Origin of the sequence: Paenibacillus sp. FSL H7-0940 (genome assembly GCF_037979415.1) — a bacterium.
Classification (GTDB): Bacteria; Bacillota; Bacilli; order Paenibacillales; family Paenibacillaceae; genus Paenibacillus; species Paenibacillus amylolyticus.
This window is the reverse complement of record NZ_CP150280.1, coordinates 5,074,802-5,305,487: the sequence shown is the minus strand read 5'-3', so window position 1 is coordinate 5,305,487 and position 230,686 is coordinate 5,074,802. Positions and strand designations below refer to the sequence as shown.

The 230,686-nt window shown below is 47.4% G+C and carries 201 protein-coding genes and 2 riboswitches (1 of these 203 only partly in view); of the genes, 139 read left to right on the top strand and 62 right to left on the bottom strand.

Annotated elements, in window-relative coordinates; all coding sequences use genetic code 11:
- The 3 genes in view from MHB71_RS23320 to nagZ are tightly spaced (at most 31 nt apart) and all read left to right on the top strand, a layout consistent with a single transcriptional unit that may run on beyond the window.
- On the top strand, window positions 1–370 hold the 3' portion of the coding sequence (locus tag MHB71_RS23320; protein ID WP_339190227.1) for a hypothetical protein. The gene continues 341 nt to the left of window position 1, outside the view; the window shows 370 of its 711 coding nt (coding positions 342–711); its start codon lies off the left edge, out of view; the stop codon is at window positions 368–370.
- The gene (locus MHB71_RS23315) at window positions 370–1,566 is read left to right on the top strand and encodes a DUF1343 domain-containing protein (protein WP_340027836.1); all 1,197 of its coding nucleotides are present in this window, start codon (window positions 370–372) and stop codon (window positions 1,564–1,566) included. Before MHB71_RS23320 ends, MHB71_RS23315 begins: the two co-directional genes overlap by 1 nt.
- A gap of 31 nt (window positions 1,567–1,597) precedes the next feature.
- The gene (nagZ, locus tag MHB71_RS23310) at window positions 1,598–3,316 is read left to right on the top strand and encodes a beta-N-acetylhexosaminidase (protein WP_340027835.1); all 1,719 of its coding nucleotides are present in this window, start codon (window positions 1,598–1,600) and stop codon (window positions 3,314–3,316) included.
- A 168-nt stretch (window positions 3,317–3,484) separates the two neighbouring features.
- Here the strand turns inward: nagZ and MHB71_RS23305 are convergent, their stop codons facing one another.
- A complete protein-coding gene (locus MHB71_RS23305) occupies window positions 3,485–4,885 on the bottom strand; it encodes a serine hydrolase (RefSeq protein ID WP_340027834.1) in 1,401 nt (466 codons plus the stop codon).
- Between the two features lie 266 nt (window positions 4,886–5,151).
- Between MHB71_RS23305 and MHB71_RS23300 the strand changes: the two genes are divergently transcribed.
- Entirely contained in the window at window positions 5,152–7,125 is a 1,974-nt protein-coding gene (locus tag MHB71_RS23300) for a methyl-accepting chemotaxis protein (RefSeq protein ID WP_340027833.1), read from the top strand.
- Window positions 7,126–7,397: 272 nt separating this feature from the next.
- Window positions 7,398–8,594: a DUF2087 domain-containing protein gene (locus MHB71_RS23295; RefSeq protein ID WP_100527795.1), complete on the top strand. Its 1,197-nt coding sequence runs from the start codon at window positions 7,398–7,400 to the stop codon at window positions 8,592–8,594.
- A 196-nt stretch (window positions 8,595–8,790) separates the two neighbouring features.
- Here MHB71_RS23295 and MHB71_RS23290 read toward each other — a convergent pair whose 3' ends face one another.
- A complete protein-coding gene (locus tag MHB71_RS23290) occupies window positions 8,791–10,791 on the bottom strand; it encodes a methyl-accepting chemotaxis protein (protein WP_076329889.1) in 2,001 nt (666 codons plus the stop codon).
- A gap of 446 nt (window positions 10,792–11,237) precedes the next feature.
- Here MHB71_RS23290 and MHB71_RS23285 point away from each other — a divergent pair, with 446 nt between their 5' ends.
- From MHB71_RS23285 to MHB71_RS23260, 6 genes are all read left to right on the top strand, one after another.
- Window positions 11,238–11,942: an AzlC family ABC transporter permease gene (locus MHB71_RS23285; RefSeq protein WP_243391345.1), complete on the top strand. Its 705-nt coding sequence runs from the start codon at window positions 11,238–11,240 to the stop codon at window positions 11,940–11,942.
- Entirely contained in the window at window positions 11,933–12,262 is a 330-nt protein-coding gene (locus tag MHB71_RS23280) for an AzlD domain-containing protein (protein ID WP_062837141.1), read from the top strand. Before MHB71_RS23285 ends, MHB71_RS23280 begins: the two co-directional genes overlap by 10 nt.
- Window positions 12,263–12,394: 132 nt before the next feature.
- Entirely contained in the window at window positions 12,395–13,051 is a 657-nt protein-coding gene (locus MHB71_RS23275; RefSeq protein WP_076216567.1) for an SGNH/GDSL hydrolase family protein, read from the top strand.
- Between the two features lie 303 nt (window positions 13,052–13,354).
- Complete coding sequence (locus MHB71_RS23270) at window positions 13,355–15,346, top strand: heparinase II/III family protein (protein ID WP_100527796.1); 1,992 nt, start codon at window positions 13,355–13,357, stop codon at window positions 15,344–15,346.
- A complete protein-coding gene (locus MHB71_RS23265; RefSeq protein ID WP_100527797.1) occupies window positions 15,339–17,291 on the top strand; it encodes a glycosyl hydrolase in 1,953 nt (650 codons plus the stop codon). Before MHB71_RS23270 ends, MHB71_RS23265 begins: the two co-directional genes overlap by 8 nt.
- Window positions 17,292–17,491: 200 nt before the next feature.
- A complete protein-coding gene (locus tag MHB71_RS23260; protein ID WP_036616538.1) occupies window positions 17,492–18,628 on the top strand; it encodes a glycoside hydrolase family 88 protein in 1,137 nt (378 codons plus the stop codon).
- A gap of 382 nt (window positions 18,629–19,010) precedes the next feature.
- Here MHB71_RS23260 and MHB71_RS23255 read toward each other — a convergent pair whose 3' ends face one another.
- A complete protein-coding gene (locus MHB71_RS23255; protein ID WP_340027832.1) occupies window positions 19,011–19,616 on the bottom strand; it encodes a class I SAM-dependent methyltransferase in 606 nt (201 codons plus the stop codon).
- 211 nt (window positions 19,617–19,827) lie between these two features.
- On the opposite strand from MHB71_RS23255, the gene MHB71_RS23250 reads away from it, so the two are divergent.
- Window positions 19,828–22,200, top strand: a complete 2,373-nt coding sequence (locus MHB71_RS23250; protein WP_340027831.1) for an Ig-like domain-containing protein — start codon at window positions 19,828–19,830, stop codon at window positions 22,198–22,200.
- A 408-nt stretch (window positions 22,201–22,608) separates the two neighbouring features.
- On the opposite strand, the gene MHB71_RS23245 is transcribed toward MHB71_RS23250, so the two are convergent.
- The 6 genes from MHB71_RS23245 to MHB71_RS23220 all read right to left on the bottom strand — a co-directional run bounded on the left by MHB71_RS23245 (window position 22,609) and on the right by MHB71_RS23220 (window position 26,820).
- Window positions 22,609–23,154 carry a chromate transporter gene (locus MHB71_RS23245; RefSeq protein WP_340027830.1) on the bottom strand — a complete coding sequence of 182 codons (546 nt, stop codon included), beginning with the start codon at window positions 23,152–23,154 and terminating at the stop codon, window positions 22,609–22,611.
- A 2-nt stretch (window positions 23,155–23,156) separates the two neighbouring features.
- Window positions 23,157–23,744 carry a chromate transporter gene (locus MHB71_RS23240; RefSeq protein WP_017691071.1) on the bottom strand — a complete coding sequence of 196 codons (588 nt, stop codon included), beginning with the start codon at window positions 23,742–23,744 and terminating at the stop codon, window positions 23,157–23,159.
- A gap of 12 nt (window positions 23,745–23,756) precedes the next feature.
- On the bottom strand, window positions 23,757–24,251 hold the full coding sequence (locus MHB71_RS23235) for an Lrp/AsnC family transcriptional regulator (protein WP_105406131.1): 495 nt from the start codon (window positions 24,249–24,251) through the stop codon (window positions 23,757–23,759).
- A 270-nt stretch (window positions 24,252–24,521) separates the two neighbouring features.
- Window positions 24,522–25,637, bottom strand: coding sequence for a PAS domain-containing protein (locus tag MHB71_RS23230; protein ID WP_036616552.1), 1,116 nt, complete (start codon window positions 25,635–25,637; stop codon window positions 24,522–24,524).
- On the bottom strand, window positions 25,630–26,280 hold the full coding sequence (locus tag MHB71_RS23225; protein ID WP_017691068.1) for a response regulator transcription factor: 651 nt from the start codon (window positions 26,278–26,280) through the stop codon (window positions 25,630–25,632). The genes MHB71_RS23230 and MHB71_RS23225 overlap by 8 nt, the downstream gene beginning before the upstream one ends.
- Before the next feature lie 108 nt (window positions 26,281–26,388).
- Window positions 26,389–26,820 carry a GAF domain-containing protein gene (locus tag MHB71_RS23220; protein ID WP_339190208.1) on the bottom strand — a complete coding sequence of 144 codons (432 nt, stop codon included), beginning with the start codon at window positions 26,818–26,820 and terminating at the stop codon, window positions 26,389–26,391.
- A gap of 376 nt (window positions 26,821–27,196) precedes the next feature.
- Here MHB71_RS23220 and MHB71_RS23215 point away from each other — a divergent pair, with 376 nt between their 5' ends.
- On the top strand, window positions 27,197–27,973 hold the full coding sequence (locus tag MHB71_RS23215; protein ID WP_235193905.1) for a Crp/Fnr family transcriptional regulator: 777 nt from the start codon (window positions 27,197–27,199) through the stop codon (window positions 27,971–27,973).
- A gap of 162 nt (window positions 27,974–28,135) precedes the next feature.
- On the opposite strand, the gene MHB71_RS23210 is transcribed toward MHB71_RS23215, so the two are convergent.
- From MHB71_RS23210 to MHB71_RS23200, 3 genes are all read right to left on the bottom strand, one after another.
- The gene (locus tag MHB71_RS23210) at window positions 28,136–28,693 is read right to left on the bottom strand and encodes a GNAT family protein (protein ID WP_340027829.1); all 558 of its coding nucleotides are present in this window, start codon (window positions 28,691–28,693) and stop codon (window positions 28,136–28,138) included.
- 124 nt (window positions 28,694–28,817) lie between these two features.
- Complete coding sequence (locus tag MHB71_RS23205; protein WP_017691064.1) at window positions 28,818–28,973, bottom strand: hypothetical protein; 156 nt, start codon at window positions 28,971–28,973, stop codon at window positions 28,818–28,820.
- Window positions 28,974–29,126: 153 nt separating this feature from the next.
- Window positions 29,127–29,420, bottom strand: coding sequence for a hypothetical protein (locus MHB71_RS23200; protein WP_340027828.1), 294 nt, complete (start codon window positions 29,418–29,420; stop codon window positions 29,127–29,129).
- A gap of 224 nt (window positions 29,421–29,644) precedes the next feature.
- On the opposite strand from MHB71_RS23200, the gene MHB71_RS23195 reads away from it, so the two are divergent.
- The 4 genes from MHB71_RS23195 to MHB71_RS23180 all read left to right on the top strand — a co-directional run bounded on the left by MHB71_RS23195 (window position 29,645) and on the right by MHB71_RS23180 (window position 35,688).
- Entirely contained in the window at window positions 29,645–31,159 is a 1,515-nt protein-coding gene (locus tag MHB71_RS23195; RefSeq protein ID WP_340030219.1) for a DUF6359 domain-containing protein, read from the top strand.
- 208 nt (window positions 31,160–31,367) lie between these two features.
- Window positions 31,368–31,997, top strand: a complete 630-nt coding sequence (gene cdaS, locus MHB71_RS23190; RefSeq protein ID WP_253505129.1) for a sporulation-specific diadenylate cyclase CdaS — start codon at window positions 31,368–31,370, stop codon at window positions 31,995–31,997.
- Between the two features lie 287 nt (window positions 31,998–32,284).
- On the top strand, window positions 32,285–33,391 hold the full coding sequence (locus MHB71_RS23185) for a Glu/Leu/Phe/Val dehydrogenase (protein ID WP_340027827.1): 1,107 nt from the start codon (window positions 32,285–32,287) through the stop codon (window positions 33,389–33,391).
- Window positions 33,392–33,621: 230 nt separating this feature from the next.
- Complete coding sequence (locus MHB71_RS23180; protein WP_340027826.1) at window positions 33,622–35,688, top strand: methyl-accepting chemotaxis protein; 2,067 nt, start codon at window positions 33,622–33,624, stop codon at window positions 35,686–35,688.
- Between the two features lie 152 nt (window positions 35,689–35,840).
- On the opposite strand, the gene MHB71_RS23175 is transcribed toward MHB71_RS23180, so the two are convergent.
- On the bottom strand, window positions 35,841–36,704 hold the full coding sequence (locus MHB71_RS23175; protein WP_340027825.1) for a LysR family transcriptional regulator: 864 nt from the start codon (window positions 36,702–36,704) through the stop codon (window positions 35,841–35,843).
- A 156-nt stretch (window positions 36,705–36,860) separates the two neighbouring features.
- Between MHB71_RS23175 and MHB71_RS23170 the strand changes: the two genes are divergently transcribed.
- Window positions 36,861–37,922: an alkene reductase gene (locus tag MHB71_RS23170; protein ID WP_340027824.1), complete on the top strand. Its 1,062-nt coding sequence runs from the start codon at window positions 36,861–36,863 to the stop codon at window positions 37,920–37,922.
- 41 nt (window positions 37,923–37,963) lie between these two features.
- On the opposite strand, the gene MHB71_RS23165 is transcribed toward MHB71_RS23170, so the two are convergent.
- Complete coding sequence (locus tag MHB71_RS23165) at window positions 37,964–39,247, bottom strand: MFS transporter (RefSeq protein ID WP_340027823.1); 1,284 nt, start codon at window positions 39,245–39,247, stop codon at window positions 37,964–37,966.
- Between the two features lie 66 nt (window positions 39,248–39,313).
- On the bottom strand, window positions 39,314–40,555 hold the full coding sequence (locus MHB71_RS23160) for an ATP-grasp domain-containing protein (RefSeq protein ID WP_340027822.1): 1,242 nt from the start codon (window positions 40,553–40,555) through the stop codon (window positions 39,314–39,316).
- 217 nt (window positions 40,556–40,772) lie between these two features.
- Here MHB71_RS23160 and MHB71_RS23155 point away from each other — a divergent pair, with 217 nt between their 5' ends.
- Entirely contained in the window at window positions 40,773–41,336 is a 564-nt protein-coding gene (locus MHB71_RS23155; RefSeq protein WP_036673091.1) for a hypothetical protein, read from the top strand.
- Window positions 41,333–41,743 carry a DUF2000 family protein gene (locus tag MHB71_RS23150; RefSeq protein ID WP_127548030.1) on the top strand — a complete coding sequence of 137 codons (411 nt, stop codon included), beginning with the start codon at window positions 41,333–41,335 and terminating at the stop codon, window positions 41,741–41,743. Before MHB71_RS23155 ends, MHB71_RS23150 begins: the two co-directional genes overlap by 4 nt.
- 122 nt (window positions 41,744–41,865) lie before the next feature.
- Here MHB71_RS23150 and MHB71_RS23145 read toward each other — a convergent pair whose 3' ends face one another.
- On the bottom strand, window positions 41,866–43,080 hold the full coding sequence (locus MHB71_RS23145) for an MFS transporter (protein WP_036616595.1): 1,215 nt from the start codon (window positions 43,078–43,080) through the stop codon (window positions 41,866–41,868).
- A 281-nt stretch (window positions 43,081–43,361) separates the two neighbouring features.
- On the opposite strand from MHB71_RS23145, the gene MHB71_RS23140 reads away from it, so the two are divergent.
- Window positions 43,362–43,946, top strand: a complete 585-nt coding sequence (locus MHB71_RS23140) for a TetR/AcrR family transcriptional regulator (protein ID WP_340027821.1) — start codon at window positions 43,362–43,364, stop codon at window positions 43,944–43,946.
- 101 nt (window positions 43,947–44,047) lie between these two features.
- On the opposite strand, the gene MHB71_RS23135 is transcribed toward MHB71_RS23140, so the two are convergent.
- Entirely contained in the window at window positions 44,048–45,172 is a 1,125-nt protein-coding gene (locus tag MHB71_RS23135) for an LLM class flavin-dependent oxidoreductase (RefSeq protein ID WP_340027820.1), read from the bottom strand.
- Window positions 45,173–45,436: 264 nt separating this feature from the next.
- Here MHB71_RS23135 and MHB71_RS23130 point away from each other — a divergent pair, with 264 nt between their 5' ends.
- Both MHB71_RS23130 and MHB71_RS23125 read left to right on the top strand, forming a co-directional pair.
- On the top strand, window positions 45,437–46,822 hold the full coding sequence (locus MHB71_RS23130; RefSeq protein ID WP_340027819.1) for a transcriptional regulator: 1,386 nt from the start codon (window positions 45,437–45,439) through the stop codon (window positions 46,820–46,822).
- A 255-nt stretch (window positions 46,823–47,077) separates the two neighbouring features.
- On the top strand, window positions 47,078–47,599 hold the full coding sequence (locus tag MHB71_RS23125) for a helix-turn-helix transcriptional regulator (protein WP_340027818.1): 522 nt from the start codon (window positions 47,078–47,080) through the stop codon (window positions 47,597–47,599).
- 152 nt (window positions 47,600–47,751) lie between these two features.
- On the opposite strand, the gene MHB71_RS23120 is transcribed toward MHB71_RS23125, so the two are convergent.
- A complete protein-coding gene (locus MHB71_RS23120) occupies window positions 47,752–47,868 on the bottom strand; it encodes a putative holin-like toxin (RefSeq protein WP_222592206.1) in 117 nt (38 codons plus the stop codon).
- Window positions 47,869–48,456: 588 nt separating this feature from the next.
- Between MHB71_RS23120 and MHB71_RS23115 the strand changes: the two genes are divergently transcribed.
- The 8 genes from MHB71_RS23115 to MHB71_RS23080 all read left to right on the top strand — a co-directional run bounded on the left by MHB71_RS23115 (window position 48,457) and on the right by MHB71_RS23080 (window position 57,028).
- Entirely contained in the window at window positions 48,457–48,645 is a 189-nt protein-coding gene (locus MHB71_RS23115) for an aspartyl-phosphate phosphatase Spo0E family protein (protein ID WP_339190179.1), read from the top strand.
- A gap of 242 nt (window positions 48,646–48,887) precedes the next feature.
- Complete coding sequence (locus MHB71_RS23110; protein WP_340027817.1) at window positions 48,888–50,711, top strand: sensor histidine kinase; 1,824 nt, start codon at window positions 48,888–48,890, stop codon at window positions 50,709–50,711.
- A 5-nt stretch (window positions 50,712–50,716) separates the two neighbouring features.
- A complete protein-coding gene (locus tag MHB71_RS23105) occupies window positions 50,717–51,484 on the top strand; it encodes a response regulator (protein WP_340027816.1) in 768 nt (255 codons plus the stop codon).
- Window positions 51,485–51,587: 103 nt separating this feature from the next.
- Window positions 51,588–52,883, top strand: coding sequence for a sugar ABC transporter substrate-binding protein (locus tag MHB71_RS23100; RefSeq protein WP_340027815.1), 1,296 nt, complete (start codon window positions 51,588–51,590; stop codon window positions 52,881–52,883).
- Window positions 52,884–52,913: 30 nt separating this feature from the next.
- Window positions 52,914–53,615 (top strand): hypothetical protein, encoded by a 702-nt coding sequence (locus MHB71_RS23095; protein ID WP_340027813.1) that lies wholly within the window; start codon window positions 52,914–52,916, stop codon window positions 53,613–53,615.
- 264 nt (window positions 53,616–53,879) lie between these two features.
- Window positions 53,880–54,794 carry a sugar ABC transporter permease gene (locus MHB71_RS23090; RefSeq protein ID WP_340027812.1) on the top strand — a complete coding sequence of 305 codons (915 nt, stop codon included), beginning with the start codon at window positions 53,880–53,882 and terminating at the stop codon, window positions 54,792–54,794.
- Window positions 54,778–55,632 carry a carbohydrate ABC transporter permease gene (locus MHB71_RS23085; protein ID WP_127548007.1) on the top strand — a complete coding sequence of 285 codons (855 nt, stop codon included), beginning with the start codon at window positions 54,778–54,780 and terminating at the stop codon, window positions 55,630–55,632. Before MHB71_RS23090 ends, MHB71_RS23085 begins: the two co-directional genes overlap by 17 nt.
- A 58-nt stretch (window positions 55,633–55,690) precedes the next feature.
- Window positions 55,691–57,028, top strand: coding sequence for an FAD-dependent oxidoreductase (locus MHB71_RS23080; protein ID WP_340030218.1), 1,338 nt, complete (start codon window positions 55,691–55,693; stop codon window positions 57,026–57,028).
- 450 nt (window positions 57,029–57,478) lie between these two features.
- On the opposite strand, the gene MHB71_RS23075 is transcribed toward MHB71_RS23080, so the two are convergent.
- The 4 genes from MHB71_RS23075 to MHB71_RS23060 form a co-directional block, all read right to left on the bottom strand.
- A complete protein-coding gene (locus MHB71_RS23075) occupies window positions 57,479–58,129 on the bottom strand; it encodes an amino acid ABC transporter permease (RefSeq protein WP_340027811.1) in 651 nt (216 codons plus the stop codon).
- Between the two features lie 111 nt (window positions 58,130–58,240).
- On the bottom strand, window positions 58,241–58,963 hold the full coding sequence (locus tag MHB71_RS23070) for an amino acid ABC transporter permease (protein ID WP_036616642.1): 723 nt from the start codon (window positions 58,961–58,963) through the stop codon (window positions 58,241–58,243).
- Window positions 58,964–59,064: 101 nt separating this feature from the next.
- The gene (locus MHB71_RS23065; RefSeq protein ID WP_253505182.1) at window positions 59,065–59,895 is read right to left on the bottom strand and encodes a transporter substrate-binding domain-containing protein; all 831 of its coding nucleotides are present in this window, start codon (window positions 59,893–59,895) and stop codon (window positions 59,065–59,067) included.
- A gap of 40 nt (window positions 59,896–59,935) precedes the next feature.
- Window positions 59,936–60,664 (bottom strand): amino acid ABC transporter ATP-binding protein, encoded by a 729-nt coding sequence (locus MHB71_RS23060; RefSeq protein ID WP_051449904.1) that lies wholly within the window; start codon window positions 60,662–60,664, stop codon window positions 59,936–59,938.
- A gap of 480 nt (window positions 60,665–61,144) precedes the next feature.
- On the opposite strand from MHB71_RS23060, the gene MHB71_RS23055 reads away from it, so the two are divergent.
- Complete coding sequence (locus tag MHB71_RS23055; protein WP_340027810.1) at window positions 61,145–62,758, top strand: glycoside hydrolase family 28 protein; 1,614 nt, start codon at window positions 61,145–61,147, stop codon at window positions 62,756–62,758.
- A gap of 153 nt (window positions 62,759–62,911) precedes the next feature.
- Here the strand turns inward: MHB71_RS23055 and MHB71_RS23050 are convergent, their stop codons facing one another.
- Window positions 62,912–63,763 carry an AraC family transcriptional regulator gene (locus tag MHB71_RS23050; RefSeq protein ID WP_339285192.1) on the bottom strand — a complete coding sequence of 284 codons (852 nt, stop codon included), beginning with the start codon at window positions 63,761–63,763 and terminating at the stop codon, window positions 62,912–62,914.
- Between the two features lie 257 nt (window positions 63,764–64,020).
- Between MHB71_RS23050 and MHB71_RS23045 the strand changes: the two genes are divergently transcribed.
- Complete coding sequence (locus MHB71_RS23045; protein WP_017691032.1) at window positions 64,021–64,482, top strand: cupin domain-containing protein; 462 nt, start codon at window positions 64,021–64,023, stop codon at window positions 64,480–64,482.
- Window positions 64,483–64,633: 151 nt separating this feature from the next.
- On the opposite strand, the gene MHB71_RS23040 is transcribed toward MHB71_RS23045, so the two are convergent.
- The 3 genes from MHB71_RS23040 to MHB71_RS23030 form a co-directional block, all read right to left on the bottom strand.
- Window positions 64,634–65,485: a hypothetical protein gene (locus MHB71_RS23040; protein ID WP_340027809.1), complete on the bottom strand. Its 852-nt coding sequence runs from the start codon at window positions 65,483–65,485 to the stop codon at window positions 64,634–64,636.
- Complete coding sequence (locus MHB71_RS23035; protein ID WP_340027808.1) at window positions 65,482–66,000, bottom strand: sigma-70 family RNA polymerase sigma factor; 519 nt, start codon at window positions 65,998–66,000, stop codon at window positions 65,482–65,484. Before MHB71_RS23035 ends, MHB71_RS23040 begins: the two co-directional genes overlap by 4 nt.
- Before the next feature lie 275 nt (window positions 66,001–66,275).
- The gene (locus MHB71_RS23030) at window positions 66,276–67,103 is read right to left on the bottom strand and encodes an aldo/keto reductase (protein WP_340027807.1); all 828 of its coding nucleotides are present in this window, start codon (window positions 67,101–67,103) and stop codon (window positions 66,276–66,278) included.
- Window positions 67,104–67,435: 332 nt separating this feature from the next.
- Between MHB71_RS23030 and MHB71_RS23025 the strand changes: the two genes are divergently transcribed.
- The 4 genes from MHB71_RS23025 (at window position 67,436) to MHB71_RS23010 (ending at window position 71,007) form a co-directional block, all read left to right on the top strand.
- Window positions 67,436–68,692, top strand: coding sequence for a DUF445 domain-containing protein (locus MHB71_RS23025; RefSeq protein WP_340027806.1), 1,257 nt, complete (start codon window positions 67,436–67,438; stop codon window positions 68,690–68,692).
- A 353-nt stretch (window positions 68,693–69,045) separates the two neighbouring features.
- Window positions 69,046–69,327 (top strand): hypothetical protein, encoded by a 282-nt coding sequence (locus tag MHB71_RS23020; protein WP_340027805.1) that lies wholly within the window; start codon window positions 69,046–69,048, stop codon window positions 69,325–69,327.
- Window positions 69,328–69,342: 15 nt separating this feature from the next.
- The gene (locus tag MHB71_RS23015; RefSeq protein WP_256704352.1) at window positions 69,343–70,683 is read left to right on the top strand and encodes a hypothetical protein; all 1,341 of its coding nucleotides are present in this window, start codon (window positions 69,343–69,345) and stop codon (window positions 70,681–70,683) included.
- 51 nt (window positions 70,684–70,734) lie between these two features.
- Window positions 70,735–71,007: a hypothetical protein gene (locus tag MHB71_RS23010; protein ID WP_017691024.1), complete on the top strand. Its 273-nt coding sequence runs from the start codon at window positions 70,735–70,737 to the stop codon at window positions 71,005–71,007.
- Between the two features lie 227 nt (window positions 71,008–71,234).
- Here MHB71_RS23010 and MHB71_RS23005 read toward each other — a convergent pair whose 3' ends face one another.
- From MHB71_RS23005 to MHB71_RS22990, 4 genes are all read right to left on the bottom strand, one after another.
- Entirely contained in the window at window positions 71,235–72,011 is a 777-nt protein-coding gene (locus tag MHB71_RS23005; RefSeq protein WP_340027804.1) for a YcnI family protein, read from the bottom strand.
- A 460-nt stretch (window positions 72,012–72,471) separates the two neighbouring features.
- On the bottom strand, window positions 72,472–74,187 hold the full coding sequence (locus MHB71_RS23000) for a copper resistance protein CopC (RefSeq protein WP_340027803.1): 1,716 nt from the start codon (window positions 74,185–74,187) through the stop codon (window positions 72,472–72,474).
- Window positions 74,188–74,394: 207 nt separating this feature from the next.
- Entirely contained in the window at window positions 74,395–75,051 is a 657-nt protein-coding gene (locus MHB71_RS22995; RefSeq protein ID WP_036616682.1) for a response regulator transcription factor, read from the bottom strand.
- Window position 75,052: 1 nt separating this feature from the next.
- Window positions 75,053–75,883, bottom strand: a complete 831-nt coding sequence (locus MHB71_RS22990) for a histidine kinase (protein ID WP_340027802.1) — start codon at window positions 75,881–75,883, stop codon at window positions 75,053–75,055.
- Window positions 75,884–76,188: 305 nt separating this feature from the next.
- On the opposite strand from MHB71_RS22990, the gene MHB71_RS22985 reads away from it, so the two are divergent.
- Entirely contained in the window at window positions 76,189–76,356 is a 168-nt protein-coding gene (locus tag MHB71_RS22985; RefSeq protein ID WP_017691019.1) for a hypothetical protein, read from the top strand.
- A gap of 133 nt (window positions 76,357–76,489) precedes the next feature.
- On the opposite strand, the gene MHB71_RS22980 is transcribed toward MHB71_RS22985, so the two are convergent.
- The 3 genes from MHB71_RS22980 to MHB71_RS22970 all read right to left on the bottom strand — a co-directional run bounded on the left by MHB71_RS22980 (window position 76,490) and on the right by MHB71_RS22970 (window position 80,887).
- Window positions 76,490–78,322, bottom strand: a complete 1,833-nt coding sequence (locus MHB71_RS22980) for a diguanylate cyclase (protein ID WP_340027801.1) — start codon at window positions 78,320–78,322, stop codon at window positions 76,490–76,492.
- A gap of 310 nt (window positions 78,323–78,632) precedes the next feature.
- The gene (locus MHB71_RS22975) at window positions 78,633–79,223 is read right to left on the bottom strand and encodes a DUF5317 domain-containing protein (protein WP_036616686.1); all 591 of its coding nucleotides are present in this window, start codon (window positions 79,221–79,223) and stop codon (window positions 78,633–78,635) included.
- 242 nt (window positions 79,224–79,465) lie between these two features.
- Window positions 79,466–80,887: a hypothetical protein gene (locus MHB71_RS22970; RefSeq protein WP_340027800.1), complete on the bottom strand. Its 1,422-nt coding sequence runs from the start codon at window positions 80,885–80,887 to the stop codon at window positions 79,466–79,468.
- 276 nt (window positions 80,888–81,163) lie between these two features.
- Between MHB71_RS22970 and MHB71_RS22965 the strand changes: the two genes are divergently transcribed.
- From MHB71_RS22965 to nfsA, 15 genes are all read left to right on the top strand, one after another.
- Window positions 81,164–82,195 carry a BMP family protein gene (locus MHB71_RS22965; RefSeq protein ID WP_017691014.1) on the top strand — a complete coding sequence of 344 codons (1,032 nt, stop codon included), beginning with the start codon at window positions 81,164–81,166 and terminating at the stop codon, window positions 82,193–82,195.
- 114 nt (window positions 82,196–82,309) lie between these two features.
- A complete protein-coding gene (locus MHB71_RS22960; RefSeq protein ID WP_127551676.1) occupies window positions 82,310–83,809 on the top strand; it encodes an ABC transporter ATP-binding protein in 1,500 nt (499 codons plus the stop codon).
- On the top strand, window positions 83,806–84,873 hold the full coding sequence (locus MHB71_RS22955) for an ABC transporter permease (RefSeq protein ID WP_036616697.1): 1,068 nt from the start codon (window positions 83,806–83,808) through the stop codon (window positions 84,871–84,873). The genes MHB71_RS22960 and MHB71_RS22955 overlap by 4 nt, the downstream gene beginning before the upstream one ends.
- The gene (locus MHB71_RS22950) at window positions 84,857–85,780 is read left to right on the top strand and encodes an ABC transporter permease (RefSeq protein ID WP_017691011.1); all 924 of its coding nucleotides are present in this window, start codon (window positions 84,857–84,859) and stop codon (window positions 85,778–85,780) included. The genes MHB71_RS22955 and MHB71_RS22950 overlap by 17 nt, the downstream gene beginning before the upstream one ends.
- Before the next feature lie 46 nt (window positions 85,781–85,826).
- Window positions 85,827–86,498 (top strand): sulfite oxidase-like oxidoreductase, encoded by a 672-nt coding sequence (locus tag MHB71_RS22945; RefSeq protein ID WP_017691010.1) that lies wholly within the window; start codon window positions 85,827–85,829, stop codon window positions 86,496–86,498.
- 1 nt (window position 86,499) lies between these two features.
- Window positions 86,500–87,258 carry a nucleoside phosphorylase gene (locus MHB71_RS22940; RefSeq protein WP_339285213.1) on the top strand — a complete coding sequence of 253 codons (759 nt, stop codon included), beginning with the start codon at window positions 86,500–86,502 and terminating at the stop codon, window positions 87,256–87,258.
- Window positions 87,259–87,465: 207 nt separating this feature from the next.
- Window positions 87,466–88,077 carry a hypothetical protein gene (locus MHB71_RS22935; protein ID WP_076253885.1) on the top strand — a complete coding sequence of 204 codons (612 nt, stop codon included), beginning with the start codon at window positions 87,466–87,468 and terminating at the stop codon, window positions 88,075–88,077.
- 131 nt (window positions 88,078–88,208) lie between these two features.
- Window positions 88,209–88,394 carry a hypothetical protein gene (locus tag MHB71_RS22930; protein ID WP_036616704.1) on the top strand — a complete coding sequence of 62 codons (186 nt, stop codon included), beginning with the start codon at window positions 88,209–88,211 and terminating at the stop codon, window positions 88,392–88,394.
- A gap of 123 nt (window positions 88,395–88,517) precedes the next feature.
- Window positions 88,518–89,006 carry a GNAT family N-acetyltransferase gene (locus MHB71_RS22925; protein ID WP_340027799.1) on the top strand — a complete coding sequence of 163 codons (489 nt, stop codon included), beginning with the start codon at window positions 88,518–88,520 and terminating at the stop codon, window positions 89,004–89,006.
- Window positions 89,007–89,128: 122 nt separating this feature from the next.
- Window positions 89,129–89,527, top strand: coding sequence for a metal-sensitive transcriptional regulator (locus MHB71_RS22920; protein WP_340019018.1), 399 nt, complete (start codon window positions 89,129–89,131; stop codon window positions 89,525–89,527).
- A gap of 60 nt (window positions 89,528–89,587) precedes the next feature.
- Window positions 89,588–89,788, top strand: coding sequence for a copper ion binding protein (locus MHB71_RS22915; protein ID WP_017691004.1), 201 nt, complete (start codon window positions 89,588–89,590; stop codon window positions 89,786–89,788).
- A 216-nt stretch (window positions 89,789–90,004) separates the two neighbouring features.
- Entirely contained in the window at window positions 90,005–92,491 is a 2,487-nt protein-coding gene (locus tag MHB71_RS22910; protein ID WP_340030216.1) for a heavy metal translocating P-type ATPase, read from the top strand.
- Window positions 92,492–92,844: 353 nt separating this feature from the next.
- Complete coding sequence (locus MHB71_RS22905; RefSeq protein WP_036673157.1) at window positions 92,845–94,005, top strand: ABC transporter permease; 1,161 nt, start codon at window positions 92,845–92,847, stop codon at window positions 94,003–94,005.
- A 155-nt stretch (window positions 94,006–94,160) separates the two neighbouring features.
- Window positions 94,161–94,760, top strand: coding sequence for a TetR family transcriptional regulator (locus MHB71_RS22900; protein ID WP_076319536.1), 600 nt, complete (start codon window positions 94,161–94,163; stop codon window positions 94,758–94,760).
- Window positions 94,753–95,496 (top strand): oxygen-insensitive NADPH nitroreductase, encoded by a 744-nt coding sequence (gene nfsA, locus MHB71_RS22895; protein WP_076319535.1) that lies wholly within the window; start codon window positions 94,753–94,755, stop codon window positions 95,494–95,496. The genes MHB71_RS22900 and nfsA overlap by 8 nt, the downstream gene beginning before the upstream one ends.
- A gap of 191 nt (window positions 95,497–95,687) precedes the next feature.
- On the opposite strand, the gene MHB71_RS22890 is transcribed toward nfsA, so the two are convergent.
- From MHB71_RS22890 to MHB71_RS22860, 7 genes are all read right to left on the bottom strand, one after another.
- Entirely contained in the window at window positions 95,688–96,494 is an 807-nt protein-coding gene (locus tag MHB71_RS22890) for a TatD family hydrolase (protein WP_340027798.1), read from the bottom strand.
- A 105-nt stretch (window positions 96,495–96,599) separates the two neighbouring features.
- Window positions 96,600–97,508: an ABC transporter ATP-binding protein gene (locus MHB71_RS22885; RefSeq protein WP_340027797.1), complete on the bottom strand. Its 909-nt coding sequence runs from the start codon at window positions 97,506–97,508 to the stop codon at window positions 96,600–96,602.
- Between the two features lie 37 nt (window positions 97,509–97,545).
- Window positions 97,546–98,304: an ABC transporter permease gene (locus MHB71_RS22880; protein WP_340027796.1), complete on the bottom strand. Its 759-nt coding sequence runs from the start codon at window positions 98,302–98,304 to the stop codon at window positions 97,546–97,548.
- Window positions 98,304–98,594, bottom strand: coding sequence for a thiamine-binding protein (locus MHB71_RS22875; protein ID WP_127551654.1), 291 nt, complete (start codon window positions 98,592–98,594; stop codon window positions 98,304–98,306). The genes MHB71_RS22880 and MHB71_RS22875 overlap by 1 nt, the downstream gene beginning before the upstream one ends.
- Before the next feature lie 224 nt (window positions 98,595–98,818).
- Window positions 98,819–99,859, bottom strand: coding sequence for an ABC transporter substrate-binding protein (locus MHB71_RS22870; protein ID WP_340027795.1), 1,041 nt, complete (start codon window positions 99,857–99,859; stop codon window positions 98,819–98,821).
- 307 nt (window positions 99,860–100,166) lie between these two features.
- Window positions 100,167–100,279, bottom strand: a riboswitch (TPP riboswitch).
- 144 nt (window positions 100,280–100,423) lie between these two features.
- On the bottom strand, window positions 100,424–101,179 hold the full coding sequence (locus tag MHB71_RS22865; protein ID WP_340027794.1) for an NAD(P)-dependent oxidoreductase: 756 nt from the start codon (window positions 101,177–101,179) through the stop codon (window positions 100,424–100,426).
- A 16-nt stretch (window positions 101,180–101,195) separates the two neighbouring features.
- The gene (locus tag MHB71_RS22860) at window positions 101,196–101,582 is read right to left on the bottom strand and encodes a VOC family protein (protein WP_076319528.1); all 387 of its coding nucleotides are present in this window, start codon (window positions 101,580–101,582) and stop codon (window positions 101,196–101,198) included.
- Between the two features lie 174 nt (window positions 101,583–101,756).
- On the opposite strand from MHB71_RS22860, the gene MHB71_RS22855 reads away from it, so the two are divergent.
- Window positions 101,757–102,281, top strand: a complete 525-nt coding sequence (locus MHB71_RS22855; RefSeq protein WP_340027793.1) for a hypothetical protein — start codon at window positions 101,757–101,759, stop codon at window positions 102,279–102,281.
- A 407-nt stretch (window positions 102,282–102,688) separates the two neighbouring features.
- Here the strand turns inward: MHB71_RS22855 and MHB71_RS22850 are convergent, their stop codons facing one another.
- On the bottom strand, window positions 102,689–103,924 hold the full coding sequence (locus tag MHB71_RS22850; protein WP_340027792.1) for an MFS transporter: 1,236 nt from the start codon (window positions 103,922–103,924) through the stop codon (window positions 102,689–102,691).
- A gap of 387 nt (window positions 103,925–104,311) precedes the next feature.
- Here MHB71_RS22850 and serS point away from each other — a divergent pair, with 387 nt between their 5' ends.
- From serS to MHB71_RS22700, 30 genes are all read left to right on the top strand, one after another.
- Complete coding sequence (serS, locus tag MHB71_RS22845; RefSeq protein WP_340027791.1) at window positions 104,312–105,610, top strand: serine--tRNA ligase; 1,299 nt, start codon at window positions 104,312–104,314, stop codon at window positions 105,608–105,610.
- Between the two features lie 273 nt (window positions 105,611–105,883).
- Entirely contained in the window at window positions 105,884–106,990 is a 1,107-nt protein-coding gene (locus MHB71_RS22840; protein WP_036616739.1) for an Ig-like domain-containing protein, read from the top strand.
- Between the two features lie 389 nt (window positions 106,991–107,379).
- Window positions 107,380–107,931, top strand: coding sequence for a GrpB family protein (locus tag MHB71_RS22835; RefSeq protein WP_340027790.1), 552 nt, complete (start codon window positions 107,380–107,382; stop codon window positions 107,929–107,931).
- A gap of 4 nt (window positions 107,932–107,935) precedes the next feature.
- Window positions 107,936–108,343 carry a DUF2809 domain-containing protein gene (locus MHB71_RS22830; protein WP_340027789.1) on the top strand — a complete coding sequence of 136 codons (408 nt, stop codon included), beginning with the start codon at window positions 107,936–107,938 and terminating at the stop codon, window positions 108,341–108,343.
- Between the two features lie 28 nt (window positions 108,344–108,371).
- Entirely contained in the window at window positions 108,372–108,929 is a 558-nt protein-coding gene (locus MHB71_RS22825) for a GNAT family N-acetyltransferase (protein WP_340027788.1), read from the top strand.
- Between the two features lie 51 nt (window positions 108,930–108,980).
- Window positions 108,981–109,310, top strand: coding sequence for a DUF952 domain-containing protein (locus tag MHB71_RS22820; RefSeq protein WP_036616752.1), 330 nt, complete (start codon window positions 108,981–108,983; stop codon window positions 109,308–109,310).
- A gap of 68 nt (window positions 109,311–109,378) precedes the next feature.
- A complete protein-coding gene (locus MHB71_RS22815; protein ID WP_340027787.1) occupies window positions 109,379–109,969 on the top strand; it encodes a DUF1572 family protein in 591 nt (196 codons plus the stop codon).
- Window positions 109,966–110,556 carry a histidine phosphatase family protein gene (locus tag MHB71_RS22810; RefSeq protein ID WP_340027786.1) on the top strand — a complete coding sequence of 197 codons (591 nt, stop codon included), beginning with the start codon at window positions 109,966–109,968 and terminating at the stop codon, window positions 110,554–110,556. Before MHB71_RS22815 ends, MHB71_RS22810 begins: the two co-directional genes overlap by 4 nt.
- A gap of 3 nt (window positions 110,557–110,559) precedes the next feature.
- Complete coding sequence (locus MHB71_RS22805; protein WP_340027785.1) at window positions 110,560–111,393, top strand: DUF2785 domain-containing protein; 834 nt, start codon at window positions 110,560–110,562, stop codon at window positions 111,391–111,393.
- 38 nt (window positions 111,394–111,431) lie between these two features.
- Entirely contained in the window at window positions 111,432–112,151 is a 720-nt protein-coding gene (gene pxpB, locus MHB71_RS22800; RefSeq protein WP_340027784.1) for a 5-oxoprolinase subunit PxpB, read from the top strand.
- On the top strand, window positions 112,148–113,179 hold the full coding sequence (locus tag MHB71_RS22795) for a biotin-dependent carboxyltransferase family protein (RefSeq protein WP_340027783.1): 1,032 nt from the start codon (window positions 112,148–112,150) through the stop codon (window positions 113,177–113,179). The genes pxpB and MHB71_RS22795 overlap by 4 nt, the downstream gene beginning before the upstream one ends.
- Window positions 113,179–113,952, top strand: coding sequence for a 5-oxoprolinase subunit PxpA (locus MHB71_RS22790; protein WP_340027782.1), 774 nt, complete (start codon window positions 113,179–113,181; stop codon window positions 113,950–113,952). Before MHB71_RS22795 ends, MHB71_RS22790 begins: the two co-directional genes overlap by 1 nt.
- An 86-nt stretch (window positions 113,953–114,038) precedes the next feature.
- Window positions 114,039–114,497 (top strand): NUDIX domain-containing protein, encoded by a 459-nt coding sequence (locus MHB71_RS22785; protein WP_253505289.1) that lies wholly within the window; start codon window positions 114,039–114,041, stop codon window positions 114,495–114,497.
- A gap of 461 nt (window positions 114,498–114,958) precedes the next feature.
- Complete coding sequence (locus MHB71_RS22780) at window positions 114,959–115,375, top strand: pyridoxamine 5'-phosphate oxidase family protein (protein WP_074093246.1); 417 nt, start codon at window positions 114,959–114,961, stop codon at window positions 115,373–115,375.
- 483 nt (window positions 115,376–115,858) lie between these two features.
- Window positions 115,859–118,126, top strand: coding sequence for a bifunctional 2',3'-cyclic-nucleotide 2'-phosphodiesterase/3'-nucleotidase (locus MHB71_RS22775; protein WP_340030215.1), 2,268 nt, complete (start codon window positions 115,859–115,861; stop codon window positions 118,124–118,126).
- A 212-nt stretch (window positions 118,127–118,338) separates the two neighbouring features.
- Window positions 118,339–119,397 carry an EAL domain-containing protein gene (locus MHB71_RS22770; RefSeq protein ID WP_076253863.1) on the top strand — a complete coding sequence of 353 codons (1,059 nt, stop codon included), beginning with the start codon at window positions 118,339–118,341 and terminating at the stop codon, window positions 119,395–119,397.
- A gap of 172 nt (window positions 119,398–119,569) precedes the next feature.
- On the top strand, window positions 119,570–121,657 hold the full coding sequence (locus tag MHB71_RS22765) for a methyl-accepting chemotaxis protein (RefSeq protein ID WP_340027781.1): 2,088 nt from the start codon (window positions 119,570–119,572) through the stop codon (window positions 121,655–121,657).
- 188 nt (window positions 121,658–121,845) lie between these two features.
- Window positions 121,846–123,138: an arsenic transporter gene (locus tag MHB71_RS22760; RefSeq protein ID WP_076253862.1), complete on the top strand. Its 1,293-nt coding sequence runs from the start codon at window positions 121,846–121,848 to the stop codon at window positions 123,136–123,138.
- 308 nt (window positions 123,139–123,446) lie between these two features.
- Window positions 123,447–125,312, top strand: coding sequence for a PRD domain-containing protein (locus MHB71_RS22755; RefSeq protein ID WP_307415227.1), 1,866 nt, complete (start codon window positions 123,447–123,449; stop codon window positions 125,310–125,312).
- 17 nt (window positions 125,313–125,329) lie between these two features.
- Window positions 125,330–126,208: a ketose-bisphosphate aldolase gene (locus MHB71_RS22750; RefSeq protein WP_036616777.1), complete on the top strand. Its 879-nt coding sequence runs from the start codon at window positions 125,330–125,332 to the stop codon at window positions 126,206–126,208.
- Between the two features lie 15 nt (window positions 126,209–126,223).
- Entirely contained in the window at window positions 126,224–128,149 is a 1,926-nt protein-coding gene (locus MHB71_RS22745) for a PTS fructose transporter subunit IIABC (protein WP_100528146.1), read from the top strand.
- 487 nt (window positions 128,150–128,636) lie between these two features.
- Window positions 128,637–129,563, top strand: coding sequence for a phosphate ABC transporter substrate-binding protein (locus tag MHB71_RS22740; RefSeq protein ID WP_074093252.1), 927 nt, complete (start codon window positions 128,637–128,639; stop codon window positions 129,561–129,563).
- A gap of 142 nt (window positions 129,564–129,705) precedes the next feature.
- Entirely contained in the window at window positions 129,706–130,614 is a 909-nt protein-coding gene (gene pstC / locus MHB71_RS22735) for a phosphate ABC transporter permease subunit PstC (RefSeq protein WP_101314928.1), read from the top strand.
- Between the two features lie 2 nt (window positions 130,615–130,616).
- Complete coding sequence (gene pstA / locus MHB71_RS22730) at window positions 130,617–131,504, top strand: phosphate ABC transporter permease PstA (RefSeq protein WP_036616846.1); 888 nt, start codon at window positions 130,617–130,619, stop codon at window positions 131,502–131,504.
- A gap of 12 nt (window positions 131,505–131,516) precedes the next feature.
- Window positions 131,517–132,272 carry a phosphate ABC transporter ATP-binding protein PstB gene (pstB, locus tag MHB71_RS22725; protein ID WP_340027780.1) on the top strand — a complete coding sequence of 252 codons (756 nt, stop codon included), beginning with the start codon at window positions 131,517–131,519 and terminating at the stop codon, window positions 132,270–132,272.
- A 144-nt stretch (window positions 132,273–132,416) separates the two neighbouring features.
- A complete protein-coding gene (locus MHB71_RS22720; RefSeq protein WP_340027779.1) occupies window positions 132,417–133,448 on the top strand; it encodes a phosphotransferase in 1,032 nt (343 codons plus the stop codon).
- 355 nt (window positions 133,449–133,803) lie between these two features.
- Window positions 133,804–133,928: riboswitch (glycine riboswitch) on the top strand.
- Between the two features lie 252 nt (window positions 133,929–134,180).
- Entirely contained in the window at window positions 134,181–134,870 is a 690-nt protein-coding gene (gene sdaAB / locus MHB71_RS22715) for an L-serine ammonia-lyase, iron-sulfur-dependent subunit beta (protein ID WP_340027778.1), read from the top strand.
- Window positions 134,860–135,798, top strand: a complete 939-nt coding sequence (gene sdaAA, locus MHB71_RS22710) for an L-serine ammonia-lyase, iron-sulfur-dependent, subunit alpha (protein WP_036672202.1) — start codon at window positions 134,860–134,862, stop codon at window positions 135,796–135,798. Before sdaAB ends, sdaAA begins: the two co-directional genes overlap by 11 nt.
- Before the next feature lie 267 nt (window positions 135,799–136,065).
- Complete coding sequence (locus tag MHB71_RS22705; RefSeq protein WP_076319510.1) at window positions 136,066–137,280, top strand: ABC transporter permease; 1,215 nt, start codon at window positions 136,066–136,068, stop codon at window positions 137,278–137,280.
- A 54-nt stretch (window positions 137,281–137,334) separates the two neighbouring features.
- Window positions 137,335–137,847, top strand: coding sequence for a helix-turn-helix transcriptional regulator (locus MHB71_RS22700; protein WP_051449824.1), 513 nt, complete (start codon window positions 137,335–137,337; stop codon window positions 137,845–137,847).
- 140 nt (window positions 137,848–137,987) lie between these two features.
- On the opposite strand, the gene MHB71_RS22695 is transcribed toward MHB71_RS22700, so the two are convergent.
- Window positions 137,988–139,742, bottom strand: coding sequence for an alpha-glycosidase (locus tag MHB71_RS22695; protein WP_340027777.1), 1,755 nt, complete (start codon window positions 139,740–139,742; stop codon window positions 137,988–137,990).
- Window positions 139,743–139,970: 228 nt separating this feature from the next.
- On the opposite strand from MHB71_RS22695, the gene MHB71_RS22690 reads away from it, so the two are divergent.
- The 6 genes from MHB71_RS22690 to MHB71_RS22665 all read left to right on the top strand — a co-directional run bounded on the left by MHB71_RS22690 (window position 139,971) and on the right by MHB71_RS22665 (window position 148,009).
- Window positions 139,971–140,654 (top strand): response regulator transcription factor, encoded by a 684-nt coding sequence (locus tag MHB71_RS22690; RefSeq protein ID WP_017690959.1) that lies wholly within the window; start codon window positions 139,971–139,973, stop codon window positions 140,652–140,654.
- 26 nt (window positions 140,655–140,680) lie between these two features.
- The gene (locus MHB71_RS22685) at window positions 140,681–142,210 is read left to right on the top strand and encodes a HAMP domain-containing sensor histidine kinase (protein ID WP_340027776.1); all 1,530 of its coding nucleotides are present in this window, start codon (window positions 140,681–140,683) and stop codon (window positions 142,208–142,210) included.
- Window positions 142,211–142,295: 85 nt separating this feature from the next.
- Window positions 142,296–143,210 (top strand): ABC transporter ATP-binding protein, encoded by a 915-nt coding sequence (locus MHB71_RS22680; RefSeq protein ID WP_036607503.1) that lies wholly within the window; start codon window positions 142,296–142,298, stop codon window positions 143,208–143,210.
- Window positions 143,207–143,923, top strand: coding sequence for an ABC transporter permease (locus MHB71_RS22675; protein WP_036607500.1), 717 nt, complete (start codon window positions 143,207–143,209; stop codon window positions 143,921–143,923). The genes MHB71_RS22680 and MHB71_RS22675 overlap by 4 nt, the downstream gene beginning before the upstream one ends.
- Window position 143,924: 1 nt before the next feature.
- Window positions 143,925–144,659, top strand: coding sequence for an ABC transporter permease (locus tag MHB71_RS22670; RefSeq protein WP_076254444.1), 735 nt, complete (start codon window positions 143,925–143,927; stop codon window positions 144,657–144,659).
- A 641-nt stretch (window positions 144,660–145,300) separates the two neighbouring features.
- On the top strand, window positions 145,301–148,009 hold the full coding sequence (locus tag MHB71_RS22665) for a PAS domain S-box protein (RefSeq protein WP_340027775.1): 2,709 nt from the start codon (window positions 145,301–145,303) through the stop codon (window positions 148,007–148,009).
- Between the two features lie 164 nt (window positions 148,010–148,173).
- Here MHB71_RS22665 and MHB71_RS22660 read toward each other — a convergent pair whose 3' ends face one another.
- Window positions 148,174–149,127: an L-lactate dehydrogenase gene (locus MHB71_RS22660; RefSeq protein ID WP_101314921.1), complete on the bottom strand. Its 954-nt coding sequence runs from the start codon at window positions 149,125–149,127 to the stop codon at window positions 148,174–148,176.
- 544 nt (window positions 149,128–149,671) lie between these two features.
- Between MHB71_RS22660 and MHB71_RS22655 the strand changes: the two genes are divergently transcribed.
- From MHB71_RS22655 to MHB71_RS22640, 4 genes are all read left to right on the top strand, one after another.
- The gene (locus MHB71_RS22655; protein ID WP_051447040.1) at window positions 149,672–150,358 is read left to right on the top strand and encodes a hypothetical protein; all 687 of its coding nucleotides are present in this window, start codon (window positions 149,672–149,674) and stop codon (window positions 150,356–150,358) included.
- A 135-nt stretch (window positions 150,359–150,493) separates the two neighbouring features.
- Window positions 150,494–151,315, top strand: coding sequence for a protein kinase (locus tag MHB71_RS22650; protein WP_340027774.1), 822 nt, complete (start codon window positions 150,494–150,496; stop codon window positions 151,313–151,315).
- A gap of 632 nt (window positions 151,316–151,947) precedes the next feature.
- Window positions 151,948–152,694, top strand: a complete 747-nt coding sequence (gene map, locus MHB71_RS22645; protein WP_036607489.1) for a type I methionyl aminopeptidase — start codon at window positions 151,948–151,950, stop codon at window positions 152,692–152,694.
- A 174-nt stretch (window positions 152,695–152,868) separates the two neighbouring features.
- Entirely contained in the window at window positions 152,869–153,882 is a 1,014-nt protein-coding gene (locus MHB71_RS22640; protein ID WP_036607487.1) for an NADP-dependent oxidoreductase, read from the top strand.
- Between the two features lie 120 nt (window positions 153,883–154,002).
- On the opposite strand, the gene MHB71_RS22635 is transcribed toward MHB71_RS22640, so the two are convergent.
- Window positions 154,003–154,488 (bottom strand): cytochrome c biogenesis protein CcdC, encoded by a 486-nt coding sequence (locus MHB71_RS22635; RefSeq protein WP_036607484.1) that lies wholly within the window; start codon window positions 154,486–154,488, stop codon window positions 154,003–154,005.
- A 217-nt stretch (window positions 154,489–154,705) separates the two neighbouring features.
- On the opposite strand from MHB71_RS22635, the gene MHB71_RS22630 reads away from it, so the two are divergent.
- Genes MHB71_RS22630 through MHB71_RS22620 form a run of 3 tightly spaced genes read left to right on the top strand, consistent with a single transcriptional unit; the run spans window position 154,706 to window position 158,468 of the window.
- The gene (locus MHB71_RS22630) at window positions 154,706–155,860 is read left to right on the top strand and encodes a HEAT repeat domain-containing protein (RefSeq protein WP_340027773.1); all 1,155 of its coding nucleotides are present in this window, start codon (window positions 154,706–154,708) and stop codon (window positions 155,858–155,860) included.
- Window positions 155,841–157,283, top strand: a complete 1,443-nt coding sequence (locus MHB71_RS22625) for a glycosyltransferase family 2 protein (RefSeq protein ID WP_340027772.1) — start codon at window positions 155,841–155,843, stop codon at window positions 157,281–157,283. Before MHB71_RS22630 ends, MHB71_RS22625 begins: the two co-directional genes overlap by 20 nt.
- 54 nt (window positions 157,284–157,337) lie before the next feature.
- Window positions 157,338–158,468, top strand: coding sequence for a hypothetical protein (locus tag MHB71_RS22620; RefSeq protein WP_340027771.1), 1,131 nt, complete (start codon window positions 157,338–157,340; stop codon window positions 158,466–158,468).
- 1,145 nt (window positions 158,469–159,613) lie between these two features.
- Here MHB71_RS22620 and MHB71_RS22615 read toward each other — a convergent pair.
- Both MHB71_RS22615 and MHB71_RS22610 read right to left on the bottom strand, forming a co-directional pair.
- Window positions 159,614–160,186, bottom strand: coding sequence for a TetR-like C-terminal domain-containing protein (locus MHB71_RS22615; protein WP_036607476.1), 573 nt, complete (start codon window positions 160,184–160,186; stop codon window positions 159,614–159,616).
- On the bottom strand, window positions 160,183–160,914 hold the full coding sequence (locus MHB71_RS22610) for an MBL fold metallo-hydrolase (protein WP_340027770.1): 732 nt from the start codon (window positions 160,912–160,914) through the stop codon (window positions 160,183–160,185). The genes MHB71_RS22615 and MHB71_RS22610 overlap by 4 nt, the downstream gene beginning before the upstream one ends.
- 430 nt (window positions 160,915–161,344) lie before the next feature.
- Between MHB71_RS22610 and MHB71_RS22605 the strand changes: the two genes are divergently transcribed.
- The 3 genes from MHB71_RS22605 (at window position 161,345) to MHB71_RS22595 (ending at window position 162,699) form a co-directional block, all read left to right on the top strand.
- Window positions 161,345–161,809: an Rrf2 family transcriptional regulator gene (locus tag MHB71_RS22605; protein WP_047840338.1), complete on the top strand. Its 465-nt coding sequence runs from the start codon at window positions 161,345–161,347 to the stop codon at window positions 161,807–161,809.
- Between the two features lie 15 nt (window positions 161,810–161,824).
- Window positions 161,825–162,007, top strand: a complete 183-nt coding sequence (locus MHB71_RS22600) for a hypothetical protein (protein WP_047840337.1) — start codon at window positions 161,825–161,827, stop codon at window positions 162,005–162,007.
- Between the two features lie 65 nt (window positions 162,008–162,072).
- Window positions 162,073–162,699: a nitroreductase family protein gene (locus tag MHB71_RS22595; protein WP_036607468.1), complete on the top strand. Its 627-nt coding sequence runs from the start codon at window positions 162,073–162,075 to the stop codon at window positions 162,697–162,699.
- A 184-nt stretch (window positions 162,700–162,883) separates the two neighbouring features.
- Here MHB71_RS22595 and MHB71_RS22590 read toward each other — a convergent pair whose 3' ends face one another.
- Both MHB71_RS22590 and MHB71_RS22585 read right to left on the bottom strand, forming a co-directional pair.
- Window positions 162,884–163,567 (bottom strand): S-layer homology domain-containing protein, encoded by a 684-nt coding sequence (locus tag MHB71_RS22590; RefSeq protein ID WP_340027769.1) that lies wholly within the window; start codon window positions 163,565–163,567, stop codon window positions 162,884–162,886.
- Window positions 163,568–163,712: 145 nt separating this feature from the next.
- On the bottom strand, window positions 163,713–164,573 hold the full coding sequence (locus tag MHB71_RS22585; RefSeq protein WP_340027768.1) for an AraC family transcriptional regulator: 861 nt from the start codon (window positions 164,571–164,573) through the stop codon (window positions 163,713–163,715).
- Window positions 164,574–164,807: 234 nt separating this feature from the next.
- Here MHB71_RS22585 and MHB71_RS22580 point away from each other — a divergent pair, with 234 nt between their 5' ends.
- From MHB71_RS22580 to MHB71_RS22550, 7 genes are all read left to right on the top strand, one after another.
- Window positions 164,808–165,863 carry a lactonase family protein gene (locus MHB71_RS22580; RefSeq protein ID WP_340027767.1) on the top strand — a complete coding sequence of 352 codons (1,056 nt, stop codon included), beginning with the start codon at window positions 164,808–164,810 and terminating at the stop codon, window positions 165,861–165,863.
- Window positions 165,864–166,056: 193 nt separating this feature from the next.
- Complete coding sequence (locus MHB71_RS22575; RefSeq protein ID WP_340027766.1) at window positions 166,057–167,454, top strand: helix-turn-helix transcriptional regulator; 1,398 nt, start codon at window positions 166,057–166,059, stop codon at window positions 167,452–167,454.
- A 265-nt stretch (window positions 167,455–167,719) separates the two neighbouring features.
- On the top strand, window positions 167,720–169,597 hold the full coding sequence (locus MHB71_RS22570) for a rhamnogalacturonan lyase (RefSeq protein ID WP_340027765.1): 1,878 nt from the start codon (window positions 167,720–167,722) through the stop codon (window positions 169,595–169,597).
- 481 nt (window positions 169,598–170,078) lie between these two features.
- On the top strand, window positions 170,079–171,158 hold the full coding sequence (locus MHB71_RS22565; protein WP_340027764.1) for a sulfate ABC transporter substrate-binding protein: 1,080 nt from the start codon (window positions 170,079–170,081) through the stop codon (window positions 171,156–171,158).
- 87 nt (window positions 171,159–171,245) lie between these two features.
- Window positions 171,246–172,082 (top strand): sulfate ABC transporter permease subunit CysT, encoded by an 837-nt coding sequence (gene cysT / locus MHB71_RS22560; protein ID WP_017690928.1) that lies wholly within the window; start codon window positions 171,246–171,248, stop codon window positions 172,080–172,082.
- Window positions 172,083–172,149: 67 nt separating this feature from the next.
- Window positions 172,150–173,025: a sulfate ABC transporter permease subunit CysW gene (gene cysW / locus MHB71_RS22555; RefSeq protein WP_192135517.1), complete on the top strand. Its 876-nt coding sequence runs from the start codon at window positions 172,150–172,152 to the stop codon at window positions 173,023–173,025.
- Between the two features lie 156 nt (window positions 173,026–173,181).
- Window positions 173,182–173,421: a YezD family protein gene (locus MHB71_RS22550; protein ID WP_036607453.1), complete on the top strand. Its 240-nt coding sequence runs from the start codon at window positions 173,182–173,184 to the stop codon at window positions 173,419–173,421.
- A 98-nt stretch (window positions 173,422–173,519) separates the two neighbouring features.
- On the opposite strand, the gene MHB71_RS22545 is transcribed toward MHB71_RS22550, so the two are convergent.
- Both MHB71_RS22545 and MHB71_RS22540 read right to left on the bottom strand, forming a co-directional pair.
- Complete coding sequence (locus tag MHB71_RS22545; RefSeq protein ID WP_340027763.1) at window positions 173,520–175,160, bottom strand: extracellular solute-binding protein; 1,641 nt, start codon at window positions 175,158–175,160, stop codon at window positions 173,520–173,522.
- Between the two features lie 251 nt (window positions 175,161–175,411).
- Window positions 175,412–177,733 carry a helix-turn-helix domain-containing protein gene (locus MHB71_RS22540; protein WP_340027762.1) on the bottom strand — a complete coding sequence of 774 codons (2,322 nt, stop codon included), beginning with the start codon at window positions 177,731–177,733 and terminating at the stop codon, window positions 175,412–175,414.
- Window positions 177,734–178,096: 363 nt separating this feature from the next.
- On the opposite strand from MHB71_RS22540, the gene MHB71_RS22535 reads away from it, so the two are divergent.
- Window positions 178,097–180,808, top strand: a complete 2,712-nt coding sequence (locus MHB71_RS22535) for an S-layer homology domain-containing protein (protein ID WP_340030214.1) — start codon at window positions 178,097–178,099, stop codon at window positions 180,806–180,808.
- Between the two features lie 977 nt (window positions 180,809–181,785).
- On the opposite strand, the gene MHB71_RS22530 is transcribed toward MHB71_RS22535, so the two are convergent.
- Window positions 181,786–182,673, bottom strand: coding sequence for a hypothetical protein (locus tag MHB71_RS22530; RefSeq protein WP_339190059.1), 888 nt, complete (start codon window positions 182,671–182,673; stop codon window positions 181,786–181,788).
- Window positions 182,674–182,784: 111 nt separating this feature from the next.
- On the opposite strand from MHB71_RS22530, the gene MHB71_RS22525 reads away from it, so the two are divergent.
- The 3 genes from MHB71_RS22525 (at window position 182,785) to MHB71_RS22515 (ending at window position 186,049) form a co-directional block, all read left to right on the top strand.
- The gene (locus MHB71_RS22525; RefSeq protein ID WP_076254476.1) at window positions 182,785–183,213 is read left to right on the top strand and encodes a GNAT family N-acetyltransferase; all 429 of its coding nucleotides are present in this window, start codon (window positions 182,785–182,787) and stop codon (window positions 183,211–183,213) included.
- 320 nt (window positions 183,214–183,533) lie between these two features.
- Window positions 183,534–184,166: an NAD(P)H-binding protein gene (locus MHB71_RS22520; RefSeq protein WP_076254478.1), complete on the top strand. Its 633-nt coding sequence runs from the start codon at window positions 183,534–183,536 to the stop codon at window positions 184,164–184,166.
- A gap of 203 nt (window positions 184,167–184,369) precedes the next feature.
- Window positions 184,370–186,049 (top strand): NAD(P)H-hydrate dehydratase, encoded by a 1,680-nt coding sequence (locus tag MHB71_RS22515; protein ID WP_340027761.1) that lies wholly within the window; start codon window positions 184,370–184,372, stop codon window positions 186,047–186,049.
- Between the two features lie 993 nt (window positions 186,050–187,042).
- On the opposite strand, the gene MHB71_RS22510 is transcribed toward MHB71_RS22515, so the two are convergent.
- The 4 genes from MHB71_RS22510 to MHB71_RS22495 form a co-directional block, all read right to left on the bottom strand.
- Entirely contained in the window at window positions 187,043–188,695 is a 1,653-nt protein-coding gene (locus MHB71_RS22510) for a methyl-accepting chemotaxis protein (protein WP_340027760.1), read from the bottom strand.
- 26 nt (window positions 188,696–188,721) lie between these two features.
- A complete protein-coding gene (locus tag MHB71_RS22505; RefSeq protein WP_340027759.1) occupies window positions 188,722–189,729 on the bottom strand; it encodes a BMP family ABC transporter substrate-binding protein in 1,008 nt (335 codons plus the stop codon).
- Window positions 189,730–190,097: 368 nt separating this feature from the next.
- Window positions 190,098–191,708 carry a gamma-glutamyltransferase family protein gene (locus MHB71_RS22500; RefSeq protein WP_340030213.1) on the bottom strand — a complete coding sequence of 537 codons (1,611 nt, stop codon included), beginning with the start codon at window positions 191,706–191,708 and terminating at the stop codon, window positions 190,098–190,100.
- Window positions 191,709–191,832: 124 nt separating this feature from the next.
- Window positions 191,833–192,732, bottom strand: coding sequence for a glucose 1-dehydrogenase (locus tag MHB71_RS22495; RefSeq protein ID WP_036607429.1), 900 nt, complete (start codon window positions 192,730–192,732; stop codon window positions 191,833–191,835).
- Window positions 192,733–192,887: 155 nt separating this feature from the next.
- Here MHB71_RS22495 and fosB point away from each other — a divergent pair, with 155 nt between their 5' ends.
- Window positions 192,888–193,307 (top strand): metallothiol transferase FosB, encoded by a 420-nt coding sequence (gene fosB, locus MHB71_RS22490; RefSeq protein WP_036607427.1) that lies wholly within the window; start codon window positions 192,888–192,890, stop codon window positions 193,305–193,307.
- 135 nt (window positions 193,308–193,442) lie between these two features.
- Window positions 193,443–193,646, top strand: coding sequence for a hypothetical protein (locus MHB71_RS22485; protein WP_339190047.1), 204 nt, complete (start codon window positions 193,443–193,445; stop codon window positions 193,644–193,646).
- Between the two features lie 128 nt (window positions 193,647–193,774).
- Here MHB71_RS22485 and MHB71_RS22480 read toward each other — a convergent pair whose 3' ends face one another.
- Window positions 193,775–195,025, bottom strand: coding sequence for a helix-turn-helix transcriptional regulator (locus MHB71_RS22480; RefSeq protein WP_340027758.1), 1,251 nt, complete (start codon window positions 195,023–195,025; stop codon window positions 193,775–193,777).
- Window positions 195,026–195,210: 185 nt separating this feature from the next.
- On the opposite strand from MHB71_RS22480, the gene MHB71_RS22475 reads away from it, so the two are divergent.
- The 17 genes from MHB71_RS22475 (at window position 195,211) to MHB71_RS22395 (ending at window position 213,038) form a co-directional block, all read left to right on the top strand.
- The gene (locus MHB71_RS22475) at window positions 195,211–195,402 is read left to right on the top strand and encodes a hypothetical protein (RefSeq protein ID WP_091018551.1); all 192 of its coding nucleotides are present in this window, start codon (window positions 195,211–195,213) and stop codon (window positions 195,400–195,402) included.
- A gap of 121 nt (window positions 195,403–195,523) precedes the next feature.
- Entirely contained in the window at window positions 195,524–196,534 is a 1,011-nt protein-coding gene (locus MHB71_RS22470; protein ID WP_340027757.1) for a 3-oxoacyl-[acyl-carrier-protein] synthase III C-terminal domain-containing protein, read from the top strand.
- On the top strand, window positions 196,473–197,861 hold the full coding sequence (locus MHB71_RS22465; protein ID WP_340027756.1) for an ATP-grasp domain-containing protein: 1,389 nt from the start codon (window positions 196,473–196,475) through the stop codon (window positions 197,859–197,861). The genes MHB71_RS22470 and MHB71_RS22465 overlap by 62 nt, the downstream gene beginning before the upstream one ends.
- The gene (lysA, locus tag MHB71_RS22460; protein WP_340027755.1) at window positions 197,862–199,148 is read left to right on the top strand and encodes a diaminopimelate decarboxylase; all 1,287 of its coding nucleotides are present in this window, start codon (window positions 197,862–197,864) and stop codon (window positions 199,146–199,148) included.
- An 18-nt stretch (window positions 199,149–199,166) separates the two neighbouring features.
- Window positions 199,167–199,427 carry an acyl carrier protein gene (locus MHB71_RS22455; protein ID WP_036672144.1) on the top strand — a complete coding sequence of 87 codons (261 nt, stop codon included), beginning with the start codon at window positions 199,167–199,169 and terminating at the stop codon, window positions 199,425–199,427.
- Entirely contained in the window at window positions 199,427–200,305 is an 879-nt protein-coding gene (locus tag MHB71_RS22450; protein ID WP_340027754.1) for a hypothetical protein, read from the top strand. Before MHB71_RS22455 ends, MHB71_RS22450 begins: the two co-directional genes overlap by 1 nt.
- Before the next feature lie 20 nt (window positions 200,306–200,325).
- Window positions 200,326–201,282: a 3-oxoacyl-[acyl-carrier-protein] synthase III C-terminal domain-containing protein gene (locus MHB71_RS22445; RefSeq protein WP_339196788.1), complete on the top strand. Its 957-nt coding sequence runs from the start codon at window positions 200,326–200,328 to the stop codon at window positions 201,280–201,282.
- 15 nt (window positions 201,283–201,297) lie between these two features.
- Entirely contained in the window at window positions 201,298–202,020 is a 723-nt protein-coding gene (locus MHB71_RS22440) for a hypothetical protein (RefSeq protein WP_340027753.1), read from the top strand.
- On the top strand, window positions 202,020–203,177 hold the full coding sequence (locus tag MHB71_RS22435; protein ID WP_340027752.1) for an acyl-CoA dehydrogenase family protein: 1,158 nt from the start codon (window positions 202,020–202,022) through the stop codon (window positions 203,175–203,177). The genes MHB71_RS22440 and MHB71_RS22435 overlap by 1 nt, the downstream gene beginning before the upstream one ends.
- On the top strand, window positions 203,170–204,138 hold the full coding sequence (locus tag MHB71_RS22430) for a hypothetical protein (RefSeq protein ID WP_340027751.1): 969 nt from the start codon (window positions 203,170–203,172) through the stop codon (window positions 204,136–204,138). The genes MHB71_RS22435 and MHB71_RS22430 overlap by 8 nt, the downstream gene beginning before the upstream one ends.
- 18 nt (window positions 204,139–204,156) lie before the next feature.
- Complete coding sequence (locus MHB71_RS22425; protein ID WP_340027750.1) at window positions 204,157–205,545, top strand: MATE family efflux transporter; 1,389 nt, start codon at window positions 204,157–204,159, stop codon at window positions 205,543–205,545.
- A 27-nt stretch (window positions 205,546–205,572) separates the two neighbouring features.
- On the top strand, window positions 205,573–206,754 hold the full coding sequence (locus MHB71_RS22420) for an arginase family protein (protein WP_340027749.1): 1,182 nt from the start codon (window positions 205,573–205,575) through the stop codon (window positions 206,752–206,754).
- 2 nt (window positions 206,755–206,756) lie between these two features.
- Window positions 206,757–207,734: a hypothetical protein gene (locus MHB71_RS22415; RefSeq protein WP_340027748.1), complete on the top strand. Its 978-nt coding sequence runs from the start codon at window positions 206,757–206,759 to the stop codon at window positions 207,732–207,734.
- Window positions 207,735–207,758: 24 nt separating this feature from the next.
- The gene (locus tag MHB71_RS22410) at window positions 207,759–209,066 is read left to right on the top strand and encodes an insulinase family protein (RefSeq protein WP_340027747.1); all 1,308 of its coding nucleotides are present in this window, start codon (window positions 207,759–207,761) and stop codon (window positions 209,064–209,066) included.
- On the top strand, window positions 209,059–210,282 hold the full coding sequence (locus MHB71_RS22405; RefSeq protein WP_340027746.1) for a pitrilysin family protein: 1,224 nt from the start codon (window positions 209,059–209,061) through the stop codon (window positions 210,280–210,282). Before MHB71_RS22410 ends, MHB71_RS22405 begins: the two co-directional genes overlap by 8 nt.
- Before the next feature lie 30 nt (window positions 210,283–210,312).
- A complete protein-coding gene (locus MHB71_RS22400) occupies window positions 210,313–211,119 on the top strand; it encodes a 4'-phosphopantetheinyl transferase superfamily protein (protein ID WP_340027745.1) in 807 nt (268 codons plus the stop codon).
- 107 nt (window positions 211,120–211,226) lie between these two features.
- On the top strand, window positions 211,227–213,038 hold the full coding sequence (locus MHB71_RS22395; protein ID WP_340027744.1) for a S9 family peptidase: 1,812 nt from the start codon (window positions 211,227–211,229) through the stop codon (window positions 213,036–213,038).
- A gap of 128 nt (window positions 213,039–213,166) precedes the next feature.
- Here the strand turns inward: MHB71_RS22395 and MHB71_RS22390 are convergent, their stop codons facing one another.
- Together MHB71_RS22390 and MHB71_RS22385 are read right to left on the bottom strand one after the other, a co-directional pair.
- Entirely contained in the window at window positions 213,167–214,201 is a 1,035-nt protein-coding gene (locus MHB71_RS22390; RefSeq protein ID WP_340027743.1) for an aminoglycoside phosphotransferase family protein, read from the bottom strand.
- Between the two features lie 21 nt (window positions 214,202–214,222).
- Window positions 214,223–215,197, bottom strand: a complete 975-nt coding sequence (locus tag MHB71_RS22385; RefSeq protein WP_340027742.1) for an SMI1/KNR4 family protein — start codon at window positions 215,195–215,197, stop codon at window positions 214,223–214,225.
- Between the two features lie 212 nt (window positions 215,198–215,409).
- On the opposite strand from MHB71_RS22385, the gene MHB71_RS22380 reads away from it, so the two are divergent.
- Window positions 215,410–216,117 (top strand): hypothetical protein, encoded by a 708-nt coding sequence (locus MHB71_RS22380; protein ID WP_340027741.1) that lies wholly within the window; start codon window positions 215,410–215,412, stop codon window positions 216,115–216,117.
- 481 nt (window positions 216,118–216,598) lie between these two features.
- Here MHB71_RS22380 and MHB71_RS22375 read toward each other — a convergent pair whose 3' ends face one another.
- Both MHB71_RS22375 and MHB71_RS22370 read right to left on the bottom strand, forming a co-directional pair.
- Window positions 216,599–217,630: a ribonucleotide-diphosphate reductase subunit beta gene (locus MHB71_RS22375; RefSeq protein WP_036607380.1), complete on the bottom strand. Its 1,032-nt coding sequence runs from the start codon at window positions 217,628–217,630 to the stop codon at window positions 216,599–216,601.
- A gap of 366 nt (window positions 217,631–217,996) precedes the next feature.
- Window positions 217,997–220,315 (bottom strand): ribonucleoside-diphosphate reductase subunit alpha, encoded by a 2,319-nt coding sequence (locus MHB71_RS22370; protein ID WP_340027740.1) that lies wholly within the window; start codon window positions 220,313–220,315, stop codon window positions 217,997–217,999.
- Between the two features lie 773 nt (window positions 220,316–221,088).
- Between MHB71_RS22370 and MHB71_RS22365 the strand changes: the two genes are divergently transcribed.
- Window positions 221,089–221,415, top strand: a complete 327-nt coding sequence (locus MHB71_RS22365) for an MTH1187 family thiamine-binding protein (protein WP_017690882.1) — start codon at window positions 221,089–221,091, stop codon at window positions 221,413–221,415.
- A gap of 171 nt (window positions 221,416–221,586) precedes the next feature.
- Here the strand turns inward: MHB71_RS22365 and MHB71_RS22360 are convergent, their stop codons facing one another.
- The gene (locus tag MHB71_RS22360) at window positions 221,587–222,711 is read right to left on the bottom strand and encodes a PsbP-related protein (protein WP_340027739.1); all 1,125 of its coding nucleotides are present in this window, start codon (window positions 222,709–222,711) and stop codon (window positions 221,587–221,589) included.
- A gap of 445 nt (window positions 222,712–223,156) precedes the next feature.
- Between MHB71_RS22360 and MHB71_RS22355 the strand changes: the two genes are divergently transcribed.
- The 6 genes from MHB71_RS22355 to MHB71_RS22330 all read left to right on the top strand — a co-directional run bounded on the left by MHB71_RS22355 (window position 223,157) and on the right by MHB71_RS22330 (window position 228,334).
- A complete protein-coding gene (locus MHB71_RS22355) occupies window positions 223,157–223,261 on the top strand; it encodes a hypothetical protein (protein WP_017690880.1) in 105 nt (34 codons plus the stop codon).
- 43 nt (window positions 223,262–223,304) lie between these two features.
- Entirely contained in the window at window positions 223,305–223,412 is a 108-nt protein-coding gene (locus MHB71_RS22350; RefSeq protein ID WP_017690879.1) for a hypothetical protein, read from the top strand.
- A 263-nt stretch (window positions 223,413–223,675) separates the two neighbouring features.
- Window positions 223,676–223,987, top strand: coding sequence for a hypothetical protein (locus MHB71_RS22345; protein ID WP_017690878.1), 312 nt, complete (start codon window positions 223,676–223,678; stop codon window positions 223,985–223,987).
- 1,112 nt (window positions 223,988–225,099) lie between these two features.
- Window positions 225,100–225,696, top strand: a complete 597-nt coding sequence (locus tag MHB71_RS22340) for a sigma-70 family RNA polymerase sigma factor (RefSeq protein WP_100526962.1) — start codon at window positions 225,100–225,102, stop codon at window positions 225,694–225,696.
- Complete coding sequence (locus MHB71_RS22335; RefSeq protein WP_340027738.1) at window positions 225,693–226,631, top strand: anti-sigma factor; 939 nt, start codon at window positions 225,693–225,695, stop codon at window positions 226,629–226,631. Before MHB71_RS22340 ends, MHB71_RS22335 begins: the two co-directional genes overlap by 4 nt.
- 191 nt (window positions 226,632–226,822) lie before the next feature.
- A complete protein-coding gene (locus tag MHB71_RS22330) occupies window positions 226,823–228,334 on the top strand; it encodes an HD domain-containing phosphohydrolase (RefSeq protein ID WP_340027737.1) in 1,512 nt (503 codons plus the stop codon).
- 4 nt (window positions 228,335–228,338) lie between these two features.
- Here the strand turns inward: MHB71_RS22330 and MHB71_RS22325 are convergent, their stop codons facing one another.
- Window positions 228,339–228,992 (bottom strand): phosphatase PAP2 family protein, encoded by a 654-nt coding sequence (locus MHB71_RS22325; protein ID WP_036607365.1) that lies wholly within the window; start codon window positions 228,990–228,992, stop codon window positions 228,339–228,341.
- A gap of 240 nt (window positions 228,993–229,232) precedes the next feature.
- Here MHB71_RS22325 and MHB71_RS22320 point away from each other — a divergent pair, with 240 nt between their 5' ends.
- Complete coding sequence (locus tag MHB71_RS22320; RefSeq protein WP_340027736.1) at window positions 229,233–230,648, top strand: ATP-binding protein; 1,416 nt, start codon at window positions 229,233–229,235, stop codon at window positions 230,646–230,648.
- The last annotated feature ends 38 nt before the right edge of the window (window positions 230,649–230,686 follow it).

Here is a 230,686-nt window from a genome sequence, read left to right as displayed (position 1 = left end):
ACAGGGTGGAATTACAGGTACAGCAGTGGGTGTATTCCAGACGTTCTTTGTTCTCATGGCGTTGATGTCACAGTTCTATACCTGGCAGCTTGTTTTACAAAAAAACATGGGCATCGTTCAGGCGATGGGGGAAAGTGTAAAGCTGTTCTTCCGTCACCCGGGGTACACGATGGGCGCTTGTTTTCAGGCCATGTGCCTGACGGCTCTGCTGATGCTGACTGTCGTTGGTTTCGGAGCGCTGTTTGGAGGGATGTTTGCCATCTATCAACATAAGGTTGCTCTTAATGTGCTGGAGCCTGAAGAAGAGCCTGTCGTAACAGGCGGTAATGATCACCAGCATACAGGCTGGGTCAGCCAGGGGAATGTGTGATGGGTCAGTTGAATGGGACCGAGCAGATCCCGGCTGTAAAAACGGGAGTTGATCTTCTGTCCAGAGGGTTATCGCATCCATGGATAACGGGTAACCGAATCGGTCTAATTACAAACCCGACTGGTATTACAGCGGATTTTGTATCGACAATAGATGTGTGCGCTGGACTGGCTAATACCGAGCTTACAGCGCTCTATGCCTGTGAGCACGGACTGTATGGAGAGCTTCAGGCGGGTGTCAGATTCGGAGACATGCTTCATCCACATCTGGACATTCCGGTGTTCAGCCTGTATGGAGATTACAAGAAACCTACGCCTGCAATGCTGGCTGGAGTGGATACGGTGCTGTTCGACATTCAGGATGTGGGTATCCGTTATTACACATATGCCTCAACCTTGTTCCATATGATGGATGCCTGTGCTGAAGCAGGCAAACGTATGCTGATTCTGGACCGTCCCAATCCGCTGGGTGGAAACGAAGTGGAAGGAGGTGTGCTGAACGCGGGGTATGAATCACTCGTTGGCGCTTGGCGTATACCTGTACGTACCGGATTAACGATAGGTGAACTCGCCCTGATGGTCAACAGCGAGATGGATGTACCTTGCAAATTGGACGTGGTTGCCATGGAAGGATGGCAGCGCTCCATGGAGTTTGCGGATTGTGGGCTTCCCTGGATATTACCCTCTCCCAATATGCCCACGCTGGACAGTGTGCGCGTATATGCGGGTACGTGCCTGTTCGAAGGCACTAATGTATCGGAGGGCAGGGGCACGACCCGCCCATTCGAGTGGATTGGAGCCCCCTGGATTGAGGGTGAGCGTTTGGCGGAACGATTTCGGGAATACAAGCTGGAAGGTGTACATGTGCATCCAGTGTACATGTCCCCAACATTCTCCAAACACGCAGGTGAGCTGTGTGGTGGCGTAAGGATTTTTGTAACGGACAGTAGGAAATTCCGGGCGGTAGAGACAGGGTTGGTGCTTTTGCATGAACTGGTGTCACTCTATCCGGAGCAATTCTGCTGGCTGAAGCCACCAGAGCCGGGTTCAAGGTACTTTATCGACCTGCTGGCAGGGGGTAAGGAAGCCAGGGAAACGATTCATGACCGCGCGGAATTCATTCGTTTAATGAACGCGTGGAATGTACAGGCAGCGGAATGGAAGGAGCGGCGAAAGCCGTTTTTGTTATATGAATGAACGGATGTTTGTTAGCGGAGGGAGGCATGAAATGAGTGGGCCAAAAGAGTTATACCAGTCGAAGCTGAAACAGATGACCTTGCGTGAGAAAATCGGGCAAATGCTGCTTTGTGGCTTTCATGGCACCGAAGCTGCTGGCGATGTGGAATCCTTTCTCCGAATGTATCCAATCGGTGGCGTAATCTACTTTGCTCGCAACGTTGAGTCGCCAGAGCAGGTAGAGCGGTTATCGTCAGGGTTACAGCAGATTGCCAAAAGCAGCGGTAATGTGCCGCTCTGGATATCCATTGATCAGGAGGGCGGCATGGTTGCTCGAATTACCGAAGGGATAACCTTGATGCCTGGACCAATGGCCATTGCCGCTGCCGGTTCCATTGACGATGCGTATCAGGCAGCCTATATCAGTGGGTTGGAGCTGAAGGCCATGGGCATTAACATGAACTTTGCTCCGGTATTGGATGTGAACAATAACGCGGCCAATCCGGTCATCGGTGTGCGATCATTCGGCGAATCTCCACAATCGGTTGCAGAATATGGGGCCAGAACCATTGCGGGAATACAGGACGCTGGGATTGCAGCGACAGCCAAGCACTTCCCGGGGCATGGGGATACGGATACCGATTCCCATCTGGACCTCCCGATCATCACTCATGATCGGGAACGGGTAGAGTGCCTGGAGTTGATTCCATTCCGAGCCGCTATCGCCGAAGGTGTCGATGCCATGATGTCGGCGCATATTTATTTCCCTGCACTGGAGCCAGAGCGTCTGCCCGTAACGCTATCGCAAACCGTATTAAGCGGTCTGCTTCGCCAGGAACTGGGTTATCAGGGCATGATCGTGACAGATTGCATGGAGATGGATGCCATTGCCGTGAACTATGGCACTGTCGATGCAGCCGTAATGGCGGTAGAGGCCGGGGCAGATCTGGTGTTAATTAGCCATACGGCTAAGCTTCAGGCAGAGGCATTTGATGCTTTGTTAGCAGCTGTGAGGAGCGGGCGGATTAGCGAGAGACGTATTGATGAGTCGGTGAATCGCTTGCTGATGTACAAGGCGAAACGTGGTTTGTTAGAGAGTGAAACGGGTGGTGCAGGTGATGAGGAAGTGTATGGCGTAGTATCGAATGCATCATTGCCAAAGGCATCAAACGCTCCTGCTCTATCCAGTTGGTCGGAGCGCAACAATTCTTTACACCAAGAGGTTGCCCGCCGTATTAGCGAGAACAGTATCACACTGGTGCGCGATCAGCTGAATATGTTGCCCTTGAAGCCGGAACGCACGCTGGTCATAACGGTTGCCACGTCCGTGACGACAATTGCTGACGAACAGCTGACTCAGACGTTCACCTTGGGCTCAGCCTTATCCATGTATGGTCTGGATGTTGTCGATCTGACGGTCACGCCCGAGGAAGTCGCCATTCGTTCCGCACGTCTGCTTCAGGCAGCGGAAGCAGATGACATTCGGCAGATTGTGGTGGGAACCTACAATGCGGGAAGTCCCTCCGGCGATCCACAGTGCAGGCTGATTGGTTGGATACAGCAATTGGGCAAACCGCTGGCTGTTGTGGCATTGCGAAGCCCCTACGATCTGCTGGCGCTTCCGGATGCCCAGGTCTATGTAGCGGCTTACGAGAGCCGGCCACTTGCCATGGATAGCGTCGCTCAGGCGCTGATGGGGCGCATTCCTTTTGCGGGGAAACTTCCTGTAACATTAAAGCAGACAGATGATGAAAGAGCGGATGTCTCCTAGGCAGTAATAAGAATATGAGTAAATCTGCTTTTTGCAGGATGGAGAAGAGATGGATTTTGGGTTGAGCGAAACGGAAGTGTGAGTCGTTAAAATGAGAACATATACAACACAAAGAGACGATCCTTTAAAGGACCGTCTCTTTGCTCATTATAAGCTATAAATTATAGATTATTGCAATTGCAGTGCTTTGGCTGTCTGTGCCTCAACTTCATCCAAAAGTGAAGTCATGTCCATACCTGCGTGGTTGCCAAGCAGGATAATGGTGATATCATCGGACAGATTACGTGAAAAGGCTGTGGCAAACCCGCCACCACTACCGTTGTGGAAGACGGTACGGTTTGCGCCATTCTCTTTGAGAATCCAGGCGTAGCCATAGTTTTTATCAGAATAAGGCTCATACATCTGTTCAATCGTATCCTGGCTTAGAATCTTGTCCGTATACAGCGCACGATCCCATTTCAGCATATCGTCCACCGTGGAATAGATGGTTCCTGATCCGGATTGAGACACATAGTAAGGCGCAGTTACCCATGCGTTATCTTCTTGAACAAAACCACTAATCGTGTGCACTTTACGGGAGGCCTCTCCCGAATTTTTCATACCAAGTGGTTTCAGTATCGTTTGTTGCACGTAGTCGGCATAACTCATGCCAGAGACCTGTTCAACGACGTATGCAAGTAAAACATACCCGCTGTTGCTGTACAGATAGGCACTTCCTGGTTCAAACTTCAGCGTTTTGTGGCGAATCTCCTCTACAGTCTCTTCCATAGAAGTTCCTTCACCCCGACCAAATGCAGATGGCAGACCTGAAGTCTGGGATAACAGCATATGCAGCGTGATCTGATCTCCCTTTGGTATACCAGAGATATACTTGGAGATTGGATCTTGCACATTAATCTTACCATCCTCCACGAGACTCAGAATGGACGCGGCCGTGAAGGATTTGCTCAGCGATGCGATTCGGGTCTTTTGATCCGGTCGATTCAGCGTCTGTTCATCGGCAAGTCCGTAGCCTTGCTTTAGAAGTACTTCACCATCGCGGGCGATCAGAGCCATACCTGGATAGTTGATCTCGCGCAGATACGTATCCACGCTGGCAACCTCGCTGTTCAGCAGGCTGACTTGATCAGTGACCATACTTACACTCATCTGCCCCGTGGCTGTACGTTGGACCTTGATGTCTGCTTTGATTGCATTAGCCATGGCCCGGACAGGTACCATCAACGTACCGTTAACGGTACGTGAATTCACACCTGTAGCTAGATCGACCTGGTTTACCTTAATGGAATTGCTGCCAGCCTGATGGATCAGCTTGTCTCTGCCAACGGTAATGGTAGCCGTCTTGGTGCGATTATCCCATTTCAACGTGCCTTTAACCGATGTGACCACATCCCGCAGTGGAACAAACGTTGAACCTTTGATGATAAGTGGTGCGTTCTTCCAGAATTGTTGCTCACCATTCACTTCAATGTGAACTGCTTGCGTCGCCTGCGCTGCGGATACCGTAATACCAGCTTGTCCCAGAATCGGGCCTGCACACAGGATGAGCGCTAACAGAATGCGGAACATGGATGAATATACCGTGGAAATACGTTGCCTTTCATGTGACTTGCGTAAGATTTAAATCCTCTCCTTCCAATCGTTTCATGAATAGCCAGCTTATGAGCATTGTAAACGATCTCGCTAAGGGGGTCAAAACGAATAGAAGGATTAGGTGAATCCATCTAAACTGACCGAAAAGATTAAATTTATTCTAATTTAGTATCTATACATAATATTTTTACAGCGATTGTCCGATAAAAGGATGGGTGAAGATTATGATGGGGGATAGTTATATGAAGAAAAGGATTCGAAATTGGTTTACTTTAACCGTAAAAAAACGCCTGATTGCTGCATTGCTCCTGTTCCTGATAGTACCGAGCATTACCGTGGGATGGTTGTCTTATCAAAAAGCTGCTGACCAGGTTAAAATGGAGATTATTCGTTCCGCACAGGCCAAAACAGAAATGCTTAGTCTGCAGATAAATCAAATGCTCGATATGGAGAAGGATAACGCAGCTCAGATGGCTGCGGGTATTACTTCAAACGATATTATTACTAAATCCCCTGCACTGCAAAGGCAGATGGATCGGATGTCTCAGAATCATAAGGAACTGGGTGTACTTACCGCAGGTTCCGAAGATGGTAGCTGGATGAAGTCCCCTGAATCCGAGGAACAGAATTATGATCCTCGAGAACGTTCATGGTATAAGATGGGCATGTCCCAGGATGAACCGGTAATCTCGGATACGTTCCAGTCGGCTTCGACGGGCGAATGGGTTGTGACCGCAGCGGTCAAGCTGGCTGACGGCAAAGGGGTATTCGGAGCCAATGTCAGTCTCAATCATCTGAAAGAATCCGTTGATCAGATACGTATTGGTAAAGAAGGAAAACTGTACATGCTGGATAACGGGGGTAAATTCTTGTTCCACTACAATATTGAATCCGGTACACAGTCGGATGAAAGCTACATTAATGAGATGTATACGAAGGAAAGTGGAACGGTGAAGTATACATATGATGGTCACGAAGTGGAAGCTGTGTATTTCACCAATCCAGTGACAGGTTGGAAAATTGTTGGCGAGATGGTTCCTTCCGAAGCAAGTGAAGCCGTAATGCCTATTTTGATCCGTTCAATTACAATTGTGGCATCTGCATTGGTTATCGGGTTGATTCTGCTTATATTCATTATCCGCAGCATTCACCGGCCATTGCTGCAATTAACGCAGGCAGCATCCAAAGTAAGCGCCGGGGATCTCACCGTTCGGGTAGGTTTACAGCGCCGGGATGAGTTTGGACAGCTCGGGGAAAGCTTCGATATGATGACGACCTCACTCCGTAGTGTGCTTGGAGAAGTACATGATACGTCCAGCCAGCTGGCGGCGTCTTCTGAAGAACTGATGGCAAGTTCCGAGCAGACATCCAAAGCCACAGAACAGGTGGCCGAACTGATGCAGGATGCAGCTGCGGGAACGACTTTGCAGAACAATAGTCTTGCTGCTACAGGTCAACTTGTGGGCGAAATGTCCATTGGAGTCAAAGAGATCTCATCAAGTGCTGAAGACACCGCTCGTATCGCTCTGGATGCATCCACTAAGTCGGAAGCGGGTATGGTTACAGTAGAAGAAGCGGTTACCCATATTCAGCAGGTGAATGATGAGAGCAAAGCCATGTCTGTGGTCATTGAGGATCTGCGCGCGAAAAATGAAGAGATTCTTGTGATCGTGGCCGAGATTACGGCCATTGCCAAGCAGACGAACATTCTCGCTTTGAATGCATCTATTGAAGCTTCAAGAGCTGGCGAGCAAGGGCGCGGATTCGCGGTCGTAGCCAACGAAGTGAAGACACTGGCTCACAGTTCAGGCGCTTCAGCCGAGCGGATTAATGAGCTTATGCATGAAATGCAGGAGAAAACCAATGCGGTGCAATCCACTTTTGCCCGTACGGGAGAAGGTATGGTGAAGAGTTCGCAGATGGTTACAGAAGCGGGCGAAGCGTTCAATAACATTCGTACTGCGGTTCAGTTGGTGGCTGCACAAGCTGGAGAAGTATCCGCGGCTTCCCGTCAGATTGATGGCGGCATGAGTCATATTAACAAGGCAGTAAGTGATACAATGGTTCTGTCGGACAGAATTGCCTCTGGAACGGAAGATGGATCAGCGGCGGCTCAAGAGCAGTTGGCTACAATGGAAGAGGTTGCAGCTTCTTCGGCAGCATTGTCACGTATGGCTGAAGATCTGCAAAGCATGATTGAACGGTTTAAGTTGTAACAGAGATTGAAATGATAATGATTGAGGATAAATGCTTATGGAAGGTGCTGAATGCCCTTTCTGCGATGAGACTGCAGGGTTGCGACCCTGCGGTCTTTTTTCTGTTGAACAAGGGGCATCCGTTATGTCTTTAAACACAGCATTCTTTTCCGTTATATTGACATATAACAAACAAAACTATATTATATCTATAAATAAACAAACATAATTACAAAATATTTGATTAATATACGGTTGGAATGACCATAACAATGATAAAAAGGAGCTTTTACATGAAATCATCGGAATCCTGGTTGCAAACAGCTTCATTGGAAGAGATCAAGCGTGGTTATATGGAGGAGGGTTCCGCCTATATATGTGTCTGCTGCGGATACAGGACGGAATCGGGGATTATCTACCCTGAAGAAGGAGTGCTCTATGAGGCAGCCCGTTATATGCGAGTGCACATTGAGAAGGTTCATGGATCGGTATTTGAATATTTGCTGGAGCTGGATAAAAGCGTAACCGGATTGTCTGATGTCCAGCGGGGCTTGTTGTCACAATTCTATGAAGGCAAGAAGGATGCTGAAGTACAGAAGACCCTTGGCATCGGGAGTGCTTCCACGATCCGGAATCATCGGTTTGTATTAAAGGAGAAGGAACGGCAGGCCAAAATATTCCTGGCATTAATGGAGCTTCTCAAAAGTAAGGATACACAGGCCCCAGCCGAATGGGTGTCGCCGGTGACAAGGCATGAACATACGATCCATCCGAACTCATTTGATATTACAGAACAGGATCGGGAGAAGGTGCTAAACAAGTATTTTCCAGAGGGTACTGGCGGTCGGCTGACGACGTTTCATATGCAGCAAAAGCATAAATATATTGTGCTTATCGAAATTGCCAAACGATTCGAGACAGAGCGCAAATATTCCGAGAAACAGGTCAATGAGCTGCTGAAGGAAGTTCATGATGATTACGTGGAAATACGGAGGTATCTCGTCGACTATGGTTTGCTGGAACGTGAGCCAGACGGAAGTCAGTATTGGCTGGGAAGCCACACAGATCAACAGAGCGCCAAAGTTGGAAAACAGGAGCGCAAAGAAAAGGGGGAGCAGGAGAAGATGAATCGTCGCAAAGAATTGCAGGAACAGGCCAAAGAAGTTAAAACGGAAGCGGGCGTCTACCAGATTCGGAATGAACGTAACGGTAAAGTTTATATCGACAGCACACTGAACCTGAAAACCATTAACGGACAACGGTTTATGTTACAGATGGGTAGCCATCTGAATCGAAGATTGCAGGCTGAATGGAATGAATATGGAGAGACTGCGTTTGTGATCGAGGTGCTGGAGACATTGAAACAAGACGATAACCCGTATTACGATTCCAAAGATGCACTCGCCAAATGTCTGAATCGCTGGTTTGAACAGTTAGAGCCCTACGGAGATCAAGGGTACCACGGAGATAAAAAGCAATCTGCTGAATAGGAGAGGCATTTTCCTCTCTAAAATGCCTGACCTTTTATAACCCATAAGCCCCTTTGCCAATATGATGGCAAAGGGGCTTTGGGTGTTACAGACTACTTATTATTATATAAGTTGAACTAATCTTTTACACGATAACAGCGATTGGAAGGTTATTTTGTAATCGTAGTGTTAGTGTAAACAATCTTTAGTTCAACGATTACAGCTTGAATTGTTCCACCAGCTTCTGTAGCTTGTGAGCCAGATGGGCAAGGGAATCAGCAGAGGATGATATCTCCTGCATGGAAGCCACTTGCTCCTCCGTAGCAGCAGAGATGTTCTCCGTTCCATCGGCATTGGTTTCCGATATGGCGTGGATCTGATCAATGGATTGCACCACTTCGGCTGTACTTGCAGACATCTGTTGTGAGGCGGCTGCAATGTTCTCAAGCTGATGATTGACGACCCCAACAGCCTCACTAATCTGGGCAAAAGCTTCATCTGCAAACTGCACGGCACGAATGCCGTTGCTTACATCCTGTTGCCCGATCTGTACATTGTGATTGGCCATTGAAATCTCCTGTTGAATCGCTCCGACCATCTCTACAATCTTCTGGCCGGACAGGCTCGATTGTTCCGCCAGCTTGCGGACTTCGCTGGCAACCACGGAGAAGCCACGTCCATGCTCACCTGCACGTGCTGCTTCAATAGAAGCATTGAGAGCAAGCAAATTGGTCTGTGCAGCGATATCTGTAATGACAGATACCATCTCACCAATGGATGTGGAATGCTGTTCAAGTCGTCCAGCAGTATCTGCCATACCTTGCACAAAGCGACTGACGGAACTCATCTCGGATACGGCCGTCTGCATGGTTGCATTCCCTTTATCCGCGAGCTCACTTGCTTGCATGGCAGCTTCGGATACTTGCTGTGTGCTGTTCGTTACCTGTCCCACACCTCCAGCAAGTTCATTCATCTGCAGTGCCGTATGTTTCAGGTTGCTTGTTTGTTTCTCAAGTCCAGCTGCGGATTCTTCCGTGATTAGGGCGACTTGCTCTGTTGCTTTGGTTGTCTCCGATGAGTTGACTGCCAATTGTGTGGATGAGGCGGTTAACTCGTCAGCTGTATGTCGTACGTCCTGAATAACGGTTCGCAAGGATTCGCTCATCTTATTGAAGCTGGTGCTCAGCTTGCCGAATTCATCCTGTCCCAATACAGCAACCTCGATGGTCAGATTACCATTACTAATTTCGTCAGATGCCTTCACCAAGCGGTTCAGTGGTTTGGTGATTGATTGCACAATCCAGAAAATAATGATGGAGCTTACCGCAATTGCAATCGCTACAACAATAAGTGTGGTGTATAGGATTGGACGGACTGAAGCCGTCACTTCCCCACTGTCAATGACACCAACCACGGTCCAGCCCGTCGTTTCATTGGTGGAGAAAAAGGCGTGTTCCTGGTTTCCATTTAGTGTATAGGTCAGACTTCCGTTTTTCTGTGCAAAAATATCTTTATAGGGTGCCATGGTTCCTTCGGTCCCCGGTTTTTCGGTAGGATGTACAATGATTTTATTGGCATTATCAATGATATAGATATAACCCTTCTCGCCAATCTTCGTGGAGTTAACCGTCTTCGAGAGGGCTTCAAGCGACAGGCTGACAGAGACGACACCATGGCCATCCGCTGAGGTCTGAGCTACTGAAGCAACAACATTGCCGGTATTACTTGATAAGTAGGGGGTGATTACGGTAGGGACATCTTTGTTCTGCGTAGCAGCCTGATACCACGGGCGTTCGCGCGGGTCATATCCTTCTTTGTTCACCGCAGTTACAGGGGAGTTAATATACACGCCCTGATCGGTACCGATGGAGGCAAGTTCTACGTCATCATGCGTTTCCTTATAAGCGTCTAGCAAGGTACGGATGGTATCTGTTTCGTCACCCTGATTGGGTCCGACATTGCCTGCATCCAGCTGACTTGCCAGGAAATCAACATTTTTGCGTGTTGCACCAATGATCTGGTCAATGGTCTGGTTGAGCACAGTAACACTGCTGATCGCGTTCTCATACATTTTCTCTTCAACCTTGGCATCAGCTGTTTGGAACGAGATAATGCCCAGACTAATGGTTGGAATGAGCAATACAATGGCAAATGACAAAATCAGTTTCTCTCTCATCTGCATTGTTCTTTTGACCCCTTGTTTACGAATTTTTTTCATACACATTCCCCCTCTGTGTAACCCATCCTCATGTCTAGTGGACAAGCCCATCTGGTAAAAGATATTTCATTCCATCCTTTCCAGAAGTTTCTGGTGCTATCGTATGACAAATTTCGCGTTTATTCAACATAATTTATGAGTTTCGCGAAAATATTTTTTGATTTTGTAGGTATTTAGGATTACATCTGTTCTATAAAAAGTAATCTGTCTCTCCCTTAGTGCACATCTTGTGGTATATTTCTGAATTAATGTGAAGTGAATTCTGCAAAATGTGAAATCCATAAGACATGTAACTAGTCATGTTGAATACACAAAGAAGTTGTTTTCATGAAGAGTGGACCTTGATGGATCTACATCCATATATATCGGTTTATGGGGACTGAAATTGGAGAGGGGTTGTAAGGCAGTTGGACCAAAGTACACTACAGATATCTGGACAGGAGAACATGGAAGAGGTCCAGGATCAAGCTACATTCATGCAGGGGGTCAAAGATTGTATCCCAACCCTGCTTGGTTATTTGAGTATTGGCTTTGCGGCGGGTGTTATTGAAATGACCGCGGGTCTGAGTCTGGCGGAAACGGCACTGCTCAGCCTGATTTTATATGCAGGATCGGCTCAGTTCATTGCAGCGGGCATGCTCGCATCGAATGGATCAGCAATAGCCATCATGTTCACCATATTTTTTGTGAATCTTCGTCATTTGTTGCTCAGTGCAGCTGTATCACCGTATTTTCGGCATCTCACCCCGCTTAAAAATATGTGGCTTGGTTCATTGCTTACCGATGAGTCTTTCGGCGTGGCGATGACACGTGCGATTGGCAGGGAAAGGCTTAGTGAACGCTGGATGCACGGTCTGAATATTACCGCATATCTGAACTGGTTCGTGGCTAATATGGCGGGAGCGTACTTTGGACGCTGGATCACTAACCCGGAACGACTGGGTCTGGATTATGCCCTGCCAGCGATGTTTATTGGACTGGTTGTACTCCAGTTGGTGCATCGCAAAAACAAAAAAATACACATTAATGTGGCTATTATCGCCGTTGTCTGTGTAATCTTCGCCAGCATGGCTTCACTTGGCAGCATGAGTGTCATTGTGGCTGCGGTCATTGCGGCAACGATGGGAGTGTTCATGGAACGATGGAAGTAAGATGGGATGTTTTCTGGATTATTATGGGCTCAGCGTTGTTAACATTTATTCCGCGTGTACTGCCACTGATGCTGTTCAGCAAGATACAGATTCCAATGTGGTTATTACGCTGGCTGGAGTATGTACCCGTAGCGGTCATGGCAGCGCTGATTGGTCAGGAACTGTTCATGTCGGACAACCAGTTGGTGCCGATTACGCACAATGCAGCTCTGTGGGCATCCCTGCCTACGATTGCAGTAGCTATCTGGACACGCAGTCTGCTGGGAACCGTATTGGTCGGTATTGTGGCTATGATGATACTGCGATATTGGATCGGATAATTGCTAGGAGATTCATAAGATGGCGACACTCAGTAATGAAAACGCTATTTTCTATTGTGACCGAAAGGGATAAAATGGAGACTGAGGTGTTCAGTGTTTCTATTTTCACAAGAGGAAGGAACGATTTCAATCATGAGTACTAGTCCATCCGTTATATTGTTTCAGGGAGACTCGATTACAGATGGGGGAAGATCACGCAATGATGATCCAAATCATTTTCTCGGACACGGGTATGCGTATCTGATCTCCAGCAAACTGGGTATGGAACTGGCGGGCAAGCAAAAGACCTTCTATAACAGAGGCATCAGCGGGGATCGGGCATCGGACCTGTACGCACGCTGGAATGAGGATACCATTAGTCTAAAACCGGACCTGATCAGCATCCTGATTGGGGTTAATGATGCCTGGCGCACGATGAATGGTGAACCTAGCGGGGTAACGGATCGTTTCGGACGGGCGTATCGCCATTTGCTTGAAGAAACTCGGGAAGTGATGCCGGATACGGGGCTGATTTTGATGGAGCCGTTTATTCTGAGAACCGGAGCAACTGCGGAGAAATGGGAAGCCTGGGAAGAGTATATCGGTCAATATCAGAAGCTGGCCCAAGGTCTTGCTGAGGAATTTGGAGCTGTGTGGGTGCCATTGCAGCAGACGTTTAATGACGCTCTGAAGCAGGCGGATGCAGCGTACTGGTTATGGGATGGCGTACACCCAACCGCAGCAGGTCATGAGCTGATTGCACGCCAATGGTTGTCTGTTGTACAGAATTCTTCGCTTGCGATTGTGTAATAACAACAGCGGACAGCTAGGATATGGGCAGCAGCATTATAGGTATTCAGGATTAATTGAGGATGAGGATATAAGATAGTCAAGAATATGAGATAACCATAAAAAGCCTGTGGTGACAGGCAGAATGCAACGGAGAACCTGGCGAAGGTTCTTCGTTTTTTTGGTTAGGAAGGAGAAGGAAGTAACGTCGTGGAAAGGGTTCTAATGGATAATTCTTCAAAAATGCTATCATATCCGGTAAAATGAAATCGATTACATTATAATATGGGCATGACAATCCATTAACGAAGAGTGGTGAATCCAGTGGAAGATTCCATTCACGAAGTCGAAAATGAAAATATAAACCAACGTGGTACTGAGAGCAGAGCATTGAGTTCCTTAAGTGCCGACAGACTCTTGGAGAAGTTATCCCGGCCTGAATTGGCTACGTTATACACAGACTTGAAGGCTTACGGTGAACGTGCCTTGAAAGAACCCATGCCTTCCTTGTCGTTCCGTCTATATCGACAGTTCAGCGATAGGGGTGAGCGAAAAGCCTATGAAGAGGTTTATTTCGATCGAAGGGGCAGACTTGCTGCTGTGGCGATGCTCGCCTTGGACACGGCTAGGCCGGATGCACTGCAAGCGCTGGAAGAAATGTTGTGGGACGTGTGTGGTGAGTATACGTGGTGTTTGCCCGCGCATCTGGGTACGGGAGAGGTCAACCAGGTGAATGGGAACATCGATCTGTTCGCAGCAGAGACGGTACATATGCTGGCCGAGATTGTGACCATTCACGCCGAGCGGCTGAATCGCCTTGTCATAGAACGGATCAGGTCTGAAGCAGAACGGCGAATCTTCACTCCGCTTTACCGGGATCAACGGAAGTTCCACTGGCAGACAGCGGATCACAACTGGTCGGCAGTCTGTGGTGGATGCTGTGGTATGGCTGCATTGTTGCTGTTGGAAGATGAGCCAACACTACGAGAATCGATCTGCCAAACAGTCAGCTGTATGAACGCATTCTTGAGCGGATATGGCGAGGATGGCGGCTGTGCCGAAGGCATCGGATATTGGGTATATGGATTCGGTTATTTCACCTATTATACCGAGATGCTTCGTGAGTACAGTGAGGGCGAACTAGATCTACTGACGGGTTCCAAAATAACAGCTATCGCAGCCTTCCCACTGCGAGTTCATCTGTCGGGTGGCACATATGTGAATTATTCGGACAGTGTCGAGCAGGAAGAGATCCCTTCTGGATTGCTTTCCCTGCTCGCGTCCCGGGTTGGGTTGCAGATAGATCTTCCGTTTCATATTCCACTGCTTACAGATGATCCCTGTCATCGCTGGGCTCATCTGTTGCGGAACGTGATGTGGAGCGATCCAGCAGTGTACGGGGATGAAGGTGCCTCTGGGCAGGCTGAACGAGGATTTATTTTTCAAAATCTGGGATGGATGATTGCAAAAGGATCGTTCGATTCTCCGGATACAAAACATGCGAACGGCTCACCCCTTCATGTGGCTATTTCCATTAAAGGCGGGCATAACGATGAACCTCACAACCATAATGATCTGGGGCAGTTCATTATCCATTGCGGTGGTGAGAATATTCTGTGTGATCCAGGAGCAGGGTTGTATACCCAAGCGTATTTTGCGCTAGGCAGAGAGCAACTGTTCCACATCTCGTCATCCGGGCATAACGTTCCGCTCATTGAAGGCCAGGAGCAATGCTCCGGTCGGCAAGCGCAAGCCCATGTGTTAGAGGCAAAGCTGGCAGAGGGTGGCGGTGAGCTGGATACTACATTGGATCTGACATCCGCATACTCTGGGGCAGCTTCACTGGCTCGTTATACGCGCCAATTTCATTGGAAGATGGCTCCTGACGGGAGCGGGAATGGAGCGGAATTGCGTCTCATTGACCGTTTTCAATGGAAGAGCAGGTTGGTGTCTTCGGCAGAACGATTCTCTTCGGTGGATGATTCAGATGCAGGATGTTCGAGCGTAGTGGAGCGCTGGATGAGCAGAGTACAACCTGAGGTGGTGAAGAGCGGTAATCTTCGCTGGCAAGGTGCACATGGGGCGATCCATATGACGTATGATGCGAACCAGTGGAAAATTCTTACGGAGAAACTGGACACAGTTGATCATGACAATGTTCCAGTCACATTCTATCGGACGTCACTATCATGGACAGGTGCAATTGATGAGACGGATGTTCGGACAGAACGCCCTAATCCGCTTGAAACGATATGTGAAGTACGCTTCATCATTGAACCGAAAATGGGAGAAACCGAGGTGAGCATGCGTGAGTAAATATACATCTGCGTCCACGTATCCATGGAAAGACGAACTCGAACATTACCGTACATTGGCAGAACAAGCGGGCCCCCCTCCGGCAGACGGCTGGAATAGGGAGCGCAAGTTGGCACTTGTTGAAAGTGTTGTTCGCGCTTACACACCATATCAGGACAGCCAGGGTGCAATTATCGACCCGTTCTCGGGTGTGGAGAGATATTATTCTACACCGGCCTATGCGATGGCTGCGGCAGTTCTGGTTAATGCAGGGCGTACAGATTTGCTCCAATCCGCAGCAAAAGCCCTGTCACAGAGCATTGATGCCCTGGTCAAAGGTAGCGCACCAGACAATCACCCTGATTTTTTTCCGGTGCTCATGATGAGAGCTTATATGTTGTTGAAATCACACCTGCCTGAACATGCACAGATCTGGGCTGAGGCACTTAAGACGATCAGTCCTGAACAAGATTATGTATTTACGATGAGCAAGATGAACAATCCCAATCGCATGATTAACTGGAACGCCATTATGATCTCTGGCGAATATCTGAGGTGGCATGAACAGCTGGCGAATGAGGGTACTGCGTGGATGGATCGATATCTGGAAGCCTATCATCTACCCCGGTTTACGGCCCTTGGCTTGTATCAGGATGGACCGCTGGACCGTCCAAATTGTCCATTTTCCTATGATATTGCCACCCGTTATCACCTTGGGGTGATGCTTGAAGCTGGTTACGAGGGAACCACTGCCGATACGTTACGTGAGCAGCTGCGCCATGGTGCCTTCAGCTCGTTACTGACGCTCTCGCCGCTAGGTGAGATTCCACCGCGTGGTCGCAGCTCCCAGCATCAGTGGAATGAAGCGGCGGCGGCTTATGTATGCTCCACACATGCAACGCAGGCTCTGAAGGCGGGAGATCGGGTGATGGCGGGTGCTTTTGCACGTGCGGCCAATCGGTGTTTTGCTGCTGTTGAGCGCTGGAAGATGGAAGATGGACGTTTGAAAATCGTACGCAATGAATACGCGCCAGAAGATCGGCACGGGTACGAGATATATACCAACCACACCTGTTACAACCTGTGGACGGCAGCAGCGCTTGCTCACGCTTGTCTCAGTGATCCGGGAGACGATGTGAGCGAAGTATACCTTCCTTCCGAGTTAGGCAGCAGGGTTTTGCAGACGGATGGGTGGTTTGAAACTGTGATTGCTTCCATACCTGGTCAGCAACTGGTATTACACACGGCGATGAATGATCCGTATACGATTCCTGGTTTGGTACGGATTCAACAGATGGGGTTACCTGGTCTGATTGGTCCGTCCGCTGCCAGCCATGTGCAGGCCGGGTTTACGGAATTTGCCGAAGGGGCGGTTCGTCCGCTCAGTTACTGTCCTGCCTGGAAGACACCAGATGGGGTATGGCACAGTCTTGCAGAGGGGATTCCATCCGGTGGTGCATATGATCGGGATGTTGGATTAGACCCTGCTCAGGGAGGTGGTTCCATTGTGTATGAGAAGGTGGACCCTGATACACGGAACCAAGTGGAGCAGCATCTGGAGGAAAGAGCGGCAGAAGATGGCGTGAACGCCTTGGAGAATGCTTTTGCCGTGACATGGGTCGGTCCATTACCCGGAATTAAAACATTGCGTACCCATTATGTACAACAGGCGGATGTGCTGACTATAACGTATGAATTCGAAGGAGAGATCGCTGCAGCAGGGGCACTCATTCCGTTGATGTTCCATGATGGTCGTGAACAGGCGGTAATTACCCATACGGATCATAGCGTACGAACGGAGTATCGGGGGGCGTATGTAGAATCCACTGCGCTGGATCAGGGAGCCACAATTCATCTGGAGGAACAGGCTGTGGCCTCCCGTAATGGTTTACTGAAGGAAGCCCGGATTGAATTGAACGGAGCACGTAGGTTGTCATTTGCGATCCGATTGGGCGAGGTTAACTGAAGGTGTTCAGGTTGAGGATCATTAGATCTCCAAACATCTCAAAACAGCTCGAAGCATAGTTAAAAGTGTTATTCGTGGATGATTAGTGATATTTATCGGATAGCTATTGCAGTTACGGCATACGACGCTATAGATAAGTTGAGGATGAGCTGGAGCATCAAACATAGATGTCCGGTATTGAATCGAGGAGGGATATGTTCATGAACACATCAACGTCGGTAAAATGGCTCGAGGAAGCGTGGCAACAGGGAGCTGCCAAGACGATTCGGAATGCAAAGCGGATTAAGGATACCTTTCCGCACATTGCCCCGCAGGGGACGTATGACCGGAATGATCCGGAATGGTGGACAGCGGGTTTCTGGCCTGGATTGTTATGGCTGGTCTATGAGGATGCTCCGGAAAGTGAAGCTGCGGCTTCGCTACATCGCATTGCCGAAAGCTGTGAGCGGCAACTGGAGGGTTGTCTGCGTGATCCCGAATCGGTGGATCACGATCTGGGGTTCATCTGGCTGCTTAGTGGCGTAGCCAACTACCGCCAGACGGGCAGCATGGATGGACGGCGGCGTGGCATGCTTGCCGCCAACCTGCTCGCTGCACGGTTCCACGTGCGCGGTGAGTTCATCCGCGCCTGGAACTTCAGCTCGTCAGCAATGGATACGCGCGGCGTAGCCATCATTGACAGCATGATGAACCTGCCGCTGCTCTACTGGGCATCCGAGCAGAGCGGCGACCCTCGCTTCCGCTGGCTGGCGGAAGCACATGCGGACACCGTGGCGCGCGAATTCATCCGCGCGGACGGGTCCATCTGCCACGTGGTGGAGTTTGATCCACACACGGGGCAGAAGCTGCGAGAGCATGGCGGACAGGGCCATGCTCCAGGTTCCGCTTGGGCGCGGGGCACCGCCTGGGCGTTGCACGGGTTTGCGCTGTCTTTCCGGTATACGGGCGAAGCCCGATATCTGGAGACAGCGGAGCGTGCGGCCGATTTCTTCCTCGCCATGCTTGGCGAAGAGATCGTGCCGGTGTGGGATTTCCGCGCACCTGCGGAGCATCAGGTGGCGTGGGACTCGTCCGCTGCGGCGATTGCCGCGAGCGGGTTGCTTGAGCTGGCGAAGCTGTCGCCACGCGGGGAGACCTATGCTGCCGCGGGAGAACGTATCGTCCGCGGCTTGCATGAGCACTATAGCTCTGGCGACTCGGCAGCGGAAGAAGGTCTGATCATGCAGGGAACGGTGCATTACCCGGAAGGGCGAGGGCTGAATGTGCCGATTATATACGGCGATTATTTCTATATGGAAGCGCTGGCGAAGCTGCGTGGACATGCGGGGTTATTTTAAAAGAAGAATTGAGAACTACGGGCAGGAAGAACCGAAAGTGAGAACGGATTAGTAAGGTCGTCGTGTTATGAGCCTTCGAGTTGTTTCATTAGATTCAACTAGTTAATCAGTTATATATTCAGTATTTATTGTCAGTAGCGTCATTAGCAAACCATCATCACCTGTCCGCGTGCGGCTGTCTCCAGTATTAGGAACGATATCCCTTCTATTGGAGACGGAGTATACCTAAGCTTGAGCTTTGAATAGACAAATCAAGGTGAGCGGACAGGCAGATGGTGTACATATCGAAGGAAGACAAAAGAAGTATCTGGCCTATGAATATTCATTCTTACGGGTCCAGTTGGGTGCAGACTTAGCTATGCTCTACTGAAAGAATCGATTTTCACTTCGAAGGTGTACGTCTCAGGATGACAAAGTCAGCTGATGATTGATCTGGATAGCGCTGCGGAATAATCTCATGAACTTTGAAATCAGGGTAATCGAAGAGATATTGAAATAGATTACGGTCCTGGATTGTATCAATCCCCGGGTTGCCGTTTTCTTTCAAACGGGTGTAAAGCACCACCCATGCTGTTGAGGAGTGCAGAATATCATAGAGGGTATTGCGAAAATCTGTTTCATCCGTGATGTGATATAACACATCCAGACAGACCGTCAGATCGGCTTGCAGGAAACCACGGTTAATCCATAGGCCTGGTGTATACAACATGAAGCTCTTGGACGAATCCTTGGCAAATTGGGAAGCACAACGCTTTACTGAAGAAGCCGCTACATCCACGCCCAGGTAGTCCTCATAATTCATGTATTGCAACTGGTTGCCATCCCCACATCCAAACTCAATGACACGATGAATCCCTTCACGTTGAATCAGTCCGTTCACGACCTCGGCCTTGAATTCAGCCAAAACCCCGTATGAACCCCTCCCAGAAGTTTCACCCGAACGATATGTTTCCTCCCAATACCCGATGTAATCAAAAGGCTGAACCATTATGTTTCCTCCAATCCTGTTAAAAGAAGTTCAAGACAGTCAATATACATAGGTATGCGTAATATTCGCAGGTATGATCGGTTGAAACAGGAATCGAAGATAAATTAATTTCCATAGAATTACCTGAAAATTTCCTGAAAGTCTAAACATCTGGAAAGGACTTGCCGACATAAAACATAAGGAAAAAAATGATGATAATCGGGGGGAAATGATGTTAAAGCCAAGATTGACCAAGTACATGGTGATGATGCTGGTGTTGATGCTGAGTATTTCCAACGTAGGCTTGGCCGCTGCGGCAGACAAAGAACTGTCCAAAATTGTGGTTTCCAAGAATGAGATGTCGCTCGAAGTTGGTGATTCTGGGTCTGTTACGGTGACAGGGGTATATTCAGATAATACCTCGGCTAATGTAACGATTAGTACAACCTGGAGTAGCGAAGATACTTCGATAGCAACTGTATATAATGGTGCAATCACGGCCAAAAAGGAAGGTAAAGCGACGATTACGGCAGCTTACCAGGGTCAGAGTCAGACTGTTCAAGTGAAAGTAACGAAGAAGGTCAAAGCCCTTTCGAAAAACGTGCAAAGTCTGGATTTGCGCACGGGAGATACAAAAGAAATTATTTTGACAGCAACGTATAGTGACAATGAAACAAATAATGCAGCAGCAAGTACTGCAGAATGGTCTACCAGTGATGAGAAGGTTGCTACCGTGGTGAATGGTAAAGTAACTGGACAAAGCGCGGGTACGGCAGTTATTACTGCGAAAGTTGGCAGCCAAAGCGTGACGGTGGATGTTAACGTTGAAGTGGTTAAACGTGTAGATGTAGATAAACAGCAAGTTAACCTGTTGTTGAACAAAAGTGAAAGTGTGAAAGTGACGGCTACGTATCCAGATGGCACAACCAAAGATGTAACGGATCTGGCGGAGTGGACATCCAGCAACGAGAAGGTCGCAGACGTTCTTAAAGGCGAAATTACAGGTTACTCGGCAGGTTCTGCCAAGATCACAGCCAAATACGGTACGAAATCAGTATCCGTTGACGTGGATGTGGATCTGACGAGCAAGCTGAGTGTGGAGAAACAAAGTATTTTCTTCCGTTTGAGCGAGACAACCAAAACGGCTAATGTCGTTGTAACGGCTTCTTATCCAAACAGCAGCGATGTGAATGTAACGGATCAGGCAACATGGACATCTAGCAACGAGAAGGTTGCAACGGTGTTTAAGGGACAGATCACAGCCATTAGCGCAGGTTCAACAACGATCAAAGCAACCTATAGTGGAAAAACTGTAGAAATTGCTGTAGATGTAGATACGGCAAGATATCTGGATATCAAAGATGTAAATGACAAGCTCGCCATGAGTGTTACCGGTGATAACAAGTCTAAGACATTGGTAGCCAATGCCGAATATATTGATGCCAGTACAGAAAATGTAACTTCCAAAGCAACATGGACTTCAAGCAATCCAGATGTCGTATATGTATCAAACGGCGATCTGATTGCATACAAATCCGGTACGGCTACGATCACTGTAGCTTATGGCGGTAAAACGGTTAAATTCACAGTGAATGTAGACGTAGCAGACAAGTATGAGATGGACAAGAAGAAAGCATCGGTAGCCGTTGGTGGAACGACTTCTGCCAAAGTACTGGCGTTGTATGGTGAAACATCCAAAGATGTATCTGAAGATGCAACTTGGAGCAGCAGCAGCGACAAAATCGCTGAGGTAGATAGCAAAGGGGTTATCACAGGTGTTGCTACAGGTAAAGTAACCATTACCGCGAAGATTGAAGGCAAAACACTGACTCTGCCTGTTGAAGTAGGTATGGCTAGTGGACTGGAAGCAGATGTGAACTTCGTTGTTCTGTCTGCCAAAGAAACTCAGACGATCCTTCTAACAGGTACGGATGAGGACGGCAACACGTTGGATGTTACATCCGAAGCAACCTGGAAATCCAGCAATGCACGTGTAGCAGATGTGAAAAAAGGCGTGATCACAGGTAACAGCAGTGGTAAAGCCAACATCACAGCAGAATACGGCTCCAAAAAAGTGACGATCCAAGTTGAAGTGGATGTCATCACACGTATTGAAGCTTCCGAGCCGGTTCTTTCCCTGAAATCAGGCGATACAGCTGATCTGACGGTAACTGCCTTCTTGAGCGACGGTAGCGAGCGTGATGTTACGGACAAAGCTGAATGGAAAACGAACAGCTACAAAGTAGCTCAAGTGACCAAAGGTAAAGTCAAAGCTACAGGTTCAGGTAAAGCCAAAATCACAGCAAAATACGGCAGCAAGTCTGTAACGATTGCTCTAGATGTGGATACACTGAAATATTTGCAGACGGATAAAGTAACGTTGACCATGAAACCTGGTGAAAAGGTAACTGTGGCGGCTACTGCAACGTATGCTGATGGCAGTGAAGCGAATGTATCCAAACCGGCTCTCTGGAAATCTTCCCGTATTGCAACAGCATCGGTGAAAGATGGCATCATTCAGGCAAATGGCAAAGGTAAAGCAACAATTACGGTGACATTTGCAGGTGTGAAAACCAAAGTAACGGTAGTGGTTGAAGCGAAGTAATTGCTTTTCCAAATGTGAGTGTGAAACGCGCAAATAAAACGGTGATGCCAGATAATAGCTGGTATCACCGTTTTTTGTTTATAAACTAGGCATGTCTTCAAGCGCTAACGAATCTGAAACGTCTTATTCAGGGGTCTGGAGCGTTTGCAGAAATCTAAGGAATCTGAGACACGTTATATCGGAAATTACAGTCTGTTATAGCACTTTTGTCAGGTTATTTTGGTATATAACGTGTCTGATGTTCCTTACAATATAAACTGAGGACCTAAAGACCAAATAAGACGTCCTCAGTTCCTTAGAAAATGAAAATAGTCTGGCCATTCGCCAACGTCCAGAACCCTTGCATACACCACCCTATTACAGATGTATAACCAAGTGATTCTGTGACGTTCCCCGTATGTTCTATAACTACATCGTGTGAGACAGTACTAGTGCACCATAGGCAAAAGCGATCACGATCAGAATGGCCGGATGCAGCTTGGTTTTGGTCATGACCCAGAGCGAGATGCCTGCAATGATCAACGTCTGCCAGATGCCGATGGAATCAGTGGACAGCTGCCCGAATTCCCATGTGAGCAGAATCATGAGTACGGCGATAACAGGCTGCACAAGCAGGGTCATGCCTTTGACTTTTGGTGACGTGCGATGTTTGTTCAACAGACGAAGTAATATAATTAGTGCGGTCGCGGAAGGTACGATTGTGGCAAAACTTGCGATAATTGCCCCAAACCAGCCTGCTACGTGGTACCCGACAAATGCAGCAATTTTGGTTGCAATCGGGCCGGGAAGGGCGTTACCAATCGCCAGTACATCACCGAATTGCTCGGTGGTCATCCATTGGTAGTGGTTCACAATCTCTTCCTGCATGAGCGGAATGGATGCCGGGCCGCCCCCATATCCCAAGATGTTTGCTACGAAAAATCCCCAAAATAATTCCCACCATGTCTGGAGCATCCTTAGGACACCCCCTTATCAGACTCGCCTTTGGACTTGAAGCGCTGAACCAGATCCAGATGGAAGACACCATATCCAAGGAAAACAGCGATCACAATCCCCGGATGGATATCCAGCAGCTGTAATAGTACAAAGGCAATTACGCCGAATAGGGCGGCAAAAACTTTACCAAGTCCCTTCCAGGCTTTCATGGCAAATTCATAAGCCATCATGCCCAGCATGACAAAAATGACCGGCCTTACGGCGGCTACCATGCCTGCTACTACTTTCGACTCGCGTAGCGCGTACATGGAACCGAGCAGAGCAATAATGGCAATACTTGTCGGCAAAATATGAGCGAGTACAGACACGATCGCGCCCAGCACACCTTTGGTTTTATAACCGAGATATGCGGCCATTTTGGTCGCGATGGGACCCGGCAAGGCGTTGGCGATAGCCAAAATCTCGCCGAACTCCTCATCACTGACCCATTTGTAACGCGTAACGGCTTCGTAACGGATTAACGGGATGACCGAAGGGCCGCCGCCATATCCGAGAATTCCGGTTCGTACCATTCCGATGACGAGACCGTTGTAATCTTTCCAACCCATGCTGATTTCCTCCTAGAGTCTCATGCCCATCCGGCTTTTATAACGCTTCAATAATAGCTGTGATTCCACTTTGACGATACCCGGCATCTTATAGAGCTTCTCCAGCAAGAACTGCTCCATCTCTTCCATATCCGCAAAAATACCGTGCATGTGCAGGGTACTTGGGCCTGTCATATGATAAAGGCTGGTGACGGCTGGCTCTTCATCCAGTTTCTCAGCGACTTCATCCAGGAAGGGCGGTTCAACATCGACATTAAAAAAGGCCGAGACCTGAAGCCCAACTTTGCCAGGGTTGATTACAACGGTGAAGCGTTCGATGATTCCTTTTTCGGATAACGCATTAATGCGGGCCTGAACAGCTACACGTGACAACCCGATCTGTGTACCCAGATCCGTATAGGATATTCGGCTGTTTTGGTGAAGCGCGGCGATGATTTTGCGATCCATCTCGTCCAGATTGTACATTTGTGGAATTTCTCCTCCTTTGGAGGAGCGTTTCTCTGACATGTTGACCATCCTTTTCTCTCGCTATATGAAATGAACAATGAAATTTTACTAATCATACAATGTGTATGTGGCATTCATAGTTTAATGACGAATCGTAACTGGAGTCAATCTATTTATCATGATTATTGAATTTAACCGATTTTGAGCCTTCATTTTGTCATTTCGACCAATCGGAAATAAAAAGACCACTCGCACAGTCCAATAGCGAGCAGCCGTTAAATAATAGATAAGCTGGAGTAAAGCACAAAGTGTGATACGAAGCATGTACGGTTATCCCTGTGCTGTCTTGGGCAGTAAAAGGGTAACGGTGGTCCCTTCGCCAGGCTCGGAAGAAACTCTCAACGTTCCTCCTGCACCACGGGCACGCTCTTCCATACTGAACAATCCAACGCCATTGCCTGCGGTTGCTTCGCTGAATCCAGCACCTTGATCTTCAATAATAACCATCGTCATGTTCTCAGCGTCTTCTATAGTAACACGTGCCTCGGCAACATCGGCATACTTCGCGACATTGGTTAAGGCTTCCTGAATAATCCGATAGATAGCTATCTCCCGGTTCATCTCCAGTCGTTTGCGCAAATTACATTCCAGATCAACTTCGATCCCGTAGTGACGGGTGTAATTCTCGATATACGTACGAATCGCCGGAACAACACCCAGGTCATCCAGAACGGATGGTCTCAGCTCCCATGCCATACCGCGTACATCTTCCATGATACCCGTGACCTGTTTACGAAGTGCTTCAACCCCGGGGTGAGGCTGGTCTGCCAGCAGGCGATCCATCTGAATCACCAGAGAGAAGAGACTCTGTCCAATCCCGTCATGCAGTTCACGCGAGATCCGGCGTCGTTCCTCTTCCTGAATATTCATCACTTGGGACATCATCTTTTGCAATTCGGCTTCGACGGATTTCAGCTTGGTGACCTCGCTGCGTACAGCCAGGTATTGATAGGGCTCCCCGTCGTTATCAAGGAAAGGCACGATGGTGGTGTTGACCCAATAATGACTGCCATCTCTGGCACGATTGAGAATTTCCCCGTTCCATACCTTACCTGAGGATATCGTGTCCCACAGGTTTTTCATAAAGCTTTTGCCATGGTATCCGGAATTAATGATTCGATGATCCTTACCGATCAGTTCCTCGCGCTCATACTGTGAGATTTCACAGAATTTATCATTCACATACTGGATTTTACCCTTGCGGTCTGTCAGGGCTACAATAGAGGATTCATCCAAGGCAAATTTCAGATCACTCAGTTGATGCAGGGAACCCTTCAACCTGCTGCGAAATTCATTATCCGTAATGTGATTATCGATTTCGTTCAGCAGGAGGCGTACGGGCTGGTCTGCGAGTCCACTTAATCTGTTCTTGCGTGCACTACTCAAAGTTCAGCAACCCCTTTTTCATGGCGAATTTCACCAGTTCCGGTCGTGTACGCAGGCCAAGTTTCTCCATCAGATTGCTTTTGTGGGATTCGACCGTTTTGACACTGATGATCAGATGTTCGGCGATTTCCTTGTTGGCGTAACCTTTGGCAATCCAGGACAAAATCTCTTTCTCCCGCTCGGATAACGTGTCATACGGTCCGGCGTTTTCCTGTTTGGCTTTGTCCAGGTATTCACTCATCAGCCGCTTGGTCGCACTCGGGTACAGATAGGCGCTACCCTCTGCTACGGAACGAATCGCGGCAAGCAATTCTTCATGCGGCGCACTTTTGAGTATGTATCCGGATGCTCCCGCGTGGATGGCGCGGAACAGATATTCTTCATCGTCATGCATGGTTAGTATCAAAATGGAGACATCTGGCATCAATTTCTTTAATTCAGCGGTAGCAGTCAGACCGTCTTTGCCTGGTGGCATGCTGAAATCCATCAAGACTACGTCTGGTTTCAACTCTTGAGCCTTGGCAATGGCTTCATCGCCATCTGCGGCATCTCCAACGATATGTATATCATTCTTTCCTTCAAGTAAGGCGATCAGCCCGGAACGCACGACAACATGGTCGTCTACAACTAATAGTTGAATCACATGATTTCCCCCTGTCCGCTTCCTTAGTTCTATCTATATCATAACAAAAAAAGAAGCTATTCAGAGCTTTAATCTCCGAATAGCTTCTCTCACGCTCTAGTTCAAACTTTATCCAAACACCTTCGGCTGAAGATGTAGAGCGATTTGCTCCGTCTGCCGGATCATGTCCGGTGAGAAGGTGCAAGGCAGTCTGCTGCCAACGAGCAGCACGGCGCCAGGCACGCTTCCTTCCTGGAACACAGGTACCGCTATGGCACATACCAGCCGCTCAGCAAGCATTAACGGGCAACGACCGGGTGTATGCTCCCCGGTGGATTGTGCATCAGATCGGGCTGTGCGTCCAGTCCGAAGGGCTGTGCCCACCAGATCTTGTCCGGAACGCATTTCCATGCGTTTCACCCGTTCATTACTAGTCCCAGAGGTATACTTCCAGCGTAGCATTGTCCCGTTCAGACAGGCAAGTCCACAGAAGTCGCTGGATGTGTTCAGGCGCAGGCCGTCGATCATCTCCTGAATGCCAGATGGCAGTTCATCATGCATGAGAGGACACTTCCTTTTTCAAAATTATAACGTACGTGACGTGTAATTATTATCATTAACCTTTGAACAGGATCATCTTAAAGTAAGGGTATTACAATGTTAATTCTATTGTAGACCCTTTCTCGTACGTTGTAATTCAGGGAAAACCCCTATTTCCGTTCTATAATCTACTGAACTTGGGCAGTGGAGGACTCCTGAGTCAGGTGCACCAAGGGATTGAAGAAATGCGAAGGATGAGGCATATCGGTGAAATGTGACTTTTCTCACAGCAAATTCAGGGAGTTTCTCGTTAATGATCAGGTAATCCCCCGATAACCCTCTCGCTACTTTCGCGGTATGATGGATACATAAGGAATCACCGAGGGGGACGAAGGTTATGGGTACAGTATTTGTAGAAAGAACAACCCAAAGAGCAGAGCAGAAACAAACGGAGGCGGGCAAAATGACACGAGAAACAGGCGGAATCCTTTCGTTCGTTACATCTGAGCAATGGGGCCTGATTGAAGCAAAAATGCAGCCCAAACGGGTGAAGTCGGGGTATAGTCTCTTTCTCGAAGGCGATGAAGCCGGATATCTGTACTACATTCGTTCGGGACGAGTGAAAATGACCAAGTCGACGGAGGATGGCAAGGAAATTATTTTATCCATTCAGCAAAGCGGCGATCTCATCGGTGAATTCGGCGGCATCGGAGGATTGAATCATAGCTACAGTGCAGAGATGGCGGAAAAAGGGGAACTGGCCATTATCTCGCTTAGCGATCTGGAAAGTATACTCAGCAAACATGGCGACCTTGCCTTGAAATTCTTGCAATGGATGGCACTCTCGCAGCGGATCACCCAGTCGAGATTCCGTGATTTGCTGCTCTATGGCAAGGCGGGTGCGCTCGCTTCGACACTGATCCGTGCCAGCAATTCGTATGGTAGGGTTACACCGGATGGTATTGTGCTGGACATGAAGCTGAACCATACCGATCTTGCCGAGATGATTGGAGCTACCCGGGAGAGCGTAACGCGGATGCTGGGGGCATGGAAGGAACAAGGTACGCTGGATATGATGGACGGCAAACTGATGATTCGGGATCTGGCAGCCCTGCGCTGTATGTGTGGATGTCCGACATTCCCGAGCTGTCCGGTAGAGCTGTGTCGACTGTAAATTAGTTTGTTCCGAGGTAATCCTATATAAGGAAAGATCAACGGTTGCATCCCTGAGGAACAAATTTGATTTGGATTCCAAATGAGGCTTCAAGGCTTCACCTCCATTGGCGATTGGGGTCGTTACGGAGTAAAAGAAAAGCTGGCGTCCCATATTTGGGAGTCAGCTTTTTGTGTTTCTTTGCAATTGTTCACCTGCATATTCCTTTGCAAGAATCGAATAGATCACAGAGTCATGAAAGGAACCTTTGTAGAACCAGTGCTCGCGTAATAGCCCTTCTCGCTGCATGCCAATCTTCTTCATGACATTCTCCGAAGCTGTGTTGTGCGGACGACATTTGGCGTAAATCCGGTGAATGCCCAGTTCGTTGAAACCGAAACCCAGTAAAGCGCGGGCTGCTTCGGCGGCATAACCTTTCCCTTGATAGGTGGGGTTAAGGACATAACCGATCTCTGCATTGGTTTTCTCCATCACGTGAATACCTACTCCGCCAAGGAGAGTTCCATTACTTTTCAAACATATTGCAAGTTCAAAGCCCTCTCTTGGATGTGCCTGCTGTGTGTCCAACACAAACTGCACGTATGCTCGTGTATCTTCTTCCGTATTCGGGCCCCATGCCGTATGCTGAGTAACTTCTGTCATGGATGTATAGCTATGTATACTTTTCCAATCGGTCTCCCGAATCTCCCGGATGATCAGTCTGTCAGTCTCCAGTTGCATCGTTGTTCACTCCTTCACGTTTGAATAACTTTACTGTTCATTGTACAACAAAAATAGCTCATAACAGATTCAACGAATGAATCGGTCATGAGCCATAATGTAGATCTATGATGTATGTGGAATGCTATTGTGGTTGTTTACATTGAACTGCGGGATAAGTATAAGCCAACTTGCGGATAATTTCCTTTTGCCATCTCGTATCACCCAGATTGGTTGCCAGGTTCAGAAGATCCAAATAATCGTCAAGCTGCAGATCAGCCTTTTGCAGAGTTGTATTCATTCGATGTTCGTTCCCCTTTATCTATAAAATCGTAAAATCATATGCAGTAGAAAGTTACAAAGAGACAAGTTCAAGAATGATAATCATTATCATGTTTATATATTCATTATGCAATGAACGTTGGTAAAATGCAATCCCAAGTCCGCATCGAATTTAACTTTTTTCTGAAAATAGGCTCATCCACAGCACATAGGGAATGTATACACCGAGATATGCAGACGGATACAGGAACCAGCCATTCAACAGGAAATGATGAATCTCGGTGGTGAATGTGGTCATATGAGCATTCGTCGCATACACATCACCTGCGATGACCGTTGCCGCAATATAGAAGCAGAGCAGCGCAAGAATATGAAACAATCGTCTAACCATCCGGGAACGAAGAGCAACATAAGCCATAATCAGCGGAACAATCAACAAGAGTATCAAAAATACCAATTTCATCATCGTTTTACTCCTTCGGTAAATGGAATTCTAATGATAATCAGTATGGGCCAATAGACTCAACTTCTAAACTTTTTCATAAACTTTACAAAAAGAAAGAGGAATTCAGCATATGAACAATTAAATTAAAGGAGGATAACCCATTATCAGGTAATTATGAGGAGGAGAAAGGGAATATGAAAAAGGCGTTATGGCAGCACTGGATCGGGGCATTCCTGGTCTTTATCATGATGGCAACTGCACTGCTGGGGCCGGGTTCGCAAAGTCCGGTACAAGCTGCAGCACCACTTACGGTATCTCAGGCCATCGCTGCCCAGAGCGGTGGAGGAACAGCAACGGTTGAAGGAATCATTGTTGGACATGCTACCGGGTCGCTTACCGCGAAGTTTACATCTCCGTATGCCAATGATTTTAATGTTCTGATTGCAGACTCAGCGTCAGAGCGAACCAACGCCAGATTATTGGATGTACAGGTTCCCTCATCTTTCCGTTCGCAATATGGATTGGCGTCCAACCCCAGTCTTGTAGGCAAAAAGATCATCGTAACCGGAACCCTCGGTGCCTACAACAGCTATGCAGGAGTCAAAAACCCAACGTCCATCACACTTTCCTCCGGAACAACCAATCCTGATCCAGAACCGAACCCGGGCACAACACTGCCGGACGGTACCGGCAAGAAAGTATTGTTCGATAATACCCACGCCCAGACAGCAGGTGCTGCCGACTGGATTATTGACGGGGCATTTTCGGATTTTGCCAATGGTTTGCGAAACGCAGGCTTTGCCGTGGATCAGCTGGAACGCAGCATCCCGTATACTTTCGGTGAGCAAGCCATCACCTATAATAAATTGAAAGATTACGACGTCTTTGTCATTGGCGAAGCCAACGTGCCGTTCAAAGCGACTGAGCAGGCAGCGCTGGTGCAGTACGTGCAGAACGGAGGAAGTATCTTCTTCATCTCCGACCACTATAATGCAGACCGCAACAAAAACCGCTGGGATTCTTCCGAAGTATTCAATGGCTATCGCCGCGGTGCCTTCCTGAATCCGGCCAAAGGCATGTCTTCGGCTGAAGCCGAATCACCAGCGATGCAGAGTGTGACGAGTTCAGACTGGCTCGCGACTAACTTTGGTGTCCGTTTCCGCTACAATGCCCTTGGAGATGTGAACGCATCGGATATCGTTGCACCTGCACAATCCTTTGGCATTACGACTGGTGTTAATTCTGTAGCCATGCATGCGGGATCGACCATTGCGATTATAGATTCTAACAAGGCCAAAGGCTTGGTGTATGTACCAAGTGGTGTGTCCAAGTGGGGCAATGCCGTGGATCAGGGCGTATACAATGGTGGTGGACGAGCTGAAGGAGCCTATGCTGCCATTGCAAAGGTTGGTGCAGGCAAAGCCGCATTTATCGGTGACTCTTCACCTGTAGAAGACGCGACTCCGAAATATTTGCGTGAAGAGACAGGTGCTACCAAGAAGACCTATGATGGATTCAAAGAAGTGGATGATGCAACGTTCCTTGTGAATACTGTGAAATGGCTCGCGGTCAAAGAGAGCTACACCAGTCTGGCACAAGTCCCAGGATTGACATTGGATACGGCAACAAGCCTGCTTCCTATCGAAGCTCCGGCCGCATCAACCGAGCCGCAACTTGAGCCATGGGCTGCACCAGCGGCAGGGTACAAATGGTATGATCCGACTACATTTAAGACAGGTTCATACGGCAAAGCGCAATAAGTAAAGTAGATAAACATCAAATTATTATGCGAATAGGGTCTGACCGTGGAGTTTTGCGGACAGGCTCTTTTTTTGCTTGTTATATCAGTTACAATGAATCCCATGATTAAATCCTACAGCCTGCCATTGCATAAGTATGTGCTCCAGAGGGGAAGGTATGGGTACTAATGATGCGGCGTGAAGCCCAAGCCAACCAAGGAGGCGGCGAATGATGACTCAGCAAGCAGACTGTGACAGTTCCTCGATGAGGCAGAAGCTTAAGGCAGACCTCCATCGTGTAGCAGAGCGTATGAATCTGACGTTATCCCAATTTGACAAAGACAGTGCCTGTCTGCTGGGGCAATTTGCAGAGATTCGAGCGGAGATCAAGCAGATCGAGGTGCTCGCCTCTTCGTTTTATCTGGATTGTTATCTGTCACCCTTTACCGAGAAGTTTGCCGAATTAACATCGAGCGTGCAGCATCTATCTGACCGGAGATATGGGGCGTTGATTGTGATTGAACGGGAGATTCCGTTGGAGTCGATCATTCACTCAGGCGTGACTGTGGATGCACGAGTGACGCATGCGTTGCTGGAATCGCTGTTTATTCCCGGTGCACCTCTGCATGATGGGGCTGTTCTGATTCGTGGTAATCAGATCGTATCTGCTGGTAATGTATTGCCGTTGTCACAGGCGGAAGTGCATGAACGGAAAATAGGCACCCGTCATCGGGCTGCACTGGGACTCAGTGAATTGACGGATGCGGTTGTATTAGTTGTCTCCGAGGAGACAGGACAGGCTTCATTTGCTGTAGATGGCGATTTGCATCCAATCAATGTGGTTGAGACGCTCCCTTAAATGGGAACGATTAATTGGCCTACTCGGGGCGAATAGGTTGATGTAGTTGAGGGAAGTGTACCTTTCTCCTGTAAGGGAGAGAGGTTTTTCTATGGATAGACGATAAAATTATAATCTGAAATTCGACAGCTATGCTCTCGCCATATGAGAAGCATCGATCGATGCTTCTCTGACATTGCGATGTGATTTTGCACAAACTGGGTATTCATGGGTACAATAGAGGATGGTCAATGAATAGAGAACAATGCGATTGGATCGCAAAAATGGTTGGAGGAGACGGTTAGCACATGAGTTGGTTTGAAGCAATGGAGCATCACGATTATGAGGAACTGGTTCTGTGCCAGGATCGAAATTCAGGGTTAAAAGCAATTATCGCCATACACGACACAACACTCGGCCCTGCGCTGGGAGGCACACGGATGTGGACTTACGCTTCAGAAGAAGCAGCCATTGAAGATGCCCTGCGCCTTGCCCGTGGTATGACATATAAGAATGCGGTATCTGGCCTGAATCTGGGCGGTGGCAAAACCGTTATCATCGGAGATCCGCGGCGCGACAAAAACGAAGCGATGTTTCGGGCGTTTGGACGATATATTCAAGGGTTGAACGGACGTTATATCACAGCCGAAGATGTGGGAACAACGGAAGAGGACATGAACCTGATTTATCAGGAAACCGATTATGTAACAGGCATCTCGGCGAGCTATGGTTCATCCGGTAATCCATCGCCTGCAACGGCTTGGGGTGTATATCGGGGGATCAAGGCAGCAGCCAAAGAAGCATTTGGTACCGATCTGCTGGAGGGTAAAACGATAGCGGTCCAAGGTGTCGGCAATGTGGCGATGCATCTGTGCAAATATCTGTATGAGGAAGGTGCACATCTAATCGTTACGGATATCCATAAGGACTCGGTGAAACAGGCTGTGGACCGCTTCAGCGCGACAGCAGTTGATCCCGCAGACATCACGAGTGTGGAATGTGATATCTATGCACCATGTGCACTGGGCGGCACGATTAATGACGATACGCTCAGAACGCTCAAGGCAAAGGTTGTAGCGGGCTGTGCCAATAATCAGCTGTTGGAGACCCGTCATGGGGATCAGCTGTATGATATGGGCATCGTATATGCGCCTGACTATGTTATCAATGCAGGTGGTGTAATTAACATTGCGGATGAGTTGAACGGTTATAACGCGGATCGGGCGTGGAGCAAGATCGGAGAGATCTATTCCAATCTGGAGAAAATATTCGAAAGCTCACGTACCGAGGGCATCGCAACCTATGTTGCCGCAGATCGTCTGGCTGAGCGACGGATTGAACAGATGAAGAATACGCGCAGTACATTCTTGCAGAATGGTCATCACTCATTGAGTTCCCGGAGATTGCGCAAGTAAACTTAATAGATTCATAAAAAAACTTAAAACGGTCTGTTAGATAACGGCAACATCCATTCCCAAGATGGATAGTCGATCTGACAGGCCATTTTTTTATGTTGCTATCAGAATTTCAAAAAAAGAAAAACAGTGGCAATATCTCCCTAATTGATCAATTTTATTATGGATTTTTCCGATAATGTATGTACATCGTTCAGATGCAGATGGTTCAGGGAAGTGGGGAGAAGGAAATGGGGAAAAGAAAAGGTGTAGGACATAAGATCAAAAATATGTCGCTTAAAATCAAGCTACCTTTCATGATCAGTGTATTGGTTGTTTTGGTTCTGCTTGGTGCAACGACCACAAGTTATATGATTTCATCTGATGTTGTGGTCAAGAAAAGCAAGGATGAAATGAATGTGATGGCTGACCGCCTTGGGGAAGGGCTTTGGACAGCTATGCAGCTTCAACAACAATTGAGTCATGCGATATCCGTACATAGTACTTTTAAAGAACTCTTAAAGTTGCGTGATACGAACGAAATGCCAGATGACACCTTTTTTACAGATGAGAATCCATATTTCAACAGAGCAAATACGATTCTCACTGACAGTATATCCGATACGGAAGGCTCCAAGCCGGACCTGTTCGTATTTGACAAGGAAGGAACGATGGTGGCGGGGACCATGCCAGAAGTCATTGGTCAGTCACGGGGAGATCGGGAATATTTTAAGGAATCCATACAGGGGAAATCCTTCATCAGTGACGCGGTCGTCTCTAAGACTGGCAAGAAGCTCATTATTGTGTTCTCGGAGCCTATCACCGATGAACAGGGGAATATACTAGGTGTGTTCGCCATGTCGGTGGACAGCAGCTTCTTCCTGGGGCAACTCGGAGACATTAAAATCAATGGTCAAGGCAGAGTTGAAGTACTGAGTCGGAGCGGCATCATTATGTATGATTCACTGGACCCTTCCGTTGTGGGACAAACGCTGGAAGAAGATAAGGACGCGATGGGAATTATCGAGGCTAGAGCCACCGACAAAGTGAAAATCACTTCGATGGATCGAGAAGATACCTACTATCGTATTAATCAGATTCCGGGTGCAGATCTCTCTGTGCTCATTATTGACGATTATGACGATATCAAGCGTCCGATAGAGGATATGCAGCGCCAGATGGTTATCGTGATATTGATCGGGATTGCTCTGGCTATTGGTGTAGGATTGCTGATTTCTCGCAGTATTACAAGACCTATCATACGTCTGAGCGGTCTGTTCCAACAGCTTGCTCAAGGCAATCTGACCGTTAAGGCCAATGGCAAGTATAACAGCGAATTCAAGGATCTGGCGGAGAGCTTCAATGGTATGGTGGAGCAGAACAGGAACCTTATTACCGATATGAATAGTTCGATTCATGTCCTTCAGGCCAGCACGCAGGAGTTGGAGGAGACATCCAGACAGACGGCAAGATCCATTGATGAGACATCGGCAACGTCCATGGGGATTGCCAAAGCCATGGAGGCCCAATCGGAAGATACCGAGCAGATTGCAGGCAAATTCAACAGCTTTGGCGATAAAGTGGCTGCCATGAACAGCAGTGCACAGGATGTGAAGGCAAGAGCAGATGAGATCGAAACGGTATTCCACAATGGGAATGAAGTCGTGAATGAACTGATGCGTATCAACGAGGTGAACGAACGGGAAGTGGAGAAAATCTCGGAGATTACCGTCAAACTTCAAACCAGTTCGGGCAGTATTAGTCAGATCACGGAAGCCATCAGCCAGATTGCGAAGCAGACCAATCTGCTTGCATTGAATGCTTCAATTGAAGCATCAAGGGCAGGTGAGCATGGCAGAGGATTTGCGGTTGTGGCCGAAGAGATCCGCAACCTGGCAGAGCAGAGCTCCCGCCAATCCAAGGAAATCTCCAGCATTATCGAGCAGAATCTGGCCGATGTCGCCGAGAACAACCAAAGTGTTGCCGAAATTCACACCATCTCGTCCAGACAGGATGAGCTTGTCTTGCAGACTCGTCAAGCATTTGATGTGATTCTGGAGAAGGTAACGGTTATCAATCGACAAATTGCCACGATGGCAGGACAGATGCAGGAGATGTTACAGAACAAGGATGACGTACTGGAGTCGGCCCATAGTTTGTCGGCTTCAGGAGAGCAGGTATCCGCTTCGGTTGAAGAGGTAACAGCAACCATGATGGAGCAATCTTCAACAGTACAGCAGTTGGCCAACATGGTTGATACGATCGATCAATTGACGCAAAAGCTGGCCGAATCGGCTGCGCGATTCAAGGTGGAGTAAGCGTTAGTTGAATAGGTATAGAGGGAAGGAAGACAAAGGCACTCTGTATGAGTGCCTTTTGCTTTGTTTTTTATGGTCTCGATCAATGTGCTCTAGTTCATTTAGTAATCAAGAAGATCAGCGGTTGAAAGAGGGGTACTGAGTTATCTATATCAAAACGTAATGCACTTCTGGTTCAGCAGCTTCATGAATTGATCCAACGCACTACTGACATACCGATCCTCACCGCGGACAAAGGTTGTCGTGGTATGGGTAAAACGATCTGCCAGATCAAATACGGAGAATTCATCCGGTTTCTTGTGAATAACATTGCACGGCATAATGGTAAAAGCAATTCCAGACTCCACACAGCTGAGCAGGTTTTCCATCGTACTCACTTCGATGATATTACGTGCGGACAACCCTTCTTCCTGCAAAAATTCTTCGGTCATTTCACGATAAGGACAGCCCTCGGGGAAAACAACCCATGATACTTGGCACAGACTTTCGGGTGGTGTATCCATCCGCTTGGAGATGATATGAACGGTGTCCTGCATCTCATATTCCACCTTCAAACCTTCTTTCACACAAGCCCCGCTGATAAAAGCACCATCAATCTCATCGTCCTGTATTTTCTTGCGCAGTACTTTGGGTGAAGTGGCGTTGACGAGTGAGATGGACACCTTCGGGTAGGTTATCTGATATTCATTCAGGATCTCCATAAAGCGGCTGGATGCCGCCGTTTCTACAATGCCAATTTTCAGCGTGCCGGAAGGCTCACCGGGATCGGTCATATCCTGCTTCAGATCGTACAAAAGGTTGTGAATCTGTGTGGCGTACTGGACGAACTGTTCTCCTTTGGAGGTCAGTACAACACCTTTGGGAAATCGGTTGAACAACTGGATTTGATATTCCTGCTCCAGTTTTTTGATACGTGTAGTGACATTGGATTGTGCGTAATTCAGTTCTTTGGCGGCCTGTGAGATTTTGCCTGAACGTGCCACCGCGAGAACAATATCGATATCGGAAAGTTCCATGCTGTCCCCTCCTGAACGTGGATTAACTTCAATTACTTCGGCAAATGGTGATGTTAGGTATCTCTCTGAGAGATACAACTATATATTTAAATCATTTTACGATATATCGGAGCCGCCGTACAATATCCTTAATGACAAAGAGAGTAGGGATATGACATGGATAACACGAATACACGTTTAACATTATTAAGCCCGGTAACGATTCATCAGTGGCAATTAAGGAACCGAATTGTGATGGCACCGTTGACCCGGGGATTTGCTGATGATCGGGAGGGGACCGTGACGGATGAGATGGTGGCGTATTATGAGCAGCGTGCGCGAGATGGTGTGGGACTGATCATTACCGAGGGCATTAACCCCAATCTGGCAGGCAAAGGCACCTACGGCATCCCCGGTTTATATACAGATGAACAGACGACTTCTTGGAAAAGGGTAACGGATGCTGTCCACAGACATGGTGGCACCATTATTGCTCAACTATGGCATATCGGCAGGTTGTCCCACTCCGATCTGATCGGAACCACTCCAGTGGCACCTTCCAGCCTTGCGGCAGAGGGAAGAGTGCATAAGCTGCATAAACCGTATCAGGTTCCTCAAGCGATGAGTACACAGGATATAGCGGATACAATTCAGCATTTTCAGACGGCCGCCCGCAATGCGGTTCTGGCAGGGTTCGACGGGATCGAGCTGCATGCTGCGCATGGGTATCTGATCGACCAGTTTATTAATGAGAAGACTAACCAAAGAACAGATGAATATGGAGGCGACACTGCGGGCAGATTGCGGTTCCTGCGGGATATTATTGTGGCTGTGAAAAAAGAGATCCCTGTGGATCGCATATCGGTACGATTCTCCGAGAAAAAGGATGATGATGCATCCTATGAATGGGTAGACAAAGCTGGAATGATCGATGCATACCTGAACTTGTTCCGCGAGACGGGAATTACGATCTTGCATCCCTCAACAGATCATTATGCGAAAGCATGGGAAGGGGAGCAGTCCTTTCACGAGCGGATTCGAAGTCAGTGGGATGGAATCATCATTGGTGTGGGGGATTTGGATGTTCAGACCGCGGAGCAAGCTATCGGCATGGGAAGCATAGATCTGGCAGCGTTCGGCAGACCGTTTATCGCCAATCCAGATCTGGTACAGAGATTGCATACGGGTCAGCAATTGATTGAGTATGATGCGAATGCACATTTGCCTGTTTTGGTGTGAAAAAAAAGTGAAAAAAAGGGCAGAATAGGCTGCCCTGAGGTTCAGATACTTTTTGAGTGATCCAGCGGTTTCATTTCGTTTCTTCTTGTTGAGCTTTTTTCGATATACCAGAGAATGATCATAGACAATGCATAGAACAGACTGACAGCCAGAATAATGATCCATACACTTTCCATGTCCATGCTTTTGATGAAAATGCCTGTCAAATATGGGCTAAGTGTATAACCCAGGCATCCTACGAATAATAGCAAGCCGTTAAACCGGCCCTGATGTGTATCGGGTACACGCGAAGCAATATACAGGTTGATATTGGTCTGCACGAGAATCTCTCCAATGGTCCACAGCACCGTGGATAAGGCGACGATGGAAAAATGGGGGAAGGTTCCGAGCAGGTTCAAGGCTCCAAATCCGATTCCATAGAAGAGTGCGCCTGTAGCTATGGAGTTTAGGGCAGTTAATTTGCGTGTAGCGGACAGGATCACGGTGGTAAGAATAATGACGCTAATGGCATTGATGGTCATGACAGAGCCGTAATATGCTGCCCCGTTCTCGCCAAATGAATGATTCATCTGGAGTGGGAGGCTGAATGAGTATTGCATATAGATAAAATAGTTAAGAAATGACACAACGATGAAAAAGGCAACAAGTGGATTTTTCAGCAGTAATCTGAATAACGGCGAAGGCGGTTGGCTCGATCGTTGTTGTTCTTGTTGTCCGGCATGTTCGCTGCTTGTTGATGCCAATTCCTTGCGTGTGCCGATCTTAACCTGGTTGATGATGATAAAGGTAGATATCAGAAACACGGTGCCGATACTTATAAAGACAATGTTGACGTGATCCTTGATAAAAAAACCGGCGATCAGTGGTCCGATGGCTATACCCAGATTGGCCCCAAGATACATGAGGGAAAAGGAGGACTTTCGCTCTTTCTCCTCCGTACACAGTTGAATAATCAGTGCATTATAAGCAGGTCGGGTGATACTGATGAAAAACATGACTGCAATCAGAAGATAACCAACGGTAATGGTGCCTGACCAAAAAGAGCAGCTTATAATCATGATGGCAGACAACAGTTGCCCGATGACAATAATTGTTTTTTTGCCCATAAGATCGCTTAAATAGCCGCCGAGAAGTACACCGGGTCCGCTAATCAGGGCTGCCATGGACACAAAGATCCCTGCACTGACCACATTCATACCCATCTGCAACGTAAGCACCAAGGTAATCAGGGAGAATACAAAATCTCCCGTGCTGTTAATCGTTCTTGCTAAACAGAGATAATAGATATCGCGGCTCAGACCCGCGTAGGTTTTGAATAAAGACAATAATTCCAGCCCTCCCCAAGATAACCGTCACTCCAGACCAAAAACAGTGAGGATGATTCGTACATCTTATACGGTTTCAGCAACCGTCACTTCAATCTTGAAGCGATCGTACATATCCAGCAGGGTTTGACGCAATTCCTCGAACGAATCACCCTCCACAATAGCATAGCCTGATCGGGTCATGGTATCGTTGACGTCCCCGGCGCGCTGCCCCACTTGATAGGATACATTGAACTCAATGATGCCAGGGATATCGGCATAATCCTCTATCCCGGATATGTGTTGAATTACCCCTGCGCGTGAAGGGAAGCAGATCATGCCTGTGAATTTATGGCGCGTCTCCTGTTGCTTAAATTCATATATTCCAACTTCCAGATCAGTGACGGCTTCGAAGAAATCAACGCCATGGGTGTTCTTGATACAAGGAGGCATAACATGTGATCCCCCGATTCTTGCACCAATTTCTCCAAACACCACTTCTCCTTCCGGAGTCAGAAAAAGTTCGGCATGTGTTACGGATTGATTGATACCCAAGGCAGCAATGACCTGTTCATTGAGTTCTTTGATGTGATGGATAAAATCAGCTTTCGTGCCTTCAGGGAACGTAATGCTGGCTGGAGGTTTCTGCATCGTCGCAATATCCAGGCAGTTATACAGGTATTGGGACACGGATGCAAATACAACCTTGCCCTTGGACACAATGGAATCACAATGAAACTCCGTACCGTGGATGAATTCCTCCAGCAAATCCCTTTGCTGTGCTTGTCTTGTATGGTGTAGATAATGTACCAGTTCATCCATGCTGGACAATTTGAACGTATTGATACTTCCATATCCGCTGAGTGGCTTCACAATAATCGGGAAGCCGTGTACAGCAGTGAAACGAATATAGTCCTGTTCATGTAGAGCAATGGCAATTTCGGATGTCCGAATTCCGCGTTGATGCAGCATTTGTTTCATGATCCATTTGTTGCGAACAGCCTCAGCCTGATTGCGCTGCATACCGGGGATCCCGAACTCGGAACGGAGCTGACCACCGATCTCAATCGCATTCTCACCCGGCGTTAACAGAGCAGAGATGGAATGGGATTCTCGGATCTGCATCATATGCTCCCGGATGGCATCTACGGACTCCAGATGATCGACATATCTAATTTCGTCAAAGAAGTCCCTGAGGACCTCATCATGATGCAAATTATGCCGTTCAATAATCAGAATTTTCTTGTGATCCGCCAATTTCTGCAAAGGTTTAACGAAGTTTAATCCAGTTGGAAGCCTGAAATCAGATATGTATACAATGGTTTTCATACGTTCTCGTATATCCCCTTTCAACAAAATACTAAAAATAGTAAAAATTCATTTCATAACATTATAGCTCAATATTTTCCATTTTGAATACACCTTTTGGTTAAAAATATGAACCAAAATACATATTTATGATGCGTTAAAGTGTTAATTGACAATAGGAAATTTTTGGTATACGATCTTTAGCGGATTAGAAATAAAAAGGAGGAAATAGAAATAAATGGAGATCGTTAAAGAGAAATATGCCATACTGGGAACGCTGGGAGACGATGAAGGATTCCTGACTTGCAGCATGCATATCGCGAAAAAGCTAGGCAACTCGGAACGTATCAAGCCATACCCTGAATTTGAAGCGGCTGCGGAAGACTTGAGATCAGGGATCATATCCTGCTTGCTGGTCCCCGGGGCGTATCCCAAGCTCAACAGCTTTATCATGGATTCTGAACTAGCGGTGTCTGAGAGCTTTGTGGAGAAAATTCCTGCGCTGGTTCTATCCGGCTTCCATGCGGTATGTCCCGATCAGATCGATATTATCTATCATCATCCAGCAACCACTTACTTGTTATCTGAACTTGATACAACCTATAGAGAGAACAGCACCGTATCGTCCAACCCTGAAGCTTGCAGGAAGGTCATGCACAACACGGAGAAGTCCATTGCGCTCACGAATCAGCTATGCGCTGATCATTACGGGCTTGTGACCTACAAAGTATTGCGTGAGGGAATCAATATGCCATGGGTATGTTTTACACAAAATACACAGAGGGTGAATACAGTCATATGAAAAGAATTGCTATTATACTGGATAAAAATCTGGAACCTGGCGCCGCCGCAAATGTGGCTGCTCTGTTAATGGGACAAGCAGCCCTGAATGAGCCGGAGTTATATTCTGATCAACCTGTGCTGGATCATAGCGGCGTTCAGCATGCGGGCATCCGATATAGCACTGTCATTCTGAAGGCCGGGGAGAATCAACTGATCAATCTGGCCAAACTCTGCTCAGATGACAGCGGGGGACTGAGCCATGTTGTTTTTTCACAGACAGGCCAGTCGCTCAACAATGCCTTTGAACAATATGCAGTTGAGATTGCTTCGATGGAATTGGAAGCTACCAAAGTGGTAGGTGTCATTGTATGGGGCGAGGATGATCAAGTTAGGGCAGCGACCAAAAAATTCAGTGTCATGAAATAAGGGAAAAGGGCAGAAGCGGATCTTTAGAGATCACTCTGCCCTTCTTTATATATGAAAGAATTGTTATAGAGGTTGTTCAAAAGTCCGATTTTGATTAGGAAGGATGCCTGAAGGCATCGCACTTATAGATGTTTGCTGACAACGGCAGCTTTCTTTTCCGTAAAGTAATACACCAAAGCGAGCAGCGGCATAATCAGGCCAATTAGCGTTGTGAGACTCCAGCCTCCGTTAGCATAAGACCAGCTTCCAAGGGATGAACCAATCGCACCGCCGACAAAAAAGATCGACATGAATATGCCATTCACACGTCCTCTCGCTTCACTTCCTAAGGAGTAGATAATGCGTTGACCCAGCACCAGATTTCCCGAGACAGCCATATCCAGTGTGATCGCGACGATCACAAGCAGTATCAGTGCTAACGTGGAGTGACTCTGGAACGCATAAGCAAGACCAAACGAAGCAGCAGCGATCACCATGGCAGCACCCGTCAGAATACGTGTTAATCCGCGATCAGCCAGTCTCCCGGCAATAGGAGCGGCAATAGCACCTCCGACACCAGCCAGTGCGAACCAGGCAATGCCTTGCTGTGACATGTCAAAATCGTTAGCGAGCCTGAGCGGAACCGTAGTCCAGAACAAGCTGAAAGCACCAAACAGACTGGCCTGATAGAACGCCCGGCGGCGCAGCAGCGGCATCGTTCTGAACAGTGTGCCCAAGGACACGATTAATTGCCCGTATTTCAAGGTGGGTTCAGGCTGGCGAGCAGGAAGAGCACGTGATAGGAGCAGCATTAGAAGTGTTATGACAATGGCGGAGAATACAAAGACCGTCTGCCATCCGAAGAGGCTGGTGATAAAGCTTGCGACAGGACGAGCCAGCATGATGCCCAGCAACAGACCACTCATTACATTGCCAACAACCCGTCCGCGCTGTTCCTCGGAAGTAAGATATGTCGCATAGGGCACCAGAATTTGAGCGACAACAGAACCTATACCAATGAACAGAGAGGCAGTCAGAAATACAACAGCTGTAGGTGAGAAAGCCGCAGCAATCAGGGCAACAACCAGTACGATGAGGAAAAGAACGACCAGGCGTCGATTCTCGGTAATGTCACTGAGCGGCACGATAAACAGCAGACCAATGACATAACCAATCTGAGTCAACGTTACGATCAATCCGGCAGCGGCAGAAGACAGACCCGTTGTCATGCTGATCGGACCGATAACGGTCTGAGCATAATACAAATTTGCCACGATCAATCCACAAGCTGATGCCAGCAAAAAAATAATCCAGGTGGGTACAGGTGCCTTCTTCACTTGTTGTCTCATATCCATCATAATCATCCTCCACAGTTCTAAATTGGTATTCCCAATAAACAGGTGATATTTAAAAACGTTAATTACTAAACGGTGTGTTCACTAATTATAAATATATAATAAACTAAACGTATAGTATTGTAAATAGGCTCAACATATTTTAATGAGAAAGTTAATGAGGATGAAAAGGTGAGCGTAGGATGGAATTGTATGTACTCATGGCAGTTTAGTATAATGAACGTATCGTTTTTATGAAAAATACTGATGATTAAATATATTTTATACATCCAGGAGGGCTCAAGATGACTGCCAAAAGAGGACGTCCGCGTAACATGGAAACCCAGAATGCCATTCTTACAGCATCGTATGAGTTGTTGTTGGAGCACGGATTCGGGGTGGTTACAATCGAGAAGATTGCTGAACGTGCACAGGTGAGCAAAGCCACTATCTATAAATGGTGGCCGAATAAAGGCGCTGTCATTATGGACGGATATATGTCTGCTGCAACGGCAAGATTGCCAGTGCCGGATACAGGGTCGGTATTGGAGGATATACGCATACATGCGAGTAATCTGGTTCGTTTTTTGACCAGTCGGGAAGGAAAAGTGATTACACAGATTATTGGGGAAGGGCAGTCGGATGAAGGGCTTGCCGAAGAATACCGTACAAGATACATCCAACCACGTCGACGTGAAGCTCGGGGAATTCTGGAGAAGGGTGTGGAGCGCGGCGAATTAAAGAGTGGGACGGACATTGGATTATACATTGATCTGATCTATGGACCGGTGTTCTATCGTATGTTAGTGACGGGGGAAGCGATGGATGATGCGTTTGTAGATCTGATGCTCCGTTCATTGTTGGAAGGCATTCAGTCCAAGAAGAAATAGGGATAGCCACGATACAAGTGGGAGGAAGAGGGAAGAGGGAAGAGGGCGATTCGTAGGAATCACCCTGGAAGGAGCACATGTATATTGTACGTGGGAGATTGTTAGACCTGGAATATAGGTGAGATGGCTGTGGGCCACGAATCTGTAACATTAGAGGAAAGGAAGGATGAGTGCTGGGTTAACACCGGGGGTTCATTCCATACCGAACTGGGCAGCTCGCGGCGTAATATAGGGGCAACTTCCTTGGCAAAACGCTCCACTTGCTCCAGTTGCTCGCTATGCGTCAGTCCATCTACGCTGATACTCAGCACCTGATGTCCGTAAGCGGCATGATAGTCCAGAATTTTCTCAATGACCTGTTCCGGACTGCCAATTAACGCAGGACCTCGTGCAATGTTATCCTCCAGATCGGTGAAGGGCGACTGGTTATGCTGTGCGGCGGCGGTGGCATGGAACGCTTCATAATATGGCTTATAACGACGAATGGCTTCTTCGCCCGTATCCGCAAGATAGAGACTGCCGGCACCAGAGCCAATCACTGCTTGCTGCGGATCATGACCATAATAATTGAGGCGTTCCCGATAATGATCAATTAAAGCTTTGTATTTGGCTTGCGGATGGAAAGAATTCGACGTAAATAGCGGCTCGCCATATTTGGCAGCGAGTTCCGTCGAGACCATGCTGGACGCGCTACCATGCCAGATCGGGATGGATTGCTGAAGCGGCCTGGGCCACGTGGTCACTCCCTCAAGCGGAGGGCGATACGTTCCCTGCCAGGTTACATTCTCTTCAGACCACAGCCGTCTTAGCAAATGATAGCGTTCATCGAGTGAGTCCCATTGTTCCTCTTCGCGTATGCCAAACAGCGGATAGTGCCGAGGGTCATTGCCTTTCCCGATGATCATCTCCAGCCGTCCGCCCGATAATTGATCCAACGTGGCATAATCCTCGGCAACCCGGACTGGATCAAGTATACTAAGAACAGTGACGGTGGTTAGTAACCGAATGCGTGTGGTTGCTGCGGCTATTGCGGTTAATACGACAGGTGGCGAGGAAGATAGAAAAGGCGCACCGTGTCGTTCACCGATCCCATAGGCATCGAATCCCAGTCGTTCAGCCAGCTTCGCTTGCTCTAATATATTGTGGAATTTCTGCTGAGTTGTCAGAGCTTCCCCGGTTACGGCATTAGGCAGATTCATCATGAGACTAAACAAGGCAAATTTCATCTGACCTTCTCCTCGAACTGAATTGATAGTATCTGTGTCGTATAATCCTATTGAAATAGTAGGATATGTAAGTTGAATTAAATGTATCACGTTCTCACGGATTCTTCTAATGGATTTTTTCTATAAGCGGGAACAGCGAGGCTTCCTTGCATAAATGTGAAGGGAATTGCCACGATTTTTATTGACCGCTGTAAAATTTAGGATTAAAATTGTGCTTATCATATAAATTCAAAATTATGGATTTTCATTGTGGAGGTGGGATACATGGAACCTACAACTACGATACGCTCATATATTGAGGACTACATCAGGAAACAGGGGTACACCCTGCAGTATTTTGCCGATATATCGGGAGTTAACGCTGGAACGCTTAGCGCAATTATTAAGGGGACTCGGCCCATCGCTATGGCGCAACTGGATCTGATTACCCAAGGCATGAAGCTGGAAGAGGGGTATTTCTACGAGATTTATGGGGCTGAATGTTTCGTGGAATCGGCACCTCATTGGAGGAGACTGGAACCTTTCCTGCAACGCTGTGCTGAATTGGACAAGCTGGAATGTATTCATAAGGTTATCCAGGAAGTGACGGATGATCGCTCGTATATCTCGGAGTTGTTTGAGATGGCGGAAGGCATGCTTGAACGTGGACAGACGAAGGCTGCACGGATGTTGTACGAATGTGTGGCGGAGTGTGAGAAATATCAACACTCGGAACGTCTGGCTCTGTGCCAGTATCGCATCTTCACGTTGTCTCTCGGTCAGAATCAACATGATAACCTGCGGGCCGCTGTGCACTTTGAGCCATATATTAATCGGCTGGATGAGGAACGACAACTGGATGCGATTAAGGATTTGGGGAATACGTATCTCGCCCTGAGGTATTGGGACAAGGTAATTGATCTGGCTGAAGAATTAGATCAGAAAACGAAAATTTTGCAGTCATATACAAAGAAAAAAATAGACAAAAGTGATAGACTTACCGCCTATCCTTTGTTCGTATATAGAGCTTATTCCAATTTGCTTAAATCAATGTCATGTGAAAGGCAGGGACGTTATGAAGAGGCTTTGCACTATACAGAACTCTATGCCAAGCTTGCTAAAGTCTCTGAACCGGATGAAGAAGATCAGATTTTTATTGATAAATTTGCTGGTTGGACAGAAGCCAATACTTATTTATATACATTAATGATAGGTGATTTCAATGTTTTACCTGCTTACGTGGAATTTATTGAACAAAATGAAGATGAAATTTTACCTGCAATAGTTAATATTTTAGAAGCGGCTAATAAGTTTGAACAAAATATTGATGAGATTTTGTATAAGTTTAGTGATCGAATTAACTCGGAAATTAACCATTCAAAAGGATATACAGAACAGATGAAAAGTGAAATGTATGCTGCATTTTTGTTAGAAAGTTCTCTCTATCACTTGAATCGTCATGAATATCGAGAGGGTTTGAAGCAGCTTATACACTGCTTAGCAGAATCTATAAGATTAAATAATCAAACAGATGTCATTCATTGTATTTCCTTATATGAAAAGTACAAAAGCATGGGCAACACTGAAATTGAGCATCAATACAAACTTATAATGATGGAGGTTCAGAAATCTTATGAAAAAAAAGAAAATCTTCTATGTAATCTTGCTTAGTTTTATGATTATTAATTTTGGTGGAATTGGTAATTTTGATAGTGATGTAATTATACAAATGTTAGCTTATCATCATGGTGGAGGCAGTCTATAACAGTCAGAGATATATTAAATTGTCAATGAGGTTTACTTTCAAGTATTGAGAGTAAGCTTTTTTTGTATTTTCATAGATTGACCAATGTAAAATACAGGATTAAAATAACATTTATTATATGTTATTGAATTATAAGTGATTTAGGTGACGGAGGTGTGATAGTGGAATTGGTTCCTACAATAAGAGCACATATTGAGAAATATATGAGAGAACAAAATCTCAAGTTGCAGCATTTTTCCGATATTACAGGAATTAATGTTGGGACATTAAGTGCTATTCTTAAAGGCAACAGGCCAATGTCTATGAACCAACTGAATCAGATTACTTCTGTTATGGGATTAGAGAAAGGGTATTTTTATGAGAGTTATGGGGTTGAATCCTTCATAGAATCTTCGCCCCACTGGAGACGTTTGGAGCCATATCTATATGAGTGTGCTGAGCTTTGTAAGCTGGATTGTATACAACAAGTCATCACTCATGTAACGGACGAACGATCCTATTCAGAAGAGTTATTTGCTGTAGCTGAAAGCTTTTTTGCCAAAGGATTCAATAAAGAGGAACTTATTTTATTTGAATGTGTGGCAGACAGGATGCGCTTAAAGATTAAGCGAACCTTTATGCAACAACCATGCTTATACCCCTTCCCTTCTACTCCAAAAATGAGCGACAATAATTACCAGTAAAGAGTTAACTTCTGCAACAAACTGTGCTAAACTGGAGATAATAAAAAAAGAGCAAGGATGCGCGAACATCCCTACTCTTTACAACAGCCGCTTCTAAGGGCGGTGGCTGTGCATAGGTAGCTGAAATAGACCATTACCTTAGCTGGGGCGGTCTATTTCTTTTTGTTTTGATTATTTAAGGCAATGACAATAGTTACAATCAGTCCAATCAAGGTTACAATGAACCCCGCAAAACTGATCATCAATGTCAATACCGTTTCAATCGCCACAGGCATCACCTCCTTTGCAGGAGACTAGCCGACCACCCATATTAGCCATTCTGTTGATAGGAATATTATACCATACTTACTATTATGGTGGATACCGTTGCAGCGATCAGAACACATCTGATTTATATGTCTAGTGATTGCAATCGACAACAGTGGGTTTACTTCATCAGTATAAGTATAATTTCAGAATTAGTGGGCCTGATAGACCATACGTTTCTTGATTCAATATACCAACTGCAGGGGTTATTTTAGTTCCTTTAACCTTGAAGGCCAAAGATATGTTTCGTTTTTTCTCTACTCTGACCACTCAAACCAGATTGTCGTGAACAATGAACCCTATGTAGATGAAGAGATGAGTCCGGCTGAGATCAGTAATCTTTAAGCGGATCATATGAGGCGTTTACTCAAACGGGAGATGGCATCAATCCTGACTTAGCTTTTTTGAGGCAGGTAAAGTAGGGAGATATAAATTAATTTTTGTTTTATGAAAACCACCTTTGCAAACAATCAATTAGTTCTGCAAAGGAATATAATATGAATTTTTTGGCAATGTATCCTAAAATGTTATACAAAGAGGGGGTGCATGCTATGAATGAACCGAAGCAGATCAAAGATAAAATCGAACGAAATAGGCATGAGTTAAGTCGTTTGGCGGAGAATCATGGCATGCAGGACAACAAAGTCCTCCGACAGTCCATGGTACTGGACGAGCTTATTAATGAATATAATCGATTCAAATATAAAAGCCATCTCGGGAACAGACAACCGATTGCATAATGCAGTCGGTTTTTTTGTTTAATTAGTGTTCTATAGAAATAGTGTAGTCGACTGTAGCGATACAGTCGGCTTTTTGGCGTTCATCCTGAAACCTATGCGGATAACTTGAAATTCCGTACCAATTCCAGGATTGGCAGGATAGCGAATGATCATTAAAACTGGATATGATGACCCCAGTTATATCCAGATTGATCTGTGAAGGGGGCTCATACAATGATCGGGAGAGGGAGGGATGAACGGAAATGATGGACAAGGTACGCATTTTTTTCGGAAAAAATGTAAACCTGCGGACCAAGTTGCTCCTGTTGTTCCTGGCGCTGACGTTGCTGCCGCTATGTTTACAGGGAGTGATGAACTACAAGCATTTCTCGCAGACGATGGATCGCAAGACCGAGCAGTTCACCATTGATATGGTTCGCCAGATTAACGCCAATCTGAATCGGCTGCTGAAGGACTTTGAGCGGTTGTCGCTCTTGCCGCTTTACGATCAGATGGTGCTTGGCATTCTAGGGAAATACAACGCTTCAATGGGGTCGGGAACATGGGCGAGGTCGGAGGATTATCTGAAAATGAAGCTTTACACATCGGGTCAAGCTTATGACCGGCCCGAGATTCGGGGAATTCACCTGATCAGCAACAGCGGCATTTTGTTCTCCAATCTCGATTCACTGGCGGTCAAGCCGGTATGGGACAGCAGGCAGGATGACTGGTTTGCAGAGCTTGAAGACTCGGAAGGGACATGGCGCCTGCTTCCTCCGCATCAACCCGACTATTACACGGGTGGTCAGCAAGAATCGTATATATCGGTGGGCAGAGTGCTTCGAGATCCGGGAACGCTCCAGCGATTGGGTTACATTTTGATTGACATTCGTCTGGAGGCTTTCGGTCAACTGTTATCCAATCTGAATTATGAGCAAGATGCAAGTCTGATGATTGTAGACAGCAAGCAGCGTCTGCTGTTCGAACGGACCTCAATCGGAGGGATGTCTGCGTACGACCAGTTGCTAATGCAGGGACAGCTTCAAAGCTATGCAGGAAACCAAAAAGTTATTCTGGATGGGCAGTCTTATCTCTATGTACAACATCATTCCAGCTATTCCGGGCTTTCGGTGATCAGTCTTACACCTATTGCTGTGATTCAAAAGGAGTCGGGTGAGATGCTCACCTTCACAATATGGTTCGCTGTGTTATGTATGGCGGGTATAGCGATTCTGGCGGTTCTGTTATCTTATCGTATCACCCGGCCGCTGATTCGACTGAAGCACCACATGATTCGGGTGGAGCAGGGAGATTTTAGCCAGCGTGTATCACACTTCAGCAGTGATGAATTCGGACAGATTAGCCGGGGCTTTAACCGAATGATGGAAGAGATTCATCGACTGTTCAATGAGGTGTTTCTGCTGGGCATTCAAGAGCGGGAGGCAGAGTTGTCAGCGTTACAAAGCCAGATGAATCCCCATTTTATATACAACACGCTGGAGTCCATTAACATGATGGCCATTCGCCAGAAGCATGCTGAGGTATCAGACATGGTGACGGCGCTTGGCAAGCTGCTGCGCTATACGATTGATAAGGTGGACCGGATGGTTCCATTTGGGGAAGAACTTGCTTTTGTACAATCCTATGTACGCATTCAGCAGGTACGTTACGACGGCAAGTTAGAGATTATCTATGACATCGAAGAAGCAATAACGGAGTATTTGATTCCCAAGCTGGTACTGCAACCGCTGGTGGAAAATGCAGTATACCATGGCATTGAAGGGCAGGAAAATGGAGGAGTAATCTGGGTATCTGCCTTGAAATTCGACCATGAGCTGCTGATTAGCGTGCGAGACAACGGTAAGGGTATGACTCAGGCAAAGATTGACGAGTTAAATGAGTCCATATCAAAACAGCCATCCAATGAGGCATTACGTTGCCATGCCGGGGACAGTCTGGGGCTTAACAATATCGCTCAGAGGCTTCGCCTCATGTATGGAGAAGGCGGCAGCCTAAGCATTGATGGGAGTCCCGGGCAGGGCCTGGTGGTCACGATATCCATTCAACTTCTACCGAAAGGGGATTGAAGCGCATGTATAAAGTATTGCTTGTAGAGGATGAGACGGTCATCCGTCAGGGACTGAGGGAACTGATCGTACAAGTGTCTTCTCAGTTTCAGGTAACGGGCGAAGCATCGAGCGGTACCGAGGCGCTGGATTTTCTGAGATGTGAGGTGCCGGACGTGATAATCACGGATATCCGCATGCGTGAAATGGACGGACTAACTTTGGTAAGCAAAGCAAGAGACATGTACCCTGAATTGCTAATGCTCATCATTAGCGGCTACGGCGAGTTTGAATATGCACGCAGAGCGATGGAGTTCGGGGTGTTGAACTACCTGTTGAAGCCCATCGATCGTTATGAACTGGCATTATGCATACAAAAGATTCAATTGCTGCTGGATCGCAGATACGGTATTACAACTCTTTCTATCCCTGAGCCATCTGGCAAAACAGAACACGCTGGTGGAGATACACGGAAGATTATCCGAGATGTGAAGGAGCACATCAAGCAACATCCCGATGGAGATCTGCGACTTCAGACGATAGCAGATCTCGTTAACTTGAACCCTACTTATTTAAGCCAGTTGTTCAAGAACGAAATAGGCATCAATTATTCCGAATACATCACGGAGGCACGTATGGAGCGGGCCAAGTGGTTGCTGATCAACACGGGTCTCAAAATCTATGATGTGGCACGGTTATCCGGGCATCAGAGCCCCAAACACTTCATGTTGGTGTTCAAGCAGCAGGTGGGATGGACCGCGGGAGAGTATCGAGACCGATTCAGTATCTCTTGAAAAACCATACCATTTCTGTAGTTGACGTGATTTTAGGGGGAACGACGCTTTCGTTATACTTTGGTTGCACATGTATACCACGACGTCCATAAGGGGGATTTCCATGAAAAAAGCAGGACTGATACTGGTGTTTATACTCATGATGATGGCTTCAGTCGCGTGCACAAGCTCCAATTCCGGCAGTGAATCTGGCAGTTCAAGCGGAGAGAATGGAGAGGTCGAGCTGAAGTTCATGATGTGGGGCAATCAGGCGCATATGGATGTATACAACAAGTTGATTGATGACTTCACAAAGGAAAATCCAGGCATCAAAGTAACGATGGAATCCGTACCTTTCGCAGAATACCAGCAAAAAATCTCGGTGCTTGCTGCCGGAGGCTCTCTTCCCGATCTCGCATGGGTATCGGAGCGAATGGTGCCGCAATTCAAGTCCAATCACATTCTGGCTGATGTATCCGAGTTCAAGGATGATGCACAGTTTAAGCTGGATGATTATATTCCAAGTACATTGGATTTGTTCCGTGATGGCGATGAACTGCTGGGACTACCTTTTTCTACACCTCCGGTGGTCATGTTTTACAATAAAACGCTGTTCGACAAGGCCGGCCTGACTGATCCAAACACACTTGCCACCCAAGGACAATGGACATGGGAACAGTTCGAAGAGTCCGCCAAAGCCATTACCAGCAAGGATGCGACTAACCGAGTCTATGGTGCCAACTTTTTTCGCGACTGGAAGACCTGGGCGGTGCTTTCCTCCTATTCCTGGTCCAATGGAAGCGGTCCATTCGACGAAGACATGACAACGTTTACCTGGAACGATGCCTATGGCGTACAGACCTTTGAATTGCTGGAACGCATGATGTTCACTGATGAATCACACCCGAAGGCGGGTGAGCAAGTCAGCTTCGATGCGGGTAATGTGGGCATGTTCTTTGATAATTACAGCTATGTTTCCAAAGCAAGAGAAATTACGGATTTTGAATGGAGCATCGCTCCTATGCCTTCCGGTTCTCAAGGCAGTGTGCCGATGCTGGGGCAGGCCGGATATGCCATGTTCAACGACAGCAAACATCCAGAGGAAACGAAGAAACTGTTGAAGTATTTTGCCAGTGAGCAGGGGATTCAGGCGACAGCCACCTACTTTGTGCCTCCGCGTACCTCTGTTCTGAACTCAGATGCATTCATTCTTCAGCCGAATAACCCGAGCAAAGAGCATATCGTGCAGGCGGTCATTGATGAAATGCCCAAAGCGCGCTTAATCCCCGGTCATATCCGTTGGCAGGATATCGACAATGCGGTATTGCAGGGATTTGACCGACTATTTGCAAAGACAACGACAGCTGAGGATAACCTGAAACAAATGCAGGAAGAGATCCAAAGCGTGTTGCAACCCTAAGTCATTTGATCGAAACCGGAGGTGAGAACAATGGGCAATTTCAAAGAATTACTTGAACGGAAACCGCTGTCGCTGGTGGTCAGCCTGCCTGAGAATGATATTGCTTTGGCACGGGCAGCTATGGAAGAGGGCGCTGATGCACTGAAGGTACATTATAATGTCGGTCATCGCGCCAGCGGGAATCATTTTGGTCCATTGGACATGTACGCCGAGGTGTTTCGGGCGATCCGCAGTGAGTTTGGTGGCCTGCTTGGGGTTGTACCTTCTGGCAGTATTGATGGAGCACAAAGGGAGGATGTGGAGCGTCTTGGTGGGCTGGGCTTTGATTTCTATTCCATCTATGCACATCACTTGCCATCTTTCATGCTGAGTGACTTGGGGCTGGACCCAACGTTTGCGATCAATGAGGAATATGATGCTTCCCTCGTAACATCGGCAGCTCACTTCGGCTTCACCGCTCTGGAGGCATCCATTGTACCTGGAAAAGAATATGGTACACCGCTAAGCTTCGCGGATGTACTCAAGTATCGCCGTCTGGTCTTGCAAGCCCAGGTACCGGTATTGGTTCCTTCCCAGCGAAAGCTGGTGCCGGAGGATGTTCGGGTGCTGCGCGATACCGGGGTAAAAGCGATCATGCTTGGGGCGGTCGTGACAGGCAACACAGAGGAACAGCTACGAAGGGCTGTGAACGGGTTCCGGAATGCGGTGGACAGTCTGAACCGTCGGGATTAATCAATTGAAAGTCACGTGAATCACGGGGGACACCCATGTTAGCATTCATTTGTTCTAACGAATCGAGCACATGTTATTTGCGTCCATTTGTACAGATCTGAAGTTTAAGGAATCAGAGAGACGTTATTTCGTCCATTTGGTCGATTTTTAAAGTTCTGTTAGCGCTTGGAGCGAGGGGGATCATTCCTTTTGAGACAGCACCATATATAGAATCGTCACAGAGTTCAGCTTCGGAGGAAATTTTATTAAAAGGGGGAGGCCTGATTGACCCATTCACGTAAGCGCAAAAGAGGGGGGCCGCTCGCCAGAGAGGCCCAGATCGCGGGTTGGCTGTTTGTATCGCCGATGGTGCTTGGGTTTACCCTGCTGCTGTTATTTCCCATGGGTCTCGCTTTATACATGAGTCTGACCGATTGGCCGCTGCTGGGGGATCATCATTTTATTGGATTGGAGAATTACCGGAATATTATGACAGACGCGATGTTCTGGAAAGTGCTTGCCAATACGGTTTATTTCACAGCGGGGCTGGTGCCGCTTAATATTGTGCTCGCCCTGTTGCTCGCGTTGCTGCTGTCCAGAAATCTGCGGGGCATCGGAATTTTCCGAACAGCGATCTTTGTTCCGGTCATGACCTCGTTGATCGTATGGGCCATCGTGTGGAAGCTGATGTATGCGACAGAGTCTGGATTGATTAATCAGCTTCTGTTGATGCTGGGTATCAAAGGTCCGGCCTGGCTTTACAATCCGGATTTGGCAATGCCAGCGATTATCGTGACAAGTGTGCTGAAAAATGTCGGTCTGAACATGGTGCTGTTCATTGCAGCTATTCAGCAGGTACCGCGTTCACTGTACGAAGCAGCAACATTAGACGGGGCGGGCAAAAGGGGAACCTTCTTTCACGTCACGCTGCCCATGATCACGCCAACCGTGTTTTTGACCGTAGTCATGACCGTGATTGGTTCACTCAAAGTATTCGGGCAGATCTATGTGATGACACAGGGCGGGCCGAGCAACAGCACCAAGGTATTGGTTTATTATATCTGGGAAAAAGCATTCAAATTATTTCAGTTTGGCTATGCTTCTGCTCTCGCATATGTACTGTTCTTTATCGTGCTAATTCTGACGCTGTTGCAATGGCAGCTCCGAAAGAGGTGGGTATTCAATGAAGGCGATGCCTAGTCCTTCGGGGCGGAAGATAGGTAGTACTCTGGGGACGTATTTGTTGCTGACCCTGATTTCCCTCATTATGATTGTGCCATTTATCTGGATGATATCGACATCATTCAAGGAACCCCAGAGCATATTCACCTATCCACCACAGTGGATACCGGAACCATTCCGATTTCAGAACTACATCGATGTCTTTCGATTGATTCCGTTTCACCGTTTTTATTGGAACAGTATCTACATTTCTGCGTTGGTTGTGCTGGGAACAGTATTTTTTGCCTCTCTCGCCGGTTATGCATTCGCTAAAATTCCGTTTAAAGGACGTAATGTGGTATTTCTCATCCTGCTAAGTGCGATGATGATTCCCCATGAGGTGACGGCAATTCCGATGTTTCTGTTCATGCGGCAGCTGGGGTGGATTGATACCCATCTTCCGCTGATACTATTGCCGATCTTTGGCGCGGGTGGTGTGTTTGGCATCTTTGTGATGCGGCAGTTCTTCATTACGGTGCCAACCGAGCTGGAGGAAGCAGCGATGATGGACGGCTGCAACCGATTCCGGATATATGCGCGAATTATGCTGCCCATTGCCAAGCCGGGTATGGCTACGCTGACAATCTTTACGTTTGTGACGATCTGGAATGAGTTTTTTGATCCATTGATCTTCATTAACTCCCGTGATCTAATGACGCTGCCGCTTGGATTATCCCTGTTTACAGATGAAGTGGGTACAGCCTGGCAATATCTGATGAGCGCCACCGTCATGGCAACCTTGCCACTGTTAATTGTTTTTTTCCTGGCACAACGGCGCTTCATTGAGGGGGTTGCCATGACGGGACTTAAAGAGTAAGCCGTGTAATACGTGCAATAGAACGAAGGAGGGACAACATTTGCGTGAAGGGATGAGCATGAAAAAGGAAGAAGCAGATGTCGTTATTGTGGGAGGGGGCCCTGCGGGTATAGCGGCAGCTATTGCGGCTGGACGACAGGGGATACGAACAGTGCTGGTAGAGCGATATGGATTCGTTGGCGGGATGTCAACTGCTGCTATGGTTTATCCCTGGATGACTTTCCATACGGAGCGCGGTGAGCAGGTTATTAAAGGTATTGCGCAGGAGATCGTGGATCGATTGCAGGCACGTGGCGGCTCCCCGGGGCATCTGCGCGATACGGTTGGATTTGTTCATACCGTCACGCCGTACCATCCGGCCATCTTTCAGGTGGTTGCGGCAGAGATGTTGCGGGAGGCAGGTGTCCGGCTGTTATTGCACAGCTTTGTGGACGAGGTGGCCGTTGTAGATGATCGGGTGGAAGCGGTGCGAGTGACCAACAAGTCTGGAAGAATGGAATTCCAGGCGAATGTATTTGTGGATGCAAGCGGTGATGCGGATCTGGCTTATCTTGCGGGTGCTTCTGTGGCAAAGGGAAGAGACGGAGACCACCAGTCACAGCCAATGACCATGAAATTCCGTATGCGTGGTGTGGATCTCGGACGAGTGAAGCAATACATGCTGGAGCACCCGGAGGATTTCTATGTGAAAACTCCTTTTGCTGAACTGGACAGCATTCCATTAACCGGGGTGAGCGGCTTCTATTCCCAGTGGAAAAAAGCAGGTGTGCCGATTAATCGCGACCAGGTGTTATTTTTTACCGGACCGGCAGAGGATGAAGTGCTGATTAATTGTACCCGGGTACAGGGACTTGATGCGACAGATGCCGAGGATCTGACTTCTGCGGAACAGGAAGGCCGGAAGCAGGTGCTAATGATCGCTGAGTTTTTGCAGCGTGATGTGCCTGGATTCAAACGGGCTTCGATCTCGGCAGTAGCAACGCAGATTGGTATCCGTGAATCCAGGCGAATCATAGGTCATTACGCTTTGACCCAGGTGGATGTGGTTGCAGGACAAAAATTTGAAGATATGATTGCCAGAAGTGGTTATCCGATTGATATTCATGACCCTTCGGGTCAAGGCGTTGTGGCTGCCTTTATAGAGGGAGATGGAGCGTACGATATTCCGTATCGCTGTCTGATCTCTCGAAATATCCGCAATCTGCTGGCGGCAGGACGCTGCATCTCCACCACACATGAGGCGCATGCAACGACAAGGTTGACTCCAAGCTGTATGGCTACCGGGGAGGCCGCGGGAACAGCGGCTGCACTAACAGTGAAGATGAAGCTGGACCCGGTGGAACTGCCGATCGAGCTGTTACAGGCGGAATTACGTCGCAACGGAGCAGCGATCTAGCGGATGAGCTGATTGTGGACGAATTGGGCGAATCGGGTGAATCATTAATAGTGGGAGTGGGTGTTTATTTAATTCGCGGTGGTGGCGTAAGTTTTAACGAACCTGAGGCGTCTAATTCGGGAATATAAGCTGAAATGAAAAATGTAACGAATCTCAGTGAAGCTATTTTACTCAAAACCCTGCAATAGGGGGTAAAAGTGGGGTGAATCGGAAGAATAGAGCGTCTACGATTCGTTAGATTAGAAACTATCCCCAAAATAGCTAAATAAGCTTCCCTCAGTTCGTTAGAAATTGGTGGGAAGCTCGTGAATTGGTAAGCATAACTGTAGCCCCAAAGACTCCAAATCCACTGCATAGGTGGGTTTAGAGTCTTTGGGGCGCTTTCATTCTTTTCATCCATGTGGTTCTTTCCTTCATCTCTATTCCTTCATACCTTATTCCCTCCGATTATCAATTCATCCGTGCCTCAAGTCGTCTTGCGACAATGGACAGCGCGTAGTTGATGACAAAATACAATACGGCTGCGAGCAGCAGGGCCGGGATAATGTAATCGAAACTTTGACCGCCAAGGATCTGCACGTTGTGCATCAGTTCCGGCAGAGAGATGATGATCGCCAGTGAAGTATCCTTCAGGAGTGAGATGAACTGGCTGACCATCGGCGGGGACATGCGGCGTAGCGCCTGTGGCATGATGATGCCACCGAGGGTCTGCATGTAGCTCAAGCCTGAGGAGCGGGCAGCTTCCACCTGACCGCGCTCAACAGACTTCAGACCGCTACGGACGATCTCGGCGATCATCGCGCCTTCAAACAGACTAAGTCCAACAACTGTGGACCAGAAGACGGACATTTTAATCCCGAGCTGTGGAAGTACCATGTGGATGAAGAAAATGATGAGCAGCAGCGGCAGATTCCGGATCGTATCCACGATCACTGCGACGATCTGTGACAGAACAGGGATACGGGTAAATCGGATTGTACCCAGCACAGTGCCAAGCACAAAGCTGAATATAATGGATAGCCCTGCTACCTGCAGGGTAATCAGGAATCCATGAAGCAGGAAACGAAGGTTGGGCCACACATAGGCCCCGCTAAAGTCCATATTTTATTAGCCTCCTTCTGTGTGCAGGAATGGAATATCGAAGATCAATAGATGGGGCATGGACAAGTCGATATATTTCCCTAAAAATCTGCGCAGGTACAAGTCAATCTGTTACATGGTAACCTGACCTGCCGGTTTGTTCTTTTTCGGTTTGCCTTTGGTGCTGCGCGCTTCTGCATCGCTCTGTCCAAACCTGCGCTCCATATAGTGCACCAGGAAGCTGAGTGGTAGTGTCAGCACCAGATAGAACAGCGCAACAATGGTGTACACACTTAGCGGCTGGAACGTATCCGAGTTAACCAGGTCGGCAAAATACATAAGATCCATACCGGCGACAACGGCAAGAATGGATGAGTTTTTGACCAAATTGATGAACTGGTTGCCGATGGACGGCAGTACAATCTTGATGGCCTGGGGCAGAATGATCAGGTTCATGGCCTGTACATAGGACAAGCCGGAAGACCTTGCTGCTTCCAGTTGTCCACGCGGCACGGTCTGAATGCCCGCTCGGATCGCTTCGGCAATGAAAGCGGCGGTGTAGATGGTCAGACCCAGAGTACCGGAGACAAATCCATCCAGCGAGATGCCTAGTGCAGGCAGTCCAAGATAGAAGAAAAACACAACCAAAAGTAATGGGATGTTTCGGATAAATTCCACAAAAGCCGTGCCAATCCAGTTCAGCGGTTTCACAGGGGATATCCGAAAGATAGCCAGGATCGCGCCAAGGATAAAGCTGCCAATGAGAGCCATAATGCTCACTTGAATCGTATTCAGGAACCCTTCCAGAAAACGATCCGAGTGTCGCATTAGTACGCTGAAATCCAATGTGCCCATATAGGCGAAGCCTCCGTTCTCCAGATGTAGAAACGGCGATTACGTCTGCTCATGCTTCGCATCCAGCAGACGAATTCGCCGCTTACCTATCTTAATTCGGGTTACTCGGGCTTCGCGCCCAGCCATTTCTCATGTAAAGTGTCATATTCCCCACTGTCTTTCATGCTTTTGAGCAGCGTGTTGACTTCCTCCACGAAGGCAGTGTCACCTTTGCGAATGGCCATACCATAAGGTTCGCTTGTGAAATTGCCACCAACCAATTGGAAGCTGTTATCCGTCTGTTGCATACCGATGAGGATGATGTTATCTGTGGTCAGCGCTTCGCCTTTACCTGCTTTGAGAGCAGTGAATGCGTCCTGATAGTTATCGAATTCAAGCACCTCAGCATCCGGGGCTTTCTCGCGAATATTCTGAGCGGATGTGGAGCCTTTCACCGCGAGTACTTTCACCCCGCTGAGGCTTTCCAGGCCGGTAATCGCACTGTCGTTTTTCACCAGCAGGGATTGGCCTGCTTCGAAATAAACATCACTGAAATCCACCTGTTCCTTACGCTCATCCGTAATTGTCATCGTGGCGATGATGATGTCGATGTCTCCATTTTGCAGCATGGGAATACGCGTCTTGGAAGTGACCTCTTTCAGTTCGATCTTGGTCTCATCTCCAAGGATTTGTTTGGCGAGTGCTTTGGCGATATCAATATCGAACCCTTCAACGTTGCCACTTGCAGGATCTTTCAAGCCAAACAGCTTCGTATCGTATTTCACACCGGCGATGAGCTTGCCACGTTCCTTAATCCGCTCAATCGTGCCTTTCGCCTCGGCGTCACCACCACCGCTCGCTGAAGGTGTATCTGTACCTGTACTACAACCTGACAATACAAGGGAGAGAATGAGGACAAGCATAAATGATGGCCATTTCAATAATTTCTTCATGAATAAAAGACCCCTTTCAAAATGGAATAGTGGATTATTCTCAATGATGAATCAGACGGCTCAGGAATTGCTGTGCTCGTTCTTCTCTGGGGTTGTCAAAAAATTCTGCAGCGTTGGCCTCTTCAACAATTCGGCCTTCGTCCATGAAGATGACCCGGTCCGCAACTTCGCGGGCGAATCCCATCTCATGGGTAACGACGACCATGGTCATGCCATTATGGGCAAGGGAACGCATAACATCGAGGACTTCCCCGATCATCTCGGGATCAAGAGCAGAGGTAGGTTCGTCAAAAAGCATGATTTTGGGCTCCATGGCAAGTCCTCTGGCGATGGCTACCCGTTGTTGCTGTCCACCGGACAACTGGGAGGGATAACTGTCTGCTTTGTCGGCAATGCCCACCCGGGTCAGATACTTCATTGCTGTTGCGGCTGCCTGTTCTTTGGGTTGTTTGCGCACCTTCATGGGTGCAAGGGTAATGTTATCGATGACTTTTTTGTGAGGATAAAGATTGAAGTGTTGAAATACCATGCCGATGTCACGGCGGAAGAGGTTAATGTCCACCTTTTTCTGATGTAGAGGAATCCCACTGACGACAAGTTCACCTTCGGTAATGGTCTCCAGGCGGTTAATACAGCGGAGTAACGTGCTTTTGCCGGAGCCGGAAGGTCCGATAATGACGACGACTTCTCCTTCTTCAATGTGAAGATGGATATCCTTGAGGACATGAAAATGACCGAAATGCTTCTGGACACCCCTAAATTCAATCAAGAGTACACCCCATCCTTTCTGCAACGTCTGTGTGTAAAAGGAATAATAAGGAATAAATTGAAACTAGTTATTTAATCATACATAGTCATCCTTCTTATGGCAATTGGTTTGTGATAAAACATGACATAAGTAATAGGTTACCTAGGGCTATAGCCAGAAAATATGTTATATATCTGTCATGTTACTAAACCCCTTGTGACGAATCCTGACAGAAAAATGAATCTATTCTCCTAGTTGCTTTCCAACCTTTGGAATAGTTGTATAGAGTATACTGAAAGTGATGTTTGATTTATGACTCTGATTAACAAAACAAATAGCATCAAGTTCCACGTGTACATGGCAAGAAAGCTCAACCCTACACGTCATGCCATTGATATGATGGAGCGAGAGAGCGTCCGTTTGAACGTAAGTAAGGAAAGTAAAAGCGATGTATTGACCCTATAACAATTCCATTACATGTAGAGAGGATGATTCTGCACGATGAATACATATCACTCCCCAATGTCGACAGGAGCAAGTGCCCAGTCCGATGTTCGAGCTTATGAAGCCAATTTGCCTGTCATTCCTGTACAGGATTTTCAGCTTACAGACTATGGAGCTGTTGGAGACGGCGTAACAGATAACACGGAGATGTTCCGACTTGCCATCGCTTCATGTGCTGAAGCAGGAGGTGGGAGAATCGTCATTCCTGCCGGGGTATGGCTCACAGGCCCGATTGTAATGCGCAGCCGTATCGAACTACATGTGGAAGCAGGGGCACTGGTTACATTTAGCCGAGATTTTGATCAATACCCATTAATTGCATCAAGCTTCGAAGGATGGCAGGTGGTCCGTTGCCAATCCCCGATCGATGGTGATCAACTGGAGGATATTGCGATTACTGGTGAGGGGATATGGGATGGTGGCGGGGAAGCGTGGCGCCCGGTGAAACGCTCCAAAATGACCACTTCACAATGGAACCAATTGGTCGCTTCCGGTGGTGTTGTAGAGCAATCCGGCGGAGATGAAGAAATCTGGTGGCCTACCACAGCTGCACTTGAGGGCGGCACCATTGCGAATCGATTGCATCAGGAGCAGGTACGTGATGTCGCTGCCTATGAAGAAGTCAGAGACTTTTTACGCCCCAACATGGTCAGTTTGCGCAGATGCAAACGGGTATTGCTGGACGGTCCAACGTTCCAGAACTCGCCTGCATGGAATCTTCATCCCTGGGCATCTGAGCATGTCACCATTCGTAACGTGAGTGTGCGAAATTCGTGGTTTTCTCAGAATGGAGATGGGTTGGACGTTGAATCCTGTCGTCATGTGGTGGTCGAGAAGAGTGTATTCGATGTCGGTGATGATGCGATCTGTCTGAAATCAGGCAAGGATGCCGAAGGCCGTGAACTGGGTCTTCCATCGGAGTACATCACCATTCGGGATTGCAGGGTGTATCACGGTCATGGCGGGTTTGTAATTGGCAGTGAAATGTCCGGTGGTGTGCGGCATGTGCGTGTGTCGGATTGTACGTTTATCGGCACGGACATTGGACTTCGCTTCAAAAGCGCACGTGGGCGCGGCGGAGTGGTTGAGGACATTCAGATTGAGCGCATATATATGAAAGATATCATTATGGAAGCGATCTCGTTTTCCTTTTTCTATGCAAATCAGGAAGGGTCTGCCCGGGGCAGTGATCTATCTCAGGAGATTAGCGAAGAGACGCCAGTGTTCCGAGATATTCGAATATCGGATGTGGTCTGTGCCGGTGCCGACACTGCGTTGCTTGTGAGTGGATTGCCGGAACAGCCTTTGGATGGGGTGATCATCCAGCGTTACAACGTGCAAGCTCGCAGTGGTATCCAATGTGCTCATGCAAAACATCTGCATATCGCTGAATTGAAGGCGCAGATCACTGAAGGTCCGCTGGTTCATTTGCACCAGTGCAAAGGGGCAGAATTAGAGAGCATTCAGGGCAAAGGTGCAGATGGCCGACTTCTGATGGTGACCGGACACGAGTCCGCAGGCATTGTATGTCGTGAAGGCGATGCTGACACAGACGGTCGTCAGATATCTGTGGGTCCCGAGGTGCGAAGTGGCGTAATCATTCGTAGATAAAAAGTATGTAATAGGGTTTATACAAGTTGGTCCAATTCAGCCGTAGTGGTGCAGCCTATAGATCCAGTAATCGTGATGCCTTTTGATATAAGGGGTACGTAATCTCTGGAGCAAGGCTACCCACTCGGCTTTTATATGAAGTTATCTGATGATCTACCGGTGTTCCTTACGATAGCGCAGCGGTGTTGTACCGGTAACCTGTTTGAATGTTTTGTTAAAATGAGCCGTATGTTCAAATCCTACCTTCTCTGCGATCATCTGGACACGCTCTTGTGTGGACAGCAATCTTCGTTGTGCCTCCCGGACACGAACAACCCGCAAATATTCGCTAAATCGAAACCCGGTAAACCGGCTGAACATTCGGCTCAGATAGGATGGACTGATATAAAAACGATTGGCTGCACCCTCCAGCGTAAGTGGTTCGGTATAGTTTTTATTCACATAAGTGACGATTTCACTGATTTTGTCCTGCATCGGATGCAAGGGACTGGGGCATGACTGCCGGATGTCCTCCTCTACCCGATGAATACGGATCAAAAGTTGGGCAAGCAGACTTCTTACGGCGATCTCATAGTGAGGGCGTCGCTCTTTGCATTCTTGCAGCATCTGCCACAATATACGTTCCATCTCGGGCTGTTCCGCTTCAGGCAGGCGAAGGAGTCTTGAACAATTAAAAGGCAGCAGACCACATATGCCAAGTTCCATCCCCGTTGCAAAAGCAGGAGAAAAACCGATTAATATCCGTTCGAAGCCGGGAATATTTCCTTTGGAGGTGGTATGTACATCGTGTGGATTAATCAGAATAAAATCACCCTTGCGGGCGGACAGAATCTGACCATTCATGGAATACACTCGTTCACCTTCAAGTAAGTAATACAGTTCGTAGAATGGATGAGCGTGAGGTTGTGGCATACCATTCCCATCATGTCTGCGCATATGTTCAATGGTAAATGAATGTTCACCGATTCGGTATTTGGGTCCAATCCGGTCCTCTATGAGACTCATGGTACAGCTCCCCTCTGCTTCACGGATTAACAACGATATCCATATCATAACGGAACATCCATCTTTTTGTAAACGCTATCATTGGAAATGAAATATTTCTTTAATCCTATCGTTAAATACCGAGAGAATGAATTCGGCATGGCACTTATGTGCTGTCAAGGTGACAAAACTTGAATGATGTTTTAGAGTAGGGGGAGAGAGGCGAAACTCTGGTTAAGGAGTGCCTTCAATATGATTTGGAAGGAAGGAAACAGGTTATGACGACACATGAATTATCGCCATTGGTTGCTGCGCTCAATATGCAACCTCACGTTGAAGGCGGTTGGTATAAGGAAGAATGGAAGGCGTCTTATCAGATTCCACAGTCCGTTCTGCCGGATACATACTCCGGTCCACGATTCTCGGCAAGTTCCACGTATTTCCTGCTGCACGCACATGAAATCTCCGAGTGGCATACGGTTCTGTCCGATGAACTTTGGCTGTGGCACAGCGGTAGTCCGGTTGAACTGAAGTTGGGCGGCAACGGGGAGAACCCGGAGAACGAGGAAGTTCTTGTTCTGGGGATGGATATTGCTGCGGGGCAATCACCACAGGTGCTCGTTCCTGCCGGCGTATGGCAGACAGCGCGTCCGCTGGGCGATGAGCCTGTACTGGTAACTTGCGTAGTAGCGCCAGGTTTCCACTTTGATGATTTCAAGCTGGTATCCAAAAGCGAATAGGTTTTAATATGTGAAAATCCCGATCCGAGATGCTCAGGGCATCCGAATCGGGATTTTTTTGGATCGAGCGTATTAAATATGCTGAGGTCTATGCCCAGTTCAGGGATGTAGGATTCCCTTTTGGATCAGCATCACTTTTGGCAATAACTAATCACTTCGGATTCTCGTTACTCATCCAGCTGTCCACATAAAACTCCTCATGATAATCCGGTTGCTGAGCTAGTTCTTTGAGCTTCTGTTCAGCTTCTTCAGCGGTAAGATATTCTCCAATAACTGCTGTAAACTCACCAGTGGACGTTTTGAGGAAAGAGATGTCCTCATCCGGATAGGATTCTTTAATTATACCCATCGATTCTCCAAAAGGCATTGATTCTGTGCGGAGAGAGTATACCTTCCGAGGTGTGACCGGTTTGCCGTCGGAAGTCAGTTTCACTTCCAGGTATCCAGGATTCTTGAATTCCGTTACGGCATACTGTACCCCTTCTTTTAAAACAACTACGAATCCGACGGAAGAGTCGTCTAAAATCATGGAACCATAAACATCTTTCACTAAAGGCTGGGTCATGAAGTCGGCTTTGACTTTCTTTACATCCATGTAACGTGCACCGCTAAAAGTGAAGAGTATACGATTCGGTGCTTCTTTGTGTACCACATTATAATGGGGTGCATCATTAGTCTGATCTTGCTCGTCGGTGCTAAAATTGATTTTAAGCGTATTTTCGGTTGCTTCCGATCCCACAGTTACACCATCTGTAACTTTGCCTCCATCGCCAAATTGCAACACCTGAACAATAGATCCGACCACAGGTATTTTGGACATGGCGTTTGCTACGGAAGGGATGTTCACCACGAAGAGAAAAGCAGCACATGCCGCTATGACTGAGGCATAACGAATCATTCGAGATGAACTCTTGCGAGCAGCGGCTCTTTTCTGTGCATGATGAATAACGTCAGTAAGTTGAGCAGGGATTTCAATATTTTCGTAACGATCTTTTCCTGTCATACGTTCTCAACCTCTCCTTCAATTAAATCCATTTTTAATTTGTTGATAATCCGATAGAATTTTGACTTAACGGTATTCTCCGACAGGGAGAGCACTTCAGCGATCTCCCGGAAACGCATATTACCAAAGAACTTTAATATAATATAGGCTCTATCTTCGGGCACGAGTCGATCCAGTGCGTCATATAGATCCATTTTTTCTTCCAGCGACGCCCCTCGCTCTGGAGCCACAAACTCCTGCACATGATCCTCCATATAGGTCACTCGCTGGTTGCGTCGAATATGATCTATCGCTGTGTTAATCACAATTCGTGACATCCAGGAATCAAAATAAGTCATGGACTCCATCTTTCCATAAGCGATGTACCCTTTATAGACCGCTTCGGATACGATATCCAGCGCTTCTTGTTCATTTTTAACATAGCAGTATGCCAGTCGATATAATTTATTTTGAATCTCTGTTATTTTTTCGCTGAACTGTTCTTCTTTTGTCTTTCTATGGTTCAGTCTAATCACTCCTGATCCCCCCTGATCAACCTAAATATTCAAGTCACCGCTCGTTCCAGGCCTGGATTCTATAGAAGTGCTTGAGTTCGCTTGACACTCGTTAGACTGGTGAGGAGAAGAAATAGTTCTAAACGGTCAAAAAAACTTTTTTTCTTTCGGCCCTGAATAGGATAACGAGCCTCGCCTCCATTCTTAACAACGAATAGTTGGCCTATAACATCACATGCCAAAACACCCGCTCTTCTAAGATCGAAGGCGGGTGTAATCGAATTCATCTGCTTATATTAGAAGTTAAAGTTGTCTGGATCAGAACCAAAGCGTTTGTTCTCGTTCAGGCCGTTAATCTGCTCTATTTCTTCCGAAGTTAACTCAAAATCGTAGAGATCGGCATTCGCGTGAATACGCTCAGGCGTAACGGATTTCGGTATCGTCACGATGCCGTTCTGCAGATCCCAGCGCAGAATTACTTGTGCGGGGGACTTGCTGTATTTGGCTGCGATATCCTTCAGCAACGGATGATCCATCAGATGACCTTGTCCGAGCGGAGACCAGGCTTCGATCTGAATCTGATGTTTGTTGCAGTACTCACGAAGCTCTGACTGAATCAATAGTGGGTGAAGCTCCACCTGATTAACTGCTGGTTTGATCGTGGCATCGATCATCAAGTCTTCCAGATGGTGAATCTGGAAGTTGCTCACACCGATCGCCCGGATGCGTCCTTCTTTATGAAGTTTCTCCAGCGCTCGCCATGTATCTTTGTACTTGCCCTTAACCGGCCAGTGGATAAGATAGAGATCCAGGTACTCCAGTTCGAGTCGTTCCATGCTTGCTTCGAAGGCAGCCAGCGTGGATTCATATCCCTGATCACTATTCCATACTTTAGTGGTAATGAACAGATCCTCACGAGCTACTCCAGATTCACGAATACCCTGAGAGACACCTGTTTCGTTGTTATACGCTTTGGCTGTGTCGATGCTACGATAACCAGCTTGAATGGCTGTTTTGACAGCATGAACGACTTCGTCTCCGTCTTTAACTTTGAATACCCCAAAACCCAGCCATGGCATTTTGACTCCGTTATAGAGTGTGGTTGTGTCCTGCACGTGTTTCATGGTCCGAAATTCCTCCTCTTATTGATTCATTGTTCCACTATGTAATTACCCTGCTGTTCAGCAGCCAATCGATATCGAAGGGCCGTCTTGATTGATTATACTAAAATCTGCCTGATCTTGGAAAAGGGAGCGATCCATTTTACGAAGTAAACGCCGCTATTATCCTTTTTCTTCAACCAGAGGTTTGGTTTTGACGCTTGTGGGTGATAAGATGAAGTATACGAAACATGGAAGTCGAGACTTTGCTATGGAGAATTTACATAAGAAACGAAGAAGTGCGGAATCGGGTACAGATCGGACCGTACGATTAACGATAAAGGAGCAAGAATACAATGGCTAAACCTAAACAAACCAAAAAAGCAGCTGCCTGGTCTCTCGTGGTAATGGGAGCAGGATTTGCTGCATCCTTGCCGTTCCAGGGCGTTCCAGTTGGCAAGTTGCTGGTAGGATCATTTGAAGCGGGACTCGTGGGTGGACTTGCGGACTGGTTCGCAGTTACTGCATTATTCCGTCACCCGCTCGGCATTCCAATTCCACACACGGCATTGCTGCCGAAAAATCGCGATAAAATGACGGAAGGTCTGGTCTCCGCAGTAGAGAATAACTTGCTCAACAAAGACAGCATTACCGAGAAAATTGCAGATTTCAAAGCAGCAGAGACGGTGCTCGATACGTTGACCCGTGAGCTTCACAGTGACGGGATCAAGATCATGATTGATACACTCTGCAAACGAATTCTGGCTGGTCTGCCGTTAGAGCAGATTGCTCCGCTCGTAGCACGTGAGATCAAGTCACAGGCGGGCGCCTTTGATCTGAGTCCGATTCTGGAACGGGCTGCCCACCAGATGACAGAGCGCGGTTACGACGCCAAAGCGCTGGACTACGGACTGAAGCAAGCCGAGGAGTGGCTGGTTAAGCCTGAGACGATCATGTTTTTGGGTGAAAGCGGCATGAAAGCCATCAGCGGCATTCAGATGAACGGATTGATGCAGTTTGCGATGAATGCGTTCCTGGGTTATATGAACGAGGAGCGTCTGGGTGGCATTTTACAAGGATATCTCTTCGATCGGGTAGAGGATATGAAACGTGAAGGCAGCGCTCTAAGGTACAAGGTGCTTGATATGGTACGTACCCAGACGGTGCGTTTGGCAATGAGCGAGGCTATGCAAGATGGAATCAACAGTTGGAAGAACAATATGTTGGAGGGCTGGAACGCAGAGGAAACGGTGCTGAACAAACTCACCGACCTGAGAGACAAGGCGCTCGCCGCGATGGAAGATGGCCAGTATGTAGATACGTATGCACTGCCTGCCATTGAGCGGGTATTGGTTGATCTGCGGGCAGATGACGAGTTGATGACAGGCATGAATGCCAAGATCGTAAATGGCGTCACAACACTGCTGGAGAAAAATCATTCCAAAATCGGTAAACTGGTACGCGAAAATGTGGACAAAATGGACAATGCCACTTTGGTTTCGATGATTGAGGATAAGGTTGGACAGGACCTGCAATGGATTCGGATCAACGGAGCCGTTACCGGATTTGTTATCGGGATTGCGCTGACTGCGCTGCAGATGGCATTGGCATAACAGTAAATCATGCAAAAGGAGGGCCGCTCTTTCGAGGAGCAGGCTCTTTTTGTCGTGGATGGGAAAATTATCATGTACTTGATGCAAGAATTAGGAAAGTGGGTAATGTACACCAAAGTGTCCTATTTGAATCATATAGGAAGAAAGTTACATGAAAACGATCCTGTTAGCCGATATGGCTCATGTTGATTTTGTACTATGATGCAGGTAACAGATGAATAGGGTGTACTTCACATATAGTGAATGCCTCGATTCTACCATGAGGGGGGATCCGTATTAAACGTGCAGGATGGTTGAAGGGTTTATTCACACTAATGATGGTGTTTACTATATTTTTGGGAGGTTGTCAGAACATGAACGCAAGTGAGAAGGAAGCTTTATACCAAGAAGCTGAAGCAACCGTAATTCAGCACTTCAAGCAGAAGTTTGAACTGGATGTTGTGATTACAAGCAAAGAGTTGTTGCCGGAAATGGCAGTGTCCCAGATTGGGCTGAAAGGGCATGTGAAAGATCATGAAGATCAGAGCTTTGGCATTTCGTACGACTACAAAAAGAAGGTAACCAAGAACTTGGTCATTAGTCCTGAGATTGAGGAAGTGATGATAGCCAAGGGACATAATCCATACGGCAAATAAAGGGAGGTGTAGTTATTGAGTAACGGGTCCAATATTGATGATGAAACGTATAAAACGATGTCTGATCTAGCCTACCAGGATCAAAAGGCTGGAGACAAATTAACGGAACTTCCCGGATGGGAGGTCCTTGAGGGGACGGAAAGTAACAAATTTTCGGGTTTTGATGCCGTCACATTTTATAATCCCGAGACCAAGGAAGCTGTCATTGCTTATCGTGGTACAGAAGGAAGTGCGTCCTTGGATCGCTCTGTACCTGACTTTGTCATGGATGGCCGCATTGGGGGCGGAGAATTGATTCGTAAGGGTCAGCAGGAGGCCGGGAATTTTGTTAATAATCTTACGCCGGATTGGCTCGACAAAGGGGTCGAAGGTGTTAAGGACTTCACGGGCATATCCAAAGTGGAGGATTGGGCTGGAGACAGGGTAAGAGACGTGGAGAACTGGACGGGTGATCGCGTAAAGGATATTGAAAAAACTGTTTCCCCTACAGGCTGGGCCAATCAGATGTATCAATCCGAAGACTACGCAAATCACATGCAGAACAAGCATAAGGATCTGAATTTCTCGATGACCGGACATTCCTTGGGCGGGGGAAATGCACAATATGCATCTGCTTATACCGGAATTCCAGCCGTGACGTTTAGTGCACCATCTGTAATGGGTAATTTGACGCCAGAAATGCGGCGCCGGGCTGAATCGGGTGCATTTGACGGGCAGGTTGTGAACTATGCAAATCCCAGTGATCTGGTAGCCAGCGGAACGCTGGGAGGATACGACCGGCATGTGGGATCGACCTATTACATCAACTCCGATTATGACTCGGCGAATGATGGCGTGAGTATTATCGATAAAGCCAAGAACTCATTTGGCGGGGAGAACTATCACAGTCTGGATCAATATGATTTCAAAAATGGTTACATATCCAATGACCTGTACGATCCGATTACTGGAGAGAGAATCCGCTATTCACCACGCCTTATGGATCACATGGGACCGTTCAGCAAGAACTTAGGTCCGTTACGTTCCAAGTCTGGCGGCGGTGGAGGTATGGCTTCGGCTGCTGCGGCTTCAGGTCTGATTCAGGTAACGCCGGAAGAACTGAAAAGTGTCGCTTCGCGGTGGAAGCAAAATGCACAACAATGCAATGCTGAGCTAAACCAGGTACGAAGCCGCATGGCTCAATATCTGCATACGAGCCGCAGTCGCAGGCTGGAGCCCATTGTCACCCAACTGGACGCGTCGATTCAAGAACTTAGCACATGGCATATGAAACATACCAGCCAGTTCCTGAACTTTATTGATGAGAAAGCAGATGCCTTCCGGCAGGCGGACGAGAGTCCGGTTCATTTTAATTAGGAACCAGGTTGGTTAATGTCGATATCACGTACATGGGGGAGGGGAACGCAAGTGGGTGGACAATTGCTGGTGGAATTGAATGATCTTCGAATTGCGGAAAAAGAACTGACACAGTTGCTTGCCCGTCTGCAAGCCGATGAACAGGAAGCGAGGGCGCTATATAGTCGCCTGAACGATTGGAAAGGGCAGTCCGCAGATCATACAAGACAGCAGATTGAAGAGTTTTTTGCGGGCCTGTCCAGACGTATTCAATCCATCGAACAGCAGAAGAAAAGCTTGCTGCAATATATTGAGATTATGATCCAGACGGATCAGGAACGCTAAAGAGTGGTAAGGCTGATGCCATATTGCGGATGGTAATCAGCGTGGATATCAGTGTGAATGTGGAGCGGCATGTATAGTGCTTTAACCACGTATTGTAAAGAACATGGGTAGCCAATCAAGATGATGATAGCTAAAAAGCCTATGGCACATCGGGTTTGATCCCGTATGCCATAGGCTTCTTTGTTATCTGTATTTTTCTCAAGTTATCGTGAACTGTAAGTTAATTCTTAACGTTTTTTGCGACGTGTAGCCAACGCAATCCCCAAGAAGGACAAGATCAGGGCCAGAATGGATACGATCAATGTTGCTTGTTGAAGCTTCAGCGTACCCGGGTCTGTATCCGTGTTGTTTGGTTCACCTGTAACGGTGTCATTGAGTGCATCGCCCAGCGTGGTGTCATCGTTTGCTTTGCTATCGTCGGTAGCTGCATTATCTCCAGTGGCGCCTTCTGTACCTGCACTATCATGTCCATCGTTGGCATGACCTCCACCTGCCGCAGCATTACCAGCAGCAGCCGGATCTTCGCTAATCGTTGTGATACTGTGCGGGTTGGCATCACTTGGTTGGCCTGTCCATTCTACGATGCTGCCATCGCTGTAGTATTGGAATGCATCCCAAGCTACTTCAGCTTCCGCCTTAGGGTTCTGTGCAACGAAGTTGAACTGCTGGAATTGTCCTGCCAGAATGCCTTCATTATCGCCGTCAATCTCCCACGTAATTGATGTTACTTCATTGGAATCGTTCTTCTCTGTAGAGATTTTCCAGCCTGCCAGTGGTTGATATTGCTTGAATGCAACACCTTCCGGAACTTTCATGGTGATTTTGGTTGTAGGCAGTTCTTTCTCGGATGGAATCTTAATGGTGTAAGTCTGCCATGCGCTTGTCTGTGCAACGGATGGGCTAACGGTAACATGAGCGCTAGCGAATCCGGCGAATAACATGAATGCTGCGGTACCTGTTGCGATAGTGGATGTTAGTTTGGAAATCCATGATGTTTTCTTCAAAATAAATAACCCCTCTCAGTTCTTATCATATATGATGCGGCCCATTTTCTTAAATGAGTGTCTACGTTCTGCAAAGGCCGTTTCGGTTACGAATGGTTCTTACGAACTCCGTTATTCCGGGATTTTTATACAACTTTATAAATTTAACTAAATTCGGTTTACACATACACTCCGATGACAGAATAACCCTCCAATCGCTGTTATCCCCAGATTTTTTGATTCCCTTTTCTTAAAGGGTAAAATCCGGGGATAGCATATGCTTCCGAAGCAGCTTTCTTTCAGAAAGCTTTTAGGCGAACGCTTCGCTTCTTCACGCTATTTCTGTCCTCTCCGTTCTCGTGTAGATCAGAAAGCTTTTAGCTTCGCTTCTCCAGAATCAATTTCGTTCCCTTCACTACATTTGCAGTTTGTAGGAACACAATTTTAGATTGGGTCACTTTTCAATATAAACGTTGTGTAACTATGGCTTGGTGGTGTCGATCTCAAATTCGGCATCCAGTGCATCCAACGTTTTGGTCAGAAGATGAACCTTGATATTCCATCGTCCAGGCATGGAGATGTAATCTTCAGCCTTGTACACACCGGTGTCGTTTTTCGGAATGGTAATCTCATAGATCCCCATATCCATGTCCAGATGTGTGAGTGACAGTGTGATCTGTTCCAGATCGTTTACGATACTTCCATCTGCCCGTTTCACATCAACTTCGAATTGGTTCTCTCCCGTTACATTAGGACTCACCTGAAGTGTGATCGCTGAGCCGTCTTCTGTAGTTTTTGTCTCCTGATACGGTCCGACCGCAGCGGGTTGTCCTGGAGACAGGTGTGTCAGTACAGCAGCAAGAGCGAGAATGACAGCACCGGTGGCAAGTTCGGCTTTCAGGCTGCCGGATAATCTGCTTCCCGTTGCTGCTCTTGCCAATCTGGCATGACGCCACGCGAAGACAAGCATCACAATAAGCAGGACGATCTTGCCGATCAGGACAAGGCCATAAGCTGTAGTGAACAAGGAAGTCAGCACAGGTGCTGGTAAAATAATCAGACTGCTGTATATCCCTGTAGCAACCAGAGCGGCTACGGCGCCAATCCCCCAGGCGGTAAATCTGCGAATAGCAACCCAGTAGACTTCTCCTCGCACCTTCGATGGCAGCTTATCCGCCAGTGGAGGCAGACATATCGCCATGGCGGTTAGTGCACCAATCCAGAAAGCAGCACCGATCAGATGTATGAAGTCCATGGCAATCGCGAGAGCACGTTGATCCGCCGCAGCCGGATGTCCCGTCATGGCATGCGTGAACAGCCATCCAAGCACGAGCACAAGTGAGCCATAGGAGGACCAGATGCGAGCACGGATGGATCGATCGCGATCATATCCGGAGAGAATCGTGACGGCCAGCAGCATTACAATGAGTATTTGTAACATCCAGATCTGACCAAAGGATGTCAGCTTGAGCGCACTTCCGATCAGTGCCCAGCTTAGTTCGTTCAGAGCTACACCAGATTCATATAACGTATTCAGTGGCAGGCTGACCAGAGCGGCAAAGGAAGCAGCAGCGTAGCTGATCCATAACAATCTGTAGCTGCCTGGAACGTCCATAGGTTCTCTTGTCAAGGAGGTCGGTGCAATTCGCAGCAGCAAGAATGCAAGTGTCCCCAGAATGACAGACAATCCGAGATACTGAATCCAGTCTGTCAGGGATACAATCCATTTCAGCGGCCCACCTGTTGAACCGGAACCGGATGTAAGATCACTCAGTCCGGCAGGAGAACCGGATGGTTCACCGATATGGAAAACATACGCCCCTTGAATCGGGTGCCCATCGGCAGATACAGCTTTCCAGTTAACGGCATAAGTCCCATTCCCGAGTCCAGCCTGCAGGCCAGTCTCCAAAATATGAGGGCGATCCACATCGATCTTTACATTTCCATCGTCTGCCTGATTGCCGTCAGGGCCGGTAATTTTGATATCATAAAAGGCCGTCTGCAAGGATTCGTTGAACTCCAGCGTCAGCCGCTCCGGAGCAGCTATGAGGATCTCATTTTCTCCTGGCGAAGCCTTAACAATATAAGCATGGGCAGATGCCCACTGTGGCATAACAAGGCAACATACGAGCAACAGACAGGTGACCAATGCCCAGTGCCGTTTGCCCCATTTCAGGGTAAAGCGTGTAAAAATCAAAAAATCATCACCCTCAGGTTATAGATTTGTAGTCATTCATGGTCTTTAAACACAATCTACCCCATTATAACTTTGTCCAAATTGACTGCGTATGACTACATTGGGCTATAAAAAAACGATTTGATCTACATAATTGTGACAAAAGCATGAATGCTATGTCATTTCTCACCTATGTCGGACGCATCATTGACTTCGAATTAACACTGTTTATTTGCGAAGTTTACGTCCTGCAAGCCCGCTCTCTAGCGCGTAGCGGGTGAGTTGTACCCGGTTTTCAAGCTGGAGCTTCTGCAAAATGTTTTTGAGATGATTCTTCACCGTCTGGTCTGAAATACCGAGTTGATCGGCAATCTCCCGATTGGTATATCCCGCGGATACCCATTGCAGAATCTCAAGCTCCCGCGCCGTTAGCGGGTTATCTTGCACATCTTCACTGCGTGGTGCGGGAAACTCCTGCAAAATCCGGTAGGCCAGTTCCTTGCTGAGCGGTGCGTCGTCACTGACGATGGCGCGCAGGTATTCAAGCCAGGTGGAAGGTGTTAGATTTTTGAGCAAATAGCCTTGAGCGCCTTGTTTCAGTGCTTCGAACAGAAATGTCACATCATCCGATACTGTGACCATAACAACAATAACATAAGGGAATCGCAGCTTGATCTGACGGGTGGCCTCCAGTCCATCCATGCCCGGCATCTGCACGTCCATCAGGATCAGGTCGGGCATCCATTGCCCGGTGAGCTCCAGCGCTTCCTGTCCATTCGAAGCTGTGCCTATCACTTCAAACAGGCTGTCCTCGGATAAAATGCTACAGATCGCTTCACGCGCATGCGCATGATCATCAACAACCAATACACGTACATGTTCCATATTAAGCATGCTCCTTTCCTATCGTCATTCGGGTATGCCCCGGTCTTGAATCGAGGGTAAAAGACCAACCCATCTCGGCAGCACGCTCCTTCGTAATTCGCAGTCCGTACCGATCCTTCAGATGAAGAGGATCTCCACTTAGTCCAGTCCCATTATCCTGAATATAAATGAACCAGGCAATTGGGTTACCTTCCGCATGAACCTGAACGCGGGTAGCCTGCGCATGTTTGCGTACATTCAGTAGACCCTCCCGGATACAGGCGAGCAGTTCCACTTGTTCCTTGGCAGAGAGTGTTACACCCCTGAGGTCCCAATGAATCTGTGCACCAGGTACCGTTTCCTTGACGAGCACTTCGACCTGCGCATGCAGTGAAATAATTTCTGATGTTACCGTAGAGGAAGGAACAAAACGCAACTGGGCAATGGCTTGCCTTACATATGTATTGACTTCATGCACGGTTTTTTGAATCTCCTGGATCTCATGCTCATGTCCGCTGCCTGCCAGACTACGGCCTGCTTTATTGGTCTTCACTGACAGCAGAAAAAGGGACTGAGATATGCCGTCGTGAAGTTCTCTTGCCAATTGGTCACGAGCTTCCAGAGCTGCTTTTGCTGCACGTTCCTGCTCCAGAGCAGCCCTGGCACCTTCGAGCATGTGGAACAGTCGGCTGAGCAGTGTCACGCTGACGAGGTAAACGATGACGGGGGTTAACCAGTTTCCAGCATCCATCGAAAGGTACGGCATCAGAAACTGATGGCGAATGTATTCCCAGATGCCAACCGTGAATGTGGGGATCAGCAGAATCATCCATTTAATTTGTTTATAGGACATGAATGCAGAACTCCTTTGATCTAGGATTAGCTTATTTAGGTACTTTATTTATACAGGGATGGGACCATTATAACGCAAGCTTGTCCAAGACCCTAGTCTGTGTCTTTGGAGAAAGCTGGGGAGGATCAGGGAGTATTTAGAAGGATATCTAAGAATGACAAGGGGTGAAATGTTGTCACGCTAGGTGAGGGTTGGTGTGTCCAGCTGAGGAAGGCTGAGTCCGTTTTCCCTATCGGAGAAGGTCCTCTATACTTAATATAGAACGTGAATTCATTACAAAACATGTTAAGGAGTGAAGCAACAACATGAGTCAAGAAGTATTGGAACGTCGCAGTGAATTGCTCAAAAAGAACATTCATCAGATGCTTGTTCAAGACAATCAGCACGGTATCAGTCGCCAAGACAACATGTTTTTGCAGCAGATGATTAAAGAGCTGCATCAGACCTCACATGAGCTGAATACCAAATCTTAATGTAGAATCTGCACGAGAATGAAGTTGTCTGGTGTACGATTCATTCCATGAAAATGAAAATGGCGCTATCTCCGATCAGACCGGGGATAGCGCTTTTACTTTTTCTGGGCTTATAGAAGAAGTTCTGTTTATTTTACTGCAACTGTTGCTGAGCGGTTCTTTTCTCAATATATTGAATGAACAACTCGGCAAGCTCCGGATCGAACTGTGAACCCGAACATGAGCGCAGCTCCCGAATCGCTTCTTCCACGTTCTTGGTTTCCTGATAAGGCCGCTCTGTCGTCATGGCATCAAAGGAGTCAATCACGGTCAGCATCCGGCAGAGCCGGGGAATCTCGTTACCCTTCAGGCCGTAAGGATAGCCTTTGCCATCATAGCGCTCGTGGTGAAGTTCAATATACGGAATCAGATCGGCGAAGCGATCGTTCGTGATCACCATTTTTTTGCCCCAGGTGACATGTCCTTTGATCGTTTCCCATTCTTCTGCGGTGAGCTTGTCCTTTTTGTTCAGAATGGACCAAGGAATCTCCAGTTTTCCGATGTCATGAATCAGTGCTCCCAGTACGAAACGACGTTTTTCCGCATTGTCCAGTGCGAGCAATTCACTGATATCCAGTGCATATTTGTAGACCCGTTTGGAATGTTTAAACGTATCCATATCTTTGTATCTGAACAGATTGAGCTGCTGCTCGATGTCACGAACGTCCTGTACCAGATCAATCTCGTGTTCCATACCATCATTGCTGCCGTGGCGGTGCACGTTGTTCTTGCCCTGTTTCTTCGCATAATATAGTGCTTTATCCGCCTGATCCACAAGCTGGGATTTGTTATACATATCCACCTGATAGGGCGCGACGCCAGCAGAGAAGGAGAGACAACCGTGTGGAAACACTTCAACGCCTTCAAACGGCGTGTCGTTCAGTTGTTTACGCAACTTGTTCATGAACCTGTAGGATTCGTCCAACTCCATGCCTGGCATGAGCAAAGTGAACTCTTCTCCTCCATAACGAAAGGCGGTAACAGGTGTGCCTTCCGTCTTTCGCATTAGAAAATCCCCCAGCAGGGCCAGCAGACTGTCACCTTGAAGGTGGCCAAACCGATCGTTATACTTTTTGAAATCATCAATATCAATAAGCCCCAGACAGAGCGGGGATCCCTGCGTTCGAGCGTTAGTCAGTTCGCTTTCTAACATGCTTTCGAAATAACTATGGTTGAACAGACCCGTACGTTGATCCGTGTTGGCCTTTTCCTCAATCGTCTGATACATCACGAACAACTGCCTGAATGCATGGGAGAGCAGAATGCTAAGACTTAGATACAACAACAGGCCAAGTACGCCATTGTGCACAACCAGAATTGTCAGGACCAGAGCCAGAATCAGCGTACACAGATAAACCAGCAGGGATTCGGTAACGAATGCCCGCTTCATCTGCTGTAATGCATCCTTTGTTGAGAAATGAAAGAATAAGCCAAGTGTGATCGTGTTGATGATGAAGTAGGCTGCGAGCGCTGCAAAATAAGGAATCAGGTTATAGCCGTCCAGAGTTCCCGATTGCCCGCCAGTCCACTCAAACACGGCAGCTGCTCCCGTAATCATGAGACTGTAGATGCTGAAATTAACAATGTGTTTCCACCAGGTTAGCTTGCGCTCTTTGATTAACAGGATGATGGAGACAGGAAGCAGTACGGATAAACTGAAAGCTCCGCCAAACATGAATATACAGGCAAGGTATACCGATGAATCCATGGATTGCTGATTGCCTTTGGGTGGAATCTGGAACGTGAAATAATCCAGAATTAACGCCGCACCCAGCATGGTGTAGACCATAACCCAATCCGCCGTGGTTAGATGAAGGTAAGACCACTTGTTCATGTATAGAAAAACACCGATCCCGGTACAACTAAGCAAAATAACATACATACTGCTTCGATCTGCCTTATGGATAAGGTTACGAATAAAGTTCATAAAAAATCTCCTGCTTGAGTTTAGTCTAATCTTGATGTGTATATAGTTGGTGTTCTTCTATAGGGATATACTATATAGATGTATAACATACCAAGTTACCTGCCAAAAATCCAGACAGAAAAAACAGGCCGCTGGCAGCCTGTTTGTCTTGTTGGGTGGTATGGATACTAGCCGCCCAGCTTGTATCCAGAAGTTAACGCTACAACGACAGAAGCCACGATGATTGCGTTGATGACAATGCGGGAATATTTCACACCTTCAAATTTTTTCATGGAGAAGACCTCCCTTCCTTGGAGTCTACCTGTTTTCTTCAAGCCTGATGAGTTTTAGCAGGTTGCACAGCCTTTTTGTCCCGATTCACCATCATGTATTGAATAAAAAGGAATATGCCAATATTCATGACCACATCACCGATGCTGATGACCTGAGTCCGTGGGTAAGGGCTGGAGAGTGGGATGATATCACCGAGAAAAGGCAGATTTGTAGATGCATCCATCATAAAATGCTTTGATACGGCGCCGCCTTCCCGGAGCATGTCTACATAGTAGGGTCCCAGTACAGCGGAGGCTTCCACAGAAACAGGCATGCGCCCACCGTTTACAGCCATAACGGCAAAATTGAGAAATACCCCAATCCAGATGAGCATGAAACCGGTATGGTGTCTGTTGAGCCACAGGAAAGCGAGCCCTGTAATGTAGACGGCAGCAAAGAGATATCCATTAATGGATGCCACCCATTCGAATCGTTCCTGGAGATAGAAAATAAAGAACTGGATTAGTAGCAATACAGGGAAAATCCAGCCACTTCGCAGCTTGAGTGCTGCAAACTGGTTGAGCCCATGCCGCAACCCGCCCCGAAAAAATCCAACGATCAAGCCTAGTAGAATACCGTCATATACCATGGAGTAACTCCTGTTCGTGCGGAGATATGCAATATGATTGCGTGTTTGTGTACATAAAGGATTCGACCTTATATTGGTAATTCCTGCATGAGAAAAATGATTTTGTAGAAGAAATTTGCAAAATGCTGAACAAAAAACCGCCTTTACGAATCTAGGGGTCGAAACCCCTGTAAAATTCGGTAAGGACGGCTGCTTATGGTGCCAAAATACGAGCTTTAATTCGGTTGAAGACGGAATTTATTTTATTCAGATCCACCGTTCAGATAGTTGAAGAAAGGCTGGTCCACCCAGAAGTCATACGTCGTAATGTCCGCATCAGGTGCCAGTTTCAGGAAACCTTCCCGAATGGATTTGGCATTTTCTTTCAGAGAGAAGGACTGAGCATAATAATTGCCAAGCGCGATCTTATTATTGGAAATGACAGGGTAGTTCGCCAATGCGGTTGGTGAATAATACAGCGGTTGCCACCAGGAGCTGAGAATCAGTGGAGATGTACTGTCGCTGTTCTTTTTGGCATATTTCAGCACTATGTCGTTGAAGCGAACTTTGTCTGCCACATTGTTGAACTCGAACTGAATATCATATTCCTTCGCAGAAGCGATATAGTTACCGTTCTCGATCTGTGTCACTTTATAATCAGGCGTTTCCTTTGGCTCGCCCCATTCCTTCAAATAAATGAAGGCAGATGTCTTCGGCTGGAATTGCACATCAGCATCAATACCTTCGCTACGCAGCAAACCAACCAACTGTACAGCATGTTGAATATTATCGTGGCCGTAGGTAAGTGTCAGTTCATCGATAAAGTTGGAATCAAAGCGGCTATCCTTCAGATTGTAACCTGTTACGAGATCATCTCGCAGGGCCTGATCCACAATTTTTCTCAGCTCAGGTGATTCGATCAGATCCGCTGTGCGATATGCAGCATACAGTTTGGAATAGATGTCCGCATCGCCGGAACGCCCAACCTCATGTTTGTATTTCCCTTGACTGACCAATACGCGTCCAAGCAAAGTATCAGCGAAATCTTTACTTGCTACGCCACCCTTAAGGAGAGCGGGGTATAGGCTTTCAGGAATCAGGCCTGTATCGATCGCCGCAGCCAGTTCCTGTGCGGCTTGTCCCTGAACACGGTTCGGGCTAATGCCAACTTTGGCAAGCGCTTTGGCTGTTTTCTCTGCAGGATATGTATAAGCCAGTTCCTTGAATCCGGCTGCTTTCACCGCGATGAAGACCGCTGCATAAGTGCTCAGTTGATCCTTAGCACGTACTTCTGTACCCGTAAGAACACCATTATTGTATAAGGATACGGCAGCATCATATGAAGAATCACCAGAAGACAGATCGGTAAAGATAGGAGCTTTGGCTTCACTGTCACTTGCTTGAGTTGCTTCCGTGATGGCTGCAATGGCTTGAATGAAATCACCTTTGGTAATCTGTTGCGGCAATTGAATGTTGTATTTCGCTTGCAAGAATTGAGCAAAATCCGCTGCGCTTTCCGTATAGGCAACTGGCGCCTGAGCTACCGGTCCTTTGACACTTTGTGAGGTGGCGGGTTTAGCCGGAGTTGCAGATGCTGCAAAAGCGGAAGCGGGCAAGCTAAGGCTGCCGAGTGTTACCGGAGCGGCGAGTAGGGCCGCCAACGTGATCTGGGTGATTTTTTTCAAATGAATAGCCTCCTTAAAATGGGTTGGAAAATAATTAGCTTTGGGTTATAATTCTGACAATTCCTATAAGAATAGAATAATTGGATTGACTTTAGCACGGAGACGCGCTGGATGTCAACGAAAAAAAGCTTGATACAGAACGGTTTCCAAAGCTTGGTAGAAAGCGAATTGTCAATTATATTCTATTTGAGTGTATACGCTCAAAGATTTATTGACAAGGATCGACAGTATCCGCTAGGATAAGAAAAAAGAATGTTGAAAAGGGGTATTTTCAAAATGAAAAGAGGTTTATCGTTCGTCTTATCGATCATCATGTTGGCTATTTTGTTGGCAGCTTGTGGGAATTCGGCTTCCAAAGACGAACAATCCGCCCAAGGCAGTGATTCGGAGAAATCTCTTCGGATGGCCCTCGTACTTCCCGAAAAAATAGGGGTTAACCCTTTCTTTGTACAGATGGATGAAGGTTTCAAAAAAGCAGGAGAAGAATTCAAAGTAGATACCAAGACGATTGAATCGACAGACCCGGCAGCATTTGAACAAAATCTGCGTGCTGCGGTTGCCGAGAATTATGATCTGATTATTACAGCAACTTTCCAGGCAGAAGATGCATTGAAGAAAGTTGCTGCAGAGAATCCAGACAAGTCCTTTGCGATTGTAGATACAACCGTTGATCTTCCTAACGTTCGTAGCGTTGGTTTCCGTGAATATGAAGGGGCGTACCTGCTGGGTGCAGCTGCTGGATTGTCCACCAAAACAGACAAAGTCGGCATGATCGCAGCAATGGATGTACCATTGATCAAGAAATATACGGAAGGTTTCAAAGCAGGATTGGAATCCGTGAATCCAGACGCAGAATTTCTCGTGAACTATGTAGGTGGATTTAATGACCCGGCCAAAGCAAAAGAATTGGCACTGGTACAATTCGGCAAAGGCGCTGACTTCATCGCTGGCGCATCCGCTGTAGGTGATCTCGGCGTGTTCGAAGCAGCCAAAGAAAAAGGCTTCTACACTTCAGGTCAAGATACGGACCGTACCGTTGAAGACCCGGAACATATCGTATTGTCTCAATTGAAATCAACCGATACGGTTGCTTATGAGACTGTGAAAGATTTTGTAGAAGGCAACTTCAAAGCAGGCGCTGTTAACTACGGTTTGAAAGAAGACGGTGTAGGCCTGACGTACGTTACACGTGATAGTGAATCTCCATTGAATGCTTTTGTCGGACAAGAAGTGATCGACAAGGTTAAAGCAATCAAGGATGATATCGTATCCGGCAAAATCGTAGTCAAAGATCCATTGCAACAATAGTTTCGAATGTTCTTTTCAATGAATGAGTGATGGAAATGATCAGCCGGCTGCCCGATCAGGCAGCCGGTTTTGCTGCTATTAAATGACCGAGACCGAGGGGAGCGAACGCGAGATATGCTGTTGGAGATGGAGCAGATTACGAAGAAATACGGCGGCTTCACCGCTAACCGGGACATCCGTTTTAATTTGCGTGAGGGAGAGATTCATGCCCTGGTAGGTGAGAATGGAGCCGGTAAAACAACCCTGATGCGTATGTTGTACGGTATGGAACAGCCCACGTCAGGCACAATCAAAGTCCGTGGACGTGAGGTGAGCTTTGCCACGCCGTCCCAGGCGATGGCAAGTGGCATTGGCATGGTGCACCAGCATTTCATGCTGTTCCCATCCTTTACGGTAGCGGAGAACATCGTCATTGGACGCGAACCGGCTAAGGCAGGCGCATTTGACCGCAAAAAAGCAGCGGCTCAGGTGAACGAGCTTGGCAGACAATATGGCATGCCGGTTGACCCGTGGAAAAAAGTGTCCGAGTGCCCGCTTGGCATGCAGCAGCGAGTTGAAATTCTCAAGGTGCTGCATCAGGGCGCAGACATCATTATATTGGATGAACCTTCGGCGGTACTAACACCGCTTGAAGTGAAGGAACTGCTGGCGAACATGAAATCTCTCGCCAAGCTGGGCAAAACCTTTGTACTGATCACGCACAAGCTGCAAGAAGTCATGGATGTAGCCGACCGAATCACGGTGCTTCGGGATGGTCAGGTGACAGGTACGTTGGAAGCCAAGGATACACATGTGGAGGAGTTATCCCGTCTGATGGTTGGTCGTGAACTTGTGCGTATGGACAAGCAGCCATCGGTACCAGCGGAAGCGGTGCTTCAGGTGGAAGGGGTTAATCTGTCCGGAGCGAAGGATCGTTCGGCGCTCAAGGACATCCATATGGAAGTTCGTAAAGGTGAGGTCGTTGGCATAGCAGGCATCTCAGGTAACGGCCAGTCGGAACTGATTCAGGTCATTGCTGGACTGCGTAAGGCGGATAGTGGTCGCGTTGTGCTCTCCGGGCAGGATACAACCAACTGGCCTGTACGGCGCATCCGGGAGCATGGACTTGCTCATATCCCGGAAGATCGTTACATGTGGGGAGCGGCCAAGGATGCGAGTGTTCGCGAGAACGGGCTGATGGGACATCATCATCGCTTGCAGTCACGCGGCATTATCAAAGCCAAAGCAGCAAGAACAATGGTAGAGAGCTGGATCCAACAGTTCAGCATCAAGACAGGTTCTGCGGAGACCAAGGCACAGTTTCTGTCTGGAGGAAACTTGCAGAAGCTGATTGCTGCCCGTGAATTTGCACAGGATACACCGTTTCTGATTGCAGCCGAACCGACTCGTGGTGTGGATATCGGAGCGATGGAGACAATCCATGCTGAATTGCTGCGCAAACGTAGCGAGGGCGCGGGTATTCTGCTCATTTCATCGGAGTTGTCCGAAATTTTGCAATTATCTGATCGGATTATTGTCATGTATGAAGGCGAAATTGCCGGAGAACTGAGAGCAGAGGAAGCAACTGAGGAACAGATCAGCTTGTTAATGGCAGGAGGGAAAGAGCGGATATGAATCGGGTAAAAGAAACACTTCGCGGACTCGTCCAGCCGCTGCTTGCCGTATTCATCGGTCTGATTGCAGGGGCTGTGGCGATTCTGATCGTTGGCGGTAATGTGGTGGATACGTATGCGGAGATGTGGAAAGGGGCCTTCGGCAACTTCTACTTCTTCACCAATACGTTGGCTCGTTCCACACCAATCATCTTGGCGGGGCTTGGCGTAGCATTGGCATTCCGTGCTGGATTCTTCAACATGGGAGCCGAAGGCCAGATGATTCTTGGCGGGCTTAGTGCCGCGCTCACGGCGCTCTATCTGCCAGGGCCAGGCTGGTTTGTGTGTATTGCTGCGATTGTGGCAGGTATTATTGCCGGGGGAATCTGGTCCCTGTTTGCAGGCTGGCTGGATGCACGCTTCGGGATGAACTTGTTGATCACAACCTTACTACTTAACTATATTGCCATTTATTTCGGGGGTTACATGGTCTCCTATCCATTTAAGGACCGCACAGGATCTGCAGCAATGGCTCAGACACCCATGATTGACCAGAGTATCTGGTTGCCGAAGTTGTTCCAGGGCATGGGGCTGCATGCAGGCTTCATTATTGCCATTGTAGCGGCCATTCTGATCTACTGGTTCACGCATAAAACGGTGACCGGTTACGAGATCCGCATGCTCGGCAGCAACCCGTCCTTTGCAACCTACGGTGGTGTTCGCCGCATTCGCATGATGATGCTGTCCATGGTCATCAGTGGTGGACTTGCTGGACTCGCGGGTGCGGGGGAAGTGCTCGGTACTCAGTACCGTTTCCTTGATGGCTCATTGTCATCGGCAAGTTACGCATGGAGCGGCATTATGGCCACGTTGCTTGCCCGCTCGCATCCACTCGGTACAGCTGTAGCAGCTATTTTGCTGGCTGCGCTACAGACGGGTGCCATGGGGATGGAACGGAACACGGATGTACCGCTGGAAGTTGGCAGTGTCATCCAAGCTGTATTGACGTTATTTGTATCAGCTCAGATCGGTTATTCATTCCTGAAGCGGAGAAAGGAGAAAAAGTCCAATGCAACAACTGTTTGATGCAGCCATGTTTGGCTCAACCTTGCGGATTATGACTCCAATCCTGCTTGCAGCGCTCGGTGGGGCTTTATGTTCTCGTGTAGGTCTGTTTAACGTGGGTCTTGAAGGACTGGTTCTGATCGGTGCGTTCTCCGCTATTGTCGGTAATTATCTGTTTGGTAATGTGCTGCTGGCGGTACTCTTTTCCATTATAATTGTGATGTTATTCTCGGCGCTCTTTGCCTTTATAAGCATTAATCTGAAAGCCAACGCCATCGTGGTCGGGATCTCGCTTAACTTCCTGGCTGCGGGGGTGACGACCTTTGCACTGCGTGCGATTTTTGATGTAAAAGGTGCATACTACGATAAAGACATGGTGGGACTTCCCAAGTGGGATATTCCGCTGATTAAGGACATCCCGTGGGTGGGCGATGTAATATCGGGACATAGTCCGCTGGTTTACCTCGGTATTGTGCTCGTGATTGCACTACAATTTTACCTGTTCAAAAGTGTATCCGGCTTCCGCCTGCGCTCCGTCGGTGAGAACCCGATTGCAGCACAGAGCATCGGGATCAAGGTACGTGGCATCCAGTATGGTGCCGTTCTGATGTGCGGTGTGTTGTGTGCTCTGGCTGGAGCACAGTTGTCGCTCGGTCAGGTGACGATGTTTACCGAAGGCATGACTGCTGGTCGTGGTTTTATCGCGCTGGTGGCAACGATGTTAGGACAAGCGAATCCGCTTGGCGTCATGGGCTCCAGTGTGCTGTTTGGCTTCATGGAAGCATTGAGTATTCGTCTGCAAGGATTCTCCCTGCCAACGCATTTCACGTTGATGTTGCCGTATATTGTAACGCTGGTCGCGATGTTCTTTTTCAAAGACCGTACCTATGCACAGGATGCACTGAAAGCGGGCGGAAGCTCGCGTTAATTCTGAATGCCTATGTTAGAGACAGTAAAAGAAGGAGGAATTCCACTTGCATAACAAGGCTGAACGTTTGAAAAAAAGTAAAACCCCGGCACCAAAAACAGGTAACGATCACGGAGATCGGCTGCCGCCAGGACAGATGCTGACGGAGAAATTCCCGATTCTGCATGAAGGGGAAGTACCGGAATATGACCTGTCCACCTGGGACTTGAAGGTATTTGGCGAAGTAGAAGAGGAGAAGGTGTTCTCCTTAGCTGAGTTGCAGGCGATGCCACAGGTGAACACGGTGAGTGATATTCACTGTGTTACCCGTTGGTCGAAATTCGATACGCCGTGGGAAGGTATTCGTTTTTCCGATTTTGTGAAACTTCTGGGGGTTAAGCCGGAGGCAAAATACGTCATGATCCATGCAGATCATGATTATGAAACAAATGTACCGCTCGAAGAGTTGATGCATGATGATGTATTGCTTGCATTCAAATATAACGGTGAGCCACTGACACCCAAGCATGGTTTTCCACTGCGTATGGTCGTGCCACAACTTTACTTCTGGAAGAGTGCCAAGTGGATACGTGGTCTGGAGTTTATGACAGAAGACCGTAATGGATTCTGGGAAGTGAATGGTTTCCACCATTTTGCCGATCCGTTCAAGGAACAACGCTTCTCGGGTGAAGATCTGCCGATTCCGGAAGACGAGTGGACGAAGAAGGAGTTTGATTGATATGTTGATGCCTATTTTGCAGATTCATTCGGAAGACATGCCGGCATATGCCATCGTCTGTGGTGATCCGGCACGTGCGGAGAAGATTTCCCGTAAACTGGAGCAGGCGAGAGAACTGGCGTTCAGTCGGGAGTATCGTACATTTGTTGGATTGTATGAAGGGGTACAGATCGCTGTGGTCAGTCATGGTGTAGGTTCGCCTGGAGCAGCTGTGTGTTTCGAGGAACTGATTCGGGCGGGTGTAACAACTCTGATTCGTGTAGGTACAGCGGGATCGTATACAGCTGATTATCCGGCAGGCAGTGTGATTGTGAGTACAGCCGCTGTTCGTACGGAGGGGTTGACTCGCCAACTGGTGCCGGATGGTTTTCCAGCGGTAGCGGACATTGGGGTGACACAAGCGTTGATCGAAGCTGCTCGCGAGCAAGAAAGCGCGGATGCTGCAACATTTGCAGGCAAAGTGGGCGTTGGTATCACCGTAACGCTGGATGCGTTCTTTGCAGGCGTGGAAGAGATTCCACACCGCAAGTACAAGCAGGCTGGAGCACTTGCGGCTGAGATGGAAATTGCGGCGCTCTACATCGTCAGCACCTTGCGTGGCGCTCGCGCCGGAGCCATTGTCGCGATCGATGGATTCGCGGACAGTGACCTGGCAGCCGAGTATGATCCGCATACGGATGCGGTTGGAAAAGCGGTGGAGCGCGAGATTAATGCAGCGCTACGCGCACTAGCCGCGCTTGCTCGCCAAGATCAGGCGTAGGTTGGTTAAGGCAAGTATACATTTTTGCTCATTGTTACAAGCAAAACAGTAGATGATGTCCATTTGAGGTGGACAATATAAAAAGGGCGTCCCGTAAGGTCATGAATATGACCCAAGGAGCGTCCTTTCCTTTTTAAGAGGGGGATGCAGGTACAGTGGCGAATTGTATTTGCATGGCATGTCATTAAATTAGGAGAGTGATTAAATATGGGCTGGAGTGAATTACGTGAAATTCCTAATGAATACAGCGATGAGGTACAGCGGATTGATGAGCAACTTTTGAAACTGGTTGCAGCCAGAAAGGACATAACCGGAGCAGTCCAATACCAACCCCCTCAAAATACCATCGATGAATGGGTGAGCTTACTGGATATGAAGGAGGAAGATATCCGATATGTTCTCCGTAGCGTGCAACCGATGCCGCAAAGACACTACTTTCCAAGTGAACCTCTTCAATTGACGAGTGTGGTGCCGATTATGAAGAAAATGATCAAAGATTCGTGTGAGTATATGATCACGCATTCGATGCAATATGAAGGCGAAAGCCTCGTTTATGTGGAGATTCAATATAAGGGGAATGAAGCTGAGCGTATACAAATGGTTCCACATCTGGCTCTGGAAATATTCAGCGAACAGAGACATATCACCATGAGACATGGCAGTCGTGGAGGAGGTGGGGAGACGCAAATTAGTTTCCGAGTGATTCCTGCCCTTCCTTCTTCTCTGGAAAACGTTCGATTCTCCTTGATTCCCTCAATACCAGAAATGGAATACAAAGTAGAGGAAATCATTTTGGATAAACAGGTTGATTTCGATTAACGAAAGGGTTTAGAGATAGATTTAGCTTAACTTGGGGAAGGCCTGATCCTCGAAGAGAATGATAATGCAGAAAGTGGGCACGTTATATAAAGGAACATCAACATGAATACGAAAAAAGGGAGGATTCTACGATGACACAGAACAATCAACCTCAGGACGAGGCGGAAATTCGCAACAAGTTGGATGAAGACGGGGATTCCTTGATGGAGAAAAAGAAGATTTTGAGCGGAGTAGACATTGAGCCGCAGGCGGACGAATGGGCAGCGAAGCCATCACCTGTTGCTTTTAATGAAGGAAATACTTCTTCGAAAAAATAAACAATATGAGCATCATATGGGCTAGATGGAATGAAAATAAATTTAGCGAAGCAGGTACCCTTATGGTATCTGCTTTTTGGTTGTATAATAATGTAAAATTCAGTAGACGAAAGAGTGATTGGGATGAGTACAGGTACGATTAACATCCGAAAGGCAGAAATGAGGGACTACTCTGGCGTGTCATTGTTGATGGATGAGCTGCACCAGATGCATGTCGAGGCGCGGCCGGATCTATACAGAGCGTTGGAGACCAGAATGGAGAAAAAGGAGTTCATCGAACTGCTGGAAACGGACAAGCGTTACCTATATGTTGCCGAGTCTTCCGAAACGGGCTTGATTCTGGGTTACGGGAGCGCGCAGTTAAGTGTAATTCAGGATAACCCATTGATGGTGGATCGCAAGATGTTGTACATCCATGAACTTGTAGTGGATAACAAACATCGGGGCCAAGGAACAGGTAAACAGTTACTACAAGCATTCATCGAGTTAGGGAGAGAGCTTCAGGCAGAAAGCATGGAATTGTCCGTGTCAACGTTTAACTCTGGGGCACAGGCTTTCTATGAACAGATGGGTCTGGTCGTCCGCAGCAGCAGGATGGAGTATACCTTGTAAGATACATCGCTCTATTTAATTAGTAAGGATTCATCATTTTTAATAAAATATCAGAATCCTCTTGAATACCCCCATGGGGTATGTTACTCTTAGAAAAGAACGAAAGAAAAGGGGTGTTCATGATGGATCATCAGAGCCATCCCGAGGAACCTTTGCAATCCTCCAAGTCAGATTCAACGGAAGCTTTGGCTACAGTCCATGAAGCAGTATCCTGTCATGCCGAGGGCAGTGATGGGAAGCATGTGCGCAAGAGTCACCATTCGCAGGAGATGAAGAGTAACCTGGTTTCTCGTTTGAACCGTGTGGAAGGTCAGATTCGCGGGATCAAGGGATTGATCGAGAAGGATACGTACTGTGATGATGTGCTGACGCAGATTGCGGCGGCTCAGTCTGCTCTTAATTCAGTAGGTAAACTTTTGCTTGAAGGCCATATGAAGAGCTGTATCGTTGAGCGTATTCAGGCTGGTGAACATGAGGTTGTGGATGAACTGCTGGTTACGATGCGGAAGTTAATGAAGTAAGCTGAATCAATTCACATATTTAATTTTATCATTTTAATATACCCCAAGGAGGAATTTAGAATGTCTAATGTTACGTTGAACGTTACGGGAATGTCTTGCAATCACTGTGTGAAGTCGGTTGAAGAAGCTGTAAAGAATACCGGTGCGAGTGGTAAGGTTGATCTGGCAGCGGGAACGGTAGCGGTGGAATATGATGAGCAGACGGTGAACGTGGATCAGATCAAAGCTGCCATTGAAGATCAGGGATACGATGTAGTCTAACGGGATTACAGGCTTAAACCGAACATGCTCATGGGCGAAAAAGAGGTCAGAGTACCTTTTCCCAAGAGTCAGGTTTAAGCCTAATTTTCTGTCTGATATATACCCCTTGGGGGTATGTTGGGTGTAACATACAAAAATTGAAACGACATGAAAGGAGCTGACATGATGGATAACTCAACGAATAAACCAATGGATAGATCATCCGAACCCACACCAATGGCACCTATGGCAGAAGCACCAGGACTGAAGGCAACACTGCACATCACGGGGATGACCTGTGCTGCATGTTCGACACGAGTGGAGAAGGGCTTGTCCCGCATGGAAGGGGTGCATCAGGCCAATGTGAACCTTGCCATCGAACAGGCAACCGTATCTTATGATCCAAAGACAACTAACGTGAACGCGTTGCGGGATAAGGTAGAGGCGCTTGGCTACGGTACGGTGTCCGAATCGGTTGATCTGAACATCACGGGTATGACGTGTGCTGCTTGTTCTGCCCGGATTGAAAAAGGTCTTTCCCGACTACCGGGGGTATCTCAGGCGAATGTGAATCTGGCGCTGGAAACAGGGCATATCGAATATGCCGCTGGTGCATTGAAACCTTCGGATATTACCGCCAAGATCAAGCAGATGGGATACGGTGCTGAACTGCAATTGACACAAGAAGAGACCACATCGGTTCGTGAACGTGAGCTGCAACGCAAAAAGTGGAAATGGATGATATCTGCGTTGTTATCGATTCCTTTGCTGTGGGCAATGGTCGGGCATTTCTCGTTCACATCCGGAATCTATGTCCCCGAACTATTCATGAACCCTTGGTTCCAGCTACTGCTGGCAACGCCGGTACAGTTCGTGATTGGATGGCAATTCTATGTGGGGGCGTACAAAGCCCTACGTAACCGCAGTGCCAATATGGACGTTCTCGTCGCATTGGGTACCAGTGCAGCGTTTTTTTACAGTCTCTATCTGACGTTATCCAGTGGGTACTTACCTTCTACAACCATGGATCATGGGGCAATGGGAACGAGCACAGCCGCCATGCCTTCGGTAGAACTCTATTATGAGACAAGTGCAATTCTGATTACGTTAATTCTACTTGGAAAATGGTTCGAAGCTGTGGCGAAAGGTCGCTCTTCACAGGCGATCAAAAGCCTGATTGAACTGGCTCCACGTGAAGCCCGTGTCATCCGGGACGGACAGGAAGTGTTGGTTCCTGCCGCATATGTCGCGGTGGGTGACTTGGTTCTGGTGAAGCCGGGTGATAGCATCCCGGTGGATGGTATTGTTGAAGAAGGGCAATCCTCAGTAGATGAATCCATGCTTAGTGGAGAGAGCCTTCCCGTGGATAAAAAGCCAGGAGATCCCGTTACAGGTGCTACGCTGAACAAAAACGGGGTATTACGACTGCGTGCGACCCGAGTGGGATCGGATACGGCTTTGTCCCAGATTATTAAAGTAGTCGAGCAAGCTCAGGGCTCCAAAGCACCGATCCAGCGGATCGCAGATGTCATTTCAGGCATTTTTGTTCCGATTGTTGTCGGCATAGCTGCGCTGACATTCCTGATCTGGTATCTGTTTGCAAGTCCGGGTGACTTCGCCGGTTCCCTTGAAAAAGCGATTGCCGTGCTTGTCATTGCTTGTCCATGTGCACTAGGGCTGGCAACGCCGACTTCTGTCATGGCTGGATCAGGACGTGCGGCTGAATATGGCATTCTGTTCAAGGGCGGAGAACATCTGGAGTCGGCACAACAGATTCAGACCGTGGTGCTCGACAAAACAGGTACAGTAACCCAAGGTAAACCGGTCCTTACCGATGTTGTTATGGCTCCGAATTGGACGGAATCCGATCTGCTTGAGCGAGTGGGAGCGGCAGAACAGAGTTCAGAGCATCCGCTGGCAGAGGCGATTGTTGCTGGTATCCGTGCCAAGGGTCTGGAGCTAACCCCAACAGAGAAGTTCGAGAACATACCGGGATACGGCGTGCGAGCTTCAGCAAAAGGGCAGGAGATTCTGGTCGGCACGCGTCGTTTGCTTGCAGATGCACAGGTGAATGTCTCTGAGGAAACCGTTCAGCAGATGAACCGTCTGGAGGAACAAGGGCGTACAGCGATGCTGGTAGCGGTAGATGGTCAGTGGGCAGGGATCGTGGCTGTGGCTGACACCATCAAGGATACCTCTCGTGAAGCCATCGGTCGTCTTCAGGCGATGGGGATCGATGTCATCATGATTACGGGAGACAATGAGCGAACAGCTCGCGCTGTAGCTGAACAGGCAGGGATCGGTAAAGTACTGGCTGAGGTTCTGCCGGAGGGTAAAGCTGCGGAAGTGAAGAAACTTCAGGAGAGTGGCCTGAAAGTCGCGATGGTAGGTGACGGCATTAATGATGCTCCGGCACTCGCTACAGCGGATATTGGGATGGCGATCGGAACAGGAACGGATGTAGCGATGGAAGCGGCGGATATTACGTTGATGCGTGGTGATCTGAACAGTATTGCAGATGCCATTGAGATGAGCCGGCGCACGATGGGGAACATCAAACAAAACTTGTTCTGGGCACTCGGATACAACGTGATTGGTATTCCCATTGCGGCAGTTGGCTTCTTGGCTCCATGGCTGGCAGGGGCGGCAATGGCGTTCAGCTCCGTGTCGGTTGTCCTGAATTCCCTACGTCTGCAACGCATGAAGCTGAAGAGAAATGACTGACCGACCTTTGTTTGGAGATATAATCAACGCGTCATTGTCAATGAAGTGAGGATGAATAAATACGCGGTTCGCTGCGGCGGACCGTGTTTTTTGTTGAGAAAAATACAGTTGAGTCGCTAGAAAGTAAGCCTGAATCGTTGGTATTAGATGTTCTTTTCTACGGAGAAAGGAAAGCATAATGCAATTTTGTGAAAATGGATCAATTGTATTCATGAATAAAGCTTACGTTTTCTGAATTTTTCAAAAAATGAGTTGACAATATGGACATATTCACATAAAATTTAAACGATCGTTTGATTCAAACAACTGTTTAAATCAAATTAGAACTATTTGAGTAATGGAGGACACCTTTTATGTTACAGGCTTTACGTACATTGTTTAAAAAACCGCCAGTGATTGTAGGGATCGTAACAGCACTTATGTTCCAAGTGATCTTTAGCGTGATCTGGATGACCGCATATTCTGGAGTAAATGACCGTGCGAAAGAATTGACGGTTGCGATTGTGAACGAGGACGGAGAAATGTCCAAAGGAATCGCGGATTCGCTCGCAGGAACACTGCCTTTCCATACCGTATCCAATCTAAGTGCGGCTGAAGCTTTGGATCAGCTGAATCATCACCAAGTACACATGGTGCTGGATATCCCGGCTGGGTTTAACGAATTGCTTCAGACGGCTGGCTCAACCGCCGAGATTAAATACACCATTAATGAAGCGAACCCGGTTACGATCAAAAGCATGATGCAAGGTGTATCACAAAGTGTGACAAACACGATTAACAAACAAGCTACAGCACAAGGGGTACAGACGGTATTGACCGCTTCAGGTGCACCTGCCGATCAGGCTGCTGAAGCCGCTACAAACCTGACTACCCGAGTGGAGGGAACGACAACGTCCATCAACCCGGTTAACGGGATGAATAATCAGATGGTGCCAATGATGATGGTACTGGCTTCCTATGTAGGTGCCATGATCATGGGGATGAATCTCCAGACAGCCATGGGTATGCTGTCATCCACTTATTCCCGATTGACTTTGTTTGGCGCGAGAGTAGTCATTAATGTGGGTTCCGCATTGGTTGTTTCCTTGCTGGGATCATCACTGATCGTGGCACTGGGAGGACAGATTGCACAAGGATTCGTTGCATTCTGGTTGTTCCAGGCGCTCTTCCTGTGCACGTTCATGTTCTTCTCCCAGTTCTTCCTGATCTGCTTCGGACCAGCGGGAAGTCTGTTCAACATCATCTCACTGTCCTTGCAACTGGTATCCTCCGGTGCTATGGTACCGCGTGAATTGCTGAACAGCTTCTATAGCGGCATTGGGCAGTACCTGCCTGCAACATACGCCGTTCAGGGTATTCTGAGCGTGCAGTTGGGAGGCCCAGGAGTTCAGTCTGCTGCGGGCTCTATCGTGATTGTACTGTTGGTTGCCGTTGCGTTGTCACTGGTCGTGACGTTGTTGAAAAAACAACGCATGCCAGCTATGGCTCCAAGCCCTGCTCAAGCAAACAACTAATACAGCAGATGTATACCATTGCATCATAGGATAGGACAAGCACCCCGATGATTTTCATCGGGGTGCTTGGTGTAATATAATAGACAGATGATTCGCTGGCTACAGTCCTTGAGCTGGAGCGAATGAGATGAACGGACAAGAGGGAGCGGGACGGAATGACTGAACCGGAGTTGGATATCAAAACGAGGATATTGCTTGCAGCCAAGAAGCTTTTTGCACAGCAGGGGTATGACGGAACGAGTGTTCGTCAAATATGTGATGAGGCAGGTGCCAATGTGTCGCTGGTGTCTTATCATTTTGGCGGCAAAGAAAAGGTGTTCGAAGCATTATTTGAGCATTTCTTCCCTGGGCATATGATGAACGCGCTGGCTGAAGAGTCCATGTCCTCGCCTGTGGAAGGTATCCGACGAATTATTGGTGAAGTTGTGAAGTTCACGATGACGGATCGGGAGATGAGCGATATTGTGCAGCTTGAAATTACACTGCGGACACATCGTACAGCTACCGTATTTCGTTTTCTAGACCCTGTATGGACCCGAGTGAGGGACCTGCTGCAAGAAGGAAAAGACCAGGGATTGTTCCAGGTCGAGTCCGTATCTTATGCGATGCTTCAGGTTATGGGTGTGGCTTTGGCGCACAAACGGGCCAAGAATTCACGATTTGGCTTTGATTATCAGGATATGAATACAGACGAGCTTGCTGAGCAGACAATTGAGTTCGTACTACGAGGATTGGGAGTGAACAGCCATGAATGAAACCATTGAATTGATGATGAAACACCGCTCTGTACGCAAATTCAAGCCAGACCCGGTAAGTGATGAGCAGCTTGCAGCCATTGTATCTGCAGGGCAGATGGCTTCCTCTTCAAGTAGTGTGCAAGCCTATACCGTAATTGCTGTGACTGACTTAGAGCAAAAAGCCAAGCTGGCTGAATTGGCAGGCAACCAGGCCTATGTCAATGAATGTCCGGTGTTTCTCGTATGGTGTGCTGATCTGTATCGGCTGAGTGATGCTGCGAAACGTCATCTTCCTGAAAAGGAATCGTATGCCGATTCAACCGAGAATTTCATGGTAGCCACGATTGATGCTGCACTTGCTTCCCAGAACGCCGCTCTTGCAGCGGAGTCACTAGGGTTCGGAATTGTATATATAGGCGGGCTTCGTACCCGGATTGAGGAAGTAGCCGAGTTATTGGGATTACCGGAAGGGGTATTTCCGGTGTATGGCATGTGTATTGGTGTTGCAGATCAGGAAACGGGAATTCGCCCGCGTCTGCCACTGGATGCAGTTCTGCATCGTAATCGTTATAATGCCGAGCAGAGCATCAAAGGTGTTGAGCAGTATGATGAGACAACGACGGCGTACATGAAAGCACGAACTAACGGTGAACGAACGACTCCATGGTCCGAACTGATGGCGAAGCGCCTGACTGAGCCGACAAGGTTGCAAGTGAGACCGTTCCTGGAAGGCAAAGGATTCTTGAAGCGCTAAGTTGAACTGAAGGTACTTTTAGGCGAACGCGTTGCTTCCTCAGGTTATTTCTGTCCTCTACGTTCTTGTGTAAATGGTTAGTTCAACTGATATATATAGTAAATTAGAAGTCAGTCGGTGGCGAAGCCGACTGGCTTCTTTGTGCTGTGCTGGCAGGGCATGCGAGTGTACTTGCTGTTACCTGATTGTACTCAAGTTAAGCCGTAGAAACGCTTTGTGTTCTGATAAAAAAGACGGGCGGCCCGCTCGGTTCCCATGCCAGTGATTTCACTCCAAGCTTGGATGACCTGTCTGGTCATGGCCGGGTGTGTCATTCGTCCCTGAAATGGTCCTTCGAAGGGCCAAGGTCCATCGGTCTCGGCCATCACTTGTTCTGATGGATATTGCCGGGCGAGTTCACGAATCTCTTCTTCATATAGAATATCCGGCGTGAAGGAAATGAAATAACCGTTGTCCGCCATACGCCTTACGGTTTGGCGAGATCCTTTGAACCAGTGGAAATGAGCACGTCGGAACTGATATTGCTCCAGCAGATCACAGACAATATCCGCATCATCGTATACCGCATGAAGGACAAGTGGTTTGTTATGCTTTTTGGCAAGTTGGATGAAACGTTCAAGCAGCATGATATACCCGCTCTGATCGAAGCGCTGCCCTGCCTGCTCAGCTTCCAAACGGTTGTAATAGGGAAGGCCGACTTCTCCGATGGCTGTGGCTTGTCCCATGTGCTTCTCGATCCATTGGAAGAATAGGTCCATTTCTGCAACGGACGGCAGTTCCTGTTCCGGATGGAAACCGAAGGCCGGATAGATGTTACGTGGATGTTGTTTTGCAAGCTCCAGATTGGTCTTGGCAGAAGCGAGATTCATGGACACGGCAATGACTGCTTCGACCTGCTGAGACGGAAACGATAGCAGCATCTCGCGTTGTTCGTCAGGGGTATACTGATCGAAGTGAATATGAGCATCAATTAATGGTGCAAAAGCTTGAGAATGCACGAGGGAATTCCTCCTTGTGTTCAGTTATATTCTAACTATGTTACGCAGAATTTCTTATGGTGGATCACCCATTAAAGGAAATAAATAACTTAAAAACCCGCACTATCAAGATAGGCGGGCTTTCTGCTGTTCTTCTTTCATCCACTGTGCAATCTGCCGTTTACGCTCCAAAAAAGCGGATTCCTCCGTAATTTCTTCTCGTCTTGGGCGATCAAAAGGAACATGTACCTCGTGCAACACCGTTGCAGGTCGGTTGGATAATACATAGACCCGATCTGCAAGTAGCAATGCTTCTTCGATATTGTGGGTGATGAACAGCACCGAGCGGCGGTTCTGTTCCCAGATATCGAGCAGCCAGCGCTGCATGTCGCTACGTGTCAGTGCATCCAGCGCGCTGAAAGGTTCGTCCAGCAGCATGAGTTCCTGCGGACTGAGCAGGGCACGCAGAAATGCAGCACGCTGCTGCATTCCGCCCGACAGCATATGAGGATAGGCCTGCTCGAACCCGGCAAGACCCACGCTGCTTAACCACTTTCGAGCCTCTGTAAGTGCTTCGGCCCCAGGTGGAGCACTTGAAGCTACTTCACCAGCAAGTAGTACATTATCTTCAATGGTACGCCACGGGAAAAGGGCGGGCTGTTGCGGCATATAACTAATCTTGCCACGCTGTCCCGTTACATTCTGACCGTTCATAAGCACTTGGCCTTCCTGTGGCTTCAGCAGACCGCCGATGATATGGAACAGGGTGCTCTTGCCACAGCCAGAAGGTCCAACGATAGCAACAAACTCGCCTTGCTCCACAGTCAGGGACAGGCCGTTCAGAACCGGTAGCTTGCTGCGCCGTTCACGGAATGATGCATGAACATTAACAACGTCCAGTGCAGGTGGAACCGGAGCAGGAGTCGTATTGGCAGGTCGATCAGACGTAGCTGGATGGAGTTTTACACCATGCTTTGGCTCCATCGCGTGTGCTCCTCGTCCAGGTTGGACTTGTTCATCCTGTTGCCGATTCATATGGTCATCACTTCCTAATATACAGATTACTTCTTTACTATCGCTTCTGTGGCCGCCAGCGCACGAGCAGCTTCTCCAGTAGGGCAATGAACAGGAAGAGCAGCAAGCTGAGCGCGACAATAATCATGATCGCCACGAATAAGCGGTCCGTGCGATAAGCGGACTTTTGCAGCATCATATAATAACCAATACCCTTGTCTGCACCAATCCATTCGGCGATGATGGCGCCCATCACGCTATAGGTAGCGGCGATTTTGACACCGGAGAACACGGATGGCAGCGCATGGGGAAGCTCCAGCTTCCAGAAGATATGATGACGTTTCGCACCAGCCATGCGCATATAGTTCATCATCGCCGCGTCAGTACGGGTCAAGCCGTCCATGGCCGCCACTGCAACGGGGAAGAAACAGACGAGGATGATTGTAATCAGCTTGGGCAACAGCCCGAATCCGAACCAGATTAACAGGAGCGGCGCGAGCGCGATGGTTGGGATATTTTGACTAAGAATAAGTAAAGGATACAGGGCTGACTTGAGAAAAGGGACCAAATGCAGCACCATCGCAATCAGTAATCCAACCGCTGTTCCAGCGGCGAATCCAATCAGCGTTAACTGAATGGTTGCGGAAGCGTGCATGCCAAGTCGTTCGGCCTGGGTTGCCGCTTCGCGGGCGATGTCGGACGGTGCAGGCAGCATCCATTTCTCAATATGGAAGAGGGAGACGGCTCCCTGCCATATCGCTATAAAGAGAATAACCGCCACAAAGGGCGGCCATACACTTTTGAAATAGGCAGGCATTAGCGATACTTCTCCGTCAGGGTATCCATGCTGAAGCCAGCAGGGCTATGGGCGATTTTGATCTGGGAGATGATGCTTGGGCTGCCAGCCTCCACAAGTACCTCGTGCATTTTACGGACAACCTCCAACAGTTCCTCCAGTTCCCCCTCCATCGTGGTATCAAGCGCGTTCACCTGATACTTCAAGCCAGATTGCTGAATAACTTCAATGGCGCGATCTACGTAAGGATAAGAGTTCTCGCCATTTGGCGTTTTCGGGATAACCTGAATACTAAGTAGTGTGCTTGCCATGAGAGATCACGGCTCCTTTCGTGATATATAAAATGAACTAATGACTGTTACACTTGCCACTTCGATGACAGAATAACCTTCCAATCGCTGTTATCCCCAGATTTTTTTGATTCCCTTTCTCTAAAGGGAAAATCCGGTGATAAAGGCGACCGCTTCGCTTTTTCACGTTATTTCTGTCCTCTCCGTCCTCGTGTAAAATTTAAGTTCGTTTTATATGAGAAATTTTATTGGGGTAAAAACTCGTTTGTATATGCCTTGCTCACATCGATCTGTTCATCAAGCAGTTTTTTGCTAAACATCCAGTCGGTGTAATTCCGCCACACTTCCTGTTTTTGCTCACCCCAGCGTGGGGCGTCATCTGTGTACTTTGGACTAAGCCATTTCTGGCTTGCCAGCACCAATTCCTTATCCAGATCCGGTACGGCCTTGATCAGAATGTTGGCTGCGTCTTCGGGATGATCAATTGCGTATTGATACCCTTCGGAGGTGGCTTTCAGGAATGCTTTAACCAACTCAGGGTCGTTTTGGATCGTTTGCTCGTTTGTTACAAGGACAGGTGTGTAGTAATCCAATGCATCTGAATAATCCTTCACATATAACATGTCGATGGGCTCCCCGCGCAGTTCGGCTTCAATACCTGTCCAGGCGTAGAAAATCCATGCAAAATCAATGTCCCGTTTTACTACGGTGAAAAAGTCGGCGTCACCCATATTAATGTTTTTCACTTTGGATACATCGGCTCCGTCGCCTTCCATAATGGATTGCATCACGGCTTCTTCGACTGGGGAACCCCAACCGCCATAGGTTTTACCTTCAAAATCTTTCGGTGATTTGATATTCCGATCCGCCGGAGCAGCGAACCCGGATGTATTATGCTGAATAACTGCTGCGATGGAGACCAATGGAACACCCTGTGTGCGGGCTTGAGTTACACTCTCCTGATAACTTACGCCAAAAGGCACTTCATTGGAGGCAACCATTGTATCTGCGCCACCGGCACCTGGTTGTACAATCTCCACGTTCAAGCCTTCGGCTTTATAAAAACCTTGATCTACAGCTGCATACAGGCCGGTATGATTCGTATTTGGTGTCCAGTCGAGCACCACTTTAATATCTTTCAGGGCGGTAGTGTCACCTTCGTTGCTGCTTTCCGTATTTGTGTTGCCGTTCTGCCCAGCTGGGGCAGCTTCTTTGCCACCACATGCGGCTACAGTCACCATAAGCACGCATAAGAGCAACAGTCCCATCGTTTTACGCCATTTCATCTGTGGTTCTCTCCTTCGGTATGTCCGGCCGATTGGCACGGGGTACTCCTTGGCTTCATATCCAATCATCTTGCATAAATCGACAGATTTATACCAGTTGAGATCCGGATGACGTTATTTTTGAACAAGTAAAACGTCCATCGATGTCATTCAAGGAAGCCAGACCGCGTTTAGCGGCAGTTTTTCTTGCAATATCAGGAAGGTGATGCTTCCAGTCTTATACTTTCTGATAGTAACAAAAAAAGCGCCCCGTATTCCGGGACGCGTGCAGGCGTTAGAGAGGTGGCGTTCAGCCATAGGGCTGTGCCATTTCGATATACTCCGATTCCTACGCTGGCATGATCCAGATCAGGTCTAAGGGTTAGTATCTTGGTGGGATACACTCTCAGCCGGCCAATTCCGACTCCCCTGGGAAACTATGAAGTTACGGGCATTACTAGGTGTAATTATAGGCCAGAGGGTGGGGCCTGTCCAGTCATGAACTGGATAGGGACACGTATAAGTTATCAAACAGGCCGTTATACATATGTATAACAGCCTGTTTGGATGTATTATTTTCAATAATTATCGTGGCGAATCATATAAGGCAATCTGACTGAGTGCAAAAGCATCGGATTTTGGGTCATAACCTACCTGTTTCTGAGTGGTTTCCAGATTTAATCGTTTAAACCGATTATTCGAGATCCCATGCAGTATGGTGAAGGGTTCCAGATCGGTAGTTGTAATTGCTTTGAACATCAAATCACACAAGTCAGCTGGACTAATATACGCGCTCATATCCCTTGCCTCCAGCACTGGTCCATCCGGTTGAAAATCATCATATGCACCTATACGCACCGCAACACTTTGTAAACCTTCGGTATACGCAAAATAGGAAGCGAGCGATTCTCCAAAACATTTGCTAACCCCGTACAAATTCCGTGGGCGTGTGGGCATGTCCGGATAGACTTGAGCATCAATGGGATACCCCTCAATCGTCTGTGCACTGCTTGCAAGAATGACTCTTCGTACACCTTGGTCTTTAGCTGCACGGAATACATTAAATGTACCTTTGATATTGATGTCCAACAACGATTCATAAAATCCGGCATTTGGGGAAGGATCTCCCGCCAGATGTACAACCACATCCATGCCTTCGCAAGCATGCTGACAGGCTTCGGGGTCTGTCACATCCAGTGTCATGATCTCATGGCCGGTCCCTTGATACGTATGCAGTCTGTCGATATTTAAATCCGTTAGTCGCAGGTGAAATGCCTCTGACAAGTGTTGGGACAAGTCACGTCCAATTTTTCCGGCTGCGCCGGTAATTAAAATGTTCATAAATCAACTCCAATTCTTAGCGCTGGAAGAACTCAATCCATTCCTTTTCAGGTCCATAGATGAAGAAATAGCGGTAACCGTTAGGCAGTGTGATAATCTCTCCGTCGATAAATTCGGCTTCGGTGGATTGAATGCGTTTGTACTCAGAATCAAGATCATCCACGTGGATCGCAAAATGGTGCACCGTACCTTCAGAAGGTAGCTTGTCGCTGTATCCTTGAATTAACTCAATCTCAGTCTCATTACTTCCATTGAAGCCAAGAAAGGCGAGCTGAATGATACCGTTGGTATGGGTCACCCGGTCTTTCAATTCAAGACCAACGATCTCCGTGTAGAAACGCAGCGTGGTCTCCAGATCACGTACGGCAATACCGACGTGGTCAATGCGTTTTTGAAAACTCACAATCAAAAACCTCCTTATGTAGTGAATGTTTCTACCATTTTAAGGGATATCATAGGGCTGTACTACATGGTTGTCAAATATAGTTTTAAATTGGAAAAATCACAATTGTTCACATAATGTTCACTTATGCGGAGGGTTTGGTCATCTCTATAATTACGAAGGTAAACAGAGAGGATGAGAGAATTGCCAACCAGCAAGAAGGAACAAATTATTTTCGGATTAATGATGTGTATAGGAATGGTCTTGGTCATGATGTTCTTCAATCTATGGCACAGTGGGTTACTCGGCAAGATGTCCCCGCTTGAAATACTGCTTCAATTCGTATTATGTTTTGTCATCGCGTTTCTGGTGGAGTCTTTCATTGTTGGCCCTGTGGCGAGAAAGATTGCATTCTCCTTGCCCTTCGACAAGTCCAATAAGATTTTAGGTGTGCTCGTCATTTCATTTTTCATGGTGATTGGCATGGTTCTGATCATGTCCATGTATGGAATGATCTCCGCATATCTCGCTGATCAATTAAGTGGGTCATCCGTACTCCGTACGTATCTCCATACCATTGCTCGTAACTTCAGCCTTGCGCTTCCATATCAGTTGATCGTTCTGGGACCACTCGTCCGATATGTATTCGGTAAATTCATCAAGGATAACGGGCCTGTATTGCCTGTCGTTAATAAAAGTGTGAGATTCGGCTGGCCCTAAGTATTTCCTGGGCAATCTTATGCAAATGAATAGATATTATTCTCACCTTTAATGAAAGGTGATGAGAGAGGCAAAGATAGGGCACTGCCGCCATATTACAGCGCTAACGAATCGAGGACACCTTATTAGGCCAGTTTCTAAGGGAATGAAAACCTAACGAATCTCAGCGGTGTTATTATGCAAAAAACCTCCAACGAGACATTTTAATTGAAGCTAATTATCTATAATAACGTCTCTAGGATTCGTTAGATTTCAAACATGCGGAAATGGAGGGGGATAGCGTGTGCTAGGTTCGTTAGAACAGAGTAACACTACAAAAAAATGTCCACCGTCAGGTCATGGCGGTGGACATTTCAATTTCTTTAATAGGTATTTCTAATCCTCAGGACTGGATCAACACAGAACTGTTAAGTCGCAGAATTCACTATATGTTTGTTCTGCCATTGATACGTGATTACGCTAATGACAAACAGGCCAACTGCAAAGATCGCAAGCATCCATGCAGACTGATTAACCGCCAGATGATCAAGACTCCATCCCGTAGTCAAAGGCAGAATGGCACCGCCAACCCCACCTGAGGCAATCAAAATGCTGGGTGTGGATTCTTCTGTTCCGGGCAGCAGTTTACTGGCAAAGACAAGGGCAATGGAGAATATCCCTGACATCGCAAGTCCAAGCAGTAAGATGATGAGAAATGCAGACCAGATTTGGTTTGTGAATGGAAATACCATTAACAAAAGAACAGATGAAAGACAACTGTACAAGACATAGACGCGGTATTGGAATTTCTCTGCGATATACCCGGCGAAGAGTCGTCCCACGGACATGGCAATCCAGAAACAGGTGACACTAAGCGCTGCTCCGGCTTCCTTCATGTTCATTTTCTCAATCAGGATCGCTGGCATGAAGTTCGCAAGACTCATCTCTGTGCCAACATAGAGGAAGAAGAACAGGACGAATAATACCAGAAGAGTCCTGTTACGGCCACGATAGGTTGGACTGGATGTACTTGCAGATGCGGGATGCATCTCATCCGATGTCCCAGCACTGTGGGCATGTACTGAACCTTTATTTGAACTCTGTCGCTCTAGAAACTTATCGAGTTCACCGAATGATCCCTTCGCCCAGAATAAAAAGGTCAGCGCTGCGCAGATGGCAACAACGAGAAATGACAGGCGCCAGTATCCAGCAGCAATCAGACCGCTGGCAATGAGCGGCATGACCATCGCTCCGATCCCGAATAACACTTCCAGTCGACTCATGGCAACGGCTGTATTGTCTTTGATTGCAGCGATGATAATGGTGCCAATAACAGCTTCAACCATTCCGAATCCAAAGCCGGCAGCGGGTGCAATGACGAACATCCAGCCCCATGGTGGCAACAGCATATAGGATAATTCTGCAATACAGAGTAGTGCGGTGGCGATTAACAGGCCTCCCCGTTTACCAAAGCGTCTGTTCAGCCAAGGGGATAACAATACACCACCGAGGAATCCGGCAAATTGAGCAAAGATCAGCGTTCCGCCTTGGCTATAATCTTTGCCGTAATGTTCAAGTGCAACCGGTAGAATGGAACCGAGCACAACGTGGGCAAGTCCAATCAGGAAATAGGACAGACATCCGATCCAAAGTAATTTTTTCATAAAGAACTCCTTCTACTTATATACATAAATTGAGGATCACAATAATGCGCAATCTTGAAGACAAAGTCTATCATAACAGGACATGTTAAGTTGTGCCATGAATTCCTGATCGATACAGAAGGTTGCAATTTGGTCCGGCGTTCGTATATACTGAGACCAACAATTACAGATCGGACCATGCCGTTGAAGAGCATCCAACTCGGAGGCGTTTTCGCCAGGGGAGCGATATTTCCCCAAGTTAACCGGAACCGCCCGTTATCGCGGACCAAGAGGCTGGAAGCAGGATATCCTGATTCAGCAAGTTGGGTGGCACCGCGAGCAGAGCGCTCCTCGTCCCAAGGGATGAGGGCGCTCTTTGTATTTTTACAGCCAAAGGAGACGGTGACCATGTTAGAAATGAAGTGGATTCGTGCACATGCTGAAGAGGTTCAGGCCGCAGCAGACGGGAAAAAAATCAAGATCAACATTCGCACATTGTTAGAGCGGGATGAGGAACGCAGGGCACTTTTGCAGGAATCGGAAGAAGGTCGCAGGTTGCGCAATACGTTATCTGCTGATATTGGCAGACTCATGCAAGCCGGGAATCGGGAACAGGCCGAGGGTTTGCGGGCTCAGGTGAAACAGATCAATGAACAGTTGGAACAGGTGGAAGCGAGGCTCGCCCCTGTGCAGGAGGAAGTAACCAAGCTGCAATGGCTGGTACCCAATATCGTATCCCCGGATACCCCCAATGGCTCGTCGGACGCAGACAATGTAGAGCTGCGACGTGTGGGAGAGGTGCCAACGTTCGAGTATAACATCAAAGATCACGTGGAACTTGGGGAGTTGCACGATCTCATCGATATTCCCCGTGGAGTTAAGATTGGCGGTACGCGAAGCTATGTATTAAAAGGCGCTGGCCTGTTATTACATCGAGCAGTACAGCAACTTGCGCTTGATTTGCTTCTGAAGCACGGCTTCACACCGATGGAGGTTCCGCTGATGGTCAGGGAGGATGCGCTGGTGAACACCGGATTCTTCCCGACCGGTCGAGATCAGGTCTATGAACTCGAAGGGGAGAACAAGTGGCTGGTGGGAACTTCTGAAGTGCCGCTGGTCTCGTATTATGCGGATGAGATTGTCGATGTTCAAGAGCCTGTGAAGCTGGCCGCGGTATCGACGTGTTTCCGCAGTGAAGTTGGCTCCGGCGGACGGGATGTACGCGGATTGTACCGTGTGCACCAATTTGCCAAAGTTGAGCAGGTCATTCTCTGTGCTCCTGATGCGGAAGAATCGGAGCGCATGTTGCAAGAGATTACAGGACACGCCGAAGAATTGCTGCAATTACTGGAACTGCCGTATCGCGTTGTCGCTGTATGTACCGGGGATATGTCGCAGAAAACGTACAAACAGTATGACATCGAGACCTGGATGCCAAGCCGTGGTGCATATGGAGAAACGCATTCGTCGTCGAATCTGCATGATTTTCAGGCGCGCCGTTCAAATATTCGTTGCCTCGATGCCGAAGGCAAGTTGGTCTACTGTCACACCTTGAATAATACGGCGGTGGCATCGCCGCGTATCCTGATTCCTTTGCTTGAGAATCATCAGCAGGAGGATGGAAGCATTCACATTCCGGCAGCCCTGCGGCCCTATATGGGCGGGGCCGAGAGCTTGATTTTGCCAGAGCAGGAAGAAGTGAAGTAGAGAGGTTAGGTAACGCTTTAGTAATTCAAAAAGGGGATGTTCCAAACGGCATGTTGCATGTGACGATGGGCATCCCCTTTTAAACTGAAATAGTATTTACATAAACCAAGCTCCTACTATGTCGGGCTAAATTCAAAAGTTTTTATAACGATTACACGCTAATCTCATGAATTGTTCCAAGACTCTCATTCACGTTATTCAACTTTATGCAATTCGTATCCGATATAATATAATAGAAGTAAAATATTGGATTATGGGAGTTGGAAATTAAAAATGAATAGAATCAAACTGGCGCTTCGAGGCACACTTGCTCTAATTATGGCATTAACAATACTGGTCCCTTCGTTGGCCTTGGCGGCTACTGGTGACGTGAAATCGATTGAAATAACCAATAGCAGCCCGCAGAAGATGAGTGTTTCCGAAACAGCTGCGCTTCAGGTGATGGCAACGGTAGAAGGTTTTGATAACAAGCAGGATGTTACCGAAGGCGTGACTTGGTCCACCAGTAATGCAGCAGTCGCTACGATGGTGAAAGGCAAAGTCAAGGCTGTGGCCGCAGGTGAAGCAACCATTTTTGCAGAAGTAGACGGGTCTAAAGCCCAGTTGGTTGTCCAAGTGCAGGAGAAGATCAAAAGCATCAAAGCTTCACCGAAATCCTACAGTTTTGTTAAAGGCAGTGAAAGCACCCTTCCGAAAGTAAGCATTACCCGTGCGAATGGAAAGGAAGAGGATGTGACGTCTGAGATTGTGTGGTCCGTATCCACTTCTTCGGCTGTGCTGGAAAACGGTAAAATCAAAGGCGTTACACCTGGCAGAGTATTGCTGCAAGGCAAGTACGGAACAACGATTGTGAAAGTTCCCGTTGCTGTGACGGACGAGATTACCAAAGTTGAGGTCACTCCTGCCACAATGCAGCTGAACATCAAGAAGTCCAAGGCGTTGAAGGTCATCGGCACCTACGCGAATGGTAAAACCATTAACCTTTCAAAACAAATCGTATGGACCTCTTCCAATACAAATGTAGCTATCGTGAAAAATGGAACCGTTAAGACGCTGACCGAGGGACAAGCCACCTTGACAGGAACTTATCAAAATCAGACAATAAAGGCAGAGGTTACCGTTGTACCATTGCTCAAAAAGCTGATTACAGGCCAGAAAAAACTGGTTTTGTCCCCACAGGGAAGTACAACGCTGAGTGTGATGGCTCAGTATGATACGGGTAAAACCACTGTTGTGACGAACAGCGCGGTGTGGAGCAGCACAAAGCCGGGCGTAGCGACAGTGACAAATGGCAAGATCGTGGCTGTAGGCAAAGGTAAAACGTCCATCACGGCCAAGTGGGGCAACAAAAAAGTGACGATCCCCGTTACGGTAAAATAAATCTTCATATAATAAAGCATCTTGCATGATCCAAAAATTGGTTTCAGTACATGACATCGTTAAAATCATCAATATCATCAAGGTAACAGACAACCAAGGGGCGTAGACATACGCTCCTTTTTTGGATATATAGAAATATGTATCTGAAATGCCTTCTGCTTCAACAACTATATAAGGGGATTGGATGGGATGAATATGAAAGCTTCGATTATAAGCTCAGACTCTAACTCTAGCGATCTGGCTTACCTGAAATATCTTTTTCTATCCCTAAGTTCCATACTTACATTTCAACGGAGTACTACAATGTAAGCGCATGAAGCAACGCACCTATGAAAAATACAGAGAAGGTTACCATTTAAAATGTCATGGTGAGAAGAGGAGATACCTGAATGAAAGATCCATTGCAACCGGAAAATTGGCCTGCCTGGGCGACAGAGTCGGTAGAGATTGCTCCGGCCAACCCCAATTGGGATGCGCAGGCTCAGGATGAAATCCGGCAACTCAAACGTCTTCTAGAGCAGTTTAATATTCATCAATTCGAACATATCGGAAGCACGTCCATTCCAGGGTTACCCGCCAAGCCCATTATTGATCTGATGGCAGAGGTACAGTCATGGGATGACATGGATCTGATTGCGGATCAGCTGAATCCGTTGGGCTGGAACTACGTTCCGCCTGAACTGGATGGACGGGAGTACAGACGATTCTGGGTCAGGGTTAAGGATGGCAAGAGAGCTGTACACCTTCATCTGATGCGCCCGGGAGAAGAACGCTGGGATCGTCAAATTCGGTTTCGGGATGTGCTGAGAAAACGCCCAGATCTAGTGGAAGCTTACGCCGTCCTGAAGACAAAGCTTGCTGATGAGAACGAGGAAGATAGGGAATCGTATACCGCTGCCAAAACGCAATTTATTTTACAAGTGCTTGATGAAGGCGTGTGATTGATTGAAAAGCGTACTTATCAGAGACAGGCTGATCTATTTCTTCGCCGTCATGATGACCATGACGGCAGGGCTCGCATCCAGACACTATAGTGAACGATTGCCAGGTTGGGTGCATGAACATTTCGGGGATGCATTATGGGCGGGCATGATTTATTTCGGAGTACGCATGGTGTGGCCTCATCGCAGCTTGGTATGGGCGATGTGTTTGAGTTGTGCATTCAGTTGGATGATTGAGTTCTCACAGTTGATTCAGACGCCTTGGCTGATTGAGATACGTTCAACCGTATGGGGTGCGCTTATTTTGGGACATGGGTTTCTGGTAATTGATCTGATTCGATATACGGTCGGTATTCTGTGCATGGTTATGATAGATCGTTATTTCCTGAGAAATAAGATGGCTGGATCATGAACTCAAGTGAATCATGGAGGTGTGCTGAATGAATGTAGAAAAACTTTTTGCCGAATTGCCCGAATTCGAAACACAGCGGTTAAAGCTGAGGCGGCTTACGATGGATGATCTTGATGAATATTATGCGTTTGCCTCTGATCCGCGAGTGAGTCAGCAAAGCTTGTGGAACTACCATGAGACGGTGGAGGATTCAATTCAATATATTCAGCGGGTACTGGATAATTATGAACGGAAAACGGTACATATCTGGGCTTTTGTTTTGAAGGAAACAGGGACCCTGATCGGGAGGGGTGGCATCTTTCATCTTAACGAACCCATGCAGAGTGGTGAACTAGGGTACGCGATAGCCAGCAGTCAATGGGGTAAGGGGCTCGCAGCAGAAGCGATGCAACCCATCGTGGATTATTGCTTTCGGGAACTGGACTGCAATCGGTTGGAGGGGAAATGTAATGCAGGCAACATAGGCTCTGCACGCGTAATGGAGAAGCTGGGTATGTCGTACGAAGGTTTGCTACGCAAACAGTTGAAGATCAAAGGTGTATTTACGGATCAAAAATTGTACTCCCGTATCCGGGATGATCTATAATACTTCCAATGACTCATAGGGTACATCGCAGAAATTGAAGGAGGCAGAACCATGATCTATAGTATTATTTCCCGTTCGTTGTGGGAGCAAGTGTCAAAGGGGAGTGTGTATGCACCAGATAGCCTGGAAACGGACGGATTCATTCATTGTTCCACCAAGGAACAGATTCCATGGGTAGCCGGGCAATATTATGCAGGCCGCACGGATCTATTATTACTTAGTATTGATGAGAAGGCGTTAGAGCCAGAACTGGTATATGAGGATCTCTACGAATTAAATGAACTATATCCACATATCTATGGAGAGCTCAATCTGGATGCGGTTCGCAAAGTCATTCCATTTGAACCGAATGCAGACGGCACATTCTCATTTCCTGAATAAATAACATGTGACGCTTCTATTTGGACGTGATCTGGGGACAACATACTTTTCCGAAGGGTGGTTAACGGATGGATATGAATCAGGTTTTTCTGAAGACAGCCGAGAAACAATTCCTGTATTACAAGCAGCTCGGGGAAAAAGCCATGGCACAACTGGAGTCCGAGCAATTGTTTCAATCCTGGAATGAAGACGCGAACAGCATTGCGGTAATCGTAAAACATTTATGGGGCAATATGCTGTCCCGTTGGACGGATGTACTGACAACAGATGGTGAGAAACCGTGGCGTGAACGGGACGCCGAGTTCGTGAATGATATTTCGTCCCGGGAAGAGTTACTCGCCAAATGGGAGGAAGGCTGGACATGCCTACTCGGAGCCATTCGTTCGTTTACTCCGGAACAATTGTCTCATATCATATATATTCGGAATGAAGGTCATACCGTGATGGAGGCCGTTATTCGGCAATTAGCACATTATCCGTATCATGTCGGGCAGATTGTATTTGCCGCGAAAATGCTCAAAGAAACAGCTTGGGACAGTCTCTCGATTCCGAGAAACGGGTCTTCTCAATATAATGGCGGCAAATTTGCCAAGCCGAAGGCACGCAAACATTTTACAGAAGATGAACTTCATATAGAAAAAGGTGAGGAGCAACAATGACTCAAATTGCATTGATTCGCCATGGAAGTACAGCGTGGAATAAGGAAAAACGTTCGCAGGGACAGACGGATAATCCGCTGGATCAGGAAGGCAGGGAACAGGCAGTTTTACTTGCCGCGAGACTGGCCGAGGAATCCTGGGATGCCATCTATTCAAGTGACTTGGAGCGTGCAAGTGAGACAGCTCGCATCATTGGTGATCGCTTGGGCATTCAGGAGATTCATCTGGACCCTAGACTTCGCGAGATGGGCGGAGGACAGGTCGAAGGAACGACGGAAGAGGAACGGTTAGCCAAGTGGGGAGCGGACTGGAGTACGCTGGATCTGGGACGTGAGCTTGTAGATGCAGGGACTGTTCGAGGTAGTGCGGTGCTTGAAGATATTGTACAGCAGCACCCCGATGGAAGAGTGATTGTTGTCAGTCACGGAGCCGTTCTGCGTAATACACTGCGAGGTCTGGTGCCTGAACTGGATATTAGCGTGAAGCTGTCCAACACATCCATTACTCGGATCGCTAAGAAAGATGATACGTGGCAATGCGAACTGTACAATTGCAGTGTGCATTTGGATTCGCCCGGGGAGTCTTAATAGATGGATGCCCTGACGTTAAAACAAAAATTACAGCATATTCAGTCGTCTAATCATTCCATTGATCACGTGGAACAGCCTTACGAATTGGCACTGCATATGATGAAGCATATTGGTAGTACTGATCCTGTCCTGCGGGATGAATTGATCTATGTTACGTTTGCAACTTGGATTGGACAGGGTGTATTTTCGGAAGATCAGCTAAGGAATATGTTGCAGTTGGCGCTGGACGATCAGCACCTGTTCTATGGGATCGGAGAGCAGGGAACGGATAGTGTGTTTACGCGTACGTTCTCCGTATTGTTACTGCCTCCCATTCTGAATGTGGATCGTCAGCGTCCTTTCCTGGACGAAGAAGATATCGCAGGGATTCATCATCGGTTGACTACATATCTGGAACGTGAAAAAGATGTTCGCGGCTACGCCGATAACAAGGGCTGGGCACACGCCCCTGCACACGCGGCGGATGCGGTTGAAGATCTGGCACAGTCGCCATATCTGGAGCGAACGGATCTGCTGGAACTTCTGCACGCACTCGCTGTAAAAATAACGGAATCAAGTGTGGTTTACATCCATGATGAAGATCAGCGAATAGCGCATGCTGTGATTACCATTCTGCGTCGCAATCTGTTGGAGCCAAAGGATATTACGACGTGGATCGATACCCTTCATCAAGGAGACCCGGCGGTGAAAAGATCACTTCTGGAAACCAGTCATAGGAACCTGAATGTGCGTCTGTTTTTGCAGACACTGTATCTTGCGATACGTACAGAGGAAGATGAGCCGTTTCCGGCAGTTTGTTCACTGGTATTGCAGGCATTGGAGAGAGATAAATAACGATACGCTAAACGTTTGGAAAAAGGGGGAGATGGCGCATGACCAAACAGACGTATGCATGGACGGAGGAGATTTTATCTCCGTTGGGTGAGGAAGCGGTTATCATCCAGTGCGGGGATCAATTGTCTGACGCTGTACAGCGCAGAGTGATGTCTGTATGTGCTTTGCTGGAAAAAAGCACTTTGCCAGCCATAATCGAATGGGTGCCTTCATATACGTCCGTTACAGTATTTTATGATCCGTTCATCTCCCCGTACCCCGAGTTATGCCGGATTCTGCTTCAGCAGTTGAATCAAATGAAGGAATCCGTACAAGACAACAAACCCAGAACGGTCACGATTCCCGTATGTTATGGTGGCGAGTGGGGCCCTGATCTGGACTATGTTGCCAGTGAGCATGGACTGACCCCAGAAGACGTTATTGCGATTCATACATCCGGGGATTATCTCGTACACATGATTGGATTTGCACCGGGTTTTCCGTATCTCGGCGGGTTGTCTGAACAGATTGCTACGCCCAGACGGGCAACGCCAAGGCTTCGGGTTGAGGCGGGCACAGTAGGTATTGGTGGCAAACAGACGGGAATCTATCCAGTGGATACACCCGGGGGATGGCAATGTATTGGACGAACGCCACTCCGGTTGTTTCGGCCGGATGAGAACATACCGAGTTTGCTGGCAGCAGGTGATCGGGTTCGATTCGAACAGATTACGATGCAGGACTATCTGGCGTTGAAGCGGAAGGAGGGCGAACGATGAGTATTGAAGTGATTCGCCCTGGCCTGTTATCTACCGTTCAGGATGAAGGCAGAACCGGCTATCGCCGGTATGGTATTCATCCTGGCGGGGTCATGGACACCTTTGCAGCCAGAGCAGCCAATATGCTTGTGGGCAACTCCCGACATGCGGCAGTGCTGGAGATGACGATGACGGGACCGGAGCTTCGATTTCAGGAGAGCCAGCTAGTCTCATTATGTGGAGCCGATCTGACGGCAACGGTGGATCATCTGCCTGTACCTTTGTGGCGTCCTGTGTTGGTGCGGGCTGGAAGTGTACTGAAATTTGGCCCATGTCGTCATGGGTTGCGTGGATATCTGGCGATTGCGGGTGGAATAGCTGTGCCTGAAGTGATGGGCAGTCGAAGTACAGACCTCAAGACAGGTCTTGGTGGTATGGATGGGCGAGCCTTGCGCGTGGGGGATTTGTTATCCAATGGTGAACTTTCTGTCGAAGCGCAAGGTTGGATGCAGCGTATGGAGCAGCAGGTAAAGGAGAGTGAGCGGGACTACCGAATATTGGGGCCTGCGTGGCTTTTATCTGAACGTGAAAGGCCTGACTATTACGGGAGATCTGTTATTCGTGTGATGGAGAGCAAGGATAGTTCGCTGTTCAGCGAAGAGAGTTTTGCACAATTCTATGCCGAAAAATACGTGATCTCTCCACAATCCGATCGGATGGGCTATCGCTTGCAAGGCTCCAGACTGGAGCTGGATCAGCCCCTGGATCGGTTGTCTGAAGCCGTTACCTATGGCACGGTACAGGTGCCACCGGATGGTCAGCCCATCATTTTGATGGCAGACCATCAGACGATAGGGGGTTATCCTGTCATTGCACAGGTAGCTCGGGTGGATATGCCAATCCTGGCTCAGGCTAGGCCAGGAACCCGAATTTCTTTTAAAAAGATTACGCATGATCAAGCCGGACAGTTGTATATGAAACAGGAACGCAACATGCAGCTCATCGATAAACTGATACGCAGGAGAATGGCAGGAATGGGGGGCGCTTAATGAATACCTCGAAAACCTTGGATATCAATTGTGATCTGGGCGAAAGTTATGGTATACATCGCACGCTATCCGATGAGTCCATTCTACCCTTGATTACATCAGCCAATATTGCCTGCGGGTTTCATGCAGGAGACCCGGCTACAATGCGGCTGACGGTAGAGAGGGCATTGGAGCATCAGGTGGCAATTGGAGCCCACCCCGGGTTGCCGGATTTGCAAGGGTTTGGGAGAAGACGTATGGACATTACGCCACGGGAAGCATATGACATGGTGGTGTATCAGATTGGTGCGCTGGATGCCTTTGTCCGGGCAAGCGGAGGGCGAATGCATCACGTAAAACCACATGGTGCCTTATACAATATGGCCGCAGAAGATGCGAAGCTTGCTGAAGCCATCACCGAGGCGATCTATCAAGTACAGCCTGAACTGTATCTGTATGGTCTGGCGGGCAGTGAGCTGATTCATGCCCCGGATCGCATCGGTCTGCGTAGTGTGAGCGAAGTGTTTGCGGATCGAACCTATGGGACGGACGGAAAGTTAACTCCTCGCAGCCAAGCTGGAGCCCTCATTGAAGAATCGGGACAAGCGATTGCTCAAGTGCTTCGGATGGTGAAAGACGGCGTGGTTGTATCCACGGATGGTACGTTGGTTCCCATTAAGGCAGAGACTGCCTGTATCCACGGTGATGGTTCGAACGCTCTCGCATTTGCTCAAGAGATTCGTCGTGTGCTGGAATCGGAAGGCATTAAGTTATCTGCGCATACCACGGGATGATACGAATGTTCAGCAGAACAATAGTAGTATCAGGTTGTTCGGATTGAACTTTGAAATTTTAGAATGACAAGGAGTGGATCAACAGAATGAAACCCATACGCAACTCGGCGAAAGCTGTCATTGTACAGGATGGACGATTGCTGGTCATCCGGCTGGAAGACCAATATGGTACCGCTTATGTGTTCCCAGGTGGAGGACAGGAGAAAGGTGAAGAACTCAAGGATGCGGTCGCACGTGAATGTCTGGAGGAGATTGGTCAGGCCGTGAATGTGGGAGAGCTGTTACATATCCGGGAGTATATCGGTAAAAATCATGAATTCGCCGAGTGGGATGCAGATATCCATCAGGTTGAATTTTATTTTGCGTGCAGCCTGATCGATCCGGAGGCAACCGTTTTTGAAGGCTCCAATCCAGATGACCACCAAGTCGCCGTGGAATGGATTGCACTTGAAGAGCTGTCCCAGATTCGTTTATATCCAAAAACCATTGGTGAGTTGCTGCTTAAATCGGATTCTTCATCAATCTATCTTGGAGATTTGAATTAAATCAGCCAAGAAGAAATATCGTGCTAACCCCTTTATGTAAACATTTTTATAAAGAACTTTTCCAATTTTGTCACGTTAGCGTATCGGTTCATGGATTCACCATAGGTGAGGTGGGTACACTATAAGTACAGGCTTATTACACCTAACGTAAGTTGACTGTACTTATACACAGCAACGGAGCGGATAAAACCTAAAGAAACGAAACCTGCAAAGTTAAGTACAGGTTTCTGTTTGAACTTTAGCTTACCCACTCCTCAAATTGGGAGAACAGTAGACGTAGTGGAGGGGACGGAATCGATTCTGAGGAAGCAAAGCGTTCGCCTTTATCACCGGATTTTCCCTTTGAGAAAAGGGAATCAAAAAAATCCGGGGATAACAGCGATCCAAAGAACGATCCGTACCCGCAACGGCCGCCTACAAGAGTTCTTCCAACATCCCCCAAACCGAAAGGAGCACTTCCCATGAACCAGACTGAATTGGAACAAAACATTGTAAAAGCATTGGAAAATAACCCTTTTTGCAGCTTCTCCACTGTGGAGAATGGTAAACCGAAATCCCGCTATATGGCGCTTTTCAACGATGGACTGAACATTCATCTGGCAACGAACCGCCGTACACACAAAGTAGAGGAACTGGAGAATAATCCGAATGTTAGCCTGCTACTAGGTTATGAGGCTGGTGGTTCCAAGGAAGTAGTTGAGATTGAAGGAACCTGTGAAGTGACGAAGAACGAAGGCTTGCGTGAGCAAGTGTGGAACGACGAACTGAAGGCGTGGTTCGATGGACCTAATGATCCGAACTATGTCATTCTGGACATTACCCCGACTCGTATTGAATACACGGGGAAAGATCATGAACATCATGTGTGGGAACAATAATCCGAATATGAACATAACCTCTGCAAAGTAGCGTCCTTATGCGAAAATACGCGCAGAGTTTAATCCAACCGTGAAAGCCATTAAGGTTTCACGGTTTTTGGTATGGATGAATAACGCTGAATTGGATATACATGTAAGGCACATGTAATATACGTATTTTAAAGATAATAAGCACTAAATACCTACTAAAATGTTGAAAAAAATGTCGAATTCACGCATGATAATGTAAACTTACCTAGGTATGTGCGGGTAATGTAAAAAATAATGCTTTTCAATGGCTGATCATTGCGTTATGATTTGGAAAGTAAACGACAAGCACAGACATAAATAGATGTTCATGTGAGATAAACTTACCTGAAATTCCGATGCATGTCATCAGAGCGTCAGTACGCACAACCCATGAAATCTATCTTTTTTCTGCGCTCTTCGTTTGCCCATTAATGCATGATTCAATGTACATAACCGGGAGGGGTTATTTTGAAAATGAGAAAAAAAGTATTATCAAGCCTGACTGCCGCTTTGGTTGCATTAAACGTGCTTGCGGTATTTCCGGTACCTGTGTCGGCTGCGGATGCTGCCAAAGTTAAACTGCGGATCATGGAGACCACAGACATTCATACCAATCTGGTTAACTATGATTATTATTCCGACAAAGAGACAGACCAATATGGACTCGCCAAAACAGCAACACTGATTAAGAAAGCCCGTGACGAAGCGAAGAACAGCCTGCTGTTTGATAACGGGGATCTAATTCAGGGGAATCCGCTGGGAGACTACACTGCCAAAATTGATCCACTGAAAAAGGGTGAGACTCACCCTGTATATAAAGCGATGAATCTGCTCGATTATGATGCAGGTAACATCGGTAACCATGAGTTCAACTATGGTCTGGACTTCCTGGACATGACGCTGGAGGGAGCGAACTTCCCTTACATTAATGCCAATGTTTATGTAGACGATGGTGATGATGATGAGACAAATGACAAGAACTATTTCACACCATATGAGATTTTGGATAAAAAAGTAACGGATGAGACTGGCAAAGAACATACGATCAAAGTAGGTGTGATCGGATTTGTACCGCCACAAATCATGCAATGGGACAGCGCTAATCTTGAAGGTAAGGTCATCGCCAAAGACATTATTGCTACTGCAAAAAAATTCATTCCTGAAATGAAAGCCAAAGGTGCCGACATTATTGTAGCTATTCCTCACTCCGGATTTGAGGAAATTCCTCAAACGGATCTGATGGAGAACTCCGTTCTGTATCTGAGCCAAGTTGAAGGCATTAATGCTATTCTGTTTGGACATGCCCACAAAGTGTTCCCAAGTGCTGATTTTTCCGGCAAAAAAGGGGTAGACCTGGAGAAGGGCACCATTAACGGCGTTCCTGCTGTAGAGCCAGGATTCTGGGGGGATCACCTGGGGATTATTGATCTGGATCTAGAACAAGTGGATGGCAAATGGAAAGTGGTCGATTCCAAAACGGAAGCACGCCCAATCTATGACACAGCCAACAAAAAGCCACTGGTAGAGGCTGATCAGGACATCATTGATGCGGTTCATGAAGAGCATGAAGGTACATTGGAGTATGTTCGTGGTCCGGTGGGCGAAACGACTGCACCCATCAACAGCTTCTTCGCTCTGGTTCAGGATGATCCATCCATTCAGATCGTAACGAATGCACAGAAATGGTATGTCGAAAAACATATGCAAGGTACGGAATATGAGAAAATTCCTGTATTGTCCGCAGGTGCACCGTTCAAAGCCGGTGGACGTTCAGGCGCTTCGTATTACACGAATATTCCTAAAGGCACCATTGCCATCAAAAACGTTGCTGACCTGTACGTGTATCCAAATACGGTACATGCTGTAATGGTTAACGGCGCAGAACTGAAAGAATGGCTGGAATGGTCTGCAGGCCAGTTCAACCAGATCGACCCGGCTAAAGGTGGACAGCAACAACTGATCAACAATGACTTCCCAACGTACAACTTCGATGTTATCGATGGTGTAACGTATCAGATTGATGTGACACAACCAGCCAAGTATGACGGCAAAGCAACCGTTGTAAATGCATCGGCAAGCCGGATCAAGGATCTGAGCTTTAACGGTAAACCGATTGACCCAGCGCAAAAATTCATCGTAGCGACGAATAACTACCGTGCTTCTTCGTCCAAGCTGGCTAACCCGGACGGTAAACGTATCGTTCTGGCTGCACCGGATGAGAACCGTCAAGTGATCATCGACTATATCCGTGAGAACAAAACGATTAACCCAACCGCTGACGGTAACTGGTCGCTGGCACCAATCAAACCATCTGCTGGGTTAACCGCAGCAGCACTTAACGACCTTGAAGTTGTGTTCGCATCTTCCCCGGATGCCAAAAATCTGGTAGAAGCGAACCCGGCGATGTCTTTCATTGGTACAAATGATGATGGTTTTGCTGAGTACGGCATGAAATTAACTGGAGAAGCAACAACAACTCCGAAACCAGGTACGGAGCCTGCTCCTACGCCTACAAAGCCAACTAAACCTACGGAGCCGACTACTCCAACCAAACCAACGACCAAGCCACAGCCTGAGAAACCAGCGGGCGGCAAAGTGGTATATGTGGTGAAAAAAGGCGATAACTTGTACCGTATCGGCTTAAAATATGGTGTGGACTGGCGCAAGATTGTCACATTTAACGTAATTCCAGATGTACACAACCTGAAAGTTGGACAGAAAATCGTGATTCCCGCTTCTTAAAGTTTAATAAGTTGAGGGAGACCGACAGTCATCAGACTGTCGGTCTTTTTTTCTGCAAATTTGAATATATTTGTTCCAAGAACCGTCATACAGGAAGTCATCAAAACAGTAGAGATTAATTTTAAGACCCATGATATAATATTTACAAACTTTGGGTATATACAAGTGAACATTAATGGACATGGAATCTAAATTGGCAAGGGGGGTCCTACATGAATTGCAGTGGCTGCAGTCCAATCTATCCTATAGAGGGCCAAGGTACCTTGTACTTGCGTCCCATTTCCCCCGCTTTGCTGGAAGCGCTACAAACGCCGGGAAGACTTATCGAGACGTCGGATGACATGATGTGGATGGATTTTTCGAATCTTGAGACGGTTCAAAATTTAATAAAAGAGATCGGCGAAATTGATCCGACATTACGTGATTCCCTAACCGTTCAGATTATGCCTATTTACGAACAGGCTAATGAAGAAAGCTGGATTAGTCTAACCATGCAGGAGTCCCGTTTCAAACATGCGGAGCTTGTTTCCATTATTCTGGAGCATCAATTCAGCAGTCATATGCAACCCATCGTTGATGCATCGGAGCAGATTATCGGATATGAGTTTTTGCTTCGTCCTGCTGAGAATGGAAAATCCTTCAGTTCCTATGAATTATTTGAAGTTGCGCGTGAGACCGGACTACATTCTTTTCTGGATCGATTGGCGCGTATTACTGCTATTGAGACCAGTGCCCTTTTTTTGCCGCATGGTGTCAAACGCTTCGTAAATTTCCTGCCTTCCTCCATATACAATCCCGAATATTGTCTGACACATACGTTTGAAGCGATTGAACGCCTTTCGCTGGACCCTAAAGATTTTGTGTTTGAAGTCGTGGAAACAGAGCAGATTCAGCATATGCCTATCTTGCAGCAAATCTTTGAGGTATATCGTTCCCGTGGAATGTCGGTTGCACTGGATGATGTGGGTGCCGGATATTCGACAATAGAGTTGATGAATCGGTTAGAACCGGATTTTGTCAAAATAGATCGAAGTCTTATTGATCGTTGTGATCAGGATTCGACCAAACAAGAGAAAATTCTTCATATTGTTGAGATGTCGAGTCGATTTGGAGGGCAAGTCCTTGCCGAGGGGATCGAACGAATGGAAGAGTTTGAATTCTGTCGTTCCATAGGTATTGAGCTTGCACAGGGCTACTATTTTGGTAAACCCTCTGCGCAACCCCCAGGCGGTCCTTACTCTAATACTTCATCTAATTCATGGAATAATTAGTAACCTGTACCTTGTACAAGTCGCTTCTGATCAGAGGTGGCTTGTTTGGCGTGCCTGCACATTTTTCTCTCAAATAAATACCCTCATTTAGCCGATATATAAGATAAGCCTTTAGATTGATCCATACATACAAAGAAAGAGGGCATTTTTACATTTTGAGGGGGAGAAAGACATGAGTGAAACTCAGGATAATAAACCAATGAAAGCAGCGAAACCTGCCAAACCAAAACATAGTCAAAATAAAAAGAAGAAAAAGAAAGGTTTCGTCTGGAATATAAGGAACAAACTATTGGTCTCCTTCCTGGCCGTTCTACTCCTGCCAAGCTTGGCAGTCGGCTTAATCACACTAACGATGGCTGAAGATGGCGTACAAGGACAATTAGTGGATAGTGCCATGCAAAGTGTGAGCACTGCCAATACCATTGTAGAAAGCCAAGTGAATTACAAGATTCATGACATTAACTATTTCGCGGATGCTCTTGATCCGAGCCTGATCAAAGGGGAGAACGATAGTCCCGAGCTTCAGTTGAAGCTGGAGCAATATCTGGGCTTGCATCCCGATGCCATGAACATTTTTGTAGGAACAACAGACGGAGTTATGGTTCGAGGTAAACCAACAGCGAGCAGCACACGGGGAGATGCTTATGATCCTAGGGAGCGGGAATGGTACAAACTAGCGATGGACAAGCCAGGTACAGCTGTTGTATCAGCGGTGTCTGTTAATACCGATGGTGTTGCAGTTGTGTTTATCTCCAAAACATTAAAGGATCAATCCGGTGTCATCGGGTTATCTCTGGACCTGACAGACCTGCAAGAGCAGGCATCCATTAAGGTGGGCAAAGAAGGCTACGTCATTATTATGGATGCAAACAAAAACTATGTCGTATCCCCTGTAGCAGATGCAGGTACGCCGGAAACGAGTGGCTTGCTGGATGAGATGTATGAAGGTTCAGAAGGTCAATTCGATTACGTGTTCAACGATGAGCCGAAGATGATGATTTTTTCAACAAATGAAGCAACAGGCTGGAAAATTGCCGGCACGATGCTCAAGAGTGAAGTAACTAATGCAAGTAAGGATATTCGCATGGCCACATTTATTGTTATTCTGGCGGCCACGTTCCTTACGCTCCTCTTTATTATCTGGTTTACACGCTCCATGCTGCGTCCAATTAAACGACTGCAGGAATCTGCCAGAGCCGTGAGTAAAGGTGACTTGACCGTGAAAATGGAAACAGGGCGTAAAGATGAAGTCGGAGAACTGGCGAAGTATTTTGAACGTATGGTCGATAACCTGCGGATGATGATTCTGGGCGTACAGGAAACGACAGAGCAGGTATCTGCTTCTTCTCAAGAGTTGTCTGCCAGTGCAGAACAAACTACCAAAGCGATTGAACATTCAACACTGGCCATTCAGGAACTGGCTGAAGGTGCAGAGCAGCAGGTAAACAGCGTGAAAGACGGATCGGGACAGATGAGCCGAATGGCAGAAGATGTTCGAATGATGTCGGAGCGTGTACAATCGATTACGGCAAATATGCGGCATACGTCCGGAGCGGCTTCATCTGGGAATGAGGCAGCAGGACAGGCTGTGGAGCAGATGAACAGTATCCAGGAAACGGTGGAGCAGCTGGGAACGGTGGTTCAATCTCTGAATGCCCGTTCCGTTGAGATTGGTAGCATGGTTGATGTTATTGCATCCATCTCCAAACAAACAAACTTGCTCGCATTAAATGCTTCTATTGAAGCAGCAAGAGCGGGGGATGCGGGGCGTGGGTTTGCAGTTGTAGCTGGTGAGGTACGCAAACTGGCAGAAGAATCCGGAAGTTCGGCAGCGCAGATTGGTGAGGTGGTTCATAATATCCGTCAGGACATGGATGCCGCTCTAATCGCTATGAATGCAGCTCAGACTCGGGTAGGAGAAGGAATTCAGGCCGTGAATACGTCAGGACAATCCTTTGCTCAGATTCGGGAGGCGGTGGAAGATGCTGTTCATACATTGGATGACTTGTCCGCAACAACGAAGCAACTGGAGAGCGGTGCATCGCACGTTGCCAAGGCGATGAGTGATATTTCGAATGTGACCCAGGAATCGGCTGCGAATACAGAATCCGTGTCTGCATCTTCGCAAGAACAACTGGCATCGGTAGAAGAGATTGCATCATCCTCGGCACATCTGAATAGCATGGCAGAACAATTACAAGGACTGCTTGGCATGTTCAAGATGGTGGAGGATACACCGAAGGATAAGGGTATAGAATAAATTCTAAAATTAGGAACACCATAACTTACCACACATTTTATATTAAAAGAAAATAAAGATAGACAATATTCCTGTTGCCCTGTATAAATATATCGTCTGGTCATTCCGCGCATAGAGCGGTGTAATCTTACAGTATAAGATTGAATTAACGAAATAATATATTGATACAGGGTACAGCAGGAGGCTCTATGGTATACGTAGCAATACTGATTTTTGTAGTAACGATCACCTTGGTGATCTGGCAACCTCGTGGATTGGGTATCGGTTGGACTGCCTCTGGTGGGGCATTGCTTGCTCTGCTGTGTGGAGTTGTCAGCTTAAACGATGCCTCGGATGTAGCATCCATTGTATGGAATGCAACGCTGGCCTTTGTCGGCATTATTATGATTTCTCTCATTCTCGACGAGACGGGTTTCTTCGAATGGGCTGCCCTTCATATGGCTAGGCTGGCTGGAGGAGACGGTCGCAGACTGTTCTTCTACTCCATTCTTCTGGGAGCCGCGGTGTCTGCCTTGTTCGCGAATGACGGTGCCGCGCTCATTCTGACGCCAATTGTGCTGGCAATGGTGCGTGCATTGAAGTTTGATGAGCGCATGGTGTTGGCTTTTGTGATGGCGAGTGGGTTTATTGCCGATACAACGTCGTTACCGCTGGTCGTCAGCAATCTGGTTAACATTGTTTCGGCCGATTTCTTTGGCATTACATTTGTGGAGTATGCTGTACGCATGGTTGTGCCCAATCTGTTCTCAATCGTAGCGAGTACGGGGATGTTGTTTTTGTTTTATCGCAAAAGCATACCCCTTCGCTACGACATCTCCGCGGCACGTGACCCGAAGGAAGCAATACGTGATCCACGGATGTTCCGAATCGCCTGGTTCATGCTTGGGCTGTTATTGGTTGCCTATGCATCCAGTGAGTTTCTGCCGATTCCCGTGTCGGTTATCGTTGGCTCTGTTGCGTTGCTGTTCGCTTTGTTGGCACGCAAGAGCGAGGCTGTTGATCTGAAACGGGTAATTAAGGAAGCGCCATGGTCGATTGTGGTGTTCTCGGTGGGCATGTATATCGTCGTATATGGACTGCGTAATGCAGGGTTAACGGATCATCTGAGCCGCTGGCTGGATGCCATAGCAGAGCATGGTCTGCTGGCTGCTTCACTCGGGATGGGCATCATCGCTGCTGTATTATCATCGGTGATGAACAACCTGCCGACCGTGTTGATTAACCTGCTAGCCATCCAGGGTGCACATACTGAAGGTATCATTCAAGAAGCATTGATCTATGCCAATGTCATTGGTTCCGACCTGGGTCCCAAAATGACCCCGATTGGATCACTTGCCACATTGCTGTGGTTGCATGTGTTATCCCGTAAAGGTGTAAAGATCACATGGGGGTATTATTTCAAAGCAGGTATCATCCTGACGATCCCGACACTTTTGATCACGTTGGCCGGATTGGCGTTGTGGCTATGGATTATAGGTTAGTACAATCGTAATTACATTTGGAACCAGAACAAACCGTTAAGGGCCTAGTGTAGGTAGTGTTTGTAGGGATCGCGTTTATTGTCATGGATGTAGTGGTACTATACAAAAAAACCAACCTTTTTAGAAGGTTGGTTTTTTTGTGTTCTGTTTTCCTTCCCAAACGATTCTTAAATAGAATACTAACTTAGAATTTAAAAAAAGTGGGTATCATAAACGAATACACGATCACTTCCTAACTATTAGGAAAGAGTATAGGCTTGGTGGATATAAAGCGCTTGCATTAGTATGTGTGTAAGGAGGAAAGCCAAATGAGAAAACGTTACATTAAGCTATTAGAGCATTTAAAACAATCTGAGCATGATTTTGTGAGTGGAAGCGAATTAGCTAATCTATTTGATGTAACGACTAGAACGATTCGCAATGACATCAAAGAAATGAATGAAAATTATTTAGATAAAGCAATGATTATTGGAAATACTCGCAAAGGATACAAATTAGTCGGGGATTTATCCAGCCTGTATAAAAATGAAGATGATGACGAAGAAAGAGCATTTCATATTATCAAAGCACTGTTATCGCAGACTGATTTTATTACGTATGAGGATCTGGCTAGAACGCTTTATTTTTCGACTCAAACGATCCGTAAAGACGTGCAAAAATTAGTGCAAACGATTCAAGCAGAAAAGCAGAACATCGAAATTGAAGCGATTATCTTCCAAGGTATCCGGCTTAAAGGAAGCGAAGTTGAGAAACGGATTTTGCTCAAAAAACTAGTCACTACCGATTGTCTCAAACACATGCCGATAGACGAAGCACTGCAATACTATTTTGGCGATTGGTTCAACGAATCTTCTATTCATTTTATCTACGCTTGTATTGAAGAAGAGGTTGCCAAGTATAATTTATTGCTAAGTTTTCAAGAATTATTCTCGATCTGTGTGAATGTTTTGATCAGTCTTAAACGAGTAAGTCTTGCACAAAAAATAACTGAACAGGATATGAGGTTGGATCATACAAGCTTTGAAGAATTAAAAATAGCCCAATCTATTCTGATCCGTCTGGCTCAAGAAATGGATATCCCTTTTGATGAATATGAGTATCAGTATTTAGGTTACCTGCTGATCGCATTGCAGATCTTACCTAAAAAAAATGAAGAAATCGGGCATGAACACGTGAATGAAATGGAACAAAAAATCAAATCAGTGATCCAAAAAGTTGGAGAGCAATATGGATTCATCAGCTACAAAAACCAAGAGTTACTTGATCGATTATTAGCTCATATTACCAAATCATTATACCCATTAAAGTATTATTTCCCTGTCGAAAATCCTTTTATTGCTCAAATAAAATCAGAATATACCAATGCTTATAATGTCGCAGTTGTGTTGGCAAAAGAATTGCAATTTTGCTTAAATATCAAAATACCCGAAAATGAAATCGGTTACTTGACGTTACACATTATGGGCATTATTGAGAACTCTCAAGATAACAGAAAACGGATTGCAATTATTTATGGCAAAAATCTATTAGTCGGCAAGTTATTGGAGCGTAAGATTAATCTCTATTTTCCGAATATTAGAATCGATAGTCTATTAGCTAATCATGAAATACATCTTCTTCCCGAAGGAATTGAAACGATTATCACAACGAGCGAGATTGCGGAACAACAGCAGTTAAATGTACAAAATATCATTCTGGTAAGTGAAATGATTACAAGTGATGATATGAAGAATATTTCGATTCAGTTAAATCGTGGACTACTCAAATATTATTTATCACCAGATGATGTTTTTTTCCTAAATGAAGACAATCCAATTGATTTGTTAAAAAAACTTACAGAACTAGGCGATATTCAGCATTTATATACCAGTATTGTGGAAAGAGAAAAAATGTCGAGTACCAATATTGGGAATTTGGTCGCGATGCCCCATCCATTTGATTGTGGAGATAACAAAAAACTACGTGTACTGGTAGCGATTAATAAGCAGAAAATGCTATGGGGTGATCAGATGGCGCAGATTATTTTTCTGTTTATTCCGCCGAAAAATCAGAAGGTGAATAACACCAAATTTTTTGAAGAAATTTACGATGTGTTTAAACAGACCAATATGACAGAAAAACTACTCCATATCACCAATTACGATGAATTTTTGGAAGTCTGGTCTTCCAAATAAATCTAGGAGGAATTCAAATGTTAATTAATATGAAAGATTTACTTAAAGTAGCGTATGAAAATAAATTTGCAGTCGGATCATTTAATGTAGCCAATAGCGAGTTCGTCAAAGTGGTCATTACAGCCGCAGAGGAGCAGAATTCGCCTGCAATTATGCAGATTCACCCGAATGAAATTGATCTAGTCACTGATGGGTTTATAGCCTATGTGCGAGAAGCGGCATCCAAGTCCAAAGTACCGTTTGTTATTCATCTGGATCATGGAGCGACGATCAAAGATATTACGCGTTCGATTCGCAATGGGTATACATCAGTCATGATGGATGCATCTCATTTACCTTTTGAGGAGAATATTGCGGCAACCAAGGAAGCGGTTGAACTGGCTCATCTGGTCGATGTATCTGTAGAAGGTGAACTAGGCACGATTGGGAGTAATGAAGGCAGCTCGGAAGGTGGGGCTGACGAAATTTTGTATACGAATCCAGAAGAAGCGGCGATTTTTGTAGAACAAACAGGTATCGATACACTTGCTGTCGCTGTAGGTACTTCACATGGTATTTATCCTCAATCCAAAGATCATTCGATCAAAATCGATCGTTTGAAACAAATTCATGAAAAAGTAAAAATTCCGTTAGTGCTGCATGGTGGATCAGATAATCCTGATGAAGAGATTAGAGAAGCAGTGAAGCATGGGATAGCGAAGATCAATTTATCAACCGATATGAAGCGAGCATTCTACAACCAATTAAGAGCGACACTCGATGCAAATCCGAAAGCATATGAACCGGATCAACTGATGCCTGAGGCGACCAAAGCGGCAACAGAACTGGTGAAGAAAAAAATGGATCTGTTCGGTTCTACAGGTAAAGCATCCCTTTATAAACTGGGAGAAATTTAAGAGGAGAGATCCATCATGAAGATTTCTAATGTCTTAAAACCAGAAAATATCATATTAGATGTCACCGCTACGACCAAGGCCGAATTAATAGATGAATTGTCGCAAAAGTTAAACGATAACGGCTATTTAAGCGATATTGAGCAATTTAAAAAAGATATCTGGGCACGTGAAGAACAGGTTCCTACAGAAGTGGGATTCGGAATAGCCATTCCACATGCTAAGTCTACTGGAGTACAGTCCCCTGCCATTATTATGGGCAGATCATTAAGCGGTATTGAATATAGTACCGAATCATGTAATTTATTTTTTATGATTGCAGTCGATCAAAGCTCTTCATCAGAACATTTGCAAACATTATCCAAAATTTCGACCTTTTTGATGGATGAACTATTTAGAGCGAAACTTATCCTTGCTCGAGATCAAGAAGAGATTGTCCGTTTATTTGAACAGGCAGAAGAGCAAGATGCGCAGGCACTTCAACGTCCTAAAAAGTATGCTGGCAAAAAAGTGGTTGGAGTTACAGGCTGTCCTACAGGAATTGCCCATACGTTTATGGCCGCGGAAGCATTGAAAAATGCGGCCAAGGAACTCGGTGTACACATTAAAGTGCAAACCAATGGATCAACAGGTGTTGGAAATCAATTGACTCCTGAAGATATTGCTGAAGCTGATGGTATTATTGTGGCGGCAGATGTCAAAGTCGATATGGATGTTTTTGGCGATCGTCCAGTGATCAAAACCTCTGTCAAAAATGGAGTCCATCATGCACAAGAGTTAATTGAAGATGCGATTGCTGGAAAAGGTGTCGTTTTGAATCAAGGCAACAGTAATCTTAAAGAAGCAAAAGAAAAAACACGTTTAAAGCAGCCTAAAATATACAGCCATATTATGAATGGCGTATCCTTTATGATTCCTTTTGTAGTGGCAGGCGGTATATTGATTGCGCTTTCGTTTATGTTTGGTATTCATGCGGCTGACCCAAATAGCCCGGACTATAATGCTTTCGCCGCTTTTTTAAGTACAGCGGGGGGGAGTGCTGCTTTTGCATTGATGGTTCCTGTATTAGCAGGGTATATTGCATATAGTATTGCTGACCGTCCAGGATTGGCACCTGGTATGATTGGTGGGATGCTGGCGACTATTGGAGGTTCCGGCTTTTTGGGAGGTATGCTGGCTGGATTTATCGCCGGTTATACGATCATAGCTTTGAAAAAATTAGTCAAAGGCATTCCTGACTCACTGCAAAGCCTGTCACCTGTGCTGATCTTGCCATTAGTAGGTTCATTTATAACCGCTTTGATTATGTATTTTGTCATCAACAGTCCGATGGCTTGGATCAATGAGTCGTTACAAGGTTGGCTAAATGGTTTAACAGGTTCTAATGCTATTTTATTAGGAGCACTTCTGGCAGGAATGATGGCATCTGATATGGGAGGGCCGATTAACAAAACAGCATCTGCATTTGGACTGGCGATGTTCGCCAATCAAATCTTTGAACCTTCTGCTGCTCTGATGGTTGGAGGTATGGTTCCGCCACTGGGTATTGCATTAGCTACAACATTATTTAAGAATAAATTTTCAATCGAAGAACGTAATGCAGGTAAAGCCGCTTATATTATGGGTGCGTCGTTTATTACAGAAGCCGCGATTCCGTTTGCTGCAAATGATCCCTTGAGAGTTATTCCATCCAATATTGTAGGTGCAGCGATTGGTGGAGGAATGAGCATGGCTCTAGGTATTTCGTTACAAGCTCCTCACGGTGGAATCTTTGTTATTCCCATTGCGGCAAGTAATCCATTACTGTATATTGTCTGTATTTTAGTTGGTTCCATCATTACAGCTTGTATGATTGGATTGTTAAAGAAACCTGTATATCAACCAAAAAGTAATTCAAGCGACCCGTCAGATAAAAAAGCCTTAACAACTATGAAATCTGCATAAATTCTCTAACCACCTGGTGCCATGCACTGGCTGTGAGGCAGTTTTTGTTTGTTCTATATAACGGATTGATTCAATATCTACATTAAGTATTTACAGAAGGCCAGCCTTTTATAGGGCTGGCCTTTTTGCCTACTTCCCAGGCAGGAGATTGAAATGCCTGAGATCCAACGAGCGCTGACACAGCGAAGGGAACGGAACGATTGTGGAAAAGCGAAGCGTTCGCCTTTATCCCCGGATGTATTCCTTGAAAAAAGTAAATCATATAAATCCGGGGATAACAGCGATTGAAACAACGTCCGTTCCCGAAGCGGCCACTTCAGCGCAACTTGTCTCAGATGATTTTCAATATACAGCCGATATTTTTAACATTGCGTTTACAAAACACTGATTTTAAGATGACATACCGAAACTACAATGAGTAAAGAGTTGATGGTGAACAAACAAATTCACAAAACGCCATCACTACATTGGGGGAGGAAAACAAAACATGTTTAAAAAGTTGCCGTTTATTTTGATGACCTTAACGTTCGTACTGGTACTCGCAGCATGCGGATCGAAAAATGACGCTGGTACAGAGGGTGCCGCAAGCAATGGATCAGGAGAAGCTGCTACTGAGCTTAGCGGTAACATTCTGGCAGTCGGATCGACAGCATTGCTACCTCTGGTAGAACAAGCTGGACAGAAATTTATGGCAGTTGATGAATATAAGAACGTAACGGTTCAAGTTCAAGGTGGCGGTAGTGGTACTGGTTTGACACAAGTATCTGACGGACAAGCTACAATCGGTAACTCTGATGTATTTGCAGAAGAGAAACTGGAGGACGAAGCCAAAGTAAAAGAATTGGTTGACCATCAAGTAGCAGTAGTAGCTATGGCACCAGTTAGCAACAAAGATGCAGGTGTAGAAGATTTGACGAAGCAACAACTGATCGACATCTTCTCCGGTAAAGTAACAAACTGGAAAGACGTTGGCGGCGCGGATAAAGCAATTGTTATTGTAAACCGTCCGAGCAGTTCTGGTACTCGTGCAACTTTTGAGAAGTATGCATTGGGTGCAAAAATGGGTGATATCCAAGGTTCGATTCAAGAAGATTCTTCTGGTAACGTAAAAAAATTGGTATCTGAAACGCCAGGTGCTATTGGTTACCTCGCCTTGTCATACTTGGATGACAGCTTGCAAGTGTTGAAATACGAAGGTGTAGAAGCAACAGTTGAGAACGTAGAAGCAGGAACTTATCCAGTGTGGGCTTACGAGCACATGTACACAAAAGGTGAGCCTGATGCAGCAACAAAAGCATTCTTGGATTACATCTTGAGTGACGAAATTCAACAAAACGACGTGACAGAACTTGGATACATTCCAATGTCAGGTATGAAAGTAAAACGCGATGCAGCAGGTAATGTGGTTGAGTAATCTTTGAACTTGCGCATACAGCGAAAGAGGCGGACTAAGGTCCCGCCTCTTTACGCGGTTTGCTCTAAAATAATCCCATATTTTGCATTAATTCTACTATAGAAGGATGGTTGTTATGGAACAGACCGAAGGGGGAACGGTAATGAATAACAAGTTGAAACCGCGCCGGCCCTTAAAAGAGAAACATTATTGGGAAGAGTGGACGGGACGGATCTATACGTCGATTTGTGTCGTTTTCCTGATCGTTGTCATGTTTTCCATTGTTTATTTTGTAGCGTCTAAGGGACTATCCACATTTTTCCAAAATGGAATAAGCATCAGCGAATTCCTTGGTGGAAAGACGTGGAATCCGACCGGAGAACCTGCGTTCTACGGGGCATTACCGTTCATCACAGGTTCTTTCATTACAACCTTGCTTGCAGCATTGATCGCAAGTCCGCTTGGCCTGTGTGCAGCGCTCTTCATGACAGAGATTGTTCCGGGTAAAGGCAAAAAGATCTTGCAGCCTGCGATTGAGCTCTTGTCCGGAATTCCATCCGTTGTATACGGATTTATTGGTCTGAGTGTCATCGTACCTTTGTTGCGCGGTATCTTTGGCGGAACAGGCGTCGGGATTGCAGCCGGATGTCTTGTTCTCGCGGTAATGATTCTTCCTACGGTGACAAGTATTATGGCAGATGCATTGTCCGCATTGCCAAAAGGATTGCGTGAATCCTCCTACGCACTGGGTGCCACTCGCTGGCAAACCATCTACCGTGTCATTATCCCAACGACTTTGCCAGCTTTGTTGACAGGTGTCGTTTTGGGTATGGCCCGTGCTTTTGGTGAGGCACTTGCTGTGCAGATGGTTATCGGTAATGCACCGCATGTTCCAACATCCTTGCTTGAATCAGCTTCAACATTAACAAGTGTAATTACACTCAGCATGGGTAACACCACGATGGGTTCTGTTCATAACAATGCACTGTGGAGTATGGCGCTTGTCCTGTTGGTGATGACATTTGTCTTCGTCATTCTGGTTCGCCTGCTTGAAAGGAGAAACCGGGTATGAAAATGAAGGCAAAGACGGTAGATAAAATTGCAACATCCGTTATCGTTGTACTAGCCCTGTTCATTGTTATTCTATTGCTCGGTCTGCTTGGCTTCATCATGTATAGAGGCATTGGACATATTAGCTGGAACTTCCTTACAAGTGCACCACAGTTGCTTAAGGGTGGCGGCGGGATTGGTCCACAGCTCTTCAACTCCGTATTCTTGCTTGTTCTGACCTTGCTTGTTACCATTCCACTCGGATGGGGCGGCGGGATTTACATGGCGGAATACGCCAAACCAGGCAAGATTACCAGCTTCATTCGTCTGGTCGTTGAAGTATTGTCATCATTCCCATCCATCGTTATCGGTTTGTTTGGTCTCTTGCTGCTAGTAAATCAATTTGGTCTTGGTTTCTCCCTGATCTCGGGTGCCTTGGCTCTGGCGATCTTTAACTTGCCACTGATGGTGCGGACTACGGAGCAGGCCTTCCGTGCCGTTCCGAAGGAGCAGAAGGAAGCAGGTCTGGCGCTTGGGCTGTCCAAGTGGAAAATCATTACTTCCATTCTGTTGCCTGTAGCATTACCGAGCTTGATTACGGGTACGATCCTGGCATCGGGCCGGATCTTCGGTGAAGCAGCCGCGCTGATGTTCACCGCAGGTATGAGTAGTCCACCTTTGGACTTTACAGATTGGAATCCGACGAGTCCAAGATCACCGCTTAATCCTTTCCGTCCGGCAGAGACACTTGCTGTCCATATCTGGAAAGTAAATAGTGAAGGTATTGGGCCAGATTCCAAAGAAGTGGCAGCAGGGGCATCCGCCGTGCTTGTCATTCTCGTGCTGGCGTTCAATCTAAGTGCACGCTGGATCGGTCGGGTTGTATTCCGCCGCATGACAGCTTCGAAATAAGGAGGAACCAACATGGCCATACCTTTTGGTACGGAACAGTTAAGCATATATTATGGACATTTCCAGGCGGTCAAGCAGATTAGCCTGACGTTTCCTGAAGCAAGCGTAACGGCTCTTATTGGACCGTCTGGTTGCGGTAAATCCACGTTCCTCCGGTCGCTGAACCGAATGAACGACGAGATTGCCGGTTCCCGTACAGAGGGACATATCTGGATGGACGGTAACGACCTGAATGAGCCTGGAACCGATGTAATCAAGCTTCGCCAGAAGATTGGCATGGTGTGGCAGAAGCCAAATCCTTTTCATAAGTCCATCTACAACAATATCGCGTTTGGCCCCCGCTACCGCGGTACGAAGAGTAAGAAGGCACTGGATGAAATTGTGGAAAAAAGCTTGCGCCGTGCTGCGCTCTGGGACGAAGTAAAAGACAGACTGCATGAGTCAGCTCTGTCTCTCTCTGGGGGACAACAGCAGCGCCTGTGTATCGCTCGCGCTTTGTCTGTTGAACCACAGATTCTGCTGCTCGATGAGCCGGCATCTGCACTTGACCCGGTATCTACGGGTAAAGTTGAAGAGTTGATTACCGAGCTCAAGAAGGAGCTACGGATTGTTATTGTTACCCATAACATGCAGCAGGCGGCACGAATCTCGGATTACACAGCTTATTTCTATCTGGGGAACATGATTGAACACGGGGATACAGAGCATATTTTCACGAACCCGGACAATCGTCTGACGCAAGAATACATTATGGGTCGTTTCGGTTAATTGGATCATAAATAGAGACAAAAGAAAGCACAATGCCTGGACGGTTGTTCGGGGGTTGTGCTTTTTTAATTTATATTTTAGTGGGATTTTCTGTATGCGGGATAAACATTATGCTACGATATTTAGTGTGAAGAGAACGTTTACATGACTTCGAAGGAGATGTTAATAATCACTACGGATCAGATGTCTTACGACCATATGGCAGCTCAGATTATACAGAACTACCCTATTGAGAAACCTGTCGTTTCATATATTCGTCATAATGAGAATCTGACGTATCATGTCGTTGATGAAGCAAGCGGGCAGAAGTATCTGCTACGTATCCATCAAGCCGCATATGCAAGTATGACCGGCATTCAGCATACGCTTCCTGCGCTGAAGGCAGAGATGAACCTGCTTCATGAGTTAAACGCAACGACAGCATTGCGCGTGCAGCATCCGGTACGCAATGCATCGGGTGAATGGGTCACGGTATGGACAAGTGAGGCAGGTAAAGAAATCTGCTGTACAGTACTGGAGTGGGTTGAGGGAAGGGACATCCAGCAGGGAGAACGGCTGACAACAGAGCAGATCTATGATCTTGGGGCACAACTGCAGATGCTTCATCAATATGGACGTATGCAGAATCAGATAGATCGAACAAAGGTGCGGCCGGCATATGGCAATAGCCATGAGAACTTGGTCATGCTAGGGCAGCTAGAGGAAGGTGTCCGACTGGGGATTTTTACAACGGAAGACTTTGATCTGCTTCGTGAGACGTTTGAGAACATTAATGAGCAGTTAGAAACATACCCGCATCACGCAGGGACATGGGGGATCATTCATGGGGATATTACTCGCAATAATCTGCTGATAACGGAGCAGGGAATTTCCATGATTGATTTTTGTCTACACGGTTATGGTTATTATCTTTTTGATGCCGGAGGGGCAGCACTTATGTTCAATCGGGAGGAACGTGACATATTTTTATCCGGTTATACCCAACAGATCGCACCACTGACGGATCGTGATATTCGATTGATGGAAGGGTTCATGTTGATCTTTACACTGGGTTATTATGCCTTTCAGATGGCGAATGAGTCGAGGCACGAATGGATGAAAGATCGCATGCCAAAGCTGTGCAGCAAGTATTGCCGACCTTATGTACAGAACAAGAGCATCTTCTACGAACTGTGATTTATAATCCAGATGTGCAGACTCGGATGGGGTACTGAGCAGTATGGTTCAAAATATATGGTTGCCTGAATACCCGAACGGTTTCGTGGACAATATCATAAATAGTAGTGAGCACATTATTGATTGAAGTTGAACGAAATAACCTGTTTAAAAGATCTTTTTATCGCGTTAATGTAATGAAAGCTGACAAAATATTCTGGTTTTCCTTGGTTCAATAGGAAATGATGGATATACACCCAAAGAAATCGTCAAGTTTGTTGACACTGATCTTCCGGTCGATTAATCTTAATGAAGAAGAAATTAATGACTTCCATGACTGTTCTGATATAAGCTCAGAATGGTTCCATATAGCGGATGATAACGAGCGGGAGAGACCTGGGTTAGCCAAGCAAAATGGCTAGTGTTCAGGCACCGAAGGAGCAAGCTGCTGCGCACCCGGCGCAGTGGTTAATCTCTCAGGTAAATGTACCATCGTTGGACGCAACTCTGGAGAGTGCGCGAACTGCGCCACCCAAGGGGTATATGATCAGTCAGACCGGTGAACTTGTCTGTAATCGCAGGCAATGCACCTTGTCGTGAGACACTGCTGATCATGAAACTCTCAGGTATCAAGGACAGAGAGAGGGCCTGAGGCCTTCTTCTGTCCTTTTTTGATGTCATCATTCAGTAAATAAGGAACAATATGGCTCAGATTCTGGATGGAAATGACGAATACAATTGGAGGGTTATAAGGTGCGATTTAAAGATGTGTTTTCAATTATTGGTCCGTCGATGACGGGGCCTTCAAGTTCACATACAGCTGGAGCGGCAAGGTTAGGGAGAATTGCTCGACAGTGGCTAGGATGTACGCCAGATCGTGCCCGGCTGACCCTGTACGGTTCATTTGCAGATACGTATCAGGGGCACGGAACAGATCTGGCACTGATCGGCGGTCTGCTGGATTATGTCACAGACGATCCGCGTATCCCGGATGCAGAGCAATACGCAGAGGAAGCGGGCATGGAGGTAGAGTTTTATACAAGTGGCCTGCCTGCTCCTCATCCAAATACGGTCAAAATTGAGTTGTGGCATGGAGAACGTGCCTGCTCCTTAATCGGTGCATCCATTGGTGGTGGAAGCGTATCCGTGCATTCGATGAATGATTTTCGTGTTCAGATTAGTGGTGAGTTTCCAACACTCGTTCTGCGGCATGCGGATAAAGCGGGCGTACTCGCGTCAGTGACGTCCACGATCAGTTCATCCAGGGTTAACATCGGGTATATGCAGGTGGACCGGAAAGCCCGTGATGGCGAAGCGCTTACCGCGATGGAAATGGATGGTGTGCCTAATCCTGATATGCTCAAGCGTCTAAGGGAGCTGGACCATGTATTGGACATTCGTGTTATCGATTTGAAGAGAGGAGTTGATTCGGATGCGGTTTAAACATTTGCACGAACTGAATACGATCTGTACAGCAGAATCCAAAACCATTGCTCAGCTGATGATCGAGGAGCAGGTTCAGGAGACCAATACACCGGAAGCGGATGTTGTGAAGCAGATGTCTGAATATTATCAGGTGATGAAGGAAGCGGTACGCAAAGGGTTAACGGAAGATACGACATCACGCAGTGGATTAACAGGTGGAGACGGCAAAAAAATGGCCGAGTACATTCGCAAGGGTGAGACTTGTTCAGGAGATGCTTCCGCACTTGCCATGGCGTATGCCCTGTGTGTATCTGAAGTGAATGCCTCCATGGGCCGGATCGTGGCAACACCAACAGCCGGTTCCTGCGGCATTATCCCGGGTGTTTTTATCAGTTCACAGGAGCGATTTGGCTGGACGGACGAACATTTGGTGAACGGGTTGTTCTGTGCGGGAGCGATTGGTTATGTTATCGCCAACAATTCATTTATCTCCGGCGCCGAGGGTGGCTGTCAGGCGGAAGTGGGTTCCGCTATCGGCATGGCTGCGGGTGCCATGGTTGAACTGCGTGGAGGTACACCGGAACAGGTCGTTCATGCCGTTGGTTTGGCGTTAAAAAATACACTGGGCCTTATCTGCGATCCGGTCGCAGGCCTTGTTGAAATCCCGTGCATCGTCCGTAATGGACTGGGTGCAGTTACGGCGCTGGCTGCGGCTGATATGGCCCTGGCCGGAGTGCGTAGTGCCATTCCGTCAGACGAAGTCATCGATGTCATGCTGGAAGTAGGCAGTGCAATGCCGAGCCGCCATCGGGAGACAGCCCAAGGTGGACTGGCCCAGACACCAACCGGCCGCAAAATGATGCAGAAGTTGGCTAAACCAAAGGCAAAGCGTGCCGAGCCTGAGCCGGAGTCCCCTGCTGAAAATGACGTAGAAACTAAGGCATAAATCGGATTGATATGAATTAAATCTAACGCTAACTTGTGGAGCCTGCCTTTAGCCTTGATTATTAAAGGTGAAGAAGAGTCCTTACATGATATGAAAAGCCGGTACAAATCTTCCTGGTGAAGAGATGTATCGGCTTTTTTTGTCTTTTTCCAACGAAGAAAAACAAAAAAACATTGACGATCTATATATCGATTAGATATATTAATTTTTGTCATATATCAATACGATATATATAGGAGCGCAACAAAATTAAAGGAGATGGATAGAATGAAAGGTATTTTCCAGACGAGTCTGCTGTTTTTGAAAAACGGAGCCACCATTGTAGGTTTAATTACGGCTGTGCTGTTTCAGGTTTTTTTTAACATCATCTGGCTTAGCGGATACGACCAGGTTAACGAAAGAATGACTCAATTGGCTGTCACCATCGTGAATGAAGATGGGGTAGCGGCTGAACCGGTGGCCGAGTCTCTGGCAGCGGGCCTGAATTTCGAGGTCAAAACATCTGAATCGATGCAAGAAGCGAGACAGATGTTAACGGACCGGGATGTGTACATGATTATTGAGATTCCATCAGGTTTCATGCAGCAGGCAGAAGACTTGTCGAAGCCGATGGCAGTTAAGTATGTGATGAACGAATCAAACGTGGCTACCGTGAAAAGTGTGATGCAGAACGTAGCCGCACAAGTTACAGCGACATTGAACCGTGAAGTACAACAGGAGGTTATTCACGGAGTGCTGAATCAATCCGGTATGACTGCTGATCAGGCCGATGCGTTGGCGCTGGGGTTATCTTCACGTGTTGAGGCAGAGGTGGAGCGGCTGAATCCTGTTGATAATTTTGCTTCCTCGATGGTACCGATGTTGATTGTAACGGCTACGTTTACCGGAGCGATGTTGCTAAGCATGAATCTGCAGAAAGTTTCTGGTGAACTGAGTGGGCGAGCTGGGAAATGGGAGCGCTTCTGGGCACGTAACATCGTTAATCTTGGTGCGGCATTTATCGTTTCGCTCGTTGGTTCGGGGATGATGCACATTATGGGGGTATCATCAGCAGACGGTTGGTTCATGTTATGGCTGTTCCAGTTACTGATCACCATATCTTTTCTATTTATGGCTCAGTTGAGCCTGCTATTGCTTGGCAATGCTGGGGCTTGGTTAAACAGCGCGCTGTTGCCTCTATTGATGCTGTCTTCGGGATCAACGATTCCGCGAGATGTAATGCCTGAGTTCTACCAATTTATCGGTCATTATCTGCCAGCGACTTATGCCGTAGAGGGGATGATGAACCTTGTACTCGGAGGAAACGGGATCGGCCGGGATGCGATGTTGCTTGCCGTAATCGGTGGAGTAACACTGACCCTGGGTGCGCTTTGCACCTGGATCAGACGCTCCGGCCCGGTACGTTCTGAAGCTCGTAGGGAGGACCAGCCTGCTGCTGTGCCTGTTGCTCTGAAAGCAACCGTTTCGTCATCTGATCATTGAACAAGGGGTACTGGTTGTGATACGTTAAGGAGAATGGAAAGGAGCGGTACACCGATGAACACGCAGCATGTCATCCTCGGAATACTGCACAATCAGCCAAGTTCCGGATACGAGATCAAGCAGTACTTTGAACAATATTTTTCATTTTTCTTTGATGCCAGCTTTGGCACCATATATCCTACACTTGCGAAGATGGAAAAGTCAGGATTGCTGACTAAGGAATCGGTGAAGCAGGAAGGGAAACCTGATAAGAACGTGTATTCATTGACCCCTGAAGGAGCAGCGCAATTTCACGCCTATTTAATGAGTCCTTTGGAAGCTGAGGTATTTCGTTCTGATTTTCTGATGCGGTTGTATTTCGGAGAGTTGGCGGATGAAGATACCGTAACGGGTTGGATATCCAGCCAGTTGAAGCGAAAGGAAATGTTATACGCTGAACTTCAGCGCCAGATGGAGGAATTTGGCGAACGTATTTCGCCTGCACAGCGTCTGTGTCTGCAAGTGGGGCTTGTACAATATGAGGCCACCATCCAGTTGCTCAAGGAACAGCTGGTTCGGCCAGAGTAATCCATGGCCATAATGAATAACGTCAAAATCAAATAGGTGCTCCACAGATCAGGAACAGATCTGGGAGCGCCTATTTCGTTTGATATGCCGATGAATTGAACAGACTCCAGTCTTGCATATGAGCAAGGATAGCTTGGTGTTTATGTGAGACTAGTACTCAATACGGCATATCCATACGCGGGCAGTTCAATGGCGAGTACGCCATCTTCCTTGGCGGTACGATGGTTTCCGCCAAATAACTCGGTCCATTCCTCGTCACCGGCCTCCAGCTCGACAATAGCTGTCTCTTCTGATCGATTGAACAGAACCAGAATGCGTTCCTCCTCATTTTGCCGCTCAAATACCAGTTGGCTGCCGTCATGACGAGCCTGCAGGAAACGAACGGTGCCTTCTGCACGCAGGGCAGGATGAGCATGACGCAGGGAGATCAGTTTCTGATAAAAGTTAAACAGCTCTCGGTCCTGCTTTGCTTCATCCCATTCCATGCATTTACGGCAGCCCGGATCATGTTCGCCGTCCATGCCAATCTCGTCTCCGTAATAGATGCACGGAGCACCCATATAACTGAACTGGAATAACGCAGCCAGCTTCATCTTGCGCTGGTCACCTTCACACAGCGTGAGCAGCCGCGGGGTATCGTGGCTGTCCAGCAAGTTAAACGCCACTTCGCTGGCCTGAAGCGGATAACGGGATAACTGTCGCCCGATGGAGTTTGCGAACTGTTCGGCGTGCATCGTATTTTTCACAAAGAAAGCATTCACGGCATCGGTAAACGGATAGTTCATGGACGCATCGAACTGGTCGCCTTGCAGCCAGGAGGAAGACTCGTTCCATACTTCGCCCAGAATATAGGCATCCGGATTAGCCGCTTTGACTACACGGCGGAAATCACGCCAGAATGCATCGTCCACTTCGTCTGCCACATCCAGCCGCCATCCGTCTGCACCCACTTCCTTGATCCAGTACTCGGCAACCTCCAGCAGATAGGCCTTAACCTCGGCATTCTCCGTATTCAGCTTTGGCATATGCGCTTCGAACCCGAAGGTCTCATACGTAGGAATGCCGTCCTTCACGTCCAGCGGGTATTCATGTACATGGAACCAGTCCTTATATTTGGATTGTTCTCCGTTCTTCTGTACATCTACAAACGGCGCAAATGTCTTCCCGGAATGGTTGAACACAGCATCCAGAAGTACGCGAATTCCGCGTGCATGGCACAGCTCGACCAGTCGTTTCACGGTATCTGCGTCACCAAAGTGCTTGTCTACCCGCAGGTAGTCTTCGGTATCGTATTTGTGATTGGTGGTGGCTTCAAAAATGGGTGTGAAGTAGATCGCATTAATGCCAAGATCGCTGATGTAATCCAGATGGTAGATTACGCCCTGAAGGTCACCGCCGAAGAAATTGAAAGGTGTCGGCTCACCACCCCACGGCTCTACCTTTTCCGGACTAATATCCGGGTTGCCGTTGGCGAATCGTTCAGGGAAAATCTGATAGAACACTGCATCCTTAACCCATGCAGGGGGTGTGAATACAGCTCCAGCATGAATATAAGGGAACTGGAACATACGACCCGGATCGTCTGGTTCTTTTTCCTGGAAGTCCGTCTCGGTCATCCAGATCTGTTCGTCTCCGTTTTTGAGCAGAAAAGAGTACTTCAGTCGGTGGTAGGGAGGTTTCACCTCACCCTCGAAGTAATCGAACATGGAGTCAGAGGTGAACTTTGTTAAGGGAACCAGCGCTTTGGTTGCATCCCACGCATATTTATCCCCGGTCAGGGCATGTACCTCGGTCAGATCATTCTTTTTGGCACGCAGGCGCAGATGGATTGTATCTTGGTCATAGGCATAGGCCCAGTTTCGTTTCGGTTGATGATAGATGGCTTCCAGCAGCATAATGAAATTCCTCCCGTCAGGTGTAGAACTGATATGTACTTGGTAGACTTGATTAATATGACATTCCCCACGTTAATGGATAAGCTATAATTAGCATGTATGGTAACGTAAAGGACTTCAACATTTGCTCAACAAGACATGAATCCATATGATATAGACAGCTTTTATCATGATGATGCTCAGATATATCATTAACCCATTGGGGGCAGAAAGGAAACGAATATTCGGATGAAAACCAAACTGTTATATATTGAAGATGATACGGAAATTGCGACTTGGGTCAGAGCCGATCTGGAGGAGCGCGGTTATGAGGTGGTATGGCTCGGCAGTGGTGAAGGTGCAGCGGAGGCTGCTGTCGGTTGTTCACTCATTATTCTGGATGTCATGCTGCCTGGGCTGGATGGATTTACGGTGGGCCAGCGACTGAAAAAAGAACATCCCGCCGTGCCCATTGTCATGCTCTCGGCCAGAACGTCCATTGACGATAAGTTGCACGGTCTTGATTTTGCCGATGACTATGTGACCAAACCATTTCACCCCGATGAACTGGCTGCCCGGATTGAAGTACAACTGCGTAAGGCAGGAACAGCGGTCTCATCGGATACAGCCCTGAAGCTGGATCATCTCTCCATCTATGAGAAGGACAACCGGATCGTCAATGAGGAGACGGGAGATGAGATTATTCTATCGGGAAAACAGTTCCACATCTTCGCCTACCTGCTACGACATATGGGCATGATTCGAACCAAAGAGCAGATCTATGAAGCCGTCTGGAACGAGCCCTATCTGGATGGGGACAAAACTTTAATGGTACATATTCGACATCTACGCGAAAAGCTGGAGCTTGATCCGGCCAATCCTGTAGTTATTCAGACGGTCCGCGGTGTGGGATATCGTGTGAAGAAGCCATGATTCGGTTGTTCAGAGAACGGAAGATCATGAAGGGAGAACGAAGCAAGGAGCAAAAGCAATCCGGGCGGCGCAAGCTTCGCTTTGGGCGGTCCTTGATGTCCAGATACATCCTCCTGATCTTGGCGGCTGTATTATTTGTGCCCGTTGTGCTTCCGATCATATCCGTTATATATATTGTTGTAGTGAATAACACGGACACGAATATGAACCGTGCCGCTCCTTACGGTGATGTTACTAAGATCAGTAACCTCTGGTCACATGAAGCGAAGAACTTGGATGGTGCTTCGGATGAAGAGATTAAGGCCCGGTTGGAGCAATTACATGACTCGTATCCCAAATCTTCCATGTATCGTGTGAATGTGAGTGGTGAGACCCTCTTTATTCTTGGTGGTGAAGATGTAACGCTTCTGAAATCCACGTCGCCGGATGGCAGGACAGATACGACATTGAGATGGTCACTGGATTCCGGGCAAACGACAGAGACTTATATTCCAGCCTTATGGAATGTAAACAATACGGTGCAATTCATGAAAGTAGCTTCCTTTCGCGATCCACTGACCGTAGTTGCATATATTGGCGGAGCTGAGCAGGACAAAGGACAGGGATTCATGATCATTGAAGTGCCGCGGTCACTTCTGCAAATGAATCAGAGTAACTGGCCGATGGAACTCTTGTATCTTGGTATCGTAATGACCCTCATCTTTCTGATCTTCATCATGATGTCGATTCTCTTCTTCGCACGCATCCGCAAACGACTTATCCGGTTGCAGACGGCCATGATGAACAGAGGCAAGGAGGGCATCCCGCTTCCGGTAGATATCCGCCGGTCAGACGAGATCGGTCAACTGGAAGAATCCTTCAATCAGATGGTGCATCAACTGTCCGATAGCCGCCACCGTGAACGCGAGGAAGAACAATTGCGCAAACGTCTCATTGCGGGGCTTTCCCACGATCTGCGTACCCCGCTAACGGTGATTCGTGGACATATGCATGCTTTGCACAAGGAAGATCTGAGTGAGCAAGGTGACCGTTCATTACATCGTATGGAAGCAAAGATGGAGGACCTCGGTGGGCTCATTGACAACATGTTATCCTACAATTTGCTCACGAGTGGGAAATATACACTGAAGCTGGAAGAGAAAGATATACTGCGGATCGTCAGGGAAACGGCGGCCGCCTGGTACCCGGTCTGGGAGAAAGAGCAATTTGATATTGATATAGATCTCCCGGAGGAACCGCTGATCTGGCATATGGATGAACAGGGCATGCGTCGCATTCTTGATAATTTGTTCCAAAACGTGATCCGTCATGCCGCCAGCGGGAAATATATTGGTATATCAACTCAGGAGATTCAGGGTGAGACGGCCATCGTTATTCAGGATCGGGGTCCGGGAATGCAACCGAATGCCGACACAAAAGGCACAGGTCTGGGTTTGTCCATTGTAGACCTGTTGATCCGTGAGATGGGTCTGCGCAAGAGGGTAGACAGTTCCGATACGGGTGTCCAGACATATATCTACAGTGGTAAGGGAAACAGGGGAACAACAAACCGCTGAAATAGCTTTTTTAAACTAAACTTAAACTAGAGACTACTTTGGCTTTAACCTTGGAAGGTTACGATAGTTCCGAGGTGATCATACAGTGAGTGAAAATATTATTCAAACGGCGAATTTATGGAAAACATACCGGGACCGTGCAGCGGTCCGTGAACTTGATCTGCATATTAAAAAGGGAGATATCTACGGCTTCCTCGGTCCCAACGGTGCCGGCAAAACAACAACGATTCGCATGCTTCTCGGCTTGATTAAACCAACCAAAGGTGTGATCCGTGTCTTCGACAAGGATATCCGCAAGGATCGCATGGATATTTTGCGCCGTGTGGGTTCCTTGGTCGAATACCCATCCTATTACGGACATCTGAACGCAGTAGAGAATCTGGAAACTTTGCGCCGCATCATCAATGTACCAAAATCAAGAATTGCTGAAGTGCTGTCCATTGTAGATCTGACCAAGGATGCCAAACGTTCAGTGAAGGGGTATTCCCTTGGGATGAAGCAACGTCTGGGTATTGCCAGCGCTTTGCTCGGTGAACCGGAGCTGCTGATTCTGGACGAACCAACGAATGGGCTTGATCCTGCCGGTATTCAGGAGATTCGGGAACTGATCAAACGCATGCCTCTGGAACACGGCATTACCGTTCTGGTTTCCAGCCACTTGCTGAGTGAAGTCGAACAGATGGCAAGTCGCGTTGGTATTATCCGTGAAGGCAAGATGGTGCTTCAGGATACTATCGCAAGTCTGCATAGTCAGACGGGTAGTTCTATCCGGTTAACGGTTTCCGAGCCGGAAGAGGCTATGAAGCTGGCAAAAGAACAGGGACAATTTGGTCATCAACAAGGTGCTGCATTAACGTTCCCTTATATGGATAACAGTTCAGTGGCACTGCTTGTGCGCCGATTAATTGAGCAGGATCATGATGTGTATCGTGTAGAGGAACAGCGTCAGTCGCTGGAAGATCTGTTCATGCGGGTCATTGGCGAGGGGGCTTCCATATGACCGGGCGTGCATTATCGTCAGACTGGCTCAAGATTCGGGGGAAAGGGATCTGGTTTCTTGTCTTTCTGGCCCCTCTTGGATTGACAGCGATGCAGGCGCTTAATTTTGGCTTACGGTTGGACTATCTGAAAGAGCAGTATGCAGATAACCTGTGGGGCGGATTATTGGGCAATGTGGTTGTCTTTGTGCCCTTGTCTCTGATGCTGGGAGCAACCATTCTCAGCTCCATGATCGCTAATGTTGAGCATGAACAGGGATCGTGGAAACAGTTGCTCGCGATGCCCATTCCCAGACCAGCCGTGTATTTAGCCAAGTTCCTGCTTGCTTGTGTGCTGCTGGTGATCTCCTGCCTGCTGCTAACCGCAGGAATTGTGGGTCTGGGTCTGATCCTCGGATTCCATGCCAGCGAAATACCTTGGACACATGCGATCAAGCTGGGTCTATTGCCTTTGGCTGGTGCACTTCCGGTGTTGTCACTGGAGTTGTGGCTCACGATGGTTAACAAAAATCAGGCGCTTCCCGTCACGTTGGGCATCGTTCTCGCGATAACGGGTATGTTCTCACTCAGTATCTCACCAATCTTTCCGCTTGCATGGGCACAGATGGCCTGGAATGGGCCTAATCCATACCTGTATGCAGGCATGGGGGCAGGTCTAGGGTTATTAATCCTGTTGCTGGGTATGGTACATTTTAGCCGGAAGGATGTGGCCTGATATGAGCTTTGCGACAACGTACTTCCGAATCTTGTCCGCTGAACGATTGAAAATGAGCAAATCGCCCATATGGCTCCTGATTCTGCTGAGTCCACTCATTGCGCTGCTTATTGGACTGTTGTCTACTCCATCGGGAAATTGGCAGGTATTGATGACCACGATGGTTTTCCTGCACGGATTGTTATTGTTACCGATGCTGACTGGCGTGTTTACGTCCTTTGTCTGCCGTTTTGAACATGCAGGTGGAGGGTGGAAGCAGATGCTGGTTTTACCGCTCACACGTTCAGGTGTATATGCAGGTAAACTGACGATTGTACTCATGCTTCTGGCGGGTACGCAAGCATTGTTGCTGATGTCCATTCTGCTGGCAGGCATGATTCATGGCATTACGATGCCAGTACCTTGGGGATTCTTGGTAGGCAAACTGCTGCTTGGGTTGCTGGCCTGTGTACCCTTGGCTGCCCTGCAGATGTTCGTTTCATTGGTGTGGAGCAGCTTCGCCGCACCGCTCGCACTGAATTTTGCACTGACCATACCGAATATTCTCATTGTAAACTCGGCGACATATGGGCCGTATTATCCATGGGCACAACCGATGATTCTGATGACACCCGTGGACGGCACAGGTTTCGGAGCCTACAATGTTCCACTGGTCACAATGCTGGCGGTTGTTGGAGGCAGTGCTGTTATTTTCATTGGAATCGGCATGATGTATTTTGCGAAAAAAGAAATCTGAATAATCTGTTACACCCTTGGTTATCGTAGATCAAAATCCTCTTTAAGCAAAACATGCAAACTTCATTGTATGTAGGCTTCAGGAGGATTTTTCTAATGTCTGACCCACCCATCATGAATGATTAGCTCGCTAACGAACCTGAGGAGTCTTAATCAAGGATTTGAAGTGATCTCAGCAATCTAAGGAACCTGAGACATGTTATATCCAATGAAACAACCGTTTGCAGCGTATATGACAGGAGATTATGGGGATTAACGTGTCTGATGTTCCTTAAAATATAAAAAGAGCACATGGACGCCAAATAAGATGTCCTGGGTTCTTTAGAAAATCGTTTAGCCATCCGCCAGAATCGGCTGACTTGGACTTGAACTTCAAGCTTGTTAGAGGCTTAATTTGATCTTTGTATAAAATGTCTGCCTTTGCAGGCACCTCCTAAGTAAATCAAAATTCCAAGTATTACCTCACACATCATGTGAATTGAATCATAGATTGCAAGCAAAATGAGACGAGAATCTGGTAAAATAAAAAAAGCTGTTTCTAGGCAGGCTTACATGGTTATTCGAGGGTAGGCCCATTTTTGTAAGGGATAATTAATCCCTGCTGTTAGATGAAGATATTGGCTGAGAAAAGAGGGGTAAGCCTTGGATATTAATAAAACGGAAACCCTGAAGCGCATTATTTCTGAGGGAAGTTCTTACCAATCACTGTTTTTTAACCATCCGGATGCCATTTATGTAATGGACATCCATGGAAACTATATTGATGCTAATCCCTCGGTAGAGCGGATATCTGGGTATACACTGGATGACTTGATTCGTATGAATCAGAGTGAGATCTGTCCTCCGGACAGTGAAAATTCACGCAAACAATACATTAAAGAGGTACTGGCTGGACGTTCAGTCAGTAATCCCATTACTTTTTATCATAAAGATGGTTCCCTGAAACAGGCAGAGATAACGTATGTGCCTATAACGGAGGGAAAAGAAGTTGTAGGAATTTATGGCATTGCCAAAGATGTTACCGATATCCTGGAAGTGCAACGTGAGCTTAAGGAGGCACAGGAGAAATATCAGGTGCTGGCTGACCATGCACAAGATCTGATTACAACTTGTGCTATGGATGGCGAGTTGTTATACGTTTCCCCTTCCGTGTACACCTTACTGGGTTATAAGCCGGAGGAAGTCATAGGTAAGTCCTTCAAGGATTATTGTTATTCGGGAGATTATCCGGACCCTATGGATCTTTCCAAGATCGGCAATGGCTGCAAGATGCGTGTGTTGCACAAGAAGGGACATTATATCTGGATGGAGACATTGGCGAAACCTGTTGCTGGAGAGCGTGGCAAGAGTGTCCAGATTGTAAGCATCAGCAGGGATATCACCCAGCATAAGGATGCGGAAAGACGTCTTCGGGAAAGCCGTCAGCGATACAGATCGTTGTTCGAACATAACCCGGCAGCTGTGTATTCATTGAATCTGGAAGGTAAATACAGCGCAGTGAACAGCAAACTGGTGCAAATGTTGGATATTCCGCGCAATAAGCTTATTGGCCAATCTTTTTTATCCAATCTGGATAAATGTGAAGTGCAACATGGCAAACATTATTTTGACATGGTGAAGCAAGGCGAACCGCAATATTATGAGACCCGAGTCGTCAATTCAAGTGGTCGGAAGATTGAAGTATCTGTTACGAATGTGCCCATTATTGTGGATAAGGAAATGGTGGGCGTTTATGGGATCGTGTCCGATATTACCGAGCGCAAGGAATACACGGAACGGATTCAGGAGCTCAGCAAGCAACATGAGCTGATTCTCAACACGGTTACGGAAGGAATATTTGGTTTGGATGCGGATGGAATCACCATGTTTATGAATCCAGCAGCAGCTTCGATGTTCGGTTATGAGGCGAAAGAATTCATTGGAAAAAACTCACATCCCATTATCCATCACACCCGTGCAGACGGAAGTCATTTGCCACAAGAAGAATGCCCGATCCACATGACCGTGTTGGATGGACAGATACGTTCAATCAAGGAAGATGTGTTCTGGCGTAAAGATGGCAGCAGCTTTCTGGTGCAGTATCAGGTGACGCCGATTATTGAACAGGGACAGATTCAGGGCGCGGTGGTTGTATTTAATGATGTGACTGGCGAACGTGAAATTGTACGTGCCAAAGAGACAGCTGAGCTGGCAGCTCAGGCCAAGTCGGAATTTCTGTCGATGGTTAGCCATGAGATCCGGACACCGATGAACGGGATCGTGGGGATGACAGAATTGTTGATCGGTACCGATCTATCTGAAGAACAGCGTGAGTATGCCGAGATTATTCGAGACAGCGGTGATGCTCTGCTGAACATCCTTAATGATATTTTGGACTTCAGTAAGCTGGAATCCGGGAAAATGGCACTGGCTTATGAACCATTTGCATTACGCAAGATGTTGGAACAGGTTGCTGAACTGTTTAAACCGCGTGCAGATGAGAAACATCTGGAGATCAGATATCGTCTCAATCCGAGCATCCCTGAGTTCATGGTCGGTGACGCCATACGTATTCGGCAGATTCTGGTGAACTTGGTTGGTAATGCACTCAAGTTCACAGATCAGGGAAGCATTGAGGTTGCCGTGGATATTATCAAGGGCAGAAAGCCTGAAGACAGTGTTCTTGATTTTGCGGTGCAAGATACGGGAATTGGCATCCCCGCTGACAAGCTGGATCAGTTGTTTCAGTCCTTCTCTCAACTACACCCGGTGATTAACCGGAAGTATGGTGGTACCGGACTGGGACTGGTCATCTCCAAGCGACTCGTGGAGATCATGGGAGGCAGTATCAGTGTCGAGAGTATAGAAGGGGAAGGCTCAACCTTCCGGTTTGCTGTTCCTGCGGCGAGTGTAGATGCTTCAGCAGAACAGACAGCAAGTCAGTTCCATCATGATCGCACACGTCAAAGTGACAAGGTCGCCATGCGTATTCTGGTGGCGGAGGATCATCCGGTAAACCGGAAGATTTTGCGAGAATATCTGGAGAAGCTCGGATACCACGCAGATGTATGTACCAATGGTGTGGAGGCAATTGATGCCATCTCTCAGAATGCTTATGATATTGTCCTGATGGATATTCATATGCCTGTGATGGATGGACTGAAGGCGACAGACCTGTTACACCGCCTAATTCCACAGGATCGCATACCTCCAATCATCGCAGTTACAGGCAATGCCAAACGTGAAGACAAGGAAGCTTGCCTGGAGATGGGTATGCGTGACTTTATTAGCAAACCGGTTATGCTGAGTGAGTTGAAGCGAGTGTTACAGCAATGGGGACCAAGGGACGAACCTCAGCTTGCACCGAATTGAACAACTACTCAAATCAATTATGAAATTGATTCATCTGGCTGTGAAAAATAATAAACGCAAACATGCCAATAAAACTCCTCGGATGGAGTGTTATTGGCATGTTTGTGTAGGCAGGCTTTTGAAGTTGAGCCGAAGCATACAGTGTGGAGTTGTACACGAATGGCTTATACCAGTGTCAGACGATTGATGTTACCTGATAGGATTTCACAGGAATTGTTGAATTTCTCACGTTCCGTTGCATCCAGATTCAATTCGATAATCTCTTGAATACCATTGCCACCGATGATTGCTGGAACACCGACGCAAACGTTGTGTTGTTCGTACTCTCCGTCCAGAATAGCCGATACGGCGATGATCTTGTGTTCGTCATTGAGGATGGAACGAGTGATATGCGCGAGGGCATTGCCGATTCCGAATTGGGTAGAACCTTTACGGGTAAAGATCTCCCAGCCGGCATCCTTTGTTTTGCGTGCAATATCCTCCAGATCCAGATGTTTGAAGCGCTCCTTGTGCTGATCCATAATGTGCATAATCGGTTTGCCACCGATGGTCACATGGGACCAGGCCACGAACTGGGATTCTCCATGCTCCCCGAGAGCATAACCATGCACACTGCGTGGATCGATGGAGAAGACTTCAGACAGCAGTGTTTTGAGTCGTGAAGAATCAATGGACGTGCCTGTACCGATGACGTGTTCGCGCGGGAGGCCGGATAATTTCCATACCATATAAGTTACTATGTCAACCGGATTGGCAGCGACGACAAAAATCCCGTTAAATCCACTGTCCATGATCGGGACCACGATGTCTTTGGCAATCGACTCCGCTTCCTCCAGAATATCCAGCCGTGTCTGTCCTGGCTTGGGATTTGCCCCGGCAGTTAAGATAATAACATCCATATTGCCACAATCGGCGTACGTGCCTGCATATACCTTGGTTCGGTTATGTGTGAAGTCCATACAATGGGAAAAATCCAGTGCCTGTGCTACAGCACGGTCATACGTCCGGTCCACCATCATAATTTCCCTGCATATCGATTGATTAATCATGGAATACGCACAACTCGAACCGACAAGACCCGCCCCGATCACCGCTACTTTGCCTGATTTGCCTAACACTGCCGTTCAGCCCCCATTTAGATTGATATTTATCCGTTACTAATGCGTCCTATGTTAAGTATAGTCCTTTATTTTATGCTGTAATCCACTTCTACGTTACATAAGATAACACATGGAAAAGCTGTGCAGCAATGATATCCGCTATCGCGGGAGCGTATTGGAGTAACGGAGTTAACAAAATTGACATGAATAATTCATAATCATAAGATTTGACGGCGTTTGCACCTGTGTATTCGACATGACAGCATTCATGTTTGTTGTCGGATTGGGGGTTATTTGTGCGGATCATATACCTGACAAAACTTCTTAGGAATCCGCAGAAACAGAACAAAACCGCCAAAGGGATCTGCCGAGAAGCTGACGAATACATACGGACAAGCAAAAGATAAGCATACTTGATCCATGAGACAGGTTGCCCCGATCCGATGACGGTTCCATAAAGGAACGCTGAAGCCATAATGTTTTTATCCAAGAATCAATTTCATAACTCACTAAAGGTATTATGAAATTGATTCCCAAAAGACTTCATTCCGGGAGGGAATTAATGATGATTGAAGAAGCAGGAGCAACGACGGAAACGGCCAAGAGCCTGGGCATAGGTGCCAGTACTCTTCGTAAATATGCGGCGGCACTGGAAGAACAGGGATACCGGTTCGAACGGTCAGCCAACAAATCCAGACTATTCAAGTCCGACGACATCGAGTGCATTGAACGCCTGATGACTGAACTCAGAGAGCATAATCTACCCCTGGCTGATGCTGTGGTGACTGTATTGGCTCCAGAAGTACCTGTAGCTGTAGTAGAAGTAGACGTCCCGGTGGTGGGAATTGAAGGTCTGTCAGAGACGGAATGTGCAGCGACAGTCATGTCATCTGTACTCCCTCAAGAACCTGAAATAATGGGTAATCTGAGATCCTATGAAGGTCTGGGGCAACTGGTAAGTGAGGTGACTTATGGTGCTGTAGAACAACAGCAGGATGATCGGGTACAGCTGCTGCAACAGCGGGTCGATGAACTGGAGCTGACCCTTCAGCATCTGGCTGATACACATATGGCTCTTCAGGAACAGATGGAAAAACAGCGTCTATGGATGAACGAGAAGCTGGAAGAGGAGCGGGATCGTGAACTCGTAACCAATCTGCGCAGTTTTCAGGGAAGAAAACGCAAACCCAAAGGAGTATCCCTGCGTATGTTGTTTGGGTTCCTGCCCAAGAAGCATAAGGAAGCTTGAGCAACAGGCATTTACCCATCGTGATTTTGCATTATGGGCCTGATATAATAAGCTCCATACAACATGAAGACTGGCAACGAACTGCTCAGTATAGATAAAGACTGAGTGGATCAGGAAGCTGGCGTGGGAGGATCTGTGGAGCTGCGACGAAGTTGGCAAAGATTGCTCGGACTATGGACGGATCGTCCTCGGCGGAAAGGCACGACCATTGCTGAGCGTTATACAATACAGGAATTGCTGGGTATGGGGAGCTATGGGCTGACATACCTGTGTACAGATGACCAGAACGGCAGGGAAGTGGCATTGAAGGAGTCCAAACCTAGCAAGGGAAGACTCTCTGCGCACCTGTTGGAGCGGGAGGCGGACGTGATGAGACGTCTGCATCATCCGGCGATCCCTGATCTATTGGATGTGTTCACATCCGGGAGACGAAGTTATATCGTTACCGAGTATATTCGTGGACAGACGCTGGAAGATTGCATATTTGAGCAAGGTCTTCGATATACGGAGCGGGAATGTGTGAAATTGGCAGGTCAACTGCTGGCTCCAGTGGCTCATGTGCATGAGCAGGGATATATTCATGGAGATGTGCGGATTCCCAATGTTATTTTACGTGGAGGGACGGTGCATCTGATTGACTTTGGCCTGGCGAGACGCTTGGGGGAGCCGTTGTTGCCGGAGCTAAAGCGACGTATGCGTGAAGTCCCTGAGCCTGAAGATGAGCCGGCTACACCGGATCATGATTTGCAGGATATCGGCCACTTTCTTCTCTTTATGCTGTATTCGGCTTATGAGCCAGAGAAGGGCCGTGAACCCGCCAGTTGGCAGGAGGAACTTAAGCTTACGCCGGAATTGCACCAGATGCTGGAGCGACTCCTTGGACTCCGGCCAAGTTATGAGGGTGGGGCGACAGAGTTACAGGCAGAGATCGAGAAAGTGTTGCTGAGATTACAATGAAATAGCTCTGTAGGCGGACCTATATTTGTTATCCGTGACCTCTTCGTATGATATCTGTAGGGGTCTTTTTCCTTTTTACTATATAGAAACAATAAAGGGGTGTTCTGTTAGCCGTGTGTATGGCTAGCGATCACCCCTTTATTACATATTCATTTATTGTAGGGTCCAATAAGCTGGTGTGATCATTGCTCTTTATAAGCAGTAGTGGAAGCCGCTTAGCTGGAGCTGTATTTTCTGCTTTTGTAATACCCGGAGCCACTGCGGCTATCCCGGTATTTCACATCTGAAGAAGAATAGCGCTTGTATGAGCGCTTGCCTGAGGAACTGCTGTGACGTTTATATGAGCGCCTGTCGGAGGAGCTATGACGTTTGCGGTGAGATGAAGATTTGGAATCGATAAGTTTGCCGATAATCTTTTTGAACATGAGCTTTCACCCTTTCGACTTCAACTGTTTTAAGCATATACGTGGCTAGATCAGAAGGGGTTTCGATTTTTTCATGGATAATTGTATTCATTGGACAGGAGCTTGGCGTATAATAGGATGTTGCTGATCGCACGGAATTTTTTATTTTGAGTGTTTAGCGTTACAATAGAGGACAGGATAAGATTTTAACGGACAGGAGTAGTTGTTATGATTACAATAAAGACCAAAGAACAGATTGAATATATGAAAAAAGCCGGAGAAATTCTCGCCGCATGCCATAGAGAAATTGCAAAGATGATTCGTCCAGGCATTACGACACAGGAGATCGACCAGTTTGCAGAAGCTTTTATGAAGAAAAATGGCGCTACGCCGGAACAAAAGGGATATAACGGGTACCAATATGCGACATGTGCGTCGGTTAATGATGTGATCTGTCACGGGTTTCCGGGAAAATATGCACTGAAAGACGGCGATATCGTTACAATCGACATGGTCGTTAATCTGAATGGCTGGCTGGCGGATTCGGCTTGGTCATATGCCGTAGGTGAAGTGACTCCGGAAGCACAACATCTGCTGGATGTAACGAAAAACTCTCTGTACAAAGGCATTGAACTTGCCGTGGTGGGCAACCGGATCGGAGATATCTCCAATGCGATTCAAGTGTATGCAGAAGGTGAAGGCCTATCGGTTGTGCGTGAGTTTATCGGACACGGCATTGGTGAGAAGATGCATGAGGAACCACAAGTCCCTCACTACGGTCCGCCTCATCGGGGTCCGCGTCTCAAGGAAGGCATGGTTATTACGATCGAACCGATGCTGAATATTGGTACGTTCCGAAGTAAGCTGGATTCAGATGGATGGACTGCTCGTACTTTGGATGGAAGTCTGTCTGCCCAGTATGAACATACGATTGCGATTACGGCGGATGGTCCAGTGATTTTGACAGCACAATAATAGCCAAAAGCAGCTACAATGTGACGATATTTGCATATTTCAAGGCGGCCCACGTTTGTGAACCGCCTGTTTCGGTTTAAACTATTAAGAAGTGATAACACAGAGCCAGTGGTAAGTGATCTCAGCTGACAAGGGTTAACCTTGCGTCCACTTGGCAACAAGGAGGTAATTTTGGTGTCTTTAAATAAACAGATCGTACTTGCTTCTCGTCCCGAAGGTGCCCCATCCAGAGAGAATTTCAAATTCATTGATGCACCTCTTCCTGAACCGGAAGCTGGGCAAGTCCTGGTACGTACATTATATTTGTCGGTTGATCCATACATGCGGGGCCGCATGAAAGATACAAAATCCTATGCTGCACCGTACGCGTTAAATGAAGTGATCAAGGGTGGAGCCATTGGACAGGTTGTGGAATCTTCGGAACCGAATCTGCGCAAAGGTGACCTCGTATCCGGTATGTGGGGCTGGCAGCAATATGCCGCAGTGAATACGGCTGATCTTTCGCTAATTGATACCGAAGAAGCACCAATCACGGCTTACCTGGGTGCGCTGGGCCTGACGGGTCTGACGGCTTATTTTGGTATGGAGGATATCGGCAAACCGAAGGACGGCGAAACGGTTGTTGTATCGGGAGCAGCCGGAGCGGTAGGCATGATTGCAGGTCAGATTGGTAAAATTGTGGGAGCACGCGTGGTTGGTATTGCAGGCTCTGATGAGAAATGCGCTTATTTGAAAGAAAAGCTGGGCTTCGATGTGGTGTTGAATTACAAAAAGGAGCAGGATATGTCAGCGGCCATTGAACGGGCTTGCCCGGACGGTGTAGATGTCTACTTTGACAATGTGGGCGGGGACATCTCGGATGCAGTCTTGCGCCACATCAATCGGAATGCACGTATTCCGTTATGCGGTCAGATCTCGTCCTATAATCTGGAGAAGCCGGATATCGGGATGCGACCACAGACATTGCTGTTAACAAATACAGCATTAATGAAAGGTTTCCTGCTGGGGGACTATACGAAATCCTTCAAGGAAGGCCGCGCCAAGTTGGCGAAATGGATCAAGGAAGGTCATATCCAGTATGAAGAAAACATTGTGGACGGGTTCGAACAGACGCCGGAAGCATTCATGGGTCTTTTCTCGGGAGATAATCTGGGCAAGCAACTGGTTAAGGTTGCAGATCCTGAATAAATATTGAATGGTTTACATGTACAATTAGGTTGAAAACGAAAAGACACGTTCTGCACACCGAGGGTGCAGCAGAACGTGTCTTTTTTATCTGTAAATCTGTGCGTGGTCTATGTAGGGTGACTAGTGTTCGGCGACCAGCACTTCTTTGTAGTGTTTGTACATATATACACGCCAGCGTACAATCATGCCAAAAGCCAGCAGGAAGAACAATCCGCCTGTTTGCGGAATACTTACATATCGCTGAATGACTTCATGCAGGATCAGGCGTACGGCCAGCAATCCAAGCAAGATAAAAGCAAAGCTGCGAGAACGTGTGGCAAAAATTTCTTCACCTACTCGTTCAAACCGTGTACTGCGAATGAGGGGATAGGAGAAGAGGAACCAGCCCACCAGAAACGCAAAGAATGCCCAGAGTAGAGGAACATGTGTTGCCGGTACAACAAACATGAGAAATCCTGTGCTCATGCCGAGCGGAGGAATAAGGATTTTACGAATGGTCACCGGTCTGTGACTGGCTTTCATGCGGATGAAGATGGCAAGCAGTGCCATGACAAGCATGCCCACGGTTGCTCCGATTTGCAGGTAGTACGGACTGATTTGAGCCACGTAGAACTCCCTCTTTCTGGAATAATATGTTATCCGGAGATCCGGAACCCAATACGAATTGCCGGAATTTTCAGTTCCTATTATATCACAAACGCAGAAAGCCGATAGAAAGCTTAGTGTATCATATACCCGATACGTATTCACAGGGTGTATTTGAAAATTTTGTATTATTGTGCCCGTTGTAAGGCCGTTTATTCGATTAAGGGGAAATCATGCAATGATTGGACAACAATGGATGTATATCAAGCTTATCGGCTCACATCATAGAGGATGGCTTGCAGGTAATACAGATTGGTTAGTACATGTGGTCAGCCTTGTATGTGCAAGTGTACTAGCTTTTTTGCTGGTTATCTACGGTTACATCTTATGGATGAAATATAGCAGTAGGCGCAGGGAAAAGTTTAAGACGGCACTGATACAGGAATTACTTTCCGAAGATTCGGTGTTACAGCGGTATCTGGGCCAAGGAGAAGTAAAAGTAGACTTATTGAATATGAGTGGAGATCAACAGAGCGTTTTGCAGCAGCTGTTATTGCAACGGCTTGCTCAAGGTCCGGTAAAGCACGAGACTCTGCGAATTCGTCTGTTATCCTGGCAAGTCTTTGGAAGTTCATACCGGTCGGTTCTGAAGACGGGAAAGTGGAGTGAACGGGTCAACACGTTGTTATATATTGAACAGTTTCATATGGTGGAGCTTCTGCCCAGGTTAGAGGATATGCTGCGGGTTACTTCCTGTACGCCGCTTGAACGCTTCATCATATTACGCATATATGCCCGAACCGGTTATTTCAGAATCGTGAAGGAATTGTTGCGTGAGCAATATGTATGGTCCGATTCGCAGTATCTGCAGATTCTGCTGTTGCTTACCGATTCATCCTGGACTCGTCTGAAGGATCATTTCAAGGATGTACCTTATCAGGTCAAGTGTAATATCGTCCACGCCATTCGTATTCGGGATGACCAGACGGAGGGTGCTGTTGTTCTCCTGGAGAAGCTCATTCTTGGAGAGGATGCATTGCTGCGTACCCATGCGTATCAGGCATTGGCTCAAGTGGGCAGAGGTCGCGAAGAGTTGCTGAAGGGGCTATTGCTGGTATGGAACGAATCTGGTGAGGAGAGGCAACGCTCTGAAAGACTAACAGTGACCAAGCTTATGGGTACTGTTCATGCGGATGCTTTTATTCCTAGACTGAAGGTAATGATGGGTGATCCTTCTTTTCAGATCCGACAGGAAGCGGCGAACTCTCTTGCCCGGTACGAGCAGGGACTTGAAGAGCTCCGGGATACGGCTGTAAACCATCCGGATAAATATGCAAGGCAGATAGCGGAGGAAACGCTGGAAAGGATGCAGTATGGACGAAAGATGGATTGAGATGCTGCGGAGTTTTGTTTTGGCATGTTACGAGGGGATATTTATCTATCTGGTGTTAGCGATTGTGATGTGTAGTGTTCTGGTCGTTGCTGCCGCTCGCACATTGATCCGCCAGAGGGATCTGGACCCGCTGCAATATCATGAGATGTTGGATGAAGAACTGGCTCCTGCGGTATCCCTGCTTGTTCCGGTGCGGAATAGCGAGGATACGATCGTACAGCGAATCAGCTGTCTGTTGGATATGCAGTATGCACGTTATGAGGTTATTATCATTAATGATGGATCAGAGGATGAGACCATGCGGCGTCTAAAAGAAACCTATGATCTGATGCCCATTCGGAGTAAAGTTCATTATTCGGGACTCGGTCAGGAGACGGCTCAGATTAAATGTGTCTACCAATCCAGATTACATCATCGTCTGGTTGTGATCGACAAGGCGTATGGGGGACGAATGGACTCCCTGAATGCCGGTCTGAATATCTCGCAATATCCTTATATCGCCTCTGTTGGACCCAGGACAGTTCTGGAACGGGATGCATTGGTGAAGATTATGAAGCCCGTTATGGATGCTCTCCCAGGAGAAGAGGTCGTTGCTTGTAGTGGACGAGTAGATCTCATGGCCTCCAGAAATACGAATCAAACGGATTTAACCCACAACGGCGCAAGAAGGACGGGCAGTACGTTGTTTGTAATGCAGACCATTGAATACGTGCGTGCTTTTCTGATTAGCGGTGTGGGACTTGTTCGTTATAATATTAATGTGCTTTTATTTACGTCTGAAGTATTCGGTATATTCAAAAAGAACCGGGTGATGGAAGTTGGTGGGTACAAGCGCGATGACCAGGTCGCTCACATGGAACTGGTGATGCGGTTGCAGAAACATATGAAGCAGATCCGGGAACGTGGCCGTATTATATATATTCCCGATCCGATCTGCAGGGTAGAAGTACCCGGTACATGGCGTCAGCTGTGCAGACAGCGTATCGGTTGGCACATGCAACTTGCAAGCAGTCTATGGACTCAGCGGAGCATGATCTTCAATCCGGCCTATGGCTGGATGGGGATGGTATCCATCCCGTATTTTATTTTGATCGAATTGTTGGGGCCTGTGTTGGAACTGGGAGCGATCGTGCTGTTCATTGCAGGCATAGGGCTACAGTGGGTGGATATTAACCTATGCATCATTCTCGTTCTGCTACTGACCCTCTATGGTTCCTTGTTGTCCGCAAGTGTGGTGATGTTCGAAATATGGTGTTCACGCAAGGTATATACGTCCCGAGAGGTGACACGTCTGCTGTTGTATGCATGTACGGAGACGTTCTGGTTCAGACCGCTGAATAACATATCCCGTATATATGGCATGTTGCAGGCTATGGGATTGCGGAAGGCAGAGGAAAAGGACAGCAGACATGGATTAGGGTAATCTAACGATCGATCCTGACAATACCTTGGAACAGAGCAAGGAGGAATACGCTTCATGAAAAAAAGTTACAGGCCAGCCACGATGTGGACGTTGGCTTGTTTTACAGTGGTATCGGTGGTGCTGGTTGTCCCATGGATTATGTGGCAATCCCAGGCCCCGGTTTCACTGAACATCATGATTATTGACAAGAGCAGACCGGACTTGTCCTATCAGGGGCACAAGGGGTTGGTTTGGCTTCTGAATCAACAGAAGATTGTACAGCACACAGGGGAATACTACTCGTATGAAGAGGATTATTACGGTTATGATCTTCAGAACGGGCTTCCACGGATGAAGCAACTGCTGCCTGATGAGGTGACAGATACGGATCTGATCTATCTGACGGCGAATCGGAGTAGTCTGTCTGCACACAAGAGTGAAGGGAAACAAGGCGGAATCTATGAAGGATTAACGATATATGATGTGCAGAAAATCCGCGAGGCTGCGTATAAAGGGGTAACGATTGTTGCCGAATACAGTGCATTGGCAAATACGGCTTCCAAGATGACAAGAGAGCAACTATACCCCATCTTGGGTGTGGAAAGCAGTGGATGGCAAGGGAAATCGGTATCTAATCTGCAAAGTATAGAAGAAGTACCCCGTTGGATTCGGACGAACTATGAGCAACAAGAGAAGAAGAAATGGTCTTATCACGGAGCGGGTATGCTGCTGATCCATATGGATGGACAGGTCATGGTACTGGCGAAAGGTCCGGATGTGAAGACAGGCAATATACAGATTGCATTTACACCGGAAGGCAGTGATTGGAGCGGCATAACCCAGGATATACATTATAGTGGCTGGTTCGATATCATTGTGCCGCAACAGAAGAACTCCATACTGGCCTGGTATAAGACGGATCTGACGGAGACAGGTGAGCAGAAGCTGGTGGATGCAGGAATTCCTGCGGAATTTGCTGCACTGGTCCGGTACGACGACTATAATCGGTCGTATTACATGGCAGGGTCCTTTGGAGAGATGAAGCATTATTCCTTCTGGCGCCGAATCCGTGGATGGGAGGTCGTCCGGTCCAAGCTTACGCCAGATCAAAAAGATATTCCGGACATGTTCTACTGGAAGGTGTATGTGCCCGTGATGAAGCATATTTTGAATGAAGTGCAGGACGGACGGCAGCAATGGCCATAGATAGGTTATGGAGAACCGTTTCGATGGAAAGGGAAGCCAAAGTCCATTCCACCTTTCGAGAGGAACGGGAGATGTACATATTAGAGAAGCGCGTAGATGTGTGAAAGGCAAAAGTGTGGTTGAGAGACAGGGCGTATCAAGTAAGGATCAGAATCGCCAGGTGAAATTGGACTGGGTAGATTGAATACGTTTCAGACCCTTTCCACCCTGAACAATGGGAGTTGTAGCTAGATCCGAAACAAGAATTATCCCGCTGCGGCGTACATGTAGTGTGATCTATTAAATGATTCGTATTAGGACACGTATTAAAACAAGTACTAAAGTGTGCATCACGACCAGAGTAAGCTTCGTATCTAGAATAGTCTCAATGTGTGCACTGAACTATAGCGTGATCTATACATGAATAGCAATAAAACATGTACTACCATGTGTATCACGACCAGGGTAAGCTCCGTATCGAGTATCGCCCCAATGGGTGCACGAACTATAGCGTGATCTATACATGAATAGTAATAAAACATGTACTACCATGTGCATTACGAGCAGGGTAAGATCCTTATCTAGCCATGTACCCGCATGATCAACGCAATTTGGAGCATGAACACTCCGTATTTAGCTCCATAACACAATGTGTGTCTGGACGAGTGTCTATGGCATCGTGATCTGAAGCACCGCACGTAGCAAGTTCTAACGAACTCAGCACATCTTATATGTCCTAATTTGGTACGTTGGTAAATGTAACGAATCACAGACACGTTAAATGACGGAATATACTCATTATTCCTGTCCCGCAGCCAGTTTTCTGCGAAATAGGACGTGTGGAGTTCGTTAGTTGTTGTTATTCGCTCTAATTGCCGTTATAGCGTGTCCTCGGTTCGTTAGATTTTGGTCAGAGGGCACTGATCATGGCATCACGCAACCGAGACGCCCTTTTTCTTCTGTATTAAAAAAAATTGTAAAGAAAGAAATTATAAAGAACACAAGCCGATGAAAGATGAATTCAAAGTGGATGTTAATTTGTTAGAAGTCTTTGGCGCAACTATAACATTATTACTGCCAAATCTATGGGATGTACCAGTACACGGCAATGTAAAAAGGACTGCAGATCCTCTGCAGTCCTTTTTCATGATGCAATGCGTGTCATACTAGTCCTGGTGGAGATGCCGGAGTCCGTGGAGGAAGGCGGATACGGTCAGACGCAGACTTTCGTCCGGATCAAAGTCCATGCCGAAGCCGCCCTGTGCCTCAATGGAGGCAAATCCATGGCAGAGGCTGCGCAAACCACGAACGGCGTGCAATGCTTCCGCTTCGGTGAGCGGGTAGGGCTGCAAACTGTGCAGCAGCAACTCCAGCGTGGCTGTGCTGGCCGCGGCGAGCTGTGGCTCCTCGCGGTCCGGGGCATGAAATGAGGCTTCGTAGAGCCCGGGGTGCTCGCGGACGAAGCCAATGTATGCCGCAGCGATGGCCTGAATGGCATCATCGCCAGTGCGGTCAGCGATAGCCGCGGTTAATGCGCGGCTAAGCTGTTGTACGGACATCAGCGCCATTTCCTGGCGAAGCCCGGGAAGTCCGCTGATGTGGTTGTAGAGCGACGGCGAGCGCACATCCAGCCGCTGTGCCAACGCGGCCAGTGTCAGCGCCTGAAAGCCGTCGCTGTCAGCAAGCTGGGTGGCGGCGCTGAGCAGAGCGCCGCGATCCAGCCCTTGCCGGGGGCTCATAGTTGCCCCCCGGCAAGATCAAACCGCTGCTGAGCATCAGCGGTTGCCGCGCGCATGGCGGCCGCGGGCTGGCGCAGCATCCGTCCGTGGCCTACAGCCAGCACGGACGGTTCCAGCTCCGCCAGGCACTTCGCGCTGGCCAGAGCCGCTTCGCGGTTCCACGTCGCCAGCGCGGGGAACGGGAAGAGCGGGCGCACGCGGCCGGATACGGCAAGGCCCCCTTGCAGCTGGTACGCGTCGCCAGCGATGAGCACACGGCTGCGCGTATCCATGAAGGACATATGCCCCGGCGTATGTCCTGGTGAGGCAATGGCGACCAGTGAACCAATCTGGTCACCGTCATTCAGCAAGTGGTTTGGCTGGGTGCGCACCGCTTTGGGCTTAGGCACGCCGCCGCGTACCGGGGTTTGTGGCTCGCCGGGAAGAAGGGAAGTATCACCCGCCAGTAACCGGGCATCTCGTCTGGAGATGAAGACCTCGGCTTGAGGCAGTGCCTCTGTGAGACGATCCAATGCACCAATATGGTCGCTATGCGCATGAGTCAGAATGATCTTGGTAATGGGTTTTCCAAGGGACTGGGCAGTTGCCAAAATCCCCTTAAGACTGACCGGTATTCCGGCATCAATCAGGGTTAAACCATCTTCCTCTTCAACCAGGTATACGTTCACAGGGAAGAGTCTTGGGAAAAACGTAACTTGAACGACATCAAATTCTCGGGTAATACGCATCGTTAAACCCTCCTTAAAACTAATGGTATTAGTATAATAACTAATGGGATTAGTTTTAGCAATACCTGTTGTTTATTTTATTTAAATAAAAAAAATTTAAAATAATGATGCACTTTACAAAAAAAGCGTTTTCAAATTGAAGATTACCGATTATAATAATCACGTAAGCCCTTTCATATGTCTATCTTATTGGAGCCCTTCGCGTAGCGGAAGGCTCACTTTTTTATTCTTTTTGGATTAAAATGAAGACGGGATGTTAATCCTAGCTTAATTGTGTGGATGAGCTGTAAGTATTGGTATAACAGGAAAAATCACGTTTGATCTCCATGCTGGGTGAAAGTTGACAAACATAACTGTTATTCATATAATGACAGTTATACTTACCTTGAGTTGGAGTTCATCGGTGTTGTAAGCCGGGAAGGAGTAAGTTATGAACAGCGAATTTACCATAGCGGTGCATTGTCTTGTTTTTCTGTCGATGAGAGATGAGTGTATGGCCAATAGTGAAGATTTGTCCCAGAGTGTGGGTACACACCCGGCCAGAGTCCGTAAGGTACTTAGTGTTCTGCGCAAGCATGGTTACCTGACGACCAAGGAAGGTGCTCATGGTGGGTACTTGCTTAGCCGTCCGAGTGAAGAGATCAAGCTTGGAGAATTGTACAGACTGGTAGCTGGTGGTTCACTCGGTCCCAACTGGTGCTCAGGGGAGTCCGGTTCATCGTGTGTGGTATCTTCCAATATGCAGGATGTGATGGGGAACATATATAACGGAGGCGAAGAGGCGCTCAGCGCTTATTTTGACCGTATATCCATCCAGGATGTGAAAGAACGCATAGGTCATGGGGAAACGTTGAACTTATCGCTGAAGGGATTATCTGCAAAGGAGAAGTCCTGACGGAGTCCACAACGAATGGTCCTCCATGAATATGGTCTTGGTTTAGTCAGGCATGGTGGACAAGTTACGGCATGGGCGTATGCTCCGGTGAAAGATCCATTGATGTTCTCAAGCGATTCCGGGCATAACCTGAACACAGATGAGGAGAGATCGTCTGCGCTGATGTTATTTTCGGAAGGAAAATCCCTGGTAGAGTAAACTTCGAGATCACCTTGCGAAAGTAAAAGAAGTATAAACAAACTAGATTCTGGGGAGTGGAACACATGTCAGGCATTGAAAAAAATGAAACACTTCGCGTTATTAGCGAACGCCATGCTGTCAAAAAGTACGAAAAAGGGTTTGAATTGCCTGAAGCTGATCTCAATGCGATTCTGACAGCAGCTGCGGAAGCACCATCTTCATGGAACCTGCAACACTGGAGATTCCTCGTGATTGAATCCGAAGCAGACAAAGCGAAATTGCTGCCAGTTGCTTACGGTCAAAGTCAGATCGTGGAAAGTTCGGTTACGATTGCTGTTCTCGGAGATTTGGAAGCAAACCGTAACACCGTAATCTACGATCAAGCTGTTGAAGCAGGCGCACTGACTGCAGAGGTTCGTGACGCATTGGTTGGACAGATCAACGGTGCTTACCAAAGCCCGCAAATCGCTCGCGATGAAGCGATTCGCAATGCATCCTTTGCTTCCCAAAATATTATGATTGCTGCACGCTCCCTGGGTTACGATACATGTCCAATCGGTGGATATAATCCACAAAAACTGATGGAAACATTCAACATTCCTGCACGATTTGTGCCAACGTTGTTGATTACTGTAGGTAAAGCTGCACAGCCAGCTCGCCCGTCAGGACGTTTACCGTTGTCTGAGGTAGTTGTTAAAGGTTCTTTCTAAGTTAGAAAGTTAAATCTGATGATTGCATCAGTGATATAGGTATAATACAAACGGCCGCACTTTCCTGTTGAGGGAAGGTGCGGCCGTTTGGCATATTGGGGTTGTATGGAAAAGGCCATTCATTAGGACCCCAATAGATCGGATTCACCACTCAAGTTAGTTCTTAGCTTTCACCATGAAATGATTACTTCTCAGGTGTTTCCGGGATTTGTGGTGCATGGAACGATTCCATGTACTCGATTGCGTTATACATCATCACTGCTGCTTCGGCGCGAGTAATCGTTTGTTTGGGATTGAAGTTTCCGTCGGCATCCAGTTCATTGATTTTGAGAACGAGTGAACGCTGAATGGCACCTTGATACTCTGGCGTCAGCTCCTGTTCGTCGGTAATGTCCACAGGTTTGATATTAATCATTGGCAGACCGCCTTTGGCTTCGATGCCTTGCATCAGGAACAGTGTGAATTGTTCACGAGTAAGCGGTTTGGACGGATCGATATTCTGTGACATCTGAATGCCATTATATTGTGCGCGGATAAATGCATCACTGTACCATACACCATCTTTTACAACAGAGAAGTAGTCACTTGGTACCGGCATTTTGATAAAACGAATCGTGTCCAAATTCAGATTCAGGCCGTCCGCAATCAGTTGAATGCCCTGAGCGGTATTTAACTCCAGTTCAGGCTTGAACAAGCTGTCGCTCACACCTTTGATGAATCCATCTTTATGGAGAGATTCGATTTTGTCTGCTCCTGCGATACCTTGAATATCCGTGAATTGGGCCTGCGCAGCGTTGATCGGGCCTGCACTTAGAGACAGCGTGAGCAGAGCTCCCGCAGTTAATGTAGCGAGTATATTTTTTTTCATGATAGGTTCGCCTCACTTTTCCAGGGATGATCCCTTTATATAAAAGTTATTTGCCCCTATAGACGACCCTTCTGTTCAAAAGGTTGCTGTAATTTTCCAACTGAATTCCTATTCATTCAGAAAGGGCTAAGTGAAGGCAATGCCTCTAACCTTTGGATTTATTTCGATAATCCGTGGGTGAACGTCCCATCATTTTGCTGAACAGACGGGAGAAGTAGTACGGGTCTTTGAATCCAAGCTCCGAACTGATCTGCTTCACAGTCCAATCGGTAAAATCCAGATAGCGGCAGGAATGCTGGATCTTGAGCCGCAGGAAATAGTCGATGGGCGAATGCCCCGTAGCTTGCTTGAACAACTGTGAGTAATGAGGGACAGACAGCCGGGCGTGTGCCGCCAGTTCCTTGAGGGTGATTCCGTTCTCCAGGTGCTCCAGCATATATTGAACGGATTGTTCAGCCGCACGTTTGCTGCTCACAATCCCACCATCTGTTCCTGTCGTCTCCGGTCCATAAGCGAGCATACCAAGCATATAACCGATAATCTGGGAGGCATACGTCATCGTCTGCATGGAGTAACCCGTCTCTAACGCGCCGTAACATTCATGGAACAGCTCAAGCCATTTTTGAGCCTTGGCCGGTGGCATGGTAGTAATATGATGAGTTAACAAGGGTTCTATGTAGGATAAAGCGTGTTCCCCGCGCAGATGAATCCAGAAGATGCTCCATGGTTCAGCTGCGTTGGCACCATACACATGAGGAACATGTGCAGGCAATATAACGAGGTTTCCCGGGCTGACATCATATGTCTTGCTGCCATCAATCGTATACCAGCCTGTGCCTTGGACACAGTACATCAGAATGTGTGATTCACAACCATCGGGACGATCACGGTAATGATGCTTCGCTTCGTGAAAGTAACCGATATCGGTAACATATAATCCTGACGTGACCGGATAAGCTGCGGTTTCTTGCAGCAGGGAGTCTGGAAGCACAATGAGTTTTTGCATACGAAATCCGTCAGATTTACGCTGTAGGGGTGGTCTGTTTTTAGGTCTCATACTTTGTATTATGGTGAGAGGCGATAAGGGAGTCAATGACAGATATGAGAGCGCACACCGGGGTTGTTATCGATTTAGAAAGCCACGTTACAGGAAGTGAAGCAGTTGCCCGTGAATTGGGTAAGTACATACCAGTGGGAAGAATCAGAACAGTGAATATACAGGATAAGGGAGAGATTAGATATGGAACCAGTCACAACTCAGGAAACACTTTTCTATACAGGTACGTATGCGTCAGCGGATGAACCGGGTATTTTTCTATGTGCGTTGAATGCGGATACAGGAGAGATGCGAATCGTCAATCACATGGATGGTGTGAATAATCCGTCTTATCTGGCGCTAAGCCCGGATGGAAACTGTCTGTATGTGGCGAGTGAGACGGACGAGGGAGAGGTGTTGGTCTATCGGAGAGATGCGGCAACGAGTGAGCTGCACCTGATGGATCGAAAACAGACCAGAGGGGCTTCTCCATGTTATGTGTCTGTCTCCACGGATGGTCAGTGGGTGTTCTCATCCAACTATAGCAGCGGCAGTGTCAATGTATTCCCGGTTGGTGATCAGGGGACGCTTGGTGAGATGAGTGCATGGGTGGAGCACACGGGAAGTGGAATCAACGAAGAACGGCAGGAAGGGCCGCATGCACACTCCATTCAACCCGATCCGTCCGGACAGTATGCTGTCGTATGTGACCTCGGTCTGGATCAGATTATTGTGTATCGGTTGGAAGAGGGACGTCTGGTTACCCATCGTGAGATGGATCAGCCACCAGGCGCAGGGCCAAGGCATCTTGTGTTCCATCCCAACTCGAAGTGGGCATATGTAATCAACGAATTGGACAACACGGTTACGGCATTCCTGTACGATGAGCGCAGAGGAGAGTTCACTACGGTGCAGCACATTTCCACACTTCCAGAAGGGCATAAAGGAGAGGGTACGGCTGCAGACATCCGTGTATCTCCATGTGGACGTTTCCTGTATGCATCCAATCGGGGAGATGACAGCATCGTGCTCTATCATATTGACCAGGAGAGCGGTAAGTTGGAAGCCGTAGAGTGGACGTCCACGATTGGGCAGACACCGCGTAACTTCAATATTTTGCCAGGTGGGATTCTGGTCGTGGCGAATCAGGACAGCAATAACCTCGTAGGTTTCCAGATCAGTGAAGAAGACGGACGCCTGACGCATAACGGGTTCAAGCTGGAACTGCCTCGTCCGGTATGTATTGCGCCTGTGGTATAAAAGTGGTCTATAAGCTGTGAAATCATGGAGAAACACATGGTTTTACAGCTTTTATTAGTCTTTTTTGCGATTGGCTTGAAAATAGTGGCAATTATCACATTTTTTATTGACCATTGTTCGAACGTTCATTATGATCAGAATATATAGGGATAAAACCTAAAATCTGGATGTTGCACGAAGGGTGGTGCTTTCCTTGGAACCTGCAAATTCAATTCGGGAGCAATTAACCCAGTTTATCGATAAGAACAGCATGACGCTCTCCCGATTCTCGGAAGTCTCTGGCATTAATACAGGCACAATTAGTCGTATTATACATGGGAATCGTCCCATATCCGTGAGTCAGTTGATTGCGATATCATCAGGAATGGGCGTGGCAGCGGATCATTTTTTTACCGACTATGTGGAAGAATGTTTTGCTTATTCCGTATCCATGCGGCGGATCAGACCGTTTATTCTCCGAAGTGCGGAGTTGAATCGGCTGGACTGCATTGAACAGATTCTTTATCGGCTACTGGACGACCTGGATTATGCGACAGAACTATTTGAGATGGCTGAACAATTATTTGAACAAAATCAGCGGTCTGCGGCGGCATTGTTATATAAGAGTGTGAGTGAAGTTGAGAAATATCAGCATTCCGAACGGCTTGCGATGTGTCAGTATCGATTGTTTCTAATTGGACAAGGAGAGAACCTGGAGGAAAATCTAAGGATGGCTATCTTGTTCGAGCCCTATGTTGACCGGTTGGATGAGGGGTACCAACTGGACGCGCTGAAACATTTAATTCATGTGTTTATGGCAGTTCATAAATGGGATAAAGTAGATGGTTTAGCGCAAGAGATGTACAAATTAGCGAAGATTTTCTATGAGTCTAAACACCTTTCCAAACGAAGGGAGCACCACCATGAGAATCACACCGAACGCCCACTCTATACTTATATTTTATATGCTTGGTTGATTCGATCCACAGTTTATGAGGAGTATGGAGATTATAACAAAGCTTTGGAGTTTGTATCGTTGTATGCATACGGACAGGGCTGGTTACAGGAACAGGATGAAGAATCAGAGCGCATACAGCAACAATTTGGGGAATGGGCAACAGCTAATACCTATCTCTACCGAATGTTATCCGGAGAAAGAGAGATTGTTCACGAATACGCGGACTACATCTCGAAGTATCCTGATGAGATTTTTTTAGCTTTACGTTACATGATACAGGCAGCCAATCGGTTTGACTGGAACATTGATGACATTTTGGATCGCTTCTCCGAACATACGCCTTTACGTACCTACAAGACTGAGTTTGGCGATTATAATAAACGTATTATTAATGAAAGTTATGCGCGGTTTTTGAGTGATCTGGGGATGTACCAACTTAAGAGAGATCGTAATGATGCAATGAATCTTATTCTTGAAGGATTGCAAATGTCAGTTAAAATAAATAGTGATCGGAATATTATTACATGTATGACATTATTTGAGCAGTACAGAGATCAAGCTGATTCAGAAGCAAAACAGAAATTCAAATCCTTATCAAGTGAGGTGCAACGGCTCAATGCGAAAAAAAACGTCTTTGTTGCTAACCATTTTTAGTGTTACAGTTACAATCTGTCCAATCATTCATGCCTTAATGGGCCACGGAGCAGGCGGAGTGTAAATTTATTAATTCATTCAAAAAAGTACGAAGCCAAAGGAGAAATCCTCTGGCTTTTTTCATGTACCACCATCCAATTACTAAATTAGACCTATAGATGGAATTATATGTTTAATTTAAAATGAATATATTAAAGCGCTTACATAAAAAGATGGCGCTACAAGGGCATCGGGCTTACCAAACCAATTGGGGAGGCAGTTGTTTATGGGGAATCGATCATCATTGTGGAAGCGCACATTACGTACAGCCGGAGTATCACTGCTAAGTTCCGCGTTACTGGTTACTTCGCTTGGCCTTGGTAACACGCCGGTAACACATGCAGCGGGAGCACGGCAGATGGAATATCTGGATCGCGGTGTGGTGGCTGTGAAGACCGGGGCAGGTGTGTTTGTCAGTTGGCGGCTTCTGGGAACGGAAGGATCGAATGTATCGTTTAACGTCTATCGGGATGGAACCAAGGTGAACGCTACGCCCATAACAAACAGCACCAACCTTCAGGATGCAAGCGGGACAAGCAGTTCCAAATATACGGTTCGCGCTGTCGTCAGTGGAACGGAGCAGGCTGCTTCAGCGGCAGCAAGCGTGTGGGGCAATAACTATCTATCTGTACCGCTCAGTGTACCCGCAGGTGGGACAACGCCCGATGGAGTAGCCTACACTTACAGTGCCAATGATGCCAGTGCAGGTGACCTGGATGGTGATGGTGAGTATGAATTGATTGTGAAGTGGGACCCTTCCAACGCCAAGGATAACTCCCAGAGTGGTTATACCGGGGAAGTGTTTATCGATGCCTACAAATTAAACGGAACACGCCTCTGGCGTATTAGTCTGGGCAAAAATATCCGTGCCGGCGCTCACTACACCCAGTTCATGGTGTATGATCTCGACGGTGATGGCAAAGCCGAGGTTGCGATGAAAACAGCCGATGGCACCAAGGATGGCACTGGCGTGGTCATCGGGGATGCAAGCAAGGATTACCGTAATTCTAGCGGTTATGTGTTGTCTGGTCCCGAATTCCTGACGGTTTTCAATGGGCAGACTGGCAAAGCGCTCTCCACGGTGAACTACGAACCGGCGCGTGGCAATGTATCCAGTTGGGGGGATAACTACGGCAATCGGGTGGACCGATTCCTTGCCGCCATTGCTTATCTGGATGGAGAGCGCCCAAGTCTGGTCATGGCGCGTGGGTACTACACCCGCACAGTGCTCGTGGCTTATAACTGGCGGAATGGACAGCTGACCAAACAATGGACGTTTGATTCCAATACCTCCGGCAATTCAGGTTATGCCGGGCAGGGGAATCATAATCTGAGTGTGGCGGACGTAGATGGGGATGGGAAAGACGAGATCGTCTATGGTGCCATGGCGGTGGATGATAACGGCAAAGGATTGTACACAACAGGACTTCATCATGGCGATGCCATGCATTTGAGTGACCTCGACCCGGACCGCCCTGGACTTGAGGTATTTCAGGTCCATGAGACACCATCCAATGCTGGAGTGGAGTTCCGGGATGCAGGTACAGGCCAGTTAATCTGGGGAGTCAAAACAACGAAGGATATTGGACGCGGCATGGCGGCAGATATTGATCCAAGATATAAAGGCGCTGAAGTATGGGCAGACGGCAGTCTGTATACAGCCAAAGGGCAGAAACTCGGGACAACCCTGCCGTCCTCCACGAATTTTGGTATCTGGTGGGATGGGGATCTGCTCCGTGAACTGCTGGATAGCAACCGAATCGATAAGTGGAACTATGCTAACAGCACAACGATGAACCTGCTCACCGCTTCCGGCGTATCTTCCAATAACGGAACCAAGTCTACGCCGAATCTGCAGGCCGATCTGTTCGGGGACTGGAGAGAGGAAGTGGTATGGCGGACGAATGACAGTTCAGCACTGCGGATCTATACCACAACAGCAGTTACGGACAAACGCATCTATACGCTGATGCATGATCCAGTGTACCGTCTTGGCGTAGCTTGGCAAAATGTAGCCTACAATCAACCGCCACACACCGGTTTTTATCTGGGAGAAGGCATGAGCACACCACCGGTACCCAATATCCGGTATGCAGGCAGATGAGGAGTGGACAAGATGTGGCTGTCCAATTCCGTTCATGTTTTCAAAAGCCAGCGAAGTATGGGATTCGCTGAAGGGAGCAACGGACGCTGGTTCGTTGTTCCTCTTTTTTTTACCAATAGCCCAGAAATACGGTAAAAATCGGAAAAAACGTTTGACAGGTATATAGACTGCCTTTATTATACGTATATAACTTACTAAACAGGTAGGAATAATAAAAATGAATTTGTTTTCATTGTGAAAACAGTCATTTTACAGACAGATGCAACCATGCAACCTGAACAGAATAACGTTCTCACCGTATAGACGGAGGAACACCGCAGCGCATCCTTTCCAGATGGAGCATGCACGGCCTTAAGCCGGCATGACTTTATGGGGAGAAGTGCGCGGGGGTTCCTCCGTCTTCTTGTTTTTTACGGGGCGTTTGATCCTGTTCAGCCGGCCTGAGGTAGTCATGCAGATCTATATCGGGGGAGTGTTATTTATGAAAAAGAGAATTCACAAGGGTATTTTGGTTGGTCTGGCACTGGTATTAACAGGAGTTCTGGCAGCATGCGGATCGGATAGCGGCGGGTCCAGTGCAGCAGGAACATCGGGGGGAGCGGAAGGCGGCACAGAAGGGGCCAAGGCCATTGAACTGCTGAATGTTTCTTACGATCCAACGCGGGAACTCTATGAACAATATAACAAAGCGTTTGCGGCGCATTGGTTGAAAGAGAAGGGCCAGGAAGTAACCATCAAGCAATCCCATGGGGGATCGGGCAAACAGAGTCGTTCTGTTATTGACGGACTGGATGCAGACGTGGTGACGCTGGCATTGGGATACGATATTGATGCGATTGAAGATAAAGGTCTGATTAATGAAGGCTGGCAGGATAAATACGAGCATAACAGCTCTCCGTATACCTCTACGATTGTATTCCTTGTGCGTAAGGGCAATCCAAAAGGCATCAAGGACTGGGATGATCTGATCAAAGGGGATACGCAAGTCATCACCCCGAATCCTAAAACGTCCGGCGGGGCGCGTTGGAATTACTTGGCGGCATGGGGATATGCCCTTAAGCATAATAACAATGATGAAGAGAAGGCGAAGGCTTTCGTTGGAGAATTGTTCAAACATGCGCCTGTGCTGGATTCGGGTGCTCGCGGTTCTACGACAACGTTTGTTGAACGTGGTATCGGTGATGTGCTACTTGCTTGGGAAAATGAAGCTTTCCTATCGGTAAAAGAGTTGGGTCCGGACAAATTCGACATTGTCGTGCCTTCGGTTAGTATCTTGGCAGAGCCGCCCGTTGCGATTGTGGACAAAAATGCAGACAAAAAAGGAAGCCGCGACGTGGCGGATGCCTATCTGAAATATTTGTACAGTGAAGAAGGACAGACGATTGCTGCTGAAAATTATTACCGCCCAACGCTGGACAGCGTGGAGGAAAAATTCAAAGATCAGTTCCCGGCACTTGAGCTGTTCACGTTGAAAGATGTATTTGGCACATGGCGGGATACTCAGGCCAAACATTTTAATGACGGTGGTATCTTCGACCAGATCTATGTTCCAGGTAGCTAAGGTTGCTCTGTTCAATGAACACCTGATCAATCGCGCTGTGAGCGGCCAACCAGCCTTACCGGCTGAAGGCAGAGAGGATGAACGTGCATGAGCAAGGTGATGGTGGCGCGGAGACGCACATTGCCGGGATTTGGATTAACGATGGGTTACAGTGTGTTCTACCTGAGCCTGGTTGTACTTATTCCACTGGCTGCGCTGTTGTTTAACTCCACAGGGCTGACGTGGGCAACCATGATTGAGGTTGCGACCAATCCCAGGGTGCTGGCTTCCTTCCAGGTCAGCTTCCTGACCGCAGGTGCAGCGGCGCTGATTGATCTCGTGCTGGGGTTACTCCTGGCATGGGTGCTTGTTCGGTATGAATTCCCTGGCAAAAGGCTGTTTGATGCGGTCATTGATCTGCCTTTTGCCTTGCCGACAGCGGTAGCAGGGGTTGCTCTTACGGCGATCTATGCCGGCAATGGCTGGATTGGGCAGTTTGTAGAGCCTTTGGGCATCAAGCTCGCCTATTCACAGGCCGGGATTACGCTGGCGCTGATGTTTATTGGAATTCCGTTTGTAGTTCGCACGGTGCAACCGGTGCTGGAGGAGCTGGAAGCTGAGGTGGAAGAGGCGGCTGCCACACTGGGGGCAGGAAGATGGCGGATATTCCGCACGATTCTGTTGCCAGATCTGATTCCACCGTTGCTGACGGGTTTTGCTCTGGCTTTTGCCCGGGGCATTGGCGAATATGGCTCGGTTGTATTTATCTCAGGCAATATGCCGATGAAAACGGAGATTGCTCCCTTGCTGATCATGGCCAAGCTGGAGCAGTTCGATTATGCAGGCGCTACAGCTGTGGCTTTGCTGCTACTTCTGGTTTCTTTCATTCTGCTACTGATCATTAATTCCTTGCAACGTTGGAGCCGGAAGGCGGGCAGAGCATGACAATGAAGCATGGTGGAATAAGGATATTAAAAGACGTCACTCACCCAAACCAAAGGAGGTGCAGCATATGGCGGGTTCTGTTCCACTGAGTCCTGTTCCACCCGTTAAGACCAGCCGTGGAACTAACCGTGCAACAACGGAAGCTCCCTGGGTCAAATGGTTGTTGATTGGACTGGCAAGCCTGGTACTCATATGGCTGCTTATTTTGCCACTGGCCATTGTGCTCATGGAGGCGTTGAAGCAGGGCTGGGGTGTGTACATCGCGGCTCTTACCGAGCCGGATGCCATGTCTGCACTGAAACTCACGTTATTAGTTGCGGCGATTACCGTACCGCTGAATACGATATTTGGTGTGGCCGCTGCATGGGTCATTACCAAATTCCAGTTCAAGGGCAAGGGACTTATGATCACCCTGATTGATCTTCCTTTTTCAATTTCGCCTGTGGTGGGCGGGTTGATCTTTGTATTGGTCTTTGGTTCGAATGGGTGGTTAGGGCCGTGGTTGTCCGAGCATGATATCAAAATCATTTTTGCGCTGCCAGGCATTGTCATTGCAACGCTGTTTATTACCTTCCCGTTCGTAGCGAGGGAGTTGATTCCACTAATGGAGGACCAGGGAACCCGGGAAGAGGAAGCGGCGGTTACGCTAGGTGCTTCCGGGTGGCGAATCTTCTGGAGTGTAACCTTGCCCAACATCAAATGGGGACTGCTGTACGGTATTATTCTGTGTAATGCCCGCGCTATGGGCGAGTTCGGAGCCGTATCTGTGGTGTCCGGGCATATCCGCGGGGAGACCAATACGTTACCACTTCATGTCGAGATTTTGTATAACGAATATCAATTCTCGGCTTCATTTGCCGTAGCTTCCCTGCTCCTGATTCTGGCTCTTGCCACGTTGCTGCTCAAGAGCTGGCTTGGACACAAAGCCGTTTCAGAAAAGTGATTATGAGAAGAAGAAAATACAGATTGACAGCTACTGGAAGCCCTGCTAATGTATAAACCAAGTATATAGGTTGGATAAGAATGATTTATAAATCCGTTGGATGACAGCGCACTTAGGAATATGGCGGGCAGTAGCCCGAGAAGAGGAGGCGGCTCTATGGCTAAGCCGTTAAAAGTGGATGAGGTATGGTTGGACCGAATTGCCGGACAGCTGAATGACATGGAGTTTGGTTCATTGCATATCGTGGTGCACGAAGGTCAGATTGTGCAGATGGAGCGGACCGAACGTAAGCGTTTTGAAAACACGCCCTCAGGCAGCGCCTCCAAATCTGGAAGCACGGCACGAAGCAGTTCAGCCCGTTCACTACGCGGATCAAATGCGAGTGCGAAGGGATAGAGAGTGACGTGGCGTCAGGAATCTAGGATTGGTGCATAGGAACACAAATGTATACTTTCCAGAAACTCATGGGAAATGCATGTTCCAGATCTTCCTATCTATTGTGCACGACTTGTCTCCATATGCTCCGTATACCAATGATTCGCTTCAAGCAGTACCTGTTGCCCACCTGCATCCATGAATTCTTCCACAAAGGTATCGAAATACCCCACAGGCTGATCGCCAGTGATGATGGATATGTACGCTCTGTCTCTCATGCGAATCAATTCAGATGAATATTGAATCAGGGCAGGGGTTGCAACCTCCAGGCGATTATAGATACCATTCTCCGTCAACCCTGCAGATGCAGCCCACTGTTCACGTTTATCCGAGGGTGTACCTGGAACCGTCATGCCGATACTTGAGCCGATCATATTAATATAATTCTCCATTCTGTTGTATGGGTAAAGTAAATGGAACGAGTTTGAATCTTCAGCGCTCCAATTCCAGTGTTTTCCTGGAAGGCCATACTCCATTTTGATCTGCTCCTCGGGATCGGGGTTGGCACTTACATAATCGAGTATCTCCAAAATTTTCTCCAGTTTTCCCGGCTCCTTCGCAGCCTCAGCACCTATAGCAATAATATTCATCAGCAGATTGTTCCCTTTTGAACCGCTATGTCCATCAGGACCAATAACAGGAGAACCAAATACAACCTCTGCAGTTGCGTTCTTCTGTAACAGCTCATTAACATTGAACGAGGCCCCCACTGGAGTTTCTTGGCCATTTTCATTAAGGACACTGTAGTCTCCCTCTTGATTCCAATGATAATAGTTGCCCATCGAGGTCATCCCAATTTTTCCATTAATAAAAGCATGGGATAGATGTTTATAGCCGCCTTTATTTTCGCCGGTTATGAACTCAGGGTCGATAATCCCGTCCCGATACCACTTTTGCATATAAGTCAGGGCTTTTTTCATCTCAGGCTGCAAAGCACCGATCACGAGTTGGTTGTTTTTTTCATTAAAATACAGTTGCTCGGTGAAAACGGACTGTCCAAAAGCGCCAAACACGACATTTAAGCCCTCTCTGGATAGGCCATACGTATCTTGTTTACCATTCCCGTCCGGATCATCTTTGGCAAAAGCATACATAACCGTTTCAAATTCATCTAATGTCTTTGGCACCTCCAGACCAAGCTGCTTAAGCCAGTCCTCTCGGTATACAACAGGGGTTCGATAGATGTTGGTCTGATTAATAGCCGGAATTCCATATAAGCCACCGTTTATTTTTCCATACTCTAAATAACGTGAATCATAATCGCGAATTCGCTGTACGATATTTGGCGCATATTGTTCAAGAACTTCCGGGGGAATTTCCGCTAAGACCCCTTGCATTTGATACTTAAGCAGATCATGCGGTTGTCTGATCCGGAACAGATCGGGTATTTTCCCTTGAGCAAGCTCCAGGTCCAGCAGTTCCTCGTATCGCTTGTTCTCAAGATTCCACACCTCCAGATCGACATCAAACCGATCCTCAATATAGGTAATCATCTCGGCGTCTTCAGGAACAGGGATATTTTGATGCATGGTCCAGGATATCGTATACTGCGGTGCTGTATCCTTCTCAGCGCTTGCTAGATGGTCTTGCTGTTGCACTTGTGCTGTTTCTCTTCCTAAAAAGGTACACCCACTTGTAAATACGATAAGGAGGAGCATTGCGGAATATAGACATAACTTTCTTGAAAGGTTGATGTTCATAGCAGTTCCTTTCCTGATTTCAAATTCTATATAGGTTTAATCAAAGAATATTTACACGGACACTCCGATGACAGAACAACCTTCCGATCGCTGTTATTCCCAGATTTCTTTTGATTCCTTCTCTAAAGGAAGAAATCCGGGAATAGCGTATGCTTCCGAAGTAGCTTTCTTTCAGAAAGCTTTTAGGCGAACGCTTCGCTTCTTCAGGTTCTTTCTGTCCTCTCCGTTTTTGTGTAAATGTTAAATTGACCCTATATAGATCCCTGCTCCATTAGATTGCGCATGAAGTTTTTTGGCGTACAGCCGTGGATTTCTTTGAACTTCTTAATGAAATAAGCAGGGGTTCGGTAACCGACAGTACTTGCGACCTGCTCAACTGTGATTTCACGCTGTGTCATGAGTTCCCGTGCGCGTTCCATTCTCTGATTCGTAACATATTCGGAATAAACAATCCCGGTTTCTTCCTTGAAAAGTTTACTGAGATATTTAGGGCTGATGAATACTCGCTCTGAGACATGATCCAGCGTGAGATCGCCTGATAAGTGCTCGTGAATATAGGCTTTGACAGCCGAGATGGTATCCACACTTCGTACCTCACTTCGCTTCTCCATCTGCATCACAAATTCGGTCACAAGATGAATCATCCATTCTGAATAGCGGTTGATATTGTAGAACAATGAAAATTGCTTGTACATATTCAATGAACTCGCCTCGGTGGGTTGCAGGCGCACCTGATTAATACACTCAGCGTAAATAGATAACGTTTTTAATAAGATGATCCGACTGTATTCGGCTGAATAGGGGCCTTCTTTTATTGTAGCGACCAATTCCTGAATGGCCTGAACTGTGCCGTGCACATCCCGAGCCTGCAATTTCTTTTCAAAGTTTACGAGGTATGACTCCGGAATTTCCAAACTGCTGACTTCTCTGTTCAGAAGATCAAGATCCTGAATGGCAGACTGCTCGGGAAAGAAGTAGCTGTATCGAATCAGGGTATTCGCCTGATGATAGCTTGTGTGAATCTTCGTGAAGTGTTCTACCCATCCGCCTAACGATAGTACAAATTCCAGACCAAATCTGCTGCTCGCCTCAGCGTGAATAAAGTCTACAATGTGATCAGAGAGCGGTTCTTCGGGTTGGTTGGTACAGATGATTACTGCTATTTTGTGATCCTGCAATTCCTCTGCCAGCAGTTGAGTTCCATCCATTTCTGCGATCTCCAGTTGCTGGATCATCGTATACAACGTATGCTGCAACTGTCGTGGCTGCAGATCCTTCCACTTCTCATTAACAGGGTCAATGACGATGCAACGGAAGCGAGAGTAGGCCATTGAAATGTGAATAGACTGGAGCTGTTCCGTAAGTTCCTCGGGTGTAAATCGGTTATTTAACATATTGAGCATGATACTATGCTTAATCATTCTGTGATTGGCCTGTAAGGTTTCTTCAAGACTATCAACTTTATTGGACAGACTGTTAAACGTCGTATCGATGAAACGATATTCGTCCTGCTTTAAGCTGGTTGGGCTATCCATCCGGCTCTTGATGTTATTCATGATTCGTTTAAGAGGACTATAGTTGGCCCTGGTAAAGATGGACGACATCGCTATTCCAACCGCAACAGCCAATAAACCGAGAAGAACCGAAATCTCCTTCAAGCTATCCAATTTATAATAGAAGCTTTCATTAGGTGTGGTTGTGTAGATTCTCCATGCATTTCCTTTAAATTGATCTTGGGTAACGACATGAGAGTCATAGTTAAATACAGGTTTGAAGCTCGCATCTGAAGAATGAAAGGTGAGCAGCGACTGCGTCAGATTCTCCTCCGTGGAGTTGCCTATCAACGTTTTGTCCGCGGCAGATATGACGGTTCCGTCCTGATCGATGATTAATGTATTTGCATAGTCAGCAGGGAGCATATTTTTAATGATTTGACTGATCGCTGATTCTTTGATATCAATCGCAATCATGGCCTTACTGTCTTGTCCAGACGATTGAAACGGGTAACTATGGACATAGGAAATTAGAGGACTCATCTTGCCCTGTTCCCGTGATTCGATATAAACATCCTGAGGCACCATGCGAGTCTTCATCCATAAGGAGCTTTCTGGATTCTCTTTCATCGCAGTAATCCAATCCGTCGTATGATCCACACTCGAAGGCGTGTCCTCATAGAGCAACAGCCCATATACAGAGGAGACGATGAAGTGGTTCTTCGTATCGTACACATGAATAGCTTCAATGAGATCGGAATAATTTTGCACCATATTTTTGAGGGACTGTTCGATGTCCAGGATTTTACTATGGTTTCCTTTTAAGCTATCTAAATCGATACTTGCGGCGTTACCGAGTGCCAGGGACAGATAGACCTGATTCACCTTCTGGATAACGGAGCTCTCAATAGTATTGACAGTGCTTTTCAGCGAAAGTTGATTATTGATTCGAATCTCTTTGCTGTATTGATGGGAGAAGAAGAGGTATAGAATGGAGCCGAAAAGAAGCGCAATGACAAGAACGACAGCAAGGTAGGAAAGAACCATCTTGGATCTTACAGATTGAAATGGCTTAAGCATTCTTTTTCCCCCTTCATGTCTCTTTTCTAAACAACTTCATCATTATATAGCAGGCCGAGGACTAGAAATCATGTTGATCGAAATTTAACAAACTCCCACTCCATAATTTACTTTCAGTTAATAAAGCGTTTACAAAAGTAGGTATTTTAATTGATAAATGTAGTATCTAACTCCATTTTTCTTGGCATATAAGCTCCGGAACGTACGATTTTGATATAAAACGGAATTTGTTCTATAGATGCGAAACGCTCCCTAATGCTACAGTAACGGCAGATCAGACATCTGTATAGAGTCTTTCTTACTCATTTGCAGATGCAGAAGCAAAAAAAAATTTACCATAACGGGAGCGTGTATTTGCAAGCCATGAGAAAACCACTTAAAAAGTCACTGGCATTACTTCTAATGTTGTCTATGGTAGGTCCGACATTTGCAGAGAAGAGTTTTGCAGCCGATCAGAAGATTCAGTTCTCTGATATTAAGGGACACTGGGCGGAAGCGAATATTCAAGCATGGGGTGATGAAGGATTAATTCGAGGTTACCTGGATCATTCATTCAAACCGAATATGTATATTACCAGAGCAGAATTTATGAATTTGGTAAACGGTGCCTTTGGATATTCCGGACAAGCTAAAATTACCTTTAACGATGTGTCTGAGAGTGCATGGTATTACGAAGCAATTTCTATTGCAAATGCAAATGGATATATAGATGGATACACCGATGGCACAATGAAGCCGCAAGATCCGATCACCCGTCAAGAAGCAGCTAAAGTGATTGCTGGCATTTTGAATCTGGAGTTAAATGAAACAGCAGCGAATGTATTTAGCGATTCATCGTCTATAGCGGCGTGGAGCAAGGGAGCTGTAGGTGGAGCGGCAGCAGCGAAAATTATCTCTGGTTATGCAGATGGAAGCTTCAAACCGCTTAATTCCATTACTCGTGCCGAAGCAGTGTCTGCGCTCGTTAAGGCTGTGGAAACAGATGCTACTACAGCTGCCAAACCAGCTAAGCCAAAGGGAACGGCAACTGTGCTGAATGTTAATCCCCCAGCAGATGAAGCTCGGTTGTCCGCCGTGAAGCACGGAGCCAATGCCGGAGACGACACCTTGAAAAATATTGCGGAAACCAATCCGTTTATTGATATTTTGGACGGTTTTGATCAAGTATGGTCCATGAACCTAGCGGATTGGAGAGATGGAACAGCGGCAACTAAAATTGGAGCTGACGGGAAAAATGCAAAGTATGGAGATGGACCGACTCCATATTATGACGGCTTTAAGAATGATCCAACCGTAGCTGTTGCTGATCAGAAAACATATGCAAATGAAGAGATCCGAAACAAAGCAACTTGGGAAGGCAATATCAAATATGTAGAAAAGGTCACGCAAAATCGCACAGGTGAAGAGACATTGGCAGCCTATTATGATGACCAAAGAGATAAGATCTATAGCGTGATGGAGGGCTTTGGTCCGTTGGCTAACACGTATGTAGATATCATCAAGCCAAAGACAAACGTTGAACGAACGGTGGACGAGATGAATGTGGTATTGACCGAAGAAACAGTGGAAGATGAAAGCCAAGGCATTGGAGATTGGGAAGCAAAGACGGAACTTGCAGACTTGGTTCATTTAGTTGATCTGGTTCGATTCAAAATTCCTGCCTCATCTAATCCCTCTAAATATTTCTACTCTTCCCCTAGACCGTGGAGAATGAATTCCAATGGAGAAGTGAAAGAAGTTGTTGACAGCAAAGGACTGCCTGTATGGGAAACCTTGGGCGAAGGTGAGAAAAAAGAAGTACCTTTGGCTTCAGGCGGCACCAAATCAACAGGAGAAAAACATTACCAGCAATACGAAACTAACGTTAAGCTTATTCCTGCGTTAACGTATGTCAAACGAATCGCTGAGGATGGAAGAGGGAAAGATGGCGCATTTCCGAGCGGACATACCAGTGCAGCTTACTTATCCGTATTTCCTTTGGCATACGCTACACCAGAACGATTCTCTGAATTGTTAACGAGAGCAGCTCAGTTGGGCGAGAATCGAATCGTAACGGGGATGCACTCACCGCTTGATGTTATCGGAGGAAGAATACAATCCACAGCCATGGCTGCATATGCACTTAATAAGGCTGAGAACAAAGATGTGTTAGAGAAAGGTTATGAGAATGCAGGAGAAGTATTTGGAGCTGCAGCCGAGGAAAAAAATATGAGTCTGTATGAGTATGCACACACCGTAACTGAGGATTACACGTTCAAGAGTGCTTACGATGAACACAAATGGGAAGATCATGATGCCAATAAAGCCTTCTATAGAGAAAAGATGACTTACGGTCTACCACAAACCGGAACCAAAGGTTTGGCTCCAGTTGTACCGCAAGGAGCAGAAGCCCTGTTAGAAACACGTCAACCGTATTTAACAGATGAGCAACGCAGACAAGTATTGTATACAACATCCATTGACTCTGGATATCCTGTACTGGATGAATCCAAGGGCTGGGGTAGAATTGATCTGGTCACGGCTGCGGATGGCTACGGTGCATTCTTGAACAATGTAACTGTGGATATGGACGCTTCCAAAGGGCGCTTCAATGCAGAAGATTGGTGGAGAAATGATATCACCGGTAGTGGAATGCTCACGAAAAAGGGGACAGGCACCCTTACATTGACAGGGAAAAATAGCTACACTGGCGGAACATTACTGCAAGCAGGAACGCTGGTAGCTGAATCTGCAACGGCTTTTGGTACAGGTGATCTGTATGTAGAAAATGGAACAGTTGTCGTTGATGTCGACGGAGCACTCAACTTAGATAGAAACTTTACCATGGATAACGGTACGTTGGAATTGGTAGTGACTGACAACAACAGTCAACTGAATGTTGGCAGAAAGCTCTATATTGATGGAGGAAGTCTCAAACTCGACTTGTCCAACTATAAGATTGAAGGTGCCAAAGATATTACGTTAATCACGGCTAATGGAATTACAGGTGAATTCGACAGTGTAACTGCCGAAGGTTATGACGTGACTGTCACGTACGAAAAGGGCCGCGTCATTGCACATGTTGTAGCCAAATAAGTGCAGTAATTATGCATGATACAAAGTGAACTAAAGAATGTTACACATGCGACTTCGATGACAGAATAACTTTCCGATCACTGTTATCCCAGATTCTTTCCTTCTTCAAAGGAAAAAATCCGGGGATAAGCATATGCTTTCGATGGAGCTTTCTTTCCGAAAGGCTTTAGGCGTAGCGAATGCTTTCGAAGTAATTTTCTTACAGAAAACTTGTAGCTTCGCTTCTTCACGTTATTTCTGCCCTCTCCGTTTTTGTGTAGTTATTAAAATTCATTTTATATCGTTCAATTCTTCGCAAGAAAAGATTATAGAAAAGGGCTTAAACTACAATGAAGTTTAAGCCCTTTTTGCGTACAGATACGTTGGATATAGGGGATGTTTTCAACACGTGCTGAAAGCCGAAGTGTATCTGAACGTGTCCGGAGTAGGCAAGCGCTAAATACTGAATGTAAGAGCAAGCAATTAGGACGTCGCAAAAGCGATTTTCCTATTTTCCACTACCAATGAAAATTTTCGCTTCGTACGAGAGGGACACGAGGTTTCCTCTCAGTCGCGTTTGGAACAGAGCATGAGCAGGGGTTGAGCGCTAACGAATATGAGGCGTCTTATTTAAGGGTTTGAAGCACCCGCAGAAATCTAAGGAATCTGAGACACGTTATATCGAAATGTACGGCGTTTTAGAGCGTTTTTATCGAGCGATTTTGGAAAATAACGTGTCTGAGGTTCTTTACAATTTTGAAAGAGGCTGTAGAGGTAATATAAGACGTCCTGTGTTCCTTAGAGAATCGACTGGTTACTCAATAGGAACATCCAGACGGGAGTTCCATAATTTTGGGACACTGACATACATCATCGTATAGCATGCCGAGTAAGGAGACACGACCTGATCGGTGAAAATCCAGCCGAGGGAGGGCCAAGTCTCGTATCATCGATGTGGGTATCTAAGTTTAATCATACGGAAGCGGCTGAATCGTAGGTTATTCGTCGGTGTTGGTACCAGATATACGACGTGTATTTCCTTCCATCTCCGTAGAGACTTGCTTCGTTGGTTCCAGATCCGTATGTCCTGCGTAGGGGCGATCACTTCGAGAGCGTGTCCCAGTCAACCCGAAACCCGAAGTGAATATAATCAGCTGTAGTCCCAGTGCGTAGGGCGCAGCAACAAGTCCAATCAGATGGAGCAAGGAGCATAGCGCGATCAGCAAGGAGAGCATTTTGGTTACTGTACGTGACCTATCCCGTCGTGGGCTGGCCCAGAGCAGGTAACCATATATTATGGTGATCATTATGGAAGTTGCGCGAATCCATGGCAAGATGCTGTCCCATGAGTCTACATGGACGTCCAACATCCGCTGACGAAATATCAGATCTGTAACTAGAACCCCTGTGGCTGCTAGTGCCAATGGTTCGGCTGCGGGCCGAAGGATGGTCCATACCGCTGTGCCCCAATGATCTGCATGAGTCTCCCGGCTGAGTTCATCCGATAATACGGTGCATTCCCGTTCCAGTGCTCTGTGCATCAGTCCGATTCTGGCAGGGTCATGATCCTTAATACAGTCACGGATCTGGTCCTGTAGCTGAGGAGATAGGTAAGATGCAGCTTTGCAGGCTAACATTGCTGTTATCAGATCGTCATGTTCGTGTTCCGATCGTTCATAATTCCGATTTTCCTGGATGGTAAGTTGTCCCAAGAGGGCTGTACTTATGTATAATGTATCTCGTATCCTTCTCATTCGCCTTTCGTGGCTGCGGCGAACTTCAGTGGCAGACCATATGTATATCCCCAGAAGCAAAGCCATGACTCCAAACAGTACAGCCACAGCGCCTGGGCGCGATGTTAGATCTTCAATCCAACGTTGAAACACACTTTTTCCTCCTTTGCACCAACTTCACGTATCATGAAACACGCTTCACGTAAGCTTTCTCTCACTATTACACAGGAAGTAGATGAATTCAAGCAGAAAGGGGCACAATTCATGGATCATGTGAGTATTGAACACACACCACCCGCAGCGGTGGAGTATCTTGCCTTACGGCAGATTGCCGGCCTTAGTGCAATGAGCAGGGAAGGCGCAGAGATTGGATTACGGAATAGCCTGTTTGCCGTATGTCTGCGTGAAGAGGATATGCTGATAGGCATGGGGCGAGTGATTGGAGATGGAGGTTGTTTCTTTCAGGTCGTCGATATTGCTGTACACCCGGATGTTCAGGGAATGGGGTATGGAAAACTGATCATGAGCGAGATTATGAATTATCTGCGTGAAGCAGTACCTGCCCGTGGTTTGGTCAGTCTGCTGGCGGATGTTCCGGCTGATCAACTTTATGCTCAATTTGGATTTGAATACACCAGCCCAAAATCGGAGGGCATGTGGTGGAGGCAGGGAGAAGAAGGACCGACTACCTAGCGGAACGGAAACTGAAATTTTGAGATAAGAATAGACTTATGTCGTATGAAACTATCTTAGTATAGCCGCATTTAGCGGCTTTTTTGCATGATTCGTGTTGAGTGCTAGCGGAGAGAGGGGATACTTAAGAGTGTCGGTGCTTCTTCCGCTAGTTGAAGTAAAGATTATTTTTCTACATATAAGCTGTAAGAGATAGGTTTACAAGTTGTTCACATCCGGTTTAAGATGGCGTGAGCCGTTTAAGGTATATAACAATAGGATTAAGTATTAAAATAACGGTAAGTTGACAAGATGATATCTACAGAAAAGAGGGAATTCATATGAAAGTAGCCATTTTTGGAGCAACCGGAGCGATTGGCAAGATGATACTGTGGGAGCTGATGGATCGTGGGCATGAAGTGACAGCGGTGGTGCGTGACCCTTCGAAGGTTGAGATGGTTCATGAGCGTTTGCGTGTAGAACAGGGAGATCTGCTTAACCCGGATCAGGTGGCTGATTTTGCAGCGGGTCAGGAAGTGGTTGTGAGTGCATATGGACCGAAGTTTGGTGGAGAAGAAGAGATGCTGGAAGTGACACGTTCGTTGATCGAGGGCGTGCGCCGGGCAAAAGCAGGACGTCTGGTTGTAGTTGGTGGAGCGGGAAGCTTGCTAACCGATTCCGGGGATATGCTGATGGATACGCCGGGATTCCCGGAAGAAGTCAAACCACTGGCAAAAGCCCATGCAGAAGCATATGAGCTGATTGAAGCATCAGGTATTCACTGGACCTACATGAGCCCTGCTGCGACAATCACAACAGGACGTCGGACAGGCCAGTTCCGGGTTGGCATGAACCGTGTGATTACGGATGATATCGGGGAAAGCTCGATTTCGGTTGGTGATTTTGCAGCGGCTTTGGTGGACGAACTGGACGATCCGCAATTTATCCAAGCACGGTTTACGGTAGGTTATTAAGCGTAGACAGGCTTTGGAATGGATGATTTAATCTGAAGGTCTCGTACACGGGATCGATAGAGTTTTCGATGATGTATCGAGTGGATCGTGGTAACTGGATGAGGTAAGAGGAAAGATAGCGATACACATATAAGATGCAGAGTTTAGGTGCAAAGTTGCTACTTTTAAGTATGAGATGAGCTTGTCACGGGGAGGGATGAACGTTGTTTATCGTAACCGCTGAACAGATGAGAGCTGTGGACGAGCATACCATTCATCAGCTCGGTATTCCGGCAGCAAGTCTAATGGAGAATGCAGGCCGCGCCATAGCCGAGGAAGTCATCAAGCTGTGCCGGGAAGGGCAGGCAGAAGGCCGGCTTGCGGATTCAGGGCAGCTTGGCTATAGCGGTAAGACAGATGCGAGGCGGGCACACACTGGGCCCGGCGATCGGCAAGGTTATGGTGGCGACATCATCGCCGATCCGGCGCTGGTGATGGAGCGCCCGGGAGATCAGCAGTGGTACATGCTGATCGGCAAGGGCAATAATGGCGGCGATGGGCTGGTGGCCGCGCGCCATTTGGTTGAAGCAGGGCTTGGCGTGACATTGGTCTACGCCGATGCCCCTGATGCACTGCGGGGCGAAGCCGCAGTGCAACGGGATGCCGCCGCGCAGCTTGGCATCCCTGCTCTTGTCCACGGGCGCGAAGCCGTGGACTTCAGCCGGTGCACAGGCATCGTGGATGCGCTGCTGGGCACCGGCTCGCGGGGGGCGCCGCGGGGAGCTTACGCGGCGCTGATTGAGGCGGCGAACGACAGCGGCAAGCCGGTCGTGTCCGCCGATGTGCCAAGCGGGCTGGACGCCGACACCGGAGAGGTATACGAGCCCTGCATTCAAGCCCGGGTGACCGTATGTCTCGCGCTGCTTAAGCGCGGGCTGGTGCAGTACCCGGGCGCTTCTGCCGCGGGGCGCATTGTGGTGCGCGCCATCGGCATTCCCGCGCGGGTTGCGCCAGAGCATGGCCCCTCGGTCCGTCTGCTGACGGACGAGGTGCTGCGCGGTGCGCTGCGCGTGGATACAGGCCGTCTACGGGCACCGGACGGCCACAAGGGCACCTACGGCCACGTGTTGCTGGCCGCAGGAAGTCTGCCGATGAGCGGCGCTGGCCTGCTCTCGGCCAAGGCCGCGCTGCGCGCAGGCTGCGGGCTCGCCACATGGGCGCTGTCCGCGGCACTGCTGCCGCATGTTATCGGCACCGTGCCCGAGCTCATGCTTGCTGCCGCCTCCGATGGCGACAGCGGAGAATGGAACGCGGCTTCCGCCGACGCTGTGCTGCGTCTTGCGGAGAGCCGCGATGTGCTCGCGACCGGCCCAGGCCTTGGCCGCTTCAAGGGCGACACAGACTGGCTGCGCCGTCTGTGGCAACATACGGATCGTCCGCTCGTCATCGACGCGGACGCCCTCAACATGCTGGCAGACGCTGGCCCACATGGGCCTCGCGACTGGGGCCAGCGAAGTGCGGCGACAATCCTGACGCCGCACCCTGGCGAGATGGGCCGACTGCTGGGCATGTCGACCCAAGAGGTGCAGCGTGACCGCATTGGACACGCTGCAAAATACGCCCGCGAGCAGGGCGTGACCCTTGTGCTCAAAGGAGCACGAACGGTCATCGCAACGCCATCCGGCGAGGCGTACATCAACACCACCGGGCACGCCGGCATGGCGACTGGCGGTGCCGGAGACGTATTGACCGGCATCATCGCCGGTCTGCTTGCCCAAGGGCTCAGCGCGGAGCAAGCCGCCACGTTCGGCGTATATCTCCACGGACAGGCCGCCGAACGCGCAGCACTGCTGCGCGGTGACCCATCATCCCTGCTGGCCGGAGACATCATCGACGCACTGTGAGGTTGGGGCAGGTGTGGGACAAGCTCATAGTTTTGGGTTACTGTCTATGAATAATCATTTCTAAACTGTAAGTGATCCAACGAACTAGCGCACCAGCGCATCAAAAGTAGATGAGTGCACGATGTCCATTGCTCAATGCTAAATGATCAATGCCCATTGTCCATTGCTCAGTACTCACTACCCAATTCCCAGTGCCCTAACGAACCTGATACACCTTATACCACGGTTTACATCGAGGAGCAAAAGCTAACGAACCTCATCCACGTTATTTCTGTGTATTTCAGATAAAACACCTGAAAAACCGGACTAAATTAGGGAATAGAATGCCTGAGATTCGTTAGATTTTATAATCTGCAATTAATGGCCCAATAAGGTTTGCACGGTTCGTTAAACGTTTGGATCTGAAACGCTGATGTCTTATTATCTATATAAGTTGAACTAAAGAATATTTACACTGGACACTCCGGTGACAGAACAACCTTCCAATCGCTGTTATCCCCAGTTTTTTTATAAAATAGGAAATCCGGGATAGCGTATGCTTCCGAAGTAGCTTTCTTTCAAAAAGCTCTTAGGCGAAGCGTATGCTTCCGAAGCGGCTTTCTTTCAAGAAGCTTTTAGGCGAAGCGTATGCTTCCGAAGCAGCTTTCCTTCAAAAAGCTTTTAGGCGAAGTATATGCTTCCGTTTCAGCTTTCTTTCAGATAGCTTTTAGCGCCGCTTTTTCAGGTTATTTCTGTCTTCTCTGTTTTGTGTAAATGTTTAGTTCAATCTATATACTTTCATATCTTTGAAACGAATTAATGGTTGGATGAAACAATGATTAGTTACTGAAAAGGGGAGCCCTGTCATGATGCATGACGGAGGCTCCCCTTTATTTGTTTGTATGTTCACGCTACCTGATCCTGGCTCGGCTATAACCTGCCCATAACATGCCTATAATCTGCATCTAAACGACATCCGACCTACGTCTGGCCCAAGTTCTCGCGGCATCCTGCTTACAGCCGGAATCGCAGCAGTTCCTGATGCATCTCTGCACTAATATCACGCAATGACTTCACCTTGATACTTGCATCAGCGAAGGAACGTTGTTGTTCCGACGTGGAGGCGGTGATCTCTTCACTGCTGGCAGCCGACTGCTCGGTGATGGCACTGATATTTTCGATGGCTTGTTGCACCTGTGTACTGAGTTCATTGGAGTGTTGCATGTCCTCAGCAAGCTGATGGATGCCGGTACTAATGCGCTCTACACTTCCACGAATGGCGGAGAAGGATTCACGAGTCTGGCTTGTGGCTTGTTCCTGTTCCCCGAATAACTGCATGCTCTGTGCTACAGAGTTCTTCACCTTGTCCATGGAGGTTGTGATCTCGCCCACAGCCGCATAGATATGTTTGACCGATTGCGCAGATTGTTCGGCGAGTTTATTCACCTCGCCCGCAACAACAGCGAAGCCACGTCCGGCTTCTCCAGCGCGAGCAGCCTCTATGGAGGCATTTAACGAGAGCATGGTTGTTTGTTTGGCAATCTCTGATACATATGCCGTCATCGTAGTGATTCGAACCGCGCTTTCTTCCAGTTCCCGCACCGTTTGTTCCACCTCGGCCATCGCCATACGATTCACTTCGGCCAAGCGGAGTTGCTCCGCTACAGCCTTATTACCTTCCTCAACGGTAGTTAATACTTCACGACCATCGATTACCGATTGGGAAGTGGCCTCCAGATTGCTATTGAAGGTAGACTGCATTTTGTCCACAACCATCACTGTTTCACTCAGATCCTCGGCAATCTTTTGACTGCCAATTGACAGTTCCTCCGTGGTGCGGGATACTTGCTGCACAATCGCTTGGGCTGTATCATTACCGCGGTCAATATCTTGTGCCATCAGATCGACACGATGACCCGCTTCACCAATCGACTGAATAATGCCGCGGATATTATGAGTCATGGTACCGAAGGAACGACTCAGGTCATCGAGTTCATCTTTGCCCCGAGCTTCCGGTAATTGTCCGGTCAGGTCACCGTCCGCAATTTGTCCAGCGGCGTCTTTGAGTGTTCGAATACGCTTGGCAATCTGACGTGAAGTATACATATTAAACAGCATCACGGCGACGAGCAATACGATAGCTCCTGCCAGAGCGGCTTGCCACGTTTGCTGAATGTCACGTTCCAAATCGACGGTATATTGATCATAACGATCCCGAGTCATCTCATCCAACGAATAGATATCATTCTGTATGCCCCGAACCCGAGTGCTGTAACGTTTCGCTTCCGCACTGTTCATCGCACTCATCGCTTCGGTGGCTCCCTGGTTGAGAGCTTCTAATTTTGTCTCGATGGACTGAATAAGTTGTAACTGCTGATCTGTTTCGAGCAATCCGTCCGTAAGCTCCTGAATCATCGTTTGTCCTTCATCCAGCAAGCGAAGCACGGCGTCCTGGTTTCCTGCTGTCATGGAGAATGAGTAGACATCCAGCGCTTGCTGGGTCTGAATCTGATTGGCGTTCAGTTCACTCACCTTGAGCATGGCTGGTACCAGATTTTGATTTTTGGCATTCATGTTGAGCAATTGCATGATAATATAAGCGACTAGCACAAGGCATAGAAGTAGTGAAATTAGAGCATTAAGTATCAGTTTTCCCTGTAGTTTCATATGCGTACCTCCTCGTATCCGATGGGTTATTGATCAAGCGTAATTTTGATTTGACCGGAAGAGATCTTAGCCTTCAGATCTTCGAAGGTTTGCTGTTGTTCATCACTGAGCGTGATATTATGTAGAGCAGTCAGACCCACGGCGTTCTCCGCCAGCCCCTCCACGATTTCCTTTTGAGGGAAGGTATGATTGTTTTTAACAAACGTGTTAACGGCATTGTAGATAGAGACATCCACATTTTTCAGCATGGACGTAAGAATGGCTTTTTCCGCCAAAAAGAATTGATCGGTATCTACACCGATGGCGTATTTCCCTAATTTCTGAATCTCCGTCAGTGCGCCTACGCCTGTGAGACCAGCAGCAACGTAGATCACGTCAGCACCCTTTTCCTGAATCATCTGTGCAGCCAGTTGTTCACCGAGATCGGCATCACCGAAGTCCCCTGCGTAGACGACATCAACGGTTGCATTCGGCTTGACAGCCAGAACACCTTGTTTAAAACCCTGCTCGAAATTACGAAGGACTGGTATCTCTATTCCACCAAGGAAGCCGACATGATCTTCCGTTGAAGCCATAGCGGCAATAACACCTGCCAGATAACTTCCTTCTTCCGCCCGGAATGAAATGGAGGCAATGTTAGGCAGTTCGGACTGACTGTCAATCATGAGGAACTGCTGGTCAGGATATTTGGCTGCAACTTTCTCCATATCCGCTTGGACAGCATCACTCAGGCCGATAACCAGATCGAATTTGGCTTGCGCAAACTCTTCAAATGCAGCTTCGGCATTGTCGCCCGGTTCACGATAGTCAAAGACAATGCTTTTCTCATTTCTGGCCTGAACCAGTCCATCAAAAGCAGCATCATTAAAAGAACGGTCACCCAGACCCACTTCCGTAAGCACGATCCCAACCTTTGTTCTTGTGTCTGTTGCCGTTGTTGTATTGTTGGGTGAACATGCCCCCAGGATTAGTACCGTCAGGATCATCATTATGGTGAGACCTAGACCTGCGCGTCTGTTCTTGTTTGTTTTCATGTGTTGGTACCCTCATTTCTGTAGTCGCATTTTTCTGTTTTGCATGGTTCCTTAGCTCCAGGGAATGACGTGTACATGATGACACGTATGGTGAGGATTTCCCTTTATCTATATCGGTCAGAAAGGCACTGTGATTTATGGTATGTAGTGAAAATTTACGAAAAAATAAATATTTTTCATAAATTACACATTATTTTTACATTTCTCTGGTTAAAAGGGTACATAAATATCTACAGTATGTTGTTTACTGATGTTAGAAGTCGAAAAAAGGCACAACAGAGATGACATGAATCATCTCTGTTGTGCCTTGAAAATTCACCTTATACGGATGATAAGGTGATCATCCTATTATAAAAATGACGCGAGTTTTACCAAGCCGCAATCGAGCCATCCGCTCGGGTTTCCGTACCCCCGCATAATACGCCATTGTCCGGGTTGCGCCAGATGATCTGACCGCGTCCAAACTGGGATGGATCAACTGCCACTTGAATATCATGTCCCTTGCGGGCGAGTGCCTGAGCGATATGCTGCGGGAAACCCGGTTCCACGAGAATTGTTTTGCCCTTCGTCCACTGCCAGCGCGGAGAATCCAAGGCGGCCTGTGGGTTCAGGTGATAATCGATCGTATTCATAACCAGCTGCACATGACCCTGCGGCTGCATGAAACCACCCATGACACCGAATGGCCCAACTGCTTCACTGCCACGGGTGAGGAACCCCGGAATGATCGTATGATACGTTCGTTTGCCTGGCACCAGGGCGTTGGCATGATTAGGGTCCAGTGAGAAGTTGTGACCACGATTCTGCAAAGCAATGCCTGTCCCCGGAACAACCAATCCAGAGCCGAAGCCCATATAGTTACTCTGGATAAACGAAACCATATTGCCTTCACCATCCGCCGTAGCCAGATAGACTGTTCCACTTGCACGTGGATCACCTGCCTCAGGTGCTCGTGCGGTATCACCAATGAGTTTGCGCCGTTCTTCCGCGTATGCCTCGGACAGGAGTTCCTCCACCGTCACACCCATTTTGCGTTCTTCAGTAATATACTTCTCCCCATCGGCAAATGCCAGCTTCATGGCTTCTAGTTGCTGATGATACGCCAGAACGGATTCTTTCTCGTCAAAATCATATCCCTTCAGGAGATTAAGCGCTGCGAGAGCAATCAATCCTTGTCCATTCGGCGGAATCTCCCATACATCGTAACCACGATAGGAGACGGAGATGGGATCAACCCACTCCGGCTGAAAAGCCTTCAGATCTTCGCGAGTCAGATAACCACCGTGCTCTGCCATAAAGGAATGAATGCGCTCTGCCAGTTCTCCTTCGTAAAAGTCTCGCGCTTCGCTCTCGCCAATCTGGCGCAAAGTCGCCGCATGATCCGGCGAGCGCCACATCTCTCCAGCTGCGGGAACACGCCCGCCTGGAGCAAATGTCTCAAACCACGCACGCCCTACCTCCGCATCACCCTGGCGTGCATAGATCTCGGCTGCCCTTGCCCAGTGGCGGGCCAGCCCAGGCGCAAGCGGATAACCTTCCTCCGCATAGCGGATGGCCGGTTCTAGCGCTTCCGCCAGCGTGAGCCGCCCAAAACGGCGGCTCAGCTCAGCCCAACCCGCCGGTGCGCCAGGCACCGTCACCGGAACAACCCCAAGCTTCGGCATCTCCGTATGGCCTGCCGCTTGAAGCGCCTCAATGGATATGCCCTGAGGCGCAGGGCCGCTGGCATTCAGGCCATGCAGTTCGCCCTCGGTCCAGACGAGGGCAAAAGCATCGCCTCCAATGCCATTGGACGTTGGCTCCAGCACCGTGAGTGCTGCCGCAGTTGCAATGGCGGCATCAATGGCATTGCCGCCTTTTTTCAATACATCCAGACCAGCTTGTGCAGCCAGTGGCTGTGACGTGGCGACCATGCCTTGTTTCGCATACACAGGCACGCGGTAAGAGGGGTACGGTTGGTAGAGTGGATCGAAGTTCATCAGGTTGTTCAGCTCCTTGTCGCTAGATGTCAGGCTCCGGCATAACCGGATCATACTCCTAACCCTCTTCGCAACTGAACAACCGATATCCTGCCACACCTGCCAAATCCAACCTGACATCAGCCTATGTCGTTACCATATCGCCGCCATTTACATGAATGCATTCACCTGTGACGTAGGATGAATCGCGGGAAGCGAGATAAACGTAGGCTGCCGCCAGTTCGTAAGGCTGACCAGCTCGACCCATGGGTGTATCTGTTCCAAATACCTGTACATCCTCAGCGGAGAAACTAGCAGGAATGAGCGGTGTCCAGATGGGTCCCGGGGCGACGGAATTCACACGGATTCCCTGTGCAGCGAGTGATTGGGCGAGTACACGAGTCAGCGATACGACGGCTCCTTTGGTAGAAGAGTAGTCGATCAGTTGAGTGTTGCCTTTATATGCTGTAATGGAAGCCGTATTGATAATGGAGGCACCTCTGCACAGATGGGGGAGAGCGGCCTGAATCAGAAAGAAATAGGCGAACACATTGGTCTGAAAGGTGTGATACAGCTGTTCCTCTGTAATATCAACGATGCTTGGCTGCACATACTGTACGCCATGATTGTTGACCAGAATATCGATCTTCCCGTAGGTTTCCATGGTTGTGCGAATGACGGCTTCACAGTTTTTCTTTAAGCGGAGATCAATCTCGATTAAGAGACAGCGCTGTCCCAGTTCTTCGATCCGTTCACGAGTCCTTTCGGCATCTGTCCGTTCATATAGATAAGCAATGACGATATCCGCACCTTCCTTGGCAAAAGCGATGGCGGCCGCCCGGCCGATTCCACTGTCACCACCCGTAATAATGGCAACTTTACCTTGGAGTTTGCAGCTGCCGATATAGGCAGGATCTTCACTGATCGGTTCAGGCACCATCAGAGTTTCCAGACCGGGTTGCTGGTCCTGATGCTGGGGTGGAAATGCCAGCTTTTGCTCCTTGCATACCGTTTTCTCACCATAAAAAGGATAGACAGGATTCATGTGCTTTACATCCTCCTTGAGCGTTCATTGATACGGATAACCTATGCATTCGCCCAGAAGAAGGTGCGAGAGGAGGCAGTAGAGCGGTTGTTTTTTGCAGAGAATATACCATAATAAGGATAGATTCTTAAATCGATGGAGGTGTCAGGAGCCACATGAATATTCAAGGAATTAATCACCTGTGCTTTTCCGTATCCAATCTGGAGCGGGCCATTACCTTTTATGAGCAGGCTCTCGGTGCCCAGATTCAGGTGAAAGGACGCAAACTGGCGTATTTTGAGCTTGCCGGTCTGTGGATCGCCTTGAATCAGGAGGATGTTATTCGCAACTATACGGAACGAACCTATACCCATATTGCATTTACCGTTACAGAAGAGGAGTTCGACGCGTCTGTGCAGCAGCTGCGAGCAGCGGGGGCAGACATTCTTCCCGGAAGGCCAAGAGATCCGCGGGATGCATTATCCGTTTATTTTACCGACCCGGATGGTCATTTGTTTGAACTGCATACAGGTACGATGAAGCAAAGGCTGGATTATTATCGCGAAGACAAAGATCATATGACCTTTTATACGTGAAATGGTTGTGCAAGTGGAGGTAAATGTGGATTAACATATTTAAAGTCATTGCGATTATACGTAAAATACGTCTTAGGTTGCCAGGAATCGATGGTGGACTATGCTACCCGATTATAGACATGAGGAGAGATGAGCATGGAGAGTAAAGGAAGCAAATTCGTTACAACGGCAAGTGAACTCTGCATGGTTACTATCATGCTTCTACCTTTTATTGCAGGACAGCTTCATGTTTCGGAGGCATATGCAGGATCAGCTAAGTTTAGTGGTCAGCAGGGACATAAGCATGCCGTATCTACGGAAACGCTGCTGGAGCTGAATGATCCTGTACCTGTTCGATGAGCGGTTTAAGATGATCCTATGTCTTGTCACCATGTATTCCCGGAATTAAGGCCTCTGTTGAAGAGACCCTGAACTCCATCATTTTGTTTTCCCGTGTCCTCAGTTGTTAGATGAAGAACGAATCTGTTTTATTTTATCAATGACTTATAGTCGTCGTAGTTCATTTTACGATCCTGAAGGCTTAGCAGAAGAAGTTGTTGGCTGATGTCAGCCTCGCGGTTTGCAGAGATGCGTTTAAGTAGATCGTGACTCATTCTTAGAAAGTAATAACCCTCATTGCTGTTGTTTTTCTCATGAAATACAATACCCAGCAAGCGATACAGTTTGGCACGAAGCATCCCTTCATCTTGTTTATCCAGCAGTTGGAGGGCTTCTTTGATAATGGCCTCTGCCTGTTCTGGCTCACGCTGTTCCAAATAAACTTTACTGATTTCCTCTAATATGGAAGCCTTCTTGTGGGGAAGATTGCGTTTATCGTAAATTCGTGCGCATTCATCCAGCAAGGGGAGGGCTTCTTTTTTTTGCCCCATATGAAGCTGGATCACGGCGAGGTTGTGAAGTGCCAGAACGTAGGATTCACTGCTCGCCTGTTTATAGGCCTGTACGGATCTCTTGGTCCAGTCATAACTTAACAGCATGTGTCCGTCCTGTTCGGACATATAATATGCTTTGCCCAAACCTAGCGTAATCTCGCCATACAGTTCCGATTGTCCCGCCATCTGGGCTTCCTTCTCCGCTTTGAGATAGTAGTTCAACCCCTCATTCACATTGCCTAGTCTTAAATGGGTTGTGCCGAGAAAGGTCAGCGATTGAATGTGTTCTTCCTGTAGATGTTTGAGTCTGCTGCTGTACGTATACGCCTGTTCATAATGTTTCCGGGCAGCATGAAACAGCTCTGCATGAAAAGCCGCTCTCCCCATTTCCAGATAATATTCAACAATACGTTCCCTGTCACCTGTTCGAATGACCGTAAATGCTGCAGTTTCCCCCTCATCCAAGGCTTGTCGATAATCCCCAAGTCTGTTGTGACTTCGTAAAATGAGCAGGTAGGCTTCTGACTGATCCGATATATCCTCCGTCAACGTCAGCACTTTATGGGCTATGCGGATGCAGGCAGAATCATTCTGCTCGGCATAACAGGCTTTGGCCTTTTCCAGTACAGCCTCCCCAATATCCGTATCTGTTGCTGCACTTCCTCCCAAAAAATACTCCATGGGTGTATTAAGTCTCCTGGCAATAATTTTCAACATACGCTGCGAGGGAACGGCTCTGCCTTTTTCAATAAGACTGATGTAAGAACGCGTCATATCCTCACCTGCCAGTTGCTTCTGAGACAGTCCAAGCTGCTCCCGGATTTGCCGGATTTTGGGTCCGAGCATGATCGTTCACCGTCCCTTGATATAGTTTGATTGGAATGGAGATCTGTTTGGTATGTTGGGTCTATCGTGTGTTTCCAGAAGCAGGGGTAAGGAGAGTGAGAGGCTCATTTACCCCCATTTACAGTTTAAATGCAATTTGGGAGATTATAGAATCAGAGTATCCAAGATGAAAGGAGGAGATATGAATGGTCATTAAAGCGACTCCCATTACGCTGGAGCAACTGAAGCGCAAAGAAGTTGAAGCAGCACAATTGGAAACGAGTGGACTGGGCGAGGCACGTGAAGTCAGTGCACGCGCGGTTTCCGCTCGCGCAGTTGAAGCCCGTGCTGTAGCGGCTCGTGCTGTAGCAGCTCGTGCAGCGGCGGCTCGTGCCTGATTTTTCCTACTTACTTATCGTATTACGCTAGATTCATAGATGGGAGCTTCTGCGGAAGCTCTTTATCTCCCTATATTTCAGTGAGATTCGTACGTTAGTGATAACGAGGTGTCTGAAGCCGATGCATATCAAGAAAATATGGTCTTACATTCCGGAGCACATTGTGCCGATCAGGGAACTGAACGAGGTGCTGGGACTCAATAATGCCCAGACGAAGGTACTGGAAAAAATTCATGGTTTGAAACAGGTTCGGCAAGACAGGGATGGAGATCTGGCTTCGTTGCTTGGACGTGTATTAACCCAGGTGGTAAATAACCCGGAGATCGCTCCTAACTCGATTAAGTATATCATTTATTGCCACACAATTCAGGAAAATTTCCCCTTTCCTATGAAAGTTTTGCAAGCCCTGAAAAGGGCTTACGGGTTGCAGCATGCCATCGCGTTTTCGCTTACGCAGCAGAACTGTGCATCGGGCTTAATTGCCCTGAATGTTGCCGAGACAATGCTGCCTTCATTGGAAGCGGATGATCATATTTTAATTTTGACAGGTGAAAAAACCTTTAGTCCCGTTGTGCAATTGATCCCCAATACCACCGTGATGGGAGAGGCATCAGCCGCCGTGCTGGTGGGTAACAAGGGCAACGGAAGTCGTGTCGTCGGACTCACGAGTGTTACCCTGGGCCAATTCTGTAATGTACTAACGGGAACCCCGCAGATTCTAAGGGAGTTTCAGGAAATCTACACGCCTCGGTTATGTGAAGCCATTGTTGCAGCCGTGGAGCAGGCGGGTCTGACGCTGCAGGATATTCGATACATCGTCCCACACAATGTGAATCTATCCTCGTGGAAGAAGGTGGCTATCCGTTTATCCTATCCCCTTGAACGCATATATACGTCCAATGTACAGGAGATCGGGCATTGCTTCTGTTCGGACCCATTTATTAATTTGCAAGCCATTCTAGAGCAGAAGTTGTTGCAACCAGAGGAGTATTATCTGCTTGTTACGGTCGGACTTGGGGTTACATTCAGCGTAGCAGTGATGCAGTATGCAGGAATAGGAGGGGATGGCCTTGACCACCGTATTGACGGATTTTTCGAGCAAGCTCAAGTGGGCGTTAACGGGCCAGCATGACGTTACTTTTGTGTATCTTAACAATTTTGAGGTAGAGGAGTACTGGAGTGAAACGGGCATTCTCAAGCTGCCCTCATTAAGCATAGGTTCGGCTGCGGATGTCGTTAATCGGATGGAGGAACTGGGTGTTTTCCTCGCCGGAGAGAACGATATCATCCTGCTCAAGGAGCATCCGAATCAGGGATTCATGGCAGATGCACAGGCGCTTGGGTTTGGTCGCTCCCGATGCATAACGGTGGAGCACAATGATCCGGCACTGAACATTACCGCGAATCTTCTGAATTGTCCAAGGACAATGGACAAGCTGCGAGAGCTGTCACAGGCTGCTGGAACGAATGTTTATCTGGTTCCCTTTGGAACCTCGGATCAGGAAGAGGAATTCTCCCGACGGACCGGCATTCCGCTGGCTGTTCCATCTTCAGATATCTTCCGCAAGGTGAATGACAAGGGGTATTCCCGCCGTCTCAACGCGGAGCTGGGCATTCGCCAAATTCCAGGCGTTGAATGCACGTCTTTGGATGAACTGGTGTCTGGTTTCGATCAGCTAAAGGCCGTTCTAGAGCAGGGTGGACGCCTTGTGCTGAAGGATTCCATGGGTGTATCAGGCAAGGGAATTACCGTCATCACCGATGAAGCCAGGTTTCACAAATGCATGAGTATGCTGGAGAAACAGGCAAGCAAAAAGGGAATACGGCAAATCAACTACGTGCTTGAGCAATGGATTGATAAAATCTGTGACCTGAATTACCAGATTCTCATCGATCGCTCCGGCGGAGTTGAATTTCTTGGCGTCAAGGAATCGTTGGTAGAGCAAGGCGTGCATCAGGGGCATCTCATGCCTTCGCGGCTCAACGATGTTCAACTTGAGGTTATTCGTGAAGCGGCCATGCGAATTGGAGTAGCTCTGTATCGAGATGGATACTACGGCATTGCCGGCATGGACGCCATTCTGGACGAGGACGGTACAATCTGGCCCAATCTTGAGATTAATGCCAGGTTTAATATGTCTACCTATCAGACCAACATTCAGCATCAATGGCTGCCCGAAGATCAATGTGGATTGGCGAAAAAATATACGCTCCGGCTCAATCACCCGCTGGAATACGGAATACTTCGTTCCCGGTTGGGTACGTTGATGTTCGAACCGGAACGCGGCGAAGGATTATTGATCAATAATTTTGCCACAGTCAATGCGGCATTCAGAAGTGAGGGGACCTTGTTCTCCGGACGTCTGTATGGCGTGATTATTGCGTCCTCCCCTGAACGGCTGGGAGTGATCGACGAAGCGATAGAAGCCGTCCTATCTTCCATTAACGAGGTGATGTGAGTGTCTAAGGAATATCAGATTCAGCAGTTGCCTGTTTCGGACATCGCCGAGAGATTCGGGACCCCGCTGTATGTATATGACGGGGATGTGTTGCAGCAGGTGTATCAGGAGCTTAGGGGATTGCTTACGCCTCAAGTGGAGCTGTTCTATTCATTGAAGGCCAATCCCAATATTTCGATCGTACACATGCTCCGGGAGATGGGAGCACAGGCAGAGGTATGTTCCCTGGCCGAATTGCATACGGCTGTACAGGCTGGAGTAGCAGCAGAAAGCATTATTTTTCTGGGACCGGGAAAAAGCGATGACGAGATTACGGCATGCATACGTCTGGGCATATATGCGATCGTGTGTGAATCGTTTCAGGAGCTGGAGCGCATTGAGAGCATCGCTGCAAGTGAGGGGCGAATCGTGCCGGTGGCACTGCGAGTGAATCCATCTTTTTCTGTTAAAGGCTCCAGGCTGACCATGGGTGGCAAACCACGTCAGTTTGGTATGGATGAACAAAGTGTGCTCCAGGGAAAAGAGCAGTTCGAGAGCTTCTCCCATGTGGAGATCATGGGACTTCACGTGTACATGGGAACCCGCATGTTGGATGTAGAGCCGATCGTTCAGAATACCCGCCATATTCTGGAATTAGCTGATCGAATCGAGAACGAGCTGGATATCACGCTGCGTATGGTCGATGTAGGCGGGGGATTGGGCGTGCCCTACCATGAAGGTGAGCAGTTCCTATCCATAGCCACACTGACAGAACAGTTGAATCCAATGTTCGAATCGTTTCGGCATAGTCATACCAACACCCGGCTGTTCATGGAGCTTGGGCGATATCTGGTAGGCACCTGCGGTATGTTGGTCAGTCGAGCTCTATACGTCAAGCAATCGTATGGAGAGCACTTCGTCGTAACCGATGGTGGAACGAACTGCCATATGGCGGCGGTGGGCACAGGTTCTTACGTGAAGCGTAACTTTCCGATTGCCTCCCTGACGCGTTATGGGGAGTCCCCTGTAGCCGAATACAATATTACGGGTCCCTTATGTACGCCCAATGATGTTGTTGGGAAACGGGTATTGCTTCCTCCTGTTGAACGGGGCGATCTAATCGGTGTTTTTCATTCGGGAGCCTACGGACCAACGGCTTCTCCCACACACTTTTTGAGTCACGGAAGTCCGGCGGAAGTGCTGATTGTCGCTGGGGAGGCTCACTTGATCCGTGAGCGAGATACTCCGCAGGATCTACTGTCCAAGCAACGTTTGATTCAAGTGTCCCACACAGCAATAACCAATTGATGAGGAGAGATGATGATCATGACAACTGCAGTATTGCTTGAAGAGATCAAAGGTGCCCTTGCTGAAGTGTTGAATACGGAAGCCAGGGAGGATATTCAATTAAGCACATCTTTATTTGACGAACTCTATCTGGATTCGACCTCTGTTCTGGAACTGTTGATGACGCTGGAGGACCGGATTGAAGGTCTGGAGATTGACCCGGATGATCTGGAGCCCGATGTATTTGATACGGTAGGCTCCCTGGCTGCTTATATTGAGAAGCAGCTCATTGCGGCCTGATGGCTTCGCCTGTTGCCATACGGGAGATGGGAGTCAGGCTGTTCTCGGAGAAGAAGCCTCCGTTTGATCATCCGGAACTGCTGCGATTTCATCAGGACATGCTCGCGGGTACTCCGGTCAAGTACGACGTTCAACTTTTGCAGGGTCGTAACAACAATGCCTATCACGAGATGAGTGTGGAACTGCTGGAAGAGACGGGACTTGATCGGGTCATGCAGGATGTGGATGTGTTGCTGCTGGCATACAATTTTCCGAATACCCGCCCGGATATATCAATTGTGAATTATCTGATGGATCGTTATCAGGCCCGTTTTATCAGTTTTGCTGTAAATGATCTTGGTTTTGGTGCTCCTTTTGCGGCGCTCCACATGCTTCAGCATTATCTGGGCAGAGAAGGTTACATGAAAGGCATGCTGCTGGTTATGGACCAGACGGCTCTCCCCTATGAAACGATGGAACTTGTTTCACCGACTGGACCGGACACGGCTGCAGCAATATACCTTGATCGGATGACAGGCGTAGGACCTTCCCTGCTTGGTGTAGAGATGCGACATGCCGAGCATTCCGTAGCCGATACTGCGGAGATGGTACTGGATCGATTATGTGCCCAGGCATCCATTCACCGGAATCAGATTAACCTGCTCATCCATCCTGATCTGGAGCAGCTGTGCAATCAGGCTGCCTGGTACAGCGAATGTGGATCGAAGAGTTATTATGATCCATCGCGCTGGAGTGCAGCGCCATTCTTCGCATTACAGGAGTTACTGGAGGAGAAGGACGGGGGCGAGTACATATGTCTTATGCATCTGGAGCAGACGGATTCGTTTATTCATGCCTTGCTGATCCGAACTTGTGAATGGAGTATGGATGGACACTAATCGCAGAAGGAGGGAGAACATTGGGGTTCGGTATTGTGGATATTGGCGTCTATTTGCCTGAACAGATTCAGCAGCCGGAAGAGGTGCTGGCTGCCCTGGAGCTTGGGAAAGGCGAGCTTCAGTTTCTGCGCAAGTACCACCGCCTGGAAGGTGTGCCTGTAACGGAACCGGGCCAGATGCTTGACGATACGATCGCACAGGCTGTGGAACGACTCCAGACCAGACCTGCCCTTTCCGGAATTGACCTTGTTCTCTATGTCCATTCCTTCCAGGTGCAGACACCGAGCGATTACAGGCTTGTGCAGCGTGTCCTCCAGCGCTTCGGGCTGGAACATGTACCGTTCTATGGCATATCCCAAATGAACTGTGCATCGTCGATAGCCGCTCTTCAATGGCTTGAGCGAATCTCGCAAACGCAGCCTCACATTCGGAATGTGTTGTTGATCTGTGCGGATCAATTCAATTTTTTGCCTCCCGAATGGCGCTATCTGCGCAAATCGGCCATTCTGGGTGATTCTGCCGTAGCTGTTCTATTGAGCAGAGAGAGCTGTCAGCATGTCGTTCAGGCGGCGCATGTGCTGCGAGATACCCGGTTCCATACTGGTTATCATGCAACCGCCGATGAGATCTCGGCATTTAACCGATTGTATGTGGACCATATCATTCAAGGGATGGAAGAGCTGCTGTCAACGCAAGGCCTGAGTTTCGAAGATGTGAATCATATTTTTCCCCATAATGTGAACTGGACTACCTGGAAGGAATTCTCGCGACGTACGGGAGTTGGACTTGAACGGATATATCTGGATAACATTCAGCGAATCGGACATACCTTTTCCACCGACCCGTTCATTAACCTGAGTTCGGGATTGGAGCAGGACTGGGTGTGTAGGAAGGGACGCTCCATCATGGTCAGTATCGGGCTCGGCAGTTTTTTTGGTTTTGCACTGGTGGAGCATGGAGGATGCGAAGAAGAATGAACAGGAGGAATGACAATGCACGTTATTGAATTCCAGGGCCCAGATGCTAAGCCCGTCGGATCAAAGGCAGCAGGCAACCCCGTAGCTCCGATATCGGAAATGTTGGAGGCAAAAACCTTACTGGTGAACAATCGTCCAGTGCTTTTGGCAACAGGTCCCTACGTGCTCGCAACCGCTCATCTCATGGAACAAGATGCTTTACTTTGGCATGAACAATCAGCAGGGCTGTATCGTTGGAACCAACTACATGCCGTTCATGTGCAGGATCGGATGCTTGAGCCCTCTGGACTACTGTTATGCCGGGTACAGCCGAACGAGGGCGAGAAGGCAGAGACATCAGGCGAGAAAGTGACCTCGAATGAGCTGAGAACACGCCTGCTTGAGTTCCGCGTAGAGCTGTGCAAGGCTGGATTGGAGCAGGTTCGCAGGCATTTGTCGGTGCGAATATCGGGCGGGCAATCCACGTTTCAGCACCAGCTCGTGAAAGGCATGGTCGCTGACATCCTGACAACGCTCTACATGGCGGAAACGTTGCCTGAAGACCGCTTCCTCTCGGAAAATCCAGGTCTTCCATCGGTCCGGGTCCATGCGTGGATACATCAGGAATTGGACGAAGCTTTCAGACAGATTCAACGTCTTGGCGGCGGTTTCGGTTTTTTGAGACATGGCGTATCTGCATATACATATGCAGGCCAACTGGTGAAGAACATGCTGTTGCCAGCTAAGGAGGAATATTGATGATTACTCCATCAACGATTGCGATTTTCGAGCAAGTGATGAAGCAGTATGCTACGGAGCTTCGTCAGATCGGCCTGATCATCGACAGGGAGCCAGACCGGCTCACCGAGTTTTTGCACACGTCTGCCCTGCAGGCCATCAATCATATGATGATTCCCCCGGAGTATGGCGGCCAGCCAATTGTAACCATAGGTCAGGATCGATATTATGGACTCTCTTCGCTGGAAAGAGTCATTACGATCGAGCAGTTGTCCGCAGGAGATGCGGGCGTTTTTCTGGGAGGACCTGGGCCTTCCATGTCCAGCATCGTCATGATTGACTTGGGCGATGAGGAACAGAAGGAGCGCTTTTATAGCCACTTTCTGAAAGGTCCTGCCTGGGCTGTTTTTGCCTTGTCAGAGCCGGAGAAGGGTTCAGATGCAACCGAGATCAGCACGCGGATTACGCGACATCCGGATGGGGGAATGGAGCTAACCGGACATAAATTCTACATTGGGAACGGACACCGGGCGAGTATTGGACTGGTATTCGCTCAGACCAATCGTACGCCTCTGGGCATTCAGGTCGCTATAGTTGATCCTTCTCTGCCGGGTTTCACAGCAACGCCGCTGGACACGATGGGGCTTCGCGGTCTGCAACTCAGTCATCTGCAATTCGAGGCTTTCCCACTGGAAGAGAAAGATATTCTGGGTCGTCATTTAAGCCCAACCAAGCGTGGATTGTGGGGGGCACTGCGTACATTCCACCGGATGCGCCCTAGTGTGGCGGCATTGGCGCTTGGTGTTGCACAGGCTGCTTATGATTATGTTGTGGAGCACAGAACGATTTTTACAGAACGTGAAAAGACAGAATTGGAGCGACTGGAGATGCGTTTGCATGCGCTACGCAGCATGATTCGGAATGCAGCAGCAGAGATCGACCATGATGCGAATAAGGGATATCTGGCTTCCCTCAGTAAAATACGGGCTGCATCAGTTGCCGAGGAAGCGACGGAATGGGCACTGGAGATGATGGGGCCAGGTTCCATGCTGGAGCATCCTCTGTTGAACAAATGGTATCGCGATGCAAGGGCCTTTGAGTTCATGGAAGGCACAACGTCCATTCAGAAGATTAGCGTTTTTCAGGCGTATGCCAACGGGAAGATGCAGCATGTCTGATTCACTTCATGGTGATATTGGCGCACCAATCTATGTGGATCATATTTGCTGGCTTACTGCGGAGGATCATCTGTACACGCTGGATTGGCCAACACCGGATGATTATGTTTATGTATCGCCGCACATATACATGGAGGATCACTATTATGGTCGCGTGGGAACGCTGACTCGCTCCCTTATGGCAGACGGGAGACGGGTGACAGCGGGTGATCTTGCGCTTATGGTGCTGGAGCAGTTGTCCACAAAGCCGCATTGGGATTGGTTGATCCTTGCCCAGACTTGTCCCGAACGACATGCATTGAATGCTCCACTTGCCCGAATGCTTGAAACGGCTCCGTGGCGAGTTGATCACCCACTTGGTATTACCCATATGGGTGCGCTCGCAGGCACCGAGGCCATTCAGGTTGCTCTTTGGAGCATGCTACCTAACGAACGGACTGCGATTGTGCTGGTGGAACAGCGAATTCTCCATGACGATGGACAGATTGGATATGGTCAACCATCTGAACCTAAGGGTGATTTGGGAGACATGGCGGTGGCGCTTGAGGTAGGCCTTGGTCAAGGAGCGTTGCAGATACACTATGCGGGAAAACGGATCATCAGATCGGATGATGCCACGGCTTTTGCATCCGAGGCACTCGGCATGATCCGCGAATGGATGGATAGTCATGCAGCCGTGCATGTCATTCTTCAGTCGAGACTGGGATTACGTCTCAATGGCAGTTCTGTTCTGCATATTTCCTCTTCCAAGACCATCTGCGTACCACGAACCGATTATCAGAGCGGTGATGTATGGATACAGCTGGCAGATAAGTTAGAGCGGGGTATCATCAGGCCGGATGATCGAGTCATGCTGGTCTCGTGGGATGACGATCGGGTGATATCTGCTTGTTGCGTGCATGTGATACGTCTGCCGATCCTCAACAGGCTTACAATAAATCAAGAAATCAAGACTTCATGAATTATGGAGGTGAACCCCATGCAGGGGATCGATTATACGGCCGGCTCGATCCATCGTTTGTTATTCCGTACGGCCGTTCCGATGCTGCTCGCTTCTCTGGTTAACGTGATTACACAACTGGCCAATGTATTTTTCTTGGGCCATACGAGTCAAAATGTATTATATGTGCTCTCATTGTATATTCCTGTCTCATTCGTCATGATTGCCATCATCGAAGCGATGCAACTGTCTGTTCAGGTCGCGGTAGCGCGCAGTCGTGCCGGGGGCTCTCGTGCATTTACCCAGCTATTCGTGCACATGATGGGCAGTGCAATGCTGCTTGCCATTCTGACCGGGGGAATTGTGATGTTAATGACCCCTGTGCTTTCATGGTTTTACCGTGTGCCTGCCGACATTGGGCCCATGTTTACGCTGTACGTAGGGGGCATGATGGCAGTGAGCATCCCGGCTGTCCTGGCTGCAGTGACCAGTGCGGCGTTGCGAGGACTGGGCCGGGCACAGGCAGCGTCGTGGAACGCGGTTGGGATGGCGATGCTAAACATTGCTCTTGTGTATACATTTGTGTCGGTCTTTGGGTTGGATCTGAAGGGCATCATCTATGCCAACCTGATCACTTCCGTCTTGTCCTTGGCTATCTCTCTGCTCATTCTGTTCATTCGTCGGGAAATGATCTTTGAACGCTTTGCTTTTGCCCAAAAACATCTGATGGCCCTCAGGCATGTCGGTATTCCTGTGTTCATCTCGTACTGCATGATTTTTCTGAGTACATTTTTTTTCAATAAAATTGTCAGTCACTTTGGCGAAGGGGCGGTTGCTGGCTTTGGCGTTGGTTATCGAATTCAGACAATGGCGATTCTGCCGGGTATCGTGATTGGATCGGCCATCGGCATTATCATCAATCATAATTTGCAGTCACCACACCGGCCAAGGGCCTATGCAAGCTATCGCCAAGGTCTGCTGCAATCCTTTGCTCTATACGTAATCATTGCCGTTGCCGTCTGGATCTGGCGAGATCCACTTATCGCATTCCTAATCGAAGACGCGGCAACCCGAGCAGAAGCAGCACGGTATCTGTCCATCGTAGCTCTTTCCTATATTGGCATGGGTCCCATGATGACTACCCTGCTGACGATGGAACAGAGCGGGCGCGGATATCAGGCCATACTCCTGAATGCGGTATATTTTCTGATTATTATCGCACTTGGCTGGGGACTGACTCGGGCTTTCAATGAGGTTACTTACTTCTATGCGGTGATTGCTGGCATGAATGTGGTCGGCATGTCGTCGTTCTTCCTGCCTTTCATGCGAATGCTGAAGCGGGAATATGTGGAGTCGTCTGCGGATAAGGACATCAGTACAGAAGGTGAAGCGACGTTGCCGAATAAGAGCTATTCCACACAGACTTGACTCTAACTACGTACAGGAGGTTTTTGCATGACAACATCAGAACCTGCTTATCTGGTACGTCGCATTGCAGATGCGTGGATCGCTGCGGATGAAACGTTCAGCCAGTTTTATGAGCTGGAACCTGCGAAAGAGCTGGAGCCACAACGCCCCCCGGATCTGCCGGGGGTGGAACCTGCGGAAGCGCCTTTTTTTTTGTATGAGCCTCTCATCGGTCATGGGGCTCCTCAACTGGGGATCTTGGGTATCCCTCATTCTGGTGGGACAAGCATGTTAAACTCCTCCGTTGCCGGACTTGCGCATGCGTTACGCGTAGAATCGTGGAAAAAGGTCATCTATCCATCGTTACAAGAGTCCGGGAATTCAAGCTTGTACGATATTGGAAGTGGGAGACGATTGCTTGAGAGCGTAGCCATGCAGGATTGGGGTACTTGTCTTATGAATGAAGCGGAGGCGGATACAGCTGTTCCTTATCAAAAGGGGCTTGCGGCCGCACTGGATCATGCGCTGGATCAACAGGCACTATTGTGCTGTATTGGCGGAGACCATTCCATTACGCATGCAGTGCTTCAGATGATGGCAAAGGCCCCGGGCAGTCGAAGAGTGCTGGTCCAGTTCGATGCCCATCATGATTGCGGTATCGATGCCATCCATCAGGAGCAACCCAGTCACTCCAATTTTGTGAGACATTTGCTAGAACAGGGTACGGTTGCTGCTGTAGTACAGATCGGCCTGCGTGGTCTTCGCTCAGCAGATCAGATGTACAACCACCCTGGCTTGATTCAAATATCGGCAGAGCATATGACACCCGAGAGGGTGAGCCATGTTCTGAACGAGGTAAGGCAAAAGTACGACGTTGACTCGGCTTATCTAACGTTTGATCTGGATTCCCTTGATCCGGGTAGCTTTCCCTTTGTTGATTTTCCAATTGCTGCAGGGCCGACGTGGCAGAACATTCGAGACTGCGTTACTGCAGCACTGGAAGTACCGTTATCTTATGAAGGGATGGACATGGTTGAAGGACAGGGTGTGCAATCGGATCGACACATTCCTGGACAATATGAGCTGGCGCTTCGAATGTTGGCCTATATGATGGATGGTATCGACCGGAATCGTCGGCGGTTTGAATTGTCTTCTAGAACTAGCGCAGCGAGGGAAGGAATGCTGTCGGGAGCGGGAATATCCATGAATCAGGGTATACAGGAGGTGTAAGGATGGAGGATTTTCATACATTATATACGTTACATAAGGAACAGGTCAGGGAGGAGTTGTATAGGGAAAAGACAAAAGGAATTCAACTGGGATTCTTCTATGCGCTAATGAATATTATTAAAGAGCTTGCACCACTTCAACCGGAATCGTCACCGGAGTCGATCTGGATGGATTATCTGGCTTTTTTGCGGACGGTTGACGAACACAAAAAAAACCCGTACTCCTTTATGGATTGGGATGAAGTCGAGGGGCTTGAACATTTGCAAGCGACGCTGCAGGAAGGTGGGGCTTTGTTGACCTGGCATTATGGATTCGTCCGGCATAATATGATCACCATCGGACAGGAGATTCGCGCAGGCCACATGAAGTCCGGATTACCCTTCTATCTTGTGGCTGAGCAGGGCACCGTAGAGCAGGAACAGAAGCTGTCATCCTGGAACACTCTACGACAGTTTGCAGGTGCTGATCTGTTGAATGCCGAGGATGAGATGATTGGCATACGATTATATTCTCATTTGCGGAAGGGAGGTTCATTCAACCTTTTTGTAGATGGTCAGACTGGGTTCAACGCGGATAATCGCGCAGTGGAGCTTCCTTTCCTGAGTTCACGCATCCGGACGAGGAGCGGTATTTTTCGTATTTTAGCCAAGACACGCAAGCCTGTATGCCCCTATTTCATGACATTGACTGAAGATTTTCGTTCCAAAATTGTCTTCTTGCCGCCTTTCACATTAGAAGGGGATATTCAGGAATCAGCAGGACGTGTATATGAGCCGTTTCGCAATCAACTGCTGAAGCAGCCTGCATTATGGAGATTCTGGGACCGTCACCATCAGCAAGTGATTCACTGGAAAGAGGATGAGACTAATCTTCATTCAGCGGAAGCTGAGAGTCAGGTGGACTGGTTCTCCAAGCCGCTGGAGGGATTCGGTCAGCTTGGACTGAACACCGCGAGTGGCATGATCTACAATTTGGGTTAACCGTCAGATAAGGGGGAGGCAAGGATGCAGTCTTTCATTACGGAGCAGTACAATCGTCTATCGGTCCATGTGATGCCAACAAGCCAATACGCCAACTGTTATCTCCACCTGGGTATCGTTAACGAACAGGGAAGGATTCCCTCAGCGGTATTTGCAGTCATTGTGCGGTTGCTTTTCAGGCAGGATTCGCTCGGCAAAAGAAAGCTACAGCAGCAACTATGGTCCATGTATGCCGATGAGCTAAGATGCGAATTGGAGCAGAAGGGGGAGACTCAGCTTGCATCCATCCGGTTGCGTATCCCTGCAGGGTTGCTGCCCGGGACCGAGGCACGGACGCTCGATGCGCTGAAGCTGCTCGCAGACATGATGTTCGAACCGAGCCTTAAGGGCGGATTTGATTTTGATGAAGCGCAGATCCAGGAGGAACTTGTTTGGGCAGAACATCATGCGGGCTATGATGTTTCCAATTGGGACAAGGTGGTACAGGGGCGCAGTCTGGAATGGCTTGGGTATGCGGAACGAAGCAGGGATGCCGACGTGGAGCAACTGCAACATTGTGTGCGTGATGGTGAACTTCGGCAATGGTACCGGGAGGTGCTTTGTAGCCCACTACATCTTCATGTGATCGGTGATTTCCAGTCGGATGTGATGATAGCTCAGGTCATGGAGACCTTTGTGCCATTGCTTGTCACGGCTGAGGGGGGAGCTATCCCATCTGTGATCGGGCATGGTCAACCTACTGAGCGCCGGGAGGAAGGCGAGATGATGCTTGAACTGATGGATGTTCAGCAATGCAAGATTAATGTGACCTTCACCACCGGGGTGACGTATGGATCGTCGGATTATCCTACCCTGTTTCTTTTTCATTCCCTGTTTGGAGCTACGCCTGCTTCCAGGCTTCAATCCGAGCTTCGTGAACGAAAGCAATGGGTGTATCAGATCTACAGCACGCTGGATGATTATCGGGGAATGCTTCATGTGACAACGGGAACAAACAGTGGATATGTGACAGAGGTTCTTGAAGCGATAGACGCTGAATGGCTGAGGATATGCAGGGGAGACATTCAGGAAGTGGAGCTGAATAGAGCGATTCAGAATGTGATGCATTATGTTCAAGTGGGATACGATCTGCCTGAGCAGGTGGTCAACCTTCATATCGATCGATTGCTCAACCGGGTCCAGATGACAACTCCGCAATTCCTGGAAGCCATATCCTGCGTTACTGCGGAACAAGTGGCCGAGGTAGCCTCTGACATGAAAAAGGCTGTCACCTGGATTTTGTATCCTGAGAGTGAATATTCCGCACCAGTGCAGGAGGTAACTCATGAATAGTATTGTGAATAGCGCACCTGTCCGCAGGCGCTTGTTCAATGGTCTGTCGGTCCACATTTTCCCCGAACCCCAGTTCCATCATACTTTTGTTTCGTGGTCCGTGTCCTATGGCTCAATCCATGATGGAGCCCTACCTGGCAGAGCACATTTCCTTGAGCATATGATGTTCTACAATCCGGATCAACGGCCCGTCAAGCCGTTATTTCATACTCTGGGAGCTTCGACATCTGCATTGACGCGTTACGATGTAACGACTTATCAAATGGCCTGCACAGGCGATTTGAAACGAAGTCTGGAGGTGTTCACCGGCATGCTAGCTGCTCCATATTTCACCCCGATGCATGTGGAACAGGAACGGTCCGTCATTCATCAGGAGCTGTCCATGTATGCAGACCAGCCCTCCTGGCGAGCTTTGCAGCAGTTGACTCAGATGATGTATGGCAGCAATCACCCCATCACGATGGACGTTGCAGGCACACCGGATAGTCTGTACCAAATGACAACGGATGAGCTGAAGCATGCCTACAACACTCACTATGCCACAGGGAGCATGGCGATAGCGGTTGCCGGTCCAGTTGAAACGGAGTTCATTACGGATATGCTGGAAAAATTCCCTGCGATGGAACCACTGAATGGTGCCTACCTGCCAGAAGTTACACTCGACTATTTGGGCGAGGACTCCAATAAGCAATATCGGGAGATTGAATGCGGATTGTCCTTGCCACTTGTAAGGTATGGGTTCCGTGCCGAAGATGGGATGCATTTAAAAGAGCAAGTCGCTTGCATGATCGGCATTGAAGCTTTACTGGGTGAAACTTCCGATTTCCATGCGGAATGTATGGAGTTGGGTCTGCTTCATAAAGGTGCAGAATGGGACCACTATTATCGTAAGGAATTTGCCTTTTCGAACGCTTGTGGGTATTCAGCTGATCCCGTTTCTTTATATAACCGGGTTGAGGAGATGTGTGAGCATATTCAGAACGGAACGCTGTCCCTATCCAACTTCAACTATGCACGGATGAAGTGGTTAAGCAAGTATTATGCAGACATGGATTCGTTAAAACAGCGATGCATGCACGTCTCCGAATATGAGGTGATCGGACTGGATTATATACAGCTTGGCACGTATGCACTTGAATTGACAGAAGAAGAGGTCAGGAGTGGTCTTAGAACTATTGCAACGTCTGCTCGTCTGCGGATGGTTGTTATACGATAACATGTAACCCCGCATAGGGAGGAGGGCGTTATGAATTCCAGAACCGGAACAATCAGCAGCCTTCTGGCAATGAGGGAACAAGGGAATGATACGTCCACGCCATTTTCAGGAGAACCAGAGGTCCACATTTGGACACAGACTTTGCCCATAAGGGAGGATCAACTGCAGACAGCGGCTGCCATAGACTCCGATGCAATGACTTCAGAAGAACATGAACGTATGGTCAGAATAAGCAGAACCTCACGTCTACAGGCTCATTGCTGGATGATTTCAAGGGATTTCTTACGAAGAGTACTGGAACAGTACATGCAGCTTCAGGCACGGGATATTCGATTTGAATACGGCACTTCCGGAAAGCCTTATCTCGTGGGAGGTCCGCAATTCAGCCTTTCGCATACGAATGGGTTGTGTGTACTGGCGGTTACATCCACTAACAACGAGCTTGGCGTTGATGTGGAATGGGTACGTCCGTTATTGCGAGAGAAAGCCATCATCCAACGTTTCCTGACGGAAGAAGAGCGGGATCATGTGCTGGAAGCCATATGTTCCGGGGAGGATTCTTCTTCCCTGCTGTGGAAAGTCCTCACAGGCAAGGAGGCCTGGATCAAGGCTTCCGGTCAATCTTTATGTGGACAGTGGAGAAATCTGAATACGGTACAGGCTATACGTAATCATGAACATGTGCTGGAATGGGCCGGACACAATTATGTGCTGCAGTCTCTGAAAATGGGCAAAAGCTACTCCGCATCATTATGCGTGACAGGGAGGGAGATACCACTCATACGCTGGATGAATATGGATAATAATATACGAAGCTATGAGGAAGTTATTATTTAAATCTTACATATCTATTGTCTAAACATTGGCATTACCTATAATATGGACAAATGGTACCTTAATTTACCAATGTTAAATTCGTTGGTTCAATTCCAAGGAGGTTTGTCATGATTCAGTTCCCTAAACCGGATGTCGAGCAATATTTTCAGACGTACCGTATTTCGCATTTTGCCGTATCGGCAGACGAGAAACGTTTGTTCATGGACAGCAATCTGAACGGTCAGCCGAATATTTGGGCGATGGATTTGCCTGGAGGATACCCGTATCCTTTAACGTACTTGAACCAGAGCAGTCAATTTATCAAAGCAGACCCGCAGGGGCGTCATCTTCTTACCGCGTTTGATCGGGATGGAGATGAGAACTATCATCTATATGCACTCCCACCCGAGGGTGGTGTTCCACTGCCTGTGGTTCCGGCGGAACCAAATGATCGCTGTTATTTCGCTGAGTTGTCTGAGGATGGACAGCGTCTCTATTATGTCACCAGCGCGGGTAATCCGAATTATCTGAATTCACGCCGCATCGATCTGGAGACAGGGGAAGATGAACTGTTATACAGTGGAGAAGAGGTTACGAGCAGCCTGTTTGCTGTAAGTCCTGACGAGAAGAGTTATGTCATTTTAAAAATGTACTCCAATACGTATCAGACGGCGCATCTGTATCGTAATAATGAAGAAATGGAGATTCTGCCAGCTTCAGAACGTCATAGTCAGGTATCTGATCTGATTTTTGCAGATGACAATCGTCTTCTGTTCATTACCAATGATGACTCCGCATACGCCTATGTGGCTGAGTATCGTATCGATACCCGCGAATTCCGTTTATTGTGCAGAATCGAAGGGGAAGATGTGGAGTTTATCCGCTGGCATCAGGCTTCCGAGACCTTATATTTCTGGACACTTACAGGGCCGGAGAATCGCATGTACGTATTGGGCAAAAATGCCGATGAACCTCGGCGCATAGATATGCCGCTGGATACGATAGAGCAGGTGAACGTTACAAAGGCTGGCAATGTGTATATCCTCGGACGTGGAGCGATCCAACCGCATAATATATATCGAAAAATAGCAGGTGCTGAGTCCTGGGAGCCGCTGACTGCCAATCGGGTAACCGGACTGGACCCAAGTGATCTCGTGTACCCTGACGTTATTCAGTATAACTCCTACGACGGACTGGAGATTGAAGCTCTCTTGTTCAAAGCAAAACCAGAGCAGGCCAATGGCTACACCGTATTTTGGCCTCATGGTGGGCCGCAATCTTCCGAAGCAAAGTTTTTTCGGCCGATGTTCCAGATGATGCTCGCTCAGGGCTATCATATCTTTGCACCGAATTTCCGGGGCAGTACCGGGTATGGTGCGGAATTCGTCAAATTGGTTGAGCGGGATTGGGGTGAGGGTCCAAGGCTGGACTGTGTTGCCGGGATCAACTGGTTGTTTGATCAGGGAATCACCTCGCCAGAGCGGTTGTTTGTGGTAGGTGGAAGTTATGGGGGATATATGACCCTGTTATTGGCAGGTCGCCATCCGGAGCTCTTCCGGGCTGCGGTCGATATTTTTGGGCCAAGTAACCTGTTCACATTCCTTGAATCCGTACCGGAAGACTGGAAGCCGATGATGGATAACTGGCTGGGTGATCCGGTCCGTGACCGCGAACGTTTAACGAAGGATTCACCGATTACGTATCTCGATCAGATGGCGAACCCAATGCTGGTCATTCAGGGTGCTAATGATCCAAGGGTCGTGAAGGCCGAATCCGATCAGATCGTGGCTGCGCTCCAGTCGAAGGGACTTGATGTGGAATACATCGTTCTGGATGATGAGGGTCATGGCTTCTCCAGGAAAACAAACGAGATTCTTGTGTACCGCCGGATGCTGGAGTTTTTGCAGAAACATCAGGAGTCACCCGTCGCACAAGCTTAAGTTGAGAGATTCCATCGTTGACTGAAATATAGTGAGATGAGGAAAACCGCCAAAGATCAAGGATGATCTCTGGCGGTTTTATGCGTGCGCCCGCATGTTGGGCGATATATATGGAACGATACATTCTACTAATCTAACAATGCGACAATCGAATTGATGGACTGCTGCGCCCACTGTGCAAAAGGCAGGTCGGCTGCCCACGTCACTTGTCCTGTCGCTTTGGCTTCCCCCCACCACAAGATACGTTGATAGAGCAGATGCATGCTGAGACGTGTGCGGAAGTGTTGGCATTTCTCCTCATCTGCTGCACAGACCAGATCCCGGTAGCAACGAAGGAACTGTGCGGCCAGTTCTGGTTGACCCTCACGAACATACCTGGTGGATATTTTGGTGAGGTCGGCTGTGCCGTCTCCGAAATAGGCGGTTGTAAAATCGAACAGACCACTAATCTGCCACCCTGAAGAACGGTCGTCCAGATTTTGAATCAGAATATTCTCGACCTTGAAGTCTCCCATAACAAAACACGGAACAGCTCTGGACCGAAATGCCGGTTCAGCATTTTTGAATTGCTCGTCCACCCACTGAACATCTTCATCCGTAATCACCGAGTACTGTTCAGCATCATGTAACCAGTGACGAATGGTTCCGTACAACCAGTCCAGATAATCGCCTGCAAAGGAAACAATCTGCTGTGCTACAGGATCATATTCCCCGGCATCAGGCACCTTCCAGCGGTGCAGTTCAGCCAAAGTATGGGCAAACATACAGGCAATCTCTTCCTGATCTTGCTGTGACAGCGAAGCCTGGAATGCTGGATCATACAGGTGATTCCCGGGCAGGCGTGGCATTATGGCATAACTCCAGCCTAGCAGATGGGTATCTTCATGTAATAAATATGGATCAGGGACAGGAATGGACGTATGTTTTGCCAGTTGTTCTACAAAGAACTTTTCTTCCTGTAACTGTCCTGCATATAAAGGATTGCCTTTTAGAATATACTCTCCACGGGAAGAGCGAATGAGTAGTGTCTGACCCATAACACCTTTATCCGTTCGTCGATAATCTTCAAGAGTTCCCAGGTCAAGCTCATTCAGCGCATCTTGTAATAAAACTGCGGCCACTTCGCCAAGTTGATTGGAACCAAAATATATACGGGTTGTCATATGGCCAGACCCTCCTGGGTGTTAGTCCTCATTCTCTTCGTCAGACAGGTCATACGTATCCTCATCGACCAATCCACGGATGAAAGCTTCAAAATTCGGCGCAAGATATGTAATCTCATAATCATTTTCCTGATCGACATGAACTACACAGGGTTCACCTTCAGGGCCGCAGAAGCGATAATCCAGCATAACAACATCATGACCAGCGGATGGACAATCACAGATCACAATCCCCAGGTCGGGGTATCCCCAATCTTCGATCATGAACCGACTTCCCAGCTCACCAGCGAGTGCGTATATTTTATCGTGTCCAATTCCCATAATGCTTGAAATGGCAATGTGATCCTCAGCCCAGGAAGTCGCTTCTTTGGTGGGAAATACAGTGAGCGCAGGGATACCGCCGTTTTGCGTATTCATCAGTTGAATATAGGAAGCGGGCAGCTTGTAACCCAATTCTTGCTCAATCGACACAATTTCTGCTTCGTCAAAGGGAGCCGATACATGGTTGTCCAGTGCATAATCACTCTGCTTCCAGAATGTCGCAGGATCATAAGTCCCTGAAGCGGCTCTTAGATGGTTCTGTATACCGCTCTGCTCGAATGCGGCAAGTTCCTCTTCATGACGCTGGCGATCTTGACGCATCTTGTCCGCTTCGGGACGAATCTCTCGAAGGAATTCAAGGGTAGATTCATCATGGGGCAGAAGTTCATCAGCTCTCTCAAAAGCCAGTAATGCCTGTTCATAACTCGCTATATGACAGTATGCATAACCCAAACGGTATTGCCAGAGCGGGTCGTTTACCCCTTGCTCCTGGACAGACAACAAATGTTGAACGGCTTCGCGGTAACGTGCATCATTGTTATAAGCTCTGGCGAGTTGACCAATCAGATCATAATCCCGCTCTGAGACGGGGGTTCGTTCAATATGTTCAATAATGAGACTGAATTGGTCCTGGTCATGCCACAAGTTGATTTGTTCCAGCAGTTCTCTTTCCATGAATAGGCCTCACTTCCGTAGGAGGGGTATGAATCTCTTTCATTATATAATAAGTATGTGTTGGTTGGAGAATGTATAAATCAAGCTCTTCGTAGCATACTGTTTAAGTATACTTTAAGTTTAATATATAAAGTTTAAGTTGTGTTTAACTTTGTTTAAGTATGATGTTGAAAGTTAAACTTTACTATCCTATACTAGGAGTGTGAGGTGAGATGGATATGGGAATCACAAGAGTTGAGAAGAATATATTTAGTCAGAACACGGACGAGATTGCTTCTGAGTTAGTTCAGAGCTTAAGTAATTCGGATAATAGTATTTTACTGTTCAAAGTGCTGGCACTTGCAGTCAAAAATAATGCTGAATTTGTTCGTAGCCTGGATGAATCTATCTTTGAAGATACTGATATTTTTAGAGAAAAGTATGTTACTCTTCTCAAACATGCGTTAAGTCAAGCAGTGGATGTACCGACAGGAATTACAGACAGTGGTGTTCCTTCTATTGAAGCGGTACGTTCTTATACTCCTAAAGAATTATCTGTATTTTTTGGAGTAAGTATTACGACGATTTTTAACTGGATTGATCAAGGCCGTTTTATGGGAATTCAAAGAGCCGGGTCCAACAAACATAATCTCATCCCAGACAATACTACATATGTGTATGGATCAGGTAAGAGAACGACGATTAAAGAGATTGTGACTATGTGGAAAAAGGAACAGGCAGAACACCAATCCACAATAGAAGTCAGTGACCTGGATTACCATACAGGGCAAATTGCCTTATATGAAGATAAATACAAAGGGGAATTCGAACGGACCCTCGGAACTAAATTGAACTTAACACCTGAAGAAGAAACCGATGCACAAGTTTGGAAACACCATTTGGGGAGGCAGCGTCTTGGCTTTAAAGATACCGAAAAGTAATTTTCGTTTTATTGAGAATGATTTTTCAGATATTATTATGGAGATTCGAGATGGTGCCCACGGTCTTCCAAGCAGTGCTAGAACTATTCGTAAAACAATTGTCTTTAATCGAAGATGTACTGTGTAGAGGAGATAGATCGAAACGGGGGATTCATCGAGTTATATTGGTATGATTGGTATGATGATCAAAAAGAGTTGATTATGAAATTCCATGCTCATTATCATCCTGATGAAACACCTGCTAATATTACGATGTATGACCCGTTTCATATTCATACGGCAAATGAGAGAAGATTGAATAATGAAAAATTTCAAGAATTATATATGATTCTTGAATTTATTAGATTAAGAAATATTTCTATTAAATTATAATAGTTCAACGCTGATATGATGTTTGTACATACGAATTAAACAACACTCCCTGAACTTAGGCATTATAGCCACAGTTCAGAGAGTGTTGTTTTTTATAATCTATTCTTTATTACAAATCGTCAAATCCGTTATCGTCGCCAACTTTACCGTAGTTACGGGATTTAGCTTCAAAGAAGTCGGTTTTGGTTGCATTCAGTGCTTCATCGGAGAATGGTTTGATCCAAGGCATGCAGTTTACATCCACACCTTCATATGCTTTCTCCATACCCATCAGACGCAGACGTTTGTTGGCGATGTACTTGATGTAATCTTCCAACTCGTTCAGGTCAATACCGCGCACGTTGCTGAGTGTGTAATGTGCCCAGTTGGTTTCAAGCTCAACAGCACGATGGATGGTTGTGTATACGTAGTCCATGTTCTCAGGTGTGTTCAGTTCAGGGAAGTCTACCAGCAACTGTTTGTACACTTCGGCGAAGAAGTAACAGTGTTGGTTTTCATCCCGCTGGATATACGAGATCATCTGGCTGGTTGCCATCATTTTCTGGTCACGGGCCAGGTTGTAGAAGAAGGCAAACGTACTATAGAAGAAGATACCTTCGAGTACCAGATCGGCGACCATAGCCTGGAAGAACGTCTGTGGAGACGGCTCGTCCCGGAATGTTTGGTAAATGTCTGCGATGAAACGGTTACGGTCAAGCAGGACTGGATCATGTTTCCAGTATTCAAAAATTTCCTTTTGCTCCCGATCAGATACGATCGAAGACAGGACGTAGGAGTACGATTGGTTATGAACGACTTCCTGTTGTCCGATAATGGCCGAGATAGCTTCGAGTGAAGAATCGGTAAAGTAACGTTTTACATCACCAACAAACATCGTCTGCATGGAATCAAGTACCGCGAGCAGAGAGATGTTGATTTTAAACGTACGTTGCTCTTCCTCGTCCAGTTGAGCAAACTGGGAAGCATCTTTGGACATTGGAATCTCGTCTGCGATCCAGTGGTTAAGCAGCAGTACTTTGTACAATTTGTACATATGAGGCATACGAATGTCGTTCCAGTTCAGGATACCGGAGCATTCACCTTCAATAATACGGGTTGATTGGTTAGGGGCTTCGGTGTTGAAAATTTTCTGTACTTGCATTGTTCCGTTCACTCCTTGAATGAATTTACACTGTATAACTACGATGACAGAACAACCTTCCGATCGCTGTTATCTCCTGATTTTTTTGATTCCCTCTTTCAAAGGGGAAAATCCGGTGATAAAGGCGAGCGCTCCGCTTCTTCAGCTTTTTTCTGTCCTCTTCGTTATCGTGTAATCATTAATTCTTTTATATATTAGGGTTCTATAATGTGGCATCTATATCAACATCTTGCGATGCTGTGATCGTGTTTTAGGCAAAAAAGAACCAGGGCAACGCCATTTTGCAATCAAAACAGGATGCCCTGGTGGTCACCTCGAATCTAGTAAATCTTCTCTATCATGGATAAAACGTAACTTGCGTAAAAATCAAGATTCTTCAATCGTTAATGCACGGCTACGAACATAATAAGTTGATTTCATGCCGGCTCTCCAAGCGTGCAGATGCAATTCCAGGAATTCTGTTGCTTTGATATCTGGTCGAACGTAGAAGTTGAAACTTTGTCCCTGATCGACGTGGCGCTGACGGGCAGCCGCCATATTAATGGAAGCATGTTGGTCCACCTGGAACGCCGTTTGGTAATAAGGGCTTGTTTTTTCGGACAGATCCGGAGCCGGATTGGCAATTTTGTAAGTTGTTTTCTCTTCATAAGATAACAGCTCATAGAGCGGATCAATACTAGCCGTTGAACCGGCAATAATGGACGTGGAACCGTTAGGTGCAATGGCGAACAACCAGGCATTACGTACACCGTTTTGTCGTACTTCGGCTTGCAGTTCTTTCCACTGTTCGGTTGTCACGAACTCGCCTACGCGCTCACCTGATGTGTACTCGCGTTGGTCGAAGTAATGACCACTTTCCCAATCGGAACCTTTGAATTTCGGATAATGTCCTTTTTCTTTGGACAGCTCCATACTGGATTTCACGAGCAGGTAGTTAATTTTTTCATACAGATTATCGTTATACGTTACAGCTTCGTCAGACTCCCAATGAATGCCTTCGAGAGCAAGCAGGTGGTGAAGTCCAAACGTTCCCAGACCGACTGCGCGATATTGGCTGTTGGTATATTGGGCTTGCAACACTTCAATGTTGTTAATGTCGATAACGTTGTCCAGCATGCGCACCTGAATTGGAACGAGACGCTCCAATACATTATGAGGTATAGCACGTGCCAGATGGATGGAGTTCAGGTTGCAGACAACAAAGTCGCCAGGCACTTTGGAAATCACGATGCGAGTTTGTCCATCCTTGGTTACGAGTTCTTCCTTTTCAATTACAGTGGCAGACTGGTTCTGCATAATTTCGGTACACAGGTTGGAGGAGTATACCATACCGTGTGCACGGTTAGGATTCGAGCGGTTAACCGTATCCCGGTAGAACATGTATGGCGTACCTGTCTCCAGTTGGGATTTAAGTACACGCTTCATGATGTCAATCGCCTGTACTGTAATCCGGGACAGCAGTGGGTGATTCACTGCTTCTTCGTATTTATCACGGAACGCACCTTCGCCAAAGGACTCATCATAGAAATCTTCCAGTCCGAGTGCACGACCATTCTCGTCCTTCCAGCCCATCACTTTCTTTGTTTCGTGCGGACAGAACAGGCTCCATTCGCCGCGAGTGGATACCCGCTCCATGAACAAGTCAGGCAGACAGATGCCGTGGAATACGTCATGCGCACGCATACGCTCGTCGCCGTTGTTCAGCTTCAGATCGAGGAAGGCCAGAATGTCTTTGTGGAAAACGTCTAGGTACACGGCAATGGCACCTTTACGCGTACCGAGCTGGTCTACGCTGACCGCTGTATTGTTCAGTTGGCGAATCCAAGGGATTACACCGGAACTTGTATTTTGGTGACCACGGATATCCGAACCACGAGCTCTGACTTTGCCGAGGTAAACGCCGATGCCGCCACCCATTTTGCTCAGACGAGCTACATCCGTGTTGGAATCGAAGATACCTTCGAGTGAGTCGTCCACCGTATCAATGAAGCAGCTGGAGAGCTGACCGGCTACTTTTTTACCTGCATTGGACATCGTAGGAGTAGCTGCGGTCATGTACATGTTGCTCATTGCCCAGTATGCTTCCTTGACGAGATCCATACGTTTCTCGGCAGGCTCTTGGTGCATTAGGAACATGGCGATAACCATATAACGCTCTTGTGGCAGTTCCATTACTTTTCCATCAAAATCGTGAGCGAGGTAACGTTCTGCCAGTGTGAGCAAGCCGATGTAATCGAAGAGCAGATCGTTGCGGTAGTCAATGCAATCAGCAAGTTCGTCGATCTGTTCCTTGGTGTAACATTCCAGCAATTCTTCGCGGTAGATACCTTTCTTCACGAGATCTACAAGAAGAGGGTGGAATGCGCCATAAGGCTCGTCCGGGTAAGACTTGTATCTGCGGTTGGTAGCCGCTTTTTTGTAAAGGGAAGTGAGCAGGGAGCGTGCCGCTGCAAATTTCCAATTAGGCTCCTCTTTAGTTACCAGTTCCAGTGCGCTCATGATAAAAGCGTTGCTGATTTCGTCTCCGGTAACTTCATCACGGCGGAGCTTGCTGTTTACCCCACGTACAAGACGTTCCTTGTCCAGCATTTCCAGTCCTTCCAAAGTACGGTCGGCATATACCGAGATGCGCATATCATCAAAGGCAAGCTGGCGGTTGTTCGGCTTGGTCACAACTTGTGGCATGAATATTCCTCGCTTTCGCATGTTTAAGAGATAAATTGGAGAAATTCTTTATATAAAGAATTGAGTGTTGTCTTACGGTGAGAAAAAGGTAAAGGTTGCTTTTGGCAGACTGAAACGGCGGTGACAAGTTCATGTCTTAAATCGCTCAACTTGCGGAGCACAAAACAGCACAATGCATAACATGCTCATATAAAAAGCATTCTCCCGCCTCGCGGCTGAAAATGCCCATGGATGCTCTGGCTTCCTTACTGTCTTAGAGGTTCAGGATATCGACAGAAAAGGGTGCTTATGTAAGCTTTGGTCTATTGCAGATGTGCCTGTAGTTTGAGGATACCGGATGCAGTCCAAACAGCCCCGTTAACCTCCATGTCAACTCTGTTTCGAGAAAGCGATTTACACCTACAGGGACGTGCCTTTGGAGGTGATTTCATCCTGTTTTTCGCGAGAATGCAGAAGGTGACTAATAGAAGCGGAGAAATCTAGTGTTACTACATTTTGTAGCTTTCAACATACTGTAACCCAACATATTGTGTTTGTAAAGTGGGCCGATACAGTAAAACGTAATTCCGAGTATACCATTTAAGCCAGGAATCCGCAAAGGAAAAGGACTGGAAGATTTGAAGATTTATCAAAAAAAATTTTTGACCAATTTGAATGACGTCTTCACGTCAGTTTGAATTGTAACGCATTCAACTGGTAGAATAAAAACAGTCAAAAATCGACTAAAATTAGCGGCAGCGGTTGTTCACGGGGCCCAGAGGAGGCGGAGCAAAATGGCAATAGCAGAAGTGACTGTAATTCCAATTGGAACGGGTACAACCAGTCTAAGCAGTTATGTGGCGGACATGCAAAAGGTATTGGAACATCAACGGGGCATTACATATCAGTTAACTTCCATGAGCACCATTATTGAGGGACCGCTTAACGAGATCTTTACAGCAATTGCGGCTCTGCATGAAGCGCCGTTTTTGTCAGGAGCTCAGCGTGTTTCCACATCCGTCAAAATTGACGACCGTCGTGATAAACCGGATGCCTCAAGTATACAGAAGTTACAATCGGTTCAGGATAAACTGACGTCACTTCAGGCAAGACCTAATTAATGGTTTAGTATAAACATCCGTATATTCGGTATGTTATAAGTCATTAATTAAAGGTTAGATTGTGTCTCTGCGTAGTTAACGTGAATTTCTGACATCTATAAACTGAAAGACAAAAAGACCAGCTTAACGTTCATTAAGCTGGTCTTTTTGTATACTCATTTAACATTTTAATTAATCTGCCACTACCAATGAGGCTCCAATCAAAGTGGCGTTGGTGTAACCACCGCCAACATTTTCAAAAGAGAAGTTGGTAATTGGCGCACCGATAACAGTGGCATAATCACCGTCAAGCAGATCTCCAGTCGTTGCAGGGTACAGCGCTATAATATCGTTTCCGTTCTCATCCATGACATGAACGATAGAGAAGGTTGCTCCGAGAGAGCTATCTTCTTCAACGGAAATGACTTCCCCGTTAATTTGTACGAAAGTATTGTAATAGTTGGCTACATTTTTATTCAGATGACGGGTCGTTACATTGGAGTCAACGAGCCCCTGTACCTTTTTGCTTAGTTCTGTCGTAATGGCCGGGAATACATCGTTATGTTTACCAAAGAAATCATAAGATGCCTGCTCCATAAAGGCTGTGTCTTCTGTAATGTACGGAGTTAACTCATTAAAGAAATCCGCAGCTGATGCTGTGGCAGATGAATTTCCAGTTGTTGCAGTTGGTGCTGTTTGCTCCAGAGAAGTAGTAATGCTTAGGGAATCAAGGATATCTTTGATCTCATCCTGATTATAAGTATCCTTGGCGTAGGTTAACGTCATGGTATAGAGTTCTGTATTGGTCGGAATCAGATACTGCACAAGGATAACATCTGTACCCGAGGAATGCTTATAGGCTCCTTCCAAGACACCAGCGCTATATTCTTTATAAGGCTTGTTTGTGTAGCTGGTTTTTTTATAATCGGAAATGCCGATGCTTGAACCGCTTTGTGTGTAATAATCCACTATATTATTGGCGTATTCTTCAGGATTAATTGAACCGGTTGAGCTGGCCTCAATCGTCAGATTCATATTATCTGCAAATGTGACTGATGAAGATTGGTCTGAAAAAGCAGCTTTAATGGATGGAGCATTCATTTGACTTGTATCTACGCTTTTCCAGGATTCAGGATATGCAAAAGAAAATCCTTCTCCACTATATGTAGTGTATTTCGTAGCTTTTGCTTCTGTTGAGACAGTTTCAGTTGCCTTGGATGCTTCTGACGCTTGGCTATTGGTTGTTGTGTTTGTTTCTGAATTACCACAAGCAGTAAGCAATGTGGCTAATGCCAAAATCGTAATAAGTTTCTTCATTATGTCTAATTTCTCCTAATGTGCTTCCCATCGGTTGGGATTTTTTCTAAGGTCATCATTTCGTTTGGGATAATCTAGTTTAGGTGGTGAGCATAGAAACTCCTTTCTGCTTTTATTAGTAAAATAATAACATAAATAAAGATTTCAGCATTCATAATTACTAAAAAGGTAATTTATCTGTATTTAACAAGTCAAAAGCTAATAATATACCGTATGGGTATCCATTTTGATTGATAGTACATACATTTGGTTGATACAACCGTGGGATTTATTTATGACTTAAACATATTTGAACATAACATTCCGACTTAAGAACTAACCCTTTATGTAGTTGCAATTAGCGAATAGTCGGTGAAAAAAACAGCCCATTTTTCGACCTGAGCCCGGTCCCATGTGTGATTGGTGCATATAGTGAACTGTACCTCAAATCAAAGGAGGGGTTTACATGAGTGGAGTAGTAGGTGGATACGGCGGCGCATGGACATCGACTGGCGCGATCTTGGTTCTCTTTATCTTGTTGGTCATCATCTCTAAAGCATTCTTGATCTAATAAACCGCTTGGACCCTAATATATTTGTAAAGGAGGGTTCTGCATGAGCAACGTAGTTGAAGGCGTAGGATACGGCGGCTGGACATCGACTGGAGCAATCCTGGTTCTGTTTATTCTTCTCGTAATCATCACTAAATCTTTCTGGGTATAATATGGCGAGCTCTGCCGGGCAACCGGTGGGGTTTTTTTTCTAGAGGACAAGCATGGTGGAGAGACAGGCATATAAGATAGCTTGTGGTTGAACGGAAGAATTGGTGGAATTCAAGAAAAGGAAGGATGGCGTATGCTTCGAAAATGGGGAAGGTTCCTCATGGCTAAACGCCCATTTTGTCAAAATGAGGGCGATAGCCCGGTCCAGAGGTAGGCATAATACATAGCTTAGGGGTGTAGGCAAATGTTAAGGAGGAATGAACAATGAGCGAAGTAAAACCGAATTCACCGAACGGACAGGGACACGTATACGGACATATGGGAGGTTATGAGCATATGCAAGGATACCAATACACAGGTCATGAAATGCATGGGTATGGATATGGTTGTGGAACAATGCCAATGGGATATGGCTATGGATACGGACACCATGCCAATCAGGCTCCAATGATGCACGGTTATCAACAGGGTTGTGGAGTATCCTATGGTCATGGCGGCGGAAGCTGGGGTTCCATGGGTACGATCCTCGTACTGTTCATCTTGCTGGTCATCATCTCCAAAACGATGTTTATCTAAGTCTTTGGGAGTGCAAGGAGACTTTGCTGATCGTAGATCGTTGCGTTGGGTGCTCTAAATAAACTCCGAGTCTGAGTTCCATGTTGGGGCATAACGTACCTATGATTCAGAGCGGGACAGCGTAGGATTTCATCCTGCGGTGTCCCTTTTTTATTTAGAAGTGAAGGAGCGTTGGGATTACTTTCTTTAACGTACTCCACAGACGCTATTCCATGCATTTTTGCCATTTCACAAGTTTAACGAATCGTAGACGTCTTATTTCCTCAATTTGGGCATGTTTGGAGCTTATATTCATGAAAAGACATGACATGGATTAACGTGGCTGAGATTCGTTAGATTTTACATAGCACAGAAATCCCCAATTTAAGGTGTGCAGGATTCGTTAGCATCTGGTGAGCGTAAACATTTGCTTTAGAGGCCGAAGTTATTTGCACAATTGGAGAAGTAAGGAAGTATCGAGGAGTGCAGTCAGTGGGAGAACGAAAAAGTTTTAAAAGCAGAGCCGAATATATCTGGTTAGTCTGATCAGTGAAAGGAAGACTTTTCTCAATGAAGGAACAGTGTCCGACAGTCTATAGATGTTGCTAAATTGAATATGTAGACATGGATAAACACCCGGAACCCAATTCCGGGTGCTTTGTGTATGTTTTCAATCTTCTCAAGAATAAGTGATATCCAAAACAACAAAAGCCCTACCTCTCTTTTGTCCTTGCGGCTCCGATGACCGCGCCAGTGTGAATGGGAACATCTTGTGAAACTCTGTACTACCGGGTTATTGTGATTCAGGTTCTTCAATCTTCATAGGTTAAATGTGCTTATAGTTCGCTGCGGTCGCAGCATGAAGAAAATATTCCGGGGTTTAAAGAAGACAGAAATCATATGAGGTTGTTTAATACAACTCTTATAGTATACCACAGGTTGTAATTTTCTGCAATAAAAAGGAAAGCGCGACCAGAGCAGCATGTTTTCGGACTGTTTTTAAGTTGGGAAGTGAAAGGTTAGTTTGAAAAGATACAGAAAATTTTTCAAACTATTTCTTCATAGGGGTAATCCTCTTCAAAAGTTTCTGCGTAGGTTATAATAAGAGGGAAGAAACAGAAAGGGGCCCTCGCATGACTGAATCGATTGAGGACAGCAGGTTAATGCGGCAGATCGCGGAACGTGATGCCTCCGCACTGGAGCTTTTATATGACCGTTATGAGCGAGCGGTGTATTCTTTTGCCTACCGGATCGTTGGTGATCCTATGACGGCAGAAGAGACCGTTCAGGAACTTTTTATGCGGGTCTGGAATAATGCTGAACGTTACGATGCCTCACAGGGGAAGCTGACCACATGGATGTTTGCGATTACGCGTAACATTGCAGTGGACATGCTGAGGCGGAAATCAAAAGGGGCAGCGACTACTTCAGTTGAACACGAGACACTGGCGGCCTATGCCGATGAACATACGAACACGGAAGAAGAAGTGCAGCGTAAATGGGAAGGTACCCGGATTAAAGAGGCGTTGTCCCAATTGAACGGTGATCAGCAACAAGTTATAGAATCGATTTATTATGCGGGATTAACCCAGCAGGAAGTATCCAGCCGATTCGGGATTCCGCTGGGTACAGTAAAGAGCCGTGTCAGGCTTGCCATGCGACAGCTGCAAAAGTTGCTGGCCGATGCTGAATTGCATCCGGACGCGGGAAGGGAGGGCATACATCCATGATAGAACGACATGAGGAGTGGTCTGATCTGGCACCGATGTATGTGCTGGGCGGACTGGAAGCAGAGGAAGTGGCGGCGTTTGAAGCGCATTTGGCAACTTGCGAACCTTGCCGCCAGGAGGTAAGGGAATTGCAGGAAGTGACTGGCTTCCTGCCACTGGCGGCGGAACCTGTAGCACCGCCGCAAGGCATGCGAGCACGTGTGCTGGGCAACGTGCTCGGACATGGGCAGGAGAGAGCCGAGGCGAAGCCAGCGGCTGCTCCTGCAGAGCCTGAAGCACCCGTGGTGCTTCAGGAGGATCTTGCGCCGCAGCACAAACGTGCGGCCCGGGTGGAAGAGGCTGCCCAGGCACAGCCATGGCAGCCACAAGCGCGCGCGCGTGCGCGCAGCAGCAGCGCCTGGCGCATAGCCAGTGCCGGCCTTGCGGCCGCGGCACTGTTGCTGGGCGTGTACACGGCGCAGCTGCGGAGCCAGATCGACTCGCTGACGCAGCAAGCGGCGGGCTCGTCGGCTACGCAAGAGCAACTGGTGCAGGCACAGGCGCAGAATGCACAGCTGCAAGAGCAGCTGGCATCAGCTCTGAAGCCCGCACAGGGCATGCAGACTGGCGAGGCAGTGAAGCTGAATCCTGCAACGCAGGACATTGTAGCTCAGGGTCTCGCAACCATCGTTATTGACAGCAAAGGCACTCACCTGGTTGTGCAGGCTGAGAACCTGCCGAATCTGGAAGGCAACGAGGCTTTTCAGGTCTGGTTGATCAAAGGAGATACCCCTCAGAATGCGGGTACTTTCCTTAGTCGTGACGGAACGGGAGCGGTATATTACACATTGGATTCGGCCAACGACTATGATACGGTTGCCATCACGCTTGAACCAGATGCAATGGGAGATGAGCCGCGCGGTACAATGATTCTGGCTGCCAAGATTAAAGGATAAATATAGGATATATCACCAAAGGCTGCTCCGTCGTGGAGCAGCCTTTTTGTGTTTTCCAGTTCTGATGCCCATCCATTGGATTTTATTAATTTTTTTAGTCGGAGCAACCGATAAACAAATAGAAGGCAATACCCTTAATCTCCCTGTATCTCAAGGGAGAACTGGTTGCACATAGAGAGTGAGGGGTTCAGTTGGAAGCATACCGTTCATTTATCTTTCGCCTGATACGCAATTATCTGATCGGTTCACTGGCAGCTGTTTTTGTTGTCGGTACAGTAGTTATGGTATCTACTCTGCAAATACCCAATATTCAATTTGTCCGGCTCATCTTCATTGTACTGATTTCACTCTTGTTCATGCTGGTTGCAGAATTAATTACGCTGTGGGTGCAGCTTGGCCCCATAAGACAATTTTTCAATTCCGAGCACCACGAGAGAGACGAATTGAACCACATGTATGAGAAAATTCATCGTTTCCCGGGACAGACCATATATCGGATCATGGGTCCGCACATGCTTGGCTTCTCACTTCCGGCAGCCGGATTAACAATATGGATGATATCCACAGGGTGGCTTGAATTTCCTTACTTCTATACTGTCGTGGCCGCTGCGTGTGCCTTTCTGATTGCCATCATGCATGCGCTGATTGAGTATTACCTAACGGTGCGGGCGATTAGACCCCTGTTACTTGAGATTCGACATCGAGGCAAAGTCCAATACGGGATGGAACCTTCACTGGGAGGGCGCATCCTGGTATCGATCCAGCGTAAATTTCAGCTAAGTACGGCACTGATTGGCTTATTTCCTCTATTTCTATTTTTCCTGGCTACATATATCCGACTTCAGTATATGGACAGTGAATTTGCGAAAGAGTACATACTGTGGGGAATTCTCATCGTTGTTCTGGGCGCGGGGTTTGCGCTGGTGGGAAGCTGGCTGTTGATTCGTGATGTTCGTGATCCAGTTGCTGAACTGACGCATGAGATGAACCGAATTCAGGGGGGAGATCTTGGCAGACGAGCCCCGGATCTATATGCGGATGAGTTTTCGGCACTGATCTCCGGCTTTAATATGATGATTAATCGGCTGGAGATGAGACAGGAGCGCAATCGACAGCTGTTGCAAAGTTATTTTTCTACGCTGGCTGCTGCTTTAGACGCCCGAGATAAGTACACGGCAGGACATTCCATGCGTGTGGCAGAGTATTCGCTGATGATTGGTAAGCTGAGCGGAATGAGTGAGGAACAGGCGGATTTATTGTACAAATCAGCCCTGCTCCATGATATCGGGAAAATCGGCATACCTGATGAGGTGCTGCTGAAGGATGGAAAACTAAGCGATGAGGAATTCGCGATTATTCGTACACATCCCGTGCAGGGAGAGAGTATTCTGCTCCAGATAGAACCCATTGATGCCATGGCTGACTTTCTGCCTGGTGTACGATCTCACCATGAGAGATATGATGGCAAAGGGTATCCGGATGGGATGGCAGGCGATGAGATTCCGCTATTTGGCCGCATCATTGCGGTAGCGGATGCCTTTGATGCCATGACGTCTGATCGACCATACCGGAATGGGATGAGTCATGAGAAAGCGCTAACGATTTTGGAAGAAGGAAAAGGGACCCAATGGGACCCCTATTTTGCAGGTTTGTTTATTGATGAATGGAGACGACAACAGCATCTTCAGAAACCATCGAAGTGAGGGATCAGCTGATCCCCTCTGTCCACTTCGATTCTTTTCTGCGTCTCCGGTGAAGAGCGAGGCCTGTTATGATGGTGAGAACACACTCGCCGAGTATGACCGCACCCAAGGCGTCATAGATCACATGTTGTTTGATCATTAGCGTGGATACTATAATAGTTGCTGCCCCGGCGGCGACCAAAATCTTGATGGGTTTGCGGATACTTGGAACCGAGAGAACAGCACGCATAACCAGATAAGAGTGAAGAGAATGAATACTTGGAAAACAATTATAAGGACGATCCTGGCTATAGAGCCATCCGAGAACAGATGCTCCCAGGCCAGTACCCGTCAGTTCCGGGCGCGGTACCATGGTCTGAAAGTTGAAGTAGATCAGATAACATATCCAGACACAGATATTCATGGATAACAAGACGCGGTAATACGTCAGGCGATCCTTGGCACACAGGTAAGCTAGCACACCGAATACAAACGGGTACCAGCCCAAATATGGAATGGACATGCCAGGCACGTAGGGAATGATCCGGTCGAGCGGCGAATCAAGCACTACGAACCCGCGTTCTGGACTATTAAGAATATCATAGAAGAGCCCCATGACGGCCAAAGACAGCATTAAACTCAATGACAGCCAATAGGATTTACTTTTTAACAATTGCACAACACCTTTTCTCCTTTCATTCATGCTCCCTAGGAGCATGACCCAGCAAATAACTAATTCAAATTTAAACAACAATATATTCTACTACGACCAGCGCACAAATTGAATCCTGATTTGTGTATTTTTGTGTATTTTTTTGACGAAGAAGGAATGCGGAAGTTTCAATGGGCATGATATGATAGAGACACATACGGACGAAGGCAATTTGGCCAGTAAAGTCGGTACAACAGGAGTGAGTGAATGCAATTTTCAAAAATGTTCGTATTGAATATGGGGATGCTTATTACCATTGCATATCTTGCTAGTGTGTTCTATAAATATGTCGTAATACGTACCTCTTCCCGAGTGAAGCAGGTTAGTTCCGTGCTTGTCCTTATATTTGCAGGTTGGATCAGTACGGTTTTTGGGTTTCAACTCACCGATGAAGTGGTCTTTGATCTTCGATATGTTCCTTTAATTGTAGCCGTTCTAACGTATAGACAACCCTATAGCGTAATTATCGTGGGCATTGGAATTGGTCTATCGAGGCTGACTTTTGGCATCACGGATGCTACATTGGCGGCAGTACTTAACATGTCTATTTTGGGCGTGATATGTGCAGGTCTGAATATATGGATGAGACGCAGCAACTACAGGCTGATTATTAAAGGAATCCTTGTTACAGTTATCGTCAATGTGGTCAATAGTGTAAACATTGCTATCGTTGGTGTGATCCCGGCTACATACTTCTTTTCACATATTATGCCTTATACACTCCCTACAGGTATTTTGCTGAGCCTTATTTTTGCATTTATTTTACGTGATTTTCAGAATGAACAGAATCGTATTTTGCTGATCCAGAGTACAAACCGGCTTTTATCTGTGCAAAAGGAAGAGTTACAGAAAGCCCAGATTGTACTGGAGGATCGAGCGAAACAATTGATGATTGCCTCACAGTACAAATCCGAATTTCTCGCCAATATGTCCCATGAACTGCGTACACCACTGAACAGTGTCATTAACTTTGCCCAGATGATCAGCGAGAATGCCGACACGATGGATCAGGAGGATATTATACGTTTTGCCAATATGATCGACCACTCCGGGCAGGAACTGCTTACGCTCATTAACGATATTCTGGATCTTTCCAAAGTAGAAGCGGGGCGGCTGGATATTGTACTGGAGGATATCAGTGTCGCACAACTTACAGAAGATGCCATGAGCCACTTTCAGCTTGTTGCCGAGAAAAAAGGTATTCAGTTGGTTCTGGACAAAAAACCGGGACTGCCCGAGACGCTCTGGTCTGATCCCCAGCGGGTTCAACAGATTTTGCGGAATCTGATGTCCAATGCCATCAAGTTCACTCACCGGGGGAAGGTCACGCTGACCGTAAGCACCAAGCAGATTAAGAATGCAGGTATTCAGAATCGATGGCTTATTTTCTCCGTTCAGGATACAGGCATTGGTATTTCGGAGGACAAGCATCATTCCATATTTGAAGCATTTCAACAGGCTGACGGGTCGATTAGTCGAAAATTTGGCGGTACCGGACTAGGCCTGTCAATCAGTCGGGATTTAGCGAGATTACTGGGGGGATCGATTGAACTTGAGAGCACTGAAGGTAAAGGAAGCACCTTCTATCTCTATCTCCCGTTGGACCGTGAAAAAATGAGTTGACAACCTTCGCGCCGTGAGTAGAATTTGGGATGACAACT

Bases quoted from the DNA above. Each gene is read 5' to 3' on its own strand.
- MHB71_RS23315 (WP_340027836.1), top strand. From the start codon at position 370: ATGGGTCAGTTGAATGGGACCGAGCAGATCCCGGCTGTAAAAACGGGA.
- nagZ (WP_340027835.1), top strand. From the start codon at position 1,598: ATGAGTGGGCCAAAAGAGTTATACCAGTCGAAGCTGAAACAGATGACC.
- MHB71_RS23305 (WP_340027834.1), bottom strand. From the start codon at position 4,885: ATGTTCCGCATTCTGTTAGCGCTCATCCTGTGTGCAGGCCCGATTCTG.
- MHB71_RS23300 (WP_340027833.1), top strand. From the start codon at position 5,152: ATGAAGAAAAGGATTCGAAATTGGTTTACTTTAACCGTAAAAAAACGC.
- MHB71_RS23295 (WP_100527795.1), top strand. From the start codon at position 7,398: ATGAAATCATCGGAATCCTGGTTGCAAACAGCTTCATTGGAAGAGATC.
- MHB71_RS23290 (WP_076329889.1), bottom strand. From the start codon at position 10,791: ATGAAAAAAATTCGTAAACAAGGGGTCAAAAGAACAATGCAGATGAGA.
- MHB71_RS23285 (WP_243391345.1), top strand. From the start codon at position 11,238: ATGGAAGAGGTCCAGGATCAAGCTACATTCATGCAGGGGGTCAAAGAT.
- MHB71_RS23280 (WP_062837141.1), top strand. From the start codon at position 11,933: ATGGAAGTAAGATGGGATGTTTTCTGGATTATTATGGGCTCAGCGTTG.
- MHB71_RS23275 (WP_076216567.1), top strand. From the start codon at position 12,395: ATGAGTACTAGTCCATCCGTTATATTGTTTCAGGGAGACTCGATTACA.
- MHB71_RS23260 (WP_036616538.1), top strand. From the start codon at position 17,492: ATGAACACATCAACGTCGGTAAAATGGCTCGAGGAAGCGTGGCAACAG.
- MHB71_RS23255 (WP_340027832.1), bottom strand. From the start codon at position 19,616: ATGGTTCAGCCTTTTGATTACATCGGGTATTGGGAGGAAACATATCGT.
- MHB71_RS23250 (WP_340027831.1), top strand. From the start codon at position 19,828: ATGTTAAAGCCAAGATTGACCAAGTACATGGTGATGATGCTGGTGTTG.
- MHB71_RS23245 (WP_340027830.1), bottom strand. From the start codon at position 23,154: ATGCTCCAGACATGGTGGGAATTATTTTGGGGATTTTTCGTAGCAAAC.
- MHB71_RS23240 (WP_017691071.1), bottom strand. From the start codon at position 23,744: ATGGGTTGGAAAGATTACAACGGTCTCGTCATCGGAATGGTACGAACC.
- MHB71_RS23235 (WP_105406131.1), bottom strand. From the start codon at position 24,251: ATGTCAGAGAAACGCTCCTCCAAAGGAGGAGAAATTCCACAAATGTAC.
- MHB71_RS23220 (WP_339190208.1), bottom strand. From the start codon at position 26,820: ATGCATGATGAACTGCCATCTGGCATTCAGGAGATGATCGACGGCCTG.
- MHB71_RS23215 (WP_235193905.1), top strand. From the start codon at position 27,197: ATGGGTACAGTATTTGTAGAAAGAACAACCCAAAGAGCAGAGCAGAAA.
- MHB71_RS23210 (WP_340027829.1), bottom strand. From the start codon at position 28,693: ATGCAACTGGAGACTGACAGACTGATCATCCGGGAGATTCGGGAGACC.
- MHB71_RS23205 (WP_017691064.1), bottom strand. From the start codon at position 28,973: ATGAATACAACTCTGCAAAAGGCTGATCTGCAGCTTGACGATTATTTG.
- MHB71_RS23200 (WP_340027828.1), bottom strand. From the start codon at position 29,420: ATGATGAAATTGGTATTTTTGATACTCTTGTTGATTGTTCCGCTGATT.
- MHB71_RS23195 (WP_340030219.1), top strand. From the start codon at position 29,645: ATGATGGCAACTGCACTGCTGGGGCCGGGTTCGCAAAGTCCGGTACAA.
- cdaS (WP_253505129.1), top strand. From the start codon at position 31,368: ATGATGACTCAGCAAGCAGACTGTGACAGTTCCTCGATGAGGCAGAAG.
- MHB71_RS23185 (WP_340027827.1), top strand. From the start codon at position 32,285: ATGAGTTGGTTTGAAGCAATGGAGCATCACGATTATGAGGAACTGGTT.
- MHB71_RS23180 (WP_340027826.1), top strand. From the start codon at position 33,622: ATGGGGAAAAGAAAAGGTGTAGGACATAAGATCAAAAATATGTCGCTT.
- MHB71_RS23175 (WP_340027825.1), bottom strand. From the start codon at position 36,704: ATGGAACTTTCCGATATCGATATTGTTCTCGCGGTGGCACGTTCAGGC.
- MHB71_RS23170 (WP_340027824.1), top strand. From the start codon at position 36,861: ATGGATAACACGAATACACGTTTAACATTATTAAGCCCGGTAACGATT.
- MHB71_RS23160 (WP_340027822.1), bottom strand. From the start codon at position 40,555: ATGAAAACCATTGTATACATATCTGATTTCAGGCTTCCAACTGGATTA.
- MHB71_RS23155 (WP_036673091.1), top strand. From the start codon at position 40,773: ATGGAGATCGTTAAAGAGAAATATGCCATACTGGGAACGCTGGGAGAC.
- MHB71_RS23150 (WP_127548030.1), top strand. From the start codon at position 41,333: ATGAAAAGAATTGCTATTATACTGGATAAAAATCTGGAACCTGGCGCC.
- MHB71_RS23145 (WP_036616595.1), bottom strand. From the start codon at position 43,080: ATGATGGATATGAGACAACAAGTGAAGAAGGCACCTGTACCCACCTGG.
- MHB71_RS23140 (WP_340027821.1), top strand. From the start codon at position 43,362: ATGACTGCCAAAAGAGGACGTCCGCGTAACATGGAAACCCAGAATGCC.
- MHB71_RS23135 (WP_340027820.1), bottom strand. From the start codon at position 45,172: ATGAAATTTGCCTTGTTTAGTCTCATGATGAATCTGCCTAATGCCGTA.
- MHB71_RS23130 (WP_340027819.1), top strand. From the start codon at position 45,437: ATGGAACCTACAACTACGATACGCTCATATATTGAGGACTACATCAGG.
- MHB71_RS23115 (WP_339190179.1), top strand. From the start codon at position 48,457: ATGAATGAACCGAAGCAGATCAAAGATAAAATCGAACGAAATAGGCAT.
- MHB71_RS23110 (WP_340027817.1), top strand. From the start codon at position 48,888: ATGATGGACAAGGTACGCATTTTTTTCGGAAAAAATGTAAACCTGCGG.
- MHB71_RS23105 (WP_340027816.1), top strand. From the start codon at position 50,717: ATGTATAAAGTATTGCTTGTAGAGGATGAGACGGTCATCCGTCAGGGA.
- MHB71_RS23100 (WP_340027815.1), top strand. From the start codon at position 51,588: ATGAAAAAAGCAGGACTGATACTGGTGTTTATACTCATGATGATGGCT.
- MHB71_RS23095 (WP_340027813.1), top strand. From the start codon at position 52,914: ATGGGCAATTTCAAAGAATTACTTGAACGGAAACCGCTGTCGCTGGTG.
- MHB71_RS23085 (WP_127548007.1), top strand. From the start codon at position 54,778: ATGAAGGCGATGCCTAGTCCTTCGGGGCGGAAGATAGGTAGTACTCTG.
- MHB71_RS23080 (WP_340030218.1), top strand. From the start codon at position 55,691: ATGAAAAAGGAAGAAGCAGATGTCGTTATTGTGGGAGGGGGCCCTGCG.
- MHB71_RS23075 (WP_340027811.1), bottom strand. From the start codon at position 58,129: ATGGACTTTAGCGGGGCCTATGTGTGGCCCAACCTTCGTTTCCTGCTT.
- MHB71_RS23070 (WP_036616642.1), bottom strand. From the start codon at position 58,963: ATGGGCACATTGGATTTCAGCGTACTAATGCGACACTCGGATCGTTTT.
- MHB71_RS23065 (WP_253505182.1), bottom strand. From the start codon at position 59,895: ATGAAGAAATTATTGAAATGGCCATCATTTATGCTTGTCCTCATTCTC.
- MHB71_RS23055 (WP_340027810.1), top strand. From the start codon at position 61,145: ATGAATACATATCACTCCCCAATGTCGACAGGAGCAAGTGCCCAGTCC.
- MHB71_RS23050 (WP_339285192.1), bottom strand. From the start codon at position 63,763: ATGAGTCTCATAGAGGACCGGATTGGACCCAAATACCGAATCGGTGAA.
- MHB71_RS23045 (WP_017691032.1), top strand. From the start codon at position 64,021: ATGACGACACATGAATTATCGCCATTGGTTGCTGCGCTCAATATGCAA.
- MHB71_RS23040 (WP_340027809.1), bottom strand. From the start codon at position 65,485: ATGACAGGAAAAGATCGTTACGAAAATATTGAAATCCCTGCTCAACTT.
- MHB71_RS23030 (WP_340027807.1), bottom strand. From the start codon at position 67,103: ATGAAACACGTGCAGGACACAACCACACTCTATAACGGAGTCAAAATG.
- MHB71_RS23025 (WP_340027806.1), top strand. From the start codon at position 67,436: ATGGCTAAACCTAAACAAACCAAAAAAGCAGCTGCCTGGTCTCTCGTG.
- MHB71_RS23020 (WP_340027805.1), top strand. From the start codon at position 69,046: ATGAACGCAAGTGAGAAGGAAGCTTTATACCAAGAAGCTGAAGCAACC.
- MHB71_RS22995 (WP_036616682.1), bottom strand. From the start codon at position 75,051: ATGGAACATGTACGTGTATTGGTTGTTGATGATCATGCGCATGCGCGT.
- MHB71_RS22990 (WP_340027802.1), bottom strand. From the start codon at position 75,883: ATGTCCTATAAACAAATTAAATGGATGATTCTGCTGATCCCCACATTC.
- MHB71_RS22985 (WP_017691019.1), top strand. From the start codon at position 76,189: ATGAGTCAAGAAGTATTGGAACGTCGCAGTGAATTGCTCAAAAAGAAC.
- MHB71_RS22980 (WP_340027801.1), bottom strand. From the start codon at position 78,322: ATGAACTTTATTCGTAACCTTATCCATAAGGCAGATCGAAGCAGTATG.
- MHB71_RS22975 (WP_036616686.1), bottom strand. From the start codon at position 79,223: ATGGTATATGACGGTATTCTACTAGGCTTGATCGTTGGATTTTTTCGG.
- MHB71_RS22965 (WP_017691014.1), top strand. From the start codon at position 81,164: ATGAAAAGAGGTTTATCGTTCGTCTTATCGATCATCATGTTGGCTATT.
- MHB71_RS22960 (WP_127551676.1), top strand. From the start codon at position 82,310: ATGCTGTTGGAGATGGAGCAGATTACGAAGAAATACGGCGGCTTCACC.
- MHB71_RS22955 (WP_036616697.1), top strand. From the start codon at position 83,806: ATGAATCGGGTAAAAGAAACACTTCGCGGACTCGTCCAGCCGCTGCTT.
- MHB71_RS22950 (WP_017691011.1), top strand. From the start codon at position 84,857: ATGCAACAACTGTTTGATGCAGCCATGTTTGGCTCAACCTTGCGGATT.
- MHB71_RS22940 (WP_339285213.1), top strand. From the start codon at position 86,500: ATGTTGATGCCTATTTTGCAGATTCATTCGGAAGACATGCCGGCATAT.
- MHB71_RS22935 (WP_076253885.1), top strand. From the start codon at position 87,466: ATGGGCTGGAGTGAATTACGTGAAATTCCTAATGAATACAGCGATGAG.
- MHB71_RS22930 (WP_036616704.1), top strand. From the start codon at position 88,209: ATGACACAGAACAATCAACCTCAGGACGAGGCGGAAATTCGCAACAAG.
- MHB71_RS22925 (WP_340027799.1), top strand. From the start codon at position 88,518: ATGAGTACAGGTACGATTAACATCCGAAAGGCAGAAATGAGGGACTAC.
- MHB71_RS22920 (WP_340019018.1), top strand. From the start codon at position 89,129: ATGGATCATCAGAGCCATCCCGAGGAACCTTTGCAATCCTCCAAGTCA.
- MHB71_RS22915 (WP_017691004.1), top strand. From the start codon at position 89,588: ATGTCTAATGTTACGTTGAACGTTACGGGAATGTCTTGCAATCACTGT.
- MHB71_RS22910 (WP_340030216.1), top strand. From the start codon at position 90,005: ATGGCACCTATGGCAGAAGCACCAGGACTGAAGGCAACACTGCACATC.
- MHB71_RS22905 (WP_036673157.1), top strand. From the start codon at position 92,845: ATGTTACAGGCTTTACGTACATTGTTTAAAAAACCGCCAGTGATTGTA.
- MHB71_RS22900 (WP_076319536.1), top strand. From the start codon at position 94,161: ATGACTGAACCGGAGTTGGATATCAAAACGAGGATATTGCTTGCAGCC.
- nfsA (WP_076319535.1), top strand. From the start codon at position 94,753: ATGAATGAAACCATTGAATTGATGATGAAACACCGCTCTGTACGCAAA.
- MHB71_RS22885 (WP_340027797.1), bottom strand. From the start codon at position 97,508: ATGAATCGGCAACAGGATGAACAAGTCCAACCTGGACGAGGAGCACAC.
- MHB71_RS22880 (WP_340027796.1), bottom strand. From the start codon at position 98,304: ATGCCTGCCTATTTCAAAAGTGTATGGCCGCCCTTTGTGGCGGTTATT.
- MHB71_RS22875 (WP_127551654.1), bottom strand. From the start codon at position 98,594: ATGGCAAGCACACTACTTAGTATTCAGGTTATCCCGAAAACGCCAAAT.
- MHB71_RS22870 (WP_340027795.1), bottom strand. From the start codon at position 99,859: ATGAAATGGCGTAAAACGATGGGACTGTTGCTCTTATGCGTGCTTATG.
- MHB71_RS22865 (WP_340027794.1), bottom strand. From the start codon at position 101,179: ATGAACATTTTAATTACCGGCGCAGCCGGAAAAATTGGACGTGACTTG.
- MHB71_RS22855 (WP_340027793.1), top strand. From the start codon at position 101,757: ATGAGAGAATTGCCAACCAGCAAGAAGGAACAAATTATTTTCGGATTA.
- MHB71_RS22850 (WP_340027792.1), bottom strand. From the start codon at position 103,924: ATGAAAAAATTACTTTGGATCGGATGTCTGTCCTATTTCCTGATTGGA.
- serS (WP_340027791.1), top strand. From the start codon at position 104,312: ATGTTAGAAATGAAGTGGATTCGTGCACATGCTGAAGAGGTTCAGGCC.
- MHB71_RS22840 (WP_036616739.1), top strand. From the start codon at position 105,884: ATGAATAGAATCAAACTGGCGCTTCGAGGCACACTTGCTCTAATTATG.
- MHB71_RS22835 (WP_340027790.1), top strand. From the start codon at position 107,380: ATGAAAGATCCATTGCAACCGGAAAATTGGCCTGCCTGGGCGACAGAG.
- MHB71_RS22825 (WP_340027788.1), top strand. From the start codon at position 108,372: ATGAATGTAGAAAAACTTTTTGCCGAATTGCCCGAATTCGAAACACAG.
- MHB71_RS22820 (WP_036616752.1), top strand. From the start codon at position 108,981: ATGATCTATAGTATTATTTCCCGTTCGTTGTGGGAGCAAGTGTCAAAG.
- MHB71_RS22815 (WP_340027787.1), top strand. From the start codon at position 109,379: ATGGATATGAATCAGGTTTTTCTGAAGACAGCCGAGAAACAATTCCTG.
- MHB71_RS22810 (WP_340027786.1), top strand. From the start codon at position 109,966: ATGACTCAAATTGCATTGATTCGCCATGGAAGTACAGCGTGGAATAAG.
- MHB71_RS22805 (WP_340027785.1), top strand. From the start codon at position 110,560: ATGGATGCCCTGACGTTAAAACAAAAATTACAGCATATTCAGTCGTCT.
- pxpB (WP_340027784.1), top strand. From the start codon at position 111,432: ATGACCAAACAGACGTATGCATGGACGGAGGAGATTTTATCTCCGTTG.
- MHB71_RS22795 (WP_340027783.1), top strand. From the start codon at position 112,148: ATGAGTATTGAAGTGATTCGCCCTGGCCTGTTATCTACCGTTCAGGAT.
- MHB71_RS22790 (WP_340027782.1), top strand. From the start codon at position 113,179: ATGAATACCTCGAAAACCTTGGATATCAATTGTGATCTGGGCGAAAGT.
- MHB71_RS22785 (WP_253505289.1), top strand. From the start codon at position 114,039: ATGAAACCCATACGCAACTCGGCGAAAGCTGTCATTGTACAGGATGGA.
- MHB71_RS22780 (WP_074093246.1), top strand. From the start codon at position 114,959: ATGAACCAGACTGAATTGGAACAAAACATTGTAAAAGCATTGGAAAAT.
- MHB71_RS22775 (WP_340030215.1), top strand. From the start codon at position 115,859: ATGAGAAAAAAAGTATTATCAAGCCTGACTGCCGCTTTGGTTGCATTA.
- MHB71_RS22770 (WP_076253863.1), top strand. From the start codon at position 118,339: ATGAATTGCAGTGGCTGCAGTCCAATCTATCCTATAGAGGGCCAAGGT.
- MHB71_RS22765 (WP_340027781.1), top strand. From the start codon at position 119,570: ATGAGTGAAACTCAGGATAATAAACCAATGAAAGCAGCGAAACCTGCC.
- MHB71_RS22760 (WP_076253862.1), top strand. From the start codon at position 121,846: ATGGTATACGTAGCAATACTGATTTTTGTAGTAACGATCACCTTGGTG.
- MHB71_RS22755 (WP_307415227.1), top strand. From the start codon at position 123,447: ATGAGAAAACGTTACATTAAGCTATTAGAGCATTTAAAACAATCTGAG.
- MHB71_RS22750 (WP_036616777.1), top strand. From the start codon at position 125,330: ATGTTAATTAATATGAAAGATTTACTTAAAGTAGCGTATGAAAATAAA.
- MHB71_RS22745 (WP_100528146.1), top strand. From the start codon at position 126,224: ATGAAGATTTCTAATGTCTTAAAACCAGAAAATATCATATTAGATGTC.
- MHB71_RS22740 (WP_074093252.1), top strand. From the start codon at position 128,637: ATGTTTAAAAAGTTGCCGTTTATTTTGATGACCTTAACGTTCGTACTG.
- pstC (WP_101314928.1), top strand. From the start codon at position 129,706: ATGAATAACAAGTTGAAACCGCGCCGGCCCTTAAAAGAGAAACATTAT.
- pstA (WP_036616846.1), top strand. From the start codon at position 130,617: ATGAAGGCAAAGACGGTAGATAAAATTGCAACATCCGTTATCGTTGTA.
- pstB (WP_340027780.1), top strand. From the start codon at position 131,517: ATGGCCATACCTTTTGGTACGGAACAGTTAAGCATATATTATGGACAT.
- MHB71_RS22720 (WP_340027779.1), top strand. From the start codon at position 132,417: ATGACTTCGAAGGAGATGTTAATAATCACTACGGATCAGATGTCTTAC.
- sdaAA (WP_036672202.1), top strand. From the start codon at position 134,860: ATGCGGTTTAAACATTTGCACGAACTGAATACGATCTGTACAGCAGAA.
- MHB71_RS22705 (WP_076319510.1), top strand. From the start codon at position 136,066: ATGAAAGGTATTTTCCAGACGAGTCTGCTGTTTTTGAAAAACGGAGCC.
- MHB71_RS22700 (WP_051449824.1), top strand. From the start codon at position 137,335: ATGAACACGCAGCATGTCATCCTCGGAATACTGCACAATCAGCCAAGT.
- MHB71_RS22695 (WP_340027777.1), bottom strand. From the start codon at position 139,742: ATGCTGCTGGAAGCCATCTATCATCAACCGAAACGAAACTGGGCCTAT.
- MHB71_RS22690 (WP_017690959.1), top strand. From the start codon at position 139,971: ATGAAAACCAAACTGTTATATATTGAAGATGATACGGAAATTGCGACT.
- MHB71_RS22685 (WP_340027776.1), top strand. From the start codon at position 140,681: ATGAAGGGAGAACGAAGCAAGGAGCAAAAGCAATCCGGGCGGCGCAAG.
- MHB71_RS22675 (WP_036607500.1), top strand. From the start codon at position 143,207: ATGACCGGGCGTGCATTATCGTCAGACTGGCTCAAGATTCGGGGGAAA.
- MHB71_RS22670 (WP_076254444.1), top strand. From the start codon at position 143,925: ATGAGCTTTGCGACAACGTACTTCCGAATCTTGTCCGCTGAACGATTG.
- MHB71_RS22655 (WP_051447040.1), top strand. From the start codon at position 149,672: ATGATGATTGAAGAAGCAGGAGCAACGACGGAAACGGCCAAGAGCCTG.
- map (WP_036607489.1), top strand. From the start codon at position 151,948: ATGATTACAATAAAGACCAAAGAACAGATTGAATATATGAAAAAAGCC.
- MHB71_RS22630 (WP_340027773.1), top strand. From the start codon at position 154,706: ATGATTGGACAACAATGGATGTATATCAAGCTTATCGGCTCACATCAT.
- MHB71_RS22625 (WP_340027772.1), top strand. From the start codon at position 155,841: ATGGACGAAAGATGGATTGAGATGCTGCGGAGTTTTGTTTTGGCATGT.
- MHB71_RS22620 (WP_340027771.1), top strand. From the start codon at position 157,338: ATGAAAAAAAGTTACAGGCCAGCCACGATGTGGACGTTGGCTTGTTTT.
- MHB71_RS22615 (WP_036607476.1), bottom strand. From the start codon at position 160,186: ATGAGCCCCCGGCAAGGGCTGGATCGCGGCGCTCTGCTCAGCGCCGCC.
- MHB71_RS22610 (WP_340027770.1), bottom strand. From the start codon at position 160,914: ATGCGTATTACCCGAGAATTTGATGTCGTTCAAGTTACGTTTTTCCCA.
- MHB71_RS22605 (WP_047840338.1), top strand. From the start codon at position 161,345: ATGAACAGCGAATTTACCATAGCGGTGCATTGTCTTGTTTTTCTGTCG.
- MHB71_RS22600 (WP_047840337.1), top strand. From the start codon at position 161,825: ATGGTCCTCCATGAATATGGTCTTGGTTTAGTCAGGCATGGTGGACAA.
- MHB71_RS22595 (WP_036607468.1), top strand. From the start codon at position 162,073: ATGTCAGGCATTGAAAAAAATGAAACACTTCGCGTTATTAGCGAACGC.
- MHB71_RS22590 (WP_340027769.1), bottom strand. From the start codon at position 163,567: ATGAAAAAAAATATACTCGCTACATTAACTGCGGGAGCTCTGCTCACG.
- MHB71_RS22585 (WP_340027768.1), bottom strand. From the start codon at position 164,573: ATGCAAAAACTCATTGTGCTTCCAGACTCCCTGCTGCAAGAAACCGCA.
- MHB71_RS22580 (WP_340027767.1), top strand. From the start codon at position 164,808: ATGGAACCAGTCACAACTCAGGAAACACTTTTCTATACAGGTACGTAT.
- MHB71_RS22570 (WP_340027765.1), top strand. From the start codon at position 167,720: ATGGGGAATCGATCATCATTGTGGAAGCGCACATTACGTACAGCCGGA.
- MHB71_RS22565 (WP_340027764.1), top strand. From the start codon at position 170,079: ATGAAAAAGAGAATTCACAAGGGTATTTTGGTTGGTCTGGCACTGGTA.
- cysT (WP_017690928.1), top strand. From the start codon at position 171,246: ATGAGCAAGGTGATGGTGGCGCGGAGACGCACATTGCCGGGATTTGGA.
- cysW (WP_192135517.1), top strand. From the start codon at position 172,150: ATGGCGGGTTCTGTTCCACTGAGTCCTGTTCCACCCGTTAAGACCAGC.
- MHB71_RS22550 (WP_036607453.1), top strand. From the start codon at position 173,182: ATGGCTAAGCCGTTAAAAGTGGATGAGGTATGGTTGGACCGAATTGCC.
- MHB71_RS22545 (WP_340027763.1), bottom strand. From the start codon at position 175,160: ATGAACATCAACCTTTCAAGAAAGTTATGTCTATATTCCGCAATGCTC.
- MHB71_RS22540 (WP_340027762.1), bottom strand. From the start codon at position 177,733: ATGCTTAAGCCATTTCAATCTGTAAGATCCAAGATGGTTCTTTCCTAC.
- MHB71_RS22535 (WP_340030214.1), top strand. From the start codon at position 178,097: ATGAGAAAACCACTTAAAAAGTCACTGGCATTACTTCTAATGTTGTCT.
- MHB71_RS22525 (WP_076254476.1), top strand. From the start codon at position 182,785: ATGGATCATGTGAGTATTGAACACACACCACCCGCAGCGGTGGAGTAT.
- MHB71_RS22520 (WP_076254478.1), top strand. From the start codon at position 183,534: ATGAAAGTAGCCATTTTTGGAGCAACCGGAGCGATTGGCAAGATGATA.
- MHB71_RS22510 (WP_340027760.1), bottom strand. From the start codon at position 188,695: ATGAAACTACAGGGAAAACTGATACTTAATGCTCTAATTTCACTACTT.
- MHB71_RS22505 (WP_340027759.1), bottom strand. From the start codon at position 189,729: ATGAAAACAAACAAGAACAGACGCGCAGGTCTAGGTCTCACCATAATG.
- MHB71_RS22500 (WP_340030213.1), bottom strand. From the start codon at position 191,708: ATGAACTTCGATCCACTCTACCAACCGTACCCCTCTTACCGCGTGCCT.
- MHB71_RS22495 (WP_036607429.1), bottom strand. From the start codon at position 192,732: ATGAATCCTGTCTATCCTTTTTATGGTGAGAAAACGGTATGCAAGGAG.
- fosB (WP_036607427.1), top strand. From the start codon at position 192,888: ATGAATATTCAAGGAATTAATCACCTGTGCTTTTCCGTATCCAATCTG.
- MHB71_RS22485 (WP_339190047.1), top strand. From the start codon at position 193,443: ATGGAGAGTAAAGGAAGCAAATTCGTTACAACGGCAAGTGAACTCTGC.
- MHB71_RS22480 (WP_340027758.1), bottom strand. From the start codon at position 195,025: ATGCTCGGACCCAAAATCCGGCAAATCCGGGAGCAGCTTGGACTGTCT.
- MHB71_RS22475 (WP_091018551.1), top strand. From the start codon at position 195,211: ATGGTCATTAAAGCGACTCCCATTACGCTGGAGCAACTGAAGCGCAAA.
- MHB71_RS22470 (WP_340027757.1), top strand. From the start codon at position 195,524: ATGCATATCAAGAAAATATGGTCTTACATTCCGGAGCACATTGTGCCG.
- MHB71_RS22455 (WP_036672144.1), top strand. From the start codon at position 199,167: ATGACAACTGCAGTATTGCTTGAAGAGATCAAAGGTGCCCTTGCTGAA.
- MHB71_RS22450 (WP_340027754.1), top strand. From the start codon at position 199,427: ATGGCTTCGCCTGTTGCCATACGGGAGATGGGAGTCAGGCTGTTCTCG.
- MHB71_RS22440 (WP_340027753.1), top strand. From the start codon at position 201,298: ATGCACGTTATTGAATTCCAGGGCCCAGATGCTAAGCCCGTCGGATCA.
- MHB71_RS22435 (WP_340027752.1), top strand. From the start codon at position 202,020: ATGATTACTCCATCAACGATTGCGATTTTCGAGCAAGTGATGAAGCAG.
- MHB71_RS22430 (WP_340027751.1), top strand. From the start codon at position 203,170: ATGTCTGATTCACTTCATGGTGATATTGGCGCACCAATCTATGTGGAT.
- MHB71_RS22425 (WP_340027750.1), top strand. From the start codon at position 204,157: ATGCAGGGGATCGATTATACGGCCGGCTCGATCCATCGTTTGTTATTC.
- MHB71_RS22420 (WP_340027749.1), top strand. From the start codon at position 205,573: ATGACAACATCAGAACCTGCTTATCTGGTACGTCGCATTGCAGATGCG.
- MHB71_RS22415 (WP_340027748.1), top strand. From the start codon at position 206,757: ATGGAGGATTTTCATACATTATATACGTTACATAAGGAACAGGTCAGG.
- MHB71_RS22410 (WP_340027747.1), top strand. From the start codon at position 207,759: ATGCAGTCTTTCATTACGGAGCAGTACAATCGTCTATCGGTCCATGTG.
- MHB71_RS22405 (WP_340027746.1), top strand. From the start codon at position 209,059: ATGAATAGTATTGTGAATAGCGCACCTGTCCGCAGGCGCTTGTTCAAT.
- MHB71_RS22400 (WP_340027745.1), top strand. From the start codon at position 210,313: ATGAATTCCAGAACCGGAACAATCAGCAGCCTTCTGGCAATGAGGGAA.
- MHB71_RS22395 (WP_340027744.1), top strand. From the start codon at position 211,227: ATGATTCAGTTCCCTAAACCGGATGTCGAGCAATATTTTCAGACGTAC.
- MHB71_RS22390 (WP_340027743.1), bottom strand. From the start codon at position 214,201: ATGACAACCCGTATATATTTTGGTTCCAATCAACTTGGCGAAGTGGCC.
- MHB71_RS22385 (WP_340027742.1), bottom strand. From the start codon at position 215,197: ATGGAAAGAGAACTGCTGGAACAAATCAACTTGTGGCATGACCAGGAC.
- MHB71_RS22380 (WP_340027741.1), top strand. From the start codon at position 215,410: ATGGATATGGGAATCACAAGAGTTGAGAAGAATATATTTAGTCAGAAC.
- MHB71_RS22375 (WP_036607380.1), bottom strand. From the start codon at position 217,630: ATGCAAGTACAGAAAATTTTCAACACCGAAGCCCCTAACCAATCAACC.
- MHB71_RS22370 (WP_340027740.1), bottom strand. From the start codon at position 220,315: ATGCCACAAGTTGTGACCAAGCCGAACAACCGCCAGCTTGCCTTTGAT.
- MHB71_RS22365 (WP_017690882.1), top strand. From the start codon at position 221,089: ATGGCAATAGCAGAAGTGACTGTAATTCCAATTGGAACGGGTACAACC.
- MHB71_RS22360 (WP_340027739.1), bottom strand. From the start codon at position 222,711: ATGAAGAAACTTATTACGATTTTGGCATTAGCCACATTGCTTACTGCT.
- MHB71_RS22355 (WP_017690880.1), top strand. From the start codon at position 223,157: ATGAGTGGAGTAGTAGGTGGATACGGCGGCGCATGGACATCGACTGGC.
- MHB71_RS22350 (WP_017690879.1), top strand. From the start codon at position 223,305: ATGAGCAACGTAGTTGAAGGCGTAGGATACGGCGGCTGGACATCGACT.
- MHB71_RS22345 (WP_017690878.1), top strand. From the start codon at position 223,676: ATGAGCGAAGTAAAACCGAATTCACCGAACGGACAGGGACACGTATAC.
- MHB71_RS22340 (WP_100526962.1), top strand. From the start codon at position 225,100: ATGACTGAATCGATTGAGGACAGCAGGTTAATGCGGCAGATCGCGGAA.
- MHB71_RS22335 (WP_340027738.1), top strand. From the start codon at position 225,693: ATGATAGAACGACATGAGGAGTGGTCTGATCTGGCACCGATGTATGTG.
- MHB71_RS22320 (WP_340027736.1), top strand. From the start codon at position 229,233: ATGCAATTTTCAAAAATGTTCGTATTGAATATGGGGATGCTTATTACC.